Below are 230,686 nucleotides of genomic sequence, written 5' to 3'. Positions count from 1 at the left end.
AAAGCTATTCGCTACGATAAACAACTGACCTTCTGCTGTTTGGTATCTTGGCGCATGGGCAAGAAGAGACTCTGTCGCATCATAACTTGTCTCTAATCCAGAATGAAAAGGTGGATTACTGATGATAAATTGATAATCATTACTGGTATTAGAGTAAACATCAGAAGCAAACACTTTTCCACTCAAGTTATTGGCTGCTAACGTTGCTATGCTTGACTCTACTGCTAGAGCATTGATATCACACATTTCTAACTCTATGTCAGGATTTATACTTTTCATGACACAACCAATAACGCCTGCTCCGCAGCCAAAATCAAGTACCTTACCCTTGAGGGCAGGTAGGCTATTTAATAGCAACTGACTCCCTACATCAAATTGACCGTGACTAAATACACCGGGCAAACTTCTTATAACAAGCTGCTGACTTTTGTAGTTAACCGTATATTCTTTAAACCAGTCATTGATGGAAAAGTATGCTGGTGGTTGGGTACACTTTCCCCAATAGAAAGAACAACGTCTCGCTGAGTCATATTTGCCAATGGAACCAAAAGGTTTGAACATCTTTTCTACACTTTTTATGCCAGAGCGATTTTCTCCGACGATGACAACTTCAGTATCAACGCCTAGTTTGCAAAGTAGCATGGTCAATAAAAACTCAGCCTCTGCTTTGGCTTTTGGCCAGTAAAGCAAAATCATATCGGCTTTGGTTTCTTTATCGAACTCTGAGCCAAATACAGTAGATAGCTGCTCACATGGTTCAAGCTGGCGGTAATAACTGTAGTTAGTGGTAAAAACAGTCACAGATTCACAGTGTTTTGTGAGCTCTATCGGAAACAGATCTTCTAGCTCACCAGCAATAATAAGGTTTTTACCTGCGAAATAGTCGAGTTGTCTCTGTGCAATTTGGCTCGGGGCAATATAGGCAGACATAGTAGGCTCTGGAAAAAAAAGATGGGGGATTTTCTCACAATCCCCCGAATTCTTGAAGTCTGCTTTTCTATCAGAGCTTAGTTTTGATCTTGCTCATCGAGGAAGTATTTGAATTCTTCCTCATAAATATTAAATAGCACCATTGTGATAGCAAAGATTAGTGGTCCGTATATGAGTCCTATTAATCCAAACAAATGGAGTCCTCCGAGTAGGGAGAAGAAAATCATTAATGTGTTCATTCCCGCGCTACCTTGCATCAAAAATGGTCTGAGTAAGTTATCGATAGAACCTACCACAGCGATGCTCCATATTGTAAGGAACATTCCCCATGTTGTGTCGCCGGTTAAAAATAGGTAAATCGCCGCAGGTATCCAAATTAATGCGGTACCTACCACAGGGATAAATGAAGCGAATCCCATCATGGTTCCCCAGAAAAGACCTTGAAAGCCTGCTAGCCACATACCTATGCCTCCGGCAAAACCTTGTGCGACCGCGGTTAGAAAAGATCCCATCACGGCTGACTTTGATACTTTTTCTACTTCTTCAAGCAGTTTGTCTTCTTGGCTTCGTGATAGTGGGAGGATATGACGTATGGCTGCAATAATCGTATCGTGGTCGCGAAGCAAGAAAAATAACACAAATAGCATCAAAAAGAAGTTGAGCAGAAAACTGGTGGCATCTCCAAGGATTTTGGCGCTAATTCCGACTAAATTGGTGCCAAATGATGTCGCAAACTGAGCAATCTTTTGACCAACTTCTTGTGGTTTAATTTCGTCAAACGGAAGGTAAGTATTAACTATAGATAAAGCTTTTACTATCCATGGATGCTCAAATAAGGCCTGAATACCGCCTTGTGTCACCCACTGATACACATTCTGTGAAAAAGTAGAGCCTTGTTGAACAATGGCTGCAAAAACAAATAGAAGTGGTAAGACAATGATAACGGAGAGTAGCATGCAAGAAAGTAATGAGGCCAGATTTTTATGACTGCCCAAGCGTGTTTCGATTTTGTTATGTATGGGAAACATCAAAAGCGATATGATGAAGGCCATGACAATAGAGTTTATATAAGGCTCAACCAACAAAAAGCAGGCAAAGCCTGCCGCGAGAAGAGCAACAACGATCACCCAATGGCTGGATGTAATTTTAAATTTTCCTGACACGTTTGCGATCCAATTATTCAGTTAGATGTAGGTATAATGGCCATAATCTGCTGAGTCTTCAACGTAAAACCAAAGTGTTATGTCTAGAGGAGAATTTAATGGGGTGTTGTAATGAGGAAAAATCTTGCTGTACTGGCACTCAAGCCAAGCGAAAAATACCGTGGTTTTGGTTAATGGTGATTTTACTGAGTGTACTGGTTATTTTGTATTGGAATTAACACCAACAAAGAATCACCCAAAAACCTGGTGATTCCTAGTTGTTGGAAACGTATCAGGCTTCTTTTGCTAAAAGAGCAAAACAGCGGTCGGCAGCTTCGAGCGTTGCTTCAATTTCTTTGCTTCCATGAGCCAGTGATGTAAAGCTTGCTTCAAACGCTGAAGGAGCTAGGTAAACACCGTGTTCAAGCATTAAATGGAAGAAGCGCTTAAATCGTTCGATATCACATTTAGCCACATCTTCATAGCGAGTTATTTGTGTTTGCTCTGTGAAGAAAAAACCAAACATGCCGCCTACTTGATTGACTACAAGTGGGATTCCATGTTGTTCTGCGAGTGATTTAAAGCCCTTGGCGAGCTGTTGTGTCTTAGTGGCTAAAGCTCGCTCGTTACCCTCTTCTTTGAGTAGGTTCAGGCATGCATACCCAGCGGCCATGGCAATTGGATTACCTGATAGAGTGCCAGCCTGATAAACAGGACCTGTTGGCGCTATGTGCTGCATTATTTCTTTTTTACCACCAAAGGCGCCCACAGGCATTCCACCACCAATCACTTTTCCTAAGGTTGTTATATCAGGGGTTATTTTGTAGTAACCCTGAGCTCCGCCCAACGCCACTCGAAAGCCTGTCATCACCTCATCAAAGATAAGTAGGGCGCCTTCTTGATCACAGATCTCACGCAGTCCTTCATGGAAACCCTCTACAGGAGGAATACAGTTCATATTCCCTGCCACTGGCTCAACAATAATACAAGCTATGTCGCCTTTGTTTGCGGCAAAAAGCTCACGTACAGAATCTAAATCGTTGAAGGTTGCTGTTAGGGTGTGCTTAGCGAAATCCGCTGGGACGCCTGGTGAGCTTGGCTGACCTAGAGTAAGTGCGCCCGAACCCGCTTTTACGAGTAAGCTATCAGCATGGCCATGGTAACAGCCTTCAAATTTAACAATTTTATCTCGTCCTGTGTAACCGCGAGCCAGGCGAATGGCACTCATTGTTGCTTCAGTGCCTGAGCTTACCATACGAACTTGTTCCATAGATGGCACTAACTCGGAAACCAGCTCTGCCATTTTAATTTCCATTTCTGTTGGAGCGCCAAAGCTTAGTCCTCTTTGCGCCGCCTCAATCACGGCTTTACGCACGACTGCATGATTATGCCCAAGGATCATGGGGCCCCAAGATCCAACGTAATCGATATACGCTTTTCCATCAGCATCAAAAATTAACGGACCGTCCGCACGCTCTACAAAAATAGGTGCTCCACCTACACCATTAAAAGCACGTACAGGAGAATTAACTCCACCGGGAATCGTTTGTTGGGCTTTTTCGTAAAGCTCTGCTGATTTGGTCATGAATATACCCTCATTTTGATTACTTCGGACCAATTTAGGCGCACATTGTACATGGTCATCTTTCTACATGAAACATTTTGCAGTCCGGTATGTGTTTTTTTCGTCACTAAAGCAGTGATTTAACGAAAAAAAATAAGCTTAGATGGTGAATACTTGAACGGAGCACTCAGGTATTAGATAATAAGAAGAACTAAAATAATGATATATTCGATAGTAACCATGTTTATTGGATCGAAATGTGAGAGAGGTCATCGTGAGTGAAGTCAATATTCCACTAACCTTTTCAGATGCTGCCGCCAACAGAGTGGGAGTGTTAATTGCTGAAGAAGAAAACCCAAACCTCAAGCTACGTGTCTATATCACAGGTGGCGGTTGTAGTGGCTTTCAATACGGTTTTACATTTGATGAGAATGTGAATGACGGTGATACAACGATAATTAATAGTGGTGTTACTTTAGTCGTTGACCCCATGAGTTTACAGTACCTTGTAGGAGGGGAGGTTGACTATACCGAAGGACTTGAAGGCTCACGCTTTTTCGTGAGTAACCCAAATGCAACGACAACTTGTGGTTGCGGCGCGTCATTTAGCGTGTAAAAAATGATTTAAACAAGCCGCATGCTTCCGCGGCTTTTGCCATCCTTAGAATTATTTCCTTAACTGTTCACTTCTTATGTTTTAGAAATCAATCTGATCTAGCTCTACCATGTCACAAACTCTCATCTGCTAGATGTAATAACTGAGACATTGGCTAAATTACTAGTTCAGCATGTTTTATTTTTAGTGGGTTCATTTATATCCTGAGTTATTGAGATTTGATGCATATACTCAGCAAAGGATTGTTATGAGCAGATTGTCATTCTTCCAATTTCTTTCCTCGAAACCTTATATTTTGTCACTGGCTATTATTTTTGCTTTATCGATTTGGTTAGGGCTCGGGACCCTCATTGCTGAAGAAAATACGCTATCGGACACTTTGAATGATAGCCCTAAAGCAAAGGTCGGTTTCCAAACATACACTGCTCAAAAAGTTCAAAAGTCGATAAATTTATATGGAAGAACAGCCCCTGATAAGCAAGCTAAATTGGGCGCGGAAATAGCGGGTAAAATTGTAGAGTTGGCCGTGGATAAAGGCGAAGCTGTCATTAAAGGGCAAGTGATTGCGCGTATTGATAAAGGTGATTTGGACATCCAGGTAGAACGAGCTGGTGCATTACTTAAAGTTAGGGAAAAGGAATATAAGGCAGCTCAATCTCTAAAAAATAAAGGGCTACAAGGAGAGGTCGCTTTTAGTAAGGCTCAGGCAGACCTAATTGAAGCAAGAGCGGGGCTGAGAAATGCAAAACTTGCCCTTGCCAATACAGCAGTTAACGCACCGTTTGGTGGTGTTATTGAGCGTTTATACATAGAGCTTGGTGATTTTGTCAGTGTTGGCGATCCTGTTGCGACATTAATTGATCTGCGTCAGATAGTAATAGAAGCCGATGTGAGCGAACGGCATATCCAAAACTTGGCGCTTCAGCAACCCGCTCTGGTGTCCTTTATCGGTGATAATGAAGTTGAAGGTAAAGTCAGCTATATTTCCAGAGTTTCATCCCCTGAGACTAATACTTTTCCGATAGAAATCCTCTTGCCCAACCCTCAACAAAAAATCCCTGCCGGGGTGAGCGCTGAAGTGGAACTAAATCTTTATGAGCAGTTGGCGGTTAAAGTCACGCCAGCCATGCTTGCACTGGATGAATCCGGCAACTTGGGGGTAAAAACTTTGACTAATGAACAGGTTAACTTTGTACCAATTAAGTTAGTCAAAGCTGAACAAGACGGTGTCTGGCTTACAGGGTTGGGAGAACAGGTAAGTATTATTACTGTCGGCCAGGGTTTTGTCCGCCATGGCGATACAGTGATTGCAGTTGAGCAAAAAAAATGAGGGTAAGTTATGTACTCCTTGATTGATGCGGCACTCTCTCGGGTCAGAACAATGTTGGTTCTGTTGGTTTTTGTTTTAGTTGCAGGGGTGTCGACTTATTTTACTGTGCCTAAAGAATCGAGCCCAGATATCACAATCCCTATCATTTATGTGTCTGTTGGTCATCAAGGTATTTCTCCAGCCGACTCAGAGCGACTACTTGTTCGCCCAATAGAACAGGAGTTACGTTCGATTGAAGGGGTGAAAGAAATGACATCTACAGCATCTGAAGGACATGCTTCAGTGATGCTTGAATTTAGTGTTGGGATTGATCTGAACAAATCCATGTCTGATGTTCGTGAAGCCGTCGATTTAGCTAAGCCGAGACTACCTGAAGACAGTGATGAACCCACAGTTAATGAAGTCACTTTTGCGTCTCAAGAGCCAGCCTTAACGGTTGTACTTTATGGCGGCGTCCCAGAGAGAACCGTGGTAAAAATTGCTCGCCAATTAAGGGATAAGCTGGAAAGTTTCCGTCAAGTTCTTGAAGTTGATATTGCTGGAGATAGAGAGGATATTGTCGAAATCATCGTTGATCCCTTGCTGATGGAAAGCTATGGCCTTGATCAAGCTGATATCTATAATTTGATTGCTCTAAATAATAGGGTCGTTGCGGCAGGTTTTGTTGATACAGGTTATGGTCGGTTCTCGGTCAAAGTCCCCTCTGTATTCGATTCCATCAAAGACGTATTAGAGTTGCCAGTTAAAGTTGATGGCAAGCAAGTGATTACTTTTGGCGATGTAGCAAATGTTCGGCGAGCTTTTCGAGACCCTGAAAGTTATGCACGCTTAGATGGGCAATCTGCGATCGTTCTCGATGTCAAGAAGCGTGCGGGTGAAAACATCATTGAAACAGTTGCTCTCATCAAACAAGTACTTATGGAAGCGCAGAAGCATCAAGAGTGGCCCAACAACTTGCAGGTCAAATATACTTGGGATCAGTCTAAAGATGTCAAAATGATGCTTAATGATCTGCAGAATAATATTTTATCCGCTATCATTCTTGTGGTCGTTGTTATCATTGCAATTCTTGGCGTCCGCACTGCATTTCTTGTCGGTATATCAATTCCTGGCTCGTTTTTAACGGGTCTATTAGTGCTGGCTGTGTTTGGTTTAACAATTAATATTGTTGTGTTGTTCTCTTTGATTATGGCCGTCGGTATGCTGGTTGATGGCGCAATTGTAGTAACTGAATTTGCTGACAGGAGAATGCAAGAAGGCGCAGGTCGGAAAGAAGCATATCGTGAGGCAGCTAAGCGTATGGCATGGCCTATTACAGCGTCAACCTCGACGACTTTGGCAGCTTTTGCACCACTGCTTTTTTGGCCTAATATCACTGGCGAGTTTATGCAGTACCTCCCCCTAACTTTGATTGCCACCTTATCGGCATCATTGGCAATGGCACTTTTGTTTGTGCCGGTAATGGGGAGCTTGTTTGGTAAACCGCAACAAGCAACAGAGAGGCAAGGTGAAATAATGCTTGCGCTCGATAACGGGGACTTTTCCAAAGCCAAGGGGATTACTCAATATTACTACCAGATTTTAGATACAGCCCTTCAATACCCATTTAAAATTCTCGTTAGCGCTATTGTTCTCGCTATTTTAGTTGGTTGGACCTATGCAAAATCAGGCCTCGGCGCAGAGTTTTTTCCAGAAGTTGATCCGCCGTTTTTTACCGTCAAAGTTCGTTCTCATGGCGACTTATCACTGGATGAAAAAGATGTGATCATGCGTGATATTGAGTCCGTAATGCTTGGCCATCAGGAGTTTGAAAGTGTATATACCAAAACAGGGGGAGATGATGAAATAGGGCAGATTCAAATTACTCCTGTTGATTGGCAATATAGGCGTAAAATAAAAACCATTATCGAAGAGTTGAAGCGTTCGACAGATCAGTATGCTGGTGTTGAGATTGAATATAAATTTCCAGATGCAGGCCCTCCTGTAGAGCATGATTTGGTTATTGAATTGTCCTCTCGAGCACATGACCAACTTGATGTTGGCGCCAAATTAATTCGTCAGTGGGCGGATGGATACTCAGCGTTTACCAATATCAGTGATACTTCGAGTAAAGGGGGAATTGATTGGCAAATAGACATACGCCGAGATGATGCATCTCGTTTTCTTGCAGACGCCACTTTGGTAGGAAATACCGTTCAATTTGTCACAAATGGACTTAAATTAGGTGACTACTTACCTGATGATGCGACTGAGGAAGTCGATATCCTTGTCCGATATCCGCAAGAAAAAAGAGATATTGGCCGTTTTGACCAGCTTAGAGTGAAAACAGCAGCTGGCATGGTACCAATAACCAATTTCGCCAGTATTATTCCTAGCCCTAAGCAAGATACCATTCGCCGTATTGACGGCACCAGAGTAATCAATGTATTTGCAGATATGAAAGAGGGTTATAACCTAACACTTGAATTACCTAAAATTGAGCAAGCATTAGCCGAGTTGTCACTACCTGACGGGATCGAGTTTAAAATTCGTGGCCAGAATGAAGAGCAGGAAAACTCGTCAGCATTTTTACAGAAAGCTTTTATGATTGCTTTGGTTGCAATGGCACTTATTTTACTGACCCAGTTCAACAGTTTTTATCAAGCATTTTTAATTCTTAGTGCGGTGTTGTTTTCCACGGTTGGTGTTCTGGCTGGTTTGTTAATTTTCCAAAAGCCTTTTGGTGTCATCATGTCTGGGATAGGTGTCATTGCGTTGGCTGGAATTGTCGTGAATAACAATATTGTTTTGATTGATACTTACAATCAGCTAATTAAACGTGGTGTCGAAAAACGTGATGCTATTTTACGCACTGGAGTACAACGTTTGAGGCCAGTGCTGTTGACAACGGTAACCACTATTCTTGGTCTACTTCCTATGGTCTTAGAAATGAACATAGACCTGATTAACCAAAAAATAGAGTTTGGTGCTCCTAGTACTCAGTGGTGGTCACAGCTTGCAACTGCGGTTGCTGGGGGATTGGCATTTGCAACACTACTGACATTGATTCTAACTCCTTGTCTCTTGATGTTGAGCCGAGAGAACAAGATAAACACTTGTGTTCAAGAGAGCCTTGTAACTTCCTCGAAGTTGGACGAGTAACTTCGAGGAAGAAAAGTTATGCTATTGAGTTGCGAGCAATTTACCATAGCGATTGAGTTTATCTAATCTCAGTTTAGCATTGGCGATAAAAGTCGTTTTATCTTTTCCTCTGAGAGATTTAGCTTGCGGTAATTTTACCGTTCTCGGGTTTTTGTGAACACCATGCACCAAAAATTCATAATGAAGATGTGGTCCAGTTACTCGACCAGTACCTCCAAGTGTTCCTATAGTTTGACCTTGTTTAACCCTTTGCCCAGTTTTCACTTTACGCTTGGTTAAGTGAAGGTATTTGGTAACGTAAGTATTACTGTGTCTAATGAAAACGTAGTTACCGTTGAACTTGTTGTAGCTGGATTTTTGTACGACGCCATCTCCTGCTGCCCATATTGGGGTGCCTACCGGCGCGACATAATCTGTTCCTCTATGTGGTTTAACTCTGCCAGTAACAGGGTGAAGGCGGCGAGGGTTAAAATTTGAGGACACACGACGAAAATCGACAGGGGAGCGCAAAAACGCTTTTCTCATTGCTCGGCCATTTTCATCATAATAATTGCCATCCTTATCATTCAAAATCGCTTTGAAGGTATCGCCTTGATTGGTAAAAATGGCGGCAATGATTTTGCCTTGGCCAACAACTTCACCTTCAACAATTTTGTCTTGGTAAAGGATTTCGAAATGGTCGCCTTTTCGGATATCGAGAGCGAAGTCGATGTCCCAGCCAAATATCCCAGCCAGTTCCATAATTTGGTTGGCAGTAAGTCCTGCTCCAACTCCTGCGTTCCAGAAATTGGAGGAAATGTCAGCTTCAGCATAATTGTATTGATAGTGGATTTCTTTCTTCTCAAGTCTGGAGGTAAAGCCAATTTCAGAGCGTGTGATTAAAAAGGTTTCGTAGGCACTGATTTTTCGAGAAATTTGCACTAACTGATTATCGACGTCAAAACCCAATAAAAAAGTATCTCCTGGGCGTATTCGAGTCAGCTGTTTTTTTATTTCCTTGTTGGTCGTTGTGAGCTCATGTAGGAGCCTAGGAGATAATCCGGCTCTTTGAAAAAGGAGTGCCATGGTATCACCGGAACCAACGGTATGCTTTTCCCAGCGTAAGGCTGAACTTTTATTGTCTGAGTCTGATACCGTCAATGAGCGGGCATCTATATCTATTGGATAGTACTCTCCGAGCTGATAGAGCTTCTTCTCCGAGATTAATTCTCGAGGCGAAGGTAACAGTAGCGCAATAATAATTAATGCACCGAATAACGCAATAAAGGTTCTGTGTATAGCTGGTAGCTGGTTAAAAATAGACAGCATCTTAGTGTTCGTTCTAAAAAATCCGTAAATATAGTTACCTGTTTAGTCTAACTGGTTTCAAAAATACTCGCTATTCAAGTAATATGGTAAATTATTAAATTTTTGCCAAATCTGTGGGAGTGAACAAGAATGGCGAGTATTGAATCTGCACTGGCCGAGATTAAGCGCGGCGTTGAAGAGCTTATTCCTGAAGAAGAGCTAATAGCAAAGTTAAAAGAGAATCGCCCCTTGCGGATTAAATTAGGTGCTGATCCTACGGCCCCTGATATTCACCTTGGTCATACGGTTATTTTCAATAAGCTGCGTTTGTTCCAAGAGCTAGGTCATGATGTTACTTTCCTCATTGGAGACTTCACGGCGATGGTGGGTGACCCTACAGGTAAGAACACCACACGACCACCTTTAAGCCGAGAAGATGTTATTCGAAATGCTGAAACTTACAAAGAGCAAGTATTTAAAATCCTTGATCCGGCAAAAACTAAGGTTCAGTTTAATTCCGAATGGTTATCTGAGCTTGGCGCAGAAGGTATGATTCGCTTAGCTGCCAATCAGACTGTTGCACGTATGCTTGAACGTGATGATTTCAAAAAGCGTTATGCTGGTGGTCAACCTATTGCTATTCACGAGTTTATGTATCCTCTTCTTCAAGGCTGGGACTCGGTTGCAATGGAAACGGATGTTGAACTTGGCGGAACCGATCAGAAGTTTAACTTGCTGATGGGGCGTGAACTGCAAAAAGCAAATGGGCAAAAACCGCAGGTTGTGTTGATGATGCCGCTTCTTGTTGGCCTTGACGGTGAGAAGAAAATGTCTAAGTCTGCTAATAACTACATTGGTATTAGTGAAGCGCCAAGTGAAATGTTTGGTAAGATCATGTCTATATCAGATGATCTGATGTGGAGCTATTATGACTTACTTTCTTTCCGTCCGCTGGAGCAAATTGCTCAGTTCAAGGCAAGCATTGCTCAAGGAGAGAACCCTCGTAATATAAAAGTGTTACTTGCCAAAGAAATCATTGCGCGTTTCCACAGCGAGGAAGAGGCGGATGCCGCTGAGCAGGAATTTGTTAATCGATTTGCTAAAAATCAAATTCCAGATGAAATGCCAGAGTTTACATTTGCTGCGGGATTGCCTGTAAGTAATTTGTTAAAAGAAGCCGGTTTATGTGCCTCTACTTCTGAAGCCATGCGAATGGTTAAACAAGGCGCAGCAAAAATAGACAGTGAGAAAGTCTCAGACGCTAAGTTTGCTCCACTTACTGGCACTTACGTTTTTCAGGTCGGCAAGCGTAAGTTTGCTCGAATCACGATAAGCTAAGCAATGTAATTAAAAAAGCGCTTTAATGGCGCTTTTTTAATAAGCTTTGTCAGCATTGGGACGATTTACGCAGAATTAACTGTAGTAAATCGTAATTTTTGTTATCATCCGATCGCCGTCAGTTTTGATGGTTTATTTGGAGATTTTTATGAACAACATCGACCATCCCCCTAGTATGGAGGGAGAAAAATAAACCTGCATCGGTGTTGACTATTTGCGTCTCTGCCATGTGGTAGAGAACACCTTTTCCCAAAGTACTTCTCAAATTTATCTCCTTCCTTTCTAGAGCTTAAGTTCCTACCAGCTAATGATATTTAGTCTCATTGCTTGGTGACTTGATGGTCGTTACCTATTGCCAATCGGGAGATTCGCCATGAAGGTAATGAACAATACATATATTAAAAACGGTGCTTATTTTTCTGAGCAGGAAATTGGCGCGGCTCGTAATGCTTTTTTGCAGTACGAACAAGAGCAGCAAGTGGATCTGCTATCTGTTATGCCTATTGAAGAAGCTGTAGCCATTTTGCGCAATTGCTCTCTTGGTTATGTACAGCAGTTAATTGCTCTGCTGGAGAACAAAGGTGAAGATAAATTAGCACGCCACTATGCTCATCGACTGGGCTTTATTCATTCTGAAGCAGAAACCACGGGCAGTTACTTGAGAACCTCAGTGCTGGGACATGTGAAACAGCGTATTGGTTGGATCATATCCTTGGCCTTGCTTGGTATCGTGTCAGGGCTGATTATTGCTCAATATGAAGATACCTTAAGTCAGCTTGTTTTATTAGCTGTGTATATGCCTGTGATTGCGGCGGCAGGAGGCAATACTGGAACTCAGGCTGCGACCTTAGTGATAAGAGCACTAGCTACAGGGGAGCTTAGAAAGCGCCAGTGGCTTGCGGTTTTTTGGAAAGAGAGTCGTGTTGCTGTTTGCTTGGCGATTGCAATTGTTATGGTGATTGTTGCTCGTGTAATGCTATTTAGTGGTCATGCTTCGACAGGAGGTTTTCCGCTTAGTAGCATTGCTACTGCAATCGCCGTCGCTCTGTTTATTCAAGTGATTTTATCGACGACTTTGGGAGGGCTGCTACCCATATTAGCGCGAATGTGCAAACTGGACCCAGCCGTTCTTGTCAGCCCAGTATTAGCATCGATTGTTGATATTTCAGGTATGTGGATTTTCTTTAATGTCGTTAATCATTTTTTAGGTATTACCTGACTAAACTTGACGACATCTTTATAGAAGGCTTGTTCAAATTGGGTAATTGGAGCGACGGTTGGAGGACTGTCGCTTTTTTTCTTTTCGGGAAAGTAGTCAGAGACAAACTGAACAAATATTGTGGAAGGTTTACCTGAACTATCTAGACCAAAACCAGCCATGTTGTGGCTACCATACAAAGAGCCACTTTTGGCTATAATTTGTCCCTTAATGGGATCTTTGCGCATGCTACGTCTGTATTTTAGCGTTCCAGACTCTCCAGAGCTTGGCATCAATTCAATCATATTGAGTGTTTCGTCGTTTAGCCATATGTGACGTAGAATTTGGGCCATGGTCTTGCTTGAAAACCGGTTGTTACGTGAGAGTCCAGAGCCATCGGCCATGGGTACATCATGTAAATCTATTCCTGTGTGCGCAAAAATGATCTGTTTGACAGCTTTAGTTCCATTATTAAAACTACCGGGTTGAATATAAAATTTAGAACCTAATGTCTTGGTGAGATTATCTGCAATCAAATTGTCCGACTCTGTAATCATTGTTCCCAAAAGGTGCGGAAGAGGTAATGAGTGATGAGTCGCAAGTGGAGACGTGATGTCTGAGCTTTCTTGAGGTGATCCTATTTTTATTGAACCAGAAAAAGAGATCTTCATTTGACTTAATAAAGTATCTAGCATTCTCTGTGTATATAACCCTGGGTCTTGGACAGCGAACTTAAGCGGTAAAGGTTTGTTGCGTTTTATTAAGCAGCCTTGCAGTTGATAATGATTATTAGGCGATGTGACTAGTTCGAGATTACATTGGGTGCTTTCTTGGTGATCTTTTGACACACTTGATGCTTGAGTTGTGACGTAAACAGGAAAATGTTTAGGTACATAGACTCTGGTCTGTCCATCATCCTGACTGTATATCGATGCTTGGACACAATTTCCATCAAGCGTGATGGCTGTTGCGGGAGCGCTATAGCAAACTCCGAGGATATCCCAAGGCCAGCCTACTGCGCGATCGTATCCTGTGAAGGCACTGTTATCTAACCAAATATTACCCTCAATATTCTTCAGACCATTTCTTTTGGCAACCTGCAATAGTTGCTTCAAGTCTTCTGTCGTTAGTGTAGGGTCTCCAGAAAAGCGAATAATGAGATCTTTACCTATTTGTTCAAGCTTTGTTTCGTAGCGAAAATCATCACCAAGCTCTAATTTTGCCGCCAGTGCAGTGACGAGTTTTAGAGTGCTGGCAGGTGGAAAATAGACATCTGTATTTTGTGTATCATAGATGACTTGTTGTTGGTTCAAAGATTCAATCAGAAGACTAGCTTGTGCCCCTTTGGGAAGTTGTTCGATAGTGAGGTCAGCCAGAGTAGGAAACGAGATAAAACAAATAACAAAAGCCACAAATAATTTGGAGGTCTGCATAGAATTACGTCACACGACTTAAAAGGTGAAAACCCAGTATAACCAGTAAAAAATACGCCCGCTAGAAGCGGGCGTGATCAGGCTGTCATATTTAGCCGTAAATTAGAAGTCGTAACGCAGACCCAGTGCTACTTCGTCTTCGGCATCTGCTTTAGTGATATTTTGTGCTGCATCTTCATCAAGTAGGTTGAAGTTGTATGAGATGTAACCACGGAAGTTAGGCTTGAAGTAGTATGTTGCATCGATAGCTACGTTATCAGCTTCATCCTTCTTCGTGCCAGCTTTATCGCTTTCAAGGTAGTTATAGCTGGTTGTAAATACAGTTTGTCCTAAAGTATAAGCCGCTGCAAATTCGTAACCAGTGAGATCTGTAGTATCACTTTCACCGACAATTTGATCTTCGCCATCAACGAAAGTACCCGCAAAATAAAGGTCATTGATAGTGTAAGATGCCGCTAGCATATATTGAGTACGTTCAGTATAATTATCAGTAGCTTCACCTGTCTCAGAATCGATTTCTGCTTCATTGCCATCGGCGTAACCAGCTCCAAGCTTGATACCTGTTTCGCCGATTGCATAAGTTGCAGATAGTGAGTAGCCATCAGCATCATTGTCTTTGTAGCCATTATTACCATCAGCTTCAGCATCAGCAAAACGGTAGCTGCCTTTTAGGCCTAGGTTATTGAATTGACCTTTGTAAGAAACCATGTTGTCTGAGCGATCTGCGATAGCAATTTTATATGCAGCAGAGTTACCATGGTAAGCCATGATATCGGTAAAGTCAGTGATTACGCCAAGTGCGCCTTCATTCTTACCATAGGTCACTTCACCAAATGTACCGCCAATACCAGCGTATAGATAGCGGTTCGTTAGGTCTGATGAGCTATTGTTACCGTCGGTAGCGCCACCATTGTCATTAGTGGTAAATTCACCTTCGTAGAAACCGACGCCGTATAGGCTATCGGTAATTTGTGCTTTACCTAGGAAATTCAAACGTACACGAGAGTTGTCTTCCGCTTTACCATCTTTTAGCGCTAGACGTGCTTCTGCACGGCCACCAAGTTCGATAGAGTTACCATCTTGGTTGTATATTTCTGCTGCATTTGCACCAGTTGTAAAAGCGGCAGCCGAAACGGCTAGAGCGATCAGAGTTTTGTTCATCTTATTGGTCCTAATTTACTGTCCATAAATATTTTTAAAAAGGCTTAGCCTTTCTATTTTCTTCCGTTCCACGGTTCTGACTGCATAGGTTGGCAACAAGCTTAAGCACGCAACTAGAGCCATAGAAGTCTTACTGGCTTTTGTTTTAACGCCAAAGTTCCAATCTAAGTTAGTAAAAAGATATAAATATGAATTTTGTACGCTGTTTTATTTTTGGTAAAAAATACTCAAGCTTATGTTTTAAAAGGTTAAAAATTCCCTTTTCTTTCTATTTTTAACCATGGGGTTGTTTAGTTTTTTTTATGCTTGAATAGTGCATCTAAAGAGCTTTAAGCTATGGATTTAGCTGATGAAATTATTTTATTTATAAGTCTGAGAACCCTAGAGATGAATTCAGGTGATTTAGTCGCTAACTTTGTTTACACTAGAGGAAATAACGTTAAGTCATATTCTCTACCCAATCCGTCCGATTGGGTGGTTTCGTTTTGTCCAAAGATAGCTTTGGCAATGAGGTAAAACATGGAAAAAGTCCCAATGACAGTCCGCGGTGAAAAGATGCTGCGTGAAGAATTAGACCGCTTACTCAAGCTTCGCCCTCAAATATCTGAAGCTATTGCAGAAGCACGTGAACTTGGTGATCTTAAAGAGAACGCAGAATATCATGCCGCTCGCGAAGAGCAGGGGATCTGTGAAGCTCAAATTAGAGACATCGAATACAAATTATCTGTCGCTCAGGTGATTGATGTCTCGAAACTAGATAACACAGGAAAGGTTATCTTTGGTTCGACAGTTACTGTCATCGATTGCGACACTGAAGATGAAAAAACGTATCAAATTGTTGGTGATGACGAGGCAGACATCAAAGCTGGACGCATTTCTGTAAGCTCACCCATTGCTCGGGGTCTGATCGGCAAAATGGAAGGCGACGAAGTAGTGATATCCACTCCTGGTGGTGACCGAGACTTCGAAATTGATAGTGTCGAGTATCGATAGACTTTCGATTACTTTTTGTCACTGTTCTGTATTCGTTATCAGTGAATGTGAAAAAGGTCGCGCAAGGCGACCTTTTTGCTATTTCGCATAATGCTGTGATTATTACTTGCGTGGTAATTCAATTTTACGATTGTCGCTTTGCTTGTACAGAACAAGGGTTTTACCTATTACTTGTACATTTTCAGCACCAGTCTCACGTACAATAGCCTCAACAATAAGGTTTTTTGTTTCACGATCTTCGCTGGCTATCTTAACTTTTATCAGTTCGTGATGGTTAAGAGCGATCTCGATTTCCGCCAGAACAGCTTCAGTAAGTCCATTTGCGCCCATAAGCACGACGGGTTTCAAACCATGTGCTAGGCCTTTAAGGTGCTGCTTTTGTTTTGTGCTTAAGTTCATTACGCGGCCAATTTTCTTTGCTTTAAGGGTTGAAAAATACCATTTTAACGCCATCTATCCCTGAAGACTATAATTTATTGGCTATTGTGGCCTTTTGTTTAATTAGGATTTGGATGAGCAAACAGAAATATTCAGCCAGTTCAGGACGTTGGCTGAAAGAGCATTTTGACGACAAATTCGCCAATGAAGCTCGTAAAAAGGGCTATCGTTCTCGTGCTTATTTTAAGATCGAAGAAATTCAAAATAAAGATAAGCTTCTCAAACCTGGAATGGTAGTCGTCGATTTAGGAGCAGCTCCCGGTGGGTGGTCTCAATATGCTGCTAAGCTAGTAGGTGACGAGGGGAAAATCATTGCGTGTGATTTACTTCCCATGGATCCGATTGCGGGAGTTAGTTTTCTTCAAGGAGACTTTCGAGAAGACTCTGTATTGGAAGCTTTGTTAGATAAAATTCAACCATCTATGGTGAATGTTGTTATGTCTGATATGGCTCCTAATATTGCAGGCAACAACTCTGTTGATCAACCTAGAGCTATGTACTTAGTTGAACTGGCTTTAGATATGTGTCGACAAGTTCTAGCCCCAAATGGTAGTTTTGTTGTGAAAGTATTTCAGGGCGAAGGTTTCGATCAATACGTTAAAGATGTTCGCGAGATGTTTAAAGTCGTGAAAATCCGCAAACCTGATTCTTCTAGGGCGCGTTCCCGAGAAGTGTTTATTGTAGCCACTGGTTACAAAGGTTAACTATTTGCTTTATGAAGCACAGGTTAACACTGTAGCTACAGTTTACAAACTGTAGTACCCTACCTTTAATTACAATTATTTATCGCGAGGCTTACACCTTGAGTGATATGGCAAAAAATTTAATTCTATGGCTTGTAATCGCTGTCGTTTTGATGTCGGTTTTCCAGAGCTTCGGCCCAGGAGATAGCAGTGGCAGAGCAGTTGATTACACCACATTTGTAAAAGAAGTTGGTCAAGGCCAGATTCAGGATGCGACCTTTAAAGGTGAAGAAATTACTTTCACTCGTCGCGGCGGCGGTTCTCGTTATGTGACCTATATGCCTGTGTACGATCAAAAACTTCTGGATGACATGATTAACCAGAATGTGAAAGTTCAAGGAACACCACCAGAAGAGCAGAGCCTGTTAGGAACGATCTTTATCTCTTGGTTCCCAATGATTTTGTTGATTGGTGTGTGGATATTCTTCATGCGCCAAATGCAAGGCGGCGGCGGTAAAGGCGCTATGTCATTTGGTAAGAGTAAAGCTCGAATGATGAGCGAAGAGCAAATTAAAACCACATTTGGAGATGTGGCGGGGTGTGATGAAGCGAAAGAAGATGTCAAAGAGTTGGTTGATTATCTTCGCGACCCGAGTCGATTCCAAAAGTTGGGCGGAAAGATCCCGACTGGTGTATTAATGGTTGGTCCACCAGGTACGGGTAAAACGTTACTTGCCAAAGCCATTGCGGGCGAAGCCAAGGTGCCTTTTTTCACTATCTCTGGTTCTGATTTCGTTGAAATGTTCGTCGGGGTCGGTGCTTCGCGTGTGCGTGATATGTTCGAACAGGCAAAGAAAGCAGCCCCATGTATCATCTTTATCGATGAAATTGATGCAGTTGGCCGCCAACGCGGTGCAGGTGTTGGTGGTGGCCATGATGAGCGTGAGCAAACATTGAACCAAATGCTGGTAGAAATGGATGGTTTTGAGGGCAATGAAGGAATTATCGTCATTGCGGCAACAAATAGGCCAGATGTTCTAGATCCAGCTTTACTTCGCCCAGGTCGATTCGACAGGCAAGTTGTCGTTGGTTTACCAGATGTACGTGGCCGTGAACAGATTCTTAAAGTACATATGCGTAAAGTGCCGTTGGCAGGAGATGTTGAACCTTCTCTAATCGCACGTGGTACACCAGGTTTCTCTGGTGCTGATCTTGCTAACTTAGTTAACGAAGCAGCTTTGTTCGCCGCTCGCGGTAATAAGCGTAATGTTTCTATGGTTGAGTTTGAACTGGCTAAAGACAAAATCATGATGGGAGCGGAGCGCCGTTCCATGGTGATGTCGGAAGAGACTAAAGAATCGACAGCATATCACGAAGCTGGGCATGCCATTGTTGGGCGTCTGGTTCCTGAGCATGATCCTGTATATAAAGTTTCTATTATTCCACGTGGTCGAGCTCTTGGGGTGACAATGTATCTCCCAGAACAAGATCGAGTGAGTATGTCTCGTCAGCACCTTGAATCTATGGTTTCCAGTCTATACGGTGGTAGGCTAGCTGAAGAGCTTATTTACGGGGCAGAAAAAGTTTCGACTGGCGCTTCGAATGATATTGAGCGTGCAACGGATATTGCGCGTAAGATGGTCACTCAATGGGGATTCTCAGATAAACTTGGTCCTCTTCTTTATGCAGAAGAAGAAGGTGAGGTATTCCTTGGACGTAGTGTTACTCAGACCAAGCATATGTCAGATGACACAGCAAAACTCATCGATGATGAAATACGCAAGATTATCGATAGAAACTATGCTCGTGCTAAGCAGATCCTTGAAGACAATATGGATATTATGCATGCCATGAAAGATGCGTTGATGAAGTATGAAACTATCGACGCGGGTCAGATTGATGATTTAATGGAGCGTAAAACTGAGATTAGAGAACCAGCTGGTTGGGGAGATAACTCTGACAAGCCAGCGGCTAAAGATTCAGTTCAAGATGAACCAAAATCAAAATCTGAACAAGAAGAAGTGACGTCTTCAGTAGATCCTGTTGAAGAACAAGTGTCTGAAAAAAAAGACGCAGAATAAGATAGACTAACCAACTAAACCCCGATCTTATCGGGGTTTTTGTATTTTTTATGATAATCAAATCAAATAATAAATTTCTAGATTTATCCACACCCCATGTAATGGGTATCCTAAATGTCACACCTGACTCGTTTTCTGATGGTGGGAAATATAACTCTCTCGAGCTTGCAGTTCAGCAAGCAAAGAAAATGGTAGAAGCAGGTGTCAGTATTATTGACATCGGTGGTGAATCCACTAGACCAGGTGCTCCAGATGTTGAGTTAGAAGAAGAGCTTGCGAGAGTGATTCCGGTTATTAAGGCTATCCGCTCACAGTCTGATGTGTGGATTTCCATTGATACCAGTAAAGCGGAAGTTATGCGCCAAGCTGTGCAGGCTGGAGCGGATATGATTAATGATGTTCGTGCTTTACAAGAACCAGGAGCATTGGAGGTTGCCGCTGAATCTGGCGTGGCAATATGTTTGATGCATATGCAAGGACAGCCACGCACTATGCAGGCTAACCCTCAATATCACAATTTATTCCAGGACATTACTAAGTTTTTACAGCAACGTGTGCAAGCGTGTCAGGAGATGGGAATTGATAGCAACCAATTAGTGCTTGACCCTGGTTTTGGATTTGGCAAGACTCTGGAGCATAACTACCATATATTGGCGCATCTTGAAAATCTTCATCAACTTGGTTTCCCTATTCTTGCAGGTATGTCGCGTAAATCCATGCTGTTTAAACCTCTTGATAAATCTCCAGTGGAATGCGTTGCTGCTAGTATTAGCTGCGCAACCATAGCGGCGATGAAAGGGGCACAAATCATTCGTGTTCACGACTTTGAACAAACGCTTGATGCAATGAAGATTGTTGAAATGGTAAAAGCCAATACTGATTTAAAATTTGGAAAGGAATAAACATGTCTGAGAAAAGACGTTATTTTGGTACTGATGGTGTTCGTGGTCATGTGGGGCAGTACCCAATTACCCCTGATTTTGTGTTGAAACTAGGCTGGGCAGCTGGACGAGTTTTAGCCAAGCAAGGTACAAAGAAAGTTATTATTGGCAAAGATACGAGAATATCTGGTTATATGCTTGAGTCTGCTCTTGAGGCAGGCCTTGCTGCTGCGGGGTTAAACGCGACGTTAACTGGGCCTATGCCAACGCCGGCTGTTGCTTACTTGACACAGACCTTTCGCGCTGAAGCCGGAATAGTGATTTCAGCATCTCATAATCCTTATTATGATAATGGGATTAAGTTTTTTTCTTCAGAAGGAACTAAGCTCCCAGATGATATTGAGCTTGCGATTGAAGCTGAATTAGATAAAGAAATAGAGTGTGTAGACTCTGCTTTACTAGGTAAAGCTGCGCGCCTCAACGACGCTGCGGGCCGCTATATTGAATTTTGTAAGAGTACTTTTCCTTCAGATTTAAGTCTTTCTGGGTTAAAAGTGGTTGTCGATTGTGCGCACGGAGCCACTTATCATATTGCTCCTTCTGTCTTTACTGAGTTAGGTGCTGAAGTTGTTGCTATGGGGATTGAACCTAATGGTACCAACATTAACCATCAGGTTGGAGCAACAGACGTAAAGGCTCTTCAAAAAAGAGTAGTCGAGGAGCAAGCCGATCTGGGTTTGGCATTTGATGGCGATGGTGACCGACTTATTATGGTTGATCATCAGGGCAATAAAGTCGATGGCGACCAAATCGCTTATATCATCGCTAAAGATGCGATGCGCCGTGGCGAGTTAAAAGGCGGAGTTGTCGGCACTTTAATGACGAATCTAGGCATGGAAAATGGCCTTAAAGAACTAGGTATTCCTTTTGTGCGCGCAGCCGTCGGCGATCGGTATGTCATGGAACAGCTGTTAGAGAAGGGCTGGCAGATTGGTGCGGAAAACTCTGGCCATATTATATTGCTTGATAAAGTCACAACAGGAGACGCAATTGTTGCTGCATTGCAAGTGCTGGCTTCAGTTGTTGATAGTGAAACCTCTCTTGAACAACTAACTCAGGGAATGACCCTATACCCTCAAGTACTAGAGAATGTGCGTTTTTCTGGAGATTCTAATCCTATGGAATCGATAGAAGTGAAGTCATCGGTTGAAGAAGTAGAAGCTAAACTTGGTAGTAAAGGGAGAGTTCTCTTGCGTAAATCAGGTACTGAACCTTTGATTCGAGTTATGGTTGAGGGAGAAGATGCAGCTTTGGTTCAAGCCTCCGCACTTAAAATAGCGGAAGCTGTTAAAGCCAGTTTTTAGAATAATGGCCCTTTAATAGGGCCTAAACCTTTCAGACTAGTCGTAAATTGCTATTATAAACTTCGGCTATTTTTAAGTGAGTTATGTATCGAGCCTATGCTGAGCAATCAAGATATTTATTTGCATGAAATGGGCATTCAGGCTTATGAAGTGCAAGATATTAATCTGCTACAAGGGTATAAAGCAAAGCCTATTAGCTTAGCAGAAACATGTAAGCTCTTGTTTGTATCTGATACTTATCCTATCGGAGATACTGCCGAGTTACTTGAAAAGGTCTTGAAAAGCATGGATCTTAGCACTGCTGAAGCTCTGCATATCTACCCACAATATCTCCCTCTTGTATTAAGCCAAACACAGGTTTGGACCTGGTTTGCAGGATGTCAGATAGATCCAAGCATCCAAGGTAAGGTCTTAAGCTCACCAAGCTTATCTTGCCTTAAAGGTAACTCTCAATATAGGCGAGAGTTATGGCAACAAATTTGTGAGAATCGATAATTATTATGTTGCTTAAGATTACGCCCCTCAAGCAAGTACATCTCGAAGAGGTTTTTGCTATTGAAACACAGGCTCATACTCATCCCTGGTCATTTAGTCTGCTTGAAAACATCAATGGACGAGGCGCTTGCCATAAAGTTTTGATCAATGAAGATGAAAAAGTTGTCGGGTATTTTTATGCGCAGAATATTCTTGGTGAGGTTACTCTTCTCAATATCGCAGTAGAACCGAAATTGCATGGGCATGGTTATGGTAAATTTCTAATTGAGTCATTCCTAGAAATGTGTTCAAGCGATAAAGTAGAGAGTGCGTGGCTAGAGGTTAGAGCAAGTAACCATAAAGCCTATAGATTGTATGATGCAGTAGGATTCAATGAAGTAGACAGAAGAAGAGATTACTACCCCACTGAAGATGGCAAAGAGGATGCCATCATCATGAGTTATCTTTTCTTGTAAAGTTTATTTGTGTACGGCTTTATCTATGGAAGATCCTTCAATAGGATAGAAGTTGGCTTCGAATCGAGAAGGCAATTCTGATGCAGGAAGGGGTTTGTCGAAGATATAACCCTGGAACTGGTCACAGCCTAAATCTCGCAAAATGTTAAGTTCAGCTACTTCTTCTACACCTTCAGCGATAACTTCTAAGTTCAATCTTTGTGCTGTCATAATGATGGTGTCTACAATAGCTTGATCGCTTTCATCTAAATGAACTTGAGTAACAAACGAGCGATCGATTTTAAGTACATCAGCTGCTAAGTGTTTTAGGTATCTCAGTGATGAATAGCCAGTCCCAAAGTCATCAATCGAGATTTTGAGATTGAATTCTTTCAACTTGCTCATTTTCTCTATTGCATCTTCTACATTTTCAAGCAGCAGGTTCTCTGTAATTTCTAGCTCAATATGATCACCGTTTACGCCTGCTTGAGCGAGTGCATCATGTATGTATTCTACAAAGCTATGCTGCGCAAATTGAAGTGGACTAATATTGATAGCGAGTCTTTTAAAGGTGTCCGGTAACACACCTTGTTTGAGCCAGACAGAATACTGGTGTAAAGCTTGTTCAATAATCCAGTTACCAATTTGCAATATTTGCCCTGTCTCCTCCGCAATGGGCATAAATACTCCGGGAGGAAGTAGGCCTTTTTCTGGGTGATTCCAGCGAATAAGAGCCTCGACCCCCACGATCTGCTGTTTGCCACTCACTTGCGGTTGATAATAAAGCTCTAGCTGGCCTTTATTGATCGCTTCATGAAGCCCTTTCTCTATTTCTAAGAAAGACTCGACTTGGGCTTGCATCTCTGGTTCATAAAACATGTATTTGTTTCTTCCCGCCACTTTTGCGCGGTATAGAGCGGTATCAGCTTGACGCAACACATCAATATTGGTGCTGTTGACTGATGGGAAAACAGATATCCCCACACTGGTGGTGCAATAAAGCAAGTGGTCATCTATTGAGTAGGGATTAGATATTAATGCGAGCAGCTGTTGAGCTGTTTCATGGGCTTTGTCTGGATGAATCGAAGGCATCAGAATTGCGAATTCATCACCACCAATGCGCGCAGCGGTATAATCATCTGCGAGCCAAGCTTGCATACGTTTTGCGATAGCTTTTATTAAGTGATCACCAATGGTATGTCCCAACGAGTCATTTATAGTCTTGAATCTGTCTAAATCAAGGTAAAACAGAACACCAGCCGTGTTGTCTTGTTGAGCTTTTTTGATGACGTCGTCAAGAGTTTGGAGCAACAAGCTTCGGTTTGCCAGTCCGGTTAAAGAATCGTAATAGGCTAATTGGTTTAGTTTTGCTTCCGCCGCTTCTCTGTCTTTCCATAAAGTATGGAAAGTGGTTGCCAATTGTCCTAGTTCATCATCTCGATGAAGATTAGGCATTGAAACTTCTGTTTCTTTGTTTTGTAGGGACCTAACCCACTCGATGAGTGTCACTAAAGGTTTGGACAGTTTTTGATAAAAAAACAGTAATAAAATTGTGGTAAGTAGAATGTTTCTGAAAAGGTCAAACAACAGTATTTGACTTGTCTTTGAGATAAACTTCTTAGCTATGCTAGCACCATTGACTGAGAAACTCAGTGTACCCACCACAACATGCGAGTTGGGTTGGTGAAGCTCTGTTTGGTACACAGGTGTGTTTGGCGTGAGATAATGTGACAGCGCTTCGGTGAAAGAGCTTTCCATCGCGATGCTTCTCTCTCGTTCAGTCAATACGTCGCCAAAATCATCGACAATAGCAACTTGATAGATTGCACTATCAGTCAACAAGCTTGACGCTACCTGCTCGGCCAGTAATTGGTTCAAATGATAGGCAGCTTGACTGGCATTGCTGTAGTTTTGTAAAAGCTTGAACTGGTAGTGTTCTTCTATCCGCTTCTGCTCCTGATGGAGGTCAACCAAAATTTGGTACAGGCTAAATATGATCCCCAGTATCACAGATACTAGGAAAACGGTTTTTGCTTGTCGGAATGCTAATGAATTTATTTTTTTGCTCGCAGGCATAATCGTAACTGGTTCCTTCTACTCCTTTAGTTATAGACCAAATTTATTGATATTTTAATTTGTAGTGCATTTCAAGCAGAATTATTTGTCTCGGTTGCTCCCAAAGCCAATATAAGCGAAAATACCACGCAAACAGAATCATTAAGCTAGTGAAAAAATCATGACTTACTCTGACGGCCACTAGCGCAAGTAATTTAAGAAGAATCTTTGATGTCAAATTCAGCTTTTTTGGGCGAAGTTTCCAAACGTAGGACGTTCGCTATTATTTCCCACCCCGATGCGGGTAAAACTACGATAACAGAGAAAGTTCTTCTGTTTGGACGTGCAATTCAAACTGCTGGTACGGTTAAAGGAAGAGGCTCTGCGCAACATGCCAAGTCAGATTGGATGGAAATGGAAAAGGAACGTGGAATTTCTGTCACTACTTCAGTTATGCAGTTTCCATACAATGATTGTCTTGTTAACCTGTTAGATACTCCAGGACACGAAGACTTCTCAGAAGACACTTATCGGACTTTGACAGCGGTTGACTCGTGCTTAATGGTGATCGATGCAGCTAAAGGTGTCGAAGATCGTACACGCAAGTTAATGGAAGTGACACGTCTTCGTGATACGCCGATTGTGACTTTTATGAACAAACTTGATCGCGATATTCGTGACCCTATGGAGCTTCTGGATGAAGTCGAAAGCGAGTTGAGTATTGCTTGTGCTCCTATTACTTGGCCAATTGGTTGCGGAAAAGAATTCAAAGGTGTTTATCACATACATCGCAATGAAACGATTCTGTATGCGACAGGCCAAGGACATACCATTCAAGATATGCGCACTGTTAAAGGCTTGGATAACCCGGAACTTGATGAGGCTGTTGGAAGTGAATTAGCCCAGCAATTACGTGAAGAACTAGAGTTGGTAATTGGTGCGTGCCCTGAGTTTGACCAAGAGCTTTTCTTGGCCGGAGAACTCACTCCTGTCTATTTTGGTACAGCACTAGGTAACTTTGGCGTTGACCATATGCTTGATGGCTTGACTAAATGGGCTCCAGCTCCGATGCCACGTCAGGCGAATGAGCGTCAGGTGGAAGCACATGAAGATAAGTTCTCTGGTTTTGTATTTAAAATCCAAGCGAATATGGATCCCAAGCATAGAGATAGAATTGCCTTCATGCGTATCGTGTCCGGAACTTATAAGCAAGGCATGAAGATGAATCATGTTCGTCTTGGTAAGCAAATCAATATATCCGATGCTGTGACCTTTATGGCTGGTGACCGTTCAAGGGCCGAAGATGCTTGCGCTGGAGATATTATAGGCTTGCACAACCACGGAACTATTCAAATTGGTGATACCTTTACCCAAGGAGAAGCTCTAAAGTTTTCCGGTATTCCTAATTTTGCTCCAGAGCTTTTCCGTCGTATTCGTCTCAAAGATCCACTCAAGCAGAAACAATTATTGAAAGGCTTAGTCCAGCTTTCAGAAGAAGGTGCGGTACAAGTATTTCGTCCGCTGCAAAATAACGATCTTATTGTTGGTGCGGTTGGTGTGCTGCAGTTTGATGTGGTCGTTGCTCGATTAAAAGCTGAATATAACGTAGAGGCTATTTATGAGAGTGTTAATGTAGCGACGGCGCGCTGGGTAGAGTGTGCAGATGGTAAAAAGCTTGATGAATTCCAGCGTAAGAACCAAGTCAACTTAGCACTTGATGGCGGTGATAATCTTACCTACATCGCACCGACTATGGTTAACCTCAACCTAGCAAAAGAGCGCTTCCCTGATGTCGATTTCAGAGCGACTCGTGAGCATTAATAATATTAATGTTTGAGCTTAATTAACAATAAAGGGCTAGCACTTAATGGCTGGCCCTTTATTGTATCTATGATAGTTATTTTTTCTTCTTAGTGGTTTTTTTCTTATTTTTGGACTGTGCGGATTTTTTTTCGTCCTTTTTCTTTTTCTTGAATACAGGTTTTTTATGCTTTGGGCGAAGTTCTTTAATAAACCGCTCTTTAATCTCTTCTTTTACGTAACGAGCAACACGTTCCATCATAGGTTGATCATGGGCTTCAATCAGTGAGATAGCATTGCCTTTTTTCCCTGCGCGAGCAGTCCGGCCAATCCGATGCAAGTATACATCTGCACTGCGAGGCATGTCATAGTTGATGACATGGCTTATATCTGGTAGGTCAATGCCGCGAGCCGCTACATCTGTCGCAATAAGTATGTTGACTGTCCCATCTCGAAAGCGAGCAATCGCATTGTTGCGCCTATCTTGTGGCATTTCACCTTGAATCCAAGCACATGGAATCTGTGCTCTTTCTAACTCTGAACGCAGCTCTGCTAGACGATCGCGAGTTTTCACAAAGATGATGGTGCGTTCAGCTTGTTCTGTAAGTATGTTTTTGAGTAGGGCAAGTTTATGAGCTAAGTCATCTGCTCTGTGATACCACTGAGATATTTTTTTTCTCTCTCTGCGTGACGGCTCTGCATCGATATGAGCGGGATCTTTCAATAAGTCAGCAGTGAAACCTTCTACACCTTTTCCTTCCAATGTTGCAGAGAACAGCAGAGTTTGCTTACGCCAGCGGCATTCTGACGATAAACGGTCAACCGTTGGGCCAAAGCCCATGTCTAGCATACGGTCTGCTTCGTCCAAAATGAGCCATTCTATCGCTCGGCAGTCAAAACGTTCAGCTTCGATGTATTCCATTAGCCTGCCCGGAGTTGCCACCACAATATCTTGTGTTGTTGAAAGGATATCCGCATGCTCTTGATATTGGACGCCACCAGTAATGGTAAAAATATTCAAGTTGGTATGTTTGGCCAAAGCTCTCGCTTGCTCGGCTACTTGCATGGCCAATTCGCGTGTTGGTGTTAGGATCAATATACGTGCGGGGCCTGGCTTTCGGCGAGGGAAGTCTTGTAGATACTGAAGTGCTGGAAGAACAAAAGCGGCCGTCTTACCCGTGCCTGTAGGGGCTGATGCGAGAATGTCTTTGCCATCCAAAGCTTGCGGAATAGATTCAGCCTGAATTTGAGTTGGGCGGCTAAAGCCCATTTCTTCTATTGCGATGAGCAGGTTCGGGTCCAGCTCTAGTTCAGCAAAATGTTTGATCACTCTGGTATCTCCACAAACAGGTAAGTGAGAACAATAAATTGAGGACAGGTATTATAGAGGCTTCGGTGATAAGGATCACATCTTAATTTTTACATCTTGAGGTAAAAGTCTTTGGTTAGAGCGATAAAGTCTTCTGTGTAGGTATTATTTTCTTGAATAATAATTTTTTGATACTCGGCTTCGACTTCATGTGGGGTGAGTTGTATCAAAAGTCTACTAGTAGCTTTGCTGCCTGTAGGTTTAACTTCACATAGTTTCGATAGATACCAACCAAGTGTTTTGGCTTGTTCAATGAATTTTATTCCTTCTACTTCCGGGAGAATAAAACATGCTTTACCATCTTCAGTGATTAAGCGTAAAGCGATTTTCAGAAGATCTTCATGCTCAAGTGTCAAAGTGTGTCTTGCTATTGCTCTCGCCTTTATCAGAGCTGCTTCTCCATTGTTAAAATAGGGTGGGTTGCATATCACAGTGTCATACTTGTATTTAAAGGGAAAGGTTAGCACGTCACCTTGTTGCAAACAGATACGAGTATGCCATGGAGAAGCAAAGAAATTATTTTTGGCGATAAGACAAGCTTGTTCGTCAATTTCAATTGCGTCAATCAAGCAATGATGGTTTCTCTGGGCACACATTAAAGCTAACAATCCAGTTCCTGTTCCTATGTCTAGAATTCTTTTTGAGCTATGAATATCACTCCATGCACCCAACAGGACACCATCTGTACTGACTGGCATACCTACGCGCCCACTGTTCACTTTAAACTGTTTAAAGGCAAAACTTTTGGTCCTAGTATCACTTTTTTTCATTGTTTACAGCCATAAATCAAGAAGGTTTGTTTCTGATTTGTTTAAAATTTGTATTTATTGTGTTAGGTTTGTTTTTGTGTGTGAGCGAAATTATTATCTTATTTTTATTTGAATCCTAGTCAATAATACTATCAATTGACCTTTTCTATAAATTTATATGGCGTTCTTTAAGCTAGGGTTGCGGATAAGAGAGTGTTTCGTCATTATTCGCCTCCAAATTTATAGACTGAGTCGCCTACTTGGACAGCTCAGCATACACAACATCAATCTCAGATAGTTAAAGGGTCTCTTGTGAATCAGACTTTAAAATTAACAGATATTATCGCGTTAGGCTTTATGCTTTTCGCTTTCTTCTTAGGCGCTGGCAATATTATTTTCCCTCCACTAGCTGGTCAGTTAGCGGGTGAAAATATCATGCCTGCAATGATAGGTTTTCTCGTAACTGCAGTAGGTCTTCCTCTAATTACAATCGTTGCTATTGCAGTATCTGGTGGCTCATGGGAGCACCTTACTAAAGATTTACCTAAACGCTCTGCAACCTTAATGGCCGTATTAATCTTTATTATTATTGGCCCAGCTTTTGCGGCGCCTAGAACTGGGCTTGTTGCTTATGAAATGGCGGTTAAGCCATTTTTTATAGAAGCAACAGATGCGCACCTTGCGCTCTTTTCTGTGCTGTTTTTTACCATCGCAATGTTTTTTGCGTGGTCTCAGGGTAAATTAATTGATGTGATAGGTAAGGTTTTAACACCTGCCTTATTTATCGGATTGATTATTCTGGCATTTGCGGTGTTCTATGACCCTCAGGGTTCAATGCTATTTGCTCAAGATGAATACCTAAGCCATCCAATGCAAAAAGGCTTTCTTGATGGTTACAACACCATGGACACCTTTGGCTCGCTGATGTTTGGTGTCTTGATTGTTGATGCACTTCGTAAAAAAGGTATTACAGAACAAAAAGCAACAGCTCGATATTTGATTAGCGCGGCTTGTATAGCAGCCGTCGGACTCGCTTTTGTTTACATTTCGCTTTTCTATTTAGGAGCGACGAGTTCTGCGATTGCATCTGGTGCCGATAATGGTGGTGTGATCCTTAGTTTGTATGTTCAGTCTCTATTTGGTTCATACGGCCAAACTGTGCTGTCTGTTATCGTATTGCTTGCCTGTTTGACAACCGCGATAGGCCTTATTTCTGCCTGTTCTGATTACTTTAGTTCTTTGACTTCAATATCATATAAAAATTGGGTCATCATAATCGGCGTGGCTTGTGCTGTGGTCGCCAATGTTGGCTTGTCACAATTAATTGCACTGTCAGTACCTGTGCTTTTCGCTCTTTATCCTGTAGCGATTGCACTTGTAGGGCTTACATTTATTCGCAAATTTTTACCGAATCCTAAGTTAGCATATAGAGTTGTGCTCAGTGTATCGCTTATCTTTGCATTGATTGATGCAGCAAAAGTGGCTGGTGTTGATGTATCTGCTTTGAGCATACTGCCTATGTTTGATATTGGTATGGGCTGGTTACTGCCAACTCTTGCTGCCATGCTATGCATGTTCTTTATTGGTAAGGCTGAGCAGCCAAGCTTCAACAAAGAAGCAGCATAACTTCGCTTACCTTTACAGGTTCACATCCCTCTGTTTGGCCTAGTTCATCAGAGGGATTTTTGTATCCTGATTCGTGATTCACTTCTAAAAAAAATCTGTATATTCATCACACTTTTCAGTACAATCTTTCGGTTAAATTCTACTCATAAATGTTGAGCAAGCATGTTTGAAATCAATCCAATTAAAAATCGCCTTAAGGACGTGTCTGAGCGCACGAGTGTCCTGAGGGGGTATCTTTGACTATGACGCTAAACAAGAGCGTTTAGAAGAAGTCAACGCAGAACTAGAACAGCCAGATGTGTGGAACGAACCTGAGCGTGCGCAAGCCTTGGGTAAAGAGCGTTCTGCCCTAGAAGCGGTTGTGGCAACGATTGACCAACTTGAGCAAGGTGTGGAGGATGTGGATGGTCTTCTCGAGCTTGCCGTTGAAGAAGAAGACCAAGAAACCTTCGATGAAATTGAACCAGAGCTTGCTGAGCTTGAAGCTAAGTTAGAAAAGCTGGAGTTTCGTCGTATGTTCTCTGGCGATCATGATGAATCAGACTGTTATATTGACTTACAGTCGGGATCGGGTGGTACAGAAGCGCAAGATTGGACATCGATGATGCTGCGTATGTACTTGCGTTGGGCTGAAGCAAAAGGCTTTAAGACTGAAGTAATCGAAGTCTCTGAAGGTGAGGTTGCTGGTCTTAAAGGTGCTACGGTTAAAATTTCCGGTGAATATGCTTACGGTTGGCTACGTACCGAAACAGGTGTTCATCGTTTGGTTCGTAAATCGCCATTTGACTCTAGTGGACGTCGTCATACATCGTTTGCTTCTGCGTTTATCTACCCAGAGATTGATGACAACATTGATATCGACATTAACCCTTCTGATCTACGTATTGACGTATACCGAGCATCAGGGGCTGGTGGTCAGCACGTCAACACGACGGAATCTGCGGTACGTATTACGCACGTCCCAACCAATACAGTGGTTCAGTGTCAAAATGATCGTTCTCAGCACAAGAACAAAGATCAGGCGATGAAACAGCTTCGTGCCAAGTTATTTGAATTAGAGATTCAAAAGCAAAATGCCGAGAAGCAAGCCAATGAAGATGCGAAGTCAGACATAGGTTGGGGGAGCCAGATTCGTTCATACGTACTGGATGACTCACGCATCAAAGATTTGCGTACTAGCGTTGAAAACCGCAACACTCAAGCGGTTCTTGACGGCGACCTAGACAAATTTATCGAAGCTAGCCTGAAATCAGGCCTGTAAGCTTTTCACCGAAAAACTATTTTCATAAAGAAAGACAGGATACATCAAAAATGACTGATGCTGTTCAAAACGACAATGCACAAGAAGAGAATAAGCTGATTGCTGAGCGCCGCGCTAAGCTGGATCACATCCGTCAGAGCTGCAAAGCAAACGGTCACCCAAATGACTTTCGTCGTGAGCACCTTGCTGGCGACCTGCAAGCGGAATTCGGTGAAAAGACAAAAGAAGAGCTAGAAGAGCTAAACCATGTCGTGGCGATCGCTGGTCGTGTCATGGCTAAACGTGGTCCATTCCTAGCGATTCAAGAAACCTCTGGTCGTATCCAAGCCTATGCAGCAAAAGATGTACAAAAAGAGCTGAAAGAGAAATATCAAGGTTTAGATATTGGCGACATTATAGGAGTGAAAGGCGCACTTCATAAGTCAGGTAAAGGCGACTTATATGTGAACATGGAGTCTTACGAGTTGCTTACGAAAGCACTTCGTCCACTTCCAGAGAAATTCCACGGCTTGACTGACCAAGAGATGCGTTACCGTCAGCGCTATGTAGACTTGATCGTTAATGAAGATTCTCGTAATGCGTTTATTGTTCGCTCAAAGCTAGTCTCATCTATCCGCAATTTCATGAGTTCAAAAGGCTATCTGGAAGTTGAAACGCCTATGATGCACGTGATCCCTGGTGGTGCAACGGCTCGTCCATTTATTACTCACCACAACGCACTTGACATCGACATGTACCTACGTGTTGCTCCAGAGCTTTACCTGAAGCGTCTAGTAGTCGGTGGTTTTGACCGCGTGTTTGAGATCAACCGTAACTTCCGCAACGAAGGTCTATCACCACGTCACAACCCAGAATTCACAATGATGGAGTTCTACCAAGCATACTCTGACTACAAAGACCTAATGGATCTGACCGAAGAGATGCTTAGTACAGTTGCAATGGACGTTCTAGGCTCAACGTCTATGCCCTACGGTGATGAAACCGTAGAGTTTGGCGGTAAGTACGCTCGCATGAGCATGTTTGAGGCAATCAAACACTACAACCCAGAGCACGCTGAGATCCAAGCACTAACAGAACAAGACCTTACTAACCGTGACAAGATGGTTGCTATCGCAAAATCGGTACATGTGGAAGTCGAAACGTTTTGGACATGTGGTCAGCTTCTAGAAGAGATCTTTGGTGAGACTGCTGAACCTCAGCTAATTCAACCAACCTTTATCACTGGTTACCCAGCGGATATTTCTCCTCTTGCTCGTCGCAGCGATGACAACCCATTCTTCACCGACCGTTTTGAGTTTTTCATCGGTGGGCGTGAGGTAGCGAATGGCTTCTCAGAGCTTAATGATGCTGAAGATCAAGATGCTCGCTTCAAAGCACAGGTTGATGCCAAAGATGCAGGCGATGATGAGGCGATGTACTATGACGCAGATTACATTACTGCTTTAGAGCACGGTTTGCCACCGACTGCTGGGCAAGGTATTGGCATTGATCGCCTCGCTATGCTGTTTACCAATACACACACAATTCGAGATGTCATTTTGTTCCCCGCGATGCGTCCTCAATCGCAGTAAACTTAATCCATATATCGACTAATATATTCACAAGGCCGCTACAAGTCGGCCTTTTTTGATATTTAAATTAGGCGACTTATCAATGCTTTCATCGGCCTATCCTTCTGTGTTGGGTAAAAATTTGCTCTACTTTATATTTCGGTGAAGGGTGAAAGAAGTGAAAGCCTTGGATAGAGTTGCAGTTTAAGTTTGAGACTAATGCTGCTTGTTGCTTTGTCTCGACCCCTTCAGCAACAACATTAAGATCGAGAGATTGACCCAGTTTGATGATGTTTTCTATCACCGTCTTTTGTTTGGGTATAGATTTTATGTCTTTTATAAAGGTTCGGTCTATCTTGAGCTCATCAACAGGAAAGCGTGCGAGATAGGACAGTGAAGAGTAACCCGTACCAAAGTCATCGATAGACAAAGTAAACCCCAACTGCTTGATTGCATTAAGCGTTTCCAGTGTGTGTTCACTGTTGCCCATGAATGTACTTTCTGTTAACTCAAAAGTTATAGCTCGTGGGTTGATTCCAGTACGTTGCAAAAGCTTGTTGATGTAGGTTATTAGGTTTGGGTTACAAAATTGTTCGGCAGATAGGTTGACGGCAATTTGGCCAGGTAGGATACCTCGTTGGTCCCATTGCTTAACGGTATCGAAGACTTCTTGCATCACAACTTGACCTAGACTTTCTATTAACCCTGAACGTTCCGCTATTGGAATAAAGGAGCTTGGACTGATGTAGCCCTCAATGGGATGCTTCCAACGTAACAAAGCCTCTGCGCCATTAATATCGTGGCTTTGGGCATTAACTTTGGGTTGATACCAAACCTCTAGGCCATCTTGTTTTAAAGCCTTTTCCAATTCAATTTCTAACCAAAGTCGCATGCGAGCATTTTTGTTCATTGATTGATTAAACTTGACTGAGCGGCGTCTGCCTCGTTCTTTGGCTTCGTACATGGCGATGTCAGCATTTTGAACCAAAAGTTGTGCATTATTACCATCTTTGGGATAGGTGACGCTGCCAATAGAGCAAGATAACCCTTTACTGAAGTGATGTAGATCAAAAGGTGCGCTCATAAGTGAAATAATACGTTTGGCCCAAACATCAGCAGAGCACGTATTACATTGGTTAGGAATTAGGATGCCAAACTCATCACCGCCGAAATGCCCTAACGAAGCATGATGAGGTAAAAATTCAATAAGGCGAGCTGATGCTTCAGCTAATACCTTGTCACCAATATGGTGACCCAAGGAACTATTAATGCTTTTGAAATTATCAATATCGAGATAGAGGAGTAACAGAGGAATCTTGTCATTGATAAGTTGGTTGATAATTTGGGTGAACTCTAACCGAGTCAGGGTGTTACAGTGTAGGTGCTCTAAAGTGGTATTCGAAAGCAAAGTGTTAGAGGTTATCTTTTTCAACCAGTATTGCAGTTGTTGCGACAGCATCAAGGGTTTTACCGACTCTCCTGAGAGTAATATAGGCTATAGATTAGGCATAATGCCAGACTATAACCTGGTGAATGTTCGACCAATAGGATTGAAAATGAAGGTCATCTGGAAAACTATATCAATTAGATCATGACCATATTCCTTTATTTACAAACTACCGGATTACTAGTTTGATTAACAAGAGCTTACATATATAGATGTATGCTTGTGTGTCGTTTTTGAGATATTCAATCCAGTTATTACTGTTTTTTGACTAAATAATGTTTCAAAATTTTTTCGTGAACAGTTGGAGTGAGATGAACGAATGAAAAATGTTTAACTCGTTGCAAACTTTTTTGATTCGTGTGGCGCATTGTGAGGATTCGCGGGTACAATGAATCATACGTAAAGAGAGGTGGTTAATGCTTATTCGAACTGAAGCACCGGCAGATATTTTGACCGTTGATACATTGATTAAGTCAGCTTTTGACACCGAGTCTGAAGCAAATCTTGTTATGAGGCTCAGAGAAAATGGTCGTAGAACATTATCGCTTGTTGTGAGTAATGATGAGGGCGAAATTATAGGTTATGTGATGTTTAGCCCTGTGACATTAAATGGCGAAGATTTGAATTGGCAAGGACTTGCTCCATTAGCTATTCATGAAGAATACCGATGCCAAGGGCTGGCTGCTGAGCTTGTTAAAGAAGGCTTAGCTTCTCTTAAAGAGTTTGGCTATCCCGTGTGCGTTGTACTTGGTGATCCAAACTATTATTCGCGTTTTGGGTTTGAAGCAAGCGAAAAATATGGGTTTTCTTGTCAGTGGGATGTCCCTAGTGGTGCATTTCAAGTATTAGAGCTTAGCGACAACGAGTTTGCTAATCGCTCGGGAAGGATTGAATACAGCTCTGAGTTTTCAGAGCTTTAGTTCAAAACTTGGGCCGAAGAATAAGAAACACTCTTTTTGTCCTTTTTTTGAACGCTTGACGTCTCTTATATGATTTTTTTTTAAATTCTGCTTGTCAGCGTAATAACCTTTCGTTAGTATTGCTCGGCCTTCAATAAGGGGGGCGCTAGCCTTGTTCAGAAAGTGATTTCGAGCGGCGCTGGCTCAACAATTTGGAACATAGGTGGAAGCAATGTTTACAGTTCTACTTGTGATTTACCTGTTGGCAGCGATTGGTGTGATCGGACTAGTACTGATTCAACAAGGTAAAGGCGCAGATATGGGAGCCTCATTCGGTGCAGGCGCATCAAACACAGTGTTTGGCGCAAGCGGCTCAGGAAATTTCCTAACCCGAATGACTGCAATTTTTGCAACAGTATTTTTTGCACTCAGCTTAACGCTAGGTAACATGTCAACACACAAAACTGAATCTCAGTGGGTTGACCCGACTCAAGGTCAAGTTATTCAGCAAGCTGATGATGCAGCGAGCGAAGTTCCAGCACCAACAGGTGATGAAATTCCTCAATAAGCTAAAGATTTAGCTGCCGAGATGGTGAAATTGGTAGACACGCTAGCATGAGGTGCTAGTGCCTTAGGTGTGAGGGTTCGAGTCCCTCTCTCGGCACCATTTTTACAAACTTGTAAAACAACTTAGAGAGCGTATAATGCTCGACAAGTCGGACGCGGGGTGGAGCAGCTTGGTAGCTCGTCGGGCTCATAACCCGAAGGTCGTCGGTTCAAATCCGGCCCCCGCAACCAATCCTTATGGAGTGGGCAAGTTTGCACAGTAACAGTTTAGTTTCTGTGGTTAGGCGAAAAGTATTGCCTAACATATAAGGGTCCAGCATAAAAAACCCCGACTAATCGGGGTTTTTTGTTATCTAAATATCCGAGTTTGGGGTAGTTAGAAGTTGCTTGGAATTTAAATTGGGCTATAAGCCCTTTTTTTGTTTCTGGAGTGGTTTAAATGACTGGTTTAGAAAGACAACTTACTGAAATGCTTGAAGCTCCAGTTGTGGCATTAGGCTATGAGTTAGTTGGATTAGAGTTTATTCGCGCAGGCGAGCACTCAACGTTACGTATCTTTATTGACCATGAAAATGGCATTACAGTGGATGATTGTGCAGAAGTAAGCCGTCAGGTCAGCGCAGTTATGGACGTCGAAGATCCAATCACAGTGGCTTACAACCTCGAAGTGTCTTCTCCAGGTTTAGAGAGACCACTTTTCAAAGCAGCACATTATGAACAATTTATTGGTCACGAGGTCAGCATTGTTTTGAAAATGGCTGTGGGTAATCGTCGTAAATGGAAAGGTACTATCCATTCTGTCGATGGTGAAACAGTCGTAGTTAATATTGACGGCAATGAAGAAGAGTTTGCTTTGAGCAATATTTCAAAAGCTAACCTGATCCCTAAATTTTAATCAAGGTCTTAGAGGCTATTTAAAATGAGTAAAGAAATTTTAGCGGTAGCAGAAGCGGTATCGAATGAAAAAGGGGTACCTCGTGAACGTATTTTTGAAGCGCTAGAGATTGCTTTAGCGACATCTACCAAGAAAAAGCACGAAATCGAAATTGATGTGCGTGTAGAAATTGACCGTAAAACTGGCGAATTTGATACATTCCGCCGTTGGCTCGTGGTTGAAGAAGTAGAAAATCCAACTAAGGAAATTTCTCTAGAAGCGGCTCAGTATGAAGACGACTCAATTGAACTTGGTGCTTTTGTAGAAGATGAGATCGAGTCAGTTACTTTTGACCGAATCACTACTCAAACCGCAAAGCAAGTTATTGTACAGAAAGTACGTGAAGCAGAGCGTGCACAAATTGTAGAACAGTTCATCGATAACGAAGGTGAGCTGGTAACTGGTGTAGTTAAAAAGGTAAACCGAGACACCATTATTCTTGATTTGGGCAATAATGCTGAAGCGGTAATCCTGCGTGATGACCAACTTCCGCGCGAGAACCATCGTCCAGGTGACCGTGTTCGTGGGTTATTGTACCGTGTTGCGCCTGATGCCCGTGGCTTCCAGCTATTTATCACTCGCTCAAAACCAGAAATGCTTGCAGAGCTTTTCCGCGTTGAAGTGCCTGAAATTGCTGAAGAGATTATCGAGCTTAAAGGTGCAGCTCGCGATCCAGGCTCTCGCGCAAAGATAGCGGTTAAGACCAATGACAAACGTATCGACCCAGTGGGTGCTTGTGTAGGTATGCGTGGTGCTCGCGTTCAAGCCGTATCAGGTGAGCTTGGTGGAGAGCGTATTGATATTGTGCTTTGGGACGACAATCCAGCACAATTCGTTATTAATGCAATGGCACCTGCAGATGTTGCTTCGATCATTGTTGATGAAGACGCTCATGCTATGGACATTGCCGTTGAAGCCGATAACTTGGCACAAGCGATTGGTCGTAACGGTCAGAATGTACGTTTGGCATCTCAGCTTACTGGTTGGGAGCTGAATGTGATGACAGTTGAAGACTTGCATAAGAAACACACAGAAGAATCTCAGGCAGCGATTGAGAACTTCATGAAGTACCTCGATATTGAAGAAGACTTTGCTCAATTGCTGGTTGAAGAGGGTTTCTCTTCACTGGAAGAAGTAGCTTATGTTCCAGTCAACGAGTTGTTGGAAGTTGATGGTTTGGATGAAGACTTGGTAGAAGAACTGCGTAATCGAGCTAAAGATGCTCTGACTACCTTGGCTCTTGCCCAAGAGGAATCTTTTGATGGTTTAGAACCCGCTGAAGACTTGCTAGCGTTGGAAGGTTTAGAGCGTGAGCTTGCTTTCAAACTTGCAGCAAAAGGAGTGGTGACACTTGAAGATCTTGCTGACCAAGGTATTGACGATCTCGAAGGTGTAGAAGGTCTTACCGAAGAACGTGCTGGTGAGCTTATCATGGCAGCACGTAATATTTGTTGGTTCGGTGAAGAAGAATAATTTCAGCAAGGAGGAAGCGCATGACACAAATTACTGTTAAAGCTCTGAGTGAAGAGATCGGCACACCAGTTGATCGCTTATTGGAGCAACTTGCTGATGCTGGTATGGCAAAGGCAAGCGCAGACCAGGTGAGTGAAGAAGAAAAACAAAAGCTTCTTACCCACCTTAAAAAAGAGCATGGTGACACTTCTGGCGAAGCCGAACCGACTCGTTTGACTCTACAAAGAAAAACTCGCAGCACCCTTAGTGTGAATGCAGGTGGAGGCAAGAGTAAAGATGTTCAAATCGAAGTTCGCAAGAAACGAACTTATGTGAAGCGCAGCATTATCGAAGACGACGCAAATCGCGAAGCTGAGGAAGCAGCAAAGCGTGAAGCCGAAGAGCTTGCGAAGCGTGAGGCTGAAGAAGCAGCAAAACGTGAAGCTGCAGAGAAAGCAAAGCGCGAGGCTGAAGAAAAAGCGAAACGAGAAGCGGATGCAAAACGTGAAGCTGAAGAAAAAGCCAAACGCGTACAAGCTGATAAGGCTAAAAAAGACATGAATGCAAAAAGTGCCGAATTGACCGCGCAAGCGAAAAAAGAAGCAGACGATCTAAAACGTCGTCAAGAAGAAGAAGCTCAGCGTAAAGCAGAGCAAGAAGCGGCAAAATTAGTCGAAGAAGCTCGTAAACTGGCTGAAGAAAATGAAGCACGTTGGAGCGAAGAAGAACAAAAGAAAAAAGAACTAGAAAATTCTGATTACCACGTGACAACCTCGTCTTACGCACGTGAAGCTGAAGATGCTGCTGACCGTCGTGAAGAGGGTGGTCGTCGTAAGAAGAAGAAAAAAGCTTCTGGTTCTAGTAATGAAGAACAAAGCCGTAATAGTCGCAGCCCACGTGGCGGCAAAGGTCGTAATAAAGGCAAACTGGCTAAACCTGCTTCAATGCAGCAGGGCTTTGATAAAACAGCGACTGTTGCGAAGGCGGATGTTGTTATCGGTGAGACGATTGTTGTTTCTGAGCTGGCAAGCAAAATGTCAGTGAAAGGCACTGAAGTCATCAAAGTAATGATGAAAATGGGTGCGATGGCAACGATTAACCAAGTGATTGACCAAGAAACTGCACAGCTTGTTGCAGAAGAAATGGGCCATAAAGTTATTCTGCGTAAAGAGAATGAACTTGAAGAAGCCGTTCTATCTGATCGTGATAGCAATGCAGAAGCGGTTCCTCGTGCTCCTGTTGTCACTATTATGGGGCACGTAGACCATGGTAAAACGTCCACACTTGACTATATCCGTAAGGCTCACGTTGCTTCAGGTGAAGCTGGTGGTATTACTCAGCATATTGGTGCGTACCACGTTGAAACTGACAACGGTATGATCACTTTCCTTGATACTCCTGGACACGCAGCGTTTACTGCAATGCGTGCTCGTGGTGCTCAAGCTACTGATATCGTTGTACTTGTTGTGGCAGCAGATGATGGTGTGATGCCGCAAACTATCGAAGCGATTCAGCACGCTAAAGCTGCTGGTGTACCTTTGATTGTTGCTGTTAACAAAATTGATAAAGAAGATGCTAACCCAGACAATGTTAAGAATGAGCTTTCTCAGTATGACGTGATCCCTGAAGAGTGGGGTGGTGAGAACATGTTTGTTCACATCTCAGCTAAACAGGGCACTAATATTGAAGGCTTACTTGAAACTATTTTGCTTCAGTCAGAAGTTCTTGAACTGACTGCTGTGGAAGAAGGCATGGCTTCTGGTGTTGTTGTTGAGTCCCGCCTAGATAAAGGACGCGGTCCAGTAGCAACGGTTCTTGTACAGTCTGGTACTTTGAACAAAGGTGATATCCTTCTTTGTGGTCAAGAGTATGGCCGTGTTCGTGCAATGCGCGATGAAAATGGTAAAGAGATCTTCACAGCAGGTCCTTCTATTCCGGTCGAAATCATCGGCTTGTCTGGTGTTCCTGCATCAGGTGATGAAGCAACGGTTGTACGTGATGAGCGTAAAGCTCGTGAAGTTGCAAACTACCGTCAAGGTAAGTTCCGTGATGTTAAACTCGCTCGCCAGCAGAAAGCTAAGCTTGAGAATATGTTCTCTAATATGGCGGCAGGTGAAGTTGCTGAACTTAACGTTGTACTTAAAGCGGACGTTCAAGGCTCTGTTGAAGCCATTGCTGATTCACTACTGAAACTTTCTACTGATGAAGTGAAAGTAAACATTGTTGGTTCTGGTGTCGGTGGAATCACTGAAACTGACGCAGTTCTAGCGGCTGCTTCTAATGCAATTATTCTTGGCTTTAACGTACGTGCCGATGCAACAGCACGTCGCGCAGTGGAAACTGAAAACCTAGACTTGCGTTACTACTCAATCATTTATCAATTGATTGATGAAGTGAAACAGGCTATGGGTGGTATGTTAGCGCCTGAATTTAAGCAAGAAATCATTGGTCTTGCTGAAGTACGTGATGTGTTTAAGTCGCCTAAGCTTGGTGCAATTGCTGGCTGTATGGTGACTGAAGGCCTTATAAAACGTAACAACCCAATCCGTGTTCTACGTGATAATGTTGTTATCTATGAGGGCGAGCTTGAATCACTTCGTCGCTTTAAAGATGATGTTCAAGAAGTTAAGAGCGGCTACGAATGTGGTATCGGCGTTAAGAACTATAATGATGTTCGCGTTGGTGACCAAATTGAAGTATTCGAAATCGTTGAAGTAAAACGTACTCTTGATTAATTGACTAAGAAGCTTTGAAAAATAAGCGGTAATTGGTTGTTGAATACGCCATGGGGGGCTGGTTATAACCATCCCCCCATTCTTTCTAATAAGAGAAAAGATATGTCAAAAGAATTTAGTCGTACGCAGCGTGTCGCACAGCAGCTGCAGAAAGAACTAGCGATGATCTTACAAAGAGAAGTCCGTGACTCACGTTTAGGTATGGTTACGATTTCTGATGTGGAAGTATCACGTGATCTTGCCTACGCAAAAGTATTTGTAACCTTCTTGTGCGTGGGTGAACAAACACCTGAGTCATGTTTGACGGCATTGCGTGAGCATGAGGTTCATATTCGTATGATGCTGGGCAAACGCATTCGCTTGCGCTTAACCCCAGAAATTCGTTTCCACTATGATAATACGCTTGTCGAGGGTATGCGTATGTCAAACTTGGTCAGCGAAGTCATTAGTGAAGACAAACGCAAGCAGAAAGATGCGGGTCGCGAAGATAGTAATCCAGAAGAGGGGACGGCTTAATGGGGCGTCGTCGTAAAGGCCGGCCAATCAATGGTGTCGTCCTTTTGGATAAACCTACTGGCATTTCATCTAATGACGCACTGCAGAAAGTAAAGCGTATCTATTTTGCAGAAAAAGCCGGTCATACGGGAGCTTTGGATCCTCTGGCAACGGGTATGTTACCTATTTGCTTGGGTGAGGCGACTAAGTTTTCTCAGTTTTTGCTCGATTCTGATAAACGTTATCGAGTTATTGCTAAGCTTGGTCAACGTACAGATACTTCAGATTCAGACGGTGAGGTTGTCGAAACTCGCCCTGTTAATGTTTCTCACGAGACATTAGAAGCCTGCATTGATGAGTTTCGTGGTGAATCCGATCAAATTCCTTCGATGTTTTCAGCATTAAAATACCAAGGTAAGCCATTATACGAATATGCACGACAAGGTATAGAAGTACCGCGTGAGGCTCGTAAAATAAAGGTATACGAAATTCTGCTTCATCGCTTTGAAGGCAGTGAAGTTGAAATGGAAGTGCACTGTTCGAAAGGCACTTATATCCGTACGATAGTGGATGATCTTGGTGAGATGCTTGGCTGTGGCGCGCACGTTACTATGCTTCGTCGAACGGGTGTTGCTAATTATCCATACGACAAAATGGTGACACTAGAGCAGCTTAATGAGCTGCTGGATCAAGCGCATCGTGATGAAGTGGCTCCTAAAGAGCTTCTCGATCCTTTGCTTTTGCCTATGGATACGGCAGTGGAAGATTTGCCTGAGGTGAATTTGAACGCTGAATTGACCAACTTAGTTCAGCACGGTATGCCTGTTCAGGTTTTTGGGGTACCTGATGCTCCAGCTCTGCGAATGACATCGGGTGAAGAACGCACTTTCATCGGTGTTGCTGAGCTTAATGATGATGGCAAGGTTGCGCCCAAAAGATTGGTCGTATTTCGTGATGAAGTGAACTAATTCACCATAGAATATCTGAGCCGAAGCTAAAATGCTTCGGCTTTTTATATGTATTTATTGAATGAGCTTCTCTGCTTGAAGCTGTTTTCTTAGCTGCTCTGCTCGCTTTCTGTTAACGCCAAAGTCTGAATAACCTATTCGTGACTCTGAGCGCACGAGCAAAACATTACCATCTATTCGTAACTCCAAGTCATCGACAAAACGCATGATCTTTGACGTGCATTCGATACGTAAATAATCGTCTCTCTTTTCAGCAAGTTTTGCTCCAGGTAACTCTAGAGCGGCTTGCTCAATCACATTTATATTGGCCTGCTCTGTCAAAATGAAGGGCTCTATATTGTGCTCGCCTCTGGAGTCTTGCGTAGATACACAATTAGGTTTATCACCGCAAGGCAGTAACGTTCTGTCAGTCATTGTTTGAACTCCTTGGCTACAAGCCGAAAGCATCAGTAGTGATAAAATCAAAAAGGCGGCTCTTATCATTCGAATCGTCCTAACTAGATAAGGTTTTAGTCATGACTATAAAAAAGGGTTGACGCAAATAGGTCAACCCCTTTTATACGTTTATGCTAAGTTATACATCGAGATAATCAAGAATGCCTTGCGCTGCTTTGCGGCCTTCATCGATAGCAGTGACCACAAGATCAGAGCCTCGCACTGCATCACCGCCTGCAAAAATTTTTTCATTTGTGGTTTGATATTGAAACTCTTGGTCTTTAGAGGCTTTGATACGCCCCCATTGATCAAGCTCAACTTCAAAGGGTGTTAACCACTCCATTTTATGTGGCTGAAAACCAAAGGCCATGATAACAGCGTCTGCAGGCAATATATGCTCAGAGCCTTCAATAGGTTCTGGTCTTCGTCGGCCTGCATCGTCTGCGATGCCCAGCTGAGTTTTAACCACTTTAACCCCAGAAACCTTACCAGAAGCATCAACCTCTATACCAAGAGGCTGAAGATTAAACTGAAATTTAACGCCTTCTTCTTTGGCATTTTTAACTTCGCGTCTTGAGCCTGGCATGTTTTGCTCATCTCGCCGATAGGCACAAGTGACACTCGATGCTCCTTGTCTGATGGATGTACGGACGCAATCCATTGCTGTATCACCACCGCCTAGCACGACTACTTTCTTTCCTGCCATATCGATAAAAGATGGGCTGTTTTCAAGCTCCATCACTTTGTAAGTGTTCGAAATTAGGAAAGGTAGAGCGTCGTATACGCCTTGAGCTTCTTCATTATCAAGACCGGCTCGCATACTTTTATAGGTACCAACACCGAGGAAAACAGCATCATAATCCGCCAGTAATTGCTCCATTTTGATGTCTTGCCCAACCTCTACATTAAGGCGAAACTCAACCCCCATGTCAGAAAAAATTTGGCGGCGATTTTCCATTACGCCTTTTTCCAGCTTAAACGAAGGAATACCAAAAGTGAGTAGGCCTCCTATCTCTGGGTAGCGGTCAAACACTACAGGTTTTACGCCATTACGAACGAGAATGTCGGCAGCGGCAAGTCCAGCAGGTCCAGCGCCAATGATAGCCACTTTTTTATCTGTCCATTCGACTTGTGACATATCAGGCTTCCAGCCCATTTCAAATGCCTTGTCGGTAATATACTTTTCAATATTTCCTATTGTGACCGCGCCAAAGTCATCATTTAGGGTGCAAGAACCTTCGCACAGGCGGTCTTGTGGGCATACTCGGCCACAGACCTCTGGTAAACTATTGGTTTGATGTGATAGCTCAGCGGCTTCTATAATTCGCCCTTCATTGGCAAGTTTTAACCACTGCGGTATGTAATTGTGTACTGGACACTTCCATTCGCAGTAAGGGTTACCGCAATCTAAGCATCGATCTGCTTGTGCGGTTGCTTGCTGTTTCGTGAAAGGTTCATAGATTTCTACGAACTCTATTTTTCTCACTTTAAGCGACTTTTTTGCAGGATCTACACGGTTTACGTCAATAAATTGGTATACGTTCTGGCTCATGATTCAGACATCCTCCTTGATTACTGTGCTTGAACGCGCAGCTCTGCTGCACTGCGACTTTGATGACCGAGCAAAGTGCGAAGATCCGCTGACTTGGGTTTAACTAAGTAAAACTTAGGGATCCATTCATCAAAGTTGGCCAGAATATCTTCAGCGTGTGTAGAGGCTGTTTCTTCTAAGTGTTCTGCGATAAGACCACGTAGATGTTCTTGGTGTATGTAGAGATCTGATAGAGACAATGCTTCAACCGACTCATTGTTGACTCGACCGGTAAAATCTTGGTTTTGGTCTAAAACGTATGCGAAACCACCAGTCATCCCTGCACCAAAGTTGACGCCTGTGGCACCTAATATGGCAACGATGCCGCCCGTCATATATTCACAAGCGTTGTCGCCTGCACCTTCAACTACAGTTATTGTTCCTGAGTTTCGCACGCCGAATCGCTCTCCAGCTTTTCCTGCGGCGAACAGTTTGCCTCCCGTTGCACCATACAGACAGGTATTACCAATAATAGTTGCCTCGTTGGAGCGAAATGCACTACCAAGATGAGGTTTGATAACTAATTTACCTCCAGCCATCCCTTTTCCAACATAGTCATTAGCATCCCCGGTGAGATACTGCTCGACGCCTCCAGCATTCCAAACACCAAAAGATTGTCCAGCGGTACCCTCTAGGTGAAGCTTAATAGGAGAGGCGGCCATTCCTTGGTTACCATAGCGTTTTGCGATTTCACCAGAAATATGAGCGCCAATTGAGCGGTCAGTATTAATGACGTTATAGAAAAAACTTGCCGATTGACGCTTTTCAATCGAGGTGGCTGCATCATCTAGAATTTTCTGATTGAGATCGCCTTTATCAAACGGTGTATTGGGCTCTGTCCAAAATAAAGGATGTTTATCAGGCGAAACTGGCGCCTCTAAAATATGAGTTAAATCTAGCTTAGACTGCTTAGCTGATAAACCTTCCATCGCTTGCAAGAGGTCAGTTCGGCCAATAAGGTCAGTGAGTTTCTCGACGCCTAATTCAGCCAGTAGTGTACGCACTTCATCAGCAAGACCGATAAAGTAATTCATGACTTGCTCTGGCAACCCTTTGAAGTACTGCTTACGTAGAGTTTCATCTTGAGTGGCAACGCCCGTTGCACAATTGTTTAGGTGACAAATACGCAGGAATTTACAACCCATAGCGACCATGGGGGCGGTACCAAAACCAAAGCTTTCGGCGCCTAATATGGCTGCTTTTATTACATCCAATCCTGTTTTTAAGCCGCCATCGACCTGGAGGCGAATTTTGTGTCTTAGTCCATTGGCTACAAGAGCTTGCTGAGTTTCTGCCAGTCCAAGCTCCCATGGACAACCTGCATATTTCACTGAAGTCAAAGGACTGGCCGCTGTTCCTCCATCGTACCCTGAGATGGTGATAAGGTCGGCATAGGCTTTTGCAACTCCAGTCGCTATGGTACCCACACCAGGCTCACTGACCAATTTGACAGAAACCAGTGCTTTAGGGTTAACCTGTTTTAAATCAAAGATTAATTGAGCAAGGTCTTCAATCGAATAAATATCATGATGTGGAGGAGGAGATATCAGCGTCACCCCCTGAACAGAGTAACGAAGTTGCGCTATCTCTGCTGTCACTTTATGTCCCGGAAGTTGTCCGCCTTCTCCTGGCTTTGCTCCCTGAGCTACTTTTATTTGCAGTACATCTGCATTGGTTAGGTAGTGCGGCGTTACTCCAAATCGCCCTGAGGCAATTTGTTTAATGCGAGAGTTACGTTCTGTACCAAAACGGCGAGGATCTTCACCGCCTTCACCTGAATTTGAATATCCTCCTAGGCGATTCATTGCTGTCGCTAAAGCTTCATGAGCTTCAGGGCTTAAAGCCCCAATAGACATGGCGGCCGAATCAAAGCGCTTGAAGAGATCCTCACTTGGCTCAATACGCTCAAGTGGGAGCGGCGTATCGGACTTTTTCAGTGTCATTAAGTCTCTAAGGGTTGCCACGGGTCTTTGATTGACTTGTTGGGAGAAATGCTCGTAATCACTTACGTCCCCCGATTTTACTGCTTGCTGCAGAGTACTAACTACATCTGGGTTGTAAGCGTGATATTCTCCACCGTGAACATATTTAAGTAAGCCCCCATGTTCAATCTCTTTTCTTTTCGCCCATGCCTTTTTCGATAAGTTGAATAAATCTTGTTGGAAGTCTTCAAAACCTGCTCCTTGGATACGGGTTGTAACGCCGTGGAAACAGAGGTCTACGATGTCGGAGCTGATGCCAACCGCTTCGAATAACTGAGAACAGCGGTAAGAAGCAACGGTCGAAATACCCATTTTCGACATGATTTTATAAAGCCCTTTATTGATCCCGTATTGGTAACTTTGCATCACATCGCGATAATTCTTATCTAAGATGCCATCATCAATTAACTTACCCAAGGATTCATAAGCTAGATATGGATAAATTGCGGTTGCGCCAAAACCGAGTAGAACAGCGAACTGGTGTGGGTCTCGCGCGGTTGCTGTTTCAACAAGGATATTGGCGTCGCAGCGAAGGTTTTCTTCTATCAGTCTGCGTTGAAGGGCTCCTACAGCCATGGCGGCTGGAATAGGAAGCTTGCCTTTTTCTATCGCTTTGTCTGATAGTACAACCAATACGGTGCCAGCTTTTACACGCTCAATGGCTTGCTCGCATACATTATTGATTGCTTGTTTGAGGTTTTTACTATCAGGGTCGTAGTTAATATCGATTACTGTATTTCGGTAGTATTCATCAGAAAGTTCGAGGAGTTGCTGCATATCTGAGTGCAGTAACACAGGAGACTCAAAAGTGACTCTGTGAGCATGTCCGTCGGTTTCACAAAACACATTCATCTCTTGGCCAACACTGGTTGCCAGAGACATTACATGCTTTTCACGCAATGGATCAATTGGCGGATTGGTGACCTGAGCAAATTTTTGACGGAAATAATCAGTGATCAAACGCTCTTTTGAAGATAGCACGGCCATTGGGGTGTCATCCCCCATGGAGCCGACGGCTTCTTGCCCCGTATCTGCGAGAATTCTGAGTACTTGATCGATCTCTTCATTGCTTACGGCAAATTGTTTTTGGTAAGTTTTTAGAAGAAGGTTGTCGAATTGACGTTGACCAATTTGGTTATCAGGTAACTGAGAAAACGGAGTGAGTTTATGAACGTTATTGTCCATCCATTCTTTATATGGATGGCGGCTTTTTAAATCATTATCGATGTCACTAGATTGCCAAAGCTTTCCATGACGGGTATCGACGACAAGTAGCTCTCCAGGGCCGACTCGACCTTTTTCAGCAACCTCATCGGGTGCATAATCCCAAATGCCAACTTCCGATGCCAAAGTAATGAGTTGATCTTTGGTTATCACATAGCGTGCAGGACGCAAGCCATTTCGATCAAGGTTACAAGCTGCATAACGGCCATCAGACAATACAATACCTGCAGGACCATCCCAAGGTTCCATATGCTTAGAGTTAAAGTCGTAAAATGCACGTAAGTCGGGATCCATATCTGGATGATTCTGCCAAGCGGGCGGAACCAGCATTCTCATTGCCCGAAACACATCCATGCCTCCCGCTAAGAATAGGTCGAGCATATTATCTAAACTGGATGAATCCGATCCTGTTTCGTTAACAAACGGCGCTGCGGTTTGTAAATCAGGCAGTAACGGGGAAGCGAATTTATATGCACGAGCACGGGCCCATTGGCGGTTGCCTTCAATAGTATTTATTTCACCATTGTGTGCAAGATAACGGAAAGGTTGGGCAAGGGGCCATCTTGGTTGGGTATTGGTTGAAAAACGCTGATGGAATAAACAAATAGCAGATTCCATGCGTAAATCAGCTAGATCAAGATAAAAGCGTGGTAAGTCAGCTGGCATGCAGAGACCTTTGTAGACTAATACTTGAGTAGATAGGCTACATATATAAAAATCTTGATCGTTAACTATCTGTTTTTCTATGCGTCTGCGGGCGATATAAAGACGGCGTTCAATATCACGTTCACGCCAGCCTGCCGGAGCTGATATAAAGACTTGTTGAATATTGGGTAGGGAGTTATGAGCTATTGGTCCAAGTACATCAGGGTTGGTTGGAACGTCCCTCCAGCCTGCGATAGATAAGGTTTCTTGGGTTAGCTCTTTATTGATAATGTCTTTCGCTGACTGAGCTTTTATTGGATCTTGGCTGAAAAACACCATACCGATGGCATATTGTTTGCCAAGCTTAAAACTGTTTTCTTCTGCGATGAGTCGCAGATAAGAATCGGGCTTTTGCAGCAGTAAACCGCATCCATCACCCGTTTTACCATCCGCTGCAATACCGCCGCGGTGAGTCATACGATCGAGCGCTGAAATTGCGGTACGAACCAGTTTGTGGCTTGGGTGTCCATCCATATGTGCGATTAAACCAAATCCACAGTTGTCTTTGTCAAGCCTTGGATCATATAAAGCCATTGCAATTCTCCCTTTGCTTCTCTGTCTTCCAGACAGTGTTGCCTACATAATGAAAACGAATGCAGGCGATTTTTTATGCGCTCATAGGGTTTAAATCAACATAATAATGTAAATTAAACCTCTTATTATTTTTTTCATTATGATGAAATCATTTTCATCTATTCCAACAACCTAAATCTTATGGTGTGAAAGGTCAAGCTTTTGATTAAATGTAGTCCTAAAGGCTTATTTCGTGGAGAATATACTTAAAATTTCTTTTTTTTCAGTTGCTTGCGTTTTTGGTTGTTACATTTTTGCAACAATTTAACTTGAAGAGAATTAAAAAACATTAGAACAATATACTGACTTAAAGATAAATTTTGGAAGGATTGAGTAGTTATTCGTCTTATTGCTAGAATCATTCATTATTATTTAACCAAATGCCCCCTTGATAGGTAAAAAAGGGGAGTGAAGTAGAGAAAAATCAGCAGTCAACTGATATTTTTTGTAGTCTTATATAAGTGGTAGTTAAAGGCAGAGAAGTAAGAATGGAGCAGGTGTTTTACTGGTTGTGGGATACGTCTCATGGGCATGGTCTTGACCTCGTAGTGATTCTATTCTTCATTCTATTGTCGGCCGCGCTCTATTCCCGGGTTCAAAAACATATCGAGCTTCTGGTGCAGGATGCCCCATCAGCGCTTATTCTGGTCGAGGCTAAGACAGGCAAATTGTTGCTTTCCAACAAAAATGCGATGCAGTTATTGGCTATTCGTCGTGTCGGTAAATCTTTTTTATTCCCTGATTCTGTGTCGCGAGATTTTTTGATGTCGACAGTGGGGCTTTTTGCTGGAGATGGTTTCAAGTGTTTTCCGATTGAGTGGAAGGTATCCAAAAACAACCGAATCAAAGTAGAGATAAGTGGACGAAGAACTATATATCGAGGTCGTATTGCTTGGTTACTCTATCTATCATCTCATCAAGCCTCACATGCAGAGATGGAGCGTGAAATAGAGTCACTGTCTGTGGTGCGTAGTGCTTTGGATAATTTGTCTGAACTTGTGTTCGTCAAAAATAACGAAGGTGAACTTATATCGACGAATAAAGCTTTTGAGCGCTTTTGGGGAGAGCGTCAACAAGAAGGATGTGCTGATATTAAAGGTGTTGTTAAAGGCCGAGCTAACAAACGCAGATGGACAACGGATGAGGAGGGTCGAAGCTGTTTACTCGAAACCTATCAAAATATTCTGATTTCCTCTTCTGGCGAAAGAATCGGTACAATAGGCATTAGTCACGACGTTACAGATTGGCACAATGTACAGAAGAGTCTGCGTGATGAAATGGATAGACGTCGAGATACAGAGGTTGCGTTAGCGCAGCGTGATACCATTTTGCAAAACATCCTTGAGTCCAGCCCAGATGCCATCGGTATTTTTAATGAGAATATGGTATATCAAGCTTGCAACAAGCCTTTCATCAGAGCGTTAGGAATTTCTGATGTTAATGAACTAATCGGCAAACGCCTTCAAGATATCATTCCTAATGACGTGTACCGTCGCTTATCAGAGACAGATCAGAAAGTGTTGTATGAGGGAAAATCACTTCGTTACATCGACCAATTGGTTGACAGTAAAGGAAACTTTACTTGGTACGATGTTGTGAAGTCCCCTTTTCGCGATCCGGCCTCAGGCACAAATGGCGTGTTAATCATGGCGAGAGATGTTTCGGAACGTTATTTGGCGGCACAAAAACTTGAAGAAGCTAATCAGGAGCTGGAACGTTTGAGTTTAGTTGATAGCTTAACGCAAATCGGTAATCGCCGCTTTTTCGATGAGCAGCTCACTACTTTGTGGTCTTTACACAGTCGCGAGAAAAACCCTTTAGCGGTTATGTTATGTGATATAGATTACTTTAAGGGGTTTAATGATCATTATGGGCACCAAGCCGGCGATGATGCGCTAGTTAAGGTTGCTGAAGCCTTTAGTTCAGTCTTGCATCGCGGTAGTGATTGTGTTGCCCGTTATGGTGGGGAAGAGTTCGCATTTATTTTACCTAACTCCACTGCTGAAGGGGCATATCAAGTAGCAGAAACCATTCACTCAAAAGTGAGACAGCTTAGGCTTGAACATAATGCTTCAAAAGTGTGCCCAATCCTGACTGTCAGCATAGGTATTGCAAGCATAGTCCCTGAACCTTCTGATACAAGCGAAAACTTAATAGCACTTGCTGATAGTGCTTTGTATCAGGCCAAAGCTAACGGACGAAATCAAACTTGTGTTCATCACACATCCAACAACTAGGTTCATGTAGTAATTAGAATTCTTAGCCGTGTGAGGTGAAAAAAGGTAAAATTTCACTATCTTGTTGCACGGAGCGCCTAATGAAACCTATAAAAAACCTCGCTCAGTATTATGTCGATCTTTTGGTAAAGCTCGGTATTTTACGTTTTTCTATTCTTCTCGCATTAGCCATCGTTGCTTTAGCCGTGGTTGTTCAAGTTGGTATCACATTAGTTCTTAGTGGGCGTGTCGATGATATTGATATTGTCCGCTCAGTGTTTTTTGGGCTTTTAATTACTCCTTGGGCTGTTTACTTTTTGTCTGTTGTGGTTGATCAGCTTGAAGAGTCGAGACAAAGACTTTCTAAGTTGGTTTCTAAACTGCGAGATATGCGTTCACGAGATCAAGATTTAAATCATAAGCTTCATCAAAATATCTCTAAACTGAATCTGGAAATAGAAGAGAGAATTAAAGCTGAAGAAGCGAGAGAAGAAGCAATGAAAGATCTCGAAAATGAGGTCTATCAAAGAGAGCGAACTCAGCTAGAGCTGGCTGAAAGAACAGCACTTTTACGCTCTTTTATTGACGCTTCACCTGATCTTATATATTACCGTAATGCTGATGGCGTATTTTCTGGGTGCAACCGTGCCATGGAAGAGCTTACGGGTAAGAAAGAGAACCAGTTGGTCGGTTTAACGCCTTGGGATGTATATCGAAAAGAAGTTGCTCAACAAATTGTTGATACGGACCAGAAAGTCTTTTCTGATAATAAGGCACTGACTTACGAGCAATGGTTAGAGTACCCTGACGGCCGTAAGAGTTTTTTTGAACTACGTAAGGTGCCTTTCTACAGCAAAGATGGTCGACATCTTGGTTTGGTTGGGTTTGGACGTGATATTACAGAACGTAAGCGACATCAAGAATCATTAGAAAAAGCCAGCCGAGATAAGACAACATTTATCTCAACGATTAGTCATGAATTACGTACACCACTCAATGGGATTGTTGGGTTAAGTCGCATGCTGCTTGAAACGAAACTCACCGATGAGCAGCGCCATCAAATGCAAACTATCAATGTCAGTGCAATTACTTTGGGGAATATATTTAACGATATCATTGATATGGATAAGTTTGATCGACGTAAGCTTGAGCTGTTTCCTGCCAGGTTAAACTTTGAAGAATTTGTTGCAGAAATCGAAAGTATCTCAGCTTTGATGGCTTCACAAAAGAATCTACGTTTTGACTTAGAGCGTCTAACTGAGTTACCTGATGCTATTGAAGTTGATGCGACTCGTCTTCGTCAAGTACTTTGGAATTTGATCAGTAACGCCATGAAGTTCACCAAAGAAGGTGGTGTTGTCATGACGGTAGAAGCTGAAATCAGGGATGATGTGGCGTACATAACTATTGAAGTGGAAGATAGTGGAGTTGGCATTCCTGAATCTGAAGTGGATAAAATTTTTGCTATGTACTATCAAGTAAAGTCGGGTAAAGATAATCTTCATGCTGTCGGTACAGGTATTGGGTTAGCTGTTTCTAAGCAGCTAATCAAGATGATGGGAGGAGATATCAGCGTTAGTAGTGAAGAAGGGTTTGGTAGTACCTTTACTGTTACACTCAGTGCCCCATTATCAGCTACTAAGGAAATGTCAGAATCTTCTCAGGCTGCTCAAAGAGATTTAAGTATCTTCATGGTAGAGGATATCGAACTCAATGTTACTGTTGCTCGCTCTTTATTTGAGAGTATGGGACACGAGGTGACGGTGGCAATGACAGGCCAAGATGCGATTGAGATGTTTGACCCTGATCTTTATGACCTTGTATTTCTCGACATTCAACTTCCCGATATGACAGGCTTTGATGTAGCCAGTTTTTATCGCCAAACTTATAAAGACTTACCCCCTTTGATAGCTTTAACGGCTAATGTACTCAAAGACAAAGATGAATACTTACAAAACGGAATGGATGAAGCAATAAGTAAACCTTTGTCTGTCACTGCCATGCAAGAAGTCATCGCCCAATTTACTTCTAATGATATACAAGAGCCTTTGCAGCCTACCAAGTCTCAAAACCTAGGTGAGAAAAGCGAGTTGTACAATAAAGTCTTAGACCTAGATATGCTTGAGTCTTATGTTGATATTGTTGGTACTCAGCCGGTGCTTGAGAGCATTAGTATGTTTGAAGATATGATGCCTGATTATATAAAAGTGCTTGATTCAAATATGACGGCAAAAGATCAGCAAGGTATTGTTGAAGAAGCCCATAAGATTAAAGGAGCTGCAGGTTCTATAGGTTTAAAACATATTCAGCTAGTGGCTCAAAAAGCACAGTCGCCAGAACGACCTGCTTGGTGGAAAAATATTGATGATTGGGTCGAAGAAATCAAAAATGAATATCAAAATGATATTGCGACGTTAAAGGAATGGCTTGGACAAAGAGGGTGAGTAAAGAAGGATGAAATGTATTTCATCCTTCTGTTTTATTCAAAGTTAGTAGTGATTAACTTTTGTTTTTTTGGCTTGCAACTTTGAGCCCAGCATTGATATCAAGAATATCTTGCTCATTCAGGGTTCCTACCGCTTCTCGTAGCTGAAGAACACTGAGTATGTAGTTGTAGCGAGCATCAGAGAGGTTTTTATTTGCGTCGTACAGGTTTCTTGTTGAGTCTAAAACGTCAACAATAGTTCGAGTCCCGACATCAAAACCAGCTTCAGTTGCTTCTAAGGCTGATTTAGCCGAAACCACGGTTTGCTCATAAGCACGCAGTGCACCGATAGAGGCATTAATGTTGTTATTAAAAGCTCGTACATCTTTGACGACACTTCGATAAGAGGCTTCAAGGTTTTGGCTTGCGGCCACAAAATCAAACTCAGCTTGTTTGGTTAACGAAGACGTCGCGCCGCCACTATAGATAGGAACTGAAAGATTGAGTCCGATGTTAAAATTGTCGGAGTCAGAATCTTGGGTTGCAATATCACTGTTCTTTTGTTCTGCAAGTGTATAGCCGCCATCTAACGTAAGTGAAGGAAGGTGACCTGAGCTTTGCAAAGAAATATTGTCTTTAGCAATATCTTTGGTGATTCGTGATGACAGCAGAGTTAAATTTTTCTGCTCTGCTTCTTTTAGCAGGGTGTCAACAGGTGTTTCACTTTTACTCGCTGAAAAACGTTCAATATCCAAAACATAGAGGTTTGAATGTTCAACGCCTGTAATTTCACGCAGGCCTTCATAGCTATTGATAAGTTCATTTTCAGCCAAAACTTCATCTGCGAGAACAGAGTCATACTGAGCTTGTGCGTCATGAACATCGGTGATTGCTGATAAACCGACTTCAAAACGCTGCTTTGTTTGCTCTAGTTGACGACCAACAGCGGCTTTCTCTGCTTGGACAAACTCTAAATTGTCTTGAGCTCTTAGCACATCAAAATAGGCAGTCGACACTCTAAGAATCAGTGACTGCTGAGCTGCTGCATAGGCAGCATCGGCTTTACGGGCGTTTTTTTCTGCTGTATCTAAAGTTATCCAGCTTGAGCGCTTATACAGCTCTTGCGAGAAGCCAAGCGTTGCGTTCCATACATCCGAATCATTACTCGTATCACTTAGTTGCTGACTTGGTATGCTTGTTTCTCCTCGATTGAGATCGTATGAAGCCGTTAAGTTGATTTGAGGAAGTAAGGTTGCACGGCTCGAATTGATCGCTTCAAACGCAGAATCTTTTGAGGCTTTTGCACTCAATAGAGTAGGATCGTTTGTGATTGCTTGATTATAAATTTCCGTTAGTGTATCTGCGAAAGCGTTCGCGCTAAGGCTGCCTAGTGCTGCACTTATCACCAGTGGAAGCAGTTTTCTCATCGGTTTTATCCCTGCCAAAATATGAAAAAGGTAACTCGTCGAGAGTTTACCTCAACTTTGATGCAAATTTACGCAAATTTTTGTAAATTTTTACACTTTGTTATCTAAAAAAACTTATCCCAAAGCAGTTAAATTTAACTCTGAATATAAAATTTGCATAAAAAGTTTATCTAGACCCTTGGAAGTTAAGCTTTTGTCTGAGTAAACTATAAAATTAACTTATGGGGTAGCCAATGTCACACAGTGAAGAACAACAGCACGAATTTACTTCCAAAGATGTAGAGATACTCTCAAAAGAAACCGTGTTCTCCGGTTTTTTTAATATGGTGAAATATCGTTTCAGACACAGATTGTTTAATGGTGGCTGGAGTGAGGTTATTGAACGAGAAATGTTTGAAAGAGGTAATGCTGCTGCCGTACTTCCATATGATCCTGTTACTGATAAAGTTGTTTTAATTGAACAAATACGTGTTGGTGCTTTGACTCATTCGAGTCCGTGGCAACTTGAGATTGTGGCTGGGATCATTGATAAAGGGGAAAGTGCTGAAAGTGTTGCTCGCCGTGAGGCAGTAGAGGAAGCCAATGTTTCTATTGAAGATCTTTTGAGCGTTACTTCGTATTACCCCTCTTCAGGAGGCTGCTCTGAGAGGTTAGATGTCTATGTTGGCAAGGTTGATGCATCAAACGCAAGTGGCATTCATGGTTTAGACTATGAAGGAGAGGACATTAAAGTTCATGTCGTAAACCGAGAGACTGCCTATCAATGGGTAGTCGAAGGTAAGTTTGAAAATGGTGCTTCTATCATTGCGTTGCAATGGTTGCAGTTGAATTACCAGTCCGTAAGAGAGCAATGGCAAATTTAGCAGTAAAAAAAACGTATCATGTAGATTTGGCAGATTTGATGCGAACATATGAAACCAATTATGCCAAGTTAAATGCTTTGTTGCCAAACAAGGCACAGGTTGGTGATGTGCGCTGTTACCAAGCTGCCCATATGACATACCAAATTCAAGTGGCAGAAATCACAAAGTACACAACTTTGGTTGATATTTGTCAAAGCGATGATGTTCCGGTGTTTCCTTTGCCAAAAATGTCTGTCAGGCTTTACCATGATGCTCGAGTGGCAGAGGTGTGCGAGTGTGCACATCTGAAACGAGTCAGAGCACGTTACGATTACCCCAATGATAAAATGGTTCAACAAGACGAAAAATTACAGCGCAACCGCTTTTTGGGGGATTGGTTATCTTTCTGTTTAAGGCATGGTATTAGTCGAACGCCGCTCAATATTTAGGTTTTTATTTTGAAAGTAACATCTAGTTCTGTGGATGGAAGCATCAGGCTGCTTCAAATTACAGATACTCATCTGTTTGAAGCTAATGATGGCAGTCTTCTTGGTGTCAACACGAGTGACAGCTTTGATGCTGTGGTGAGTGCGATCACTGAACAAAACACAAATTACGAAGCTATTGTCGCCACTGGAGATATTTCGCAAGACCACAGTGCATTATCTTACCAACGTTTTGAATCAGGCATTTCAAAGCTCCACAAGACTTGTTTTTGGTTACCCGGTAATCATGACTTTAGGCCCAATATGGATTCTGTGCTTTGTTCTCAACAAATCCAGTACCTAGAACATCTTTTACTTGGCGATTACTGGCAAATGATAGTCTTAGATTCTCAAGTGGTTGGTGTTCCACATGGTCGTCTTAGTGAAGAACAACTGTCACTACTTGAAGATAAACTCAACCTTTATCCTGAACGCTATGCGTTGATTTTATTGCATCATCACCCTGTACTTATCGGTAGTGCTTGGTTGGATCAGCATACCCTCAAGGATTCAGAGAGCTTTTGGAAAGTTATAGAAAAGCACTCCAATGTTAAGGCCGTGCTCTGTGGTCACGTTCATCAGGATATGGATAGATATCGACATGATGTCAGAGTAATGGCAACGCCATCGACGTGTGTACAATTTAAACCACTTAGTGATGACTTTGCCGTGGATAACCAGTCTCCTGGTTGGCGTGAAATTGTATTACATCCAAGTGGGAACCTAACCACAGAGGTTAAGCGTTTGCCTATGGGGAGCTTTATTCCTGATTTTAGTTCTTCTGGGTATTAATTTACACTGCGTCATTACTATCACAGGATACATGATGAAACCTTCTTTACTCTTATATATCCATGGTTTTAATAGCTCTCCATTATCGCAAAAAGCGACCTTGATGAGAGAATACTGTGCATTGCACAGGCCTGATATTAAAGTTGTGGTTCCTCAGCTTCCATGTTTTCCCCAACAAGCTGCGGACTGCCTACTAGACATAGTTGAGCAATACAAAAATGATTATCGCATTGGACTTGTCGGTAGCTCTCTTGGTGGATATCTCTCTGTGTGGCTGAATGCTCGTTTTGGCTTTAAAGCTGTGGTTGTAAACCCTGCGGTAAAGCCCTATGAATTACTGCAAGATTATCTAGGAGAACAAGAAAACCCATACACAGGCCTGCGCTATGTTCTATCTGAAGCTCATATCGATGAATTAAAATCTCTCGATGTTGCGAGTATTCAAAATCCAGAAGACTTTTGGCTTTTGCAGCAAACTCATGATGAGGTACTTGACTTTCGTCAAGCTGTTGAGAGGTTTTCAATGGCTAAACAGACTGTAGAAGAGGGGGGGAATCACAGTTTTGTCAGTTTTGAACGTCATCTAGAGCCAATCATCGACTTCCTTCAGCTATAGTTTCCATTGAGGGAAAAGTCATAAATTTAGTGGTTAGTTAATTATCTCACTTGACATAGTTCCTTCTCTTCCAGACTATGTTTCTCCTGTACTGAGCTGGATACAAAACGATGAGAGTTTGAATGCTTTTATAGTCTATATGCAACCTGGTTGACGATAAAAGCAGATTAGCTCAGTTATTCATTATTTTCTACAAACGATATTCCGTATTATGACTGAACAATATAATGCTGGAGCCATTGAGGTTCTCAATGGCTTGGAGCCGGTAAAACGCCGACCCGGGATGTATACGGATACTGCGCGGCCCAATCACTTAGGGCAAGAAGTCATCGATAACAGTGTCGATGAAGCGCTAGCCGGACACGCTTCCAAGGTTCAAGTAATTTTGCATGCCGACCAATCTCTCGAAGTGATCGATGATGGACGCGGTATGCCTGTTGATATACATCCAGAAGAGAAAGTATCTGGGGTAGAGCTGATACTGTGTAAGCTGCATGCTGGTGGTAAGTTCTCAAACAAAAACTATCAATTCTCCGGAGGCTTACACGGGGTTGGTATCTCAGTAGTCAATGCTTTATCAAAGCGTGTCGAAGTCACTGTAAGACGAGATGGACAAGTGTATGAAATTGCATTTGAACATGGCGATAAAGTTTCCGATCTGACAGTAACAGGGACATGTGGTCGACGTAACAAGGGTACAAGTGTTCACTTTTGGCCTGATGCAAAGTATTTCGACTCCGCCAATTTCTCCGTTGCTCGTTTGGTGAATAACCTTCGAGCTAAAGCTGTGTTATGCCCTGGACTTGAAATTACTTTCACAGACAAAGTCAGTGGCAATGAGCACAAATGGTTATATGAAGATGGTTTAAAGGATTATCTTGCCGAGGGTGTCAAAGGTTATACCGTATTGCCTGAAGCGCCTTTTACTGGTGAATTCTCAGCTGAAACCGAAGCGGCGACTTGGGCTGTTATTTGGCAGCCAGAAGGCGGTGAAATGATCACCGAGAGCTACGTTAACTTGATCCCAACTGCGCAGGGAGGAACTCATGTTAATGGTTTGCGTCAAGGTCTACTTGATGCCATGCGAGAGTTTTGTGAATTTCGAAACTTGTTACCACGAGGCGTCAAGTTAACAGGGGATGATGTATTTGACCGGTGTTCTTATGTGTTATCGGTTAAGATGCAGGACCCGCAGTTTGCTGGTCAAACAAAAGAACGTCTTTCATCCCGCCAAACCGCTGCTTTTGTGTCCGGCGTTGTAAAAGATGCGTTTAGTTTATGGCTAAACGAAAAGCCTCAATTAGCTGAACAGTTGGCAGAAGTGTGTATTGCCAACGCTCACCGTCGTATGCGCGCGAGTAAAAAAGTCGTACGTAAGAAAGTTGCATCCGGGCCTGCGTTGCCGGGCAAATTGACCGACTGCTCTTTGCAAGATTTAAGTCGTACTGAAATTTTCTTTGTCGAAGGAGACTCTGCTGGTGGTTCGGCTAAGCAGGCTCGAGATAGAGAATTCCAAGCAGTAATGCCGCTTAGAGGAAAGATCCTCAATACTTGGGAAGTTTCCGCTGACCAAGTGCTCGCGTCTCAGGAGGTGCATGATATATCCGTTGCTCTAGGAATCGACCCTGATAGTGAAAATCTTGAAGGCTTGCGGTACGGCAAAATCTGTATTTTAGCGGATGCTGACTCTGATGGTTTGCATATCGCTACATTGCTCTGTGCCTTGTTTACCCGACACTTTAGATCCTTAGTCGAAGCTGGACATATCTATGTGGCTATGCCGCCACTTTATCGCATCGACTGTGGTAAAGAAGTTTTCTATGCCTTGGATGATGACGAAAAAGAGGGTGTGTTAGAACGCCTATCGAAAAAGAAAGCCAAGATTAACGTGCAGCGATTTAAGGGGCTTGGTGAAATGAATCCATTGCAATTGCGTGAAACGACTATGGATCCAAATACCCGACGTCTTGTTCAATTAACGATTGATGATTCAGAAGCGACGATAGAAATGATGGATATGTTGCTTGGTAAGAAACGGGCAGATGATCGCCGTTCTTGGTTACAAAACAACGGTGATTTGGCAGAGGTTTAACGAATGTCGACAGAAATTACATACGATGGCGTTGAACAGTTGCCAATGCGCACCTTCACTGAAGACGCTTATCTAAATTATTCCATGTACGTCATCATGGACAGAGCCTTGCCATATATTGGTGACGGTTTAAAACCTGTTCAAAGACGTATTATTTATGCTATGTCTGAGCTCGGGCTTTCTGCTGCCGCAAAGTATAAGAAATCTGCTCGTACTGTCGGTGATGTGTTGGGTAAATATCACCCCCATGGCGACTCCGCATGTTATGAAGCCATGGTCTTGATGGCTCAGCCATTCTCGTATCGTTATCCATTGGTCGATGGGCAAGGGAACTGGGGGGCACCAGATGACCCTAAATCCTTTGCTGCCATGCGTTATACCGAAGCAAAACTGTCTAAATTTGCTGAAGTTTTGCTGGGTGAGTTAGGGCAAGGAACGGTTGAGTGGCAACCAAACTTTGACGGCACAATGAAAGAGCCACAAATGTTGCCAGCACGCTTGCCACATATCCTTCTCAACGGAGTAACGGGTATTGCAGTTGGTATGGCGACCGATATTCCTCCTCACAATGTAAGAGAAGTAGCAGATGCAGCAATTCATTTGATCGACAGTCCAAAAGCGGAGTTGGCTGATATAATGAATTTCGTTCAGGGGCCTGATTATCCGACTGAAGCTGAAATTATTTCCCCGAGAGCTGATTTAGAAAAGATCTATCGTACAGGGCGCGGCAGTATTAAAATGCGCGCTGTTTGGCATAAAGATGGTGGTGAGATAGTCATTACCTCTTTGCCTCATCAAGTTTCAGGTGCGAAGTTACTTGAACAAATCGCCAATCAAATGAGGGCAAAAAAATTACCCATGGTTGATGATTTGCGAGATGAATCAGATCATGAAAACCCTACTCGTATTGTGATAGTCCCTCGCTCTAATCGAATTGATTGTGAACAGTTAATGGATCACCTGTTTGCTTCGACGGATCTTGAGAAAAATTTCCGTGTGAATCTTAACATGATCGGTCTAGATAACCGACCTCAAGTCAAAGGGTTAGTCCGGATTCTTACCGAATGGATAGAGTATCGCCGTACGACAGTTCGCCGCCGTTTACAGCATCGTCTCGATAAAGTTCTTGCTCGCTTACATATCCTAGAAGGTTTGTTGGTTGCTTACCTTAATTTGGACGAAGTGATAGAAATCATCCGTACTGAAGACGATCCTAAAGCTGTATTGATGGCAAGGTTTGGCATCACCGACATTCAAGCTGATGCGATTTTGGATACCAAGCTTCGTCACCTTGCCAAACTGGAAGAGATGAAAATTCGTGGAGAGCAAGAAGAGCTTGAGAAAGAAAGGGAAAAACTTGAGCTACTGCTTGGCTCAGAGCGTCGTCTAAATACGTTGATCAAAAAAGAAATTAAAGCCGATGCGGAAAAGTATGGTGATGATCGCCGCTCGCCACTTGTTGAGCGCGCCGAAGCGAAAGCATTGACAGAGCGTGATCTGGTGCCAAGTGAGCCTATAACTGTTGTCCTATCGGATAAGGGCTGGATCCGTCATGCTAAAGGCCATGATGTTGACCCTGAAGGGTTGAATTATAAGTCTGGTGATAAATACCTTGCTCATGCAAGAGGTAAAAGTAGTCAGCATTCAGTGTTCCTTGGCAGTGATGGCCGGAGTTACTCGCTTGAATCTCACTCTCTTCCCTCTGCACGTAGCCAAGGAGAGCCCATTACAGGTCGGTTAAATATCAATGCAGGTACAAGTATTCGTCATGTCGTCATGGGCGAAGAAGAGCAGCTGTGGCTGGTTGGCTCAGATGCAGGTTATGGTTTCGTTTGTAAGGGAAGTGATTTACTGTCTAAAAATCGCAGCGGTAAAGCCTTGGTGACCTTGCCACAGAACTCTGAAGTGATGGTGCCGTACAGCATAAGTAATTTAGATCACGATGAAATTCTTGCGATCACAAATCAAGGGCGGATGTTGTTATTCCCAATAAAAGATTTACCACAGTTAGGTAAAGGCAAGGGTAATAAGATCATTAATATACCAGCTGCAAAAGCCAAAGAACGAGAGGAGTTAGTGTCTCATTTGATGGCCATACCTCAAGGAGCTTCGATAACCTTGTATGCAGGTAAACGTAAACTCGGCTTGAAAGCGTCTGACTTGGATAACTTCCGAGGGGAACGTGGCCGTAGGGGGAGCTTATTGCCAAGAGGTTTGCAAAGAGTCACGCGAATCGAGGTTGAAACCTCTGAGTCCAAGGAAAGCGAATAGAATGTAACCCCCATGGAAACATGGGGGGTTTTTGGTAGATTAGATCTCTCTCGTGTCTTCGGCAATGGTTACTTTTATTGTCCGTTCCTCACCTTTTCTTAGGATGAGCACATCAACAACGGTCCCAGGGCGGAGCTCAGTTACTATGTCCATGACACTTTGCCGACCATTAATTTTGTTGCCGTCAATTTTAAGAATAATGTCTTGTGGTTCAAATCCAGCTTCTTCCCCTGGGCCGTTAGGATCGACACCAAGTACCACAATACCTCCCATATGCTCGTTGCCTAAAAGGCGAGAAGTCACAGACGTAATGTCTTGTCCATCAATTCCAATGTAGCCACGAATTACTCGGCCATCAGCAATGATCTTTTGCATGATTTTGTTGGCCAATGCATAGGGGATAGCAAAAGAAATACCATATGTTTCAAGTTCGGTAGCCTGTTGGAAAGAAGCAGTATTGATACCGACTAACTCTCCACGAGTATTTACCAAAGCTCCTCCAGAGTTGCCGTCATTGATTGCCGCATCAGTTTGGATAAATGCCTGGCGTCCTCCAGTACTGATTGATGAGCGTCCAGTCGCGGAAATGATACCAAAGGTTGTGGTTTGACCTAAATTGTAGGGATTACCAATCGCTAATACCACATCTCCTACAGTCGGAGAATATTCTGGGTTTAATGGAATAACCGGTAAGTTGTTACCTTCTACACGTAGGATAGCGATGTCTGTTCGTTTGTCGGTGCCAACTAGTTGGGCGAAAGCGACTCGACCGTCTTGCAGTGCAACAACCACTTGATCGGCTTGTGCCACTACATGATAGTTAGTAATTATGTATCCCTTATGGCTGACGATCACCCCAGAACCAAGGCTTTGGGTCTGCAGCTTTGAGCGGTTACCCTCAGCATACTTCCTACTATAGATATTGACGACTGCCGGAGCTGCTTTGCGAACGGCACTGTTGAAGGAAATCTCTTGTGCTGATGTAATATTGTTTCCACCCGCAAAATCGTCAGAAAGAATATTGGTCCTGAGGGAAGGTATTGCCAACAGCAATAATAATGCCGTTGCCAAGCCTAACCCAATTGAACGCAACAAAAATTGCAGCATAGCCTCGCAACCACCTTAAAATTGAGACAAGTGGCGAAAGAATAGCATTAGATGAGAAAATAATAAAAGGATGGTAGAAGATACTACCATCCTTTGACACAAAGAATGGATGTCTCTAGCGTACGACGAGGTAAATTGTACGTTCTCCTCGCTGAATATTGAGAGCTAGTACACTTGGCTTTTTATCAAGTAATTTTCTAAACTCGGCTAAGTTTTTAACGCGTTTACGGTTAACCCCGATGATAATGTCGCCTTTTTGAAGCTGGTAAGTTGCCGCTTGTGAGCCTTTTTCTACAGAAGCCACTTTAACGCCTTGAACGGAATCACTTGAGGTTGTGTTGGTTAACTCTGCGCCAGATAATCCTTCATGGAGTTTATCTGCTGATGCCTTCATGTTTTGCTGCTCACCCAATGTAACGTCATAGTTTTCTTTCTTTCCGTCACGAATGATACCAAGTGAGACTTTTTTACCAGCACCTAAAGTCGCTACTTTAGCTCGTAATTCGCTGAATGAGTTAATGTTTTTGCCGTTTACAGACACAATTACATCGCCAGCTTTTAACCCGGCTTTATCGGCAGCGCTGTCTGGCACAACCTGACTAACAAAAGCTCCCTTGCTAGACTCATAGCCTAAAGCATCCGCGAGCTCAGATGTAATTTCTCCTCCTTGAACACCCAACATGCCTCGTTTAACTTCGCCAAATTCTAGAATTTGATCAGTCAGATTGGTCATCATATTAGAGGGGATCGCAAAACCAATACCAACGTTACCACCACTAGGGCCCAAAATAGCCGTGTTGATACCAATCAGCTCACCTTGCAAGTTCACCAAGGCTCCACCTGAGTTTCCGCTATTAATAGCAGCATCCGTTTGAATAAAGTTTTCGAAGTTTTCGATATTAAGTCCGCTGCGTCCAAGAGCAGAAACAATACCCGAGGTGACAGTCTGTCCCAAACCAAAAGGGTTACCTATAGCAACAGCAAAATCACCCACCCGTAAAGAGTCGGAATCTGCAATCTTAATTTCCGTTAAATTTTGCGCTTTTTCGAGTTTTAGGAGCGCAACATCGGACATCTTATCGCCCCCAACGAGTTCAGCACCATATTCTCGGCCGTCATGAAGTTTGACTCGAATTTTTTCCGCTCCATTGATGACATGATAATTGGTGACGACATAAGCTTTATCTGCATCAATGATTACCCCTGAACCCAATCCTCTAAATGGTCGTTCTTGCAGCTGTTCTGATGGGAATTCTGGTCCAAAAAAGAAACGAAACTGCTCTGGAATTCGCTGCTTAGAAACTTGAGTGCCTTCAACTGCAATGCTGACAACAGCAGGGGTTACTTCCTCCAGCATAGGGGCAAGGCTGGGTAGCTGTTGACCAGAAACGACAAGGGGAAGGGCTGCTGTTGCTTGTATTGGTGTGATGATTGAACTTAAGCTTAAGGATAGAACGGATAAAGCAAGCAAAGGTTTTTTCATCTGATAACTCCTAGTTTTAGTTAAGGCCTGAGACTTAATATTTGTGTAAAAAATAAGAAATCAAACGACACTTACGGGAATTATGACTAAAAAACCTTTACAAAGTTCACTATGAGCTGTTTGAACTTATGATGCTTCAGCCGCTATAGCTTGATCGGCGCTGAGTTGCTGTTTTTTTTCTTCCTTGAGTAAACCCGTTGAACCAGACGCATAATCCTTTGGCGCTTCACTTATAACTGAAGATGTTTTTTCAGTGGGTGCTTTGATTGAAGCATCCGACTGCTCAGCGACTTTCTTGCTAAACGGATTGTCCTGTTCAGGAAGGCTAGGTAGCAGCTCAGAAGATGTCTTAGCCATATGTTGATATAGTTTGGTATATTCTTTACCTAAAGAGTCCAGCATATCTGCCGTTTTAGCAAAGTGGTCTGTGAGATCTTGCTTTTGCTGTTCAAGTTCGAACTTTGCACTTTCTAAATCTTTTTGGATGGTTTTTTGCTTTTTGTATCCCGGAGTAGTAATGCGCGAGATGATGATGCCTAAAACCGTACCAATAAGCAAACCTACGAGGGCGTAAATCCAAAGCATATTCGCTCCTTATCATTGTTATTTAACATGTTTTTCACCGAACGGTTACACATGCTTAGTGACATGTTACTATGAGAGGCCAAGACGATAAAGAAAAATGCGTGTGCACTGCATAGCAGTTTGTCTTCTTTAAAAGCATTTGAGTAAAGTAATGACACCATTAGATACCTATACCCGAGACATTAAACAACACGGTTTTCAGCAAGATGACGCGCAGCTCAAAGCGGTTCAATCTCTAGATAAGCTTTATCATGATTTTATAGAGTATGTGAGCAATCCAGTCGTCAAGAAAACTGGATGGAAACGTTGGTTTAGTAAAACCCAAGCTCAGCCTGTTGCACCTAAAGGGCTATATTTTTGGGGAGGTGTAGGGCGCGGGAAAACGTATTTAATGGATACATTTTTCGAAGCTTTACCCTGTGAAAAAAAGATGCGTGTACATTTTCATCGCTTTATGTACCGCGTTCATGATGAGTTAAATTCTTTAGGTGAGGTGAATGACCCGTTAGAACTTGTTGCTGATAAATTTAAATCTGAAGCGGATATTATTTGTTTTGATGAGTTCTTTGTTTCAGATATTACCGATGCCATGATTCTTGGCACTTTGTTTCAGGCATTATTTCGACGTGGTGTAGTCTTGGTTGCAACCTCGAATATTCCTCCTCAAGACCTCTATCGAAATGGTTTGCAACGAGCTCGCTTTTTACCTGCTATCGAACTCATTCAAGCAAACTGTCAGATACTCAATGTTGATAGTGGAATTGACTATCGACTTAGAACGTTGGAGCAAGCCGAAATTTATCATTTCCCTCTCGATGAACAAGCGAGTATTAACCTTGGCCGCTACTTCGAACAATTGGTCGGCGAGAGCAAACAGGGAGAGACATGCATAGAAATCAATCATCGGCAGATAAATATCGTTAACTCTTATGAGGGAGTACTTCATGCGACCTTCGAGCAACTTTGTCAATCCGCGAGAAGTCAGAATGATTACATTGAGCTATCAAGAATCTACAATACAGTCCTACTTGCAGATGTGAAGCAAATGGGGCGGTTAACTGACGATGCCGCGCGCCGTTTTATTGCGTTAGTGGATGAATTTTATGAGCGTAATGTTAAATTAATCATTTCCGCAGAAGTGGCTTTGGAAGATTTATATACCCAAGGACAACTGGAGTTTGAATTTCAGCGTTGTCAGTCACGTTTAATAGAAATGCAAAGTCATGATTATCTGGCCAAAGAGCATTTAGCATAAAGCAGTGAAGGTATTTGCTCTGACAAGAAAAAAAATCGACTTTTTTGCTGAAAAGAGGTGATTTTTTCAACTGACTTCTCTATAATCCTGCGACCCACCGTTACTGCAGACCAAGTCCTAACGGATTTAGGGTCGAGAGTGCCAACCACTCGAAGGGGTGATGACTGGGCTCTTAGTCAGTGGGAGCAATGCTCCTTATGTGTAAATTTTAATTAACGGGTTATTATTAGCATGAAAACTTTCGTTGCTAAACCAGAAACTGTAAAACGCGACTGGTACGTTGTAGACGCTGAAGGTAAAACTCTTGGTCGTCTAGCAAGTGAAATTGCATCTCGCCTACGTGGCAAACATAAAGCTGAATATACTCCACACGTTGACACTGGTGATTACATCATCGTTGTGAATGCGGAGAAAGTTACTGTAACTGGTAACAAGGCGAAAGGTAAGATTTACCATCGCCATACTGAGTTCCCTGGCGGTCTTAAGTCAATCAGCTTTGAGAAGCTTATTGATCGTAAGCCAGAGATGGCGCTTGAGCTAGCAGTTAAAGGTATGCTACCACGTGGTCCTCTAGGCCGTGCTATGTACCGTAAGCTGAAAGTTTACGCTGGTGCTGAGCACAACCATGTTGCTCAACAACCACAAGTACTAGACATCTAATCGGGGATTTCGAAAATGGCAGAGAATCAATACTACGGCACTGGCCGTCGCAAAAGCTCAGCTGCACGTGTTTTCATCAAACCAGGCAGCGGCAACATCGTAATCAACAAGCGTGGTCTTGATGAGTACTTCGGTCGTCCAACTTCTCGTATGGTTGTTAAGCAACCTCTAGAGCTAGTTGAACTTACTGAAAAGCTAGATCTATATGTTACTGTTAAAGGTGGCGGTATTTCTGGTCAAGCAGGTGCTATCCGTCACGGTATCACTCGCGCTCTAATGGAGTACGATGAGTCTCTACGTCCAACTCTACGTGCAGCGGGTTACGTAACTCGTGATGCTCGTTGTGTTGAGCGTAAGAAAGTTGGTCTACGTAAAGCACGTCGTCGTCCACAGTTCTCCAAGCGTTAATCTTTCTTCAAAGGTTATTTCCGGTATATTTATCGGAACTTGGTACCCAAAGCCTGGCTTTTTGTCAGGCTTTTTGTTTTCTATCCGTAAATACCTCTCTTTATATCCGTCTTAATAACATATTTTCTGCTAATCTTTCTTTTGTGAGCGAACGGGCTATTTACTTGACGCTTGTTGCAAAAAGGTACCTTTATCTTGTCAAAAAGTAGGGTTTTAATTATCATTTGCCGTCAAATACATACAACTAGATTCGTATTTTTTAGCCATGCTCTGTAATAGGAATAATAATAATCCAAAAGGAGCAACTGGGAGAATGTTTGGATGAGCAATGCGCCTTTAAATAACGGTCGCAGACGTTTCTTGACCGCTACAACTGCCGTTGTAGGGGGTCTCGGAGCTGCTGCTGTCGCCGTTCCTTTTATTAAATCTTGGAGCCCAAGTGAGAAAGCAAAAGCTGCGGGTGCCCCTGTCGAAGTTGAAATCGGTAAGCTTGAAGAAGGACAAATGGTTCGCGTTGAGTGGCGTGGTAAGCCGGTTTGGGTTGTCCGCCGAGCGCAGTCTGTTGTTGATGGGCTGAAGAATATTGATGGTCAACTTCGTGACCCATCGTCAGGTGAAGAGCAACAGCCCGGTTATGCACAAAATGCTTATCGCTCTATAAAACCAGAGTTCTTTGTTGCAGTCGGAATATGCACGCACTTGGGTTGTTCGCCAACTTATTTACCGGACACTTTTAGCGAACAAGTCCAAGGTGTGAAGTCAGGGTTCTTTTGCCCATGTCACGGCTCTAAGTTTGATATGGCGGGGCGTGTTTTCCAAGGCGTACCAGCCCCTTTGAATCTTGTTGTTCCCAAACATATGTATATCACGGATACCAGAATCATTATCGGTGTTGATGAAGAAGGAGAAGCATGATGCAATCTCTACTTGATTGGGTGGAAAAACGCATACCTGCGATGAATGCGTATAAAAAGCACCTTTCTGAATATCCGATGCCAAAGAACTTCAATTTCTGGTATTTGTTCGGCTCATTGGCGATGATTGTCCTAGTCAACCAGATTTTGACAGGTATTTGGCTGACGATGAACTATGAACCGTCGGGTGATGGTGCATTTGCCTCTATTGAATACATTATGCGTGATGTTGATTATGGGTGGCTGCTGCGCTATATGCATTCAACGGGTGCCTCAGCGTTTTTTGTGGTTGTATACCTGCATATGTTCCGTGGTTTGATCTATGGCTCCTATCAAAAACCACGTGAGCTGCTGTGGATTTTCGGTATGTTGATTTTCCTTGTATTGATGGCTGAAGCCTTCATGGGATATCTATTACCTTGGGGGCAGATGTCGTATTGGGGAGCTCAGGTAATCATTTCTTTGTTTGGCGCGATTCCTGTGATTGGCGACGATCTGACGCTTTGGATTCGTGGTGACTATGTTATTTCGGGTGCAACGCTAAACCGTTTCTTCGCACTACATGTGATTGCGCTGCCAATTGTTTTGCTATTACTTATCGTCTTGCATGTATTAGCTTTACATGAGGTTGGCTCAAATAACCCTGATGGCATTGAAACTAAGCTGCCAAAAGGCACAATGGGTGATGACTATAAAACCCAGTTCAAATTCCATGATGATTATGTGAAAAAGTATGACATTATAGACAGCATACCTTTCCATCCATATGGCACAGTGAAAGACTTAATCGGAATCGCTGGATTCTTATTCCTGTTCTGTTATGTGTTGTTCTTCAATCCTGAAATGGGGGGCTACTTCTTAGAGCCACCTAACTTTGAAGCTGCTAACCCTCTCAAAACACCGGAGCATATTGCGCCAGTTTGGTACTTTACACCTTTTTATGCCATCTTGCGTGCGGTTCCAGATAAACTACTTGGGGTTATCGCTATGGGTGCATCGATAGCTGTCCTATTTGTTCTTCCTTGGTTGGACCGCTGTCGAGTACGTTCATATCGCTATCGCAGTAAGTTCCATTTGTTCAATATCATCCAATTCACGATCAGCTTCATTGCTTTGGGTGTGCTTGGTGCGCTTCCAGCGACACCGACATACACGCTGCTAGCGCAGATCTTTAGCGTAGCTTACTTTATGTTCTTCGTTCTGCTGTACTTCTACAGTAAGAATGAGGCGACTAAGCCACTACCAGAAAGGGTGAACTTCAAATGAAAAAATGGATTGTAACTTTATTTGCAATGCTGCCCTCTCTGGCGATGGCAGCTGGAGCGAGCGTGCCTTTGGACGAAGCGAATAATGACTTGAGTGATCAAGCTTCGTTACAAAATGGTGCCAAATTGTTTATGAACTACTGTTTTGGGTGCCACTCATCTCAGTATCAACGATACGAGCGTGTCGCAAGAGATATAGGTATTCCAGTCGAATTACTCAAAGAAAATTTGATTTTTGATCCTAATGCTAAAGTTGGCGACCTGATGGAAAACGCTATACCAGATAAGGCGGCTGCCAAATGGTTTGGTGCGACGCCTCCTGATCTCACTTTAGTTGCTCGTGTACGAGGGGTAGACTGGTTGTATACATACCTTCGTTCGTTCTACGAGGACCCTTCTAGGCCGTTTGGTGTCAATAACATCGTTTTCCCTAGCGTGGGTATGCCTCATGTACTAGAAGAGCTTCAAGGCATTCCTAGCCCCATTTATGAGACTAAGATTATCGATGGCCAAGAGCATAAAGTGGTTGTTGGCACCGAAAGTAATGGCAAAGGGGAACTGAACCAAGAGGAATACGATGATGCAGTTCGTGATTTAGTTAACTTCCTCGAATACTCGGGCGATCCGGTTAAATTAGAACGCCATGCTTTAGGTTGGTGGGTAATGGCTTTCTTAGTTATTTTCACCATAGTTGTTGTCTTGCTTAAGAAAGAATATTGGCGCGATGTCCATTAATTGTGCTAATATGCGGTGCTAATTCCAAATTTTATTGTTGATAATGGAGGCATAGCCTCCATTATTTTTATATCTGTATGTGTGCTGGAGGGCTCCATGGCTGTAGCTGCCAATAAACGTTCTGTGATGACTCTATTTTCAAGTGCATCTGATATGTATAGCCATCAGGTCCGTATCGTCCTGGCTGAAAAAGGTGTAAGTGTTGAAGTTGAATTAGTCGATGAAGTAAACCTTCCTGCTGAATTGATTGAACTTAACCCTTATAAATCAGTACCCACTCTAGTTGATCGTGAGCTGGCGCTATACGACTCAAAAATCATTATGGAATACTTAGATGAGCGATTCCCTCATCCACCCTTGATGCCTGTTTACCCCGTAGCGAGAGGAAACAGTCGTTTGATGATTTACCGTATTGAAAAAAATTGGTACACCTTGGCAGAAAAAATTGCCAATGGTAATGCTGATGAAGCCGAAAGTGCTCGCAATAAGTTGCGTAACGATTTACTAACACTGGGTCCAGTTTTTGCCGAGTTTGAATACTTTATGAGTGAAGAATTTAGCTTGATTGACTGCTATCTTGCTCCTCTACTGTGGCGTTTGCCTCAGTTAGGTATTGAGCTTGTCGGCCCTGGCTCAAAAGAACTGAAAGTTTATATGAATCGTGTATTTGAACGTGATTCATTCTTAGCATCTCTAACAGAGGCTGAGCGCGAAATGCGCCTGAGTCGCTAACTTAGGGAGCAAAATGGACATCGCAAACATGACGCCACGTCGGCCATATATGCTGAGAGCATTCTATGATTGGCTAGTCGATAATGACTTAACCCCTCATCTGGTGGTTGCTGCTACCTTGCCAGGAGTCCGAGTACCAGAGGAGTTTATTCAAGATGGACAAATTATTTTGAATATTGCTCCTCGAGCGGTAGGTAATCTAGAGTTAGGTAATGAGGCCATCACCTTTAATGCTCGTTTTTCTGGTCGCCCTCATAGCGTAATTGTACCTCTTTATGCAGTTCAGGCGATATATGCGCGTGAAAACGGCGCAGGGACTATGTTCGAACCAGAAGATGCTTACGACGAAGAGCGGATGGGGCTTGATGATGATTTATCTTCTGTAGAAGAACATGATGCTGAAAGTTCTGGCCTTTCATTGGCAACAGAGGTTACTGATGATGATCCGACGCCTGATGATGAGCCGCCTAGGCCTAAAGGGCGTCCAAGTCTTCGAGTGGTAAAGTAATAAAAAAGCAGCTTGAGCTGCTTTTTTATTAGTTGCTGGTTTTAAATGCTTTGATTACTTGCTTTACGCCGGAGATGTTTCGTGCAACATCGACGGCAACATCCGCTTGTTCTGGTGTCAGATAGCCAAGTAAAAAGACTTCTTTATCTTCAGTAATCACTTTCACTTTGACGCCATTAAGCTTTTCATTGGTGAGTAAGGCGGATTTGACTTTAGTGGTTATCCAGCTGTCATGACTAATTTGGCCAATAGATAGAGGTGCTTTGATCCGAACTTGATTGTGGATTTTTTCTACACCTTTTATCTTTTGAGCTTTAGAAATGAAGTTATCAAGAAGTTCAGAGTTACTTGCTTGGCCTATTAAAACAACAGTACCTTCGTAGGAGCTGGCTGAAATTCTCACCTGATGTACAAAAGGTGCCTTATTAGCTATGCCAGCAACCTCAAATTCGATATTGTTGTCATCCCAAATTTCTTGTGTGGTACGCGTATCTGTGACTATGTTGGCCGTAGTTGCTGCACCAGCGACAAAAAGACCAGCACAACCTGTAGTGCCGAATAGAGCGCAGCTTATAAGTAATGTGCTTAAGTATTTCATGAGTTATTCATCGTGAGCCGGAAATAGAACTTGATCGATAAGATCGCACAAGCAGTGAAGTGTCACCATATGCACTTCGTGAATTCTGGCTGTTCTGTGAGATGGAATCCTAATTTCGACATCATTATCACCCAATAGACCTGCCATTTCACCGCCATCTTTACCTGTAAATGCAATGATAGTCATATCGCGAGTTACGGCAGCTTCCATAGCCTTGATAATATTTTTGCTATTACCACTGGTTGATATTGCTAGAAGAATATCACCTGCCTGACCAAATGCTCGGACTTGTTTTGAGAAAATTTCTTCGTAGTGGTAGTCGTTAGCAACGGCTGTTAGTGTGGTATTATCTGCTGTTAAAGCCATGGCAGGCAAGCTAGGGCGCTCAGTTTCAAATTGGTTGAGTAGGCATGATACAAACTGTTGAGCATTGGAAGAAGATCCTCCATTGCCACAGCATAATATTTTATTGCCGTTGAGTAAGCTAGCAACCATTGCTTGTGCAGCGTGAGTGATGGCATCAGGTAATGCCTCTGCCGCTGCAATTTGAATCTGAATACTTTCTGTAAAGCTATCTTTAATGCTGTCTAGCATTGATTATCCTTGAGTTATTGCGTTTTTTATCCATTCGATTTGTTGGCCGTGTTGGTGAATGGCGATAAGATCAAATCGAAAGTCAGTAGTATGAACTGATTTACCCTGTTTCATCAACCATACATTGGCTGCTTTGATGAGTTTGAGCACTTTACTCTGGTTCACGGTTTCTGCGGCATGGCCAAAATACTGGCTTGAGCGATAGCGCACTTCAACAAACACTATACTAGCGCCATCTTGCATGATTAGATCGAGTTCACCTCCCTTTACATGGAAGTTTTTTTCGATACTAGTTAGTCCTTTACCAATCAAAAACCGCTCAGCCAAAGCTTCATAATGTTCACCACTTTGTCGTTTATTCAACTTGCCCATATTCAGCCCAGCTGATCTCTCGCTGTACGACGCAGTCTGAGCTGAGACTTAGCAATCCTGTATTTCCTTGCAATGTATAGCCATCGACTATTTTCATTTGTGGAAGCTGCTCCATCAATAAATAAGCGTCCATACCAAGAGCTTGTAAACGTTTTTCTGAATTTGAGTCTTTGGGCCAAAGTAGCTCCATTTGCGCTTCAAGTGATTCATTAGGCTGAACAAGCAATGGTATATCGCTATACATTACTCCTGACAAATCCTCATATTGTTGACGTCCGCTGTTACTGCGTGAATTCGAAAATAGCTTAGGTGGAATAGTGTCCGGGTTAACTGCTACTTCAATAAAAGGCTTGATTAAGGTCAGTTCAGCATTCCCAGCAACAATATAGACAGCATCTATATCACGTCTACTACGCGGCTGGGTTTTGAGAGGGATGTTCAGCAGTGATTCCATTTGTGCGATGTGCTGCTGGCTTTCCTGCAAACCAAATACTTTGTTGATGTCTTTTTGAAGTTGGCGCTTATCTCCGAACAAATTAACCGCAACGTGATTATTGCTGTGCTTTTTCCACTCTTGCTCAAAGGCTTCGACAACCCGCACACCTAGGCTTCCCTTAGGTGCCAAGATCAATGGGTAGCGGTAGCCTTGTGAATATAAATGTTTTGCTGCCTGAGAAACCTCTTGCTCAGGAGAAAGCGCAAGGTAACAAGTATTATTCCCGCTTTCCAAGTTATCGGGAATGTTGAGTGCGAGTGTCGGTAAGGGTTGTGAGAAACTAGACTGTGCTTGGGTGAGCTTGTCTATATTGCTTTTTATTAGTGGCCCTACCACGAAGTCGATACGTTTCTCTACCAAGGTTTGTTCTAGCTGCTCAACTGTAGTGTTGTTGGTGTCAATAATGGTCAGACTGGCGTTTTCATCACGCTGAGTGTCGTTCATCATCTCCAGAATGAAGCCGTCACGGATCAGTTGTGCCTGTTTAGAAAACTTTCCTGATAGTGGGAGCAGTAAAGCAGTGTTTACAGGCTTAGTGACTTCTAGGTTGAGAAGATCGATAATTCCTGACGGTGTATATAGCGCGGCAGGGTGATTAGGGTTTTCTTCGAGCCACTTTTCAAGGGTATTCTTCAACTGGGAAAGATTAGCAGATAAGGTTTTTGTGTAGATAGATAATTGCAACCAACCATCTAAAACTTCTTCATCACGGTTAGCGGTAAACTCTGTGATCTGATATTGGTTATATTGACTTAAATTGTCCCAAATACTTTGAGAGATACCTTTTTGCAGTGAAGGTTGTGCGTATTTAGCCGAGGCGACCAGTTCCCTAGCGGCTTCAAAGTAATTGGTCTGCCTATTGAATAATTGGGCTTTTACTTGATGATAGGCTTGCCATTGAACGTCTGCTAACTTCCATGAAGCATCGAAGTTTAAATTATTTAAGGCTTCATCATACTGAGCTTGTTTAATTAATAATTCTGTACGTGCTAGTTGCCACTCTGCTTGTTGCATGTGAGAAAGATCCTGTCTAGCTAAGCGGCGGATGAGTAAATCACTTTGAGTGTAATCATTGGATTTTATTGCAGCTTTCAGTGCCATGATTAGCCAGTCATTTTGGATATTGCCTTGACTGCTATCAGCCCGCATAAGGTAAGTTCTCGTTGATTGATTTGGAGAAAGGGTGATATCAACGTTTGTTTGCTTAGATGGTGCTGTAGAACAAGCTGTCAAAATGACAGCAAGGGCTACAGGAGTCAATATGCGTGTTACACTGCGTCTCTTGTGGTTATTCATAGCCATGAGTTATTAACTATTTCCGTACAAAATTTTGTCTATATTAATCGTTGAAGTGATGGTAAACAAATGACAGATAAAAAAACCTTACCAACTGAGGTTCCAACTCTCTACATTGTCCCGACGCCAATTGGCAATTTAGGTGATATCACTCAACGGGCTCTTGATACATTAACCAATGTTGATCTTATCGCTGCTGAAGATACTCGCCATACTGGCAAGTTGTTATCCCACTTTGGTATTTCGACGAAAACCTTTGCTTTGCATGATCATAATGAGCAGCAAAAAGCGCAAGTTTTAGTTGAGAAACTGTTAGCTGGATACTCTATTGCACTGGTTTCTGATGCTGGTACCCCATTAATTAGCGATCCAGGATACCATTTGGTGACAAAGTGTCGTCAGGCTGGCGTTAAAGTTGTACCGCTGCCTGGTGCATGCGCGGTTGTCACCGCTTTAAGTGCATCTGGTTTACCGTCCGATCGTTTTAGCTTTGAAGGCTTTTTACCTGCTAAGAGCAAAGGACGAAAAGATAAGTTTCTTGAAATTGCTAAAGCTGAGCGTACCTGTATTTTCTATGAATCGCCACATAGAATACTCGATTCTCTTCACGATATGCTAGAAATCCTAGGGCCTGAACGTGAAGTGGTTCTCGCTCGTGAATTGACCAAAACCTTTGAAACCATTCAGGGATTACCCTTGGCTAAGCTGGTTGATTGGGTTAAATCTGATGAGAACCAGCAAAGAGGGGAAATGGCGTTGCTTATTCATGGATATCGAGCGGTTAGTGATGATTCATTGCCTGAGGAAGTAACACGAACTTTGGCTATTTTAAATAAAGAGTTACCCCTTAAAAAAGCCGCGGCTTTGGCCGCTGAGATATATAACTTAAAGAAAAATCCGCTTTATAAGTGGGGCCTTGAGCACCTTGACTAATAGGGTTTATAAAGTGCTCTTAGGCAATCTGAGATGGTTTTTTCGCCGGTTGTTCGCTTGATTTCATCATATTTGTGATCTCACTAGACACTGAGTGTTAATGTCTATACAATCCGCCTCGGAGTTGACTGGGTAGTCGCTGCTTTATTGATGTCCTTTATCCATGTGGTAGGGGAGACTGATAAAGGGGAGGAAAGTCCGGGCTCCATAGAGCAGGGTGCCAGGTAACGCCTGGGGGGCGCAAGCCTACGACAAGTGCAGCAGAGAGAAGACCGCCGATGGCTCGTTAGAGTACAGGTAAGGGTGAAAGGGTGCGGTAAGAGCGCACCGGACGACTGGCAACAGTTCGTTGCAGGGTAAACTCCACCCGGAGCAAGACCAAATAGGCTTCCATATTGCGTTGCTCGCGTAAGGAGGCGGGTAGGTTGCTTGAGCCAGTGAGCGATTGCTGGCCTAGACGAATGGCTACCGCCGCGTATGCGGAACAGAACCCGGCTTATATGTCGGCTCCACCTATTCGAAACCCATCATAACTCTCATGTTATGATGGGTTTTTTGCTTTTAATTGACGAACATACTGCCGTAAGCACTAAACTTAGCGCAATATCACGTGTACGATTTAGCATAGGTGGTGATCCTAGACCAAATCAGTAAACTGCCTAGTTTGAACGCATTGGTGCAAGAGTGAGATACAAATACAATGACCGAAGAATTTAAGCACATTTCCGTACTACTGCACGAGTCAATCGATGGTTTGGCAATTAAGCCCGATGGTATTTACATCGATGGAACCTTTGGTCGAGGCGGCCATAGTCGTCAGATATTAAGTCAATTAGGAGACTCTGGGCGTTTATTCAGTATCGATCGTGATCCTCAAGCCATTGAAGAGGCTAAGACTATTCATGATGCTAGGTTCACTATTATTCATGGTCCTTTCTCTGGAATGGCCGACTATGCGGAGCAAAGAGGTTTAGTTGGCAAAGTGGATGGTGTCTTACTTGATTTGGGTGTTTCTTCCCCTCAACTCGATGATGCAGAACGCGGCTTTAGTTTTATGAAAGATGGTCCTCTGGATATGAGAATGGACCCAACCACGGGTATTCCAGTGTCTCAGTGGTTACTAGAAGCTGATCTGGATGACATCACTTGGGTTATCCGTGAGTTTGGCGAAGATAAACACGCTCGCCGTATTGCGAAAGCCATAGTTAACTATCGCGAAAATGAAGATAATGAACCTTTGACTAGAACCAGTCAGTTAGCAAAGCTTATCTCAGAGGCGGCTCCTAAAAGTTTCAAAGAAAAGAAACACCCAGCTACGCGTGCTTTTCAAGCATTTAGAATCTACATAAATAGTGAATTAGAAGAAATTGATACTGCGTTAAAGTCGGCCGCCACTATTCTTGCCCCTCAAGGGCGTTTATCTGTGATCAGCTTCCACTCATTGGAAGATAGAATGGTAAAGCGATTTATCCGTAAAGAAAGCAAAGGACCAGAAGTGCCTCATGGTATCCCAATGACAGAGGAACAAATCAGTGCACTTGGTAAAGCAAATTTAACGCCTGTCGGCAAGGCGATTAAACCCTCTAAACAAGAAATTGATATCAATACACGCTCTCGCAGCTCTGTGCTTCGAATTGCGGAAAAACTATAGGTAATCATGGATAAACCTGTTCCTAATTTGGCTAAGCTCATCGTATTGGACCTTGTTACTATTGGTCGAATACCTTTATTGATCCTTGTGTTTATATTCGCATCAGCAATGGCGGTTGTGTTCACGACACATCATACACGTCAAGCCATTACAGAAAAGGACTTAGCTTTACAGGAACGTGAACGTCTAGACAATGAATGGCGTAATTTACTGATTGAAGAAACGGCATTAGCAGAACATAGCCGAGTTCAAGAAATCGCAAAAGACGAATTGCAGATGAAGCGTCCAGATGCAGATAAAGAGGTGGTTATTGACTTACCATGAGTAAAAATAGAGAGCCTTCCTCAGCAAAGAAAACATCCAAGAAAGTATCGGGAAAAAAGTCTGGGCATATTGAACAGCCGAACCTGATACGTTGGCGTTTCTATTTAGTGCTACTGGCCATGTTTATTGCCTTCTCAGCACTTATCACAAGAATTGCCTATATCCAAATTGTTGAGCCAGACAATCTGATTCAGCAAGGTGACTTACGTTCAGTGCGAGCTAAAACGATTCACTCTGCCCGTGGCATCATTTCTGACCGCAACGGTGAACCACTTGCGGTCAGTGTTCCTGTCGAGGCTGTGTGGGCTGATCCTGTGACCATATTTAAACGCAATGGCTTTAGCAATATGGATCGTTGGTACGCTCTGGCTGACGTGCTCGGCCTTGATCGTCAGAAAATGATTGAAAAGATTCGCCGCAGTAAATCACGCCGATTTATTTATCTCCAACGTCAAGTTAGTCCTGCGATGGCTAACTATATTCGAGAGTTAAAACTTGCGGGCGTTGGACTGAAAGCTGAATCGCGTCGCTATTACCCCACAGGCGAAGTGAGTGCCCATATTGTAGGCGTAACAGGAATCGACGGACATGGTTTGGAAGGTGCTGAGCGCAGTTACGATAAATGGCTAACAGGGGAAGCAGGAAAGCGGATCATCCGCAAAGATAGATATGGCCGAGTGGTTGAGAATATTTCTCTTGAAGAGAGAGAGCAAGGCAAGCCTTTAGACCTAACTATAGACCAGAGAATTCAAGCCATCGCTTATCGCTCTATTAAACAGGCAGTCGCCGATTATAGAGCGACATCGGCAACGGCCGTTATCCTTGATGTTAAAACGGGTGCTGTGTTAGCCATGGTTAACGCGCCGTCATACAACCCTAATAATCGTTCCGATCTTCAATCGGCAAAAATGCGTAACCGTGCTATTACCGATGCGTTTGAGCCAGGCTCTACAGTGAAACCTTTTGTGGTTTTAGCTGCTCTCGAAAATGGAGTAGCCGATAAAAATACAATTATTGATACCGGCAATGGCATTATGCCGATTGGTGGCCAAAGGGTTCGTGATACGTCGAAAGTAGGTAAAGCCGATCTAGCTACGATATTAAAAAAGTCGAGTAATGTTGGAGTTGCTAAGCTTGCGCTAGATATGCCTCTTGAAGCCTTATTGGGTATGTACAGTTCAATAGGTTTTGGTGAGCTGTCTGGGCTAAATCTTGTTGGCGAGACGCAAGGCATTTTTCCTAACCGTCGTCGCTGGTCAAAGTTTGAAATCGCCACTTTGGCATTTGGATATGGTTTATCCATAACTCCGCTGCAGTTAGCACATGCCTATGCAACCTTAGGTAATTACGGTAAATACCAGCCGATTCACATTATTGAGAGTAATCAACAAGATTTGTCACGTCAGGTGATTAACGAAGAAAATGCGCATGTCGTACTTGATATGCTCGAAACAGTAACACAACCAGGCGGTACTGCAACGAAAGCAGCGGTCCCTGGCTATCGTGTAGCTGCTAAAACGGGAACATCACGCAAGGCTATTGCTGGCGGTTATGGTGATGAATATTTTGCTTACACCGCGGGCATTGCACCTGTGAGTAACCCAAGAATTGCTGTTGTTGTGGTTGTGAATGAACCTCAAGGTGACAACTATTACGGTGGGTCGGTCGCTGGCCCTGTATTTTCTGAAATTACTAAAGGCACGTTACAAATTCTTAATGTTGCCCCTGACGAGAATCGATTTAAAAGAGATAAATAGAGAAACGATATGACTCAATCCATGACTGTTACTGAGCTATTAGCACCTTGGCTAGATATTTCGGCTGAAAACAGCTTAGATTTTGTTGTCCATAAGCTTGAACTAGATAGTCGCCTGGTAAGCTCTGGGAGCACCTTTGTGGCGGTGAAAGGTCATGTGGTTGATGGTCGGGATTTTATTGACTCGGCTATTCGTCAAGGCGCAAACGCAGTCATTGCTGAAACCGAAGAGCTAGACAGCCATGGTAAAATTGAGTGGCGTAGAAATATACCTATCATCTATATTGCGAACCTAAATCAGTACCTGTCGCATATTGCAAGCCGATTAATGCCGTTAAAGCATAACCGTTTGATTGCGGTAACAGGAACCAATGGTAAAACGACGATTACTCAGTTAATCGCCCAGTGGCTAGATCTTTCGGGGAAAAAGTGCGCGGTTCTAGGTACTACGGGTAATGGATTTCTTGAAGCTTTGCAGCCAGCGGCCAATACGACTGGCCATGCATTAGAAATTCAGGATGTTTTATCAGCACTAGAGCAACAAGGCGCTAAATATACAGCTATGGAAGTGTCGTCCCATGGCTTAGTACAAGGCCGGGTTAAAGCACAGCAGTTCGAGGTAGGTGTCTTCTCCAATCTAAGCCGTGATCATTTAGATTACCATGGCAGCATGGAGCAATATGCGTTAGCTAAACGTTCGCTTTTTACTCAGCATAATTGTGCTCGGGCTGTTATCAATATCGATGATCCTATTGGCGCCTCATGGGCTAAGGAAATCAAATCTTGTATTCCAGTATCACTGTCGCCGATAGCATCTGGTCAAGGTGTATATGCTACCAGTATAAAATATGCATCAACTGGGATTGAATTAACCTTTTCTGGTCAGTTTGGCGAGGGTTGCTTCACCGTGCCTCTAGTTGGAGAGTTTAATGCAAGTAACATACTGCTTGCATTTGCTACTTTGCTTTCTTTAGGAATGGAAAAGAATGAACTGCTGGGTAGTGCTGGTCAATTACAATCAGTGTTGGGTCGTATGGAGTTATTTCAAGCAGAAAGTAAAGCGAAAGTTATTGTCGACTACGCTCATACTCCTGACGCATTGGAAAAAGCCCTTCTAGCACTGAAGCGCCATTGCAATGGCAAGCTTTGGGTGATTTTTGGTTGCGGCGGAGATAGAGACAAAGGGAAACGACCTATGATGGCCGCGATAGGAGAATCGCTCGCAGATGAAGTGATTTTAACCGACGATAACCCTAGAAGTGAGTCGCCCATAGAGATAGTGAAAGATATGTTGGCTGGAATGACACTTCCCACAAAAGCAACTGTGGAACACGATCGCTATCAAGCTTTGGCTTATGCTCTGCGGCACAGTTGCGCAGACGATATTATCTTGTTAGCAGGTAAAGGTCATGAAGATTACCAGATCATAGATGATAAAACGCTACATTATTCAGATCGCGAATCGGCATTACAACTTTTGGAGCTAACACAATGATCTCTCTAACTCTGTCACAATTGGTTGAGGTGCTCGATGCTGAGCTTATCGGTGATGATGCCGTGGTTAATAGTATCTCGACAGATACTAGAGTCATTGAAGAGAATGCTCTTTTTATTGCTTTGATCGGTGACCGATTTGATGCTCATGACTTTATTCCTCAAGCAATCTCCTCTGGCGCGTCTGCTTTGCTCGTTAGTCGCTGTGTTGATGTAAAAATGCCTCAATTATTGGTTAAAGATACCAAAGCCGCGCTTGGCTTATTAGGTAAATTTGTTCATCAGATCTGTCAGACACCTACGGTGGCAATCACGGGTAGTTGTGGTAAGACAACGGTTAAGGAAATGGTAGCAAGCATTATGTCTCAAAAGGGGAGAGTGCTATATACCGCTGGTAATTTTAATAATGACATCGGAGTGCCACTGACCTTGTTGCGTTCACAGCCCGAAGATGATTTTGCTGTCATTGAATTAGGGGCTAATCATATTGGTGAGATTGCTTACACGACCCAGCTTGTGAGCCCTGATGTTGCTCTTGTCAATAATGTAGCTGCAGCACATCTGGAAGGGTTTGGCTCATTGGAAGGGGTTAAGAGAGCAAAGGGTGAGATTTACCAAGGGTTGAAATCTGGCGCTGTTGCTATCGTAAACTTGGATAGTAATGGCGGGCCGCTATGGGACAGAGTTTTATCTGACAAAACAGTAAAGACTTTCTCACTCTCTGATAACAGAGCGCAATATAAAGCAAGTAATCTAACAATGGATATCAATGGTATGGCTTCTTTTACCATTGATACGCCGGATACCAGTTTTGATGTGTCGCTTGGAATGATCGGCCAGCATAATGTAGTCAATGCTTTAGCGGCCACTGCGCTATCGATTGAATTGGGAGCTTCAACACAAATGATTGCTACAGGATTGGAAGCTCTGTCTATGGTTAAAGGCCGAGTCGAGAGTATTGAACTCAACGAAAATATTAAACTGATTGATGATAGCTATAATGCCAGCGTACCTGCTATGAAAGCGGCTGCAGATTTGTTGGGTAGCTTTAATGGTGTACGATGGCTTATTTTAGGCAATATGGCTGAATTAGGAGAGGAAAGTCTTGCACTTCATCGCCAAGTCGGTGAACATGCGGCCCCATTTAAATTTGAATATGTGCTTACTTACGGATCAGATAGCATAGCGATTAGTGATGTATGTGACGGTAAGCACTTTGATACTCATGACAGCATGATTGAGTTTATTAAGCAGCACATTGCTCAGCATAACGGTTCCCAGACAATACTTGTCAAAGGAGCGAATAGCGCAGGCATGAATCATATTGTTGCTGCTGTGAAGGAGATGTATACATGATCATTTGGCTTGCAGAGCTTCTACAGCCATACTTTTCATTTTTCCGTTTATTTGAATATTTGTCTTTTCGAGCCATTGTTAGCGTATTAACAGCCCTTGGTTTGTCTTTGTGGATGGGACCTCGTCTTATTAAGCGATTACAAACATTGCAAATTGGCCAAGTCGTTCGTGATGAAGGCCCTGAGTCTCACTTCAGTAAACGCGGTACTCCCACTATGGGAGGGCTGATGATTTTAACCAGTATTATTACAACCGTTCTTGTTTGGGCTGATTTGTCTAACCCTTACGTTTGGGCTGTACTCGCTGTGTTGGTTGGATATGGGACTGTTGGTTTTGTCGATGACTACCGTAAAGTTGTTAACAAAGATACGGATGGTCTTATTGCTCGTTGGAAATACTTCTGGCAATCTGCTATCGCTTTGGTGGTTTCCTTTGCATTGTATGCTTATGGAAAAGAGACAACCGCTACTCAGCTTGTGGTGCCATTTTTCAAAGATGTTATGCCTCAGCTTGGGCTCTTCTATATCGTTTTGAGTTACTTTGTTATTGTTGGAACCAGTAACGCGGTTAACTTAACGGATGGTCTTGATGGATTGGCTATCCTGCCAACTGTACTTGTTTCTGCAGGTTTTGCTGCGATTGCATGGGCAACAGGTAACGTGAATTTTGCTAATTATCTCCATATTCCCTATGTTCCTCAGGCTTCGGAATTGGTTGTAGTATGTACTGCTATGGTCGGCGCAGGGTTGGGCTTTTTGTGGTTCAACACCTACCCAGCACAAGTTTTTATGGGAGACGTTGGCTCGCTTGCTCTTGGTGGTGCTCTAGGAACTATTGCAGTATTGGTGCGCCAAGAATTTGTCCTAGTTATTATGGGCGGGGTGTTTGTGATGGAAACGCTCTCTGTAATCCTCCAAGTCGGTTCATATAAACTTAGAGGTCAACGTATTTTTCGTATGGCGCCAATTCACCATCACTATGAGCTGAAAGGCTGGCCAGAACCTCGTGTAATCGTACGTTTTTGGATTATGTCAATTGTCCTTGTGCTGGTTGGTCTAGCAACACTGAAAGTACGTTAAGGAAGTTGAGTTTGATTTTGAAACCTTGGCAAAATATTGAGAATGTTGTCGTTGTTGGTCTTGGTTTGACAGGGGCTTCGGTAGTAAGACATTTGTTAAGCCTGCCTAAAAGTCTGACGATCAAGGTGATCGATACTCGCGATAAGCCACCAGGTTCTGAATCTTTGCCGAAAAATGTGGAATTAGTTTGTGGTGGTTGGCCTGAAGGCTGGTTGATAGATGTAGATCTTATTGTTGTTAATCCTGGAGTTGCGCTAACAACTCCTCAACTGCAACAAGCGATCAATGTGGGAATTCCTGTCATTGGAGATATTGAGCTTTTTGCTTGGCAAGTGGATAAACCCGTGATTGCTATTACTGGGTCAAATGGTAAGAGCACTGTTACTGATCTCGCAGGTGTTGTGGCCAATGCATCAGGTGTTAAGACGGCTATTGGTGGAAATATAGGTGTTCCTGCATTGGACTTGCTTGACCAAGATGCTGACCTGTATGTTTTAGAATTGTCTAGCTTCCAATTAGAAACGACTTCAAGCCTTTCTTTGGTCGCAGGCGCTTTCTTAAACCTTTCGGAAGATCATATGGACCGATATTCCGATATGGGGGCATACCGCCAAGCTAAATTGCGTATTTTTGCACATGCTCAAGCATGTGTGGTTAATGCTGACGATCCAGCAACCTATCCCGAGCAGCAGGACAAGCGGCTGATCGAGTTTAGTTTGCAGAGGCAAACCGAGTATCGTGTCAAATCAGTCGATGGGCGAGAGTTTTTATGTCATCGAGATTTGGCAATATTAGCTGCCGACGAGCTTAGCTTAGTGGGTCGACACAATATGGCCAATGCTCTCGTTGTTCTGGCGTTGCTAAAGGAAGCTGGTGTAGATGTCGCTGAGGGTTTGGATACATTAAAAGCTTATACTGGGCTTACCCACAGGTGTCAGCTTATAGCTAATAAGCAAGGCGTAAAATGGGTAAATGACTCCAAGGCAACCAATGTCGCAAGTACTTTAGCGGCTTTATCCGGTTTGTCTCTTCCTGGGAAACTTTATTTGCTCGTTGGAGGAGATGGTAAAGGCGCTGACTTTTCAGAGCTTGAGCCTGCCCTTAACCCCTTGGATGTTCAGCTATGTTGTTTTGGCCAAGATGGTCGACGCTTTATGTCACTCACACATGATTCAAAGTATTTTGAAACACTAGCGGATATTATTAAGTGGGTGAGTTGTAGAGCGCAACGTGGAGATATGGTTATGCTATCCCCTGCCTGTGCTAGCTTTGACCAGTTTGAAAATTTTATGGTACGCGGCGAAACCTTTACGGCGCTAGTCAAGCAATTAGCATAACTAAGCTATCACATATGCAACTAAGAGATTTATTAGCAAGCACTAAACACTGGGTCACCACCTCTTCTCCTGAAGGATTATATGATCGCCAACTGGTTTGGATTGCTTTAGGCTTAATGCTGACAGGGTTAGTGATGGTGACCTCTGCTTCATTTCCAATTAGCACGCGTCTTACAGACCAGCCGTTTCACTTTATGTTTCGCCATGCTGTATTTCTGTTGCTTGCGTTAGTAACCGCTAGCATAGTACTTCAGGTTCCCTTGAGTAAATGGTCCCAATATGGCTCTCTGTTATTAGGTTTATCGGTTTTTCTTCTTATCGTTGTCTTGGTGGCGGGTAAGTCAGTCAATGGAGCTTCTCGCTGGATACCCTTAGGGCTGTTCAATTTGCAACCAGCAGAGCTTGCAAAACTGTCATTATTTATCTTCATGTCTGGCTATTTGGTTCGTAAACACCAAGAGGTTCGCTCGAGCTTTTTTGGTGGATTTATCAAGCCGATCATCATTTTTGGTACTCTAGCTAGTTTGCTTTTACTTCAGCCTGATTTAGGAACAGTTATTGTCATGCTGGTAACTTTGTTTGGCATGCTATTTATTGCTGGAGCTAAATTAAGTCAATTTTTAGCACTCATGGCAGTCGGTATTTTTTCTGTGGTTGCTCTCATATTGTTAGAGCCTTATCGAGTAAGGCGAGTGACGTCTTTTCTTGACCCATGGGAAGACCCGTTTGGCAGTGGCTATCAGTTGACACAATCCTTAATGGCATTTGGTCGAGGGGAATGGTTAGGGCAAGGGTTAGGCAACTCAATTCAAAAACTGGAATATTTGCCGGAAGCGCACACTGATTTTGTTTTTGCTGTACTTGCAGAAGAATTAGGCTTTGTAGGTGTTGTTTTAGTTCTTATGCTGATTTTTAGTTTAGTCATCAAAGCGATTTTAATAGGGCGTAAAGCGTTTGAAAATAATGTGCTTTTTGGTGGTTATTTAGCATTCGGTATCGGAATTTGGTTTGCGTTTCAAACCTTGGTCAATGTAGGAGCCGCAGCGGGTATGGTTCCTACAAAAGGGTTAACCTTACCTTTGATTAGCTATGGCGGATCGAGTTTAATTATTATGACAGTTGCGGTGGCGATATTATTAAGAGTTGATTTTGAATGTCGTATTAGTTCGATGACCCCGAGACCTAAAAAGATAGCAGATGATGAAAAAAAATAAACGTTTGATGGTAATGGCTGGAGGAACGGGTGGACATGTCTTTCCTGGTTTAGCTGTTGCTAAAAAGCTTCAGCAACAAGGTTGGGATATTCGCTGGCTTGGCACTGCCGATAGAATGGAAGCTGAACTGGTTCCCAAACATGGTATAGAAATCGATTTTATTAAGGTTAAAGGCTTACGTGGGCAAGGTCTATTGAAATTGATTCAAGCTCCTTTTCAGATAGTTAATGCCGTTTTTCAAGCAAGAAAGCACATCAAAGCTTGGCAGCCAGATGTGGTTTTGGGCATGGGAGGCTACGTTAGTGGCCCAGGAGGAGTAGCCGCAAGAATTCAGGGTATTCCTGTTGTTTTGCATGAACAAAATGCCGTTGCTGGATTAACCAATCGTTGGCTATCATGGATTGCAGCTAAGGTTTTCCAGGCTTTCCCGGGCGCTTTCCCTGATGCTGAAGTTGTGGGCAACCCAGTTAGAGAGGACGTTGTTGCTATTAGAGAACCTTCTCAACGAATGGGTGGGCGTACCGATAATATTCGTATTTTAGTCATGGGCGGCAGTCAAGGAGCACAAATTCTTAATCGCACTATGCCTGAAGTCATGGCAAAATTAGGTGCCGGATATGAGGTTCGCCATCAAGCGGGAAAAAATAACAAGGCTGAGGTTGAGTCTCAGTACCACAGCCTTCAAGTTGAGTCTGCGCAGATAGTCGAGTTTATTGAAGATGTTGCTGAAGCGTATGCTTGGGCTGATATACTTATTTGTCGTTCTGGTGCATTAACGGTATCAGAAGTTGCAGCAGCAGGTCTGGGGGCTATTTTTATCCCCTTTATGCATAAAGATAGACAGCAAGCTTTGAATGCTGACCATTTAGTAGAATGCGGGGCTGCAAAAATGATTGAACAACCTGAGCTTACAGTAGATAAACTCGCTCAGCAAATACAACAACTCGATCGCCATAAACTGATTGAAATGGCAAACAGTGCGCGTTCGGTAGCAAGGTTAGATGCAGATGATAAAGTGGCTGATGCCATAATTGCACTAACAAATTAACGAGAAATTCCATGACTATTTTACATACTCAAAATTTAGCCCAAATTCGCTCCATGGTGCCAGAGATGCGGCGTGTAAAGTGTATTCACTTTATTGGTATAGGTGGTGCTGGAATGAGTGGTATCGCAGAGGTATTGCTCAACGAGGGGTATCAGATATCTGGTTCGGACCTTGCGAATAATCAAGTGACCGAGCGTTTAGCTCAGAAAGGAGCAAGAATCTTTATTGGTCACAATGAGTCTAATGTTCAAAAGGCTAGTGTTGTGGTTGTATCGACGGCTGTCAGCGAGGATAATCCTGAAATTAAAGCCGCTAGAGCAGCTCGAATTCCGGTCGTGCGCCGAGCTGAAATGCTTGCAGAGTTGATGCGTTTTCGTCATGGTATTGCAGTGGCAGGCACGCATGGTAAAACGACAACAACAGCTTTAGTGACTCAGATATATTCTGAGGCTGGTTTGGACCCAACCTTTGTTAATGGTGGTTTGGTTAAAAGTGCAGGTACTAATGCGCGCTTGGGCTCAAGTCGTATATTAATTGCAGAAGCAGATGAAAGTGATGCTTCATTTCTGCACTTACAGCCTATGGTGAGTATCGTCACCAATATTGAGTCAGATCATATGGACACTTATGGTGGTGACTTTGAAACGCTTAAGCAGACTTTTATCGATTTTTTACACAATTTGCCTTTTTATGGACAGGCAATTGTTTGTATCGATGATCCTGTTGTAGCTGAACTCATCCCGAGAATTAGCAGACAAGTCATTACTTATGGCTTCGACGAACAAGCCGATGTTCGTATTGAAAATTACCATCAGCATGGTCAGCAAGGCAAATTCACAGTAGTTCGAAATGGTCGTGCAGATTTGGAGATCACCCTAAATATTCCTGGTCGACATAACGCTCTTAATGCGGCGGCCGCAATAGCTGTGGCCACTGAAGACGACATTCAGGATGATGCTATTTTGCGCGCAATGGCCTCAACCCAAGGTACTGGCCGGCGATTTGAACATTTAGGTGAATTTGAAACGGGTAACGGCCTCGTTATGCTAGTTGATGATTATGGTCATCATCCTACGGAAGTTGATGTCACTATCCAAGCTGCTCGTAATGGGTGGCAGGATAAGCGTTTGGTCATGGTTTTCCAGCCTCATCGTTACAGCCGAACACGAGACTTATACGATGATTTTGCTAATGTTCTTGAACAAGTTGATGTGCTGATTATGTTGGATGTCTACTCCGCAGGTGAAAAGCTTATATCGGGTGCCGATGGCCGTTCATTGTGCCGTACCATTCGCAGTCGAGGAAAGTTAGACCCTATTTTTATTCCTGATATCAGTGCCTTACCTTCAGTTTTAGCGAATGTTTTGCAAGATGGTGACTTAGTGTTAACTCAAGGAGCTGGTGATATTGGCAAAGTGGCGAAGCAGCTTGCGACACTTGAATTAAACTTAGACAAAATGACCGCTGGCGATTGAAAAAAATGAAAATTCTATTATTTGAGACAAATGATAGAATTAAAGTGTTATTTCTCAATTTCTGTGTTTGATACTTTAGATGACGCCAGTATAATTCGAAGGTTAAAGTCAGTACTTTACCTTCTTATGACACACAGGTAATTGATAGGGTTAGGATTGAATGACGGAGGCAATTGCCTTGGTTGAGAGTACGAGCACACAAAAACGTCATTTAACCAAGTATCCACTAGTAAAAAAACATAGCCTCGGTGGGTTGTTTTTATTATTCGTGGTGCTGTCGATTAGCTCGATTCTATACTCTACGGTATCTTGGATGTGGGATGAAAAGCGTCTGCCTTTGTCGAATATTATATTGGAAGGGAACCTTAAGTACGTATCACCCCGAGACGTGCAACGCTCCTTTGCAACTTTGCCGCATGTGGGGACTTTTATGTCACAAGATGTCAAAGTTTTGCAAGAAACGGTGGAAGATATTCCGTGGGTTGCGCATGCTTCAATAAGAAAGCAGTGGCCAGATACGATTAAAGTGTTCTTAACCGAATATGCTGCAGTGGCTATATGGAATGGGACTGAGCTTCTTAATCGGCAGGGTAATGTTTTCAATGGTGATATTGATAAATTAACTGGTGATCGTGTCAGGCTATATGGCCCTCTGGATAGTAGTAAAGAAGTATTAGAAGTGTGGCGAGAAGTAAGTCCCAAATTTGCGGCTTTAAACCTCAATATTTCGTCTTTATTGCTCAACGATCGCCGAGCTTGGCAGATAATTCTGGATAATGGTATTAGGCTTGAGCTAGGTAAAGAATATTTGCATGAGAGGGTTGAAAGATTCCTTTCATTATACAGAAACTTAGGTAGCGATTCACAGAGAGTCAGCTATATTGACCTCAGGTATGATACGGGAGCTTCCGTAGGTTGGTTCCCCGGACAAGAGATAGAACAAGAGAGCTCAGATGACAAAGACCGCTGATGACAACATTATTGTTGGTCTTGATATAGGTACTGCAACCGTATCAGCTCTGGTTGGAGAAGTATTGCCTGATGGTCAGATAAATATCATTGGGGCAGGCAGTAGCCCGTCTCGTGGAATGGATAAAGGCGGGGTCAATGACCTTGAGTCTGTTGTCAAGTCTGTCCAACGTGCTGTTGACCAAGCCGAGCTCATGGCTGAATGTCAAATTAGTAATGTGTTTATCTCGATATCGGGTCGACATATTGCTAGCCGGATAGAAAAGGGCATGGGAACCATTTCTGATGAAGAGGTTTCTCAAGAAGATATGGATCGAGCGATTCATACTGCCAAATCTATCAAAATAGGTGACGAACAGCGCATTCTTCATGTAATTCCTCAAGAATTTACTATTGATTATCAAGAGGGGATAAAAAATCCGCTAGGGTTATCAGGAGTAAGAATGGAAGTCAGCGTTCATTTGATCTCATGTCATAATGACATGGCAAGGAATATCATCAAAGCTGTGGAGCGCTGTGGATTAAGAGTTGAACACTTAGTCTATTCCGGTTTAGCAGCGAGTACAGCAGTTATAACCGAAGATGAACGTGAACTCGGCGTGTGTGTTGTTGATATTGGCGCTGGCACCATGGATGTTTCTATATGGACTGGCGGAGCACTGAGGCATACTGAGGTATTTTCTTATGCTGGCAATGCGGTTACGAGTGACATTGCCTTTGCATTTGGCACACCAGTCAGCGATGCTGAAGAGATAAAAGTAAAGTATGGTTGCGCCCTCAGTGAACTGGTAAGTAAAGATGATACCGTCAATGTTCCTAGTGTTGGAGGAAGACCTTCACGTAGTTTACAGAGACAGACTTTGTCTGAGGTCGTGGAGCCTCGTTATACTGAATTGATGGGTTTGGTCAATCAAACAATAGATACGATTCAGGAAAAACTGCGAGAAGATGGGATAAAACATCATCTTGCAGCAGGCGTAGTTTTGACGGGTGGAGCTGCGCAGATTGAGGGATTAGTTGAATGTGCTGAACGTGTATTCCGCAATCAAGTAAGAGTTGGAAAGCCTCTCCAAGTGAGTGGCTTAACAGATTATGTAAAAGAGCCGTATCATTCAACGGCAGTGGGTTTACTTCATTATGCAAGAGATAGTCAAATTAATGATGATACAGAGTATACTGAGCCGAAGCGCCAGTCTGTAACGACATTATTTGGTCGTTTGCGTAATTGGATACAAAAAGAATTTTAACCTGAGTGCAGGATAAACGGAGATAACACATGTTTGAACCGATGATGGAAATGTCTGATGACGCTGTCATTAAGGTCGTTGGAGTTGGTGGCGGCGGCGGTAATGCCGTTGAGCACATGGTACGTGAGTCCATCGAAGGCGTGGAATTCATTAGCATTAATACCGATGCGCAGGCGCTTCGTAAAACAAGCGTGAATAGCGTTATCCAAATTGGTGGTGATATTACAAAAGGTCTTGGAGCGGGTGCAAACCCTCAGGTTGGGCGTGATGCAGCTCTCGAAGATCGCGATAGAATTAAAGAAGAGCTCGATGGTGCCGATATGGTATTTATCGCAGCTGGTATGGGCGGTGGAACAGGAACAGGTGCTGCCCCAGTTATTGCAGAAGTTGCAAAAGAGCTGGGAATTTTGACAGTAGCTGTTGTGACTAAGCCATTTAGCTTCGAAGGTAAGAAGCGTTTAGCTTTTGCAGAACAAGGAATTGAAGAATTATCGAAGCAAGTCGATAGCTTGATAACGATTCCAAATGAGAAACTGCTGAAAGTGTTAGGGCGTGGTATTACTTTACTAGAAGCTTTTGCCAGTGCGAATGACGTACTTAAGAATGCAGTACAAGGTATCGCAGAGCTTATTACTCGTCCGGGCATGATAAACGTCGACTTTGCGGATGTACGCACTGTGATGTCGGAAATGGGTCATGCAATGATGGGAAGTGGCGTGGCTAAAGGTGAAGATCGTGCTGAGGAAGCTGCTGAGATGGCAATCTCAAGCCCGCTTTTAGAAGATATAGATCTCGCTGGTGCTCGTGGTGTTCTAGTGAATATTACAGCTGGTCTTGATATGCGTCTGGATGAGTTTGAAACGGTTGGTAACACGGTTAAGGCATTTGCGTCAGATAATGCTACAGTTGTTATTGGTACTTCGTTAGATCCTGATATGGCCGATGAAATTCGTGTCACTGTTGTTGCTACTGGTATAGGTACAGAAAAAAAACCTGATATCACTTTGGTAGCGGGAGGGAAGGCAAAAGTGTCTCCCGTTGCTCAGCAACAAGCTCAACCAGTTACGCCAGCTCAACAGCCTGCTGTAAATAAAGTAGAAGAAAAAACGGCATCAAGTTTGCAGGAGAAACCTCAGGTAACTCCTCAGCCGACAAGTTCTGCTCCTTCAAGCACAGGTGCTGGCCAACAAAGTGCTGCACCCAAAGCCGACAAGGACACCGGATATCTGGACATTCCAGCATTCCTTCGTCGTCAGGCTGACTAAACGTAATTTGACACTGTTCAAAATTATAATTTGACAGTGTTCAAAATTATGAACTAAACATAATTTGACACTGTTCAAAATTATGGTACGATTCGCGGTTGATATTGCTTATCAACCGGGTTTTGTAGCAATTTGTACTGAGGCAAGCAGATGATCAGACAACGTACTCTGAAAGAAATAGTGAAAACAACTGGTGTGGGCTTACACTCCGGTCGTAAAGTCACATTAACTCTTCGCCCAGCGGCTGCAAACACTGGCGTTATTTATCGTCGAACGGATGTGAATCCACCTGTTGATTTCCCTGTTGATGCTCAATCTGTTCGCGACACTATGCTTTGTACAGCATTAGTCAATGATGAAGGTGTGCGCATTTCAACAGTTGAACACTTAAATGCAGCGCTTGCGGGGATGGGGATCGATAACATTATTGTTGAGGTCGACGCTCCTGAAATTCCGATTATGGATGGCAGTGCAAGTCCATTTGTATTTTTGCTTCAACAAGCGGGCATTGAAGAGCAAAACGTAGCAAAGCGTTTTATTCGTATTAAAAAACCAGTGCGTTTTGAAGATGGTGATAAGTGGGCTGAGTTCGTACCTTATAACGGTTTTCGTATGGACTTCGAGATTGAATTCAATCATCCAGCAATAGAATCTGATGAGCAGCACCTTCTGTTTGATTTTTCATCGCAAGGTTTTGTCAAAGACATATCTAGGGCCCGAACCTTTGGCTTCATGCGTGATATAGAATACTTGCAGTCACAGAATTTGTGTCTTGGTGGTAGTTTTGATTGTGCAATCGTGCTGGATGAGTATCGCATTCTAAACGAAGAAGGCCTGCGTTTTGACAATGAGTTTGTTACTCACAAGGTGCTTGATGCTATCGGTGATTTATACATGTGTGGACACCCAATTATTGGTGAATTCCGTGCATTCAAATCTGGTCATGGATTGAATAACCAACTGCTGCGCTCAGTGCTTGCTGATCAAGAAGCTTGGGAATGGGTAACGTTTGAAGAAGAAGCAACATCCCCTGTTGCTTTTGCAAGCGTTAACGCATTGACTGCGTAAAAATTCTTGTATTTAAAAACCAGGCAATCTGCCTGGTTTTTTTGTCTATAGTAGCGGCAAAATACTGCCTTATTGAAGTAAGTTGGCTCTTAAAGCGGCCAAACATCCGTCATATAATCACTGAAAATAAAGAATGCTTCAAACAAATCACCTTGTTATTGGTCCTTGGCGGTAAAATTCCTTAAACTAAGCGCCACTTACGCCTTGAAATCCCGTGTTCTCATCTCAATATCTGAATAACGTGATTTATCTCAGTATTCTTAGTTTAGAACTGTTAGAGACTGAAGGCATAGAATGTAGATCGGGCCCGATCTAAGTAAAGAGAGATGCATAGCAAATGATAACTAAGCTACTGACAAAGGTAATTGGTAGTCGCAACGACCGCACGTTACGTCGCCTTAGAAAAATTGTAAAAGAAATAAATAACTATGAACCGGGCTTTGAAGCACTTTCTGATGAAGAGCTAAAAGCAAAAACTGTTGAATTCCGCCAGCGTCTTGAACAAGGTGAAACCTTAGATGGCCTTCTTCCTGAGGCATTTGCAACTGTGCGTGAAGCGTCTAAACGCGTATTCGGCATGCGTCATTTTGATGTGCAGCTTATCGGCGGTATGGTGCTTAACGCAGGCCAAATTGCAGAAATGCGTACAGGTGAAGGTAAAACACTGACGGCGACACTGCCAGCCTATTTAAATGCTTTAGCTGGGAAAGGTGTTCACGTCGTGACGGTCAACGACTATCTTGCTAAGCGTGATGCTGAAACAAACCGTCCTTTGTTTGAGTTTTTGGGTATGACGGTTGGTGTCAATATACCTAACATGCCTCCTCAAGAGAAAAAGCAAGCCTATCTAGCAGATATTCTTTACGGAACTAACAACGAATTTGGTTTCGATTACTTGCGTGACAATATGGCATTTCGCTCAGAAGACAGAGTTCAGCGCGAGCGCTTCTTCGCTGTGGTCGATGAAGTGGATTCCATCCTGATCGATGAAGCCCGAACTCCTTTGATCATTTCCGGCCCTGCTGAAGATAGCTCGGAATTATATACCCGTATCAATACCTTAATTCCTCACCTTGAGAAACAGGATCAGGAAGACTCTGAAGAATATCGCGGTGATGGCCATTACACTGTCGACGAAAAATCTAAACAAGTACATTTGACCGAAACTGGTCAAGAGTATGTTGAAGAGTTGATGATCAAAAATGGTTTAATGGAGGAAGGTGATACGCTCTACTCGCCGACCAATATTAGTTTGCTACATCATGTCAATGCTGCCTTACGAGCGCATGTTTTGTTTGAGAAGAACGTCGACTATATAGTTAACGAAGATGGCGAAGTCGTAATTGTTGACGAACACACTGGCCGTACTATGCCCGGGCGCCGCTGGTCTGAAGGCCTGCACCAAGCTGTGGAAGCAAAAGAAGGCGTTAAAATTCAAAATGAAAACCAGACACTAGCATCGATTACTTTCCAGAATTACTTCCGTCTATACGAAAAGCTGTCTGGTATGACAGGTACGGCAGACACTGAAGCGTTTGAATTTCAGTCTATCTATGGGTTAGAAACTGTCGTTATCCCAACGAATAAGCCTATGGTTCGTAACGATATGCCAGATGTGGTGTACCGTACTGAGGCAGAAAAGTTTGCCGCCATTATTGAAGATATCAAGCAGCGAGTGGAAAAAGGCCAGCCTTCTTTGGTGGGCACTGTATCGATAGAAAAGTCAGAGCTTTTATCCAATGCACTGAAAAAAGCCAAGATCAAACACAATGTTTTGAATGCTAAGTTCCATGAGCGAGAAGCTGAAATTGTTGCAGAAGCAGGTACACCGGGAGCCGTTACCATTGCGACTAACATGGCTGGCCGTGGTACAGATATCGTGCTTGGTGGCAGTTGGCAGGCGAAAATTGATGCTTTGGATAGCCCAACTCAAGAACAGATTGAGGTGATCAAAGCAGATTGGAAAGAAGTGCACGATAAAGTGTTAGAGGCTGGTGGCCTGCATATTATTGGTACGGAGCGACATGAGTCTCGCCGTATTGATAATCAGCTGCGTGGTCGTTCTGGCCGTCAAGGTGATGCTGGTTCGTCACGTTTCTACCTTTCTATGGAAGACTCACTGCTGCGTATCTTTACTTCCGATCGTATGGCGAGCCTTATTCAAAGTGGTATGGAAGAAGGGGAAGCGATTGAGTCTAAAATGTTATCTCGGTCAATTGAGAAGGCCCAACGTAAAGTTGAGGGTCGAAACTTCGATATCCGTAAGCAGCTTCTAGAATACGACGATGTGGCTAATGATCAGCGTAAAGTTGTTTATGAGTTGCGCGATGAACTGATGAATGTGGAAGACATCAGTGACATGATTGATCAAAACCGAGCGGATGTTATAACTGCTGTCATTGACGAATATATTCCACCTCAGTCTTTAGAAGATATGTGGGATGTCGAAGGGCTACAAGAGCGTCTGAAAAACGATTTTGATCTTGATGCACCAGTCAAACAGTGGCTTGAAGATGACGACAAGCTCTATGAGGAAGCCCTGCGTGAGAAAATCTTGGAAACTTCGATTGCAGTCTACAAAGAGAAAGAGGCCGTAGTTGGTGAGCAGGTGCTGCGTAACTTTGAAAAATCAGTCATGCTACAGACTCTTGATACGCTCTGGAAAGAGCACTTGGCTGCGATGGACCACTTGCGTCAGGGAATTCATCTGCGTGGTTATGCGCAGAAAAACCCGAAACAGGAATATAAGCGTGAGTCGTTCGAGTTGTTTGAAGGTTTGTTGGATGCACTAAAATCAGATGTGATTACCATTTTGTCTAAAGTTCGTGTTCAGCAACAAGAAGAAGTGGAGCGCATGGAAGCTCAGCGCCTAGCACAAGCAGAAGAAGCGGCGAGACGAGCTCAAGCACAGCATGCTTCAGCTGGTAACCAGCTAGCTGATGAAAGCCAAGAAGACCATTCTAATCAGCCTATGGTCCGTGAAGAGCGCAAGGTAGGACGTAATGAGCCTTGTCCTTGTGGTAGTGGCAAAAAGTACAAACAGTGCCATGGCCAGCTGAGTGGCTAAAAATAGATAGATTTTAAAACATCAAGAGTCGCATTAGCGGCTCTTTTTTTGAGGAAACTGATTGTGAAACGTATCCATATTGTCGCGGCTATCATTTTAAATGCTGAAAAAAGTGAAGTATTTATCACTAAGCGCCCAGAAGACAAGCATAAGGGGGGCTTCTGGGAGTTTCCGGGAGGAAAAGTTGAAGATAAAGAAACCGTAGCACAAGCTATTAAACGCGAGTTAGATGAAGAAGTTGGTATTCAAGTGACACAACATAGCTTGTTCGAGCATTTAGAATACGACTACACAGATAAATCATTGAAGTTTGACTTTATTCTTGTTACAGATTTTGAAAACCAACCTTTTGGCAGAGAAGGGCAGCAAGGTAAGTGGGTACCGATCCCTCAGCTAAGGGACTATGAATTTCCTGAAGCCAATAGAACAATCCTTGACAGAGTGGTGGATGAATACAGTTAGCTATAAGAGTCATCAGTCAGGCTAGAGAAGATAGTGCTTTTCAGCCAAGTAGGAAAATTTCACTATCGAATGTATAGCCAGTCGTCTTTAATATTGGTAGTTTTAACTCGGTAGCATACAAAACGTGAATAATGGAGAAGTGCATGGTACGTATTGCAATTGCGGGAGCAGCTGGACGCATGGGGCGTAACCTAGTCAAAGCGACTCACCAGAACCCACTTGCCCAAGTCGGTACAGGCTCAGAAAGGCCTGAATCTTCTTTGGTTGGCGTTGATATTGGTGAGCTTTGTGGAGAGGGTAAGTTTGATGTTGTATTGACGGATGATTTGAGTAAACAGATCGACCAGTTTGACGTCATCATAGACTTTACTGCGCCAGCAAGTACCTTAGCAAACCTCGAACTCTGTCAGAAGCATGGTAAAAGTATTGTCATTGGCACGACAGGCTTTACAGAGGCAGAGCGCCAACAAATCGAAGAAATGGCAACAAAAATGCCTATTGTTATGGCATCAAATTACTCTGTTGGTGTAAACCTTGTTTTCAAGCTACTTGAAAAAGCAGCGAAGGTAATGGGTGATTACTGCGATATCGAAGTGGTTGAAGCTCATCACCGCTATAAAGTCGATGCCCCTTCTGGAACTGCGCTTAGCATGGGTGAAGCCATTGCTGGTGCTATGGGTAACAAGCTGAGTGATGTTGCTGTTTATGCGCGTGAAGGGATTACTGGTGAACGAACCAAAGATGAGATCGGTTTTGCCACAATTCGAGCTGGCGATATTGTCGGCGAGCATACCGCTATGTTTGCTGATATTGGCGAACGGGTAGAAATAACCCATAAAGCTACCGATCGTATGACCTTTGCTAATGGTGCGGTTAAAGCTGCGGTATGGTTAAAAGAGAAACCTGCGGGTTTTTATAGCATGACAGATGTGCTTGGCTTAAATGAACTGTAATTAAATAATTATGCGCCGAGCTTGCTCGGCGTTTTTAATCCTTTCCTCTGCTTTCACTGTTTACAAAACTTTAGTCACTTTGTTAGTTATCACGATCTTTTCTTTGTCTTATGGGTGTAAGGCTGTTTTTTTTATCTGAAGTGTTTAAAAATAGTCTTTAATCTGGTGGTTTAACGTTTGCGTAGTGCTGTTGTCTTTTGATGGCATACTCTTCTACTGTCTTACCAAGTAAATTTATACGTTTTGTATCCAATGGCTAAAATTACGGGAGTAAACCTAGTATTTTAGCTGCTACAAGCGCTTATTTGCATTAACCGCCCTAAAGTCTGAATTAATTTTTATGCTCCTGTTGACACATTTAATCTTCGTCATTAGAATGCTGCCAATTTGTCTAAATAACCTGAAATCACTTATTCAAGGTGTAAAGGAAGGCAGATTTGCAGTTTAATTTATAATTTATGCATTTTTATTCTGGAGGTTGTCTTGAGTAAATCAGCACTGTTAGTCCTAGAAGATGGGACAGTGTTCCACGGAGTTTCCATTGGAGCAGATGGTTCATCCGTTGGTGAAGTCGTTTTTAATACCTCGATGACGGGGTACCAAGAAATCCTCACTGATCCTTCCTATTCTCAACAAATCGTCACTCTCACTTACCCACATATAGGCAATACCGGAACCAACTCCGAAGATGAAGAATCCTCTTCTATCCATGCACAAGGCCTTGTGATTCGCGACCTTCCCCTTATCGCTTCTAACTTCCGTAATGAACAAACCCTTTCTGATTACCTTAAGTCACAAAATATCGTAGGTATCGCTGATATCGATACGCGTAAGTTGACTCGTATTCTGCGTGAAAAAGGTGCGCAAAACGGTTGTATTGTTGCAGGCAGCAATCTAGACGAAGCTTTAGCCTTGGCCAAAGCAAAAGAATTCCCTGGCTTAAAAGGTATGGACCTTGCGAAAGAAGTTACAACGAAAGAAGCGTATCAATGGCAACAAGGTTCGTGGACGCTCGAGGGTGGTCTTCCAGATGCGCAAGACAGTAGTGAGCTCCCATATCACGTTGTTGCCTATGACTTTGGAGCAAAGCGAAACATCTTGCGTATGCTCGTTGACAGAGGTTGCCGCTTAACAGTTGTGCCAGCTGAGACAACAGCAGAAGAAGTGATGGGACTTAATCCTGATGGTGTATTCCTCTCAAATGGCCCTGGTGATCCTGAACCATGTACTTATGCGATTGAAGCAACAAAAGCATTCCTAGATAAAGGTTTACCCATCTTTGGTATCTGTTTAGGGCACCAAATCTTGGCGCTTGCATCGGGTGCAAAGACGGTGAAGATGAAATTTGGTCATCATGGCGCAAACCATCCAGTGAAGGATCTTGACCGAAATGTGGTTATGATTACTTCACAAAACCATGGGTTTGCAGCTGATGAAGATAGTTTGCCAGAGAATTTGCGTGCTACCCACGTATCCTTATTTGATGGTTCTCTTCAGGGCATTCATCGCACCGATAAACCAGCATTTAGTTTCCAAGGTCACCCAGAAGCGAGCCCAGGTCCTCACGACGCTGCGCCGCTATTTGATCACTTCATTGAACTTATTAAACAGCACAGCGCTTAATTTGGAGTAGTAGAGAATGCCAAAACGTACTGACCTAAAAAGTATTCTAATTCTGGGTGCTGGCCCGATTGTTATCGGTCAAGCATGTGAGTTTGACTACTCTGGTGCTCAAGCGTGTAAAGCGCTTCGCGAAGAGGGATATCGAGTTATTCTTGTTAACTCTAACCCTGCGACGATTATGACTGACCCTGAGATGGCAGATGCCACCTACATTGAACCTATACAATGGGAAGTTGTACGTAAGATCATCGAAAAAGAACGTCCTGATGCAGTACTTCCTACAATGGGAGGGCAAACTGCTCTTAACTGTGCACTTGATTTAGAAAAGCATGGCGTGCTTGAAGAGTTCGGTGTTGAGATGATAGGCGCAACTGCCGATGCGATTGATAAGGCGGAAGATCGTTCTCGTTTTGATAAAGCGATGAAGTCTATCGGCCTTGAATGTCCGCGTGCTGATACTGCTAAGACTATGGAAGAAGCTTATCGCGTTCTTGATATGGTCGGTTTCCCATGTATTATTCGCCCTTCATTCACTATGGGCGGTACTGGTGGTGGTATTGCTTACAATAAAGAAGAATTTGAAGAAATTTGTCGCCGCGGTTTAGACCTTTCTCCGACTAATGAATTGCTTATCGATGAGTCTTTAATTGGCTGGAAAGAGTACGAAATGGAAGTGGTTCGCGATAAAGCGGACAACTGTATTATCGTTTGTTCGATTGAAAACTTCGATCCTATGGGTATTCACACTGGTGACTCGATCACTGTTGCTCCAGCACAAACATTGACGGATAAAGAATACCAACTGATGCGTAACGCCTCGCTTGCGGTACTGCGTGAAATTGGTGTTGAAACGGGCGGTTCAAACGTTCAGTTTGGTATTAACCCGAAAGATGGCCGCATGGTTATCATTGAGATGAACCCTCGTGTGTCACGTTCATCAGCTCTAGCATCAAAAGCAACCGGTTTCCCTATTGCTAAAATCGCAGCCAAGCTAGCAGTTGGTTTCACTCTTGATGAGCTACAAAATGATATAACAGGTGGTGCAACGCCAGCATCATTTGAACCGACCATCGACTACGTTGTGACTAAGATCCCGCGCTTTAACTTTGAAAAATTTGCTGGTGCGAATGATCGCCTTACGACTCAGATGAAGTCAGTAGGTGAGGTTATGGCGATTGGTCGTAATCAGCAAGAATCGTTGCAAAAAGCATTACGTGGCTTAGAAGTTGGTGCAAACGGCTTTGATGAAATGGTTGATCTCGATGCGCCAGACGCTTTAACGAAAATTCGTCATGAGCTAAAAGAAGCAGGTGCTGAGCGTATTTGGTACATTGCAGATGCGTTCCGTGCTGGCATGTCAGTCGATGGTGTATTCAACCTAACGGCAATCGATCGTTGGTTCCTAGTTCAAATCGAAGAGCTTGTTAACTTAGAAAACCAAGTGAAAGCGGGTGGTTTTGCAGGTTTGACTCAAGATGTATTGCGCAAGATGAAGCGTAAAGGCTTCTCTGATGCTCGCCTGTCTTCAATCCTTGGTGTGTCTGAGAATGAAATCCGTCGTCTACGTGACCAATATGACATTCACCCTGTCTATAAGCGTGTCGATACTTGTGCGGCTGAGTTCTCATCGGACACGGCTTACATGTACTCATCCTACGATGAAGAGTGTGAAGCGCAGCCTACAGATAAAGACAAGATCATGGTTTTGGGCGGCGGTCCAAACCGTATTGGTCAAGGAATCGAATTTGATTACTGTTGTGTACATGCTTCACTTGCACTGCGTGAAGATGGTTACGAAACCATCATGGTTAACTGTAACCCTGAGACGGTTTCTACCGACTACGACACTTCAGACCGTCTTTACTTCGAACCTGTAACTTTAGAAGATGTACTTTCTATCGTACGTGTTGAAAAGCCAAAAGGTGTGATTGTTCAATACGGTGGTCAAACACCACTGAAACTGGCTCGTGCGCTAGAAGCGGCAGGTGTTCCTATTATTGGTACTAGCCCAGATGCGATTGACCGCGCAGAAGACCGTGAGCGTTTCCAAGCAGCTGTTGACCGTCTTGGGCTTCTACAGCCTGAGAACGCGACAGTAACGACTATCGAGCAAGCGGTTGATAAGTCAAAAGAGATTGGCTTCCCACTGGTTGTACGTCCATCATATGTTCTTGGTGGTCGTGCGATGGAAATCGTATACGATGAGCAAGACCTGCGTCGCTACTTCAACGAAGCAGTAAGTGTATCAAACGAGTCGCCAGTACTTCTTGATCGTTTCCTAGATGATGCAACTGAAGTGGATATCGATGCTATCTGTGACGGTGAGCGAGTGGTGATCGGTGGTATCATGGAGCACATCGAGCAAGCGGGTGTTCACTCGGGTGACTCTGCATGTTCACTTCCTGCTTACACGCTAAGTCAAGAAATCCAAGATAAGATGCGCGAGCAAGTTGAGAAACTTGCATTTGAGCTAGGTGTACGTGGTCTGATGAATACCCAGTTTGCGGTGAAAGACAACGAAGTTTACTTAATCGAAGTAAACCCTCGTGCTGCACGTACTGTCCCCTTTGTTTCTAAAGCAACAGGTGCGCCACTGGCTAAAATTGCTGCACGCGTAATGGCAGGTCAATCTCTTGAGTCACAAGGCTTTACCAAAGAGATCATCCCACCTTATTACTCAGTGAAAGAAGTCGTACTACCCTTCAACAAGTTCCCTGGTGTTGATCCACTGTTAGGCCCAGAAATGCGATCTACCGGTGAAGTTATGGGTGTAGGTACAACTTTTGCAGAAGCTTACGCGAAAGCGGAACTAGGTTGTGGCAATGTTTACCCAGAAGGCGGCCGCGCACTATTGTCTGTTCGCGAAGGTGACAAGCAACGTGTTGTTGATCTCGCCTCTAAGCTAACCAAACTTGGTTACCAGCTAGACGCAACACACGGTACAGCGATCATCCTAGGTGAAGCGGGAATCAATCCTCGTCTTGTTAACAAGGTACACGAAGGTCGTCCACACATCCTAGACCGCATAAAGAACAACGAGTATACCTATATCGTGAATACGACGGCAGGCCGTCAATCGATTGAAGACTCTAAAGTATTGCGCCGCGGTGCCCTAGCAGAAAAAGTCAACTACACGACAACTCTCAATGCGGCATTTGCCACTTGTATGTCACATACGGCTGATGCCTGTGCCTCGGTGACTTCAGTACAAGAGTTACATGCAAAAGTAGCGAAAAGCCAAGCTTAAGTAGATAAGGTTTACTCTGTATAGAGACTATAAAGCCTGCTTATTCAAGCAGGCTTTTTTGTTGGATAAACTGTTTATCTAATAAGTCATGCCGAGCTCATGAAGTTTTTATTCATGATTGGTTGGGAGAATAGCCCAGAGGCTGTGTGCCCTTTAGTCCGTTAAGTGCTACGGAGTAGTGAGTACTGGATGATACGGTAATGAATAACACCCTCTCTTTACTGATACTTGCTTGTATATAAAACCCAAGCGGCACGAAAACCAGTACATCATCTTCCTGAATCGCGAGCAGCATAGTGTAATAGTAAGAGGACTTATTGGCAGACTCGCTGGACCAAAATATCCAAGCGCTGCTTTCGTGTCGATAAAGGTTTACAAAACCATCAGACACGATATCCATAATTTTCGCTTTTAGATTAGCTGGAAAGGTGCCGCCGACCACTTCATCAAGCTGTGCTTCAAGCTTTGAAATTGCGCCTTGAGGAGAATCACTCGATATTACAGGTTGGATAGTCCTTTCGATGTGAATGTTATTCTCTTGCGCTAATTGTTCAGCTTTAGCAATATTCAACTCTAATGATGAATTGAGCGCTTGTTGAAATACGCGTGTTGCCGCTATTGCTTGGCTGATGTATTGAGGCTCCAAAGAAAACAGCGTTTTGAATTTCAGATCTTGTTGATCGTCTGTTGCCAAAACCCTTGAATTTGGAGCTAAAGCATCGTTTTTTAAAATTGAGTCACCCAGTACAACGGGGCTATTTACTGGAGTAACCTTGACATCTCTAGTGATGTGCATATTGGCTTACCTCTATCAAATTAGCTAAGTTGCCTGACTGCCTGCAGTCCTTTCAGTTTGATGTCAATCTTATCACTGTCTATCGTCAGCGCGTCCGGTTTATCTGGCTGACTAAAAATGCTGTGACTGTTATTTTCTATCTCAACTTCTATTGAAAGTAGGCTGACAGCCATAAGAGGGCCTGTGCGATCGCTTTGAGAAATAACGAGGAAATTGTACTGATAGTGGGCATGATTACCCTGATTTGTTTCAGTTTCTGAATAGCCAAACCAAGATTGATCCTTTTGTTTATCTAGATCGCAAAATGCATGGGCTACTATGGTTTGGAGTCTCTGCTTATCGAAAATACCGAATGAATCTTGTGCAGTCAGTTGGCCTGCTATGTCTGAAGTAAGCATAGATAGGGCTTGATATTGTTTGTTTAGTTCTACGTTTAATGTTGCAATTATTGCCAATCCAGGCTCTGCTTTGATTTGTGCTTTGGCCAGTTCAAAGTCAATAATGCGGTTTTCATTTGAACAGTCAGTAAAGAGTTTGGATAGCTCATATGCTTGAGTCAGATATCGCTCATCCTCTACTTCTAAAAATACCTGATAAGGTAACTCTTTTTGTTTACAGGGCACGATTTCAATATTCATAAGTAACCTCTTAGAAGATGTAAGGTTTATATCAGCGTTCTAATGCTTCGGCTATGACCATACTTTTAAAGTTCATGGTTTGTGTGACTTTTGAACCTGCCACCAAAGACAATACGTTACTATCAGAGGACTTTAAGTGAATGTCGACGGATGTAAGTTGGCCAACCATAGTGGCACCTGTCGACTGATTTTGCACAATGTTAAACATGTTGTATTGGTAGGACACTTCTTTTTCACTTTGACCAAATATCACAAAGTAACCACCATTTTTCTGAGCATTGAGATCTAAAAAAGCTCGCGCAGCCATACCAAATGCAGCCCAGTTTTCAGTCACCGCTCCTTGAACCATACCGATCAAATTTTGTAATTGATCTATCGCGACCCATGCTTGCATTGTTTGGGCTGTTTCGGCAACCGTCTTTGTGCCAACAACTGCCATGGTTTTATGGCTTTTAGCAATAGTAAGAGCTTGGTCAAAATCTATACCTTGTGTTGCGGTGTGAAGATTGTCAAAGGCACTTAACATATTTACCGCTTGGTCTAGATGTTCGAGATTGATGTTTAAGATGGGGCTAAAAATATCAGTTTTAATATCCGGTGCTATGGTTACCGATTCCATGACCTTTCCTTAGTTGATTATATTGCGAATTAGGAGGTGGCAAATGGCCACCTCCGAGGCTTTTATGCCTGTAGCGCTTCAACGACAGTGATTGACTTAACGTTCACAGAGTAGTTGTGCTTATCTTTGGTTGTAATCCAAAGTACTTTCTCTTTGTCGACATCAACAGTGATGGTTAAGCCGATTGGAGCGGCTGCCATAACCGAGCCTGTTTCTTTATTGGCCACAGCGAATAAGATGTTGTAGGTGTAGGTGGTCTTGTGCTCGCTTTCCTTACTCCAGAAAATCCAAGAACTTTCTTTTTGCTCATTGAGGTTCGTAAAGCCTTGCTCAATCGTATTTTTGAATTTTTCATAGGTTGGCGTTTCTTTGTCTAGGTAAACACCCACAACAGTATCAAGTAGGTTCATGACATCATCGACCATGGCCGACACTTGATTATCTTGCTTTACGATTGACTGGTTTATTGTGCCAGTGACCGCCATTTCTTTGTGCTCTTTGACAAGCTGTAGTGCTTGGTCAAAGTTAAACTCTAGCGTGTCACCATTGATAGCGTCTTGAAAAACTTGTGCCATTTCAATTGCCTGATGAACATTCTCTGCTGGAACTTGAAACAGAGTATTGAAGTTAAGCTTGCTTTCACCTGCCTTTTTGATTACATCGTTACTGTCTAGAACGACAACGCTATCAAAAGTCATAATCTGATCTCCATGCTGTATTGGTTGGGAGTAAAGTTCATCCCAAGGTCTATATGCAGATCTTCTCATATGCAGGTTTGGTGTTTCATAATTGCGACACCATTCACACAGTAAATGGCTTGTTATGCGAATATGTTTTTTAAATTATTGATTAGTATTAATTTTACGATTGTTGAATCAATAGTGACCTGTACTGCGGATTTAGAGGGTTTGATTGATAGTATTCATTTATCTAAGACGATTAACAAATAACCATGTTGTTAATAAAAGGTCTATTTTAAGTTCGGTTTTTTATTTTGCAGATAAACACCTAAGGCATAGAGTGGGGCAAGCGAAATAAATGGGAAATAGATATAGATATCAGGTTCATTAAAATGAGCCGTAAAGCTATCAGTAGATACATATAAAATATAGGTTGAAAATATATTGATTAGGCAGAATAAATAGAGAAAGTTATGGTTAACTGTAAATTTTTCCAACAGGTAACAGCTTATTACACCAGACAATATGTAGAATATAGCTGTAACAATACAATCGATCGTCCAAAAATAGGGATCGCCAATACCTATATACTGACACATAAAGAAAATTGTCAAGGTCATTCCTAAAGGCATAACTATTGTAGTAAAAAGGTTGGCTATCGAGACGAGAAAAATTTTAAAAGACATTGTTTTTATAGGTTTTATTTTTAGTTTTGATTATTATTATTTGTTTTATGTTGTCAATAGGAAAAGCAATAAAACCAACTATAAGTCTATTGTTTATAAAGAAGCGTTAAATTAATAACGCTCTTTTTAATAATGGATTATTTAAAAATACAACTGATTCTAGTAAAAGCATCATCAAATGTCTGGTAAACCAATCCATTATCTAAATGAGCGGGTATATGCCCGCTACTTGACTACTCATATTTTGGATAATAGTGATTTATTCCCACCTGCTAGAAGAAGCAGCGAAAGCTTTGGCGCCACTCGATGCAATCAGTTTTGTATCTAGATGCTGGTCACTCAATATATTTCATTTTGTTCAGTTTATCTAAACGATAATTAAGAATATCTAGATATTCTTAACTTCATTTATTAGATATCTTAGTTGAGTACTTTGACGGACATCAAAAACAGCTCGTTTTTCCTGCCCTTGTTGCTTCTTTGGCTGCTCACCCAAAGAAGAGAAATAATAAATGTCACTCATAGGTATCTGATATGAAAAAGCCTTTAAAAGCCTTGATACTGGCGATGGGGTTATCTCTTGGTTCAGTGAATAGTTACGCTCTTTCTCTCGAACCGCTCGATAAAAATTTTACTCTTCAACTGCTTGGATCTGGTGGACCTATTTCCGACGATCTTCGCGCTTCTTCCGGTGAACTTATCTGGTGGAAGGGAAAGTCACAAGTGATGATAGATGCTGGTGGCGGAGTTTACCTAAGGTTTGGTCAAGCTGGCGGTAAGCTTGAGGATCTCGATTTTCTCGGTCTAACTCATTTTCACACCGATCACGTTGCTGATGTGCCAGCACTGCTTAAAGGTGGTTACTTTTTTGATCGCCAAGATCCTTTAGATATTGCTGGGCCTGAAGCCGGTTCTGCTTTTCCTAGTATGACTGGTTATATGAAAGCATTGTTTGATGGTGATAAAGGTGCTTACGCCTATCTCAATGGTTTGTTTGATGGTAGTGATGGCTTATTTCCCGTCACTATCACAGACGTACCCTACAAATTTTCACAAGGAACCAAAGTTTACCAGCAAGATGGGCTGACTATCTATGCGCTCGGCATTCCCCATGGTGATGTTCCTTGCTTAGCCTATCGTATTGAAAGCGAAGAAGGGGTAATGGTAATTTCTGCGGATCAAAATGGCAGCAATCCGGATTTTGTCGAGTTTGCTAAAGGGGCTGATATTCTTTTGATGCCTTTAGCGATTCACGAACAAGCCGATGAAGTGTCGTCATTTTTGCATGCTAAGCCCTCAATCGTTGGCAAAATCGCCGCACAAGTTAACCCCAAACTTTTGGTCCTCAATCATTGGATGGGACTGGGTCTTAAGCTCAAACCTGAATCGATCAAGGTAGTGAAACAGTATTACAAAGGTCAGGTGATTGCGGGGCACGATTTATCTAGTTATCCCATGAGCGCAGCTAAGGAGTTATCCAATGAACAATAAACTCGTTCTCTCTATTGCTATAACATCGGTTATTACTCTCAACTCAGGTATGGTCTTTGCCGATACTTCGCCGGAAGCTCCGGTTGAAGCCCAATCTAAATCAGAGCATGGCGGGAAATGTGCAGCGGGTAAATGTGGCACCGAAAAACGCTTTGAAAAGCAAGAATTAACAAGTAACCCACAAGGCCGCTTAGTACGAGCCCGTGATGGTAAATGTGGTGTGACGGGAGAGGGGATTGATCCTTCTTATGAAACCATCAAGTTAACTCAAAGCAAAATCACAGGTGGCGTATGCGGACAATAACCAATACGTCAAAAGGACTAGGGCTGCGCAGTGAACATATTGATTTGCTGTGCAAGCTACCTGAACATCCTGATATTGATTTTCTTGAATTAGCGCCAGAGAACTGGATGAATATCGGCGGTTTGAAGCGCGAACAGTTGCAAGATATTGCGCAAAAATACCCTTTGGTTGCTCATGGGCTCAGCTTATCTATTGGTGATTGCCAGCCTTTAAATGAACCTTTTATAAGAGATGTCGTGAATTTCCTCGATGAGTTTAATATCGAGATATACAGCGAGCATTTGAGCTTTTCGAGAGACAGTCAAGGCTATTTGTATGAGTTACTACCGATACCAAGACAAAAAGAGAATATTGCTTATTTAGTTGAACGTATTCAGCGGGTCCAAGATTTAGTTCAGCGGCCAATTGCGCTGGAAAATATCTCTTATTACCACAGTTATGGCGATGAAATGCCCGAGGGAGAGTTTATCGCTGAGATCTGCGATAAAAGTGGCTGCGAGCTGTTGCTGGATATCAACAATGTGTTTGTAAACAGTCACAATCATGGTTATTGCCCTTACAACATGCTTAATAGCTTACCAAGTGAGGCGATACGTTATTGTCATATTGCTGGTCATCTTAAAGAAAAAGATGGTTTTTTGCTCGATACACATGGAGCGTCAGTTCCTGATCAAGTATTGGATTTAGCTCGCTACACCTATGGTGTTCACGGTAGTAAACCTTTGCTTCTAGAGCGGGATCAAAATATGCCATCCCTACTGGTACTCGCTGAAGAATTGCGCAGTATTCATGGCGAAATACAGGAATTTGGTCAAACGCTCGAAGGGCTTTGTAAGGGGGGAGTTAATGCTTAATCCTCCTAGCCAAATGTTGGCTCAAACCGAGCGTTTATCGGCAATGATACGTTTGCCAAACGAGCAAAGCGATGGCTGTCGATACAGCGAATTCATTCGCGATAATGTTTTTGGTGTGGTGACTAACACCTTCCCACTTTTTTCAGCGCAGTTTTCGCATCTACAACTTGAGCAAATGATTGATGGCTTTGTGGCTAAACATGCTGCCTTTGAGGCTGAATTTCACCAAATAGCAAGCGAATTTGTACAGTTTTTGCAGAAAGATGAAGGTGCCAGTTCGGGAACTGTGTCATTGCAACATTTAGCCTTACTTGAATATGAATGGGTTACTTTTTGTGTCGAGATCGACGCTGTAAGCGACAATTTTTCTGAGCTTTCTCGAAAGGAAGTAACAGAAAGCGACAGCTTACAAGTCAATCCAACTTTGAGGCTCACTCAAGTCCCTTTCTTACTTCATCAAGACTCAGTGACATTTTTAACCACGGACCGTCATAGTGTGTTTTACGGCGTATTTCGCAACCAAGAGCAGCATGTTGTTTCTCAAAGGTTAAGAGATATAGATATCGCTCTGATTCAAATGCTGATAAATAAACCTGATTTAACATCAGCTCAATTACAGCAAAGGGTTAATCACAGCAATATCAGATTTAACGCGATGGAGTGGGTGCAAAATTTTAGTGAATTAGGACTTATTAAGGTCCAATTTTCAGGAGAATAATTATGATTAAGTCAGCTCTTAATTGGTTCGATGGCTTAGTGGAAAAGTGTCAAAGGTATGATTATCTTGTCTTACTTGCTATTCGTCTTTATCTTATCCCGGTTATCTTTGTCGGTGCTCGCTCTAAAGTTTTGGGATTCTCGGGCACAGTTGCTTGGTTTGGCGCTCCTGCGGCTGATGGTGGCTTAAACCTTCCTTTTCCTGAGCTTCTGGCATTTCTTGCTGCCGCGACTGAAGTGGTCGGGTGTATTTGTATTGCTTTGGGTCTTTTTACCAGAGTGATGGCCATTCCAATGATCTTTTTGATGAGCGTTGCCAGCGCCATGGTGCATTGGAAACATGGTTGGGACGCTATTGCTACTAGCAGCATGGAAGCAAGTGTGCGGTTGAACGGGTTTATTGAATGGCTAGCTGCTAACTTTCCCGGTCGATACAACTATATTACAGAACTTGGCGATCCTGTGATGCTCAATAATGGGATGGAGTTTGCCGCAACCTATTTTGTTATGTTGATGGTGCTGTTTTTCTACGGTGGCGGCCGATACGTGAGCCTAGATTACTGGTTACGCAAACCATTCAATGTTACTTCAGTTAAACCTAACTAGATCTTCATTCAATCAAGCCCGCTGCTTTCGCAGCGGGAAAATCTATATTCTTGTATTCAGTAGCAAAACCAAACTTATAGTGTATTATGCGCATATTGTTTTATTGATAATGTTAAACAGTTGTGGATGTACGTAACGCGGACATGGAAGCGATGTGCCATGTATTCAAACGCTATATTGAATACATGGGAGTCGACCAGACGGTGTCTTTTTCTCGAGTAGATACTCAGTTGGAGCAAGTGAAGACCGTATCGACCAACTACTCGTGGCATCTGGCTTATTGGGGCGATGAGCTGTACAAAAACCTCCATTCGCGTCTCAGACCGGGGATTAATCTTTGGAACAGTCAGGGAGCCCAAAATTTCCGTGAGTCGGCCAAAGCCAGCCATAACCGTGTTGATATTGTGACGAATCAGGGCTCGCAGTACGACATCCTCTCTATCTCTTTGCCAATTACGCCCTTGCCGTGCGATGTGGTCAGTCAGGCGATTGCGTTTCGCCCTAAGGTTAACCACCTTGCGCTTGAATGCTGGAGCGATAAACAAATACAGATCTCTATCGATAGTTTGTCGGTAGCCAATTCAACTCAGTCGAATGACGCTGAAAACAAACCTTATGTGTTTGGCAACTTGATGCTGACGCACGATGAACTGACCAGTGTGCGTTACTTTCTTGAGATGAAAACCTTTCAAGAGGTGGCTTTACTTCGCGGTTGTAAAGAGACAGAAGAGGCTCGACGAATCTATATCATCAAATGCAAACTTGGCTGTGAATCTCAGCCTGATTCGGTCTTCTTTAGAAAATTGGTGGAACATGGAGTGACGGTCGCGTGTCTGGACAGTTTCATCATGTATCGTTAACGGTTAGTGATTTAGTCGCTAGCCAAGATTTCTATGCATTGCTTGGTTATCAGCTTGAACGAAGTTATCAGGATGAGCAGGTCACCATTCATATGTTGGAAAACCAAGGCTCGAGAATCGAGCTTTTTCATTTTTGTGGGGATGTTTCAGCCCCAGTTCCTGAATCTTTGATCGCGCTAAAAAGAGTGGGCATCACCCACTTTGCTTTGCGAGTCAATGATCTTGAAGCCTTTCATAGAAAATTATCGGAAGTCACTAACATTACTACTATTTACAACGCTAGGCTAGGTAGTTTCCGTTACTTTTTCTGTTCAGATCCCGATGGAAATCAATTAGAACTTATAGAGGAGTAAAACAGAATGTCACTTACTTGGAAGCAGCGCTCCAGTGCTGTCCTTGGTAATGCCATGGAGTTTTATGATATCGCTGTATTCGCATCGATATCTATGTACATTTCCCAGCTATTTGCCACCCAAGGCATTGAACACTCAGAACTGGTGGTGTGGGGAGTCTTTGCTTTACGTTTTTTGATCCGACCTTTTGGCGGTGTCGTCATTGGTCGCTATGCCGACAGATATGGTCGTAAACGGGCATTGGTTTTTTGTAACCTATTGACGGGTTTAGCAACTGTCTCGATGGCGTTTGTCCCCGTGGATAGTGTGGGGCAGTACATTGTGGTTGTATTCTTGTTCTTCCAAATGATTCAAGCATTTAGCTTCGGTGGTGAATACCCAACCCTAATCAATTACCTTCTCTACGATGCGAAGAAGTCAGAACGTTCACGAGTGAGCAGTTTGATTGTCGCGAGCTCCATTGTGGGTGTGATCATTTCCCTTGTTATCGTTGCAGCTTTAGAACACTACTTAACCACAGAAGAGATGAGTGATTGGGGATGGCGAGTACCACTGTTAGTGGGTGTAGCAAATATCATTGTAAGCTTATATTTACGTCTTTCTCTACCTGAATTGCCTAAAGCAGAAGCGGTGGCCAGTAAGTCTAGTTGTCAGATCATTGCCAAAGTGTTTTGTATATCCATTCTTGGTGCTGTGGTGTTCTATGTACAGAACCTAGCCAGCGGCATTTTGGGCAAAGCCATGGGTATCGAAAATCTTGCGTTGATAAATTCATCGTTACTTGTTTTGTTGTTGCTTGTATTTTCTTTTCTCGTCGACAAATATTCTTCGCCACAACAAGCGTTTAAATTTGGGGCGCTGTTTATGCTGTTGGCGGCGATACCTTTGTTTGTGCTGCTTGATTCTAGTAAATTTATCTGGCAAGCCATAGCTGTGTTTGGTATTAGTGCATTGGCTGCGATCATTTTAGGTAACTTAGCTGCGCTGTTATGGCAGCAATCAGCCAACCAAACTACCGGGTTAGGAGTTGGTTATAACATTGCATTATCGATCTTTGGTGGTCTCACGCCGCTGATAGTAACAGAAGCGATGTTGTTAAGTTCTGCATACGTTGGCTTATATGTTGCCATTGCGACCTTACCTGGATTAGCTGTATTGGTCCGCTTTAATGCAGGCGCTGACCAAAAATCAGTTCAGATGGTTTAGTCATTAGGTTAAAACATGTCGCTCAAGAAAGTCATACTTTATATTCAGCGGCTTTCTTGAGTTTTTTGTGTTGCCCAAGTGGCCAATAAACCCTCTCTTGATGTTTTGGTACCACCCAAAGCTTCGAACCTGCTCAAGGATAAGTCAGAGCACAATTTTGCTTTCAATTAATCATGAAAAAAAGGAATAGGTTAATATCTAAGCTTTCCTTATGTGTGTCTGAAATAGAGTGATATGTTTATTATCAATTGCTAATTAACAAGCTCTCGATATGGACATCTCATTTGAAATATTAACCTTACTTTTTTTGGTCGCTACTGCGGCTGGTTTTATTGATGCTATGGCTGGCGGGGGAGGATTACTCACCTTGCCAGCGTTACTTGCAGCGGGCGTTCCCCCAACTCAGGCACTGGCGACCAATAAACTGCAAAGCTCATTTGGCAGTTTCTCAGCGAGTTGGTACTTTGTTCGCAACGGTATTGTGAGCCTCAAAGAAATGCGCCTTGCTATTGGCTGCACCTTTATAGGCGCTGCAATTGGTGCTGAAGCTGTACAGTATGTTGATGCAGGTATTCTGACCAGTTTAATTCCCATTTTACTCTTGGCTATTTCCTTGTACTTCCTGCTCATGCCTAAAGCTAAAGCACACTCGGGTGAAGCAAAGATATCAGAGGCAATGTTTGCCTTGTGTGTGGGTGGTGGTGTGGGTTTTTATGATGGATTTTTTGGCCCCGGAACAGGTTCCATCTTTACCGTGTGCTTTGTGGTGATTGGGCAATTTTCTTTGGTTGCGGCGACTGCTCGAACTAAGGTGCTCAACTTTACCTCTAATATTGCTGCGCTGCTGTTTTTTATAATTGCTGGCTTGCCTATTTGGCAACTTGGTTTAGTGATGGCCGTTGGCGGTTTTATCGGGGCACGTCTTGGCGCGAAAGTGGTAGTAACAAAAGGGCAAAAATGGATTCGACCTTTGGTGATAACTATGTCCATGGTGATGGCACTTAAACTGCTTTGGCAACAGCATCACCAATGGTTGCTATCAATGTTTTAACTCGTGGCGATTGATACACATTTTGTCTGACACAAATATGGATGGGACGGATAAGATGCGCCAGTTCAGCAAAACGAAAACAATACTTTTCTGAGATGCTTAAGGTTTTGATAATAGAGTTAGGTATAAGCGCGGGCGCGGTTCCACCCAGAGCAAGCTGAGCGGCGGCAGTATAAGCGTCCATTTCCATAATTGGTGTGATATTAAACTTATCTAGGGTTTGTCGCTGATAACTGTTGGATGGATTGGTTAAATCATTGGTAATGATGGTCTCGGGCAGCTTATTTAACGGCTTATTATACACTATCGCAAAAGGCTCATCAGCTAAGTGGAACGTGAGTAGGCCATGATGGGCGGGCATTAATCCAGCGCATAGGCCCAATGTGGCTTTACCCGATTTGACATGTTCAACAATTCGCGGTGTGTGGTTGGTAGTTATGGTCAAAAAGGCATCGTGTTTTAAGTAATCCGCGATGGTTTTGCCAAGATATCCTGCAATCAGAGACTTGGAGCTATCTAGAGTTATCCATGAAGTATCTTGCAGCGTTTGCTGTTCATAAATAAGGCCGCGCAGCTCGTTAAATGAAGGGCCAATGCTGTCGATCAAAGCCTGTCCATCTGCGGTGAGCTTTATTGAACGGCCGCAAGGCTCAATCAGCTTTTTATCCAGCTTCTTTTCTAAATTGGCAATCCGTTTACTGACTGCTGATTGGCTGATATACAGCAAACTTCCCGTACGACTCATGGTTTTGGCTTTGCTCAAAACCAGCAAAGTTTCAATGCCTTCAAGTAACATAACTAATGTTGAAAAATAGGAATGAATAACTCAATGTAGCCTAATTAGACAGAAGTTGATACTAAAGACTTAAACCGCCTGTGTGAATAAAGTCGTCTTTGTATCACTCTGGTATATCAATAGACTTTTTCAACTATATGTCGTTTATTTATTTCAATTATTTATTGAGATCCATATCACAACAAGTAAAGGTTTTTTGACTGCTTATTTAGGTAAAAACACTAGTTGGATCGGCGTTATTTTTATCTTGTTGTATTTTTATCTGTACTTTTTTATTTGTGGCTAGTTAATGCGTCGGAGGTGTTTGCTTTAAGCTTGGTGTGCTGTTCTTTTGACCGCTGGTATATTGGCCAAATGATTCAAGTTTGATATGGAACATTCGCAATGGCATCACAAACCTCATCGAGCAAACGAATTTCCGCTCGTATTGGGCACATCAAAAGCATTCACTCTGATAACAATCATCTAAGCATCGATTTTGAAGGCAACCCGAGTCAAGAGCCTGTGCTTGCCCCCATAGGTAGGCCTTTTACTCGTGCTCAAATCAATATGGCAATAGATAACCAACTTGATTGCCGAATTGAATTTATGAAGGGCGATCTATCGGCCCCTATTGTCAGGGATATCTATTTCTCATTGATGGCAAAAGAGGAGCTAATCATAAGTGCTGAACGCGTGATACTCGAAGGCAAAGAGGAAGTCGTCATAGGCTCTGGTTCAGCCAAAACTAAACTCAGTGGAAACGATGGTCGCATTACCACTAAAGCCGACTATATAACCACCAATGCCCAGAAATCGAACAAGATCCGAGGCGAAAAAATCACCTTAAATTAGGTCGGTTTAGCGAATCAAGGAGTAATCATGTCTGTTACTATCAATGCAAACGGACTAAGTATTGTTCATAAGGGCTCTGGTGGTGAGGCAAATGCAACCTTACCTGACGTCTGTTTGACGACCATTGGGCCCGCTGTTGTGCCTATCCCTTACGGCAACAATGCCAAATCAGCGGATTTGGTTGATGGCACAACCACAGTTACCGCTGATGGTGGTAACAGTATTGCGCTCAAAGGCAGTAAATTTGCCAAAAGTACGGGCGATGCTGACGGCGATCAAAAAGGGGTCTCTTCTGGCACCATAGAGGCAGAAGCCGAGTTTATTTCCGCCTCGCCCAATGTGCTTATTGAAGGTAAAGGTGTTGCTCGCTTGTCTGACCAAATGACGATGAACAAAGCCAACACCATGTGTTTGGGCGGGGTACAAAACCCGCCTGTCACGGTAACCGAAGAAGACGAAGGTACCTATACCGTTTATGTAAAAGCCCGCTACCCAGATGGCATTTTGTTAAAAAATGCCGAATTTATCATCACCAAGCCCTCGGGAATGCCTGTGTCTGCCGGCGTTTTTGATATGGCGGGCAAAAGTAAGGTGTCAGGGTTAAAACCTGGGCAAATAAAAATTGTTGCTCAAGAAAGTGTTGATGATTATATCGTCCGACCCGTTCGGATTGACAACCCTTATTATCTTCCTTCTTTCTTAGACGATGAATTTTTTGATTCAGTGTCTAAAGGCCAGCAACTATTTTGGCACCCGAATCGCGTCGCGCCTCCTGTGGAAGGCTGGGGCACCATGGGCAAAAGTCTCACCGCCGATCGCTACTTTGCCGAGATGGTGAAAGCGGAAACCCAATCTCACTTTGCGCTGCGCCATCCAGACTTTAAATATAATCTCTTGGCTGAGTCTTTAGTGGCGGGCATCGAGAGTTTGGCCGATGCAAGCTATGACGCTCTATTAGTCCAAGCTCTGCCTATGGTGGTAGAAGAAGGTGAGCTGTTGTCGGTGCTGTTTCGTTTACCTAAGCATGAAACCACAGATCGCATGTTGGCGTACATGCGCGCAAGGGGTAAAGGTAACCCGCAAACCTTCCTTAATGAGTACCCGTGGCAGCAAACCAAAAACCTACTTAATAGCGAGATTGAGAGCTTGCTTGGCAAGGTAAAAAGTCGTATCGAGTCGCTGCAACAAGAAGCCAGTCGCCTCAACTATGTCTATCTTTCCGCCGATATTTACGCCAAGCACATCAAAACTATAGACACTTATACCAAGGCATTATCGGATAAATTGGCGCAAGCTTTTACTCGTTTAGAGGATAAGTCGCAGCAATTGATGAGCAATACTTTAGGCGTGTCTGTCATTCAAGCAGCCGACAATATCTACTCCGCTGAAGCGGGCACCATAGAAGTGGTGGTCAATACCCTGCCCAAAATCGACCTTGAGGAGCAAAAGTGGATTAAAGTACGGGCGATATATTCAGACCGTTGGCAGACTCCGATTTACGCGCAAAATCTAACCGTGACGACCAATTCTGTATTACATGAAGAGAATGTTGCGCTAAATGCGTTACCTGCTCGCAGCACCGAATCTGAAAGTATTGAGTTGGCCAATGAAACCCAACAAATTGAAGGCGGTGTGGCGGTATTTAATACTCTAAAACCCAATACCAATACCGTCACCCTTGACTTTGTTGGTGAGCCGGGTATAGAAAAGCAGATCAGTAATATTCAAGAAAGCGTAGAGGCCAGTCTAGATGGTGCCTACAACACACTGGTCGATGATATGCAAGGCTTTCGACAGCAATGGGATGAAAAGGGTTATTGGACTCTAGGTGATGGCGTGATTGACGGCGCTAAAGCTTGGGGGGCGGATATCGTTGATATGCTATCGCCCAGTTTTTGGGGGGATGCCGCCGACACCATTTCAGATTTGTCTTCTTCTGTGGTTGATAAGCTGGCGATTTATTCGGCCGATAAATTCAATACTATCACTAAGGCCATGCTTAATGAAAAGGGGCAGCTTAACAATCCGACTTGGGTATTAGAAACCTTAGGTAGAGAGTTTGATTCATTCCAAGACAGCGTTTTCCAATCAGTCGATGAGGCCATTGAAGAAGTGGGTCAGTTGTATGCTGAAAGCCAAGATGTGGTGCGAAAGTTAGAATGTATCGCTAAACATCGCCAGACAATTTTAGCGCTTCCGCAGAAAATTTCTGATGGTGATGTCGATGCGGTTCAAACCTTTGTTGATACCGTATTAATGGAGCTTGATCCTGAGTGGGCGATGGAAGTTAAGGGACATGAGCAATTTCCTAGAGCCATGGCCATTATCGAAGACCACGATACGATTCTCACGTATGTAACCTACCTGTCTTTAATGCTAGAGGCTATTCCGCCCAATTTCTATTTCTACTACGGCGGCAAAGCAGGTACTTACTTACTCCTTGAACTGGTGCTTACCATAGTTCTGGCGATTTTTACTCTAGGTACAGGCGCTGCGGCTCGCATTGCCACCTTGGTTGCTCGCTTGGCTGGAGGAGCGAAAAAAGTGAAAGGGATTCGAAATGCTGCCAAAGCACTAGATTCATTTATTAAAGCGGTAGAGAGCTTAATTGATGTGCTGGCCGATTATCAAGAGCTGGCGGAAAAACTGGTTAAACGCCCACTTGGGAAATTTAAAGGCAAGCCTGTTACAACCATGACTGCCAAAAAGAAAGCGGTTAAACGGGATGCGAGCTGCCGATTATGTCATTCCAATCAACATAAAACGCCACGTTATAAACGGGGCACGTTAGAGTATATTTAAGGTGCAAAATGGGATATAGAGAAGTTGTATTGGATCCAGCTGAAAAAGATCCAAATCATCCTATCAATCACGGGATAAAAATGCAGGTACATCATTTATTGTCCCAACAAGGCTTCATTAAATCCAAAAAAGACAAAGAATTAGTTAGTTATGGATATGATATCAACGTAAGAGAAAACTTAGTAGCGTTACCGAATGAAATGGATGCTGCTTGTTACTTAAGAGTGCAGGTTCATCGTGGTAACCATCCCGGGTTTGTTGATACTAATGATAGTGATGATGATCACCCTAAATCCTACCATAAACATATTGCAAACATGCTGAGGAAGGCAACTAAAAAATTAGAGGATAACTGTGCAACAGGTAATGAGAAAACGGTTAGAAAGTATATCAGCTTATATAGCCGTTCTGTTCTTACAAAAATTAGTAATTTTGAAATACCTTTAACAAAGGCTTATAGAGCCTTTGAAAAAAATGAACCCGGCTGCGGTGGAGAAACGTCAGGTCCAGCTTTGTTTTCAAAATATAGTGTCGGTGAATCAATAGTTTGCAATCGAGACGTAGATCATGCAAAGTTTAGCAGTTTTAAACAAGTCCCTTATAAATTGGAAGTTGGTAGGTAGCATGAAAGATTACAATGAAGATTATTACTTATTGTTTGCAAACCCAGATTATGAGGAGTACGACATTGAACCTGATGATTCTTCAGCAAGACGAAACTATGATTCCGAAGAGCTTGACTTTGGGCACAGACCTATAATATTTACCACTGAAACGCCAGATCTTAGCTTTGCTAATGGAGAGTATGAAGTATTTTTTCCAATAGGTAGTATTGTTGTTTCGGATAAGCTAAAGGTTCAATTAGAAAATGGCTTATATGGAGCTAAGTTTTATCCCGCGGTTGTAAAGGGTGAAGATAAAGGAATAAGAGATGATGTATGGGTTTTAAATGTTTTTGAGCCACTGGACTGTTGGGATCGAGAAAAATCAGTAGCTATTTATCCTGGTGGGGTAAAATCTTTGAGTGGTATTAGTGTCCTACCATCTATAAAATCTTTTTATTTATCAAAAGAAATATTAGATAATATCCCTGAAGAGGATAGGCTTTTATTTGTAATGGATAATACAGATGTTACCAATATTTTCGTTCATAAAAAAGTTGTGGATATTTTTAATAAAAATAATATAAAAAATATAAATTTTTTAAAAGTAAGTCAATATAAATTCGGAATGGAGTTTATCTAATTCATATTGATAGTAATGTATTAATAATGGTGGTTGATTTTGAATATTTATGATGAGTCTTATTACATTATTTTTTCTGATGATGATTTTGAAGAGTATGATAATGACTTAACACCAACTCAATATACGGCCAATACTCATTGGGATTTTGAAAAGCTTAACTTTGGTATAAAACCACTTACCTTTGTCTCTGATAATGATAATGTGGACTTTTTGCAGCAAGATTACGTAATAGCATTTGACGTTCCGAGTTTTGTGGTTACAGCCAAACTTAAAGAGCTGCTTGAAGATGGCCTCTATGGCAGTCAGTTTTTTCCAGCAATTATTCAAGATGAGAACAATAATGCAGTTGAAGGGCTCTGGGCACTGAATACATTTCAACGCTTAGATTGTGTTGATTTTAAAAGAAGCCAATTTTTTATGCCAGGGGATGGAACCACAGAAATTGATGGTTTTGGTATTAAACCCGATATGGATAATTACCGGTTTCGAGAAGATGTGCTCGATGCAATCCCCGAAAACGAACGCTTAATTTTTCAGGTTGGCAATACAACAACAGGAGAGATTTTCTTTCATCAAAAAGTCGTCGATATTTTTAAAAAGTATAATGTTAAAGGTATTCGCTTTTTTAAAGCGAGTGAATATCATGTCGGCGATGAGTTCAATGTTTTTTAATCGGTATGCTTGCTTAACTAAATTTCGAATGCAAAGGGGGATCTCTCCTTGGTATTTGGTGTAAATAAGTCTTAGCGTATTTCTAACTCGCTTAATAAAGTATTACTCACTTACTTTAGCATCAAGGGTTGGGCGTTTTATTATTTTTGGTAAGTTTGAACTAAACAGCGGCACACGATGGAATAAAAAAACCATTACATACCAAAGTACAAGATGGACACCTAAGGTAGGACGATGAGTCAATATAACAGTCAATACTATATTGTTTTTGAGCATTATGATGAAAACACCCTGTATCTAAAACCGCAAAAACATTCGGCTATGAGAGACTATGAGTACACCAAGCTCACTGGCGGTGAGCCAATGTTTTTTGAAAATGGCTATCGCGATGAAGATCGCGCGAGAGGTATTTCTCGCCCTATTAAGCAAGCGCATTTAGATTCAACCTATCCAGTCTTTTCCGATGTAATAAAGCAATCTTTGGGCAATATCGATAATCCATGTTGCCAAGCTTATCCGGCGGTTATTGTGGATGATAATGATAAGTTTCATGACGGCTATTGGGTATTTAATGTTTTTGAAAAAATGGATGTATTAAATCTGGAAAAGTGTGATATTGATGATTTTGACCCAGATGATACACGACATACCATAGATGAATATTATCTAGATGACGATAAGCTTAATGCGATGCCAGAAAGTGAGCGTTTAGTCTTTATGCCTAAATACAGTGATTACCCGCATATTATGGTGCATGAAAAAGTGGTTAGGGCGTTTAAAAAGCACAATGTGGACACGCTAAATTTTGTAAAGGTTTCTGATTGGGTGATGGGCATGCAGTTTGTTCCCGCTTAATTGATAGGCCTTGCTGAAAAAGGAGGCTTAGCCTCCTTTTTTAATTAACACTATGCGGGGTGGCTTTTAGCTCTCTATGACCCAAGCCTAATTGACCTTGTATATTGTCGCCCCAACATTTGAGGGAGTCATCGGCTAATAGAGCGCAAGTATGTTTGTCGCCCAGTGATATTTGTTTAGCACTTTGGCCAAGTGCGACTGTGGTTGGGGTGGTTTGACTGTCACGGCTGCCAATACCTAGCTGCCCGTATTGATTGTCTCCCCAACATTGCAGTGTACCATTTTGCAGTATGGCGCAGGCATGCTGTTTACCGAGCGCCAGCGTTTCCACATCGTCTGAGAAAGTTAGGCTTGTCGGCTGTGCTTTGTTTGTTTGACTGCCTATTCCCAGTTGACCGGATTGGTTATTACCCCAACATTTGACTTGCTTATTATCCAGTAGCGAGCAAGCAAAGTGCTCACCAGTTGCAATTTCTGATGAAGCTCGACCGAGTTCAACCAATTGAGGGAGCATGTAAGACTGATTATCTTTGGACTGATTGGTTGGAAAACCAATCCCAAGCTGACCAAAGTAATTGTTTCCCCAGCATTTTACTTGTCCGGATTGAGTTTGTAGGCATGTGAAATTCTCTCCCACTTGGATATCGCTTAAAGGAGAGGGTTCCACCACATTGGTAGGAGTTAGTTCACGTCGAGTTCGGCCTGTGCCAAGTTGGCCAAAGAAGTTATCCCCCCAGCATTGCGCTGCATTATTGTCTTTGATTAAGCATGCATGACTGCTTCCCATAGATAACGCCAGTGCTGAGGCTTGACTCGGCAACGGTCTTGGAGCGAAGCGCCGATAAGAGCCTGGACCAAGTAAATAACGCATATTGTCACCCCAACAAGCAATATTGCCCTGTGTGGATAGGGCGCAAGAGTGGGCGCCTGCTAGGCTAAGCTGCCTTGTGTCTTCAGATAGACTGACCAAGCTTGGTCTTGTTACACTGTGAACATCTGACAAGCCAACACCTAGCTGGCCTGCGTAATTGTTTCCCCAACAGTAGAGCTCATTTGAGGTTGATAGCGCGCAGGTATGGCTGCTACCCAAAGAGATTTGTTTCCAAGACGTTGGAATTTGAGCATCTACACTAGATACTAGAAAAAATAAACTAATGAGAGAGTGTGTTTTCATTTTTATAATTAATTTTTTAATAAGACAGATTATTAATTACCTGGATTGTTTTTTAGTAGTATGGAGATGAAAAAAACCAACAGTCTAAGGTTTAATTACATAGCCCATTGGTTTCATGTTATTACTTTCTAATTTGGCAATCTAAATGTCCACACAAGTACAATTGTAGATACCACAAACCAACTCTTGACCCAATGGACAGCTTATACTGGCTAGCGCAGTGGTAGAAGAAAAAAGAGTGATAGCAAGCAATAGGATAGTTTTTTTCAACATAAGTACCTTCTTATTTTTATTTTTGCATGAGGCTATAATGAGTTAAATTGTCCTACCGATCAATTTTTAATAAATTGAATCATCTTGGTTTTATTTAATATTACTTCTAGACTCTGAGTTGGAAATTAGATTCTACTTGACCTTGGAAATAATAGGTCCTATATCCATTGATAAAATAGCTTGAGCCATTAGCACGTATGATTTCAAAAATTTCCCATCGAGAGGTGCCACTATCTGCAGGTTGAACATTATATCCAGCAGGGCATTGCAGAGATTTTTGTAGCCATAATTCTTCACTTACTCTGAATACTTTAAAGTAACGACCACTTGCTTCAGTTATACGCGCCCACTGTCCTTTTATGGTGACGTAGTTATCATCATGGTCTAACAGCCAATCCCAATCACGACCACCATCAGACGGGCCACAATAGACATAAGTGGTGGTATTGGCACAGACTGACGAACTTAATAGTAGCAATGAAGACAATAGGAGAGATGAAAATTTCATATGATAAACGTTCCTTGTTATTAAAATGTTACAACAAGGTAGGGCATTTCATTTACCTGAGTAAACAAGTCAAGAATATAAAATATGCATAAGGTCTCAATTATTAAATAATAAATCACAATACTTTGATTTTTAGCTCTAAAAATAGCATCCCTATTAATAAATAAGGTAATTAAGTTTCGCTTACAAAAGATTAAGCTGATTTTAATTATTTATGCAGAATTAACGCTGGATTATTACATGAGTCGATTATGAGTGTCTAATTATTAACGTTTAAGCTAGACCATGCTTTTGCCTTATTTCTTCCCGCTTCTTTTGAGGCATACAATGCCTCGTCAGCTCGGGCTATGACCATATCCACATTGCTGTCGTCCGGGGTAATTTCTGCAACCCCTAAACTCACGGTGACAGTACGATTTAGTGAAAAGGCGTTTGACTCAATGGCTTTTCTAATCGCTTCGGCAACTTTTAACGCGCTCTCTTCCGGTGTTTCAGGGAGTAAGATGATAAACTCTTCTCCTCCCCACCTTGCTAATGTGTCTGTATGTCTGACCTTTTTTGAGACGAGTTCACTGAGCTCTTTTAGGCAATCATCCCCTGCATTGTGTCCAAGTTCATCATTGATTTTCTTGAAGTGATCAATATCGAACAGGATCACGCTGAATGTCGTGTTAAAGCTTTTCGACTTAGCATGTTCAAACTGTATGTTTTCAGTAAAGGTATTTCGGTTTGAAAGCTTAGTTAAAAAATCGGTACTTGATAGGTAAGTTAGCTCTTTTTTATGAGTAAATTCAGAGTAAATATTCCAAATGTAGAACAAAGACACAACGATAATCAGGATAAAGTAGGTGGCGTAGTTTTGTAGTAAAGTCCCCAACAAATTGTCTCGAGAGCTGCTGATAAGGTAAGCCACATGTTGGTCTTTGAAGTTTTTGATTGAAAGAAAACTGATGATGTAGTCTTTGCCTTGTATCGAGACGGCTTGTGAGAAACTTTCTTTTTTGTCAAATTGCGGTTTTAGCTTGCTACTGTAGGTTTTAGCCTGATCAATGAGGCTTCTGTGGTTAACGTCTCGTAAATGTTTTTCAAACACAGCTTTGTCATAGTAATACCCATCAGTTAGAACACTTGGGATGTAGTGATTCTTCATGTCCTTAAACAATTTTGAGTCTACCGCATCCTGACTAATAATAAACTGGAAGTCATTTTGTGGATAAAGCTCGACCAGTAGGTCGACAATGCTACCCATCGAAAGGGAAACTTCAACACTGCCAAGAGCCTGTTGTCCTTTGTTAATGGGATAAACAAATCGGTAGCCGTTGAAAATGCGTCCTTCTTCAAAGCCTTCAACTATACGTTGTTCGGTGTTGGCTAACCGTACTGATTCGCGAATGGAAAACAAGTTATCGCCGAACTTTTCGGGTTTATGAACTCTGAGGAAGCTATCACCATTTGGAAAGTGGAAATGTAGCTGCCTGAAGTTATGAGATCTGAGCAACTTGTAGTCAGATTTTAGTAGCTGATACAACTTGAGCCTTGCCTCGTCGCGCTTTACTCCGTTTTCTTTTAACGCCACTGTTAATAGCTCAAGCACCTTTTCGTTGTTTACAATCTGCTGATAAACAAAGTGAGAAAACTTGTTGTACACGCCAATACTAGAGCGCACTTTTGACTCCATAATCACGGAGTAATTGTCGAGAATCCGACGTTTTTGGTCCTGATACTCGCTCACCAAAATACCAAAAGATATTGCGATAAGGGTAATGAGTGTACCAAGGTGAACAAAAAGTCTCAGCCCAAGAGCGGGCCGTAAGTTTGAACTACGATGCAAACCAACTCCCCATTTGATCCTATGAATTATTGTTTATTGATAGTTTAGTATATTAATGAATTATGAATAGTGATTAATGGATATTTTTTGCTGGGGGGAAGTGCGGTAAATAAGGCGCGTAAAAGCGCCCTATGGTTTGGTTTCTTTACAGTGATTCTGTAAAAGTTCGAGCAATGACGTCTCGTTGTTGCTCTGTAGTTAATGAATTAAAACGTACTGCGTAACCTGAAACTCTGATGGTAAGCTGAGGATATTTCTCTGGGTTTGCGACCGCATCTTCTAAGGTTTCACGTTTTAGAACGTTAACATTAAGGTGTTGTCCACCTTCAATACGCGGAGCCGTTTCAATAGTTACCTCACGACTTTCATACTCACCGAGATCGCTAGTCTCGATCACTTGATCACAAGTATATTCAGTCTGTGCGGCAACACATCGCGCTTCGCCTTTCTCTGTATCAAGCAGCCAAATTGAGTTAACTAGTGCGTCATTGGCAGCTTTGGTAATTTGTATCCCTTGGATCATGTCTATCTCCTAATCGAAATAATCGTTTGTTGGTGTTTTTTTTCTAAATTCTCATTCTTGACTACTGTATAACGCACTGACGTCTTCTTAGCTTTGATTTTAATCAATGAAATGCCGCGTATTTTAAATTACTGATAATATTAGGATTGATTCAAGTGGCTTTATTTTATTGATTATGTTTTATTTACTCTTGTTACAAAGGGTAAAAGCCTTATTTCGATCTTTTTGTGGTTATTTTACCACGTTGTTATTTCTGGAATTGAAATGGAAAAAGGGCTTAAAAAGGGTGAATCTTTCAAAGTCAAACGTGGTAAAGCTCAATTGGCCTCTTGTCATAGTGATTGTCACCTTGAGAAGCATAAAGAGATGGTGGCATTGCCTCTTGAATAAGTAAGATTGCCGCTTTTTAAACACTTTAAGCTCCGCCTAGCTGGTTTTTGTTTTGTGCTGTTTAAGATAAGAGTGAGTTAGGCGTATGAAATATAGATAGAAAAAAGCAAAAAGACTCGAGTGCATTAATTACATAGCTGATGTTTTGAAACATTGGCACTAAATTTTCATAGCCTAGTTAGGCTTGCAACTCATGAGGATAAAGTTATGCCGTATACATCCTTTTATATTCGTCCCCGCGTTTCTCGTATGCCAGTGCCAAACCGACATGTCACAGGACAAGGACACAATAGGATACCGCAAAAACATTAATGTCACCTTGTTAACCGCTTTGTTCCTTGGACACTTTTTGCGACAATCAGGATAGCATTAACTGGAAAAGGAACAATACAATGGGCCAGCAACTTGCGTGGCATGATGTCATTGGAGCGGAAAAGCAGCAGGATTATTTTCAGCAGACCCTAAACTTCGTTGAGTCTGAAAGGGCTTTAGGTAAAGCCGTCTATCCCCCCGCCAAAGATGTTTTCAATGCGTTTCGAGCGACTGAATTTGGTGATATAAAGGTCGTCATCCTTGGTCAGGATCCTTATCACGGACCAAAGCAGGCTCATGGTTTGTGCTTTTCTGTTCTTCCTGGAATTAAACCACCTCCATCCTTAGTAAATATGTACAAAGAGCTATCTCAAGATATTGAGGGGTTTGAGATCCCAACCCATGGGTATCTGCAAAATTGGGCTGAGCAGGGGGTTTTATTGCTTAATACTGTTTTGACCGTAGAGCAAGGTAAAGCGCATTCGCACTCAAAAACAGGCTGGGAAACGTTTACAGACAGAGTCATCGAAGCGATAAACCAACATCAATCAGGTGTTATCTTTTTACTCTGGGGAGCCCATGCGCAAAAGAAAGGCCGATTTATTGATCGTAAACGTCATCATATTTTAGATGCGCCACATCCTTCCCCTTTGTCCGCACACCGAGGTTTCTTCGGTTGCCGACATTTCTCACGAGCGAACCATCTTCTCCAGTCCATGGGCAAGTCGGAGATTGATTGGCGATTACCGGTGTCAGTGGATGTGACTGAATAGATAATTTTTCGTTGTTAATTTTCGACTAGGGTCAATATCCGCTCAAACGCTTTCTTATACACTTATAAAAAACAAGGCTTAAGAGGTGTCATCATGATGATGGAAAGGATCCACAGAGAACACAGTTATATGGTTCGGCTTCTGGCTGTATTGAAAAAGAAAATAGCTCAAATGCATACTGAGCAGCCAATAAACTATACCTTGGTCAAGGAAATTGTCGACTATATGGCCAATCATTCAGAGCGGGTCCATCACCCTAAAGAAGATATTCTCTATCACTATTATACGGAGCATTACGGCCATAAACAGGAGATGGAAGATTTGGAGCAAGAGCATGAACTATTGTCAGACAAAACTCACGCTTTTCTCAATACGGTTGAAATGATTTTACAAGATGCTGTTGTTCCTCGACATATCTTTGTCGAGCAGCTTGAAGAGTTTATCAAAGTACAAAAGCGTCATTTGGAGTTTGAGGAGCGTTCCATTTTACCTTTAATTGAGAAAAGCTTTAATCTTCATGACTGGCAGGAAGTCGAAAAGCGTTGGAATGTCGGTGAAGATGATCCTGTTTTTGGTGATACTATCGCCGAAGAATATCAACAGATTGCCCAGCGTGTTCGCCAAGGTGAACGAGAAAGTGTTTAATTAAGACAAAAAGGAGGCACTGGTGTGCCTCCTTAAAGTATCAGTAGTCGAGTTCATCAAAATCATCGAAGCCGATGTCCATTTCTTTTAGTTCTCTCTGTAGCCTTTGCTTATCCTTAATCGCTTCAATTTCACGCCATTTACGTTTGACTGGTTTCGAGCGTGCTGCTCGAGTTTTTGGAAAATCCATTTCCATGATATCTTCAAAGTTTAAGCCTTCCATAAGCCACCTCTTTAAATGATTTCCCTTTAAGGGGTACAGTTTAAATACCACTCTGTTTGAAGCCTAACCTTGATTGGTTTCGCATTTGTTACGATTAAATTAATTTTTTATGCATTTTTAACTGAGCCTCACAGAAAAATGATGAAAATTTGTTGATTTTTTATCCAAACGGAAAAGATTTAGTGTGCAAACTATCACAAGCTAAATGTTAAAAGGGTGTTTAAATATTAAACGGTTTGACTTGTGGTGAGTTCTGATGCTGTGCTACTTGTTTTGCATGCTTGCTATTGTAAATCTCACTAATGAGTGTCTTGGATGAGTCCTTGGCGTTAAAGGAGTGACAATCATTTAAACAAGGTCATATGTCTGTCAGGTTGTCTATTATTTATTGTTGTTAAATTTTAATGCTAATGTTTCTTTGTTGTGTTTTTTTTGTTCTTTTTTGTGTTAGCTAATGGTGATTTTATAGTTAAAAGCAAAATAAATATAAAATCAGTTTCATATTGATTTTTGACTGGGTAGATTGCATTATCCGCCAGTCAAAAAATACGTTGCTACGTAAAATGGAAGCATGAGGCGCGTTTTACATATCTGAGTTGCACGATAAATAAACAATAATACTAAGCAAAGTTGACACTTGGTTAGCGACTGGATGGAAGGCAAGGAAGCATAGAGCAGCGAACACTCAATATGAGGAGCTTATGACAGATTTAATTAATTTGATGAACGACCTACTTTGGGGCTCGATTCTGGTTTATTTACTGGTTGGTGTCGGAGTGTACTTTACTGTCAGACTTGGCTTTATCCAATTTAGACATTTCGGTCATATGTTTTCGGTTTTGAAGAACAGCCGTAAAGCCGACAATGCGGGCATTTCATCATTTCAAGCCTTATGTACTAGCCTTGCTGCCCGTGTTGGTACTGGTAATATGGCTGGTGTTGCTGTTGCGTTAACAGCTGGTGGACCTGGTGCTATTTTCTGGATGTGGCTTATCGCTATGCTAGGTATGGCGACATCATTTGCTGAAAGCACGTTAGCACAGTTATACAAAACCAAAGATGATGATGGCAACTACCGCGGTGGTCCTGCTTATTACATGGAAAAAGGCTTAGGAATGCGTTGGATGGGCGTGCTCTTTTCTATTTTCCTTATCATCGCCTTTGGTTTGGTATTTAACGCTGTACAAGCTAACTCTATTGCTGGAGCAATGAATACAGCATTTGGTTGGGACGAAACTTACGTTGGTATCGCCGTAGTAATGCTTTCTGCAGTGATCATTTTTGGTGGTATCAAACGAATCGCACGTGTTGCTGAAATGATTGTCCCTGCAATGGCGCTACTATACTTACTACTAGCTCTGTTCGTTGTTTTTGCCAATATCGAAAAACTACCAGCAGTACTTAGCTTGATCTTTAAGAGTGCTTTTGGCCTACAAGAGGCTGCGGCTGGTGGTCTTGGCTACGCGATTGCACAAGCGATGATTAATGGTATCAAACGCGGCTTGTTCTCAAATGAAGCTGGTATGGGTTCTGCGCCGAATGCAGCGGCATCTGCGACGCCTTATCCGCCACACCCAGCATCTCAGGGGTATGTACAGATGCTTGGTGTATTTATGGACACCATAGTTATTTGTTCTGCTACTGTGGCTATTATTCTTATGTCTGGTGAATATGTACCTCATGGTGAAATCACAGGTATAGAGCTAACCCAGGCAGCGCTGAGCTCTCAGGTTGGTTCTTGGGGCGGAGTTTTTGTTGCGATTGCAATTTTCTTCTTTGCCTTTACTTCTATCATCGCTAACTATTCCTATGCAGAAACAAACCTTATATTCCTTGAGCATAACCATAAGGCCGGTCTGGGTATTTTCCGTATTATTGTTCTGGGTATGGTGATGTTTGGTGCCGTAGCATCTTTGCCTATTGTTTGGTCACTCGCTGATGTCTCTATGGGCATGATGGCTATTGTTAACCTAGTCGCTATTCTGCTGCTTTCAGGAATCGTGATCAAACTGGCTAAAGACTATAACCGTCAGCTTAAAGCAGGTAAGGTTCCAACGTTTGATAGCAATGATTTCCCTGAGCTCAAATCACAGTTAGAAGATGGTATTTGGGATAACAGTAAAAAAGAGTCATAGACCTTATCTATGATAACGATACAGAAAGCCATGCAGACATTGCATGGCTTTTTTTGTACTCTATAGATAATCACAACAGGAAGGATAGAGTTAAAGTCATGTTAATCGTCGTATCACCTGCAAAAACTTTAGATTATGAGTCACCTTTAGCGACAGAGAAGTATACGCAACCAGAGCTAGTCGAATACTCCAAGCAATTGATCGATGTATGTCGAAAGCTCACGCCTGCTGATGTTGCGAGTCTAATGAAAGTTAGCGACAAGATTGCCGATCTTAATGTTGGACGCTTCCAAGACTGGAACGAGAAATTTACAACCGAGAACGCACGTCAAGCGATTTTGGCTTTTAAGGGTGATGTGTATACTGGATTAGATGCACAAACACTTTCTGACGATGATTTTGACTATGCCCAGAAGCACTTAAGAATGCTATCTGGATTGTATGGGTTACTTAAACCCCTCGATCTAATGCAGCCTTACCGATTGGAGATGGGCACTAAGCTCGCGAATAGCAAAGGAAGTAATCTCTATCAATTCTGGGGTAATGTGATAACCGATAAGCTAAACGCGGCTATTGCAGATCAGGGTGATAATGTGCTGATAAATTTAGCTTCAAATGAATACTTTAAGGCAGTTAAACCAAAGTTACTCGATGCTCAAGTGGTGACGCCGATATTTAAAGATTGTAAAAACGGTCAGTATAAGGTCATCAGCTTCTACGCTAAAAAGGCACGCGGTATGATGGCAAGATATATTATCGAAAATCGCATTGATAGTGTGGCAAAACTGACAAACTTTGATGTAGCAGGTTATTATTTTGTTGAGCAAGAGTCATCACCAACAGAGTTGGTCTTTAAGCGAGAAGAGCAATAAAGGTTTTTAGTTATGTATGCTTGGCTCAAAAAGTGGATTGTACGTTATGACTCATGGTGTGAGTCTATGGGGCTCGTTGAAGTCAATCGACGCCGCTGTGTTCTTTATCGCAATGACTCTAATGACCAAGAATCTAATTTGACACACAAGGCGCAATGATAATGCGCCTTTTTGATACCCACTGTCATTTTGATTTCGATGTTTTTGCAGATGATTTTGCCTGTCAGCTTAAGTTAGCTAAGGCGCAAGGTGTAGAGAGGATAATGATTCCCTCTATTGGCCCATCAAACTGGGATAAGTTGCTTGCAATGTCGACTGAACATGCGGGTATATATACAGCATTAGGTATGCACCCTTATTTTCTTACCGACAATAGTGTTTATCACCTTAACGATTTACAGAAACAAACAGAGGCCCATTTTAATCATTTTCGAGCGATTGGTGAATGTGGCTTAGATGCTATGGTTGATGTTGACCATGACATACAAGGTAAAGTATTTAATGCACAAATCGCATTGGCAAACGACCTTCAATTACCTTTAATCCTTCATAGCAGAAAAACGCATAATGAAGTCCTTCAGCTGTTAAAAAAGCATAAGTTTGCTTTTGGTGGTGTGTTGCATGGTTTTTCTGGCAGCTATCAACAAGCGATGCAATTTATCGAACTTGGTTTTTATATTGGTATAGGTGGAGTTATCACTTACCCTCGTGCGAGGAAAACTCGCCAGACGGCTGCGAATTTACCTCTTGAATGGATAGTGCTGGAGACAGATGCTCCAGATATGCCGCTTATGGGCTATCAAGGAAATCCTAATCACCCCGCAATGTTATCTCAAGTCTTGTCTTGTTTGGCTCTTCTACGTGATACAGATGAGCGATCTGTCGCACAAATGACATGGAAAAATGCCAATCTGGTCTTTAAAGTTTGTGAATAGAATCTAAGTAAAATGTTATTTATATGATTTAACATATTGCATTTGGTGATCTGTGTCACATAAATGAGTGAGCACATGATGAATCTTATTAGAAACTGTGAAGAACACATTACTTTATGTGTGGCCGGATGAGTATAATTGCCCCCGCTTTATAGCTCCATAATTGTAACACGCCAACAAACAACATATAAGGAAGTCATAAACTATGAGCCTGTTTATGAGCCTAGTCGGTATGCTAGTTCTACTTGCAATCGCAGTAGCATTATCTAGCAACCGTAAAGCTATTAACTATAGAACAGTGGGTGGCGCATTCGCTATTCAATTTGCACTTGGTGCATTTATTTTATACATACCTTGGGGTCAGGAACTGCTAAAGGGTTTTTCTGACGGCGTTTCGAATGTAATTGCATACGGTAATAAAGGCTCCGATTTTATCTTTGGTGGCCTAGTATCAGACAAAATGTTTGAAATGTTCGGTGGCGGCGGTTTCGTCTTCGCTTTCCGAGTCCTTCCTACACTAATTTTCTTCTCTGCATTTATCTCTGTTTTGTACTACATCGGTATTATGCAGTGGGTAATTAAGATCCTTGGTGGTGCACTACAAAAAGTATTGGGTACTTCACGTTCAGAGTCTATGTCTGCGGCGGCAAACATTTTCGTCGGTCAAACCGAAGCTCCTCTAGTCGTTCGTCCATTCGTTCCTAAAATGACTCAATCAGAGTTATTTGCTGTAATGTGTGGCGGTCTAGCCTCTGTTGCTGGTGGTGTACTTGCTGGCTATGCATCTATGGGGGTTCCGATCGAGTATCTAGTCGCTGCATCCTTTATGGCTGCTCCGGGTGGTTTGCTGTTTGCAAAGATCATCATGCCAGAAACTGATAAGCCTAATGAAAGCTTTGATGGTGATATTGATGGTGCAGAAGACAAGCCTTCTAACGTTATTGATGCCGCCGCTGGTGGTGCAGCAGTGGGTTTACAGTTGGCACTGAATGTTGGTGCCATGCTACTTGCTTTCGTTGGCCTTATTGCGCTTGTTAACGGTATCTTGGGTGGCGTTGGCGGTTGGTTTGGAATGCCTGAGCTGACGCTAGAGTTAATCCTTGGTTATGTTTTCTCTCCACTTGCATTCCTTATTGGCGTTCCATGGGAAGAAGCAACGATTGCGGGATCATTTATTGGTCAAAAATTGGTAGTAAATGAGTTTGTTGCCTATTTAAACTTTGCTCCGCTTTTGGGTGATTCAGCAGAAATCGTGCTGTCTGAGAAAACTAAGGCAATCATTTCATTTGCACTGTGTGGTTTTGCTAATCTGTCCTCGATTGCAATTTTGCTAGGCGGCTTGGGTGGACTTGCACCTCAGCGTCGCTCTGATATTGCCCGTATGGGGATGAAAGCAGTTGCTGCGGGTACCTTGTCAAACCTAATGGCTGCAACCATTGCAGGCTTCTGCCTAACCTTATCTGGTATGTAATAAGACCAACTCGTTAAAGTGAATAAAAAAACCCGCTGCAAAGCGGGTTTTTTTGTTGGTTAGGCTTAACTACTTAACTCATTTAGTAGCTTGCTCTTAAGGCTGAAATTAGTTTGAGATCCAAACCGTTTGCGTTTTATAAGTGGCTGTCGTTATGGGTTAAGACTAGGTATTGTGACTATATGAGAGTGTTGTAGCTGGCAGAAAATTTTAGTTTTGCGTTTATAGAAACCACACTCTGACTTTTCCATTAAGCCAAAAATAAACATTGTTCGGAGATAGGAATGAGCGATTTAAAAGACGCGGCTTTAAGGGCGCTTAAATTGATGGACCTTACCACGCTAAATGATGATGATACCGATGAAAAAGTCATTAAGTTGTGCCACGAGGCTAAGTCAAAAGTAGGTAATACGGCAGCCATCTGTATCTATCCTCGCTTTATCCCGATAGCTAAAAAGACCCTTAAAGAACAAGGCACACCAAATATTAAAATTGCGACTGTGACCAACTTCCCGCATGGAAACTCTGATATTAGTAACGCGGTCGCAGAGACTAAAGCTGCAATCGCTTATGGTGCTGATGAAGTTGATGTGGTCTTTCCATATCGTGCGCTGATGGCGGGTGACGAAGAGGTAGGCTTTGAACTCGTAAAGCAGTGCAAGCAAGCCTGCGGTGATATTTTGCTCAAAGTGATTATTGAAACCGGTGAACTTAAACAAGAAGAATTGATCAAAAAGGCTTCACAGATATCAATCAATGCTGGCGCTGACTTTATCAAAACATCGACGGGCAAGGTGCCAGTCAATGCTACGCCTGAATATGCTCGAATGATGTTGGAAGTGATTCGTGATATGAAGGTCGCTTCCACTGTTGGTTTTAAGCCTGCTGGTGGAGTACGTACTGCTGAAGATGCTGCCGCTTATTTGGCCATGGCGGATGAAATATTGGGTGAAGACTGGGTCGATGCACGTCACTACCGATTTGGAGCCTCGAGTCTTCTGACCAACCTCCTTCATACATTAGAAGTGACAAAAGAAACCGCTGATCCTGCAGCTTATTGAGATCGATAGATCTTAATCTTGTCAATTTAGCGGTAAGTGTTTGCTTGCCGCTGCATCTAATTCATCAACCCCCAATGTATGGGAGGCTCTAATGTATTTACCCCAAGAAATCATACGCCGAAAGCGTGATGGTGAGGTGCTGACCTCTGGTGAAATTAATTTTTTTATCCAAGGAATTACCAATAACAGCGTTTCTGAAGGTCAAATAGCCGCTTTTGCTATGGCGATTTTTTTTAATGAAATGACGATGCCAGAGCGAATTGCGTTGACTTGTGCAATGCGTGACTCGGGAATGGTCATTGATTGGCACGAACAAGACTTTCCTGGCCCAGTAGTGGACAAGCATTCAACAGGTGGAGTAGGAGATGTGACCTCATTAATGCTTGGGCCTATGGTCGCAGCTTGTGGGGGCTTTGTTCCTATGATTTCGGGAAGAGGGCTAGGGCATACAGGAGGAACACTGGATAAGCTAGAATCTATTCCAGGTTATAACATTATGCCATCCAACCAAGTTTTTACTGATGTGACTAGGCAAGCGGGCGTTGCCATCATAGGACAAACCGGAAATTTAGCGCCAGCTGATAAACGTGTCTATGCCACTCGAGACGTCACGGCAACGGTGGATAATATTTCTTTAATCACTGCCTCTATTTTATCGAAAAAGTTAGCAGCAGGATTAGAGTCTCTAGTTATGGATGTCAAAGTAGGGTCCGGCGCCTTTATGCCAACCTACGAAGAATCTGAGCATTTGGCGAAATCCATTGTCGGAGTGGCAAATGGTGCAGGCACCAAAACAACCGCTATTTTAACCGATATGAATCAGGTATTAGCCTCATCAGCAGGTAATGCATTGGAAGTCAGAGAAGCAGTTCGGTTCTTAACAGGTGAATATCAAAACCCCCGCCTTTTAGAAGTGACGCTAGCTCTTGCTGCGGAAATGTTGGTATTGGGAAGGCTAGCTGATAACACTGAGCATGCGCGTACCAAGTTAATCGAGGTATTGGAAAATGGTAAAGCAGCGCGATGCTTTGGCCTGATGGTTGAAGGTTTAGGTGGCCCAGTCGATTTTGTCGAAAATTACGATGATTACCTGGAAAAAGCGCCTTTTATCCAAGCTGTATTTGCTGAGAAAACGGGAATGGTTACTGCTATGGATACTCGTGCTATAGGGATGGCTGTGGTTGCTATGGGGGGAGGACGCCGCTTTGCGACAGATAAGATTGACCATGCTGTAGGGTTTGACCAATTTATCCGTTTGGGTGAACAGGCGTGTTCAGATAAGCCACTAGCCATTATCCATGCTCGAAATGAGCAGCAATGGAAAGAGGCCGCTACATCACTTCAACAAGCGATCACTGTTGGAGGCGAATACACCCCAACTCCTGATGTGTATCGTCAAATTAGAGCTGAAGATATATAGAGCGAGCCCAACTGGATAAACAATGAAAGCTTAAACGCAACTAGAATGCTAAACATTGGAAAAAAGGAATAAACAATTATGGCTACCCCACATATCAACGCCCAGCAAGGGGCTTTCGCTGATGTTGTACTTATGCCCGGCGACCCACTTCGTGCTCAATACATAGCTGAAACTTTCCTAAATGATGTCACTCAGGTCTGTGATGTTCGTAATATGCTGGGTTTTACTGGATATTATAAAGGGCGCTGTGTATCTGTGATGGGGCATGGTATGGGTATTCCCTCTTGCTCGATATATGTCACTGAGCTTATTAAAGATTATGGTGTGAAGAAAATCATTCGAGTGGGCAGTTGCGGTGCGGTCAGTAATGATATTAAAGTCCGCGATGTCATTATTGGGTTGGGCGCATGTACTGACTCAAAAGTAAACCGTATTCGCTTTAATGACCACGACTTTGCTGCCATCGCCGATTATCACATGGTACGTGCAGCCGAGGATGCGGCAAAAGAGCGCGGCATCGAGGTAAAGGTTGGTAATTTATTCTCTGCGGAGCTGTTCTACACACCAAATCCTAGTATGTTTGATGTAATGGATAAATACGGTATTTTAGGCGTAGAGATGGAGGCTGCCGGAATATATGGTGTGTGTGCTGAATATGGCGCTAAGGCAATGACGATTTGCACGGTTTCCGATCACATCAAAACGGGCGAACAAACCACTTCTGATGAGCGCCAAACAACCTTTAATGAGATGATACTGATAGCACTCGATTCAATTATTTTGTCCGATGGCAAGTAAACAGTATCACTATAGGGTTGATGTTGAACATCAGCCCTTTAGCCTAGGTCTTTTAGAAGTAGATTTTCACCCTTTTGTCTGGGCTTTCTACGCACAACAATGGTCAGAAGTATCCCAGTGATAAAACTCATGGCGACCATAGTGTACATGTAGCGATCGCTTTTCCTGTAGTAATGGTCAGAGAAAGCGGTGACTTTGCCTGTTTCAAACGTAAGGCGCACAAAACCTATCACCACATTATCGTAAGTAACAGGTTCTACGAGTTGCTGCTTTCCGATCCTTGCTGTCTCGAGCGGGGTATCTAAACCGAGGATTTCTCGTACACTTTTGCTTTTGTCACTCGATGCTAATCGCACACCTTCAGCATCATAAATAGTGGCGTCAAATACTAGATCGTCTTTAGATAGCTGATTGGTGAGCTTTAATAAGCGCTCTTGATCTTGGCTTGCAATCATCTCTCCTGCAGCCAATGATGCTTGAGATACAAGAACTTTAATTAGAGTATCTAACTGGTTTTTTTGAATATCTTGGTTCGCTTGGCTTATCTTGACGCTATTGATTCCAATAACAAGTAACATACTGATAAGAGAGACGATTGTGAGTACTCTCAAAGCCATTCGAAACGAAAATAGGGAAGATTCCATATTCACCTAAACATAAGATAAGTTTACTATAAAGAATATTGATACTTGCGCAGGCAAATTGCAATAGGTTAAGTTGTGGTTAAGTTTTTCAGGAATAACTCACATGGAAACGTTTAAGACTCTTTCTATTCAAAAACAGGCTTCTTTGTATGCTCGATTACCGGAAGCCAGATTCACTAATCACATGGATAAGGCGAAAGCCAACTGGATTGTCTTTGGTGAGCATTTACTAGCCGAACATTTTGAACGCATCAATTCCTTCACAGGGTACCACAATGAGATCGTCGATGTATGGAAAGTCGGGCCTTATCAAGTTGCTTTGATGCAAGGGGACTTAATGTCAGAGCATGAGACAATATTGCAAACATTATCACTTGATTATGCCTCTCTTAATGATGTTCCAGACCTGTCTAAACCTGGTTTGATCGTGCTGGATATGGACTCTACCGCCATTCAAATAGAATGCATTGATGAAATTGCCAAGTTGGCAGGTGTTGGAGAGCAAGTGTCAGAGCTCACTGAGCGTGCCATGCAAGGAGAGCTCGATTTTGAACAAAGCTTGCGTAGCCGAGTCGCAGCGCTTGCTGGTGCTGATGAATCAATTTTAACCCAAGTTAGGGATGAATTGGCTTTAATGCCTGATCTTGGCAGTTTAATTGGTACGCTTCGACAATTTGGCTGGAAAACAGCAATTGCCTCAGGCGGCTTTACTTACTTTTCAGATCACCTTAAAAAGACAGTGAATTTGGACTATGCGCGCTCCAATCAACTGGAAATTGCCAATGGTAAGCTAACAGGAAACGTACTAGGTGAGATAGTATCGGCTCAGACTAAAGCGGATATCCTACACGAACTCGCGGAGTTGTACGATGTAGAAACACACAATACTGTTGCTGTTGGTGATGGTGCGAACGATCTTATTATGATGGAAGCGGCGGGTTTGGGAGTTGCTTACCATGCTAAGCCTAAAGTAGAAAAAATCGCCCAAGCCGCAGTGCGCTATGCTGGATTGGGTGGCGTGTTATGTATTCTGTCTGCCAGTCTAGCTAAGCAGAAAAAGATAAGTTTTCAGGCTAAGCCATAAAGTAGGTCAATGACAATCAGAGGCGTTGAGTTTAAACGTCTCTGCGAACGAGTAAAAAGCTACTCACTTGGCAAGTGCAGTCTGAGTGTTACTTCTTCAGTGATGTCTGTTATTTCGCTATATCCGACGATACCGGTAATTTCTTTTTCCAGTGTTCTAGCATGATGCATGTTAAGCGGTGCAAGTTCAGTAATATCCTCTTGCAATAGAGCGCTCATCGGCTCGAACACTGGCGCACTACAGATTCGAATCGCATAGAAACGCCCCATTGTTTGAGCTTTTTTAATAAATTTTATTCGCTCTTGTACTGACTCAAATTCACCGATGAGCTTCGACTCCCATGATTGGATTCGGTTACCAAATAAGGTTAACGCCAGATAGATTTCGTGAAACTGTGGCTGTGCGCCGTCGATATGTTTCATTGGCTGGGCAAGTAATGTATTGGTATGTCCTTTGAAAATAGGCTCAAGAGAGAATTTGTCTTCCTTGCCGAGTTTGGCCAGTGGAACTAGATAGGGAGGCAGAGGGAAATTAACACCGATCACTCTAGGTTTGAGAGTTCGTGTTGGTTTTTCAACAAAAATAGGCGCGCTGACGATTTTACCTAGGAGAATATCATGCAGGTCTTCTAATAACTCATTGCTGGGAAGTACTTCCGTTATAGAGTTTAGTTTGTCTTGATTATGCTCAATTAAACTGCCGAAAAAGGCGATGTTTTTCATGGTATGGCTATCTTCGAGAATCACCAGTTGTAATCGTTTCCCTCCAGGTGAGATTCTAATTACCTTATATGGGACTTTACTTAATGAGGAGTTCTTGTCGAGTTTGTCTAACTCGGTAAAGTTTACCGCGCATGTTTCTCCGGCTTTAAGCGTGCTAGGAGAGGTTAAAGCAATGCTGATACCACGTTTGGAAATATCAAGCGTTATGCCAGAATGTGTTTGTTTATCTTCCCCAGTAAGTACCAAAGGAGAGCGGAATTGAAAGCGTGGCTCCTTGCGGCGTGATTTAGCATCATAATAAATACAAGCTGGATTATTAGCCGGGTTTCGAGCATGGCGAAAATTATTGATAGCGCTACTGGGGAGTTTGGGCTTTGGGGCGATTAAATAGTCGTCTTTGCTTGTCTCTGTCGATAGCTCTTGCAAGATACCACAATGGGTGAGTGTACTTGCATCCAGAGTGAGCTCCGAAGAATGCTGCGCTAATTCGGAGCTTTCTTCTTCAGTAAGCTTGAACATATGAATTCTAAATACTTTCCAACTGTCTTTCCTTGCTCCTACATGGCAAAACAGTTGTTGTACCTCAGGCTTTGCCTCTGACAGCATCATAGAAAAAAACAAAGTTTTTTCTTGATGGCCATGTGTGAAGGTATAAAACGTATGGCTTGAATTTTGTTCACCTGCTTTAAGTATACTTGCTATGCGTTTGGGATTAAAAAGGTTGGTTAAGGCTTGTTGATTACGTTCATCATGCCAATAGTGCCATATTGGCTGATTATTTTCTGTCATCAAGGCAAGTTTTAACTCAGAACCACTGAAGAATAGAGGAAGATTACAAGTATGTTTTAGAAAAGTGTGTTCATAGCCTCTTGAGCGAGCCCGAATGACTTTGTCTTGTGTGTCATGCCGGTTACGTTGGCTATCACTACTTAGTTTACTATCGATTAACTGTTCAATAACATTAGACTCGTCTAGTTTAAGCAAACGAAGAAACTTGACCGAGTCATTATCATAGGATTCATCTACACCAACAATTCGGTATTTTACAGGGTTGGTTAATCCTTCTAGTTCGGACTCTTTCATCAATTCAGTAAACTTCACAGAGATTTCTGAGCCAGCTTGATAATCGAACGCCGACGGGACTTTAAATTTTGCTCCTGATGGAGAGAGATCGATAGTCGTGGCATGAACAAGATCAATACCGAGTTTAAACTCGATCTGAGAAGATATTTTGAGGCGATTTTCTCGGCGTTTTAAGTCGTAGCCAAGTTTAATCGCTTCAACATCGAATATGCTGGTCTTTTCTTCGGTTTCGTCACCATGCAACTGGCCTCTTTTTTTCATTACACGGAAGTTATTGTGAGTGTTGCACAATGCCTCCCATACTCCTTCCGTATAACCACCATACCTGCGTACATTTTTTTGGTAAGTATTGAAGGCGACGTCATCAAGCCAGTGTTTTACGCCATCCAGCTCATACTCTCGGCATTCACCATTAACCCTACCTCTTAAGTCAACAATTTTAGAGCAAGGCGCCATCACTCGGTTTAATTCCATTTTGACCAAAAGTTTGACAGACGGGGCCTCTCCTTCGGTCATTTGGCTAAGAACGAAGTCAAAATCTTCTGAGTGATAAGCAGGGATGAGTCGCTCTGCTAACGACAATATTTCGGCTTGTTCCATTGGTTACGACTTAATAACCCCTCGCAAAAAATATCTACCTTGATATATAAAACTTTAGTGTTATGTTACAACGAATCAAGGTCTATTGATGACGAATGATAAGGTGAACGGTATTTATTGGGGTCTGAAGTGATATGGCAAAGGTAAAAAGAGCCTACGTATGTAACGATTGTGGGGCGGATTTCCCAAGGTGGCAGGGGCAGTGTAATGCCTGTGGTGCTTGGAATACGATCAGCGAAGTTCGGATGGCTGCCTCACCAGCGGGTAATAAACATGACCGGCTTTCAGGTTATGCGGGTAATTCAGGAGAAACTCAGGTTCAAGTATTGTCTGAGATTGATTTGCAAGAGGTCCCTCGTTTTACCAGTGGCTTTAAAGAGCTTGATCGTGTGCTTGGTGGAGGGGTTGTTCCAGGTGCGGCGATACTAATAGGTGGAAACCCAGGTGCGGGGAAATCGACCCTGCTTTTACAAACCATGTGTTATCTCGCTTCTCACATGCCCACACTCTATGTGACAGGAGAAGAGTCTTTGCAGCAGGTGGCAATGCGTGCTTCGCGCCTCGGTTTACCCAAAGATAATTTAAAGATGCTGTCAGAGACTAACGTGGACAGAATTTGTCAGGTTGCTGAAAAAGAGCAGCCCAAGCTATTGGTGATTGACTCGATTCAAGTGATGCACGTAGCGGATGTACAGTCATCACCTGGAAGCGTAGCTCAAGTGCGGGAGTCGGCGACTGCTTTAACCCGTTATGCTAAACAAAATAATGTCGCAGTGTTTATTGTTGGGCACGTGACCAAAGATGGCACTCTAGCAGGACCGAAAGTACTGGAGCATATTATCGATTGCTCAGTATTACTTGATGGCGGCACTGACAGCCGTTTCAGAACGCTTCGCAGTCACAAAAATCGTTTTGGCGCAGTGAACGAGCTAGGTGTTTTTGCTATGACAGGGCAAGGACTCAAAGAAGTCAGCAATCCATCGGCAATCTTTCTTTCAAGAGGGGAAGAAGAGACGTCAGGAAGCTCGGTCATGGTGGTTTGGGAAGGCACGCGACCTTTGCTGGTGGAAATACAGGCGTTAGTCGACTATTCCCAATTGGCCAATCCGAGGCGTGTTGCTGTTGGCCTTGAGCAAAACCGCCTTTCTCTTTTACTTGCGGTGCTACATAAACATGGCGGCTTGCAAATGGCGGATCAAGATGTATTTGTGAATGTGGTTGGCGGGGTAAAAGTTACCGAAACCAGTGCTGACCTAGCATTAGTTATGGCACTGCTATCTAGCTTTAGAGACAGAGCTCTACCTCGAGATGTGGTGATCTTCGGCGAAGTTGGACTGGCGGGTGAAATACGTCCGGTTCCAAGCGGGCAGGAAAGATTAAACGAAGCATTTAAGCATGGTTTTAAGAAAGCGATTGTACCAGCGGCCAATATGCCTAAGGGAGGAATCGCGGGAATGCAAATCCATGCGGTTAAAAAACTGTCTGATGCTATTGCTGCATTTGAAGAGTTGTAAATGAATAGGGTTGAACGTGCTCAACCCTTAGCTCTTATAGCATATCAACGGCTTTTTCAACGCCAGCTATTAATCTGTCAACATCTTCCAAGTTGTTATAAATAGCAAAAGATGCTCTTAATGTGCCTTTAACGCCGAGGGCATCCATTAACGGGTGAGCGCAGTGGTGGCCTGCTCTGATGGCGACACCTTGCTGATCGAGTAAAGTGGCCACATCTTGGTGATGAACCCCTTCAACCACAAAAGAAATCACGCTCGTTTTTGGCTGATAGCCGAGTACTTTTACGCCTTCAATATTGATTAGCCTCTGATAAGCTTGCCGAGTGATAGTTTGTACATGTTCTTCGACTTCTTGGATAGACAGAGCACTATACCAATCAATTGCCTTAGCAAGTGCGATTGCCCCTGCAACGTTTGGTGTGCCCGCTTCAAATTTTCCGGGAAGTGCGCTGTACGTGGTACCTGAAAAAGAGACATGCTCAACCATTTTACCGCCGCCGTGCCATGGTGGCATGGCTTCAAGTAACTCTAACTTTCCATAAAGCACGCCAATACCAGCAGGAGCGAAGATCTTATGGCCTGAGAAAACATAAAAGTCAGCACCAAGCTTATTGATATTAATGGGCTCATGGACGATGCCTTGTGCGCCGTCAATAATCACTTTCGCGTCAACTTGCTTTGCCTTAGCAATCACCTCTTCAATGGGTAACCTTGTTCCTGTGACATTGGTGATATGTGCCAGTGCAACAATTTTTGTCTTTTTAGACAGTAACGAATCAAATGCCTTCATATCCCACTGACAGTCTCTTGTCATGGGGACTTTTACCACTTTAGCACCGGTTTGCTCAGCTACGATTTGCCAAGGTACGATATTGGCGTGGTGCTCCATCTCACTCACTAAGATTTCATCATCAGGTTCAAGCGTATTACGAGCAAAGGTCTGAGCGATAAGATTGAGCGCTTCAGTCGCTCCCCGCGTCCAAATGATTTCTTTTTCGCTGTTTGCTCCAATAAACTTGGCGATAGTCGAGCGTGCGGATTCAAACTGACCGGTCGCGTGTGCAGTGAGACTATGACTGCCGCGATGAACGTTAGCATTTTGTGCGCGATAGTAGTGAGCAATAGTCTCGATGACGCAGTCAGGCTTTTGCGTCGTTGCAGCGCTATCAAGGTATACCAGCGTTTGTTGATTGACAGTTTGCTGCAATGCTGGAAATTGAGTGCGAATAGCCTCCACGTCTATCATGATTCACTGCCACCCAATTTTTGATAGTGTAGAGTGGGAAGAGTAATCATAGGCTCTGCAACTGCCCATGCATGCTTCTTGCCTGATAGATTGATGATAATTTCCATTACAAACTCAAGAGCAGTGCCAGGCCCCTGACTGGTTAATAGATTATGGTTGACGTCGTAGGTCACGCGTTTAGCGCGCCATTTTTCTTTGCTTATATGAGACTCAAAACTTGGATGGCAAGTCATAATTGCATCCGGATACAGATTATGGTGAGCAAGCACTATGGCAGGGGCTGCGCAGATAGCTGCAACTAATTTGCCTTCATACATTTGTTGGCGAACGATCTCTATTAGCAATGTACTATCACGAAAGACTTCAGAGCCGCCGACGCCTCCGGGTAAGATAATGGCGTCAAACTCGTCGTCAGCAATATCGACCAGTTTGCACTCTGCGGTTAATGTTACGCCGCGTGACGCTTTCATTGTCAACTGACCTTCGAAATCAGCGCTTGCAATAACGGTTTGATAGCCTGCTCGCACCATCATGTCGATGATAGTGATGGCTTCCATCTCTTCTGTACCTGGAGCTATAGGTACCAGTACTTTTTTAGTCATGGTCTTGTTCAATCTGCTTAATTTTTTGAAAGAGCGTTTGGTTGACGGGCGCAGAGATATTATGTGCCTTTGCTCTTTGTAAAAGATAACCTGTGATAAAGTCTATCTCGCTTGGGCGTTTATGGAAAATGTCTTGATGCATAGACGAGTAATTGTCAGATGTTGCCTCAATAACCTGATGTACTGTAGTGACTAGCTTTTCGCAAGTGACATCTATACCTTCAGCGTTTAACACCTGGTTTATTTCGTCTATCAGCAAAGTGATGACTTCCTGATATTTAAGGGAGGATAACTCTCCATTTTTAACCTGATCAATTGCAGTCAGCGGATTGATGATGCAGTTTATTGCCAGTTTATGCCAAATTGGAGTAAGAATATCAGTGTGCCAGCTTGTCTTTGGCAGCGCATGCTCAAACACGGGCTGTAAAAAATCACAACGTTTACCACCGTCGTTATAGCCGCCAAGCTCTGTGTATCCGTTACCTGTATGCAGTACTTGATTTGGTTTTGGGCGAAAAGCGCCATGCGTAGTAGTGGCAATCACCAGTGGATTATTCGGTAATAAAGTGTTGATGGCCTCTGCCGTACCCATGCCATTGTGCATTAAGACCACAATCGTTTCTTGGGCAATATCAAGAACCATTCTCTCGATAACTGGCAGAACCTTAGGGGCTTTAAGCGTGACCAATAAAAGGTCTGCTGATGTAAGTTTGTCCTTATCATTGCTGGTAAATTGTATTTCAGGGAAGTGCTCTTGCTGAAGATAAATGGAGTCGCATTGGTGTTGAGACCAAAGTGACACTGAATGGCCAGCCCGGCTTAAGCAACATGCCCATAAAGAGCCAACAGCCCCAGGACCAAGTATAACAATCTTCATCTTAACGATAATAGGCGCGAATTTGCCAAGAGAATACGATGATATGAAGGTATTGCCAATAAAAATGGCACGTTAACGTGCCATTTTTAAAATTGTAGCTTACTACTTGGCTTAGAACTTATAGGTAACCGATACGTAGTGGCCAACGCCTGAAGATTCGTTTTCTCCACTGCCATATGGGTTCGCTGCGCCGTCTTCAAAGCCGTATACGTCCTTAAATAGCTTTAAACCATAACCTACAGCAAAGCGGTCTGAATGCCAGTAGATGCCGTTGAACATAGCGCTACCAGTACTAGACTGAGAATATTCGTCTTTCATACCAAACTGGAAATCTAGATAGCCTTGGTATGAGATAAATGAACCATTCTCGAAATGATAGAAAGGTTTGAACCAGTTAGTAGAAAGCTGGTAACCATTCCAATCTTTTTTAGAGTTGTCATACGTTGCATAAAGGTTCAGGCCCATTTTACCTAGCCATGGCGCGATGACGTCAGAGCCGACACCGATTTTATATTGTGCTTCTGTTGCGCCGCCGTAAAAGATGTTTTCACTGGCAATATAGACTTCTTGTACAGGGCCAAAAGAGAGATCTTTACCCGTTAATGCATCCAGAGACATACGAGGAGCAAACTTCATAAATAGTTTGTCTTTACCTGATTTGTCGCTGTCAGAATCACCAGTAATATTGAAATAATCAACGTACCCATAAAGGTCAAAAATTCCTGAACGACCGCCGAATTCCATCTCAAGATAGTCATGGGTGGAGTCAGAGCCAGGGCCTTTTTCATTAAAGGCTCCCATTAGGTTAAATTGAAGCCATTTGTAATCGTTTTTGTGAATATCACCGTCTGAGTAGTCAGCTGCCATAACAGGGTTAGACATTGCAGCAACAACACCAAGAGCTAAAAGTGATTTACGCATAGTGGGACTCTCTATGTATAGTTTGTGTGAAAATGTAATTATCGTGCCGAGGTATACAATCTTCGCTGTACTTTGGCTGGGCGCATAATAGCGATAAACACATCATTTATCAGTGATAAATGATGATATTTTGCACAATTTTAGTGATCTAAGTCACGATTTTAATGATTAATTTATTTTTAAATGGAACTGACATGTTTCTAGCAGAAGTGTTGACGGTATCGTTTGCTTCCTTGCTTGTTAAGTGAAAATGTGATTTTCTCGTTTTAATCACACGTGAGGCTAAGAATTGATCGAATTGCCACCTGTACCGTAGATCCTGTAAAACGAACCTATGGTACTAAGTAGTGAATGAATTAATGCTTTTTCCGCTCGGCTCTGTGCTGCTTCCCGGCGGAAAAATGAAACTGAGAATTTTTGAGCCAAGGTATAAGAGGCTTATCAAGCAAGCTTGTCAGGCTGATAACACGTTTGGTATTTGTCTGTATGATTCGAACGCCGAATCTGGAGATCCCGCGCTGTCGGTCGTCGGAACCCTTGCTGAGATTGTCGACTTTGAAGTTTTGGACGGTGGGCTGCTAGGTGTCACCATAGTCGGAACAAAGCGATTTAAGATCATTAAGGTCCGCTCTGAATATGATGGGTTGAGGCAAGCCAAAGTGGAGTGGCTAGACACTTGGACCTACTCAAAGATAAAATTGGAACACCAGCACTTAAGTGAATACCTCAAAGATGTGTACCGCCGCTTTCCTCAGTTTTCCGAGCTTCACCCAGAGTGTTATTTCGATGATGCCACTTGGGTGTGCCAGAGATGGTTAGAACTCCTCCCTGTCAACCAAAAAGAAGCAGACCATCTGCTCATGCAGAGCGACTGTCAGCAGGCTATAGAATTTTTATCTCAGTCGATAGAGAACTAAACTCTAGATAAGATAGAGTTCAATTTTATTGAACTCGAATATGATCACTTTGCTGTCAGTGTTCGTATACCGACCAATACAGCACGTAAAAGGAACTCGGCATGCTATCTAAAGACACTGAGTCATTTGCTAAGCAAGATTGGTGTGAGTGCATGGACAGAGTGAAAGAGCAGGATAAAGACGCTTTTTCTCTGGTCTTTAAGCATTTCGCACCGCGTCTCAAGCAATTTGCCTTCAAGCACATGGGGAACGAACAAGTCGCGCTTGAGATGGTACAAGAAACGCTGGCAACAGTGTGGCGAAAGAGCCAGCTTTTTGATGGAGCGAAAAGTTCACTATCAACGTGGATATACACAATCGCTCGAAACCTTTGCTTCGACACGTTACGTAAGCAGCGAGGACGGGAATTACATATCCACTCCGAGGATATTTGGCCAGATGATTTTTGTCCGCCAGATAGAGTCGAAGACTATGCTCCTGAGCACGAGATGCTTAAAGAGCAGGTCGTCAAGTTCTTGAGCGTGCTGCCAGAGCCGCAAAGGAAGGTTGTACAAGCAGTGTATCTGGAAGAACTTCCTCATCAGCAAGTCGCTGACATGTACGATATTCCAGTGGGGACGGTGAAATCGAGACTAAGATTGGCCGTTGAAAAATTACGTCACTCAATGGAGGTAGAGCGGTTATGAGTTATCATCCTGAACTACACATTCTCAAAGCGTATGCGGCAGGAGAACTTAACTCCGTTGACGGGTTTGCTATTGCTACGCACCTAGAGAGCTGTCCAGACTGTAAAGCAAATGTGTTAAAGCACGAGCAATATTTGGGTGAGGAGCTGAGTTCTCTCAAGGGGGAACAAGATCCGAGCTTTGAGTCTATGTTCGCGGACATAGTAGACTCTGAGCAAGAAATCATGCCGATGAGGCCGTTCAGAAAGCCTCTATCAGTGCAAGTGCATGGCAAAACCTTTTCTCTGCCGCTTTCTCTTTCTCGGTTTGAGAACAAAATTGGCGAGTGGCGCAGCTACGGCGGCAAAGTATTTAGTGCTCCGGTCGATGTGTGTGACTCAGTCAAAGTGAATCTGTTGTATATCGCGGAGGGGGTAAAAATTCCTCAGCATACTCACAAAGGGGTTGAATCGACCTTGATACTGCACGGAGGTTTTAGTGATGAAGCCGGGCATTACGAGGCGGGAGATTATCTAGTCAAAGATGGGTCAGACAAGCACAGTCCTTACACAAAAGAGGGTGAAGATTGTTTATGCCTTACTGTATTAACTCAGCCTATGATGTTCACCCAAGGAGTGGCAAGAATATTTAATCTGTTTGGCAAAGGAATGTATCCCTAACTTGCACTAAATAGGAAAAGGCTTGGTGATAAAACCAAGCCTTTTTTATTCCTTTTGTCTATTCGTTCAACCGTGATTTTCTTCGTTATCGTTTTGCTGAGCTTTGTTCAGTAAGTCGGTGAAATGGTGGCGAAGCGAATACAGCATTATCAGGCTTGGAATCACCATTAAACAGGTAATGATAAAGAATGTGGACCAATCATTTAAATAATCGACCAACTCACCACTGAAGGATGCCAGGGTTGTGCGCCCCAAATTACCAAGTGATGCGAGCAGGGCGTATTGGGTCGCCGAAAATGCTTGGCCAGTGAGAACGGTTAGGAAAGACACAAAGGCAACCGTGGAAAATGCCGTTGTGAAGTTATCGACAATGATGGTTGCCAAGAATAGGTGCTCATTTGGTCCCACTGATGCTATCCATGCAAACATTAAGTTGCTCGCCGACATAGTGACACCACCAATCATCAACCCTCGAACAATACCAAATCTGACGTTGACCATGCTGCCTACTAGGGTGAACAGCGTCGTTAGTCCCCAACCTATGAGCTTAGAGTAATAGCCAATCTGCTCATTTGAGAACCCGATTTCCTTGTAAAAAGCAATCGACATTCGGCCAAGGAAGGCTTCACCGATTTTAAATAAGAATACAAATAATAGCAGTGTGAGAGCGACACGTGTCCCATTGCGCTTGAAGAAATCCAAGAAGGGTTCGATAACGGTAACCGTTAACCATGCTATCACTCTATTTCCAACTACCTTGCTGTGGCGATCTTCGGCTGCTGCTTGTAATTTCTCTCGGTCAGTCTCGGGCTCACCAACTAAAAGAGTAAACAGCATCAACACAGCGACTATGATGGCCATTCCGTAATAAACTCCATTCCAGCCAATGGTGTCTGCATTGATAAATGCCACATAACCAGGTAGAGAATACCCTGTCCACCATCCCATTACCGCCATTGCTGAAGCTTGAGGTAGTTTGGAGGAATCTGATTTTGGGAAAGTATCAATACGAAAAGCATCGATAGCAATGTCTTGAGTAGCGGACGAGATTGCAATCGCAAGTGCTAGCATGGATGTGAACAGCAGGTTTTCTGCTGGATCAACTCCTGCTATCCCTATGGTGCAGATTAAGACCAGTGATTGACAAAAGAAAATCCAGCTTCTGCGTTGCCCTAAGAAAGTATGGAGCAATGGAAGCTTAATTCGGTCAACTAATGGTGCCCAAAGAAAATTGATCGCATAGACAGCAAAGACACTGCCAAAATAGCCGATTGCTGCTCGTGTTAGACCGGCGTCTTTTAGCCAGCCAGACATATTTGAACCAATCAGTACCCAAGGAAAGCCACTAGAGCAGCCTAACATGAATACCCAGAGCAATCTTTTGTCTGAATAGCTACGTAGAGTTGCTAGCCACGATTTGGAACAGGAATTGATTGACATGAACTCATCCTAATAGCGTTTAAATGTATACAATCACAAGTAGCTCTTACCCTTTAGGCCGGAGCTAGATACTTAAGCTCTTTAAACCAGCTTAAGTCATAGTGGTTAAAAATATTGCTTAGCCCTTAATAAGGCGAGATGATTATGTTCACTAATAATTTATTTATCAATAACAAACAGCTCCAACCTGCTAGGTTAGAGCTTGCTCTTAATTTAGGGTACTAAAGTTGTTTTAGTGATGATGATTGCCGGGTCAGGGACGTCACGGTAGCGACCTTTGGTTGTCGTTGATACTTTGCTCATGTTTTTGACAGTATCAAAGCCCCTGATGACTTTACCAAAAACAGCGTAGCCGTCTGTTAAAGGTTTCGTTTTGTCATTTTTGTTGTAATCAAGGAAGTTATTATCCTTGTAGTTAATGAAAAACTGGCGAGTAGCTGAATTCGGATCGCTGGTTCTGGCCATCGCGATTGTTGCGACTTGGTTTTTTAACCCATTAGATGCTTCATTTTTAATCGGAGCATAAGTAGGTACAAGGTTCATGTCTTTGTCTAATCCACCACCTTGAGCCATAAAGCCAGGAATGACCCGATGAAATTGCGTACCTATATAACTGCCATCTTTGACGTATTTTACAAAATTGGCGACTGAAATCGGTGCCTTTTCTTTATCGAGCTCAACGGTAAATGCGCCTAAAGTGGTTTCAAATACGACTTTAGGCCCAGCAAAAGCTAGGCTACTAAAAAGCGCCAATGAGGCAATGATTGTCTTCCACATTAGAAGCGCTCCTGCATGTAGTCTTTGAGTTCACGGTCGTTGGCAACTTCTTTTAACACTAAGTTAGTCACATCGTTGAGTACCATACCTATTTCATCATCTGATGCGCTTAGTGCTCCATTTCTTTTTGCGGTCCCCGTGTAAGTTTTCACTAGCTTACCATTGGGAGTTTCAGCGGTGATTTCGAGTACGACCTTGCCGTCCATTTCATTGGCCATGACCGAGTGTTTCACAGATACGAGTGCTTCTTGTATCTCCACACTTACAGAGTTTTCGCTGTTGACTGTGCTGTTAAAACCTTGGGATTGGAATTGCTCTAATAAGGCATTCTCAATACTGATGCGAACATTTTGTCTTGAGTGTATTGGTTCAATGTTAGAACGTCCGCTATCTATCAATGCTACGTATTGCGCTGAGCGAACATCTTTACTTGTGAGCGTAAAATTTGCATTTTGAACAAGGTTGCTGTTGCTCAGAACAGGCTGAGGCATAAAGTTTAGCTGTTCTTGTTGAGGGGAGGCGCATGCAGTAAGTAACGCCACTGAAGCGGCTAGAACCAGTTTTCTCATCATAATTTCCTTTAACGTAACTCTAATATAGAGACATGATAGTGAACTATTTAGTTGCCTGTAAAATAACAAATTTCTTATTTGAGGCGATAAGCTTGACCTTAGGCTTACCAAACAACTTAGATAACTTTACATCGTAGCCGAGGTGTCGATTGCCGATAACTAATAATTTTCCATCATTGCAAAGAACATGCTTCGCATCACAGAACATTTGCCATGCTATGTGATCCGTTATAGCTTGTTGTTGATGAAAGGGAGGATTGCACAAAACCAGCTCTGCACTGTCGGTTTGGAACCCATCCAGACAGTTATTGGTGATACATTCTATTTGTCTATCAGAACCAAGAGCATCGAGTAGATTTTCCTTTGCAGAGGCTGTTGCCATGTAACTTTCGTCTACGCATGTAATACTTATATCGGGGTTTTCGAGTCCTAGCTTTACTGATAGCACGCCATTCCCACATCCAAGATCAATGACTCGTTCTGTGGTTAAGCCATTTGGTAAATGTTCGAGCATAAAGCGAGCGCCTTGGTCGAGCTTTTCTCCCGAGTAGACATTGGGCAAGTTCTTCAGTTCAAATTTATGCGGCTCAACTTTCCATTTAGTGGCGGGGTCGACGGCAATAACGTTTGGAGCATCAGGGGTAGAAAAAACTAGGCGGTGCTTTTTCCAAGCGAGAGAGGTATGAGTGCTTCCTAAATATTTTTCGAACAATTTGAGTGTTGAAGAATGGATTTCTTTTGCCTTATTCACCGCAATGACAGGTACAGCCTCACCCAAACTGAGTCTTAATTGATTCAACTGCCATGTAAGATGGCGATTGTTTCTTGGGATTTGCATTAAGACGTAATCTACGTGAGCTGGGATATTGGCTAGCGTGCTGCATAAGGTGATATTGTTACTTTGATTATCCGCTAGGTTTTGCTGTGTCGCTTGATGTGCAACATGAGAGTCACTCATCAAGGTAACCTGATGGTTAAGAGCAAACCAGCAGCTTAGCGCACCGAAACTATCGTTTAGGATCAAAATATGTTTGCCAGGGGTAATGTCCAATTCTTCCATGTGGTTTATGAGGTATTCATCTCCAGCATCCCAAGCTTGAAGTGTTTCGTTATTCCTTTTGGGGTAGCGATGAAGAGTTAAAGTGCGTTGGTGAAGCGCAAGTTTAGTTTTCATATTTGTAATGGTATGGAAATGTATACGATAAATTGTCGCAGAAGCAGAAGGTAGTTAAAACTAAAACCTTTAGCTTTATGTATAACAAGAGTATCATTCCTGGACAGAAGCAATTCGCATTTAGGTTGACGTAATGGTACATGAAGCAATAGAAGCGAAACTCTCCGATTACTTTGAACCGGCTCACCTTGAGGTAATAAACGAAAGTTATATGCACAATGTGCCAGAGGGTTCAGAAAGTCATTTTAAAGTCATCATCGTCAGTGAAAAGTTTGCAGGACAGAGATTGATTGGCCGGCACCGGCAGGTCAACCAAGTTTTGGCATATGAACTCGCAAATCATATCCACGCACTCTCTATTCATACTTACACGATGGACGAGTGGAATAAACAAAATCAGGTGGCTCCTGATAGTCCAATGTGTTTGGGTGGATCCAAGTAGTATAGCGTATTATAAAGGTCGTAGTGGCACTTAATATTTTCCTGGTTATTAATTAACCAAATATTTAACACTAAATATACAAATACACGGCTTGATTAGCTCGATTGCTAAGTGTTTCATACTATGAATAAAACAAAGCATTATGAGGCGTGTGGTTATTGCTGTTTGTGCGGTGGTTCAAACTTATGACCAATACTTAACCTTTTAAACTCAAATCCTTCGAAATATATATCTGATTCCTTTCTTTGGTCATGGCGTATACTTCTAAAAAGATGATAGACTACCGCACCTGATAAATCTCGACTAAATTTGTAGCGAGGTTTTTAATAGGATGTTGCGATTTTGGTGTTTTAAAAAGCATCAAAACCGGACACTAATGTCGTGTCTAAAAGTTACGCAATCAATGAATCTTTTTCCCGATAAAAGTAGTGCAAGTGCGTATGATTACAATAAAGAAGGGTTTGGACCTGCCAATCGCAGGAACTCCTACCCAGGTGATTAATGATGGTAAAACCATCAAGAAAGTCGCCTTGCTTGGCGAAGAGTACGTCGGCATGCGTCCTACCATGCATGTTCGCGTAGGTGATGAAGTAAAAAAAGCTCAAGTTCTTTTTGAAGACAAGAAGAATCCGGGCGTGAAATTTACTTCACCAGCAAGTGGTAAAGTGGTCGAGATTAACCGTGGCGCTAAACGTGTCCTTCAATCCGTAGTGATCGAAGTGGCAGGTGAAGAGCAGGTTAAGTTCGATCAGTTTGAAGCAGGACAAATAGCTGGAATTAGCCGTGATGTGGTTAAAACTCAGCTTGTTGATTCTGGTCTTTGGACCGCTTTGCGTACTCGTCCCTTTAGCAAGGTTCCAGCTATTGAATCTTCTACACAGGCAATTTTTGTTACTGCTATGGATACTAATCCATTGGCGGTTCAGCCTGAGTTGGTCATTAATGAACAGCAGGAAGCATTCGTTGCAGGTCTGGATGTACTTTCAACTTTGACTGATGGCAAAGTTTACGTTTGTAAAGCCGGCACCAGTCTTCCTCGTTCTTCTCAAAGCAATGTTGAGGAACATGTTTTTGACGGCCCCCATCCAGCAGGACTTGCCGGCACTCACATGCATTTCCTGTATCCAGTAAATGCAGAGAATGTTGCTTGGAGTATTAACTATCAGGATGTGATTGCATTCGGTAAGTTGTTCCTAACTGGTGAACTCTACTCAGAGCGTGTTATTTCACTTGCTGGCCCTGTTGTTAATAACCCCCGCTTAATTCGCACCATTCAGGGAGCAAACGTTGCTGACCTAACGGATGGTGAATTAATGCCAGGTGAAGTTCGTATTATCTCAGGCTCAGTTCTTTCAGGAACTCAGGCTTCCGGTCCGCATGCTTATCTTGGTCGCTATCATGTACAGATTTCAGTCTTACGTGAAGGTCGTGATAAAGAGCTGTTCGGTTGGGCAACGCCTGGCAAAAATAAGTTCTCGATAACGCGTGCCTATTTAGGCCATATTTTCAAAGGTCAGTTGTTTAACATGACTACAACGACCAATGGTAGTGATCGCTCTATGGTGCCAATTGGCAACTACGAACGTATTATGCCGCTGGATATGGAACCTACTTTGCTACTTCGCGACCTATGTGCGGGCGATACTGACAGTGCTCAAGCATTAGGTGCGCTAGAACTGGATGAAGAAGATCTGGCATTGTGTACCTTTGTATGTCCGGGTAAGTATGAGTACGGAGCATTGCTTCGTGAATGCCTAGACACGATCGAGAAGGAAGGGTGATTTTCATGGCTCTGAAAAAGTATCTTGAAGACATTGAACATCATTTTGAGCCTGGTGGTAAGCATGAAAAATGGTTTGCTCTGTACGAAGCTGTTGCGACAGTATTCTACACTCCAGGTCTAATTACGAAGAAAAGTTCGCATGTTCGTGACAGCGTTGACCTAAAACGCATCATGATCATGGTTTGGTTAGCGGTTTTCCCTGCGATGTTCTGGGGAATGTATAACGCTGGTGGCCAAGCTATAGCGGCCTTGAATCACATGTACGCTGGTGATGAGTTTGCCTCAATTGTTGCTGGCAACTGGCACTACTGGCTGACGGAAATGCTCGGCGGCACTCTTGCAGTCGATGCAGGCTGGGGCAGTAAAATGCTCTTGGGTGCGACTTACTTCCTACCTATTTATGCAACAGTATTTGTTGTTGGTGGTTTTTGGGAAGTACTTTTCTGTATGGTGCGTAAGCACGAAGTTAACGAAGGTTTCTTTGTGACTTCCATTTTGTTCGCACTCATTGTTCCTCCAACGCTTCCTCTGTGGCAAGCAGCCCTCGGTATTACCTTCGGTGTTGTGGTTGCTAAAGAGATCTTTGGTGGTACAGGTCGTAACTTCTTAAACCCTGCGCTTGCTGGTCGTGCGTTCTTGTTCTTTGCTTACCCAGCACAAATTTCCGGAGATGTAGTTTGGACTGCTGCTGATGGCTTCTCTGGCGCAACAGCTTTGAGTCAGTGGGCTCAAGGTGGTAACGGTGCTTTGATGAATACCGTTACCGGTGCTCCAATTACTTGGATGGATGCGTTTATTGGTAACATTCCAGGTTCTATCGGTGAAGTGTCTACGTTAGCGCTAATGATTGGTGCTGCAATGATCGTATATATGCGCATTGCGTCGTGGAGAATCATCGCTGGTGTCATGATTGGTATGATTGCAACAGCAACATTATTCAATCTAGTCGGCTCAGATACTAACCCAATGTTCAATATGCCATGGCATTGGCACCTAGTTTTGGGTGGTTTTGCATTCGGTATGTTCTTTATGGCGACAGATCCAGTATCTGCTTCGTTCACTAACAATGCCAAATGGTGGTACGGAATACTTATTGGTTTGATGTGTGTGTTGATTCGTGTTGTGAATCCGGCTTACCCAGAAGGGATGATGCTTGCGATTCTATTTGCGAACCTATTTGCACCTTTGTTCGACCATATAGTTATCGAGAAGAACATCAAGCGGAGATTAGCACGTTATGGCAAGTAATAACGACAGCATTAAAAAGACGCTGGGTGTTGTTATCGGGTTGAGCCTTGTTTGTTCAATCATAGTATCAACAGCCGCTGTAGGTTTGCGAGATCAACAAAAAGCGAACGCTGTGCTGGATAAGCAAACTAAAATTATCGAAGTTGCTGGTATCGATACTGACGGAAAAAAAGTTCCTGAGCTTTTCTCTGAATTTATCGAAGCGCGTTTGGTTGATTTCAAAACTGGTGATTTTGTTGACGGCGACGCTGCAACCTATGACCAGCGTAAAGCAGCTAAAGACCCAGCTACGTCAATTAAGTTAAGTCCTGACGAAGACCAAGCTAAGATACTTCGACGAGCTAATGTAGGTACTATTTATCTCGTTAAGCAAGGCGATACTGTCTCTCGGGTTATTATACCCGTTCATGGTAATGGCCTATGGTCAATGATGTACGCTTTTGTTGCCGTAGAAACGGATGGCAACACAGTGTCAGGGATTACCTATTACGAGCAAGGTGAAACACCTGGACTTGGTGGTGAGGTTGAAAACCCATCATGGAGAGCTCAGTGGGTCGGCAAGAAATTGTTCGATGAAAACCACAAGCCTGCGATTAAAGTCGTTAAAGGTGGTGCTCCGGCTGGTTCTGAGCATGGTGTCGATGGTCTATCTGGGGCAACATTAACCAGTAATGGCGTTCAACACACATTTGACTTCTGGTTAGGGGATATGGGCTTTGGCCCGTTCCTAGCAAAAGTTCGTGACGGAGGTCTGAACTAATGTCTAGTGCACAAAACGTTAAAAAGAGCATTTTAGCGCCTGTATTGGATAACAACCCAATTGCGCTTCAGGTTCTTGGTGTATGTTCTGCGCTTGCAGTAACAACCAAACTGGAAACTGCATTTGTTATGACGCTAGCGGTAACCTTTGTAACTGCTATGTCTAACTTTTTCGTTTCTTTGATCCGTAACCATATTCCAAATAGTGTGCGAATCATTGTCCAAATGGCAATTATCGCTTCTCTTGTTATCGTGGTTGACCAAATACTTAAAGCCTATCTTTACGATATTTCTAAACAGCTTTCGGTATTCGTGGGTCTTATCATAACCAACTGTATCGTAATGGGCCGTGCGGAAGCATTCGCAATGAAATCAGCACCACTACCTTCTTTCATTGATGGTATCGGTAACGGTTTGGGTTATGGCTTCGTTCTTATCACTGTTGGTTTCTTCCGCGAATTGCTTGGCTCAGGCAAGCTATTTGGTATCGAAGTGTTGCCTCTAGTGAGCAATGGTGGTTGGTATCAGCCTAATGGTTTGATGCTACTTGCCCCATCTGCGTTCTTCTTAATCGGCTTCCTGATTTGGGCAATCCGTATTCTTAAGCCAGAACAAGTAGAAGCGAAGGAGTAAGAGAGTCATGGAACATTACATTAGTCTGTTAGTTAAATCGATTTTTATCGAGAACATGGCTTTGTCCTTCTTCTTGGGTATGTGTACTTTCCTTGCCGTATCTAAGAAAGTAAAGACCTCTTTCGGTCTTGGTGTTGCTGTTGTTGTTGTACTGACTATCTCAGTACCCGTCAACAACTTAGTATACAACCTAGTTCTTAAAGAGAATGCCTTGGTCGCTGGGGTTGACCTTAGCTTCCTAAACTTCATTACCTTTATCGGTGTTATCGCGGCTCTAGTACAGATCCTAGAAATGGTGTTGGACCGCTTTTTCCCACCTTTGTATAACGCGCTTGGGATCTTCCTGCCATTGATCACAGTAAACTGTGCGATCTTTGGTGGTGTATCTTTCATGGTTCAACGTGATTACAACTTTGCAGAGTCTGTCGTTTATGGATTCGGCTCAGGTGTGGGTTGGATGCTAGCGATTGTCGCTCTTGCAGGTATCCGAGAGAAAATGAAGTATTCTGATGTACCTCCTGGATTACGTGGTCTTGGCATCACATTTATATCCGTAGGTCTAATGGCGTTGGGCTTTATGTCTTTCTCTGGTGTTCAACTGTAAGTCGGGTAGACCGCAACAATAAAGGAATAGTCAATGGATATTATTCTTGGTGTAGTGATGTTTACTCTGATTGTACTGGCTTTAGTACTAGTGATTCTTTTCGCTAAATCTAAGCTTGTACCAACAGGTGACATTACAATTTCTGTTAACGATGACCCTTCATTGGCCATTGTTACACAACCAGGTGGCAAATTACTGAGTGCGCTAGCAGGTGCCGGCGTATTCGTATCTTCTGCTTGTGGTGGCGGTGGCTCTTGTGGTCAGTGCCGTGTAAAAATCAAATCAGGTGGTGGTGACATCTTGCCTACCGAGCTTGACCATATTACAAAAGGTGAAGCGCGTGAAGGTGAGCGTTTAGCCTGTCAGGTTGCAATGAAAACTGACATGGATATTGAACTTCCTGAAGAGATTTTTGGTGTTAAAAAGTGGGAGTGTTCTGTTATTTCTAACGATAACAAAGCAACTTTCATTAAAGAGCTAAAGCTTCAGATCCCTGATGGTGAGTCAGTACCTTTCCGTGCTGGCGGATACATTCAGATTGAAGCGCCAGTGCATCACGTTAAGTACGCCGATTACGATATTCCTGATGAGTATCGTGAGGATTGGGATAAGTTTAATTTGTTCCGTTATGAATCTAAGGTTAATGACGAAACTATTCGTGCGTATTCAATGGCTAACTATCCGGAAGAAGAAGGCATAATTATGCTTAACGTCCGTATTGCTACGCCTCCGCCGAACAATCCTGATGTACCACCTGGCATTATGTCTTCGTATATTTGGTCACTAAAAGAAGGTGATAAGTGTACAATTTCAGGGCCGTTTGGTGAGTTCTTTGCTAAAGACACTGACAATGAAATGGTATTTGTTGGTGGTGGTGCAGGTATGGCGCCAATGCGTTCTCATATCTTTGATCAACTGAAGCGTCTCAAATCTTCACGTAAGATGTCTTTCTGGTACGGTGCTCGTTCTAAGCGAGAAATGTTCTACGTAGAAGACTTCGATGGATTGCAAGCAGAGAACGACAACTTTGTATGGCACTGTGCTCTGTCTGATCCAATGCCCGAAGATAATTGGGATGGCTATACAGGCTTCATTCACAACGTTCTGTATGAAAACTATCTTAAGGACCATGAAGCGCCTGAAGACTGTGAGTACTACATGTGTGGTCCACCAATGATGAATGCTGCTGTTATCGGTATGCTGAAAGACCTTGGTGTAGAGGATGAAAATATCCTACTCGATGACTTTGGTGGTTAACACTTTAAGTTATTGATATGTATGGCTGGCCTACAAGGTCAGCCATTATTTTTTCCTACGCTGTAATTTAAAAGTGATGATAGAAGATGAATCTTGAATCCAGATTTATATACTATCTTCATTTCGTTATAAGGAGTCAAACAAGTGAAAAAATGGCTTGTTGTTTTTGCTTCTCTGTTCATTATTGCTGGCTGTGAAAAGCCCGTTGATCAAGTCCATCTTAGTGGCCCTACTATGGGCACGACATACAACATTAAATACATTGTTGCCGAAGGCCAGCCCACTCCTGATGTGGTACAGAAAGAAGTCGATCGCTTACTTGAGCAAGTGAATGATCAGATGTCGACCTATCGAACTGATTCTGAATTAAGTCTTTTTAATCAAAGTGAAAGCTCGCAACCTTTTGAAGTTTCGCCGCAAACGGCAACTGTAGTGAAAGAGGCTATCCGTCTTAATAATCTGACATTAGGGGCTTTGGATGTCACGGTTGGTCCACTGGTGAACCTATGGGGCTTTGGCCCTGAAGCACGTCCTGAAGTGGTGCCAAGTGACAATGAGCTTAAAAAACGCAAAGCAGAGACGGGAATTGAGCACTTAAGTGTAAATGGCAATGCGCTGTCGAAAGATATTCCAAACTTGTATGTTGACCTTTCTACTATTGCAAAAGGCTGGGGGGTTGATGTGGTAGCGGATTATATTGAGTCGCAAGGCATACTAAATTATATGGTTGAAGTCGGCGGTGAGATGCGTCTCAAGGGTTTAAATCGCGAAGGCGTTAAGTGGCGAATAGCGATAGAAAAGCCCACGGTTGATGAGCGAGCCATACAGGAAATCATCGAGCCAGGAGATATGGCGATTGCCACGTCAGGTGATTATCGTAATTACTTCGAAAAAGAAGGTGTGAGATACTCCCATATAATCAATCCACAAACGGGGAAACCCATTAACCATAAAGTTGTTTCTGTTACTGTACTCGATAAATCCTCTATGACGGCTGATGGTCTAGCAACGGGCTTAATGGTGCTTGGAGAAGATAAAGGTATGAAGGTCGCTAACGACAATAATATACCCGTATTTATGATTGTAAAATCGAGTGATGGCTTCATAGAACTGGCGTCAGACGCGTATAAGCCATATATTAATAAATAATAATTAGTGAGTATGTTGTTATGAGTACATTTCTGATCACCTTTGGTGTGTTTATCGCCTTTATAACGGCCATGTCTGTCGGTTATATCTTTCAAAAGAAAGTGGTAAAAGGCAGCTGCGGCGGGCTAGGGGCTGTCGGTGTAGATAAAGTATGCAATTGTCCCGAGCCTTGTGATGCACGCAAAAAGCGCGAAGCAAGAGAAGCGCTCAGAGCTGAAAAGCTAGCCGCATGGGAAAAAGACCGCATAGCATAGAACACATGGGCCCGACTAGAAATGTCGGGCTTTCTTATCCTTCAGAGCAGGCTTATTTATCTTCAAAACTTTATCGTAAACCTGTCATTATCAATGACAACCTATCTAGACACACTTAGTTTGCTGTTAGAGGACAATAAAGTTCGCAACTTTTTTTGGGGGGTATTTGGCTGCTTATTTTGGGTCCTATCTGGTTTTTGGACATAAATCATTTAGAGTCGATGGTCAAAATAACTCTTTGGATAATAAGTTCCCAATAACAGAGCTTCTGCGTAAAGCATATGCTGTATCCACCAAATTGGCGCTTTCGGAGTTCCGAGAGTGGACAGCCGATGAACTGAATGGTTATAAAGGCAAAGAAGTACCCGAATATAGAAAAATCAAGGGAACACTAAAGTGCTTTAACCCACATCAAGGCTGGATGCCTGCACAAATTCCAGATAGAGACCTAGAGAATTCAGTCTCAGTCCGCCCCAACAATCAATCTATTGCGGAGATTGAGCACCTTTTGGGAGGTGATGGTAGCTTAATAGCTCAAATCCCCGGCTCACAGCAGCAGGCTTTGCAGAATTTGTTCCAGTTTGAAGGTGAATTCACGGTTTTTATCAGTCAAGCCCGACTACAAGGCATTATTGATACAGTCCGCAATCGAATTCTCGACTGGTCTTTGCAGCTTGAAGCTGATGGAGTAGTTGGGGATGGAATACAGTTCACAAGAGAAGAAATGGAGAAGGCTCAAGTGACGCAGCAAAATATCCACATCGGTAATTTCCAAGGTGTTCTTGGTAATACAGAAAACAGCAACGTAACTCAAAACTTAAATATGACAGTTACTCAGGGTGACTTTGAACAGCTAGTAGATGCTTTACGTGGGCACCTAGTAGAGTTTAGTGACATTTCAGACTTAAAGCAGGCTATTGACGAAGATGGTGCAGTTGAACCTAACTCTGGATTTGGCTCAAAAGTGAGTGGGTGGATTGGAAAAATGGTTGGTAAGGCTGCTGACGGTAGTTGGAATGTAGGTGTCGCCGCAGCGGGGAACATTCTTGGAGCAGCTTTAAGCGGATATTATGGGATATCCTGAGAGATTAAAATCTACAAGGTGAACTAGATCTTCCACTGCAAACTACTAATCTTCCAGACGGAGTCATAGCAAATGACTGAAAATATGACATTTTCTGTAGGTATCAATGGCCACTTTAACGCTACGGTAGGCAATAATGGCAGTGGTACTCCAGAAGGAATTCCTCGGTCAAACATCGACTACGCAGTAGGTTTTTCCAGCGCAGCTCTGGAAGTTATTAACGTCGCACTAACAAGCCAAAAACTCGAAAACAGCGTCGATTATCTAGTTTACCCAATATGCTTCAACATGAGGCATGCCGTCGAATTACAACTCAAAAAGTTTTGGAACGATCTTAAAATACTATCCGGCTATCGCAAGTTCCGATTAGACAGTCACCGCAATAGCAAAATCAAAGCAGATCCTGAGCTACGAGGTCGTCTTGAAGCATTTCCAAGCCTTGACGAGGCTTCGACTCATGATCTTCGTAAAATCTGGAATCTAATTGAAGAGTATGCCCCTTTAATTGACAGTAGGTTCAATCAATTCATTGAACTACTTAGCCCCTTTATTGCTGATCTCGCGGATATGGATGCTACAGGCCAAACATTTCGGTATCCCGCAAATAATGAAAGTCAAATACATTTAGAAGATACCCCTATTATCAGCATTGAGATACTGAAAGTTCGATTTACCAACCTTATAGAAATACTCAAACATCTTGAGGACGTTAGCAATGAAATGATTTACGAGTACAGTTGGTCAGATTTTACGAACAACTTATCTCATTTTGATGTTATTCAAGCAACTAAGCACTTAGCAACCTTCCTCGGAGGTGAGCTTCCTTATTACAAAGCGGCTAAGGGGAGTACACAAAAAGAGTTCAACTTGAGTGCAAACGAGTATTCGAAGCTGGTTAAAATTATCGATAATGATAAAACTATCAACTACATATTAGAGACTGATAACCAGCCAGAATACCTTAACTTTGATTCACTTGTAGCTTTCTTCGATATTTTAGATCAGGTGTACCCAATGACTGAGTATGTTGATTCATACCATAAGACTACTAGCTCACATTTCGACATCAGTACTGCTTTTGGAGAGCATGAAATCAAAAGAATGGTTGCTAAAAGTAAGGCTATCGAAGATGTATCCCAGAACATTACTCTGTATCAAATTGCCGAAATTTATGCTCTCTATGAGTATCATAAACAGCCATGTTATATACAAATCTTTGAAAGATATTTGAAAGAATTTATCGATGAATTAAAAGTATATGAAAAGCGGCCCCATACAAATGAAACGCATGAGTTCATAAGGCACTTCTTCGAAAAAACCAACCTTATCAGAGGTGTTCTATCTAGCTTGTGGACATTTAACATGAGGCCATTAGTTAAGGAGTTAGTACATAAGTACAACCTCTCCAGTGTTCCATGGTACACAAAACTTGAAGGAGGAGAAGTACGTGATGGATTGACTGAGTACAATAGGTTTTACCGGGAAATTAAAAGGTTACGGTTGGTAACAGAGGAATCCAATAAGGCCATTAGAAGATTAAGTTCATTCGATTAAGTGTGTAGGAAAGCCTTTTCCCGAAGGTTAAGGTAGAGGCAATTAGAGGTTTAAAACTAAACTGCTTTTGTCCCGAACCGACCTAGCATTTATTTCTAAACACTCACTGCCAATGCATAGATATTACCAACGTCACATGAGTAAAATTTGGGGAAATCACGATTAATTGAAATGTGAGTTTGATCGTCGAAGCTGATAATGGGACAAAACCTTCTCAGAGCGAAAGACAAACGACGACAAAAAAGCATCTGGAAGTTTGCAACTTTATTTTCACAATTGGCTTTTGGTAGCCATGATAGAAGCGGGTTTCGGGGGCAGACATTTTTCATTTTTGTTGTTCAGCGACAGTGCATAAACAACGTCTTCTGCCTTGGCGTACCAGTAAAATTACAATATACTGTGTTTATATACAGTTATTGGGTTTTATGGAATCATGGAGCAAGGCAAAATAAGGAAAATTATCCATATCGATATGGATTGCTTTTACGCTGCGGTAGAGATGCGTGACAATCCAAGCTATCGTTCTCTACCTTTGGCTGTTGGAGGTAGGGAAAAGCAAAGGGGAGTGATATCTACCTGTAATTATGAGGCGAGAAAGTATGGAGTTAAAAGTGCTATGCCAACGGGGAAAGCCTTGACCCTATGCCCGAATCTTGTAGTGATTCCGGGTCGAATGCAGGTTTATAAGCAAGTTTCGCAGCATATCCGACGAATTTTTTCTCGCTATACTTCTCTGATTGAGCCTTTGTCCTTAGATGAAGCCTATTTAGATGTGACCGACTGTCCGCTTTATAAAGGTTCAGCAACGCTCATTGCCGAGGCTATTCGGCGTGATATTGCGAAAGAACTTAATCTGACCGCATCAGCAGGCATTGCACCGATTAAATTTTTGGCAAAAGTGGCTTCAGATCTAAATAAGCCCAATGGACAATATGTAATACCGCCAAGTCATGTGCAACATGAAGTGGATAAATTGCCACTGGAAAAAATCCCAGGTGTTGGAAAAGTGAGCTTAGCTAAGCTCAACAAAGCGGGCTTGTATACTTGCTCGGATATCAAAAACAGTGATTATCGCAATTTACTGTTAGGCTTTGGTCGTCTCGGCGCTTCTTTATGGACGAAAAGTCACGGCATTGACAACCGGCCCGTTATTGTCGAGAGAGAGCGCAAATCTGTAGGGGTGGAAAGCACATTGACTCAAAATATTATGACATTTGATCAGTGTTGGCAGGTTATTGAAAGTAAACTGTTTCCTGAGCTAGAAATAAGGCTCAGCAAAGTTTCTCCTGAAAAAATGATATTAAAGCAAGGTATTAAGCTTAAGTTTGCTGATTTTCAACAAACTACGATAGAACATCTGCATTCACAGCTAGACCTTGGCGATTTTAAAGGCTTACTTCGCGATATTCTCAAGCGGCAAAAAGGTCGCGAGATTCGCTTGCTAGGCTTAAATGTGATGCTTAAACCCGAAGAAGGGTCTCAGCAACTAAGCTTTTTCTAAACTTTTGTTCCTCGATACGACTTCATCAAGAACTTGTTGGTAGGCACAATGGCTAAGCTTGCCAAACCCAGTCAGTTTCTTGGCTTTTATCTTGGTAAAGCAAGGAGTTGGAATGCCACAAAGAAATTTCGTTTTCACTCTATCCGAGAATACTTCTGATGTGAGATTTTCTAATTCTTGTAACCAATTATCCAATTCTGATGTAGGTATATTTGAGTTTATCTTCTCTGGCCAAGGTTTGGTCTCTTCTTTACACACACTGCAGTGACCACATTGCTTTGGCGCATTGGGATCAGAAAAGTAGGATGCTAAAGCGTAACTTAAACACTGATTGGACTTAAACAATTTAAGCAGATGATGAATTCGTTCTATATCGCAGGACTCTTTATCTTTAAACAAAGACCATAACTTCTGAGCCATCTTCTCTTTGTCTTCGCAAATATCATCAACTTGATACACTTCGGTCATTAGCTTACTTTCGAGTTCAATCCATCCTTGTTGATGAAAATAATCCAGCGCGGCTATCGCTCGGTTTCTTTCGCCTCGATAGGTATTCCATAAATGTTCAAAGTCTACTTGATTCCATATTTTAGCGCTGGAAACACTATCAAACAGTGCTTGGGTAAATGTTCGTCTTTCACCATTAAAGCGGTTTATGATGTCATTTTTAGCTATTAGAAACTTAAACCGATATTGCGCAAAGTAAGTATACTGAGCGGAGATCAATCCATGCAATTCCATATAAACCAGTAAGGTTTTGAGAGGTAATGGGCGAATGTTGCTTTCACTAGACAACCTAGAAACGACGACCTCCCACTGGGGAGCAGAGGAGGAGGCTTGCTTAATGATATTGAGGATTTCGCTGTATTCGGGCGTATCACCATAAATATAATTTTCTAAAGTACAAATCCCGTCTTCATTGGCAAGCAATATGCACTGTGAAGAAAGACCATCTCTGCCAGCTCGGCCAATTTCCTGAGCATAGTTTTCTATAGATTTGGGTAAATCGAAATGAATAACTCGACGAATATCCGCTTTGTCTACCCCCATTCCAAAGGCGATGGTCGCGACGATACAATCTGTGTTACCTGCCATAAAGGCGTGTTGAATGTTTTCTCTTTGTTCACTCTCAAGCCCAGCATGATAGGCTACAGCATTGATTCCCCTTGAGAGCAGCATCTTGGCCAACGTTTCGGCCGTATTTTGCTGAGTGACATAAATGATGGTGGAGAGTGTAGGCGTTTGATTGAGCAACGAGAGTAAAACCGTTTCCTTTTGGTTGACTTGGCATGGCAGTACTGACAATTCGAGATTTTGCCGATAAAAGCCAGTGACAGTAATATCATTTTTTTCAATCGTGAACTTATTGCTCATATCATCCAGTACTGCTTGAGTAGCTGTTGCGGTGAGAAGCAACACCTGAGGTATAGAAAGTTGCTGCTGAATTTGAGGGAGCTTTAGATAATCAGGTCGAAAGTTATGTCCCCACTCTGAGATGCAGTGTGCTTCGTCAACAACTAGGAGAGATATGGATTGTTGAGATAAAAAATGACGAAAACGTTCATTCTTCATTCGCTCTACCGACACCATCAAAATACGGATCTCACCAGTTTGTACACCACTCATTGTGGCCTGAACGTCTTCTTTAGTCTGACCAGAATGAAGTGAGGCGGCTTTGACTCCTTTACTTTTAAGAAAAGTAAGCTGGTCTTTCATCAGCGCGAGCAATGGAGAGATCACAAGGGTGAGATGAGGAAGACACAAAGCAGACAGCTGGTAGCAGAGGGACTTTCCTGAGCCCGTTGGAAAGATAGCTGCACATGACTTTCCGCTCAATACCTTATCTATGACTTGGTATTGTCCTTCTCTTAACTGCTCAAAACCAAAGCACTGTTGCAGTTTTTGGTAGATGATTTGTTGGTTATTTGAAGTCTGCATTTTTGCTATCTGTATGACTTGGGCTCATGAAATAGTATTCTAAAGAGATTATCAGTTGAGGAATATGATTTTAGTATGAATAAGTTTGAGCTACTGCAAACAATATTACTCGAGATGGAAAAGTCGCTCATCATTGCTCAAAGCGCAACTCAAAGAGCGATTGAATCGGCAACGGATGAAGAGACAGTACCTGAGCATAAATATGACACTTTGGCATTAGAGGCTTCTTATTTGGCACATGGGCAAGCTATGAGAGTTGAAGAGTGTGAGCGCGAACTGAGCGTGATGAAACAGATGCAATTACCGAAAAATGTCGAATCAGTGATGCTTGGCTGTTTAGTCTCACTTTTGGACGATGATGACCAAGCTCAATACTTTTTTATTGCACCATGTTCAGGCGGATTGAAAATTGACTATCAAGCAAAGCGAGTCATGTTAGTCACACTTAGTTCACCACTAGGAAAGGCATTAAAAGGTAAGTTAGTGGGGGATGAAGTGGAATATCAAGTTGGACCAAAGAGTTTCTATTATCAAATCGATACAATAATTTGACGTAAGCGGGCGAATTGTTTGCTAGGGTTTGGAAGTATTTAATAAAGCGAGATAAAAATGAAACAAGTGCTTTGGATGATCCCTTTACTTATGGTGGTAAACCAAGTGGGCGCTGCTCAGTGCAGTGTCGATCTAAAAAATGATATTCGATTGAATAATGAAAGGTTGGAAATCCATCAGCCAGACGGTAACACGGCGGTGTTAGATTCGAACAATCGACTGTTGATTCAAGGAGAGGAGGTCACTCTTAAACCTGAACAAACACAAGCAATATCCGACTATCGTGCTCATTTAAATGATTACTTACCACGAGCAAAACAAATGGCTCGTGATGGGCTTGCACTAGCCAATGATATTATCGATGATGTTGCAAAGAGCTTTGATGCGCCTAAAGCATTTGAAGGGGTTAAAGCTTCGATGCAAGAATTTTACGCGAGTATTGAACAAAGGTATTACAAAGAAGGAGATTTGATTTTACCCGCAGATAGCTTTTCTTCTTTGAGTGAAACTTGGAATCAAGATTTGGAAGATGCTAAAAAGCTTTTCAATAAAGAATTCATATCCAGTGCTTTTACTGCAATGTCTGAGAAAATGAAGGCCGAAGATGGCCTTAATCTTACCCAAATAACTGAAACGATGAGCGAGCTTAAAGAGCGTATCTCGGCTAGGTTGAAAAAACATGCTGGCGAGGTTGAGCAACAGAGCCAAGAGTTTTGTGACTCTTTAGGTGAACTTGCAGAAGAAGAGCAAGAGCTGCACCAGATTATTCCTCAGCTTCAAGATTACCAAGTGTTTACTATTTAGACACTTATTTAATACTTCCCTTTACCCTTAGAAAGAGCGCATTGAGCGCTCTTTCCTTCTATACTTTCACTCTTTTGTCTTTTTATCAGAGATCTATTGACTAGCTGATTATTTATGTAAATAAATATTTACGAGCTGTGATGTTATTTTTTGCTGAGTAACTGCTGACTAGCGCCTAATACCACTAGAGAGAAATCAGTGGTTGTAATATTGTACTAGCCAACTAGTTTATGAATGCAGTATTTTTCGTTTTATGGTAGCAAAAGATAATAATGAATCTCGGGAACACTTTGGCTCTCGATTGGGTTTTATTTTAGCGGCGGCTGGCGCAGCGGTCGGATTGGGTAATATTTGGGGATTTCCGACTCAAGCGGCGAGCAATGGTGGAGGCGCGTTTTTGCTGGTCTACCTAGTCATGATTTTGGTTGTCGCCTTTCCCATGCTTGTGGTTGAGATGGCGATTGGTCGCCATGGACAAGCAAACCCTGTGGATAGTATGCGAGCTCTGACACCTAACCTAGCGATGAAAAAATTTGGCGCTATGGTTGGCTGGATTGGCCTGAGTGTCCCTAGTATGGTACTTGCCTTTTACAGTATTGTTGGTGGTTGGCTTATCTGCTTTCTCCTTGGTGCTATCACTGAAATTCTAGGTCTAGAGTCTGCGACGAAATGGCTTCAAGGGTTTAGTGTCGAGCGTAACTTATTTGGTACTCTAGCATTTTATGTACTGACTATTTTGATCGTGCAAGGCGGTGTAAAGCAAGGCATTGAGAAATGGTCAACGCGTTTAATGCCCGCACTATTTGTTCTGTTTGGACTACTCTTTGTCTACATCATGACTCAGAGTGGGGCAACAGAAGGGTTAAAGCACTACTTGGTTCCTGACTTTAGTAAGGTGATGGATGGCAAATTGATTTTGGCAGCTATGGGCCAAGGTTTTTTCTCTTTGACCATAGGTGGCTGCTCTATGTTGATTTATGGCTCCTACCTGAGTAAGAGAGAAAACCTACCTAAGATGGCGATGCATGTAACCCTTGTTGACACATCGGTTGCTTTTATCGCTGGCTTGGTGGTTATGCCTGCGATGTTTGTTGCCATGCACAAAGGGGTTCAGATCTATGCAGAGGATGGGTCGTTACTGAGTTCAGATACCTTGGTGTTTACTGTACTGCCTTTAATGTTTGATAGCCTGGGATTTTTAGGCCAGTTATTTGCTATTGTCTTTTTCACCTTGCTGACGATCGCCGCTTTAACGTCATCCATTTCAATGTTGGAGTGTCCAGTGGCTCTAGTGAGTGAAAGACTAGGTACCAAACGCAGTTCGACCAGCTGGATTTTGGGAGGCTTGATTGCGCTATTTAGTACAGTGATCGTGTTCAATTTTGGCAATCTCTTTGGCTTGGTTGCCACAGTAGCGACTCAATATGTTCAGCCAGTAGCTGCACTTTTATTTTGTGTATTTGGGGGCTGGGTTTGGAATCGAAGTTCGAAAATCAAAGAATTAGAGCAAGGATGTCCGGATTTTACTCTCGGTTGGTTTGGAAAACTTTGGCCTGTGTACGTAAAGTTTGTTTGTCCTGTACTAGTTGCTACGGTTATTTGGGCATCATTTAGCTAAATAAAATGACGAGCAACACCTCATTTGATATGAGGTGTTGCTTAGTTGGGTTGAGTAATTTGTCCTGTGGTGAGTGGCTCAAGATCGGCGTCTGAGACCTCATCAATAAAATCACCCACCACTTGCTCTACTTGCTGATCGTCTTCTTCAAAATAGGCGAGGTGGAAGATGGCATCCCCTTCATTGACCAGCGGCAGTGTTTGTTGCCCGATTACAATCCCGCCTTTACGCGCTTTTAAAGCGATTTCACTGTGGCCTAATGGTGCACTAATGTAGGCGAGCACTTGCCCTCTAGTGACTTTTTCTCCTAGCGTAACCATAGTTCTCAAAATGCCATTACTTTCCGCTCTAAGCCAGTTGGTCGATTTGGCTATTACTGATGTTGGTAAAGTCTTTCTGCTTTTGCGCAGCATTCCTATTGCTTGCATCACGCGCTTAACCCCCAAAAAACCAGCATTTATACATATGGGTTCAAAGCGCAGCGCCTCTCCAGCTTCATAGGTAAGCACAGGAATATTGAGTTGTTCTGCTTCACTGCGCAGTGAGCCGGGCCGTAATGGGGCATCAATAATAACCGGAGTTGCGAAAGCTTGTGCAATACGCAGTGTCTCAGCATTAGTCAGGTTGGCACGAATTTGCGGTAAATTAGTCCTGTGAATTGAGCCTGTATGCAGATCAAGGATGTAATCGCAACGCTTCGCTACTTGAGAGAAGAAAGTGTGAGCCATACGAGAGGCGAGAGAGCCTTTTTCACTGCCGGGAAAGCAGCGGTTTAGATCTCGCCTGTCGGGAAGGTAACGTGATTTGTGAATGAACCCAAAAACGTTAACTATGGGGACTGCAATGAGTGTACCTTTGAGTTTATCGATCTCTATGGTGTCTATTAGCTGGCGAACAATTTCAACGCCATTCAGCTCATCGCCATGGATGGCAGCGTTAACCATAAGTACAGGACCAGCTAACCTTCCATGAATTATTTCTACTGGGAAGGATAGAGGAGAGTGCGTGTAGAGTTTGGCAGCCTCCAATTCAATGACTTTTCTCTCGCCGGGCAATATTGATTGACCGAGAAACTCAAATACGTGATTTTTTTTAGCCTTTGCCACGAGTTTGTGTCCTTTTACTTGCTGCGTTTTTTTGGATAAATTCAATGATCATTCCAGCAATGTCTTTTCCAGTTGCAGCTTCGATACCTTCTAGGCCCGGAGAGGAGTTAACTTCCATAACCAATGGCCCTCGAGAAGATCTCAATAGATCGACGCCAGCAACATTTAGTCCCATTATTTTAGCTGCTGCAACAGCAGTTCGGCGCTCTTGTGGAGTGATTTTTGTTAAAGATGCACTGCCACCGCGATGCAAATTAGAGCGAAACTCTCCTTCTGCCCCTTGGCGTTTCATGGCAGCAATCACTTTATCTCCGATAACAAAGCAGCGTACATCGGCCCCTTCGGCTTCTTTGATGTACTCCTGAACCATAATGTTTGCTTTGAGGCCCATAAAAGCTTCAATCACACTTTCAGCCGCTTTACGTGTCTCTGCCAGTACTACACCTATGCCTTGAGTACCTTCTAGCAGCTTGATAACAACAGGTGTCCCGCCCACCATCTCTAAGAGATCTTTAACATCATCAGGCTTACTGGCAAAACCTGTGATTGGCATCCCTACACCTTTACGTGATAACAGCTGCATTGAACGAAGTTTGTCGCGCGAACGAGTGATAGCGACTGATTCGTTGACAGGGTAGACACCCATCATTTCAAACTGACGTAGAACGGCTGTGCCATAGAAAGTAACCGAAGCACCGATTCTGGGGATCACGGCATCGAACCCAGAAAGTTCTTCCCCTTTGAAGTGAATTTGAGGCTTGTCTGAGTTGATATTCATGTAACAACGTAGGGCATCAATCACTTTGACTTCATGTCCTCTGTCTTGTGCCGCTTCTATCAAACGTTGAGTAGAATACAACTGAGCATTACGTGAAAGGATACCTATTTTCATTGGGTGCTGTCCTTAAAGGGGATTAAATATGACTGACTTGGATCAACGACAATGCGTTTACCCATGGCTGTTCTTCCTAGAAGCATGCGAAATGACATATTTTCACGATTGGTGAGAGTGATTTCTATTGGCCAAGTTTGCCCTCCCAATGAGCATATGGACTCAATAACGTAGCGAGACTCTTCATGTCCTCCAGAGTCTCTGACGATTCGCTCGTCAATAATTGCTGCCTCACAGATGATTTCTTCTTCGGTATTGCGTTGTACGGGATGAAGCCAAAACCGAACCCAAGGAGTATTGTGCTTCTCAAATTTTTCCATCCTAAAGGTGTGAAGGCATGAAGTGCGTGCCCCTGTATCCACTTTGGCATTTATCTGGGCTATTCCAAGCTCAGGCAGGCTCACCGTCTCTCGCCAACCAAGAACCATTTTTTCTTTTATCACTATTCTAACCCTAACCACGATTTACAGAGCCACATTAACAAATTGTTTTTCATGATAAAAATCTTGTTAAGAATGGCTAACTGTCAGTTCTAACTTAGGGGGCTATCCTAGCAATATGGGAGAGATTGGACGAACAGAAAAGCTCATCGTGACGACAAATAATATTTATCGGTGGGATAGGATAAATGATGTGTTGACGGGAAAAACGATAGGTTGTACACATACAGGGGCGCTTTAGTTTGCCCCTGTAGCGCACTATTAATTGAAGTTGGCGGGATTACCTTTTTTCTGGAATTGCCTCGAGCAAAGCCACCATTTGTTCCCAATAGAGAGCAACTGTGTCAATTTTGACTTTCTCATCAGGAGAGTGGGGAAACTTGATGGTTGGGCCAAAGGAAACCATATCCATATTTGGGTAAGGCTTTTTGAATAACCCACACTCTAAGCCCGCGTGTATTACCATAATGTTTGGCTTGTGTCCGTAAATGCCTTGGTACATCTCGCGAAATATTGACATGATTTCTGAATCTGGATCTGGTTTCCACCCTGGGTAGGCACCGGAAAATTCAATGTTTGCATTGGCAAGTTCAGCAATTGATCTCAACATACTTTCGACTTGGCTACGTCCTGAATCAATTAAGGATCGCACCAGACAAAGGATCTTGATGGTGTTTTCTTGCGTACTAATAACACCCACATTTAGAGAGGTTTCAACCACACCTTCTATGTCATCACTCATACGAATGACTCCGTTCGGGCATGCATTAAGCGCCGCTATAAAGCGTTGTTGATCGGCGATTGCAATCACTTCTTGGGTACATTCAACTTTTTGGTTTAGTGAAATGATGCTGGTTTCTGTTTTTCCCAACTCTTGCTGTATTTGTTTTGTATACGCATCAAATAAGTCTGACAATTTAGATTCATTGTCAGATGGAATCGCAACGGTCACAAAGGCTTCGCGTGGAATCGCATTACGCAGTGTTCCACCGCGAAATTCAACTAGGCGTAGATCGAGCTCTTGAGCGTGGCCAGCAAGAAAACGAGCGATGAGTTTATTGGCGTTACCACGTCCTGTATGTATGTCACAGCCAGAATGACCACCTTTTAGCCCCTTCAAGGTCAACTGATGAGTTGTGTAGCCACTTGGAACGGCTTCACGCTGAATATCGAAGGAAATTTCACCATCTACACCGCCAGCGCAGCCCATATAAACTTCGCCTTCCTGCTCTGAATCAGTATTAAGCAGGATCTCGCCTTCTAGCCAGCCTGCTTCAAGCCCGAAGGCTCCTGTCATACCTGCTTCCTCATCGATAGTAAGTAAAACCTCTAATGGTCCATGTTTTATATCATTGGAAGCCAGCACAGCTAAGCATGATGCCATACCCATACCATTGTCAGCACCGAGAGTTGTACCTTTTGCTGTTACCCATTCGCCATCAATATAAGGTTGGATTGGATCTTTAGCAAAATCGTGATCTGTGTCCTCATTTTTCTGCGGCACCATATCAATATGAGCTTGGAGTACCACGCCTTTTTTATGTTCCATTCCCGGAGTTGCGGGCTTTTTGATGAAAACATTACCCACAGGATCACGCCGGACATCTAAGTTTTGTTCTTTTGCCCAGTTGACTATGTACTGGGCCAATGCTTCTTCATGCTTAGAAGGATGAGGAATTGAGCAAATTTTATCGAAAAACTGCCAGACGATGCTTGGTGATAAGCCGCTAACTTCAGAATGAAATTCAGACACAGGTGACTCCTTTACTGTGATAGTGCCAAGACTTGGGCATGTAATGCTAACCGCTCGTTGTCATACATGGCTCTGGTTGGCGCACGAATTAGAGCATTTGAGAATATCATTCATTACTGCAACCTAGTAGTAAAAGTGAACAAAAACCCGTTTTATCATCACAATTGTGATGATTGAAAATATAATATTGAGCGCATATCTTGGAAAGTTTAAAACTGACAATAATGTAATTAAATTACAAAATTGGCGGATTTACTCTTTTTTGATTAAGTTTTTGTGACTTTAATCTTTAATTGTTGTAATAAAACCTCTTTTTGCTATAGTCAGAAACTAACTTCTGCAGTGAAGATAAAATGTTCAAGGGAAGAGTCCGCTTTGTCGCCTCCAAGAAATTGAGAAAGCAATCTAGATTGTTTTTTAATTGAATTAGAAGGTGATGGTTATGAAAAGTTTGCCAAGTGCAAAATTCTAGATAAGCAACTCTATTTACACTGGCGATTTTGTCTATTCATCTAGTTTTGGTTATTTAACTTAGACAGAGGTTCCTGAATGAAGTTTATATACCCCCTATTAATTAGAATTTTGTCTCAGTGCTCTTGTCACTGATATGAATCAACCGCCACTCAAATTGAGTGGCGTTTTTTTATTACTCTATGAACTTAAAGATGTTTTTGACTTAGTGATATTGTTTCACATTATTTGAGCTGAAATTTTATAGATAGATTACTTTCTTACAGATGAAATCTGTCTGGAATTTGAAAATATTAAACTCTATAATTCCGCCAATCGATTACGCAACCGTTTACTTTTTCACCTTTGGAATTCGATTATGCTCGAAAAAATCTTTAAGCTCAGTGAACACGGCACAAGTGTAAAAACTGAGATCATTGCCGGTCTAACAACCTTCTTGACCATGGCATACATTATCTTTGTTAATCCGGCAATTTTAGCGGATGCGGGCATGGATCATGGTGCAGTATTTGTAGCGACCTGTTTAGCAGCTGCGATCGGTTGCTTTATCATGGGGTTTGTTGCTAATTATCCTATCGCACAAGCACCGGGTATGGGGCTGAATGCTTTCTTTACTTATGCTGTTGTGCTTGGTATGGGTTACACTTGGCAAGTTGCATTAGCCGCAGTATTTGTGTCTGGTTTACTGTTTATTCTTCTGAGTGTGTTTAAGATTCGTGAATGGATAATTCATTCTATTCCATTGTCACTACGTACGGGCATCTCTGCGGGTATTGGACTTTTTCTTGCTTTTATCGCGTTAAAAAATGCTGGCATAGTGGTTGATAATCCAGCTACCTTAGTATCATTAGGCGCTATTACATCATTGCCTGCTGTATTGGCATCAATAGGCTTTTTCCTAACCATTGCTTTAGTCAATCGTGGCATCAAAGGTGCGGTTATGATTGCTATCATAGCGGTGACTGGTTTAGGTTTAGTTTTTGGTGATGTTCAATGGGCGGGTATTATGTCCACACCGCCGAGTATCGCACCTACTTTTCTGCAACTGGATTTCTCTGCCGTATTTGAAGTGGGTATGATTTCAGTTGTCTTCGCTTTTTTGTTTGTCGACCTGTTTGACACCGCTGGTACCTTAGTGGGTGTTACGCAAAAAGCGGGCTTAATGGATAAAGATGGCAAAATCCCTCGTTTAAGCAAAGCGCTGTTGGCTGACTCAACCGCGACCTCTGTTGGGGCTTTGCTTGGAACATCTAACACCACATCTTACATTGAGAGCGTTTCGGGTGTGTCAGCTGGTGGCCGTACGGGCTTAACGGCTGTTGTTGTTGGTATTTTGTTCTTACTTGCTTTATTCTTCTCTCCCTTAGCGGGAATGATTCCAGCCTATGCGACGGCTGGTGCGCTATTTTACGTAGCAATCTTGATGCTATCAGGGTTAGCAAATATTGATTGGCAGGATTTAACGGAAGCGGCTCCTGTGGTTGTGACATGTTTGTTGATGCCGTTAACTTTCTCAATCGCTGAAGGTATCTCGTTGGGCTTTATTGCTTATGCGGCAATAAAGTTATGCAGCGGAAAAGGTCGAGATGTTTCTCTTAGTGTTTGGGTTATGTCATTAGTCTTTATCATCAAGTACATGGTTGCTTAGCGCTTTTCATACTTGCTAATCGGAATCAATCTATGCAGTGGCAAGTTTAATTATTGGGTTATTACAATGACTAAGAAGTTCATTATTACGTGGGATCAAATGCACGCTTACTGCCGGGAACTTGCTGAGAAGCAAATGCCAGCAGAACAGTGGAAAGGGATATGGGCTGTAAGTCGAGGTGGTCTTGTTCCCGGAGCGATTTTAGCTCGTGAATTGGGTATTCGCTATGTCGATACCATTTGTATTTCCAGTTACGATCATGATCACCAACGCGACATGAGTGTTCTCAAAGCGCCTGAAGGTGATGGTGAAGGTTATTTAATCGTCGAAGATCTGGTAGACAGTGGTGATACGGCGCGTAAGTTACGTGAACTTTATCCAAGAGCGAAACTTATTGCGGTTTGTGCTAAACCTTCCGGTGCGCTTCTTCTTGATGATTATGTGGTAGATATTGAACAAGAAACATGGATAGAGCAGCCTTGGGATATGTCGATTCAGTACATTGAACCAATAAACCGCAAGCAAAAATAATTTGATTAAAACCAGAACCCTTGTCTTGCAGCGCAAAACAAGGAACTAATGGAATTGAATCAGACTTAAATGGCCCCTAGTGGGTCATTTTTGGTTTGTCTTTTCCGGCGCGCTTAATTTTGATTTTCGGCTGAATGTGAACTTGTATGTTAAACAACAAACCAGATCTGATTTTTAATCCAACCCATGTATACAATGTAGAAAACTTAATAACTAGGCCATGTCATGTCTGAAGAAGTGAGTAAAAACCTCTCAGAAACCCTGTTTACCAACTATAAGCAAGCGAAGGAAACCTCTTCGCTTACTCAATATATGCCAAGCAGCCAGAAAATATTAGATGATAAACGTCACAGAGAGGGGGCTAAGTGGTATAGGAATATCAATCGATTGCAATGGGCATGGCAAGGTTTAGATCCGATTGAAGCAGATGAAGTGTTATCCAAAATAGCATCATCCAAACATTCAAGAACTTATGATGAGTGGCTTGATACAGTGATGGGATATCACAGTGGTAACTGGACCTATGAGTGGACTAAGTTGGGTATGTCACACACCGTTCGCTCTAATGAACTCAAGGGCGAGGAGGCGGCTGATGCACTTTTTAATGCTTCTTTGTGTTTTAGTATTGCTGGTTACCCTCATTTAAAAAACGATAACCTGGCCTCCCAAGCTCAAGTATTAGCAAGTAATGCGTATTCTGAAGCGGCAAAAAAGACTCAATACATAATCAAAAAGTTAGAGATTCCCTATCAGAATAAGGCCATTATTGCTCATTTACACCTTACTAGTACGGATAAACCTCAGCCTGTCGTTATGGTCAGCGCTGGATTAGATACCCTGCAGACGGATTTGTGGAGGTTGTTTCGTAATCACCTAGCGGCTAAAAATATTGCCATGTTGACGGTTGATATGCCTTCTATCGGCCATAACAGTCATTGGAGTTTGACTGAAGACACTTCGTGTTTGCATCAAGCAGTACTTAATGAATTGTTTAATATTCCTTGGGTTGATCACCATAGAGTAGGCTTATTGGGTTTTCGTTTCGGTGGTAATGCTATGGTCAGGCTTGCATTTGTGGAGCAAGATAAACTGAAAGCCTGTGTTAGCTTGGGTGCGCCGATTCATGATGTACTGTCCTCGCCTGAGAAGCTGAAAAAAATGCCGAAAATGTATCTTGATATACTGGCCTCTCGACTAGGAAAAAGTGCAGTCGATATCAATAGCTTATCGGGACAATTAATGGCTTGGTCATTAAAGGTTCAAGGCATACTATCAAATCGTAAAACCAAAGTGCCTATTTTAGCGATGAGTTTGGAAAATGATCCTGTGTCTCCACATAGTGATAATCGCTTAGTTGCATTATTTAGCGACTATGGGAAAGCAAGGAAAATTAGTGCGAAAACAATTACACAGGGATATGAGGAATCACTCGATTTAGCCATCAAGTGGTTGGAGGATGAGCTAATTAGATGACAAATCACATAAATTAGTCAACACTTATATATGGGCAATACCCTAACTAAGTAGTCCTAATTTTTGCTCATCATAATTACAACAGATATTGAATATGGAGATTCATTATGTCTGAACAGTCGAAGAATCCAACCCATTACCGTTTATTATCTACGCTAAAAGCAATTGGTCCCTATTTACGAGAAGCGCAGTGTGAGCAAGGCAAATACTTGTTTGACTGCCTTTCTGTATGTGTGAACGACAAAAAATCACCTGAAGAGAGAGAGTTTTGGGGGTGGTGGTTAGAGCTGGAACAAGAGGGAGAGGCGTTCGAAGCAAAATACCGAGTCGGTTTATATGACGCTAAAGGTGATTGGATGGATGAGAAGCTGCCTAAAAAAGCGATAGCGGAAGTTAGCCGCACTCAAGAAGGTTTTCACCAGAAGCTTATTGAAACACTTGCAACACAATTTGGTATGACGCTTGATTTTCATAAAGAGTCTGCAGAGTTCGGTTAGATAAGTATCTGTATATATTTCCTAGATTAAAAAAAGGCGCTAATTAGCGCCTTTTCTGCTTGTTAATTGTTGCGTTGATTGTTAAAACATCTAGTTCAACAACACCTAGCAGTGACATTCACACTCATTGCAAGCGGGTGGACCAAGGTTTTTATTTTTATAGCAGATCGATAATGAATCAAAAATGCGCGAAGGCTGTGAGCCGTCAAACTGTTGTTATTAAGCTCGGGACCAGTGTCCTTACTGGCGGTACGTTAGCATTAGATAGAGCTCATATGGTTGAACTGGCAAGGCAGTGCTCAGAGCTTAAGAAGCAAGGCCATTCTGTGGTTATGGTTTCATCCGGTGCAATAGCCGCTGGAAGAGAGCATTTAGGTTACCCAGCTTTAGCTAACTCAATGGCAAACAAACAGCTTCTCGCAGCTGTTGGTCAGAGCCAACTTATACAAACTTGGGAAGCATTGTTTGGTCTTTATGACATAAAAATAGGGCAAATGTTGCTTACTCGTGCAGACTTAGAAGATCGTGAACGTTTCCTCAATGCTCGCGATACTATTAATGCGTTGGTGGATAACAATATTATTCCTATTGTTAATGAAAACGATGCAGTCGCGACCAGTGAAATTAAAGTGGGTGATAATGATAACCTTTCTGCATTAGTAGGCATTTTGTGTAGTGCCGATAAGCTCTTATTGCTTACCGATCAAAAAGGACTGTTTACTGCTGATCCCCGCAAAGACCCCCAAGCTGAATTGATCAAAGAAGTAAAAACCATTGATGATACCTTGCGAAAGATTGCTGGGGATAGTGGAACTTCATTGGGAACCGGAGGTATGGCTACCAAGCTGCAAGCAGCGGACATTGCTCGTCGTGCTGGAATCGAAGTGATTATTGCAGCAGGCAGTGCACCAAATGTTGTATTCGACTCTCTTAGTGAGCAACCACAAGGAACTCGTTTTCTGCCAATAGAAGAGGCATTAGAAAGTCGTAAACGTTGGATCTTGGCCGGCCCCTCTGCTTCTGGTGACATCGTAATAGACGATGGTGCAGTAAAAGCAGTGTTGTCGCAAGGAAGCAGCCTATTGGCTAAAGGTGTCACTCGCATCAGTGGTGAATTCGGACGAGGAGAAGTAGTGAGAATTACTGATCAAAAAGGAGTGCTCATTGCTCGTGGTATTTCGAGCTACTCAAGTCTCGATATGGCTCGCATCATAGGTAAACACAGCAAAGATATTTTAGGGATTTTGGGTTATGACTACGGCAGTGAGGTGCTGCATCGTGATGATATGGTCATAATTCAGGAATAATTGAGGTAATGAGATTGGAACTGATTTCTATAGGTAAGGCTGCAAAGCAAGCTACATTTCAACTAGCTAACGCATCTACAGCACAAAAAAATCATGCTTTGGCGATAATTGCCGATGAATTGGAAACCAACTGTGCCAGCATTCTTGACGCCAATGCTAAGGATATTGAGCTCGGAAGAGAATCGGGAATGAGTGAGGCACTACTTGATCGGCTTTTACTTGATGAAACTCGTTTAGCCGCTATCGCTGATGACGTTCGAAATGTGATAAAACTTGATGATCCTATCGGGAGCGAAATAGAAAGTAAAGTCCTCGAAAATGGTATGTCGTTGGCTCGCCGCCGAGTACCGCTGGGGGTAGTGGGTGTGATTTATGAAGCGCGTCCTAATGTAACCATAGATATTGCTTCTTTATGTTTAAAAACAGGTAATGCCAGCATCCTTCGAGGTGGTAAAGAGACGTTTTTCTCCAATATGGAGTTGGTCAAGGTCATTCAATCTGCGTTGGAGAGGGCTAATCTTCCAGCAGCTTCCGTACAATATATTGAAAAGCCAGATAGAGAGTTAGTTTCTCAGCTTTTAAAGCTCGATGATTATGTTGATATGATTATTCCGCGTGGTGGTGCTGGTTTACACAAAATGTGTAAAGAGAACAGTACGATACCCGTAATAATCGGTGGCTTTGGTATTAGCCATATCTTTGTCGATGAAAGTGCGGACTTGGAAAAGTCAGTTAATGTGATTGAAAATGCAAAAGTTCAACGCCCATCGGCTTGTAATGCACTCGATACTTTGCTAGTTCATCAGGATATAGCCGCCGATTTGCTGACAAAACTGAAAACTCGCGTGCAAAACAAAGTAACTTTTGTTGCAGAGCCAGCCGCGAAAGCATTGCTAGGCGATGCAGAAAACGTTCGTGATAGTGCAGAAGGAGACTTTGATACCGAATGGTTAAGTCACACTCTGGGTGTAAAAGTTGTATCAGATATAGCACAAGCGATTGATCATATGCGAGAGCATAATGCCAGTCATTCAGATGCAATCATGACAAATAGCCTAGAAAATGCAGAGCGATTCATAAACTCTGTCGATTCAGCTGCGGTCTATGTTAATGCATCAACCCGATTCACTGATGGTGCACAATTTGGCCTTGGAGCTGAGGTGGCTGTATCAACGCAGAAACTGCATGCTAGAGGCCCGATGGGACTTGAAGAGCTAACCAGTTACAAATGGGTTGGTAAAGCTAACTATCTAATACGAGATTAGTTAGTGTCTAATTTATGGTTATATTTTTAGTTGTTTTGAGCTCAACACAGGACAGCTCAACATTTTGATCATCTTTAGGATAAAAAAGGGGCGATATTGTCCCTTTTACTTTTCTTCACTTTAGCAAATCCGTTACACTAGCAACGATATATTAAAATAGCTTTGTTGATGGAATTAGCTCGTCAATGAGAGGGTATTTCAGTATATTATGGAGGTGATATGCATTGTCCTTTTTGCGCAGAGAATGACACCAAAGTGATCGATTCTCGTTTGGTGGCTGACGGTCATCAAGTTCGTCGTCGCAGGCAGTGTTTAGCCTGTAGTGAGCGTTTTACCACTTTTGAAACCGCTGAGTTGGTAATGCCTCGAGTAATTAAATCAAATGGAAACCGTGAGCCCTTCGATGAAAATAAAATGATTGGTGGGCTTCAGCGTGCGTTAGAAAAGCGTCCCGTGAGTGCAGATTCGGTTGAGCTCTCCATAAGTATGATTAAGTCACAACTTCGAGCGACAGGTGAGCGAGAAGTTTCCAGTGAGATGATTGGTAATTTAGTGATGGATCAACTTAAAGAGCTCGACAAAGTTGCTTATATTCGTTTTGCTTCCGTTTATCGAAGTTTTGAAGATATTCGAGAATTCGGTGAAGAAATAGCGCGTCTGGAAGATTGACGGTTAGCAGTATAATGTCTGAATTCTCTTCTCTAGATTATAAAATGATGTCGCGTGCCATTAATTTGGCTAAAGGCGGCATCTATACTACGCCACCCAACCCAAATGTAGGGTGTGTTATTACCCGTGATGACGCCATTGTTGGCGAAGGTTTCCACTATCGCGCAGGTGAACCCCATGCTGAAGCTAATGCACTTAATATGGCAGGGGAAAAAGCCGTTGGTTCAACTGTGTATGTCACACTCGAACCTTGCTCTCATTACGGTAGAACCCCTCCTTGTGCATCTGCTTTGATTCAGGCTAGAGTGGCAAAGGTTATTTGTGCGATGGAAGACCCGAATCCCAAAGTTGAAGGCATTAAAATGCTTCGTGATGCTGGGATTGAAGTGCAAGTTGGTCTTTTAAAAAGTGATGCAGAAGCTTTGAATCCCGCCTTTATCAAAAGGATGCAAACTGGGCTTCCTTTAGTGCAATTGAAAATGGCAGCCAGCATTGATGGTCAAACCGCTTTATCTAATGGCGAAAGCAAGTGGATTACTTCTGCGCAAGCTCGAAGCGATGTACAGAGATATCGCGCTCAATCTGATGCTATTTTATCAACCAGCAAGACGGTGGTTGAGGATAATGCCTCTCTCAATGTACGTTGGTCTGAGTTACCTGAATCGGTCAAAAGCCAACTTGCCGAGAATGAAGTGCGTCAACCTAAGCGAGTTATTTTAGACAGGCAAAACCTGCTCACACCTGAACTTAAGCTTTTCTCAACCGAAGGGCCGCGTATTATTGTGTCTCAGCAGGGTGATCTCAGTCCTCATCTTACTCCTAGTGGTCAAATTGATTTAGTTCCCACATTCGCTGATTTGGCATCAAACTTTGGAATTAATCACCTTTGGGTAGAGGCGGGAGCCACTCTAGCTACCAGCTTAATTAAGCAAGGGATAGTGGATGAGTTAGTTTTATACTTGTCGCCGAAAATCATGGGCAGTGATGGTAAAGGTTTGCTTGGTGCGCTTGGTTTACAGTCGATGCAAGAAACAATAGAACTTAATCTCCGCGATGTAAGGCAGATTGGTCATGATATTCGTATTATTGCTAAAGTAGAAAACAAAGAATCATAGTTATGTTTACAGGAATTATAGAAGCGGTTGGTACATTGACTGCAATTACTCCTAAAGGTGAAGACATTAGTGTAACGGTTGAAGTCGGCAAGCTTGATATGTCTGATGTGAAACTTGGCGATAGTATTGCCACTAATGGAGTTTGTCTGACAGTCGTTGATTGTAGCTCGATTGGCTACACTGCTGATTTATCTTTGGAAACGCTCAATAAAACGGGTTTTACTGACTATCAGGTGGGGAGCAAGGTCAACTTGGAGAAGGCCATGCTACCCACGACTCGATTTGGTGGTCATATCGTCTCTGGACATGTAGATGGCGTAGGAGAAGTTGTCGAGCGAAACCAAGTAGGTAGGGCGATCGAATTTTGGGTTTCTATGCCTCAAGAATTGTCGAAATATTTAGCCGAAAAAGGTTCTATTACCGTTGATGGTATTAGCTTAACGGTTAACGCCTTGAGAAAGAACGCGTTTAAGCTGACGATAGTGCCTCATACCGGAGATGAAACGACGATTAAAGACTTTCATGTCGGGCGTAAAGTTAATCTAGAAGTTGATGTACTTGCTCGTTATATGGAGCGTCTTTTAACGAGTCAACCCTCACAACCAGAATCACGCTTAACCATGGAGTTTCTCCAGCAAAATGGTTTTGCTTAATGAATAGTTTGCAGTACATGCTGCACTTCTAATAACGATAATAGAGTTCAGAGCCCAAAATACAGGAATCCAGTAATGCCAATTAGTACTCCGCAGGAAATCATAGAAGACATTCGTCTAGGTAAGATGGTTATTTTGATGGATGATGAAGATCGCGAGAACGAAGGCGATCTTATCATGGCGGCAGAGCATGTAACCCCTGAAGCCATCAATTTTATGGCGACTCACGGCAGAGGGCTTATCTGTCTGACCATGACTAAGGAACGCTGTGAGCGCTTGGGCCTTCCACCCATGGTTCAGGATAATAATGCCCAGTTTACGACAAACTTTACCGTTTCTATTGAAGCTGCTGAGGGGGTTACCACTGGTATCTCTGCCGCTGACAGAGCCAAAACCGTTCAAGCTGCGGTTGCAATTGATGCCAAAGCCGCCGACTTAGTACAACCAGGGCATATTTTTCCACTGGCAGCACAGGAAGGTGGCGTACTCACTCGGGCTGGTCATACCGAAGCTGGATGTGATCTTGCTAGGTTAGCAGGGCTTGAGCCAGCAGGAGTGATTGTCGAAATTCTTAATCAAGATGGCACTATGGCTCGCCGACCTGATTTGGAAGTGTTTGCTGAACAGCATGACATTAAGCTTGGGACTATTGCTGATCTTATCGAGTATCGTAATAATACAGAGACGACGATAGAACGTGTAGCACAGTGTCAATTGCCTACTGAGTATGGTGAGTTTGAATTAGTGACTTATCGAGATACTATTGATAACCAAGTGCATTATGCCCTGTGTAAGGGTGAGATAACCGAGCATGCACCTCTAGTTCGAGTTCATCTTCAAGATACGTTTACAGATTTACTACGCAGTGATAGAAATGTTGAGCGTAGCTGGACTTTAGATAAAGCCATGAAGCGGATTGGTAAAGAAGGTGGGGTTTTGGTGATCCTTGGTAATGAAGAATCGAGCGATCTTCTTATCCATCGCGTGAAAATGTTTGAAGCTCAGGATAAAGGTCAAGCACCGACTTTGGCCAAAAAGCAAGGTACTTCTCGACGTGTTGGTGTTGGATCGCAGATTTTGGCTGATATCGGTGTTCGCGATATGCGTCTTCTTTCTTCGACAAATAAGAAGTATCACGCACTGGGTGGATTTGGCCTAAATGTAATTGAGTACGTTTGCGAATAACGCATGATTTCGTATCACGTTAATATGATAATCGCCGTTAGCGGTATTTTCTGTGACTGTTTTTCTCATTGAGTAGAGATAAATTTCTATTAGATATTGATCACAGGTTTGTGCTAGAATCCGGCGATTCTCACTTGATGAACATAGTTAAAGGAAAGCTTATGAAAGTGATCGAGGGTGGCTTCCCAGCGCCAAACGCAAAAATTGCTATCGTTATTTCTCGTTTCAACAGTTTTATTAACGAAAGTCTATTGTCTGGTGCAATCGATACTTTAAAGCGTCATGGGCAAGTTAGTGACGACAACATCACTGTCGTGCGCTGTCCTGGAGCGGTTGAGCTTCCTTTGGTTGCGCAACGTGTGGCTAAAACGGGTAAGTTTGATGCTATTGTGTCACTAGGTACAGTTATCCGTGGCGGTACGCCTCATTTTGAATATGTTTGCAGTGAGTGTAACAAGGGTTTGGCTCAAGTGTCGTTGGAGTATAGCCTTCCAGTTGCATTTGGTGTCCTGACTGTTGATACCATAGACCAAGCTATTGAGCGCGCAGGAACCAAGGCTGGTAATAAAGGTGCAGAGGCTGCACTAAGCGCACTTGAAATGATTAACGTTTTATCTGAAATCGATTCCTAATGGGGGCCAGTGTGAAACCAGCCGCACGTCGTAATGCACGTCGATTCGCTCTGCAAGCGATCTACTCATGGCAAATTACTAAAGAAAATGTTGCCACTATTGAAGAGCAGTTTTTATCTGGTGGTAAGTATGATGAAGAAGAGCATCATGCTGCAGAACCTGCATTGATAGCACCAGATACTGATGTCGCATACTTCCGTGATTTATTAACCGGTGTGGTGTTAAGTCACACAGAACTGGATAGTAAAATTCGCCCTTATACGGCTCGTCCAATGCAAGACTTGGATATGATGGAGCTAGCTTTGCTTCGTCTGGCTATGTATGAAATGACTCGCCGTGAAGACGTACCATACAAAGTGGTTATTAATGAAGCTATTGAGTTGGCCAAAGTCTTTGCAGCTGAAGAAAGTCATAAGTTTGTGAATGGTGTGCTGGATAAAGCAGCGCCACACGTTCGCAAAAAGTAGGATAAATAGCTAAAAAAGGTCAGCAAATGCTGACCTTTTTTATATCGCACGTTACATTGAATACTATGTTTGGTGAATTTAATCTTATTGAAAAATACTTTGTTGGCCGTCAGTCTCGTCGTAAAGATGTGTTGCTAGCGGCTGGAGATGATTGCGCTCTACTCAAAGTGCCAGAAGGCATGTCTTTGGCGGTCAGCACGGATACACTAGTTGCGGGAACACATTTCCTCAAAGAGGCGAACCCCGCTTGGGTAGCCCACAAGGCTTTGGCCGCAAATATAAGTGATTTAGCGGCTATGGGAGCGACACCTGCTTGGGTTTCATTAGCTTTGACTCTACCAAAGCCCAATGAGTCTTGGTTAGCGCCGTTTTGTGACTCGTTTTTTAAGCTTGCAGATTATTTTGATATCCATTTGATTGGCGGAGACACGACCAAAGGCCCGTTGAGTTTAACGCTCACAGTGCAAGGCTTTGTTGACGCAGAAAAGGCACTCCGAAGAGATGGCGCACGAGTTGGTGACTGGATCTATGTGACGGGAGAGTTGGGAGACAGTCAGGCCGGTTTGGACGTTATTCTAAATAAAGAGCTGCGTAATAAACCATTTGCTGAGCAGCTTGAGCAAGCACACTATTTATCAACGCCGCGTGTTTTGGCAGGGCAAGCGCTTCTGGGTATAGCAAGCTCGGCGATTGACATTTCCGATGGCTTAGCGGCTGATTTGAAACATATTCTCAGACGCTCTGATGTTGGCGCTCATCTGGAGCTTAGTGAGCTTCCCGTTTCTAGTCAATTGATCCAGTTTATCGGTAGTGTGGATAAAGCTCAGCAATATGCACTCACAAGTGGTGAAGAATATGAGTTATGCTTCACAGTCCCAGAGCAGTATAAAGGAGCGATTGACGCTACGTTGGCACATTGTGGTTGTCAGGTGAGTTGTATTGGACAAATTCGTCCTAAGGGCCAGTTTTTGCTGTCAAATAAAGGGCAACCTCTTGACTGGCCTCAGCAAGGCTTCGACCATTTTCAATAGAATTAATAGTATGACAAACCCCTTATTTCTTATATCACTTAAAAACCCTTGGCACCTTCTGGCAACCGGATTTGGTAGCGGTTTATCCCCCTTTATGCCAGGCACCGTCGGAACACTGGCTGCTATCCCTTTTTACCTTCTGTTAGCTCAACTGCCTTTACCTGCTTACATTATCACCATAGTGGTGGCATCCATAGTCGGAATTAAAATATGCCAAATAACCTCAGATAGTATGGGTGTCCATGATCATGGCGCTATCGTATGGGATGAATTTGTCGGGTTTTGGATTACCATGCTGGTTGTCCCTTTATTCCACCTTTCTGTAACTGATTGGAAGTGGCTATTGACTGGTTTTGCACTGTTTAGATTTTTTGACATGCTAAAGCCATGGCCTATCAACTGGTTAGATAATCATGTTCATGGTGGTTTTGGCATTATGCTTGATGATATCGTCGCTGGTGTTATGGCGTTTGCCTCGCTTTACCTCGTTGGCAGGTTAGCTGGCTGGGTATAATAGTTACTATTTTTGAAGGTCAGAACGACAGGGGTTTACCCTGTCGCGCTTTATTTCAACTTCTCAAGGTCAGCTTCTATTTCGGCTATTTTGCTTGAAACGACTTTTTCAAGGTGACGCAGATCTGAAAGGATTTTTTCCTTAGTGTCTACTTTTGCGAGTTTCTTGGGTTTAGTGATGGTATTCAACTCATCAATAATAAGCGTTAGGTTGCGATTTATTTCCGTCACTTCCTTGTACTTATTGCTTCCCCCATCCACCAACACATTTTTAACCTGCCTCGGGTATTTGAACTTAACGCTTTTTGCGAATAGTTCGCCTTTTTGCTTACGAAAGTAAATTTTTAATACGTCTTTGTGTGCCTCTTGCCTGAGGGAGTAACGTTCAATTTGTTTAGGTTCTTGAATTCCTAACGCGGTGAGGTGTTGAAACATAGGCGACCTCTTGTGATGAATTTAACGACCTTTATCCATGTGTACACTGACAACATAATGACCAACAACACATAATGTAGCAGTCGAAGTTGACTTGAGATAGTTGATTTCTATTACGCCTGTGTAACTTGTGGGCGAGATCGCCTAAGGAGCCAGCTTGTTGACGCTTTCTATTAGCTGCTGTTGAAGCTCGAGCTCTTCTTCTTCAGTCAGCTTAATACCGTGAGCATTAGTAATAATAAACAAATCCTCGGCTCGTTCACCGATTGTTGTAATTTTAGCGCCATGGAGATGCAGATTTAGGTCGGCAAAGGTTGCCCCAACAATCGCCAGTAAACCAGGAGTATCAAGCGCTACGAATTCAAGTAGAGTGCGCTTCTTACCTTTTGTTGGCAGAAACTCAACTCGGGTTTTTACTTTAAAATGCCGTAAGTTTCGATGAGGACGACGCGTTTTTATTTTGTTTGAACGTCCATTACCCAAAGTGCGCACTAACTGCTTTATGATAGCATCATGGCGGCTTTCATCTATGACCTTGCCGTGTTGATCAAGTACCATGAAGGTATCGAGCACATATCCATCTTTGCTTGTCATGACTTGCGCATCATGTACATTTAGGTTTCTTCTATCCAATTCGGCAACTATGGATGCAAAAAGCGCATGTTGATCTCGGCTATAGACAAAGACTTCTGTACCACCCCGAGTGGCCTTTTTGGATACAAGGATAAGAGGTTGAGTGTGATCGCTGTGACGGAGAATATGAGTACTGTGCCAAGCAATCTGCTTGTGTGAATGCCTGAGAAAGTAATCGGCTTTAAATCGTTGCCATAGCACTTCAATATCTCTGGCGCTGAACCCTTCCTTTCTTAAAAGGGCTGAGGCGAGTTGTTGGTTGTGACGTATTCTCTCTCTCACATCGACTGGATTCTCAAGCCCTCGACGCAGTGCTCTTTGAGTAGAATAGAATAACTCTGCTAGTAAGGTTCGCTTCCAACTGTTCCAGAGGGCAGGGTTGGTTGCACAAATATCGGCAACAGTTAAGCACACTAGGTATTCTAAATATTCTTCATCTCTTATCTGTTTAGCGAATTCGTTGATAACATCAGGGTCATAAATATCGCGCCGTTGAGCGGTGACAGACATCAATAAATGGTATCTGACCAACCAAGAAACGAGTTTAGCTTCATGATTTGATAGACCGTGGCTGATACAAAACTCATACGCTTCTTCTGCTCCTATTTCAGAATGATCGCCGCCACGACCTTTGGCTATGTCATGAAAAATAGCGGCTATTATAAGTAGCTCTTTTTTTTGTATCCGAGGGAAGACTTCGCAGCAAATGGGGTGCTTTTGATGATTTTCTGGTTGGCTAAATGTATGAATGTGTTTTAGAAGGCGGACGCTGTGTTCATCAACCGTGTAAACGTGGAATAAGTCAAACTGCATTTGGCCAACAATTTGACTCCATTGTGGCAAGTATGTCGCCAATACACCGAGTTTGTGCATCAAAACAAATGCTCGAGTAAGAGAGTTTGGGTGGCGACAAAGTTCGATAAACTTTTCTCTGGCTGCTGGAATCGTGTGAAGAAACTTATTCAACCGTCTTCGAGCGGTTCTTAGTTGACGAAGTGTTGAGGGCGCCACACTTTCAATGGTTGAATCATTAGCTATATGCAAAAACATATCAAGAATGGTTTCTGGGCGAGATTGAAACAGCGCGGGTTTACGGGCTTCTATCAGAGGGCCACATCTTTGAAAGTCCTGACTGAGTACTTCAGGGTCGTACTCAATACCATTATTTAAAATCGCTTGGTCAAATAGTTTGAGTAACATTTTATTGAGTTCAGCTACACGTCTAAGTGTGCGATAGAACTCTTTCATCATCCTTTCAACGCCGCGGTTGCCTTCTCCCGAAAAACCAAGGCTCTCGGCAACTTGTACTTGATGAGCGAACGTTAAGCGATTGTCGTATCTTTTTAGCTGTAGGTGCAGAGCAAAGCGCACCCGCCATAGGTAATTTTGGCATTCTAAGAGCTCGCGATATTCTGCATCAGTCAAAAAGCCATATTGACTCATTTCAAGTAATGAAGTGGCGCCAAAATGCCTTCTTGCGATCCAGCCTAAGGTATGAATATCACGCAATCCCCCAGGTGTTGATTTTATATCGGGTTCTAAATTGTAGGTTGTATCATGGTAGCGAGAATGACGGTCTCGCTGTTCTTGAACCTTTGCTTTATAAAAGGTTTCAGTGGGCCAAAATGACTCTGAATGAATCTCAAGTTGCAGTTTACTAAAAGTTTCTTCACAGCCGCAAAGCCATCGCGATTCCTGAAGGTTAGTGGCGACAGTCAAGTCTTCTCTACCAATTGCTGAGCACTCACTTATGGTTCTCACTGCGTGCCCAACTTCGAGTTTCAGATCCCACAAAAAAGTAATAAAGCGGCTTATTTTTGTATTCAGGCTCTCAGGCAAAATATGGGTTGAGGTGATCAATATATCAATGTCGGAAAGGGGGTGCAGTTCACCTCTACCGTAACCACCAACAGCAACTAGACAAATATCAGGTTCTTTAGTAAAGCCGAAATATTGCCAAAGCCTTCTAAGGATACCATCCATGTAGTTTGCACGGCCCAAAACAAGCTCTGATATCGATTTGTGCGAGGTGAACAGATCTTTTTGGTTGTCAGCAAACTGCTTAAGTTGAGACTTAAGCTTTGCAACTGATATTTCATCGTCCTGCAAACTAGAAGGCGATTGATAAGACATAGGCAAGTCCGTGCTAGGCATCCGTATATAACAATCTATCAAAATGTAGAAGATAAAAAAAATATCCTCGTTTAGCGAGGATATTTTAGGGTGAAATTAGGCGTTATTCATAATTCGTGGAATAGTATCATCACTGCGCAGTGTCAGAATTTCACACCCTGTATCTGTTACCACAACAGTATGCTCATACTGAGCTGATTTTTTGCCATCCCCGGTGTAGACGGTCCAATCGTCTTGCGCATCAACGCTTACACCGAACTTGCCAGCGTTAATCATAGGTTCAATGGTAAAGCACATTCCTTTTTGCAACACTCGACGATCATTATTTTTGTAATGAACGATTTGTGGTTCCTCGTGGAATTCATTGCCTATTCCGTGGCCACAGAAGTCTTTTACGATCGAAAATTTATTTCTAGGATTCTTTTTGTTATTTTCCTTGATGTATTTTTCAATCGCTGTGCCTATATCACCGACAGTTGCGCCAGGTTTTACCTTACGTATGCCGACATACAAAGCTTCTTGGGTCACCATACAAAGACGTTTGTCTGCTGGAGATACGTCTCCAACGAGAAACATTTTAGATGTGTCACCGTGGTAACCCTGAGGGCGCACACTGAGGTCTGCGTTTTCGTCGTTTGGCACAATAACGGTAATATCAACGTTAATAATATCGCCATTTTTTAGTACAGCAGGCTTTAGCTGGCCGTTACTACCGATTTCATCTTCCGATGCTGGAATACCATGGCAAACAATGTGGTTGATGGATGTACAGATAGATTTAGGAAATCCGTGATAATCAAGAGGTGCAGAGTAAGCTCCTTTCTCAATCCCATAGTCATGACAAATTTTATTCAATTCATCCGTGGTGACACCTTCCTTGATATGAGGCTCGATCATTTCTAGGATTTCGGCGGCTAATGCACCAGCGATGCGCATACGCTCAATTTCTGCAGAGGTTTTTATCTTGATGGACATCGTTTTTCTCTAATTTAATCAGTAGCACTTATCTGTGCGAATGAGCGCATTCTATCAGGAAGCTAGGCTAATGAGAATGATTCTTCATGTGTGAGGTTAAGTGAGACACTCAAAGCTATGGCCTAATTAACTCCATAGAGTGACTTTTTACTAGCCAAGATGGATGAAAATATGGTATAAAGCGCGCCGGAAATGTTGTCTGTTCTCTCCTTTTTTGGCGAAGCTGATGACTTCCATAAAACATTTATCTTTAAATCACACACAATCCGTCACATATTCCGGGGTGCTGGGCAATGAGCTTGGTCGGAATTATGGGGATTGTGGAGGCCTAACCCCATAGAGGAATTTAAAATGGCAACTGTATCAATGCGCGATATGCTAAAAGCTGGTGTTCACTTTGGTCACCAGACTCGTTACTGGAACCCAAAAATGAAGCCATTCATCTTTGGTGCTCGTAACCGTGTACATATCATCAACCTAGAAAAAACTGTACCTATGTTTAACGACGCTCTAGCTGAGCTAGGTAAAGTCGGCGAGAAAAAAGGTAAGGTTCTATTTGTAGGTACTAAGCGCGCTGCATCTGAAGCTGTTAAAGAAGCTGCTATTGCAAGCAACCAGTATTATGTTAACAACCGCTGGCTTGGTGGTATGCTAACAAACTACAAAACTGTTCGTCAGTCTATCAAGCGTCTAAAAGAGCTAGAAACTCAGTCTCAAGACGGTACTTTTGACAAGTTGACTAAGAAAGAAGCTCTAATGCGCACTCGTGAAATGGAGAAGCTAGAGAAGTCTCTTGGTGGTATCAAAGACATGGGTGGTCTACCAGACGCATTGTTCGTAATCGATGCAGATCACGAGCATATTGCAGTTAAAGAAGCAAACAACCTAGGTATCCCAGTTTACGCTGTAGTTGATACTAACTCTAACCCAGACGGCGTAGATTTCGTTATCCCTGGTAACGATGATGCTATCCGTGCGGTACAGCTATACCTAAACGCTGCTGCTTCTGCAGTAACTGAAGGTCGTAACAAAGACGTAGCTGCAGCTGCTGAAAAAGACGGTTTCGTAGAAGCTGAATAATAGCGGCTTTGAGCCATACTTAGCCAACGTAAGTTAATGTACATATTGGCTAAGTTATCATTATCAGCAGGGGCTAACATGTTAAGCCCCTGTTTTTTACCATATCCAGATTAAACTGAGGAATAGAGAATGGCTGTAACTGCTGCTCTAGTTAAAGAACTGCGCGACCGTACTGGCGCAGGCATGATGGAATGTAAGAAAGCGCTTGTTGAAACTGACGGCGATATCGAACTGGCAATTGACAACATGCGTAAGTCAGGTGCTGCAAAAGCTGCTAAAAAAGCAGGTAATGTAGCGGCTGAAGGCGCGATCATCATTAAACAAGACAACGGCGTAGCTGTACTTCTTGAAGTAAACTGCCAAACTGACTTCGTAGCAAAAGATGCTAACTTTACAGCATTTGCTGAAGAAGTGGCAGCTCATGCGCTTTCTACTAAAGCGACGGCAGAAGAACTACAAGCTAAGTTCGAAGAGACTCGCGTTGCTCTAGTTGCTAAAATTGGTGAAAACATCAACATCCGTCGCGTTCAATATGTTGAAGGTGCTGAAATTGCTTCTTACCGCCACGGTGAGAAAATTGGTGTAGTTGTTGCTGGTGAAGGCGACGCTGAAACACTTAAGCATGTAGCGATGCACGTAGCGGCTTCTCGTCCTGAGTATGTTAACCCTGAAGATGTACCCGCTGACGTTGTTGAGAAAGAAAAAGCAGTTCAAGTGGAAATCGCTATGAACGAAGGCAAACCAGCTGAAATCGCAGAGAAGATGGTTGTTGGCCGTATGAAGAAGTTCACAGGTGAGATTTCTCTAACTGGCCAAGCTTTTGTTATGGAGCCAAAGAAATCTGTTGGTGAAATCCTAAAAGAGCGTGGTGCTTCTGTTGCTAACTTTGTCCGCCTAGAAGTGGGTGAAGGCATCGAAAAAGGCGAAGAAATGAGCTTTGCTGAAGAAGTTGCAGCTGCTCAAAAAGGTTAATCCTTAGATATGCTAAAACTTTAGACCGTAGCCTAGGCTGCGGTCTTTTTACGAATGGCAGTTATGTGGTTAATTGTGATGAATAGGTAAGTGATGTGACGAGCATCATTTTAAGGATGGCTTGCTTGGCTATTCATGACTGTTAATTAATAACTCTCTTTGGAAGGTAAACTCCATGACGACAAACCCTAAACCAGCGTATCAACGTATTCTGTTAAAACTGAGTGGTGAAGCTCTTCAAGGTGAAGAGGGTTTTGGTATCGACCCTGCGATTCTTGATCGTATGGCTCAAGAAGTAAAAGAACTGGTAGAGCTTGGAGTGCAAGTAGGGGTGGTGATCGGAGGAGGCAACCTTTTCCGAGGTGCTGGGCTTGCTGAAGCTGGGATGAACCGTGTTGTGGGCGACCATATGGGGATGCTTGCAACAGTAATGAACGGCCTTGCCATGCGAGATGCTTTACATCGTGCTTATGTTAATGCTCGTGTTATGTCTGCCATACCTCTGAAAGGTGTCTGTGACGATTACAACTGGGCTGACGCTATTCGTGAATTGCGTCAAGGGCGAGTGGTTATATTCTCAGCGGGTACTGGAAATCCATTTTTTACGACTGACTCTGCTGCCTGTTTGCGTGGCATTGAAATTGAAGCCGATGTGGTTTTAAAAGCGACTAAAGTTGACGGCGTATTTACCGCTGACCCTGTAGCTAATCCTGATGCAGAGTTGTATGATAAGCTGGCGTATTCAGAAGTTCTTGATAAAGAACTAAAAGTGATGGATTTAGCAGCATTTACACTAGCTCGTGATCACAAAATGCCTATTCGTGTTTTCAACATGAATAAGCCTGGCGCACTTCGCCGAGTGGTTATGGGTGAAGCTGAAGGTACTTTGATTAGTACTGCTGAATAACTCATTCAACCCTAGTATGGTAATTTTATACTAGGGTATTACCTTTTAAAGAATCCTGTTTAGGCTTTCTTCTAAAAAGAATGACATATTTAAGGTGATATCGTGATTAATGAAATCAAACAAGACGCTCAAGAGCGCATGGAAAAAAGCGTAGAAGCGCTAAAAAATAACCTTTCGAAAGTTCGTACAGGTCGCGCTCATCCGAGCCTACTTTCTGGAATCTCAGTCGAGTACTATGGTGCGCCAACACCGTTAAACCAAGTTGCTAATGTTGTTGCTGAAGATGCTCGAACTCTAGCCATTACTGTTTTTGATAAAGAGCTTGCACCTAAAGTAGAAAAAGCCATCATGATGTCAGATCTAGGACTTAATCCGATGTCAGCTGGAACCATCATCCGTGTACCACTTCCACCGTTAACTGAAGAACGACGCAAGGACCTGGTTAAAATCGTACGTGGTGAAGCTGAGGGCGGACGAGTGGCTATTCGTAATATTCGTCGTGATGCCAATGGCGAACTAAAGTCCTTGCTCAAAGACAAAGAAATTTCTGAAGATGAAGATCGCAAAGCTCAAGATGAGATTCAAAAAATCACTGATGCAGCGGTTAAAAAAGTAGACGAAGCGCTCGCATCAAAAGAAAAAGAACTTATGGAAGTTTAATTTCATTCACACTCGAAATATAAAGAACGCTGTGCTCGCAGTACAGCGTTTTTTTATGCTACTCTTTGTCACCTGCTGATAACCATAAATCCTTGTATGCATAACATTCAACTATCTTCAGAACTACTTCCCAAGCATATTGCTATTATTATGGATGGCAATGGTCGCTGGGCAAAAGCGCAGGGAAAACCCCGCGTGTTTGGCCATAAAAATGGTGTATCTGCGGTAAGAAAAACTATTTCTACATCTGCTAAATTAGGTATTAAAGCCATTACTTTGTTTGCGTTTAGCAGTGAAAACTGGCGCAGACCAGAGGACGAAGTCGGTGTGTTAATGGAGTTATTCATCACCGTTTTGTCTACGGAAGTTAAGAAGCTCCATAAAAACAACCTACGTCTACGTGTTATTGGTGATAAAAGTCGATTTAACCCAAGATTACAAAACAAGATAGCTCAAGCTGAATCTTTGACTGCAAGTAATACTGGCATGGTTATTAATATAGCAGCTAATTACGGCGGTAAATGGGATATTGTCGAGGCGACGAAAAGTATCTCTGCGAAAGTGGCGCGTGGTGAAATTGATGCTAATGACGTTAATGAAGAGCTGATTGCGTCTCATCTGACCATGGCAGATTTACCAGAAGTTGATTTATTAATAAGAACAAGTGGCGAGTGTCGTATCAGTAACTTCATGCTTTGGCAGATGGCTTATGCTGAAATGTATTTTACGCCGACATATTGGCCGGAGTTCAATGAAGACAGCTTAATTGAAGCAATTACATGGTTTGTTAATCGGGAAAGGCGCTTTGGTTGCACCGACGAACAGGTTAAAGAACTGATCGAAAGCGATTAAGGGTTTAAGTTTGAAACAACGAATTATCACAGCTCTAATTCTTGCCCCTGCTGTTATTCTTGGTATTTTTAAGCTACCGCTAGCTTTATTCATGCTAGCTGTAGCGACAGTAACTGTAATTGGGTTTTGGGAGTGGACCCAATTTGTTGAGTCCAAAACACGCCTTTTAGCATTGGCTCCGAGTATTCTTATCAGCGCTATTTCTTTAGTTGTTATTCCTTTTGATGCTAGAAGCTTGAGTTTGATGACTGGCGAGCATATTGCTGTGCTCTCAGTTGGAAGTATTTGGTGGATTATTTCTAGCGGCCTAGTACTGTCTTTTCCTCGCTCAGCCAAGTTTTGGCAAAACTCCAATTTGCTCAGGCATGTGTTTGGTGTTCTGACTCTGTTACCTTTTTTCTGGAGTATCTTACTACTAAGGGCTGAAGGAATATACGAGGATAGTTACCATGGTGCTAAACTCGTCCTCTTTGTATGCTTTATTGTGTGGGCTGCAGATAGCGGTGCTTATTTTTGTGGCAAGAGCTTTGGTCGTCGAAAAATGGCTCCTCACGTTAGCCCTAACAAAACCATTGAAGGCCTTGTCGGGGGAATTATTACTGCAATTTTTGTCGGCTGGGGTACGGCTGTTTGGTTTGGCATTGAGTTTAGTAGTTCCCTCTCCATGGTGATCATTACGTTAATCACAGTAGTAATTAGTGTACTAGGTGACCTTGTCGAGAGTATGTTTAAACGAGTTTCAGGGATAAAAGATAGTGGTAATATTCTACCTGGGCATGGTGGAATATTAGATAGGATCGATAGTTTGACAGCCGCTTTTCCTGTATTCGCACTTCTCTATTTCATTTTCTAATTACATCGGCAGGTTTTATCCTGCCTTATGGATTTTACTGGTTTCTTTATGCGTAAGTTGACAATTTTAGGTGCAACAGGTTCGATTGGTCATAGCACTTTAAAAGTCGTTGAACACAATCCATCTGAGTTTGATATTGTTGCATTGGTTGCGGGAACAAACGTCGATAAAATGCGTCAACTGTGTCAAAAATGGCAGCCTAAATATGCGGTTATGGCCTGTGAACAATCGGCTCGCACATTGAGCTCCCATATCCAAAGGTTAAAACTCCCTACACAAGTACTATCTGGACCTGAGGCGATTACTCATGTTGCTTCTTTTGATGAAGTCGACACAGTAATGTCTGCAATTGTTGGTGCTATTGGTCTTGTTCCAACCATGGCTGCTGTTAAAGCTGGTAAACGCGTTTTGTTGGCTAACAAAGAGGCGCTAGTTATGTCTGGAAAGTTGTTCATGGACGCAGTAAAAGAATATGACGCAGAGCTTATGCCTGTTGATAGTGAACATAATGCAATTTTCCAGTGCCTCCCAAATGCTATTCAGACTAGCCTTGGGGGGTGTGATTTAACCCAGCATGGTGTCCAGCACATTACTCTTACTGGGTCTGGGGGCCCATTTCGTTACACTGAGCTTAGTGCATTATCGCAAGTTACTCCAGAACAAGCGATAGTGCATCCTAATTGGTCTATGGGCCCCAAAATATCGGTCGATTCGGCCAGTATGATGAATAAAGGCTTAGAGTACATAGAAGCTAAATGGCTTTTTAATACCAGTCGAGAGCAGCTCAAGGTTTTAATTCACCCTCAATCAGTAATTCATTCTATGGTGCAGTACAAAGATGGTTCTTTACTGGCACAGATGGGCAATCCTGATATGGCGACACCTATTTCTTATACCCTCTCTTATCCTGATAGAGTTCCAGCCGGTGTACCGCCCCTTGATTTTGCTCAAATCAGCCAGTTGACTTTTCTTGAACCCGACTACCAGAGATACCCGTGCTTGAAGCTAGCGATAGACGCTTGCTACGAAGGACAACATGCAACGACGGCGCTTAATGCAGCTAATGAAATTGCCGTTGATTCTTTTCTTTCACACAAGTTAAAGTTTACCGATATTGCTGTCGTTAATGAGCGAGTGGCACATTTTATTTGTGGCAAGAGCAGCGAAGCAGATTGTAATAGCTTGGAAAGTATCATTGAGCTAGATAGAATGGCGCGAGCCTTAGCTGTCGAGACAATTAAAGAGTGTTCAGCATGACAGATATCTTATGGAATTTTGCCTCCTTTCTTATTGCCCTTGGCATCTTAGTTGCGGTACATGAGTTCGGCCATTTCTGGGTAGCGCGCCGTTGTGGTGTGAAAGTAGAAAAATTCTCCATTGGTTTTGGTAAATCAATTTGGAGCAAAACTGGTCAAGATGGCACCGAGTATAGCCTTTCAATAATACCATTGGGCGGTTATGTTAAAATGCTCGATGGCCGAGTAGATGACGTTCTACCAGAGCAAAAGGGACAAGCATTTGATACTCAGCCTTTGTGGAAAAGGACGTCGATAGTAGCTGCTGGCCCCGCATTTAACTTTTTGTTTGCTGTATTTGCGTATTGGCTTGTTTTTTTAATAGGTGTGCCTGCTGTTAAGCCTGTTATTGGTCAAGTTGAGCCTAATTCAATCGCCGCTCGAGCTGGTTTAGGGTCTAATATGGAACTTAAATCAGTCTCTGGCGTCAAAACACCGGATTGGGAATCGGTAAACATGGGATTGATTTCCCATATCGGTGATAACCAAATGACTTTAACGGTCTCACCCATCAATGAGTATGGTGCCGAAGAGGTAAAAACATTAGATTTGACAGATTGGAGCTTTGATCCAGAAGTTGAATCAGCTATGTCCTCCTTGGGCTTTAAGCCTTTTACACCCGAGGTTTCAACTCGTTTATCCTCAGTTACCTCTGGGGGAGCTGGTGATGCTGCGGGTTTGCAACCTGAAGATAAATTAGTGTTGGCTAATGATCTCGTTCTAAACGATTGGCAGCAGGTGGTTGATTTGGTGCAGAATCATCCCAATCAGGTGATTGATCTAGCCGTTGAACGCAATGGTGAGACTATAGGTTTGACTTTAGTACCAGAAAGCCGAACTCTGTCTAACGGTAGGGTTATAGGGTTTGCTGGTATTGCTCCTCAAGTCGCAGAATGGCCTGAAAATTATCGCTTCGACCTACAATTTGGTGTATTTGAGTCGGTCGGAAAAGCAATTGAAAAAACAGGACAGGTGATAGGCCTCACTATCAGTATGTTGAAAAAATTAATTGTTGGAGATGTGGGTTTAAATAATCTCAGTGGGCCTATTTCAATTGCAAAAGGAGCGGGTACGACAGCTGATTATGGCTTGGTGTATTTTCTTGGTTTCTTAGCTTTGATTAGTGTTAATTTAGGTATTATCAACCTTGTGCCCCTACCCATGTTAGACGGTGGACACTTAATGTTTTTTGCCGTTGAAGCGGTGACCAGACGTCCAGTTCCTGAGCGGGTTCAAGATATGGGCTACCGTATTGGCGGAGCGATTATTTTTTCTCTCATGGCATTGGCAATATTTAATGATTTTGCTCGTTTATAGTCGGGCAAAGGTCGTAATAAGGAATAACTAAAACAAATATGGCGATGAATAAAATTCTGTTTGCAACGCTATTGGCAACGAGCGTTGCTGCAAATGGAGCCGAAAACTTTGTTGTAGAAGATATCCAAATCGATGGATTACAGCGTGTTGCACTTGGTGCAGCTTTGTTAAAGATGCCAGTTCGTGTCGGAGATACGGTCGATGCTCAAGATGTATCTGAAATTATAAGGGCACTATACGCATCAGGAAATTTCGAAGATATCAAAGTATTACGGGATGGTAATCAACTCCTCGTACAGGTAAAAGAGCGTCCTACCATTGCCAGTATTTCATTTTCTGGCAACAAAGCAATAAAAGAGGAACAGTTACAGCAGAATCTTGATGCCTCAGGAGTTAGAGTTGGTGAAGCTCTTGATCGAACGACTTTGTCAAACATTGAGAAGGGTCTGGAAGACTTTTACTATAGCGTCGGAAAATATAATGCGACAGTAAAGGCTGTTGTGACTCCTTTGCCCCGTAATCGTTCTGATCTTAAATTTGTATTTTCGGAAGGGGTATCAGCCAAAATACAGCAAATTAACTTTTTAGGTAATAAGGCATTTTCTGACGAGGACCTACTCAGTAGATTTAATCTGAATGTTGATGTGTCTTGGTGGAATTTTCTATCAGACGATAAGTACCAAAAACAAGTTCTGGCAGGCGATCTTGAGGCTTTAAAGTCTTACTATCTAGATCGTGGTTACCTAAAATTTAAGCTTGATTCGACACAGGTTGCGATTTCTCCCGACAAAAAAGGCGTGTATATCACTCTAGCCGTGAATGAAGGGCTGCCTTACACAGTTAAGGATGTCAAATTTCGCGGTGAGTTGATAGGAAAGGAAGCAGAGTTTGAAGCTCTGGTACCTTTTGTCAGCGGAGATGTTTATAACGGCTCTAAAGTAACGAGTTTGGAAGAAGGGGTTAAGCGCGTGCTAGGCGAGGCCGGATATGCGTACCCTAAAGTTCGTACTATCCCTGAATTTGACGATGAGAATCAACAGGTTTCTCTAGTTGTCAACGTCGAATCGGGCAAGCGAATCTATGTTCGTGATATACGTTTTATTGGTAACAATGCAACCAAAGATGAAGTTTTGCGGCGAGAAATGCGGCAAATGGAAGGTAGCTGGTTAAACTCAAAGTCGATTGAAACGGGCAAAAAACGTCTTAATCGTTTGGGCTTCTTTGAAACGGTTGACGTGCAGACAGTTCGAGTTCCGGGAAGCGATGATCAAGTTGATCTTGTATACAATGTTAAAGAAGCAAACTCAGGTAGTGTCAATTTCGGTATCGGTTACGGAACTGAGTCGGGTGTGAGTTTCCAAGTGGGTTTACAGCAAGATAACTTTTTAGGTTCAGGTAATCGTGTCGGTATTAATGCGATGATGAACGATTATCAACAGAATATCAGCCTTGATTACAACGACCCTTACTGGAATCTTGATGGTGTTAGCCTAGGTGGGAAAATATTCTATAACACCTTCGAAGCTTCAGATGCTGGGATTATCGACTATACCAATGAAAGCTACGGCACAAGTTTGACTTGGGGTTTTCCTGTCAATGAATTGACTAAGTTACAGTTTGGTGTGGGATATACTCACAATAAGATTGGTAATGTCCCAGGTTATGATCAAGCTAAGCTTTTTGCAGAAAGTATTGGCCAACCCGATGGTGATATTTTAACCAATGATTTTGATATCACCACTGCTTGGATTAGAAGTAACCTTAACCGAGGTTTCTTCCCAACTGCAGGTAACTATCAGCGAGCATCAGCAAAAGTGACAGTGCCAGGTTCAGATGCTCAATATTTTAAGCTTGACTATGAAGTACGTCAGTATTTCCCATTAACGAAACAACATGATTTTACTTTGCTAATGCGGGGTAGACTTGGCTACGGTAATGGGTATGGTAAAACGGATGGGAATGATAATCTCTTCCCATTCTATGAAAACTACTATGCAGGTGGCTTTACGTCTTTACGAGGCTTTAGCTCACGCTCTGCGGGGCCTAAAGCAGTTTATACGAACACAGCTAACTCGTGCGGAAATAATGGCTGTATTGAAGTGACAGACGACTCAGTGGGTGGTAATGCCATAGCGACCGCAAGTATGGAGCTAATTGTCCCGACACCATTTGCTTCTGATGAGGCTCGGAGTCAAATTCGTACCAGTTTATTTATTGATGCAGCCAGTGTTTGGGATACAGAATTTAGGTACCGTGAAGGGGTGAGTGATCCCAAGTATTATGATTACTCAGATCCTACGAATTATCGAGCGTCATATGGTGCAGCCTTACAATGGATGTCACCAATGGGGCCATTGGTATTTTCGGTAGCGAAACCGATAGAGATCTACGAAGGTGATGATGAAGAGTTCTTCACTTTCACAATTGGAAGAACCTTCTAAATATTGAGGAATATAAAGTGAATAAAATGATTAAAGCAGCTGGTCTTAGCCTAATGTTATTGACGTCTTCTTTTGTTGCTAATGCGGCAGGAAGCACACAAAAAATTGGTTATATCAATACAGCGCAAGTTTTTCAGGCTCTTCCTCAGCGCGAAGTCGTACTGCAAAAAATGCAAGAAGAGTTTAAAGATAAAGCAGACGAGCTTAAGTCAATCCAAGCTGAAGCTAAGACTAAAATAGAGAAACTTAAGCGAGATGGAGAGTTACTTGGCCCTGAAGAAGTTGAAAAGCTGCGTGTAGAAATTGCTCAACTAGACAGTAAATACAAAATTAAAGGGCAAGCTCTAGAAAAAGCATCAGCTCGCCGTGAAGCAGAAGAAAAGCAGAAGCTATTTAAGGTAATTCAGGACGCTGTGAAGAAAGTTGCAGAAAAAGAAGGTTACGATATCGTTGTAGATATTCAAACCATGCAATACGGTAAACCTGAATATAATATTTCTGAAAAAGTCATTAAAACACTTAAGTAACTGACTATGGCAACTCTTACTTTAGCCGAACTGGCAACAATAACTGGTGGAGAACTATACGGTAACGAGCAAGCGCTTGTCAGTATGGTTTCCCCAATGGAAAAAGCGCAGGAAGGAGACGTTACTTTCCTGTCTAACCCTAAGTACGCAAAGCACCTTGCAGACTGTAACGCGACGGTGGTTATGGTAAAAGAGGCGCAACGAGAAATGTGTGCAGGGAATGTCTTGGTGGTCGAAGACCCATATGTTGCCTTTGCTAAAGTTGCTCAAGCCCTAGATACAACGCCAGCACCAGCTGAAGGCATAGCATCATCTGCCGTTATTGCTGAGGATGTGGACATTGCTGAAGGCGTGTCTATTGGCGCGAATGCTGTGATAGAAAGTGGTGTTCGTCTAGCTGAAAATGTAGTGATTGGTGCAGGTTGTTTTATTGGGAAAGGTGCTCAAATTGGCGCTAATACTCAATTATGGTCAAACGTGAGTATCTATCACCAAGTAGTTATCGGTTCTGACTGCCTTATACATGCTAACACTGTCATCGGTGCTGATGGCTTTGGTTATGCGAATGAAAAAGGTGAATGGATAAAAATCCCTCAGCTTGGAACGGTTAAAATTGGTAATCGGGTCGAAATAGGATCGTGTACCACAATAGATCGTGGTGCTTTAGAAGATACCATTATCGAAGATAATGTGATCATCGATAACCAGATGCAGATAGCGCATAATGTACACATCGGATATGGCACAGCTATGGCTGGTGGTACTATTGTTGCTGGCAGTACTACCATAGGTAAGTATTGCATGATTGGTGGTGCAAGCGTATTAAACGGCCATATTGAAATTGCTGACGGTGTCACTATTACCGGTATGGGGATGGTGATGCGCAGCATTGATGAAAAGGGAATGTACTCTTCAGGTATTCCGTTGCAACCCAATAAAGAATGGCGCAAAACGGCGGCTCGAGTCCATCGTATCGATGATATGAACAAACGACTCAAGGCTGTTGAAAAGCAGTTAGAAACTGAACAAGATGCTTAAGCGCTAATAGATTCTAAAAGGCTCGCTTTGCGGGTCTTTTAAAATTTTAATGATAGTTAGCTGACACTACTTTCTATAAGAGCGCATGCCTAGCATATCAAGATGACTCGGTTATAATGCCTGCCAGTTAATTTAGCATTTAATATAGGAAAATGACTTTGACTACTGAAAACAAAACGATGAACATCACTGAAATCCAAGAACTCTTGCCTCATCGTTACCCTTTTCTGCTGATTGATCGTGTGATTGACTTCCAAGAGGAAAAATATCTGACTGCAATTAAAAATGTCTCAGTGAACGAGCCTCAGTTTACCGGTCATTTCCCTCAACTGCCTGTGTTTCCAGGGGTTTTAATTCTAGAGGCTATGGCTCAAGCGACTGGATTACTTGCGTTTAAATCTTTTGGCGCTCCTTCAGAGAATGAACTGTACTACTTTGCGAGTGTTGATGGTGCTAAGTTCCGTAAGCCAGTGACTCCAGGTGATCAGCTTGTAATCGAAGTTGAGTTTGTTAAAGAGCGCCGTGGTATTGCGGCTTTTAACGGTGTTGCAAAAGTGGATGGTGAAGTAGTTTGTTCTGCTGAGCTAAAGTGCGCACGTCGAGAGTTTTAATATGATTCATGAAACAGCTAAGGTTCATCCATCTGCTGTCCTTGAAGGTGATGTAAGCATTGCTGCTAATGTCACCGTAGGGCCTTTTACCTATATTTCAGGCAAGATTGAAATTGGTGAGGGGACAGAGATAATGTCCCATGTTGTGATTAAGGGGCACACTAAAATAGGTAAAGACAATCGTGTTTTTCCTCATGCAGTGATCGGCGAAGAAAATCAGGACAAGAAATATGGTGGTGAAGACACGACGGTTGTAATTGGTGACCGTAATGTCATTCGTGAAGCGGTTCAAATCCATCGTGGTACTGTCCAAGACAAGGCTTCAACAGTGATTGGCGATGATAACCTGTTGTGCGTCAACGCCCATATTGCGCACGATGTTATCGTTGGCAATCACACTCATGTTGGTAACAATGCAATACTTGGTGGACATGTGACTGTAGAAGATCACGCTGGCGTTATGGCTCTTTCTGCAATACATCCTTTTTGCAAAGTCGGCGCATTCAGTTACATAGGCGGGTGTTCTGCGGTTGTTAAAGATGTCCCTCCTTATGTATTAGCTCAAGGTAATCATGCCACTCCTTTTGGTTTAAACCTTGTCGGCTTACAAAGAAATGGCTTTGAGAAAGCGGAGCTACGTGCACTGCGTAATGCCTATAAAGAGTTTTATCGTGCAGGTAAGACTCAGGCTGAAGCGATACAGTCCCTGCAAGAGATGGCAAAAGACTGGCCATCAATCCAACATTTTATTGACTTCGTGGATACATCTGAGCGTGGCGTCATTCGTTGATAATACTCGGACATTTTAGAAAAAGATCGCGCAATACGCCGCGATCTTTTTTACGTTTATAGCAAAAGAAAAAGGTAGTTCAGTAATGGAGAAACCATTGCGCATTGGCGTTGTTGCCGGAGAGCTTTCAGGGGATACCTTGGGTGAAGGTTTGATTAAAGCCGTTAAGCTTATTCACCCTAATGCTGAGTTTGTCGGTATTGGCGGCCCTAAAATGATATCGCAAGGCTGTGAGTCATTATTTGATATGGAAGAGCTGTCGGTGATGGGTTTGGTTGAAGTGCTTGGACGTTTACCTCGTTTGCTCAAAGTAAAATCCGAGCTGGTACGTTATTTTACCGATAACCCACCTGATGTGTTTATTGGTATTGATGCGCCGGACTTCAACCTTCGCTTAGAGCTCGATCTGAAAAATGCCGGTATACAAACCGTCCATTATGTTAGCCCTTCCGTTTGGGCTTGGCGGCAGAAACGAATTTTTAAAATTGAAGCGGCGACTAATTTAGTGCTGGCATTTTTGCCCTTTGAAAAAGAGTTTTACGATAGATATCAAGTTCCATGTGAATTTATCGGACATACTCTAGCAGACACTATCCCTCTTGAATCACAAAAAGAACCTGCTCGTGACTTACTTGGTCTTGAGCAAGATAAAACTTGGCTTGCGGTATTGCCAGGCAGTCGTGGAAGTGAGCTTAAGATGCTTGCAGAGCCCTTTATTGAGACCTGTAAACGTTTAAATAAAAAACATCCAGAGATGGGCTTTGTTGTTGCTTTAGTGAATGAAAAACGCCGAGCTCAGTTTGAACATGCATGGAAAACACTTGCTCCAGAACTCGACTTTAGATTGATTAACGATACGGCTCGTAACGTGATCACAGCATCAGATGTTGTGATGCTTGCTTCTGGTACCGTCGCCCTTGAATGTATGCTCATCAAACGCCCAATGGTTGTTGGTTATCGGGTTAATGCGTTTACTGCATTTCTTGCGCGACGCATGCTCAAAACCAAATATGTTTCTTTACCCAATATTCTTGCCAATGAAGAGTTGGTGACTGAGCTTCTTCAAGAATCCTGTACCCCAGAGAGGCTAGAAAGTGAAGTTGAGAAATTACTAAAAGAGCGTGGTGAGTATATGCTAGAGCGGTTTACCAAAATGCACCATCAGCTTCGCAAAGGTGCGGATACTCAAGCCGCTCATGCAGTGCTAAAACTTATTGACAGATTACCATCATGAACGAAAAAAATACGCTTGTTGCCGAGTTTCAATACCCAGTTGGGTATCAACAAATTGCGGGTGTAGATGAAGTTGGACGTGGTCCCTTGGTTGGCGATGTTGTTACTGCTGCCGTCATTCTCGATCCTAACCAGCCAATAAACGGGTTAAATGATTCGAAAAAACTAACCGAAAAAAAGCGTTTGGCTCTATTTCCGGAAATTTTGGATAAGGCATTAGCTTGGTCGATTGGGCGTTGTTCTCATGATGAAATTGATCAGCATAATATTCTTAATGCCACTATGCTTGCTATGCAAAGAGCAGTGGAGGGTTTGAATGTGACGCCAGACTATGTCCTGATAGACGGAAATCGGGTACCAGATTTACCTATGGAAGCACAAGCGGTAGTAAAAGGCGATCTGCGTGTTGCTGAAATCAGTGCGGCATCTATTATTGCTAAGGTTGTACGAGATCAGGAGATGGAAGCGCTGGATAAAATTCATCCAGAATTTGGTTTTGCCAAACATAAAGGGTATCCAACTAAAGCCCATTTTGAAGCGATTGAGCAGTATGGCGTAATAGAACAACACCGAAAAAGCTTTAAGCCAGTAAAAAAAGCCTTGGGCTTACTGTAGAAGTTTTTAAACCTTATTTTGCTGGGGTATATCTAATAGACTATATCACGTAAAATATCTCAGCTTCTCCATAGACTCAGTACAGTTGCGGAATATTCATGTCAGATCCTAAATTTATTCATCTCAAAGTTCACAGTGACTTTTCCATGGTTGATGGCTTATCTAAAGTGCCACCTTTGGTAAAAAAAGTCGCCGAGATGGGCATGCCAGCGGTGGCGCTGACCGATTTCACTAATTTATGTGGCTTGGTTAAGTTCTACGGCACTGCGCATGGATGTGGTGTGAAGCCCATTATTGGAGCTGACTTTGCTATGCAATCGGATCAGTTTGGTGAAGAGCTGACAAGACTCACCATACTTGCCTCTGATAACCTGGGTTATAAGAATCTCACTTTACTTATTTCCAAAGCCTATCTGCGCGGTCATGTGCAGCATCAACCCGTGATTGATAAAGATTGGCTAGTTGAACATTCTTCTGGTTTGATTGTGTTGTCTGGTGGAAGAAGCGGTGAAATAGGAAAAGCCCTGTTAAAAGGAAATCGCAGACTCGCTGAGCAATGTGCCGATTTTTTCCGTCAACACTTTGCTGACCGTTTTTTTCTTGAATTAACGCGAACAGGGCGAGCAGACGAAGAAACGTATCTTCATTTTGCTCTTGAGTTTGCACAGAGCGAACAACTTCCAGTGGTCGCGACTAATGATGTTGTCATTTTAGATGAATCAACATTTGACGCGCACGAAATTCGCGTTGCGATTCACGACGGTTACACATTAGAAGATCCTCGCCGACCCAAAAACTACAGTGCGCAGCAATATTTGCGTAGCGAAGAGGAAATGTGCGCTCTTTTTGCTGATATTCCTGAAGCATTAGAAAACAGCGTAGAAATAGCCAAGCGCTGTAACGTTTCTGTTCGTTTGGGAGAGTACTTTCTGCCTGCTTTTCCAACCGATGGTATGGAAGAAACCGAATTTCTGGTGAAAAAGTCGCAACAGGGATTGGAAGAGCGTCTGGAGTTTCTGTTCCCGGATGAAAACGTCCGTATCCAGCGACGCCCAGAATATGATGAAAGGTTAAAAGTTGAGCTTGAAGTGATCAATAACATGGGGTTTCCCGGTTATTTCTTGATCGTTATGGAGTTCATTCAGTGGTCGAAAGACAATGATATTCCAGTTGGCCCCGGCCGAGGCTCTGGCGCGGGTTCGTTAGTTGCTTATGCCCTTAAAATTACTGATCTTGACCCTCTAGAATATGATTTGCTCTTCGAACGTTTCTTGAATCCAGAACGTGTTTCCATGCCCGACTTTGATGTTGACTTTTGTATGGATAAACGCGATCAAGTGATTGATCATGTAGCTGAAATGTATGGAAGAGATGCGGTATCTCAGATCATTACTTTCGGTACTATGGCGGCCAAAGCTGTTATTCGCGATGTGGGCCGAGTGCTAGGGCATCCATTTGGTTTTGTTGACCGCATATCCAAAATGGTGCCACCCGATCCCGGCATGACCCTAGAGAAAGCTTTTCAAGCTGAGCCTGCTTTAGCTGAGTTGTATGACGCCGATGAGGAAGTTAAAGAACTTATCGACATGTGTCGTATTTTAGAAGGCTGTACGCGCAATGCGGGTAAGCATGCGGGAGGGGTGGTTATCTCTCCGACCACGATTACCGACTTTGCCCCTATATATGCAGACGCAGAAGGGCACTTTCCCGTTACCCAATTTGATAAAAATGACGTAGAAACAGCGGGTTTAGTGAAGTTTGACTTTCTTGGGTTGCGTACACTGACCATTATCGACTGGGCACTTGGATTGATTAACCCGAGGCTTGAAAAGCAGGGCCAAGCGCCGGTGCGCATTGAGTCGATCCCCCTTGATGATGATGCCTCTTTTAGACTGCTGCAAAATGCCGAAACCACCGCGGTATTCCAGCTTGAATCTCGCGGGATGAAAGAGCTGATTAAACGTCTTCAGCCAGACTGTTTTGAAGATATTATCGCTTTGGTGGCCCTGTTTCGTCCCGGGCCTCTTCAATCGGGGATGGTGGATAACTTTATTGACCGCAAGCATGGCCGTGAAGCTATCTCCTACCCAGATGAAACATGGCAGCATGAGTCATTAAAAGAAACACTTGAGCCTACCTATGGCATTATCTTGTATCAAGAGCAAGTTATGCAGATTGCTCAGATATTGGCAGGATATACCTTAGGCGGTGCAGACATGTTGCGTCGTGCTATGGGTAAGAAAAAGCCTGAGGAAATGGCCAAGCAGCGCGCCGTGTTTGAAGAAGGCGCGATCAAAAACGGCGTAGATGGCGAACTTGCAATGAAAATCTTCGATTTAGTGGAGAAATTTGCAGGTTATGGTTTTAACAAGTCTCACTCTGCCGCTTATGCTTTGGTGTCTTATCAGACACTTTGGCTTAAAAAACATTACCCTGCTGAGTTTATGGCAGCGGTAATGACCGCTGATATGGACAACACGGAAAAAGTGGTGGGTTTGGTCGATGAATGCTTGCGCATGAAGCTTAAGGTGTTGCCACCTGATATCAATTCAGGCTTGTACCGTTTTAATGTCGATGAAGACGGTGCCATTGTATATGGTATCGGTGCAATAAAAGGGGTAGGTGAAGGGCCGATAGACGCTATTCTTGAAGCTCGCAACGCTGGTGGTTATTTTAAAGATTTGTTTGATTTTTGTGCCAGAATAGACCTAAAAAAAGTCAATAAACGTGTAATTGAAAAGCTTATTTATGCTGGGGCGCTGGATAGATTAGGGCCGCATCGTGCTGCTATGATGGCATCATTAAACGATGCTGTAAAAGCGGCAAGCCAATACCACCAAGCAGAAGCTTTTGGCCAAAATGATTTATTTGGTGTTCTTACGGAAGCGCCTGAAGAGGTTGAACACAAGTATACTAAGGTTCCAGCTTGGCCGGAAAAAGTTTGGTTGGAAGGAGAACGTGATACACTAGGGCTCTATTTAACTGGGCATCCGGTCAATGCGTATATCAAGGAGCTTGGTAAATATACCAGCTGTCGATTGAAAGATGCGACGCCAACACGCCGAGATCAAAGTGTGACGATTGCTGGCTTGGTTATTGCTGCGAGAGTAATGACAACTAAGCGGGGCAATCGTATCGGTATCATGACGCTTGATGATCGAAGTGGTCGCATGGAAGTGATGCTGTTTTCAGATGCGCTTGATCGTTATGCAGAACTGTTGGAGCAAGACAGAATTTTAGTTGTTTCTGGACAGGTCAGCTTTGATGATTTCAATGGTGGTCTTAAAATGACGGCGCGCGAGGTCATGGATCTTGGTGCGGCGCGTGAAAAATACGCACGAGGGCTGTCGATTTTTATGGAAGAGTCCCAAATCGACGAGCAATTTTTTGAGCGCTTTAGTAACATACTAGAGCCTCATAAGGCAGGCAGTGTTCCTGTCCAAGTATATTACCAGCGCAGCGATGCAAGAGCACGCTTGACGTTGGGAACAGAGTGGCGCGTGACGCCTAGTGATGAATTAATAGACAATTTGAAACAGCTACTTGGTAATAATCAAGTAGAACTCGAATTTAACTAAGTTCGGCAGAGCATGCCGAATAAGAAAGGATCTATAGATGAGCCTGAACTTTTTAGAATTTGAAAAGCCTATTGCTGAGTTAGAGGCTAAGATCGAAGCCTTGAGAAGTGTTTCTCGCCACGGTGGTGATTCTGGCGTCGATCTAGAGAAAGAGATTGAGCAGTTAGAAAAGAAAAGCTTGGAGCTTAAAAAGAAAACTTTCAGCGATCTTGGAGCGTGGGAGACAGCTCAGCTAGCTCGTCATCCACTACGCCCTTATACCTTGGATTACATTGAACATGTGTTTACAGAGTTCGAGGAGCTGGCTGGTGATCGTGCTTATGCTGACGACAAAGCCATTGTTGGCGGTATGGCGCGCTTAGATGGTCGTCCAGTGATGATCATCGGTCACCAAAAAGGTCGTGAAACTAAAGAGAAAGTGAAGCGTAACTTTGGCATGCCAAAGCCAGAAGGTTATCGCAAAGCACTTCGTTTGATGGAAACGGCAGAGCGCTTCAACATGCCGATCATTACTTTTATTGATACTGCTGGCGCTTATCCTGGTGTTGGTGCAGAGGAGCGTGGCCAGTCTGAAGCGATCGCGAAAAATTTAAAAGTGATGGCAGGGCTTAAAGTTCCAGTGATCTGTAATGTCGTTGGAGAAGGTGGTTCTGGTGGTGCACTTGCTATCGGTGTTGGTGATTACGTGAATATGCTGCAGTACTCAACGTATTCAGTTATCTCACCTGAAGGCTGTGCCTCCATTTTATGGCGAGATTCGGACAAAGCTCCTCAGGCTGCAGAGGCAATGGGACTGATTGCTCCACGTTTAAAAGAGCTTGAGCTGATCGACGAGATTATTGAAGAGCCTTTAGGTGGCGCACACCGTGATCATGTTCAAATGGCAGCGAACATGAAAGCGACCTTAGTAAGACAGCTCAATGAGCTTACTCATTTCGATAATGACACCTTACTAGAGCGTCGTTACCAACGCTTAATGAACTATGGCTATTGTTAAGTTATCGCAATAGAGAATAAAGGCTGAACTGAGGTTCGGCCTTTTTTATTGTTGATGTTAAACTAAGCGAGTCTATTGTTTGATTCAAAATACATGGCTATGGGCCAGTATACTCAAATAGGCACTCTTATCTTTGCAGTAAAACGGTTTCTTTTAATATGGATTTATACCAGCACTTTTCGTCGGTCATTGATCAATATATGTCATCAGAAGGACGGCTTGTCGTTGCTCTTAGCGGTGGCGTTGACTCTAGAGTGTTGCTTGCCTTGGCTGCTCGTTACCAAAAAGAGCGTAAAAAGCCTTGTATAGCCATACATGTACACCATGGTTTGAGTTCTAATGCTGATCATTGGGCTAAGCAATGCCGATTGTGGTGTCTTGAAGAAGGCGTACTTTTTCATTTAGAGAAAGTCAGGTTAGAAAAGCAAGGTAAAAGTATTGAAGAAAGTGCGCGGGAAGCTCGCTATCAAGCACTTAAATCCCACCTAGTCTGTGGAGACTTACTGCTTACGGGCCAACACAGAGATGATCAACTAGAAACTTTCCTTCTCGCATTAAAGCGAGGAAGCGGCCCTAAAGGTTTATCATCTATGGCTCAATGCACTCCGTATGCTGGTGCAAAACTAGTTCGCCCAATACTGCAAGCAAGTAGGGAAGAGGTTGAGTCTTACGCGCAAATACATAACCTTACTTGGGTGGAAGATGAGAGTAATCAGGATACTCGCTTTGACCGCAATTTCCTTCGCCACCAAGTGATCCCTTGTCTCACCGAGCGATGGCCTCATCTGACCAAATCTGTACAGCGAAGTGCAGAGCTTTGCGCAGAGCAGGAATCACTGCTCGATGAATTACTATCTGATCATTTAGAAAAGTCTGTACACCAAGATGACTCTATTGATATTGCTCAGTTAGCCGAAATGTCTTCTTTAGTGCGAGCACGGGTGCTAAGGATGTGGATTAACAAACAGCAAGCTAAGATGCCAAGTCGCGATCTCCTTGATCGGATTTGGTTTGAAGTCGCTATGAGTCGCCAAGATGCCAATCCTATTCTGTCTTTAGCAGAAGGACAGATTCGCCGGTTTAATCATCGATTATATTTGGTTGCACAATGGCAAGATTTGTCATTTTGGCAACACGAAATAAAGTTTGATTGCGAGCTAACTCTGCCTGAAAGTTTAGGAAGCATAACGCTTTTGAATACTCAATCTGGAACATTATCTAAAGCAGCCCTTTCAAACTCGCCGCTTCGCATCATTTTTGAACCTCAGGGGTTGAGTGCTAAGCCTTGCGGACGTCGCCATAGCCGTAAACTCAAAAAACTCTTTCAAGAATACCATGTGCCGAGTTGGTTAAGGCGCCGACTACCGATCCTTATGTGTGGTGACAAGGTTGTGGCGGTGGCTGGTATATTTATTGATGCTGACTTTGTTGGTCAAGATTGTGAACTTGTTTGGGACAAATTCGTACCAGATATGTAAAGATTCTTTATATAAATATACATAAAAACAGTGGATACACTAAGGAAGCGCAATGAAAAAAATAGTAATGGGAATCTTGATCGGGATAAGCTTTACTGCCAGCTCTGCTTTTGCTGCTGGAGACATCGCTGCTGGAAAGGCTAAGTCAGCGGTGTGCGCTGCTTGTCATGGCGCAGATGGTATTGCAGTTATTCCCGGTTATCCAAACCTGAAAGGGCAAAACGAGCAGTATATTATTTCCTCGATTAAAGCCTATAAGGATAAGCAACGTACTGGAGGACTTGCTGCTGTCATGCAAGCTCAAGCCGCTATGCTGAGTGACTCGGACATTGCAAACTTGGCGGCCTATTACTCCAGTTTGAAGTAGCCTTATGTAAATAAAACCGCCTAGCCCGAGCGATAAGGGGCTATCCGTCTTTCTTTTTCTAACACCAGTCGCTAAGGTGTTATGAAGATATAATAAAGGTAGATAGTCTTGATCCGCTTGGGCTTTTTATTGTTTGTTGACCATGGGATAATATAGACGCTTTTGAAAATTAAGGGATGAAGATGAAAAAAATAGAAGCCATTATTAAACCATTTAAATTAGATGATGTACGAGAAGCTCTAGCTGAGGTGGGAATTACAGGCATGACGGTCTCAGAAGTGAAAGGTTTTGGCCGTCAGAAAGGACATACAGAGCTCTATCGTGGCGCTGAATACATGGTGGACTTTCTGCCTAAAGTAAAACTGGAAATTGCGGTGATAGATGATGTAGCCGATCAATGCGTTGACACCATTATTGATACTGCTCAGACGGGAAAAATTGGTGACGGTAAAATCTTTATTACCGATATTGAACGTGTTGTTCGCATACGAACAGGTGAAGAGGATGAAGAAGCGATATAATCGTTACAGTATGGGCTCTGCTGGTGCGTTGAATGAAGACTAAGTGGTTTTTGCTTAGTCTAATAGGCATGGTGTTGGCTGGATTTGCGGCGTTTTTCGTCATTTTTTCTCTGCCAAGCCAGCCGAAAATTGCTTTAATATCACCATCAAATGAGGCGTTCTCTCAATATTGTGTAGAAAAGGCATCGAATGGTAAGCTTGATGACAATGGCCAGCTAAATCTACTTGTATGGAACATTTATAAACAAAATCGGGGAAATTGGCAGCAAAGTTTACAGTCTTATGTGAAAAATAAACACTTAGTTCTGTTACAAGAATCTCGTTTAACTCTCGAATTTAAAAATTGGCTAAAATCTCAGCGGTGGTATGCGTATCAGGTTGATGCATTCGAGATATTTGATACCAGTGTAGGGGTATTGAATTTATCTCACACGACGCCGCAAAAGGCGTGTGCCTACACAGAATTAGAGCCTTGGCTCCGCTTGCCTAAATCGGCACTTTATACCACTTATCCTCTTTCAAATGGTCAACTGCTGACGGTTATTAATATCCACGCGGTCAATTTTACCTATGGTACCCAAGAGTATCAGAAGCAATTTGATACCTTGATGGATCTGGTGGATAAGCACAGTGGCCCAATCATAGTCGCGGGTGACTTTAACAGCTGGAGCGACGCGCGTATCGCGGTGATTGAGCAGGCTTTCAATCAGCTTGGTCTCATCGAAGTGAACTATTCTCCTGATAACCGAACTCAGTTTATTACTGGTCACGCGCTGGATCATGTGTTTTATCGAGGGCTGAACTTTATAAGAGCAGAAGCACCAATCTCTGATGCTTCCGACCATAATCCTATTGAAGCGTATTTTGAGTTAATTGACGTAGATAGACCTCAACCCTAGGTAATGTGAGTGTTATGCACTAACTTTGGTGACATCGACGTACAGTTTTAGTTTTTGGCCTGGTTGAAGGTATTTCTGCCGACTCAGGTCATTCCATTTGACTATATCCTTAGAATTGACTTTGAATTTATCTGCAATCGCACTAATAGTGTCGCCATTTTTTACGCTATAGAAAACGGTGCGAATGACGGCTCCCTCTGATGTGTTCTTCCAAATCACTAAAGTTTGCCCTACTCGCAGGGTATCTTTGGGACTCATTCCATTCCATTTTGCCAGAGATTGATGGGATACCTTGTTAGCGCGGGCTATGGTCCAAAGGCTTTCACCAGAGCGCACCGTATGAGTGAGTTTATACTGACCCCGTGATTTAGCTTGTGCCTTGGCTAATCTATTACTTGCGCTAAGAATATAAGCGGCATCGCTTTTGGTTGATGTCGGGATCATAAGAAATTGCCCGATTCGAATTGAGTCGCTAACTAAGTTATTGGCATTTTTTATCACTTTAGTGGTGGTACTATATTGATCGGCCAGGGCACTTAGACTATCTCCCGATTTCACCTTATATCTCACCAATTTCATGCCTTTTCCACGATTTTTGGCAAGACTTGTTTGAAATCTATCTATGCTACTGATAGGTATAAGCAGTTGATGAGGGCCACTAGGAGCGGTTGCCCACTGATTATAGGCAGGGTTTAATGCTTGTATTTGTTTGACACTAATACCGGCATACCCTGCAGCAATAGCGAGATCGAGTTGCTCTTTAGGATCGATGAGTTGTACTGCAGGTTTATTGGCAATTGGTGGGATATCTATGTCATATTTATTCTGATTGGCGATGATGTCGGCTAAAGCCATTAATTTTGGCACATATCCGCTGGTTTCTTCTGGCAAATCAAGAGAAAAGAAGTCAGTAGGTTTGCCTAGCCTTTGATTCTTGCGAATAGCACTAGATACTCGACCGCCACCACTGTTATAAGCTGCGATGGCATGGTTCCAATTGCCCTCGAAACGGTCATTTAATGCGCTAAGATAATCTAAAGCCGCATCCGTTGAGGCGGATACATCTCGGCGGCCATCGTACCAATAATTCTGTGTTAATCCGTAGTATTTTCCAGTGCTTGGAACAAACTGCCACAGTCCAGCAGCGCTGCCATGAGAGTAGGCAAAAGCATCAAATGAGCTTTCGACAATTGGCAGCAATGCTAGCTCTAAAGGTAAACCTCGCTGTTCAATTTTTTCGGTAATCAGATACAAAAATGGCTGGGCTCGCTGTGAGACAGTTTCTAAGTGCTTGGGGTGTGTCAGATACCAAGTACGATAGTAGTCGACCATCTTGTCATTTGAGACTGGCAATTCAAGTTGCATGGCAATGCGTTGCCAAAGATCTTCTTGGGACTTAGGGGATAGCGCCGGTCCGCTGTCGTTCTCTGGTTTTTTTACTATCTGACCGGATGTTTGTTCAGGAGAATGATTGGTATTTTGAGACGGTGATACTTGGTTTTCTGTTTGCTGGGTTAGCTGACATCCCGTCAGCAGTAGAGCTAATATCCAGCTATGTGTTACTCGCATTTCACAACCCTTTTGCTTGTTGGCTGCTGATAATACTTGTCTAAATACCATGGTGACAAGTTACAACGCCTCAAAATTCGTTCTTCCATTCGCGTAGTGCGGTAAAAATAGCGAGAGAGTCAGTGTTTGATGTTCGGTTCGCGACTGAGCGAATAACACTTGGCTGGTCAGTTCTCAGAAATGGATTGATGTGTTTTTCTTTGCCGATTGTTGTTGGCACAGTCGGTTTATTCTGCGCTCTGAGGCGGTTTACCTCATCACGATACTTTTGGAGTAAGGGGTTATCAGGCTCAACGGCAAGAGCAAACGCGACATTACTAGCGGTATATTCGTGAGCGCAGTAGACCTTAGTCTCTTTTGCTAACGTCATGAGTTTGTTTAATGAAGTATGCATTTGAGACATAGTGCCTTCAAAAACCCTCCCACAACCTGCTGAGAAGAGCACATCACCACAGAACAGCTTGCCATCACCAACGTAGCCTATGTGCCCTTTGGTATGACCCTCAAGCCCTAATACTAAGAATACTTCGCCAAACAATTCAATTTGTTCGCTTGCTTCAACAGCATGAGTCAATGTGGGAACGGGTTCATTGGCGGGGCCTACCACATCAATGTGTGGAAACTGCCTGACCAGTTCAGGTACGCCACCAATATGATCGTTATGATGATGTGTGATTAAAATGGCATCTAAAGTTAAATTATGTTGTTCTAGATATCTTATTACAGGGGCAGCATCTCCTGGATCAACAACAGCACAATGTTGATCGCTATTTTCAATTAGCCAGATGTAATTATCATTGAATGCAGGTATGCTTTTGATATCTAACATGGTTGTTTCTCCAGTTTCCAGAGTAAAGCAGGTTAAGTATGAAGCCAGCACGAAGTTTTAAGAAGCTTGAAAAGCCTCATTCATGGTCTCAGCTTAAGAATGGCCAATGGGTTAGCGAATCAATACAAACGCGTATTGATGAATGGTGCCCAAAACTATTTGGCTATCATATGCTTAAGCTGGGAGGGCTCAGCTGCGAGTTAACCAGCTTTAACTGTAATATTCAACATCAAGTTCACCTTGATATTCAGAACCCCCTCCACAATGTCATTGCTGACGGGTTCAACCTACCTTTTCTCGAAAAAAGCTTTGATGTAGTTGTATTAGCTCACCAGCTGGATTACTGCAATGATCCGCATCGAATGCTGCGAGAGGTGGACCGTGTGATGATTGATGATGGGTATATTATTATCACGGGCTTTAACCCTGTCAGCTTGACGGGGTTGTCGAGTTTAATGCCTTGGAGAAAAAACAATTTGCCTTGGAGTGGGCGTATGTTTACCCCGAGTAGAATTAAAGATTGGCTCAATATTCTTAATTACCAGATCTTAGATTGCGATCAATACGCTTTGTTTCCGATGGAAACCTACCGAACTATGTGGACTTGGCTTGAAAACAGCTTAGGAGACTGGGCTTCACCTATCGGGAGTTTGTATTTTATCGTCGCACGTAAAAGAAGTTACCCTCTTAAACCCATTAAACCTCATTGGAAGCTAAAACGTAAGCTGACGCCAGTTAGCGTCAACTATAAGATATCCAGTAAGTAATGGAATTAACTCGGTTGGTAACCTACATCCTCTTCGGTTGGGTTTTCAGCAGCGGTGCGAGCTAATTCATCACACATTTCATTTTCTCTGTGGCCAGCATGGCCTTTTACCCAGCGCCAGTCAATATCATGGCGAGCTGTTTCTTTATCGAGAGCTTGCCAAAGGTCCGCATTTTTAACGGGTTTTTTATCCGAGGTTTTCCAACCGCGCTTTTTCCAATTGTGGATCCACTGGGTGATGCCTTGCCTTACATATTGGCTATCAGTGGTGAGTATGACCTGACAAGGCTCTTTTAAGCTTTGCAGTGCGACTATAGTCGCCATCATTTCCATACGGTTATTGGTCGTTAGGGTAAAACCTTGGCTGAGCGTTTTTTCAACTTGCTTGTAGCGCAGCACAATACCATAGCCGCCCGGTCCCGGATTACCCAGGCAAGATCCATCTGTGAAAATTTCCACCAGTTTCGTCATGATTTGATACTATTGGGGTAAGCGTAGAATTTGTATAGTCTGACACACAATTTGTTATGAATACCAGCAACAATTCCAATCACAATCGTATTGTGGTTCTCGATACCGAAACAACCGGTATGAACCGAGAAGGTGGCCCTCATTATCAAGGCCATCGCATTATAGAAATCGGTGCGGTTGAAATCATCAACCGTAAGCTGACAGGGCGTCATTTTCATGTCTACCTCAAGCCGGATCGTGCCATTCAACCTGATGCGATTGAAGTTCACGGTATTACGGACGAATTTTTGGTCGATAAGCCAGAGTACCGTGATGTTCACCAAGAGTTTCTAGCATTTATTCAGGGTGCCGAGCTGGTCGCGCACAATGCGCCCTTTGATACTGGTTTTATGGACCATGAGTTTTCATTATTGGATCCTAACATAGGTAAAACTCATGACTTCTGCCGAGTTACCGATACCCTTGCGATGGCGAAGAAAATCTTCCCAGGCAAGCGTAATAACCTCGACGTATTGTGTGATCGATACGGAATAGACAATTCACATCGAACCCTTCACGGCGCTTTGCTTGATGCCGAGATTTTGGCCGATGTATACTTATTGATGACAGGTGGCCAGACATCATTGCAGTTTAGCTCAAGTCAATCGGCAGATGGTGGATTGGGAGGAGAATCTATAAAACGAGTGTCTGGTGGACGAAAATCGCTAAAGGTTATCCGAGCCACGGCCGATGAACTAAAAGCACATAGTGATCGTTTAGACCTAGTTGAGGAGAGCGGCAGCTGCCTCTGGCGTCAGTAGGAGAAGAAATGTTGAAGATTTGGTTTACCTTATTTGGTTTGTTAGCCAGTGCCTTTGTGTATGCTGAGGAATCTTCAATGACTCTGCTTGATAATCGATTTCGAGTCGATCCGACCATAGAGCAAATCACTTTTGTTGTTTATCGAGCTGAACGCTCACGACCTGTGGTTTTGGTGCGTCCTGATGGTAAAAAATATTATGCATGGCGTAAGCCGGATAATGTGCGCTGGTACCAGGAGCCAGCAATGGATATCATCTCCATCGATAAGCCGATGCCAGGGCCATGGCAGGCCGTCGGTAAAGTTACCCCAAAAAATAAAATCGTTTTGATCTCTCACCTCGCTCTTACCACGGAAAGAATGCCATCTCGGCTGTTTCAGGGAGAGCAAATAAAATTCACCGCTCGCATTACTTCTGACGACCAACCGATAGTGATGAGAGACTTTCTAGATAGAATCAATCTCTTGGTGACTTTCACTAAGTATGTGGAAAATGAAGCGTCACTAATCAAAGAGGCAAGGCCCATCGCCCATAAAATTGGAGACTTTGCTGATGATGGGGTTGGTTTGGACGAGGTGGCTGGAGATGGTGTCTTTACTGTATCACTCAATATCACTCCAGAGCCGGGCAAGTACCGCGTTCGCATCACCTCAGGTAATGGTGTTTTCCTGCGTGCTCAAGAGCAAGAAGTATTGGTCTACCCAACACCGATACAAACCACTTTTATTCAAAGCCGCTTTGAAGGTAAAGAGCACATGGTGGCGGTTTCGGGTGAGAAAGGCATGATAGAGCCCGGTAGTATTGCGGCTCAAATTGAGCATATGTCGCCAGATGGCGAAGAGTATGTGATGGCAAAAAGTGCTGCTGAAGATGCTGAGAGAGTATTAATACCGATTCCATATAACGGGGATATTGGCAACTACTCTTGGATGGGGCAAGCTTTTGCGACTGAACTAGGTTCGGGTCGCCCACTCTATTTTCCAATCAAAAAGCAGACATACAGTGTTCTTGAAGAAGTTGATATTGCTGAAACCCGAAGACTTCAGGAAGAAGAGAGACTAAAACAGCAGAAATTAATGGAAGAAATGCGTTTGCTTGAAATGCGAGAAGAAAAGCGCACCAAGACCATGATTATGATTGCGGTAGCCAACATAGTCGTGATTTTTATTGGGGTAGCAATGTATTTTGGTATCGGTAAACTGAAACTAAGGCCGAAGAAAGAAGAAATACCTGAAATGCAGTTAGAGATGCCTAAGAAGTAGTGAAACCATTGGCACCATAAAAGGAAAGGGCTGCCGAGGCAGCCCTTGTTGTTTGTTTTACGCTACTTCATCCATCCGAGGAAACGCCTCTTTGGGTGTCGCAGCTAAGTGCTTTGGGTCAAAGTCATCCACGTTTATCACATACAAACGGTGCTGCTCTGCATCTCGCAGTAACTTGGCATCGTCTGAGTCTATGATGCCTTTTTCTAAGCCAATATCTGCAATGAGATCCAATCTTAAGAATGGGCGTCGCTCATCTATCGCTTGGCATACCTTGTTAAACACAGGTTCAGCTTGCAAAATGACGTGGAGCGCTTGTTCAACTTTACCAGCGGCATTAAATTCGCTCGCTTGGAAATATTGGTTACGTCCTAAACGATCACGCGTTGCTGATGGTGTTTGTAGAATCCGCGCTACTTCACTATCGAGTTGATCGCTAGGGGCTTTTCTAATTCGGCCAAAAGGAAGAATCACAAATCTTAATGCTTTTCCTAGCCATTTGTTAGGGAAGTTAGCCAACAGCTCATCAATAGCAATTTCGGCTTGCTTTAGACTGTCTTGAAGCCCCCAGTGTAATAAAGGCAAGTCATCTGCAATACGACCATCACTATCAAAACGTTTCAATGTTGCAGAGCTTAGATACAGCTGGCTGAGGATGTCACCTAAACGGGCAGAAAGTCTTTCTTTACGCTTTAAAGTGCCGCCCAATACTGCCATTGAAATATCAGATAGAAAGGCAATATTTGCACTGTAACGATTAAGCTGTTGATAGTAGCGACTGGTCGAGTCTTTGACCGGAGCCGATGAAAAACGCCCATCTGTCAGACCTAACCAGAAGCTGCGTACTAGGTTACTCAGAGTAAAGCTAACGTGGCCTGCTAAGGCGGCGTCAAATTTTTCTAGCGCATCTGAGTCTTGAGAATAAGCGGCATCCATTTCTTCAAGTACGTATGGATGACAGCGAATTGCGCCTTGACCATAAATAATCATTGAACGGGTTAGGATATTGGCACCTTCAACGGTCACCGCTATCGGCGCACCTTGGTAGCCGCGAGCTAGGAAGTTTGATGGGCCTAAACAGATACCCTTACCACCAACGATGTCCATGGCATCTATGATGCTTTGCTGACCCCTATGGGTACAGTGGTATTTAACAATCGCAGAGATAACCGATGGTTTTTGTCCAAGGTCGATTCCGGCCACTGTGAGGTTACTTGCTGCATCCATGACATAGGCATTACCACCCAAACGAGCGAGCGGTTCTTCAACCCCTTCCATTAGGCCAATAGGCTGTTTAAATTGACGACGGATACGTGCATATGCACCTGTTGCTAGCGCCGCGGTTTTGATGCCGCCAGTTGAGTTTGAAGGAAGTGTAATACCACGTCCGACTGATAAACACTCAACCAACATACGCCAGCCTTGGCCTGCCATTTTAGGGCCGCCGATAATGAAATCTAATGGGACGAATAGATCTTCACCACGCGTAGGGCCATTTTGAAACGGTACATTAAGCGGGAAATGTCGGTTGCCTATCTCCACACCTTTTAGATTGGTTGGGATAAGCGCACATGTGATGCCTACCTCTTGCTCGTCACCCAATAACCCCTCTGGATCACGCAGCTTAAAGGCTAAACCAAGCACGGTAGCGATGGGCGCTAATGTGATATAGCGCTTGTTCCATGTTAGGCGCATACCTAACACTTCTTTTCCTTCCCATTCCCCTTTACACACTATGCCAAAGTCTGGAATTGAGCCGGCATCGGATCCTGCTTCTGGGCTGGTTAAAGCAAAACATGGGATCTCTTTACCTTCAGCAAGTCTTGGCAGGTAATGGTCTTTTTGTTCTTTGGTTCCGTAGTGCTGAAGAAGCTCGCCAGGGCCAAGTGAGTTTGGTACGCCAACGGTTGAAGACAGAACCGATGACACGCCGGTGAGCTTTTGCAAAACAAGAGATTGAGCGTAAGCCGAAAACTCTAAACCGCCATATTTTTTCTTGATGATCATGGCGAAGAATTTTTTGTCTTTTAAGTATTGCCATACCTCGGGCGGTAAGTCTGCTAGCTCATGAGTCACCTGATAGTCATTGACCATGGCGCAGACTTCACTGACTGGACCGTCGAGAAATGCTTGTTCCTCAGCACTGAGCTCGGGCGCGCGAATATCATGCAGCGCGTTCCAATTTGGTTTCCCTTTGAACAGCTCTGCTTCCCACCAAACCGTCCCCGCATCTAGTGCTTCTTTTTCTGTCTGTGACATCTCAGGGAGCACTTTTCTAAATACAGTCAGCGCTTTTTTACTGATCAGTGACTGACGTATCGAGGGAATGGTAAGAACAGCCGCTGACGCTATGAAAAGGATCCAGCTAACTGAACCTGCAGCGCCAAAGACTGACAGTAATAATAAGGTTGTGGTAAGAGCAGCCATCGATTTGATCAAGGCTGTTCGATTATATAGACAGACTGCCAGTACAGCAGAAAATCCAAGTATAGAAAGCAAAGTGTCCATAATTTATGTTCCTTGTTCAGCGTTACTATCTAGTTATACGCTGTAATGCAGCTAGAGGTCCAACCAGTAAGAGTGTAATAAAAATATTAAATAAATGTAAAACACAAATGTGCTTGAAAAGTGATCTTAGTAGAGTAAAAAACCTAAAAATGAAGAGGGGAGCTGGTTTTTTAGGCGCAGAAGCACGATAAAAATGGAATTGTTTGCTGGCAGCTATCGACACTGAGGATTGTTTGAGTAAACTCTGACTATAACTACGTCGATAAAAACCTCGACCTTTGAAGACCCAATAATTAGAGAACAACCTATGTATCAGGATTTGATCAAAAAAGAATTAACCGAAGCTGCTGACGTACTGAATGCATTTTTGAGTAATGAACAAAATATTGCTCAAATCGAAGCAGCAGCCAAGATGCTTGCTGATTCTTTCAAACAAGGTGGCAAAGTGCTTTCTTGTGGAAATGGCGGCTCACATTGTGATGCGATGCATTTTGCTGAAGAGCTAACAGGTCGCTACCGTGAGAACCGTCCTGGCTACCCAGGCATTGCGATTTCAGATCCTAGCCATTTGTCTTGCGTGAGTAATGACTTTGGTTACGACCATGTTTTTTCTCGCTATGTTGAAGCTGTTGGCTCTACTGGCGATGTCTTGTTTGGTTTATCAACCTCTGGTAATTCAGGCAATATTCTAAAGGCAATTGAAGCGGCTAAAGCTAAAGGAATGAAAACCATCGCGTTAACCGGTAAAGACGGCGGCAAGATGGCTGGGCTTGCAGATATTGAAATTCGCGTCCCTCATTTTGGCTATGCTGATCGCATCCAAGAAGTGCACATCAAGATCATCCATATAGTGATTCAGTTAATCGAAAAAGAGATGGAAAAGTAATCATTGTAAATGGTTAAGGGTTAATTGAACTTATATAATACCAGTGTTAATCACTGGTATTGCTGTTTTATAAGGAGCTTTTTGAGCTATGTGTGAACTGCTCGGAATGAGCGCCAATGTGCCGACTGATATTTGTTTTAGTTTTACTGGATTGATGCAACGCGGCGGTAATACCGGCCCGCATCGTGATGGTTGGGGCATTACCTTTTATGAGGGGAAGGGCTTTCGTAATTTTAAAGATCCTAATCCAAGTTGTGACTCCAAAATTGCCGAACTAGTCCAAAACTATCCAATCAAAAGTTGTGCTGTGATCAGCCACATACGCCAGGCAAACCGCGGTGCGGTGAATCTTGAAAACACGCACCCTTTTACTCGTGAGTTGTGGGGACGTTATTGGACTTTTGCTCACAATGGTCAGCTATGTGATTACCAAGATTTAGTGACAGGACGCCATCGTCCCGTCGGCCAAACCGATAGTGAGCTGTCTTTTTGCTGGTTACTAAAGCAAATGGAAGACAAGTACCCGCAGCCACCTCAAGACATGGCGAGTGTATTTAAGTTTATCGCTCAGTGCTGTGACAAACTGCGCGAGAAGGGCATCTTTAATATGCTTTTGTCTGATGGTGAGTATGTGATGACCTATTGTACTAACCATTTGTACTGGATTACCCGTCGAGCGCCATTTGGTAAAGCGTCTTTGATTGATGAAGATGTCGAGATCAACTTTCAGGAAGAAACGACGCCAAATGATGTGGTGTCTGTTATTGCTACTCAGCCTCTGACTGATAATGAAGAATGGCACCGAATGAAGCCTGGAGAGTTTGGCTTGTTCCACTGCGGAGAATTGGCCGATGGCAATGCCGATCAATTAATCGATGTGCCTTTTGCCGAGAAAAAAGTGAAATGCCAAGCGCCGACTGAACCTCTAGAATAAGCATCATTGCGAGAAACTAAAAAGGCTGATGTATTACCATCAGCCTTTTTGCGTACTACTTACTAAGATTTAAGCAAGTTGCGCTTTTAGGTGAGCGACGATTTCCGCCATAGCAACCGGAGTCTTATCTCCAGTGCGACGGTTCTTATATTCGAAGTTACCTTCTTTCATGCTGCGATCGCCAATTATGACAGTATGAGGTATGCCGATAAGCTCCATATCAGAGAACATCACACCTGGGCGCTCTTTGCGGTCATCAAATAAGACTTCGATGCCTATATTAGAGAGCTCTTGATAAAGCTTTTCAGCCGCTTCTCTTACTTCTTCCGACTTGTGCATATTCATTGGAACGATAGCCACTTGGAAAGGCGCAAGAGCGTCTGGCCAGATGATGCCATACTTGTCGTGGTTCTGTTCGATAGCAGAAGCAACAACACGCGATACACCAATACCGTAACAGCCCATTTCTAAAATGGCATTTTTACCGTCAGGACCAAGTACGCCGCAGTTCATAGCTTGCGAGTAAACGTTACCAAGCTGGAAGATATGGCCCACTTCGATACCACGTTTAAGCATTAGGGTACCACTGCCGCATGGGCTAGGATCACCTTCGATTACGTTACGTAAGTCTTCAACTTGGCCAAGTTCAACATCACGGCCCCAGTTGATGCCAAAATAGTGCTTATCATCAATGTTAGCGCCAGCGCCAAAATCGCTCATTACCGCAACGGTGCGATCAACGATAAAGGGTAGGCTTAGGTTGACTGGGCCGAGAGAGCCAGGTCCTGCGCCAACTAGCGCACGAATTTCTTCTTCGGTCGCCATTTCTAAAGGAGCAGCCACTTGCGGAAGGTTTTCTGCCTTGACTTCGTTTAACTCGTGATCGCCGCGAATGATAAGTGCGATGATATCGGCATCTACTTCTTCAGATGCTTTGACAAACAGTGTTTTAACCGTTTTTTCAATTGCTAAGCCATGTTGCTCTACAAGCTCAGCGATGGTTTTGGCATTCGGTGTATCAACCAGCGTCATCTCTTGAGTCGGTTGTGCGCGCTCATTAGAAGGAGCCGCAGCTTCGGCTTTTTCGATGTTTGCCGCATAGTCAGACTCTGTTGAGAAGGCGATAAGATCTTCCCCACTTTCTGCCAGCACATGGAATTCTTGTGAGCCGCTACCGCCAATAGCACCAGAATCGGCAAGCACAGGGCGATACTCAAGACCCATACGATCGAATGCTTTGCAGTAGGCATCATGCATAGCATCGTAAGACTTTTGTAGGCCTTCTTTGTCGATATCAAAGCTGTAGGCATCCATCATGCAAAATTCGCGTGCGCGCATCACGCCAAAGCGAGGGCGACGTTCATCACGGAACTTAGTCTGGATTTGGTACAAGTTAAGCGGCAACTGCTTGTATGAGCTCACTTCATTGCGCACTAGGCTAGTGATCACTTCTTCAGCGGTTGGGCTTAGAACAAACGGACGAGTATGGCGGTCAGTAAAGCGAAGTAGCTCAGGGCCCATCTTTTCGCTGCGGCCTGTCTCTTCCCAAAGTTCAAACGGCTGAACAACGGGCATCAAAGTTTCGACTGCGCCTGCATTGTCGATCTCTTGACGAACGATGTTTTCGACTTTACGCAGTACACGAAGACCAGTAGGTAGCCAGGTGTATAAACCTGAAGCCAGCTTACGGATCATACCTGCACGTAGCATGAGCTGGTGGCTCACAACTTCTGCGTCGTTTGGAGTCTCCTTCAAAGTAGAAAGAAGATAATTACTGGTACGCATTAATTTTATCCGTTTATTAAAGTTATTTTCTCCAGCCAAGAAGGACAGGAGGAGAGAATCCCCATCAGGGAAATAAATAGCCGCTTATAATATCAGTCAAACGCCTTTGTCAAAAGTACTCAATTGCAGTAACCGTGACTAAGTTGTCGCTTATGCTAAATTTGACGTTCAAATCGAATAGATTGACGGCGTATTCTTTACTATCACGCTTACCTTTTTTGTACGCTGGCCGTGGATCTTGCGCCAGCACCTGCTCTATAACAGTTTTTACGTGTTGAGTATCCCTGTGCTCGCTTAACTGCTCGGTCGCCGCTGGTGAAAAGCTTACCGCGAGTGTAACGGGCGCGGTTTCAGCGTAGCCACCATGGGCACTTTCTATCGAGTCAGAGTAGGGGATATAAGGTTTGATATCGATAATCGGCGTGCCATCGACGAGATCTACATTGCCAAGATCAAGATAAACTTGCTCACCGACTTGATCTATCCCTTTCATTTCAACCGCCGACATACCTATGCCATTGGGCCTAAAGGTTGAGCGCGACGCAAACACGCCAACGCGTTGATTGCCCCCTAATCTTGGTGGCCTCACCGTTGGTTTCCAGCCGGCCTCTAAATTTTGATCAAATAAGAACAGCAGCCAAAGGTGTGAAAACTGATCCAGCGCTCTTACCGTTTCCGGAGTATTGGCGGCGTTGATTAAGCGAACTCTAGAGCGAGCCTTTGTCACAAGTCTCGGCTGGCGAGGAACGGCAAACTTCTCTTTGTATGGGCTTTCAATAAAACCGATAGGTTCTACAGAATACATGGCTTTTCTCTAAAAATAGGGGTGGCGTAACGCTAACATAAAAAACGCTAGCAATGCTTAATGAGAATGGTTATCATAAATAAATGTTATAACATAACATTTATTTTGAGAGTTAATGATGCAAAACAATATCCATCCAGAATACCGAACTGTGGTGTTCCATGACACCAGTATTGATGAATACTTTTTAATTGGTTCAACTTTACAAACCGATCGCACTATTGAGTGGAAAGATGGCAAAACTTACCCCTATTTTACGGTTGAGGTGTCATCTAAATCTCATCCTTTCTACACAGGTAAGCAGCGCGTGATCCACCAAGAAGGTCGAGTGGCGAACTTTAGACGTCGATTTGGCCAGTTTTCTAAAGGAAACGAGTAAATGAAAGTACTGAAATCATTAAAGAGCGCAAAAAAACGTCATCCTGATTGTCAAATCGTAAAGCGAAGAGGGCGGCTGTATGTGATTTGCAAGGCCAACCCGCGTTTTAAAGCCGTCCAGCGCTGAGCAAACAAAATTAGTGGTGTAACTGATTGTATTGATTATTGTCGATTATATGGGGTATATCACTAATTTTAGGGTTTTATTCCCTGAGATATCATGATCAGACTAACGATTTGTTACATTTACGACTTTTAATTGATTTCTTTGTTGAGTAATCTTCGCAGGCTTTGTTGGAAAATTGTTACAAAGCGCAGGAGAAACTAACAAGGAGGGATCAGATGACGTCATCTGCTTCAGTCACACCTAACTCACCTAAAAAACCGATATTCACACGCTTTTTAGATATGGTTGAGTACCTAGGCAACCTACTGCCTCACCCCATCACATTATTTGTGATCCTTTGCGCCGCTGTGTTGGTCGCATCAGGCATTGCTGGATTTTTTGAAGTTTCGGTTGCAGACCCAAGACCAGAAGGTGTAAAGGGGCGAGCGGCAGACGGCATGATCCATGTTGTCAGCCTTATTAATGCCGATGGCCTAGAGTTAATCGTCACCAATTTGGTGAAAAACTTTGTTGGCTTTGCGCCGCTTGGAACCGTTCTTGTCGCCTTATTGGGTGTTGCAGTTGCCGAACACTCAGGGCTACTTTCTGCTGTGATGCGCGGTATGGTGATGGGCGCTTCAAAGCGCATGGTCACTGTCACCGTTGTCTTTGCTGGCATTATCTCTAACACGGCTTCTGAGCTTGGTTACGTTGTCCTTATTCCCCTTGCAGCCATGCTGTTTCATTCTTTGGGTAGGCATCCTTTAGCAGGCCTTGCCGCCGCTTTTGCTGGTGTATCTGGCGGCTATTCGGCTAATTTGCTGATTGGTACGGTCGATCCTTTGTTATCTGGGATCACAGAAACCGCCGCGCAATTGATAGACCCAAGCTACACGGTTGGACCTGAAGTTAACTGGTACTTCATGTTTGTCTCAACTTTCTTTATTGCTGCAATGGGCGCCTTTGTTACTGAAAAAATTGTTGAGCCTAAACTTGGCAAATACAACCAAGATGAAGCGTCAGAAGACTTATCTCACGATTCACTGGGCAAGTTAACCGAGGTTGAGAAAAAAGGCATGAAACGCGCCGGCCTTGCCGTTTTGGTAGTGTGTGCTTTGCTCGCTTGGACCATAGTGCCAGAAGATGGCATTTTACGCTCCGATGCTGGCACAGTGGCGGGTTCTCCATTTTTGAAAAGTATCGTCGCCTTTATCTTCGTCTTTTTTGCGATTCCAGGGCTGGTTTACGGCAAAGTTGTCGGCACAATGAAAACTGACCGCGATGTGATTGATGCCATGTCAAAGTCGATGTCTTCAATGGGAATGTACATTGTACTGGTGTTTTTTGCCGCTCAGTTTGTTGCCTTTTTCAAGTGGACCAACTTTGGTCAAGTATTTGCCGTGTCGGGTGCAAACTTTTTGCAAGAGATTGGTTTAACAGGGCCAATGTTGTTTTTCGCCTTTATTTTGATGTGTGGCTTTATTAACCTGATGATTGGCTCAGCTTCAGCTCAGTGGGCGGTGACTGCGCCTATCTTTGTGCCTATGTTGATGCTAGTTGGCTACGCGCCAGAAACCATTCAAGCGGCGTATCGTATTGGCGATTCGACCACCAATATTATCACGCCAATGATGAGCTACTTCGCCCTTATTCTGGCGGTTGCAACCCGCTATATGAAAAATCTCGGTATTGGCACCCTAATCGCCACCATGTTGCCATACTCACTGTGCTTTATCGTCGGCTGGAGCCTACTCTTCTACCTATGGGTATTTGTGTTCGGCCTACCTGTCGGCCCAGGCGCGGCAACCTACTACACGCCGTAACCTACTGCACGCCGTAACAAGATAAAGACCAAACCTTTAATCGATTTAGCCCCTAAACGCTTTGGCGTTTAGGGGCTTTTTTATCATGTTTCAATCCAATCCCTAGCCTTATGACTTAACAGCAAGCAGCGTTCCTAAAGCGAGTAAGCCCGTTCCGCAGGCTTGGTTTAGCCTTTTCTTAACTCTTTTTAAGCGTGTTTGCAGGGTATTGGAGGTAAAAAGAACTGCGATGATACCAAACCAGATTCCATGCAGAGCCACCATGTATACGCCATAGATTAATGCCCACTGGTTATTGCCTGAATCTAAGGAGATAACTTGACTGAAGATACTCAGGAAAAACAGCATGGTTTTAGGGTTTAGTACATTACACAGAAAGCCCTGCACTAAATAGCGCCAAGTGGCGACATCTTGGTGGTTTTCTTCTATAGCTTCAAATTTATCACTGGCATAAAAAATACTTTTAATCCCAAGGTAGATTAAATAAGCCGAGCCTAAATATCGGACTAAATTAAACAGCCATTCATTTTGTGAGATTAAGTAACTTATACCGAGCATGGAATAGCTGATGTGAACACAAATGGCTAGACTCACGCCAAGTGCTGTCCAGATACCAGCTATTCGGCCTTGATTAAGGCTGTTTTTAAGCACCAAAATAAAGTCAGCACCTGGGCTTATAACGATTAATATACCTAAAATGGCAAGGCTAAAAATTTCCACATATACTCCAAACTTGATTTATTCTACGTTGTGAGTGCACATTGTATGTGTTTGTTAGACTGACTATAATCGAATTGATTTCAGTTTAGATGTGAGAAAAATTCACAGATGAGGCACTTAAAAGCCTTCCATGTATTCCATGTTGCGGCATCTTCAGCAAGCTTTACCCAAGCGGCAAGTAAGTTAAATATTACCCATGGTGCGGTAAGCAAGCAGATCAAAGTGCTTGAAAGTTATTTATCCCAGCCTTTGTTTTATAAGCAAGGCCGAAAGGTGTATTTAACCCAAGAAGGCGAGTTACTAAAAAGCTATACAGAGCAAGCATTTCAAGCGCTTGAAAGCGGAGTGAACAAGCTAACTCAGGTAAAAAGTCAGTGTTTAGAGGTGTCTTGTGAGCCAACATTGACCATGCGTTGGCTGATGCCTAGGTTATCTGACTTTTATATGAACTCTGGGGTAGATGTTAGGCTCTCAACAGCAGGAGGGCCGGTTTTATTGGGGGTGACTGGGTTATCTTTGGCCATTCGCCGTGATGACTTTGAGCTTATTCATGACTACAAGCAAACAAGCTTAGTGGATGAATGGGTTGGGCCCGTGTTTGCCCCTCACTACTGGCATCAAGTTAAAAACGATTTAAGTACCGCCAAACTTCTTCATAGCCAAACAAGGCCGCACGCATGGGAGAAGTGGCTATCCAGTAATGGCTACTCTCATCTGTTAAACAATGTGCACCAATCTTATGCGCATTTCTATTTTTGCTTTCAAGCTGCGGTTGAAGGCCTTGGCGCAGCCTTAGGTTCTTATCCGCTTGTGGTTGATGATATAAAAAGAGGCAATTTAGTCGCCCCATTTGGCTTTGGATTATCTGGCCATAAATATATTTTGCTTGGCTTAGAGAAAACACCTGATGAAGGAGAGCAAAAGTTCACTGATTGGCTACAAACCAGCCTGCGCTCCTGTGTACCAACCGAGTCCGAAAGAAACGGCCTGTTTACTGCGAGATAACACCCACTTGAACGTTTTTTGCTGCTATTGGATTTAACTTTACTTTGGTCAGGGGGGGCTGCTGAGGAGGATGGAACTTAGCGTAGGTTTTTGGACTGGGGTGTTTTTGCCCCAAAATGGGTTACCTGTCGAAGTTTGAGCAGAGATCATCGGATAGATTTTATTTAGAAAAGCTAATGGTTGGCAAAAGGCGAGACCTGACCCCATCACATTTTATAGATAAGCTTTTTCTGTTTTTAGGCTGTACCCTCGCATTCGCATATGTTGTCGAATTTCTTCTAAAAATTTACTTGCCATCTCCACTCTCCCTTGCTGTGTATCCGCACAGTTTATTAGGTTTGAATCTGGTTTGAGTATGAAAAATGGCTTGTTTTGTTGAGTGCTTAGTCTCGTTTTGTCGATAGAA

206 protein-coding genes, 2 tRNA genes, 1 other RNA gene and 1 pseudogene (1 of these 210 cut by a window edge) are annotated in these 230,686 nt (G+C 43.0%); 152 read left to right on the top strand and 58 right to left on the bottom strand.

Annotated features, from left to right (window positions below; genetic code table 11):
• The 3 genes from rsmC to hemL form a co-directional block, all read right to left on the bottom strand.
• On the bottom strand, nt 1-930 hold the 5' portion of the coding sequence (rsmC, locus tag MHN79_RS04835; RefSeq protein WP_239171932.1) for a 16S rRNA (guanine(1207)-N(2))-methyltransferase RsmC. 93 nt of this gene lie to the left of the window's left edge; the window shows 930 of its 1,023 coding nt (coding positions 1-930); its start codon is at nt 928-930; its stop codon lies off the left edge, out of view.
• Between the two features lie 77 nt (nt 931-1,007).
• Nucleotides 1,008-2,093 (bottom strand): AI-2E family transporter, encoded by a 1,086-nt coding sequence (locus tag MHN79_RS04830; protein ID WP_239171931.1) that lies wholly within the window; start codon nt 2,091-2,093, stop codon nt 1,008-1,010.
• 271 nt (nt 2,094-2,364) lie between these two features.
• Entirely contained in the window at nt 2,365-3,657 is a 1,293-nt protein-coding gene (hemL, locus tag MHN79_RS04825) for a glutamate-1-semialdehyde 2,1-aminomutase (RefSeq protein ID WP_239171930.1), read from the bottom strand.
• Nucleotides 3,658-3,910: 253 nt separating this feature from the next.
• Between hemL and erpA the strand changes: the two genes are divergently transcribed.
• The 3 genes from erpA to MHN79_RS04810 all read left to right on the top strand — a co-directional run bounded on the left by erpA (nt 3,911) and on the right by MHN79_RS04810 (nt 8,723).
• A complete protein-coding gene (gene erpA / locus MHN79_RS04820; protein WP_114785255.1) occupies nt 3,911-4,252 on the top strand; it encodes an iron-sulfur cluster insertion protein ErpA in 342 nt (113 codons plus the stop codon).
• A gap of 247 nt (nt 4,253-4,499) precedes the next feature.
• Nucleotides 4,500-5,582: an efflux RND transporter periplasmic adaptor subunit gene (locus tag MHN79_RS04815; protein WP_239171929.1), complete on the top strand. Its 1,083-nt coding sequence runs from the start codon at nt 4,500-4,502 to the stop codon at nt 5,580-5,582.
• Between the two features lie 9 nt (nt 5,583-5,591).
• Nucleotides 5,592-8,723, top strand: coding sequence for an efflux RND transporter permease subunit (locus MHN79_RS04810; RefSeq protein WP_239171928.1), 3,132 nt, complete (start codon nt 5,592-5,594; stop codon nt 8,721-8,723).
• Nucleotides 8,724-8,744: 21 nt separating this feature from the next.
• On the opposite strand, the gene MHN79_RS04805 is transcribed toward MHN79_RS04810, so the two are convergent.
• Complete coding sequence (locus tag MHN79_RS04805) at nt 8,745-10,031, bottom strand: peptidoglycan DD-metalloendopeptidase family protein (protein ID WP_160929298.1); 1,287 nt, start codon at nt 10,029-10,031, stop codon at nt 8,745-8,747.
• A gap of 129 nt (nt 10,032-10,160) precedes the next feature.
• Between MHN79_RS04805 and tyrS the strand changes: the two genes are divergently transcribed.
• Both tyrS and MHN79_RS04795 read left to right on the top strand, forming a co-directional pair.
• Nucleotides 10,161-11,348 carry a tyrosine--tRNA ligase gene (gene tyrS, locus MHN79_RS04800; protein ID WP_239171927.1) on the top strand — a complete coding sequence of 396 codons (1,188 nt, stop codon included), beginning with the start codon at nt 10,161-10,163 and terminating at the stop codon, nt 11,346-11,348.
• 373 nt (nt 11,349-11,721) lie between these two features.
• On the top strand, nt 11,722-12,567 hold the full coding sequence (locus tag MHN79_RS04795; RefSeq protein WP_239171926.1) for a magnesium transporter: 846 nt from the start codon (nt 11,722-11,724) through the stop codon (nt 12,565-12,567).
• On the opposite strand, the gene dacB is transcribed toward MHN79_RS04795, so the two are convergent.
• Nucleotides 12,546-13,979 (bottom strand): serine-type D-Ala-D-Ala carboxypeptidase, encoded by a 1,434-nt coding sequence (gene dacB / locus MHN79_RS04790; RefSeq protein ID WP_239171925.1) that lies wholly within the window; start codon nt 13,977-13,979, stop codon nt 12,546-12,548. The two genes, MHN79_RS04795 and dacB, sit on opposite strands and share 22 nt — an antisense overlap.
• Nucleotides 13,980-14,081: 102 nt before the next feature.
• The gene (locus MHN79_RS04785) at nt 14,082-15,140 is read right to left on the bottom strand and encodes a porin (protein ID WP_239171924.1); all 1,059 of its coding nucleotides are present in this window, start codon (nt 15,138-15,140) and stop codon (nt 14,082-14,084) included.
• A gap of 519 nt (nt 15,141-15,659) precedes the next feature.
• On the opposite strand from MHN79_RS04785, the gene greA reads away from it, so the two are divergent.
• A complete protein-coding gene (gene greA, locus MHN79_RS04780; protein ID WP_152431204.1) occupies nt 15,660-16,133 on the top strand; it encodes a transcription elongation factor GreA in 474 nt (157 codons plus the stop codon).
• Nucleotides 16,134-16,235: 102 nt separating this feature from the next.
• Here the strand turns inward: greA and yhbY are convergent, their stop codons facing one another.
• The gene (gene yhbY, locus MHN79_RS04775; RefSeq protein WP_239171989.1) at nt 16,236-16,532 is read right to left on the bottom strand and encodes a ribosome assembly RNA-binding protein YhbY; all 297 of its coding nucleotides are present in this window, start codon (nt 16,530-16,532) and stop codon (nt 16,236-16,238) included.
• A gap of 113 nt (nt 16,533-16,645) precedes the next feature.
• Between yhbY and rlmE the strand changes: the two genes are divergently transcribed.
• The 6 genes from rlmE (at nt 16,646) to rimI (ending at nt 22,530) form a co-directional block, all read left to right on the top strand.
• Nucleotides 16,646-17,275 (top strand): 23S rRNA (uridine(2552)-2'-O)-methyltransferase RlmE, encoded by a 630-nt coding sequence (rlmE, locus tag MHN79_RS04770; RefSeq protein WP_239171923.1) that lies wholly within the window; start codon nt 16,646-16,648, stop codon nt 17,273-17,275.
• 107 nt (nt 17,276-17,382) lie between these two features.
• Nucleotides 17,383-19,335 carry an ATP-dependent zinc metalloprotease FtsH gene (gene ftsH / locus MHN79_RS04765; protein ID WP_239171922.1) on the top strand — a complete coding sequence of 651 codons (1,953 nt, stop codon included), beginning with the start codon at nt 17,383-17,385 and terminating at the stop codon, nt 19,333-19,335.
• Between the two features lie 50 nt (nt 19,336-19,385).
• Nucleotides 19,386-20,237, top strand: a complete 852-nt coding sequence (gene folP, locus MHN79_RS04760) for a dihydropteroate synthase (protein ID WP_239171921.1) — start codon at nt 19,386-19,388, stop codon at nt 20,235-20,237.
• 2 nt (nt 20,238-20,239) lie between these two features.
• Nucleotides 20,240-21,580, top strand: coding sequence for a phosphoglucosamine mutase (gene glmM, locus MHN79_RS04755; RefSeq protein ID WP_239171920.1), 1,341 nt, complete (start codon nt 20,240-20,242; stop codon nt 21,578-21,580).
• 96 nt (nt 21,581-21,676) lie between these two features.
• Nucleotides 21,677-22,075: a DNA polymerase III subunit psi gene (locus MHN79_RS04750; RefSeq protein ID WP_239171919.1), complete on the top strand. Its 399-nt coding sequence runs from the start codon at nt 21,677-21,679 to the stop codon at nt 22,073-22,075.
• Nucleotides 22,076-22,080: 5 nt separating this feature from the next.
• Nucleotides 22,081-22,530 (top strand): ribosomal protein S18-alanine N-acetyltransferase, encoded by a 450-nt coding sequence (gene rimI, locus MHN79_RS04745; RefSeq protein ID WP_239171918.1) that lies wholly within the window; start codon nt 22,081-22,083, stop codon nt 22,528-22,530.
• A 3-nt stretch (nt 22,531-22,533) separates the two neighbouring features.
• Here the strand turns inward: rimI and MHN79_RS04740 are convergent, their stop codons facing one another.
• Nucleotides 22,534-24,585, bottom strand: a complete 2,052-nt coding sequence (locus MHN79_RS04740; RefSeq protein ID WP_239171917.1) for an EAL domain-containing protein — start codon at nt 24,583-24,585, stop codon at nt 22,534-22,536.
• Between the two features lie 210 nt (nt 24,586-24,795).
• On the opposite strand from MHN79_RS04740, the gene prfC reads away from it, so the two are divergent.
• Nucleotides 24,796-26,385 (top strand): peptide chain release factor 3, encoded by a 1,590-nt coding sequence (gene prfC, locus MHN79_RS04735; protein ID WP_239171916.1) that lies wholly within the window; start codon nt 24,796-24,798, stop codon nt 26,383-26,385.
• Between the two features lie 76 nt (nt 26,386-26,461).
• On the opposite strand, the gene srmB is transcribed toward prfC, so the two are convergent.
• Both srmB and MHN79_RS04725 read right to left on the bottom strand, forming a co-directional pair.
• Entirely contained in the window at nt 26,462-27,694 is a 1,233-nt protein-coding gene (gene srmB / locus MHN79_RS04730; protein ID WP_239171915.1) for an ATP-dependent RNA helicase SrmB, read from the bottom strand.
• A gap of 89 nt (nt 27,695-27,783) precedes the next feature.
• The gene (locus tag MHN79_RS04725) at nt 27,784-28,503 is read right to left on the bottom strand and encodes a methyltransferase (RefSeq protein ID WP_239171914.1); all 720 of its coding nucleotides are present in this window, start codon (nt 28,501-28,503) and stop codon (nt 27,784-27,786) included.
• A 291-nt stretch (nt 28,504-28,794) separates the two neighbouring features.
• Here MHN79_RS04725 and brnQ point away from each other — a divergent pair, with 291 nt between their 5' ends.
• From brnQ to lysS, 3 genes are all read left to right on the top strand, one after another.
• A complete protein-coding gene (gene brnQ, locus MHN79_RS04720) occupies nt 28,795-30,108 on the top strand; it encodes a branched-chain amino acid transport system II carrier protein (protein ID WP_239171913.1) in 1,314 nt (437 codons plus the stop codon).
• Between the two features lie 162 nt (nt 30,109-30,270).
• Nucleotides 30,271-31,369, top strand: a protein-coding gene (gene prfB, locus MHN79_RS04715) for a peptide chain release factor 2 (protein ID WP_114785032.1) whose coding sequence is annotated in 2 segments (ribosomal slippage) — nt 30,271-30,345 and nt 30,347-31,369 — 1,098 coding nt in all. Because the reading frame shifts where the segments join, the coding sequence is not laid out codon by codon here.
• A 50-nt stretch (nt 31,370-31,419) separates the two neighbouring features.
• Entirely contained in the window at nt 31,420-32,940 is a 1,521-nt protein-coding gene (lysS, locus tag MHN79_RS04710) for a lysine--tRNA ligase (protein ID WP_160929329.1), read from the top strand.
• A gap of 88 nt (nt 32,941-33,028) precedes the next feature.
• Here the strand turns inward: lysS and MHN79_RS04705 are convergent.
• Nucleotides 33,029-34,324, bottom strand: a pseudogene (locus MHN79_RS04705) (EAL domain-containing protein); the annotation flags it as partial.
• Nucleotides 34,325-34,782: 458 nt separating this feature from the next.
• Between MHN79_RS04705 and MHN79_RS04700 the strand changes: the two are divergent.
• From MHN79_RS04700 to truB, 9 genes are all read left to right on the top strand, one after another.
• Nucleotides 34,783-35,286 (top strand): N-acetyltransferase, encoded by a 504-nt coding sequence (locus tag MHN79_RS04700; RefSeq protein WP_239171912.1) that lies wholly within the window; start codon nt 34,783-34,785, stop codon nt 35,284-35,286.
• A 211-nt stretch (nt 35,287-35,497) separates the two neighbouring features.
• A complete protein-coding gene (gene secG / locus MHN79_RS04695) occupies nt 35,498-35,833 on the top strand; it encodes a preprotein translocase subunit SecG (RefSeq protein ID WP_114785257.1) in 336 nt (111 codons plus the stop codon).
• A 15-nt stretch (nt 35,834-35,848) separates the two neighbouring features.
• Nucleotides 35,849-35,932: transfer RNA gene (locus tag MHN79_RS04690), tRNA-Leu, on the top strand.
• Between the two features lie 54 nt (nt 35,933-35,986).
• Nucleotides 35,987-36,063, top strand: a tRNA-Met gene (locus MHN79_RS04685).
• 208 nt (nt 36,064-36,271) lie between these two features.
• The gene (gene rimP, locus MHN79_RS04680; RefSeq protein ID WP_160929335.1) at nt 36,272-36,727 is read left to right on the top strand and encodes a ribosome maturation factor RimP; all 456 of its coding nucleotides are present in this window, start codon (nt 36,272-36,274) and stop codon (nt 36,725-36,727) included.
• A gap of 24 nt (nt 36,728-36,751) precedes the next feature.
• On the top strand, nt 36,752-38,239 hold the full coding sequence (gene nusA / locus MHN79_RS04675; protein ID WP_239171911.1) for a transcription termination factor NusA: 1,488 nt from the start codon (nt 36,752-36,754) through the stop codon (nt 38,237-38,239).
• 20 nt (nt 38,240-38,259) lie between these two features.
• The gene (infB, locus tag MHN79_RS04670) at nt 38,260-40,953 is read left to right on the top strand and encodes a translation initiation factor IF-2 (protein ID WP_239171910.1); all 2,694 of its coding nucleotides are present in this window, start codon (nt 38,260-38,262) and stop codon (nt 40,951-40,953) included.
• Between the two features lie 102 nt (nt 40,954-41,055).
• A complete protein-coding gene (gene rbfA, locus MHN79_RS04665) occupies nt 41,056-41,469 on the top strand; it encodes a 30S ribosome-binding factor RbfA (protein ID WP_152431185.1) in 414 nt (137 codons plus the stop codon).
• A complete protein-coding gene (gene truB / locus MHN79_RS04660; RefSeq protein ID WP_239171909.1) occupies nt 41,469-42,416 on the top strand; it encodes a tRNA pseudouridine(55) synthase TruB in 948 nt (315 codons plus the stop codon). Before rbfA ends, truB begins: the two co-directional genes overlap by 1 nt.
• Nucleotides 42,417-42,470: 54 nt before the next feature.
• Here truB and MHN79_RS04655 read toward each other — a convergent pair whose 3' ends face one another.
• The 3 genes from MHN79_RS04655 to gltB form a co-directional block, all read right to left on the bottom strand.
• Complete coding sequence (locus MHN79_RS04655; protein ID WP_239171908.1) at nt 42,471-42,899, bottom strand: DUF1499 domain-containing protein; 429 nt, start codon at nt 42,897-42,899, stop codon at nt 42,471-42,473.
• Nucleotides 42,900-42,990: 91 nt separating this feature from the next.
• Nucleotides 42,991-44,403: an FAD-dependent oxidoreductase gene (locus tag MHN79_RS04650; RefSeq protein WP_239171907.1), complete on the bottom strand. Its 1,413-nt coding sequence runs from the start codon at nt 44,401-44,403 to the stop codon at nt 42,991-42,993.
• 20 nt (nt 44,404-44,423) lie between these two features.
• Nucleotides 44,424-48,887 (bottom strand): glutamate synthase large subunit, encoded by a 4,464-nt coding sequence (gene gltB, locus MHN79_RS04645; RefSeq protein ID WP_239171906.1) that lies wholly within the window; start codon nt 48,885-48,887, stop codon nt 44,424-44,426.
• A gap of 527 nt (nt 48,888-49,414) precedes the next feature.
• Between gltB and MHN79_RS04640 the strand changes: the two genes are divergently transcribed.
• Nucleotides 49,415-51,163 carry a GGDEF domain-containing protein gene (locus MHN79_RS04640; protein ID WP_160929358.1) on the top strand — a complete coding sequence of 583 codons (1,749 nt, stop codon included), beginning with the start codon at nt 49,415-49,417 and terminating at the stop codon, nt 51,161-51,163.
• Between the two features lie 80 nt (nt 51,164-51,243).
• Nucleotides 51,244-53,586, top strand: a complete 2,343-nt coding sequence (gene arcB, locus MHN79_RS04635; protein WP_239171905.1) for an aerobic respiration two-component sensor histidine kinase ArcB — start codon at nt 51,244-51,246, stop codon at nt 53,584-53,586.
• Nucleotides 53,587-53,641: 55 nt separating this feature from the next.
• Here arcB and tolC read toward each other — a convergent pair whose 3' ends face one another.
• Nucleotides 53,642-54,994: an outer membrane channel protein TolC gene (gene tolC, locus MHN79_RS04630; RefSeq protein WP_239171904.1), complete on the bottom strand. Its 1,353-nt coding sequence runs from the start codon at nt 54,992-54,994 to the stop codon at nt 53,642-53,644.
• 233 nt (nt 54,995-55,227) lie between these two features.
• Between tolC and nudF the strand changes: the two genes are divergently transcribed.
• The 6 genes from nudF (at nt 55,228) to parC (ending at nt 62,092) form a co-directional block, all read left to right on the top strand.
• A complete protein-coding gene (gene nudF, locus MHN79_RS04625; RefSeq protein WP_239171903.1) occupies nt 55,228-55,857 on the top strand; it encodes an ADP-ribose diphosphatase in 630 nt (209 codons plus the stop codon).
• Nucleotides 55,845-56,285, top strand: coding sequence for a DUF1249 family protein (locus tag MHN79_RS04620; protein WP_114785066.1), 441 nt, complete (start codon nt 55,845-55,847; stop codon nt 56,283-56,285). Before nudF ends, MHN79_RS04620 begins: the two co-directional genes overlap by 13 nt.
• Nucleotides 56,286-56,294: 9 nt before the next feature.
• Nucleotides 56,295-57,113: a 3',5'-cyclic-AMP phosphodiesterase gene (gene cpdA / locus MHN79_RS04615; protein ID WP_239171902.1), complete on the top strand. Its 819-nt coding sequence runs from the start codon at nt 56,295-56,297 to the stop codon at nt 57,111-57,113.
• Between the two features lie 31 nt (nt 57,114-57,144).
• Complete coding sequence (gene yqiA, locus MHN79_RS04610; protein WP_239171901.1) at nt 57,145-57,729, top strand: esterase YqiA; 585 nt, start codon at nt 57,145-57,147, stop codon at nt 57,727-57,729.
• A gap of 211 nt (nt 57,730-57,940) precedes the next feature.
• The gene (gene parE / locus MHN79_RS04605) at nt 57,941-59,821 is read left to right on the top strand and encodes a DNA topoisomerase IV subunit B (protein ID WP_239171900.1); all 1,881 of its coding nucleotides are present in this window, start codon (nt 57,941-57,943) and stop codon (nt 59,819-59,821) included.
• A 3-nt stretch (nt 59,822-59,824) separates the two neighbouring features.
• Nucleotides 59,825-62,092 (top strand): DNA topoisomerase IV subunit A, encoded by a 2,268-nt coding sequence (gene parC / locus MHN79_RS04600; RefSeq protein ID WP_239171899.1) that lies wholly within the window; start codon nt 59,825-59,827, stop codon nt 62,090-62,092.
• 39 nt (nt 62,093-62,131) lie between these two features.
• Here parC and degS read toward each other — a convergent pair whose 3' ends face one another.
• The 3 genes from degS to zapG all read right to left on the bottom strand — a co-directional run bounded on the left by degS (nt 62,132) and on the right by zapG (nt 65,267).
• Entirely contained in the window at nt 62,132-63,199 is a 1,068-nt protein-coding gene (gene degS / locus MHN79_RS04595) for an outer membrane-stress sensor serine endopeptidase DegS (protein ID WP_160929373.1), read from the bottom strand.
• Between the two features lie 115 nt (nt 63,200-63,314).
• Nucleotides 63,315-64,682: a DegQ family serine endoprotease gene (locus MHN79_RS04590; protein ID WP_114785078.1), complete on the bottom strand. Its 1,368-nt coding sequence runs from the start codon at nt 64,680-64,682 to the stop codon at nt 63,315-63,317.
• Between the two features lie 126 nt (nt 64,683-64,808).
• Nucleotides 64,809-65,267, bottom strand: a complete 459-nt coding sequence (zapG, locus tag MHN79_RS04585; RefSeq protein ID WP_239171898.1) for a Z-ring associated protein ZapG — start codon at nt 65,265-65,267, stop codon at nt 64,809-64,811.
• Between the two features lie 151 nt (nt 65,268-65,418).
• On the opposite strand from zapG, the gene zapE reads away from it, so the two are divergent.
• From zapE to sspB, 8 genes are all read left to right on the top strand, one after another.
• Nucleotides 65,419-66,522 (top strand): cell division protein ZapE, encoded by a 1,104-nt coding sequence (zapE, locus tag MHN79_RS04580; RefSeq protein WP_152431168.1) that lies wholly within the window; start codon nt 65,419-65,421, stop codon nt 66,520-66,522.
• Between the two features lie 231 nt (nt 66,523-66,753).
• A complete protein-coding gene (gene rplM, locus MHN79_RS04575) occupies nt 66,754-67,182 on the top strand; it encodes a 50S ribosomal protein L13 (RefSeq protein WP_114785084.1) in 429 nt (142 codons plus the stop codon).
• 15 nt (nt 67,183-67,197) lie between these two features.
• Nucleotides 67,198-67,590 carry a 30S ribosomal protein S9 gene (gene rpsI, locus MHN79_RS04570; protein ID WP_114785086.1) on the top strand — a complete coding sequence of 131 codons (393 nt, stop codon included), beginning with the start codon at nt 67,198-67,200 and terminating at the stop codon, nt 67,588-67,590.
• Between the two features lie 321 nt (nt 67,591-67,911).
• On the top strand, nt 67,912-68,505 hold the full coding sequence (gene petA, locus MHN79_RS04565; protein WP_160929379.1) for a ubiquinol-cytochrome c reductase iron-sulfur subunit: 594 nt from the start codon (nt 67,912-67,914) through the stop codon (nt 68,503-68,505).
• The gene (locus tag MHN79_RS04560; RefSeq protein WP_160930181.1) at nt 68,505-69,770 is read left to right on the top strand and encodes a cytochrome bc complex cytochrome b subunit; all 1,266 of its coding nucleotides are present in this window, start codon (nt 68,505-68,507) and stop codon (nt 69,768-69,770) included. The genes petA and MHN79_RS04560 overlap by 1 nt, the downstream gene beginning before the upstream one ends.
• Entirely contained in the window at nt 69,767-70,504 is a 738-nt protein-coding gene (locus MHN79_RS04555) for a cytochrome c1 (protein ID WP_160929381.1), read from the top strand. The genes MHN79_RS04560 and MHN79_RS04555 overlap by 4 nt, the downstream gene beginning before the upstream one ends.
• 96 nt (nt 70,505-70,600) lie before the next feature.
• Entirely contained in the window at nt 70,601-71,236 is a 636-nt protein-coding gene (sspA, locus tag MHN79_RS04550; RefSeq protein WP_160929383.1) for a stringent starvation protein SspA, read from the top strand.
• Nucleotides 71,237-71,249: 13 nt separating this feature from the next.
• Nucleotides 71,250-71,744, top strand: coding sequence for a ClpXP protease specificity-enhancing factor (sspB, locus tag MHN79_RS04545; protein WP_160929385.1), 495 nt, complete (start codon nt 71,250-71,252; stop codon nt 71,742-71,744).
• Between the two features lie 28 nt (nt 71,745-71,772).
• On the opposite strand, the gene MHN79_RS04540 is transcribed toward sspB, so the two are convergent.
• The 4 genes from MHN79_RS04540 to MHN79_RS04525 are packed head-to-tail and all read right to left on the bottom strand — an operon-like array spanning nt 71,773 to nt 75,106.
• Nucleotides 71,773-72,342: a BON domain-containing protein gene (locus MHN79_RS04540; protein ID WP_239171897.1), complete on the bottom strand. Its 570-nt coding sequence runs from the start codon at nt 72,340-72,342 to the stop codon at nt 71,773-71,775.
• Nucleotides 72,343-72,345: 3 nt separating this feature from the next.
• Nucleotides 72,346-72,936, bottom strand: a complete 591-nt coding sequence (locus MHN79_RS04535; RefSeq protein ID WP_152431162.1) for a phosphoheptose isomerase — start codon at nt 72,934-72,936, stop codon at nt 72,346-72,348.
• A 3-nt stretch (nt 72,937-72,939) separates the two neighbouring features.
• Nucleotides 72,940-73,308 (bottom strand): YraN family protein, encoded by a 369-nt coding sequence (locus MHN79_RS04530; protein ID WP_152431161.1) that lies wholly within the window; start codon nt 73,306-73,308, stop codon nt 72,940-72,942.
• The gene (locus MHN79_RS04525; RefSeq protein ID WP_239171896.1) at nt 73,292-75,106 is read right to left on the bottom strand and encodes a penicillin-binding protein activator; all 1,815 of its coding nucleotides are present in this window, start codon (nt 75,104-75,106) and stop codon (nt 73,292-73,294) included. The genes MHN79_RS04530 and MHN79_RS04525 overlap by 17 nt, the downstream gene beginning before the upstream one ends.
• A 63-nt stretch (nt 75,107-75,169) precedes the next feature.
• On the opposite strand from MHN79_RS04525, the gene rsmI reads away from it, so the two are divergent.
• The 21 genes from rsmI to carB all read left to right on the top strand — a co-directional run bounded on the left by rsmI (nt 75,170) and on the right by carB (nt 102,668).
• Nucleotides 75,170-76,033, top strand: a complete 864-nt coding sequence (rsmI, locus tag MHN79_RS04520; protein WP_239171895.1) for a 16S rRNA (cytidine(1402)-2'-O)-methyltransferase — start codon at nt 75,170-75,172, stop codon at nt 76,031-76,033.
• A gap of 120 nt (nt 76,034-76,153) precedes the next feature.
• Nucleotides 76,154-76,548: RNase P RNA component class A (gene rnpB, locus MHN79_RS04515), an RNA gene on the top strand.
• A gap of 185 nt (nt 76,549-76,733) precedes the next feature.
• Complete coding sequence (gene rsmH / locus MHN79_RS04510) at nt 76,734-77,684, top strand: 16S rRNA (cytosine(1402)-N(4))-methyltransferase RsmH (protein WP_239171894.1); 951 nt, start codon at nt 76,734-76,736, stop codon at nt 77,682-77,684.
• Between the two features lie 6 nt (nt 77,685-77,690).
• Nucleotides 77,691-78,008, top strand: coding sequence for a cell division protein FtsL (gene ftsL / locus MHN79_RS04505; RefSeq protein WP_114785109.1), 318 nt, complete (start codon nt 77,691-77,693; stop codon nt 78,006-78,008).
• A 119-nt stretch (nt 78,009-78,127) separates the two neighbouring features.
• Entirely contained in the window at nt 78,128-79,765 is a 1,638-nt protein-coding gene (locus tag MHN79_RS04500; RefSeq protein ID WP_239171988.1) for a penicillin-binding transpeptidase domain-containing protein, read from the top strand.
• Nucleotides 79,766-79,774: 9 nt separating this feature from the next.
• Nucleotides 79,775-81,259 (top strand): UDP-N-acetylmuramoyl-L-alanyl-D-glutamate--2,6-diaminopimelate ligase, encoded by a 1,485-nt coding sequence (gene murE, locus MHN79_RS04495; RefSeq protein ID WP_239171893.1) that lies wholly within the window; start codon nt 79,775-79,777, stop codon nt 81,257-81,259.
• Nucleotides 81,256-82,614, top strand: coding sequence for a UDP-N-acetylmuramoyl-tripeptide--D-alanyl-D-alanine ligase (murF, locus tag MHN79_RS04490; protein WP_239171892.1), 1,359 nt, complete (start codon nt 81,256-81,258; stop codon nt 82,612-82,614). The genes murE and murF overlap by 4 nt, the downstream gene beginning before the upstream one ends.
• Nucleotides 82,611-83,693 carry a phospho-N-acetylmuramoyl-pentapeptide-transferase gene (mraY, locus tag MHN79_RS04485; protein WP_114785116.1) on the top strand — a complete coding sequence of 361 codons (1,083 nt, stop codon included), beginning with the start codon at nt 82,611-82,613 and terminating at the stop codon, nt 83,691-83,693. The genes murF and mraY overlap by 4 nt, the downstream gene beginning before the upstream one ends.
• A gap of 11 nt (nt 83,694-83,704) precedes the next feature.
• A complete protein-coding gene (gene murD / locus MHN79_RS04480; RefSeq protein WP_239171891.1) occupies nt 83,705-85,030 on the top strand; it encodes a UDP-N-acetylmuramoyl-L-alanine--D-glutamate ligase in 1,326 nt (441 codons plus the stop codon).
• A 14-nt stretch (nt 85,031-85,044) separates the two neighbouring features.
• On the top strand, nt 85,045-86,244 hold the full coding sequence (ftsW, locus tag MHN79_RS04475; RefSeq protein WP_239171890.1) for a cell division protein FtsW: 1,200 nt from the start codon (nt 85,045-85,047) through the stop codon (nt 86,242-86,244).
• Nucleotides 86,231-87,292, top strand: coding sequence for an undecaprenyldiphospho-muramoylpentapeptide beta-N-acetylglucosaminyltransferase (gene murG / locus MHN79_RS04470; protein WP_160929411.1), 1,062 nt, complete (start codon nt 86,231-86,233; stop codon nt 87,290-87,292). The genes ftsW and murG overlap by 14 nt, the downstream gene beginning before the upstream one ends.
• 11 nt (nt 87,293-87,303) lie before the next feature.
• On the top strand, nt 87,304-88,767 hold the full coding sequence (murC, locus tag MHN79_RS04465; RefSeq protein WP_160929413.1) for a UDP-N-acetylmuramate--L-alanine ligase: 1,464 nt from the start codon (nt 87,304-87,306) through the stop codon (nt 88,765-88,767).
• A gap of 160 nt (nt 88,768-88,927) precedes the next feature.
• Nucleotides 88,928-89,737, top strand: coding sequence for a cell division protein FtsQ/DivIB (locus MHN79_RS04460; protein ID WP_239171889.1), 810 nt, complete (start codon nt 88,928-88,930; stop codon nt 89,735-89,737).
• Nucleotides 89,721-90,983: a cell division protein FtsA gene (gene ftsA / locus MHN79_RS04455; protein ID WP_114785125.1), complete on the top strand. Its 1,263-nt coding sequence runs from the start codon at nt 89,721-89,723 to the stop codon at nt 90,981-90,983. Before MHN79_RS04460 ends, ftsA begins: the two co-directional genes overlap by 17 nt.
• A gap of 29 nt (nt 90,984-91,012) precedes the next feature.
• On the top strand, nt 91,013-92,248 hold the full coding sequence (gene ftsZ / locus MHN79_RS04450) for a cell division protein FtsZ (protein ID WP_239171888.1): 1,236 nt from the start codon (nt 91,013-91,015) through the stop codon (nt 92,246-92,248).
• A gap of 150 nt (nt 92,249-92,398) precedes the next feature.
• Nucleotides 92,399-93,316 (top strand): UDP-3-O-acyl-N-acetylglucosamine deacetylase, encoded by a 918-nt coding sequence (gene lpxC / locus MHN79_RS04445; protein WP_239171887.1) that lies wholly within the window; start codon nt 92,399-92,401, stop codon nt 93,314-93,316.
• Between the two features lie 337 nt (nt 93,317-93,653).
• Nucleotides 93,654-96,383, top strand: coding sequence for a preprotein translocase subunit SecA (gene secA, locus MHN79_RS04440; protein ID WP_239171886.1), 2,730 nt, complete (start codon nt 93,654-93,656; stop codon nt 96,381-96,383).
• A 63-nt stretch (nt 96,384-96,446) separates the two neighbouring features.
• Nucleotides 96,447-96,845 (top strand): 8-oxo-dGTP diphosphatase MutT, encoded by a 399-nt coding sequence (gene mutT / locus MHN79_RS04435; RefSeq protein WP_239171885.1) that lies wholly within the window; start codon nt 96,447-96,449, stop codon nt 96,843-96,845.
• A gap of 143 nt (nt 96,846-96,988) precedes the next feature.
• Nucleotides 96,989-97,798 carry a 4-hydroxy-tetrahydrodipicolinate reductase gene (gene dapB / locus MHN79_RS04430; protein ID WP_239171884.1) on the top strand — a complete coding sequence of 270 codons (810 nt, stop codon included), beginning with the start codon at nt 96,989-96,991 and terminating at the stop codon, nt 97,796-97,798.
• A 483-nt stretch (nt 97,799-98,281) separates the two neighbouring features.
• Nucleotides 98,282-99,421, top strand: coding sequence for a glutamine-hydrolyzing carbamoyl-phosphate synthase small subunit (gene carA / locus MHN79_RS04425; RefSeq protein WP_239171883.1), 1,140 nt, complete (start codon nt 98,282-98,284; stop codon nt 99,419-99,421).
• Nucleotides 99,422-99,437: 16 nt separating this feature from the next.
• A complete protein-coding gene (carB, locus tag MHN79_RS04420; protein WP_239171882.1) occupies nt 99,438-102,668 on the top strand; it encodes a carbamoyl-phosphate synthase large subunit in 3,231 nt (1,076 codons plus the stop codon).
• 112 nt (nt 102,669-102,780) lie between these two features.
• On the opposite strand, the gene MHN79_RS04415 is transcribed toward carB, so the two are convergent.
• The 4 genes from MHN79_RS04415 to MHN79_RS04400 all read right to left on the bottom strand — a co-directional run bounded on the left by MHN79_RS04415 (nt 102,781) and on the right by MHN79_RS04400 (nt 105,419).
• The gene (locus MHN79_RS04415; protein ID WP_239171881.1) at nt 102,781-103,464 is read right to left on the bottom strand and encodes a hypothetical protein; all 684 of its coding nucleotides are present in this window, start codon (nt 103,462-103,464) and stop codon (nt 102,781-102,783) included.
• Nucleotides 103,465-103,484: 20 nt separating this feature from the next.
• A complete protein-coding gene (locus tag MHN79_RS04410; RefSeq protein WP_239171880.1) occupies nt 103,485-104,102 on the bottom strand; it encodes a hypothetical protein in 618 nt (205 codons plus the stop codon).
• A gap of 31 nt (nt 104,103-104,133) precedes the next feature.
• The gene (locus MHN79_RS04405) at nt 104,134-104,721 is read right to left on the bottom strand and encodes a type-2Aa cytolytic delta-endotoxin (RefSeq protein ID WP_114785145.1); all 588 of its coding nucleotides are present in this window, start codon (nt 104,719-104,721) and stop codon (nt 104,134-104,136) included.
• A 62-nt stretch (nt 104,722-104,783) separates the two neighbouring features.
• Nucleotides 104,784-105,419 carry a hypothetical protein gene (locus tag MHN79_RS04400; RefSeq protein WP_239171879.1) on the bottom strand — a complete coding sequence of 212 codons (636 nt, stop codon included), beginning with the start codon at nt 105,417-105,419 and terminating at the stop codon, nt 104,784-104,786.
• A 1,202-nt stretch (nt 105,420-106,621) separates the two neighbouring features.
• Here MHN79_RS04400 and MHN79_RS04395 point away from each other — a divergent pair.
• From MHN79_RS04395 to MHN79_RS04355, 9 genes are all read left to right on the top strand, one after another.
• Nucleotides 106,622-107,578 (top strand): MBL fold metallo-hydrolase, encoded by a 957-nt coding sequence (locus MHN79_RS04395; protein WP_239171878.1) that lies wholly within the window; start codon nt 106,622-106,624, stop codon nt 107,576-107,578.
• Entirely contained in the window at nt 107,568-107,882 is a 315-nt protein-coding gene (locus tag MHN79_RS04390; protein WP_239171877.1) for a hypothetical protein, read from the top strand. The genes MHN79_RS04395 and MHN79_RS04390 overlap by 11 nt, the downstream gene beginning before the upstream one ends.
• Nucleotides 107,870-108,736 (top strand): DUF692 domain-containing protein, encoded by an 867-nt coding sequence (locus MHN79_RS04385; protein WP_239171876.1) that lies wholly within the window; start codon nt 107,870-107,872, stop codon nt 108,734-108,736. Before MHN79_RS04390 ends, MHN79_RS04385 begins: the two co-directional genes overlap by 13 nt.
• Entirely contained in the window at nt 108,729-109,454 is a 726-nt protein-coding gene (locus MHN79_RS04380; RefSeq protein WP_239171875.1) for a DUF2063 domain-containing protein, read from the top strand. Before MHN79_RS04385 ends, MHN79_RS04380 begins: the two co-directional genes overlap by 8 nt.
• Nucleotides 109,455-109,456: 2 nt before the next feature.
• Nucleotides 109,457-110,059 carry a DoxX family protein gene (locus MHN79_RS04375; protein WP_239171874.1) on the top strand — a complete coding sequence of 201 codons (603 nt, stop codon included), beginning with the start codon at nt 109,457-109,459 and terminating at the stop codon, nt 110,057-110,059.
• Nucleotides 110,060-110,181: 122 nt separating this feature from the next.
• Entirely contained in the window at nt 110,182-110,919 is a 738-nt protein-coding gene (locus MHN79_RS04370) for a hypothetical protein (RefSeq protein WP_239171873.1), read from the top strand.
• Nucleotides 110,889-111,272 (top strand): VOC family protein, encoded by a 384-nt coding sequence (locus MHN79_RS04365; RefSeq protein WP_239171872.1) that lies wholly within the window; start codon nt 110,889-110,891, stop codon nt 111,270-111,272. The genes MHN79_RS04370 and MHN79_RS04365 overlap by 31 nt, the downstream gene beginning before the upstream one ends.
• Before the next feature lie 6 nt (nt 111,273-111,278).
• Nucleotides 111,279-112,478, top strand: a complete 1,200-nt coding sequence (locus MHN79_RS04360) for an MFS transporter (protein ID WP_239171871.1) — start codon at nt 111,279-111,281, stop codon at nt 112,476-112,478.
• Nucleotides 112,479-112,749: 271 nt separating this feature from the next.
• Nucleotides 112,750-113,529 carry a TSUP family transporter gene (locus MHN79_RS04355; protein ID WP_239171870.1) on the top strand — a complete coding sequence of 260 codons (780 nt, stop codon included), beginning with the start codon at nt 112,750-112,752 and terminating at the stop codon, nt 113,527-113,529.
• Here the strand turns inward: MHN79_RS04355 and MHN79_RS04350 are convergent.
• Entirely contained in the window at nt 113,480-114,325 is an 846-nt protein-coding gene (locus tag MHN79_RS04350) for a LysR family transcriptional regulator (protein ID WP_239171869.1), read from the bottom strand. The two genes, MHN79_RS04355 and MHN79_RS04350, sit on opposite strands and share 50 nt — an antisense overlap.
• A 384-nt stretch (nt 114,326-114,709) precedes the next feature.
• Here MHN79_RS04350 and MHN79_RS04345 point away from each other — a divergent pair, with 384 nt between their 5' ends.
• The 6 genes from MHN79_RS04345 (at nt 114,710) to MHN79_RS04320 (ending at nt 120,736) form a co-directional block, all read left to right on the top strand.
• Complete coding sequence (locus MHN79_RS04345; protein WP_239171868.1) at nt 114,710-115,159, top strand: hypothetical protein; 450 nt, start codon at nt 114,710-114,712, stop codon at nt 115,157-115,159.
• A gap of 27 nt (nt 115,160-115,186) precedes the next feature.
• Nucleotides 115,187-117,961 carry a DUF4150 domain-containing protein gene (locus MHN79_RS04340; RefSeq protein WP_239171867.1) on the top strand — a complete coding sequence of 925 codons (2,775 nt, stop codon included), beginning with the start codon at nt 115,187-115,189 and terminating at the stop codon, nt 117,959-117,961.
• 8 nt (nt 117,962-117,969) lie between these two features.
• Entirely contained in the window at nt 117,970-118,584 is a 615-nt protein-coding gene (locus MHN79_RS04335) for an AHH domain-containing protein (protein WP_239171866.1), read from the top strand.
• 1 nt (nt 118,585) lies between these two features.
• On the top strand, nt 118,586-119,206 hold the full coding sequence (locus MHN79_RS04330; protein WP_239171865.1) for a DUF1629 domain-containing protein: 621 nt from the start codon (nt 118,586-118,588) through the stop codon (nt 119,204-119,206).
• 39 nt (nt 119,207-119,245) lie between these two features.
• Nucleotides 119,246-119,881 (top strand): DUF1629 domain-containing protein, encoded by a 636-nt coding sequence (locus MHN79_RS04325; protein ID WP_239171864.1) that lies wholly within the window; start codon nt 119,246-119,248, stop codon nt 119,879-119,881.
• A 234-nt stretch (nt 119,882-120,115) separates the two neighbouring features.
• Entirely contained in the window at nt 120,116-120,736 is a 621-nt protein-coding gene (locus MHN79_RS04320) for a hypothetical protein (protein ID WP_239171863.1), read from the top strand.
• A gap of 40 nt (nt 120,737-120,776) precedes the next feature.
• Here the strand turns inward: MHN79_RS04320 and MHN79_RS04315 are convergent, their stop codons facing one another.
• The 4 genes from MHN79_RS04315 to grcA all read right to left on the bottom strand — a co-directional run bounded on the left by MHN79_RS04315 (nt 120,777) and on the right by grcA (nt 125,045).
• A complete protein-coding gene (locus MHN79_RS04315; RefSeq protein WP_239171862.1) occupies nt 120,777-121,910 on the bottom strand; it encodes a hypothetical protein in 1,134 nt (377 codons plus the stop codon).
• Nucleotides 121,911-122,289: 379 nt separating this feature from the next.
• On the bottom strand, nt 122,290-122,691 hold the full coding sequence (locus tag MHN79_RS04310; RefSeq protein ID WP_239171861.1) for a hypothetical protein: 402 nt from the start codon (nt 122,689-122,691) through the stop codon (nt 122,290-122,292).
• A gap of 259 nt (nt 122,692-122,950) precedes the next feature.
• Nucleotides 122,951-124,522, bottom strand: a complete 1,572-nt coding sequence (locus MHN79_RS04305) for a diguanylate cyclase (RefSeq protein WP_239171860.1) — start codon at nt 124,520-124,522, stop codon at nt 122,951-122,953.
• Nucleotides 124,523-124,667: 145 nt separating this feature from the next.
• The gene (grcA, locus tag MHN79_RS04300) at nt 124,668-125,045 is read right to left on the bottom strand and encodes an autonomous glycyl radical cofactor GrcA (protein WP_239171859.1); all 378 of its coding nucleotides are present in this window, start codon (nt 125,043-125,045) and stop codon (nt 124,668-124,670) included.
• 264 nt (nt 125,046-125,309) lie between these two features.
• Here grcA and MHN79_RS20855 point away from each other — a divergent pair, with 264 nt between their 5' ends.
• From MHN79_RS20855 to MHN79_RS04290, 3 genes are all read left to right on the top strand, one after another.
• Entirely contained in the window at nt 125,310-125,435 is a 126-nt protein-coding gene (locus MHN79_RS20855) for a hypothetical protein (RefSeq protein WP_275436004.1), read from the top strand.
• A 392-nt stretch (nt 125,436-125,827) separates the two neighbouring features.
• Nucleotides 125,828-126,520 (top strand): uracil-DNA glycosylase, encoded by a 693-nt coding sequence (ung, locus tag MHN79_RS04295; RefSeq protein WP_239171858.1) that lies wholly within the window; start codon nt 125,828-125,830, stop codon nt 126,518-126,520.
• 93 nt (nt 126,521-126,613) lie between these two features.
• Nucleotides 126,614-127,165, top strand: coding sequence for a hemerythrin domain-containing protein (locus MHN79_RS04290; RefSeq protein ID WP_239171857.1), 552 nt, complete (start codon nt 126,614-126,616; stop codon nt 127,163-127,165).
• Between the two features lie 40 nt (nt 127,166-127,205).
• Here the strand turns inward: MHN79_RS04290 and MHN79_RS04285 are convergent, their stop codons facing one another.
• Nucleotides 127,206-127,388, bottom strand: a complete 183-nt coding sequence (locus MHN79_RS04285) for a DUF3545 family protein (RefSeq protein WP_160929485.1) — start codon at nt 127,386-127,388, stop codon at nt 127,206-127,208.
• Between the two features lie 701 nt (nt 127,389-128,089).
• Between MHN79_RS04285 and MHN79_RS04280 the strand changes: the two genes are divergently transcribed.
• The 8 genes from MHN79_RS04280 (at nt 128,090) to deoD (ending at nt 136,080) form a co-directional block, all read left to right on the top strand.
• Nucleotides 128,090-129,523, top strand: a complete 1,434-nt coding sequence (locus MHN79_RS04280) for a sodium:alanine symporter family protein (RefSeq protein ID WP_160929487.1) — start codon at nt 128,090-128,092, stop codon at nt 129,521-129,523.
• Nucleotides 129,524-129,621: 98 nt separating this feature from the next.
• Nucleotides 129,622-130,395, top strand: coding sequence for a peroxide stress protein YaaA (gene yaaA, locus MHN79_RS04275; protein ID WP_239171856.1), 774 nt, complete (start codon nt 129,622-129,624; stop codon nt 130,393-130,395).
• A gap of 12 nt (nt 130,396-130,407) precedes the next feature.
• Entirely contained in the window at nt 130,408-130,554 is a 147-nt protein-coding gene (locus MHN79_RS04270) for a hypothetical protein (RefSeq protein ID WP_239171855.1), read from the top strand.
• A gap of 2 nt (nt 130,555-130,556) precedes the next feature.
• Nucleotides 130,557-131,330, top strand: coding sequence for a TatD family hydrolase (locus tag MHN79_RS04265; RefSeq protein ID WP_239171854.1), 774 nt, complete (start codon nt 130,557-130,559; stop codon nt 131,328-131,330).
• 205 nt (nt 131,331-131,535) lie between these two features.
• Entirely contained in the window at nt 131,536-132,801 is a 1,266-nt protein-coding gene (locus tag MHN79_RS04260) for a NupC/NupG family nucleoside CNT transporter (RefSeq protein WP_239171853.1), read from the top strand.
• A 284-nt stretch (nt 132,802-133,085) separates the two neighbouring features.
• Entirely contained in the window at nt 133,086-133,862 is a 777-nt protein-coding gene (gene deoC, locus MHN79_RS04255; protein WP_239171852.1) for a deoxyribose-phosphate aldolase, read from the top strand.
• A gap of 91 nt (nt 133,863-133,953) precedes the next feature.
• A complete protein-coding gene (gene deoA, locus MHN79_RS04250) occupies nt 133,954-135,282 on the top strand; it encodes a thymidine phosphorylase (RefSeq protein ID WP_239171851.1) in 1,329 nt (442 codons plus the stop codon).
• A gap of 78 nt (nt 135,283-135,360) precedes the next feature.
• Nucleotides 135,361-136,080, top strand: coding sequence for a purine-nucleoside phosphorylase (gene deoD / locus MHN79_RS04245; protein ID WP_239171850.1), 720 nt, complete (start codon nt 135,361-135,363; stop codon nt 136,078-136,080).
• A gap of 38 nt (nt 136,081-136,118) precedes the next feature.
• Here deoD and MHN79_RS04240 read toward each other — a convergent pair whose 3' ends face one another.
• Nucleotides 136,119-136,724, bottom strand: coding sequence for a YtjB family periplasmic protein (locus MHN79_RS04240; RefSeq protein WP_114785172.1), 606 nt, complete (start codon nt 136,722-136,724; stop codon nt 136,119-136,121).
• A 103-nt stretch (nt 136,725-136,827) separates the two neighbouring features.
• Between MHN79_RS04240 and serB the strand changes: the two genes are divergently transcribed.
• Nucleotides 136,828-137,808 carry a phosphoserine phosphatase gene (serB, locus tag MHN79_RS04235; RefSeq protein WP_239171849.1) on the top strand — a complete coding sequence of 327 codons (981 nt, stop codon included), beginning with the start codon at nt 136,828-136,830 and terminating at the stop codon, nt 137,806-137,808.
• Between the two features lie 59 nt (nt 137,809-137,867).
• Here the strand turns inward: serB and MHN79_RS04230 are convergent, their stop codons facing one another.
• The gene (locus MHN79_RS04230) at nt 137,868-140,213 is read right to left on the bottom strand and encodes a PilZ domain-containing protein (protein ID WP_239171848.1); all 2,346 of its coding nucleotides are present in this window, start codon (nt 140,211-140,213) and stop codon (nt 137,868-137,870) included.
• 134 nt (nt 140,214-140,347) lie between these two features.
• On the opposite strand from MHN79_RS04230, the gene radA reads away from it, so the two are divergent.
• On the top strand, nt 140,348-141,727 hold the full coding sequence (gene radA, locus MHN79_RS04225; protein ID WP_239171847.1) for a DNA repair protein RadA: 1,380 nt from the start codon (nt 140,348-140,350) through the stop codon (nt 141,725-141,727).
• Between the two features lie 34 nt (nt 141,728-141,761).
• Here the strand turns inward: radA and csdA are convergent, their stop codons facing one another.
• The 4 genes from csdA to MHN79_RS04205 form a co-directional block, all read right to left on the bottom strand.
• Nucleotides 141,762-142,973 (bottom strand): cysteine desulfurase CsdA, encoded by a 1,212-nt coding sequence (gene csdA / locus MHN79_RS04220; RefSeq protein WP_239171846.1) that lies wholly within the window; start codon nt 142,971-142,973, stop codon nt 141,762-141,764.
• Entirely contained in the window at nt 142,970-143,575 is a 606-nt protein-coding gene (locus tag MHN79_RS04215; protein WP_239171845.1) for a DJ-1 family glyoxalase III, read from the bottom strand. Before MHN79_RS04215 ends, csdA begins: the two co-directional genes overlap by 4 nt.
• Nucleotides 143,568-144,452 carry a 2-dehydropantoate 2-reductase gene (panE, locus tag MHN79_RS04210; RefSeq protein ID WP_239171844.1) on the bottom strand — a complete coding sequence of 295 codons (885 nt, stop codon included), beginning with the start codon at nt 144,450-144,452 and terminating at the stop codon, nt 143,568-143,570. The genes MHN79_RS04215 and panE overlap by 8 nt, the downstream gene beginning before the upstream one ends.
• Nucleotides 144,453-144,563: 111 nt before the next feature.
• Complete coding sequence (locus tag MHN79_RS04205) at nt 144,564-145,373, bottom strand: outer membrane protein OmpK (RefSeq protein WP_239171843.1); 810 nt, start codon at nt 145,371-145,373, stop codon at nt 144,564-144,566.
• Between the two features lie 347 nt (nt 145,374-145,720).
• Between MHN79_RS04205 and MHN79_RS04200 the strand changes: the two genes are divergently transcribed.
• The 3 genes from MHN79_RS04200 (at nt 145,721) to MHN79_RS04190 (ending at nt 147,635) form a co-directional block, all read left to right on the top strand.
• Nucleotides 145,721-146,290, top strand: coding sequence for an LON peptidase substrate-binding domain-containing protein (locus MHN79_RS04200; protein WP_239171842.1), 570 nt, complete (start codon nt 145,721-145,723; stop codon nt 146,288-146,290).
• Between the two features lie 101 nt (nt 146,291-146,391).
• Nucleotides 146,392-146,976 (top strand): sigma-70 family RNA polymerase sigma factor, encoded by a 585-nt coding sequence (locus MHN79_RS04195; RefSeq protein ID WP_239171841.1) that lies wholly within the window; start codon nt 146,392-146,394, stop codon nt 146,974-146,976.
• Nucleotides 146,973-147,635 carry a ChrR family anti-sigma-E factor gene (locus tag MHN79_RS04190; RefSeq protein ID WP_239171840.1) on the top strand — a complete coding sequence of 221 codons (663 nt, stop codon included), beginning with the start codon at nt 146,973-146,975 and terminating at the stop codon, nt 147,633-147,635. Before MHN79_RS04195 ends, MHN79_RS04190 begins: the two co-directional genes overlap by 4 nt.
• Nucleotides 147,636-147,701: 66 nt before the next feature.
• Here the strand turns inward: MHN79_RS04190 and MHN79_RS04185 are convergent, their stop codons facing one another.
• The 4 genes from MHN79_RS04185 to MHN79_RS04170 all read right to left on the bottom strand — a co-directional run bounded on the left by MHN79_RS04185 (nt 147,702) and on the right by MHN79_RS04170 (nt 151,598).
• A complete protein-coding gene (locus tag MHN79_RS04185; protein ID WP_239171839.1) occupies nt 147,702-149,075 on the bottom strand; it encodes an MFS transporter in 1,374 nt (457 codons plus the stop codon).
• Nucleotides 149,076-149,288: 213 nt separating this feature from the next.
• Nucleotides 149,289-149,852, bottom strand: a complete 564-nt coding sequence (locus MHN79_RS04180; RefSeq protein WP_239171838.1) for a peptidylprolyl isomerase — start codon at nt 149,850-149,852, stop codon at nt 149,289-149,291.
• Entirely contained in the window at nt 149,852-150,421 is a 570-nt protein-coding gene (locus MHN79_RS04175) for a YajG family lipoprotein (protein ID WP_239171987.1), read from the bottom strand. The genes MHN79_RS04180 and MHN79_RS04175 overlap by 1 nt, the downstream gene beginning before the upstream one ends.
• Nucleotides 150,422-150,467: 46 nt before the next feature.
• Nucleotides 150,468-151,598 (bottom strand): methyltransferase, encoded by a 1,131-nt coding sequence (locus MHN79_RS04170; RefSeq protein ID WP_160929525.1) that lies wholly within the window; start codon nt 151,596-151,598, stop codon nt 150,468-150,470.
• A gap of 133 nt (nt 151,599-151,731) precedes the next feature.
• Here MHN79_RS04170 and bolA point away from each other — a divergent pair, with 133 nt between their 5' ends.
• From bolA to dinB, 12 genes are all read left to right on the top strand, one after another.
• Nucleotides 151,732-152,040, top strand: a complete 309-nt coding sequence (bolA, locus tag MHN79_RS04165; protein WP_239171837.1) for a transcriptional regulator BolA — start codon at nt 151,732-151,734, stop codon at nt 152,038-152,040.
• A 440-nt stretch (nt 152,041-152,480) separates the two neighbouring features.
• Nucleotides 152,481-153,821 (top strand): Na(+)-translocating NADH-quinone reductase subunit A, encoded by a 1,341-nt coding sequence (locus tag MHN79_RS04160; RefSeq protein ID WP_239171836.1) that lies wholly within the window; start codon nt 152,481-152,483, stop codon nt 153,819-153,821.
• 5 nt (nt 153,822-153,826) lie between these two features.
• Nucleotides 153,827-155,071, top strand: coding sequence for an NADH:ubiquinone reductase (Na(+)-transporting) subunit B (locus MHN79_RS04155; protein ID WP_239171835.1), 1,245 nt, complete (start codon nt 153,827-153,829; stop codon nt 155,069-155,071).
• Nucleotides 155,061-155,831: a Na(+)-translocating NADH-quinone reductase subunit C gene (locus MHN79_RS04150; protein ID WP_114785189.1), complete on the top strand. Its 771-nt coding sequence runs from the start codon at nt 155,061-155,063 to the stop codon at nt 155,829-155,831. Before MHN79_RS04155 ends, MHN79_RS04150 begins: the two co-directional genes overlap by 11 nt.
• Nucleotides 155,831-156,463: an NADH:ubiquinone reductase (Na(+)-transporting) subunit D gene (locus tag MHN79_RS04145; protein WP_114785190.1), complete on the top strand. Its 633-nt coding sequence runs from the start codon at nt 155,831-155,833 to the stop codon at nt 156,461-156,463. The genes MHN79_RS04150 and MHN79_RS04145 overlap by 1 nt, the downstream gene beginning before the upstream one ends.
• Nucleotides 156,464-156,470: 7 nt before the next feature.
• Entirely contained in the window at nt 156,471-157,067 is a 597-nt protein-coding gene (gene nqrE / locus MHN79_RS04140) for an NADH:ubiquinone reductase (Na(+)-transporting) subunit E (protein ID WP_152431091.1), read from the top strand.
• A 33-nt stretch (nt 157,068-157,100) separates the two neighbouring features.
• On the top strand, nt 157,101-158,324 hold the full coding sequence (nqrF, locus tag MHN79_RS04135) for an NADH:ubiquinone reductase (Na(+)-transporting) subunit F (protein WP_239171834.1): 1,224 nt from the start codon (nt 157,101-157,103) through the stop codon (nt 158,322-158,324).
• Between the two features lie 144 nt (nt 158,325-158,468).
• Nucleotides 158,469-159,473, top strand: a complete 1,005-nt coding sequence (locus MHN79_RS04130) for an FAD:protein FMN transferase (RefSeq protein WP_239171833.1) — start codon at nt 158,469-158,471, stop codon at nt 159,471-159,473.
• Between the two features lie 20 nt (nt 159,474-159,493).
• Nucleotides 159,494-159,727 (top strand): (Na+)-NQR maturation NqrM, encoded by a 234-nt coding sequence (gene nqrM / locus MHN79_RS04125; protein ID WP_114785194.1) that lies wholly within the window; start codon nt 159,494-159,496, stop codon nt 159,725-159,727.
• Nucleotides 159,728-159,893: 166 nt separating this feature from the next.
• Complete coding sequence (locus MHN79_RS04120) at nt 159,894-160,811, top strand: hypothetical protein (RefSeq protein WP_239171832.1); 918 nt, start codon at nt 159,894-159,896, stop codon at nt 160,809-160,811.
• Between the two features lie 72 nt (nt 160,812-160,883).
• Nucleotides 160,884-162,365 (top strand): transcriptional regulator, encoded by a 1,482-nt coding sequence (locus MHN79_RS04115; protein WP_239171831.1) that lies wholly within the window; start codon nt 160,884-160,886, stop codon nt 162,363-162,365.
• Nucleotides 162,366-162,798: 433 nt separating this feature from the next.
• Complete coding sequence (dinB, locus tag MHN79_RS04110) at nt 162,799-163,866, top strand: DNA polymerase IV (RefSeq protein WP_152431084.1); 1,068 nt, start codon at nt 162,799-162,801, stop codon at nt 163,864-163,866.
• On the opposite strand, the gene MHN79_RS04105 is transcribed toward dinB, so the two are convergent.
• Nucleotides 163,852-165,804, bottom strand: coding sequence for a RecQ family ATP-dependent DNA helicase (locus MHN79_RS04105; RefSeq protein WP_239171830.1), 1,953 nt, complete (start codon nt 165,802-165,804; stop codon nt 163,852-163,854). The two genes, dinB and MHN79_RS04105, sit on opposite strands and share 15 nt — an antisense overlap.
• Before the next feature lie 75 nt (nt 165,805-165,879).
• Between MHN79_RS04105 and MHN79_RS04100 the strand changes: the two genes are divergently transcribed.
• The 3 genes from MHN79_RS04100 to MHN79_RS04090 all read left to right on the top strand — a co-directional run bounded on the left by MHN79_RS04100 (nt 165,880) and on the right by MHN79_RS04090 (nt 168,778).
• The gene (locus MHN79_RS04100; protein WP_239171829.1) at nt 165,880-166,356 is read left to right on the top strand and encodes a GreA/GreB family elongation factor; all 477 of its coding nucleotides are present in this window, start codon (nt 165,880-165,882) and stop codon (nt 166,354-166,356) included.
• 57 nt (nt 166,357-166,413) lie between these two features.
• Nucleotides 166,414-167,160: a YggN family protein gene (locus tag MHN79_RS04095; RefSeq protein ID WP_239171828.1), complete on the top strand. Its 747-nt coding sequence runs from the start codon at nt 166,414-166,416 to the stop codon at nt 167,158-167,160.
• A gap of 253 nt (nt 167,161-167,413) precedes the next feature.
• On the top strand, nt 167,414-168,778 hold the full coding sequence (locus tag MHN79_RS04090) for a sodium-dependent transporter (protein ID WP_239171827.1): 1,365 nt from the start codon (nt 167,414-167,416) through the stop codon (nt 168,776-168,778).
• A 41-nt stretch (nt 168,779-168,819) separates the two neighbouring features.
• Here MHN79_RS04090 and MHN79_RS04085 read toward each other — a convergent pair whose 3' ends face one another.
• The 4 genes from MHN79_RS04085 to MHN79_RS04070 form a co-directional block, all read right to left on the bottom strand.
• The gene (locus tag MHN79_RS04085; RefSeq protein WP_152431079.1) at nt 168,820-169,884 is read right to left on the bottom strand and encodes a succinylglutamate desuccinylase/aspartoacylase family protein; all 1,065 of its coding nucleotides are present in this window, start codon (nt 169,882-169,884) and stop codon (nt 168,820-168,822) included.
• On the bottom strand, nt 169,871-170,776 hold the full coding sequence (rimK, locus tag MHN79_RS04080; RefSeq protein ID WP_239171826.1) for a 30S ribosomal protein S6--L-glutamate ligase: 906 nt from the start codon (nt 170,774-170,776) through the stop codon (nt 169,871-169,873). The genes MHN79_RS04085 and rimK overlap by 14 nt, the downstream gene beginning before the upstream one ends.
• Nucleotides 170,773-171,216 (bottom strand): ATP-dependent zinc protease, encoded by a 444-nt coding sequence (locus tag MHN79_RS04075; protein WP_239171986.1) that lies wholly within the window; start codon nt 171,214-171,216, stop codon nt 170,773-170,775. The genes rimK and MHN79_RS04075 overlap by 4 nt, the downstream gene beginning before the upstream one ends.
• Before the next feature lie 280 nt (nt 171,217-171,496).
• The gene (locus tag MHN79_RS04070) at nt 171,497-172,969 is read right to left on the bottom strand and encodes an aminoacyl-histidine dipeptidase (RefSeq protein WP_239171825.1); all 1,473 of its coding nucleotides are present in this window, start codon (nt 172,967-172,969) and stop codon (nt 171,497-171,499) included.
• Between the two features lie 829 nt (nt 172,970-173,798).
• Here MHN79_RS04070 and MHN79_RS04065 point away from each other — a divergent pair.
• From MHN79_RS04065 to pgpA, 14 genes are all read left to right on the top strand, one after another.
• On the top strand, nt 173,799-175,088 hold the full coding sequence (locus tag MHN79_RS04065; RefSeq protein WP_239171824.1) for an NCS2 family permease: 1,290 nt from the start codon (nt 173,799-173,801) through the stop codon (nt 175,086-175,088).
• 66 nt (nt 175,089-175,154) lie between these two features.
• Entirely contained in the window at nt 175,155-175,619 is a 465-nt protein-coding gene (gene tet(34) / locus MHN79_RS04060) for an oxytetracycline resistance phosphoribosyltransferase domain-containing protein Tet(34) (RefSeq protein WP_114785208.1), read from the top strand.
• A 225-nt stretch (nt 175,620-175,844) separates the two neighbouring features.
• Nucleotides 175,845-177,092 (top strand): esterase FrsA, encoded by a 1,248-nt coding sequence (gene frsA, locus MHN79_RS04055; protein WP_239171823.1) that lies wholly within the window; start codon nt 175,845-175,847, stop codon nt 177,090-177,092.
• A 107-nt stretch (nt 177,093-177,199) separates the two neighbouring features.
• Nucleotides 177,200-177,589, top strand: coding sequence for a sigma factor-binding protein Crl (crl, locus tag MHN79_RS04050; protein WP_152431073.1), 390 nt, complete (start codon nt 177,200-177,202; stop codon nt 177,587-177,589).
• Between the two features lie 173 nt (nt 177,590-177,762).
• Nucleotides 177,763-178,896 (top strand): glutamate 5-kinase, encoded by a 1,134-nt coding sequence (gene proB / locus MHN79_RS04045; protein WP_239171822.1) that lies wholly within the window; start codon nt 177,763-177,765, stop codon nt 178,894-178,896.
• Between the two features lie 14 nt (nt 178,897-178,910).
• Nucleotides 178,911-180,161, top strand: coding sequence for a glutamate-5-semialdehyde dehydrogenase (locus MHN79_RS04040; protein ID WP_239171821.1), 1,251 nt, complete (start codon nt 178,911-178,913; stop codon nt 180,159-180,161).
• 219 nt (nt 180,162-180,380) lie between these two features.
• A complete protein-coding gene (gene nrdR / locus MHN79_RS04035) occupies nt 180,381-180,830 on the top strand; it encodes a transcriptional regulator NrdR (protein WP_114785212.1) in 450 nt (149 codons plus the stop codon).
• 14 nt (nt 180,831-180,844) lie between these two features.
• The gene (gene ribD / locus MHN79_RS04030) at nt 180,845-181,945 is read left to right on the top strand and encodes a bifunctional diaminohydroxyphosphoribosylaminopyrimidine deaminase/5-amino-6-(5-phosphoribosylamino)uracil reductase RibD (protein WP_239171820.1); all 1,101 of its coding nucleotides are present in this window, start codon (nt 180,845-180,847) and stop codon (nt 181,943-181,945) included.
• Nucleotides 181,946-181,947: 2 nt separating this feature from the next.
• Complete coding sequence (locus MHN79_RS04025; RefSeq protein WP_239171819.1) at nt 181,948-182,598, top strand: riboflavin synthase; 651 nt, start codon at nt 181,948-181,950, stop codon at nt 182,596-182,598.
• 75 nt (nt 182,599-182,673) lie between these two features.
• Nucleotides 182,674-183,783 carry a bifunctional 3,4-dihydroxy-2-butanone-4-phosphate synthase/GTP cyclohydrolase II gene (gene ribBA, locus MHN79_RS04020; RefSeq protein ID WP_239171818.1) on the top strand — a complete coding sequence of 370 codons (1,110 nt, stop codon included), beginning with the start codon at nt 182,674-182,676 and terminating at the stop codon, nt 183,781-183,783.
• 161 nt (nt 183,784-183,944) lie between these two features.
• On the top strand, nt 183,945-184,415 hold the full coding sequence (ribE, locus tag MHN79_RS04015) for a 6,7-dimethyl-8-ribityllumazine synthase (protein WP_152431067.1): 471 nt from the start codon (nt 183,945-183,947) through the stop codon (nt 184,413-184,415).
• Nucleotides 184,415-184,882: a transcription antitermination factor NusB gene (gene nusB, locus MHN79_RS04010; protein WP_114785217.1), complete on the top strand. Its 468-nt coding sequence runs from the start codon at nt 184,415-184,417 to the stop codon at nt 184,880-184,882. The genes ribE and nusB overlap by 1 nt, the downstream gene beginning before the upstream one ends.
• Nucleotides 184,883-184,947: 65 nt before the next feature.
• Entirely contained in the window at nt 184,948-185,913 is a 966-nt protein-coding gene (gene thiL, locus MHN79_RS04005; RefSeq protein WP_239171985.1) for a thiamine-phosphate kinase, read from the top strand.
• Between the two features lie 10 nt (nt 185,914-185,923).
• Nucleotides 185,924-186,427 (top strand): phosphatidylglycerophosphatase A, encoded by a 504-nt coding sequence (gene pgpA, locus MHN79_RS04000; protein WP_239171817.1) that lies wholly within the window; start codon nt 185,924-185,926, stop codon nt 186,425-186,427.
• Between the two features lie 50 nt (nt 186,428-186,477).
• Here pgpA and MHN79_RS03995 read toward each other — a convergent pair whose 3' ends face one another.
• The 3 genes from MHN79_RS03995 to map all read right to left on the bottom strand — a co-directional run bounded on the left by MHN79_RS03995 (nt 186,478) and on the right by map (nt 190,602).
• Complete coding sequence (locus tag MHN79_RS03995; protein ID WP_160929591.1) at nt 186,478-186,861, bottom strand: DUF3461 family protein; 384 nt, start codon at nt 186,859-186,861, stop codon at nt 186,478-186,480.
• A 144-nt stretch (nt 186,862-187,005) separates the two neighbouring features.
• A complete protein-coding gene (gene glnD / locus MHN79_RS03990; protein ID WP_239171816.1) occupies nt 187,006-189,627 on the bottom strand; it encodes a bifunctional uridylyltransferase/uridylyl-removing protein GlnD in 2,622 nt (873 codons plus the stop codon).
• Between the two features lie 96 nt (nt 189,628-189,723).
• The gene (gene map, locus MHN79_RS03985) at nt 189,724-190,602 is read right to left on the bottom strand and encodes a type I methionyl aminopeptidase (protein ID WP_160929595.1); all 879 of its coding nucleotides are present in this window, start codon (nt 190,600-190,602) and stop codon (nt 189,724-189,726) included.
• Between the two features lie 351 nt (nt 190,603-190,953).
• Between map and rpsB the strand changes: the two genes are divergently transcribed.
• The 21 genes from rpsB (at nt 190,954) to MHN79_RS03880 (ending at nt 213,633) form a co-directional block, all read left to right on the top strand.
• Nucleotides 190,954-191,682 (top strand): 30S ribosomal protein S2, encoded by a 729-nt coding sequence (rpsB, locus tag MHN79_RS03980; RefSeq protein WP_114785223.1) that lies wholly within the window; start codon nt 190,954-190,956, stop codon nt 191,680-191,682.
• Nucleotides 191,683-191,811: 129 nt separating this feature from the next.
• Entirely contained in the window at nt 191,812-192,654 is an 843-nt protein-coding gene (gene tsf / locus MHN79_RS03975; protein ID WP_239171815.1) for a translation elongation factor Ts, read from the top strand.
• A 175-nt stretch (nt 192,655-192,829) separates the two neighbouring features.
• Entirely contained in the window at nt 192,830-193,561 is a 732-nt protein-coding gene (gene pyrH / locus MHN79_RS03970) for a UMP kinase (RefSeq protein ID WP_114785225.1), read from the top strand.
• A gap of 102 nt (nt 193,562-193,663) precedes the next feature.
• Nucleotides 193,664-194,221, top strand: a complete 558-nt coding sequence (gene frr, locus MHN79_RS03965; RefSeq protein ID WP_114785226.1) for a ribosome recycling factor — start codon at nt 193,664-193,666, stop codon at nt 194,219-194,221.
• Nucleotides 194,222-194,317: 96 nt separating this feature from the next.
• A complete protein-coding gene (locus MHN79_RS03960; RefSeq protein ID WP_239171814.1) occupies nt 194,318-195,073 on the top strand; it encodes an isoprenyl transferase in 756 nt (251 codons plus the stop codon).
• Nucleotides 195,074-195,083: 10 nt separating this feature from the next.
• On the top strand, nt 195,084-195,926 hold the full coding sequence (locus MHN79_RS03955; protein WP_239171813.1) for a phosphatidate cytidylyltransferase: 843 nt from the start codon (nt 195,084-195,086) through the stop codon (nt 195,924-195,926).
• Between the two features lie 48 nt (nt 195,927-195,974).
• Nucleotides 195,975-197,183 carry a 1-deoxy-D-xylulose-5-phosphate reductoisomerase gene (gene ispC / locus MHN79_RS03950; RefSeq protein WP_160929603.1) on the top strand — a complete coding sequence of 403 codons (1,209 nt, stop codon included), beginning with the start codon at nt 195,975-195,977 and terminating at the stop codon, nt 197,181-197,183.
• Nucleotides 197,180-198,538: a sigma E protease regulator RseP gene (gene rseP / locus MHN79_RS03945; protein WP_239171812.1), complete on the top strand. Its 1,359-nt coding sequence runs from the start codon at nt 197,180-197,182 to the stop codon at nt 198,536-198,538. Before ispC ends, rseP begins: the two co-directional genes overlap by 4 nt.
• A 38-nt stretch (nt 198,539-198,576) precedes the next feature.
• Complete coding sequence (bamA, locus tag MHN79_RS03940) at nt 198,577-200,979, top strand: outer membrane protein assembly factor BamA (RefSeq protein ID WP_239171811.1); 2,403 nt, start codon at nt 198,577-198,579, stop codon at nt 200,977-200,979.
• A gap of 26 nt (nt 200,980-201,005) precedes the next feature.
• Nucleotides 201,006-201,506, top strand: a complete 501-nt coding sequence (locus tag MHN79_RS03935) for an OmpH family outer membrane protein (protein ID WP_202408600.1) — start codon at nt 201,006-201,008, stop codon at nt 201,504-201,506.
• Between the two features lie 6 nt (nt 201,507-201,512).
• Entirely contained in the window at nt 201,513-202,544 is a 1,032-nt protein-coding gene (lpxD, locus tag MHN79_RS03930) for a UDP-3-O-(3-hydroxymyristoyl)glucosamine N-acyltransferase (RefSeq protein WP_239171810.1), read from the top strand.
• Between the two features lie 158 nt (nt 202,545-202,702).
• Nucleotides 202,703-203,155, top strand: coding sequence for a 3-hydroxyacyl-ACP dehydratase FabZ (gene fabZ / locus MHN79_RS03925; RefSeq protein WP_114785263.1), 453 nt, complete (start codon nt 202,703-202,705; stop codon nt 203,153-203,155).
• A 1-nt stretch (nt 203,156) separates the two neighbouring features.
• The gene (gene lpxA / locus MHN79_RS03920; protein WP_239171809.1) at nt 203,157-203,945 is read left to right on the top strand and encodes an acyl-ACP--UDP-N-acetylglucosamine O-acyltransferase; all 789 of its coding nucleotides are present in this window, start codon (nt 203,157-203,159) and stop codon (nt 203,943-203,945) included.
• Between the two features lie 85 nt (nt 203,946-204,030).
• The gene (gene lpxB, locus MHN79_RS03915; protein ID WP_239171808.1) at nt 204,031-205,179 is read left to right on the top strand and encodes a lipid-A-disaccharide synthase; all 1,149 of its coding nucleotides are present in this window, start codon (nt 204,031-204,033) and stop codon (nt 205,177-205,179) included.
• A complete protein-coding gene (gene rnhB / locus MHN79_RS03910; protein ID WP_239171807.1) occupies nt 205,176-205,793 on the top strand; it encodes a ribonuclease HII in 618 nt (205 codons plus the stop codon). Before lpxB ends, rnhB begins: the two co-directional genes overlap by 4 nt.
• A gap of 98 nt (nt 205,794-205,891) precedes the next feature.
• The gene (gene dnaE, locus MHN79_RS03905; RefSeq protein ID WP_239171806.1) at nt 205,892-209,371 is read left to right on the top strand and encodes a DNA polymerase III subunit alpha; all 3,480 of its coding nucleotides are present in this window, start codon (nt 205,892-205,894) and stop codon (nt 209,369-209,371) included.
• Between the two features lie 37 nt (nt 209,372-209,408).
• Nucleotides 209,409-210,368, top strand: a complete 960-nt coding sequence (gene accA / locus MHN79_RS03900) for an acetyl-CoA carboxylase carboxyl transferase subunit alpha (RefSeq protein ID WP_114785238.1) — start codon at nt 209,409-209,411, stop codon at nt 210,366-210,368.
• A 158-nt stretch (nt 210,369-210,526) separates the two neighbouring features.
• The gene (gene tilS / locus MHN79_RS03895; protein WP_239171805.1) at nt 210,527-211,846 is read left to right on the top strand and encodes a tRNA lysidine(34) synthetase TilS; all 1,320 of its coding nucleotides are present in this window, start codon (nt 210,527-210,529) and stop codon (nt 211,844-211,846) included.
• A gap of 52 nt (nt 211,847-211,898) precedes the next feature.
• Nucleotides 211,899-212,213 carry a cytochrome c gene (locus MHN79_RS03890; protein WP_239171804.1) on the top strand — a complete coding sequence of 105 codons (315 nt, stop codon included), beginning with the start codon at nt 211,899-211,901 and terminating at the stop codon, nt 212,211-212,213.
• Between the two features lie 182 nt (nt 212,214-212,395).
• Complete coding sequence (gene glnB, locus MHN79_RS03885; RefSeq protein WP_239171803.1) at nt 212,396-212,734, top strand: nitrogen regulatory protein P-II; 339 nt, start codon at nt 212,396-212,398, stop codon at nt 212,732-212,734.
• 32 nt (nt 212,735-212,766) lie between these two features.
• Nucleotides 212,767-213,633, top strand: coding sequence for an endonuclease/exonuclease/phosphatase family protein (locus tag MHN79_RS03880; protein WP_239171802.1), 867 nt, complete (start codon nt 212,767-212,769; stop codon nt 213,631-213,633).
• Between the two features lie 12 nt (nt 213,634-213,645).
• On the opposite strand, the gene MHN79_RS03875 is transcribed toward MHN79_RS03880, so the two are convergent.
• Nucleotides 213,646-215,202 carry a LysM peptidoglycan-binding domain-containing protein gene (locus MHN79_RS03875; RefSeq protein WP_239171801.1) on the bottom strand — a complete coding sequence of 519 codons (1,557 nt, stop codon included), beginning with the start codon at nt 215,200-215,202 and terminating at the stop codon, nt 213,646-213,648.
• Between the two features lie 70 nt (nt 215,203-215,272).
• On the bottom strand, nt 215,273-216,031 hold the full coding sequence (gene gloB, locus MHN79_RS03870; RefSeq protein WP_239171800.1) for a hydroxyacylglutathione hydrolase: 759 nt from the start codon (nt 216,029-216,031) through the stop codon (nt 215,273-215,275).
• Between the two features lie 38 nt (nt 216,032-216,069).
• On the opposite strand from gloB, the gene MHN79_RS03865 reads away from it, so the two are divergent.
• On the top strand, nt 216,070-216,798 hold the full coding sequence (locus MHN79_RS03865) for a class I SAM-dependent methyltransferase (protein WP_160929644.1): 729 nt from the start codon (nt 216,070-216,072) through the stop codon (nt 216,796-216,798).
• Nucleotides 216,799-216,803: 5 nt separating this feature from the next.
• On the opposite strand, the gene rnhA is transcribed toward MHN79_RS03865, so the two are convergent.
• Nucleotides 216,804-217,268: a ribonuclease HI gene (gene rnhA / locus MHN79_RS03860; protein WP_160929646.1), complete on the bottom strand. Its 465-nt coding sequence runs from the start codon at nt 217,266-217,268 to the stop codon at nt 216,804-216,806.
• 56 nt (nt 217,269-217,324) lie between these two features.
• Here rnhA and dnaQ point away from each other — a divergent pair, with 56 nt between their 5' ends.
• Entirely contained in the window at nt 217,325-218,068 is a 744-nt protein-coding gene (gene dnaQ, locus MHN79_RS03855; RefSeq protein WP_239171799.1) for a DNA polymerase III subunit epsilon, read from the top strand.
• Nucleotides 218,069-218,076: 8 nt separating this feature from the next.
• Nucleotides 218,077-219,330: a TIGR03503 family protein gene (locus MHN79_RS03850; RefSeq protein ID WP_239171798.1), complete on the top strand. Its 1,254-nt coding sequence runs from the start codon at nt 218,077-218,079 to the stop codon at nt 219,328-219,330.
• A gap of 57 nt (nt 219,331-219,387) precedes the next feature.
• On the opposite strand, the gene fadE is transcribed toward MHN79_RS03850, so the two are convergent.
• Entirely contained in the window at nt 219,388-221,838 is a 2,451-nt protein-coding gene (gene fadE, locus MHN79_RS03845) for an acyl-CoA dehydrogenase FadE (protein WP_239171797.1), read from the bottom strand.
• A gap of 307 nt (nt 221,839-222,145) precedes the next feature.
• On the opposite strand from fadE, the gene lpcA reads away from it, so the two are divergent.
• Nucleotides 222,146-222,724, top strand: coding sequence for a D-sedoheptulose 7-phosphate isomerase (gene lpcA, locus MHN79_RS03840; protein WP_114785266.1), 579 nt, complete (start codon nt 222,146-222,148; stop codon nt 222,722-222,724).
• Between the two features lie 88 nt (nt 222,725-222,812).
• Nucleotides 222,813-223,658 carry a class II glutamine amidotransferase gene (locus tag MHN79_RS03835; protein ID WP_239171796.1) on the top strand — a complete coding sequence of 282 codons (846 nt, stop codon included), beginning with the start codon at nt 222,813-222,815 and terminating at the stop codon, nt 223,656-223,658.
• A gap of 69 nt (nt 223,659-223,727) precedes the next feature.
• Here the strand turns inward: MHN79_RS03835 and MHN79_RS03830 are convergent, their stop codons facing one another.
• On the bottom strand, nt 223,728-225,443 hold the full coding sequence (locus tag MHN79_RS03830) for a proline--tRNA ligase (protein WP_239171795.1): 1,716 nt from the start codon (nt 225,441-225,443) through the stop codon (nt 223,728-223,730).
• A gap of 109 nt (nt 225,444-225,552) precedes the next feature.
• Nucleotides 225,553-226,248 carry a tRNA (N6-threonylcarbamoyladenosine(37)-N6)-methyltransferase TrmO gene (tsaA, locus tag MHN79_RS03825; protein ID WP_239171794.1) on the bottom strand — a complete coding sequence of 232 codons (696 nt, stop codon included), beginning with the start codon at nt 226,246-226,248 and terminating at the stop codon, nt 225,553-225,555.
• Nucleotides 226,249-226,366: 118 nt separating this feature from the next.
• Here tsaA and MHN79_RS03820 point away from each other — a divergent pair, with 118 nt between their 5' ends.
• The 3 genes from MHN79_RS03820 (at nt 226,367) to MHN79_RS03810 (ending at nt 228,555) form a co-directional block, all read left to right on the top strand.
• Nucleotides 226,367-226,627, top strand: a complete 261-nt coding sequence (locus MHN79_RS03820; protein ID WP_239171984.1) for a type B 50S ribosomal protein L31 — start codon at nt 226,367-226,369, stop codon at nt 226,625-226,627.
• On the top strand, nt 226,628-226,753 hold the full coding sequence (gene ykgO / locus MHN79_RS03815) for a type B 50S ribosomal protein L36 (protein ID WP_114786599.1): 126 nt from the start codon (nt 226,628-226,630) through the stop codon (nt 226,751-226,753).
• A gap of 215 nt (nt 226,754-226,968) precedes the next feature.
• Complete coding sequence (locus MHN79_RS03810) at nt 226,969-228,555, top strand: AbgT family transporter (protein ID WP_239171793.1); 1,587 nt, start codon at nt 226,969-226,971, stop codon at nt 228,553-228,555.
• A gap of 108 nt (nt 228,556-228,663) precedes the next feature.
• Here the strand turns inward: MHN79_RS03810 and MHN79_RS03805 are convergent, their stop codons facing one another.
• Nucleotides 228,664-229,275, bottom strand: coding sequence for a LysE family translocator (locus MHN79_RS03805; protein ID WP_239171792.1), 612 nt, complete (start codon nt 229,273-229,275; stop codon nt 228,664-228,666).
• Nucleotides 229,276-229,383: 108 nt separating this feature from the next.
• Here MHN79_RS03805 and MHN79_RS03800 point away from each other — a divergent pair, with 108 nt between their 5' ends.
• Nucleotides 229,384-230,280, top strand: a complete 897-nt coding sequence (locus MHN79_RS03800) for a LysR family transcriptional regulator (protein ID WP_239171791.1) — start codon at nt 229,384-229,386, stop codon at nt 230,278-230,280.
• A 213-nt stretch (nt 230,281-230,493) separates the two neighbouring features.
• Here the strand turns inward: MHN79_RS03800 and MHN79_RS03795 are convergent.
• The coding region (locus MHN79_RS03795; protein ID WP_239171790.1) for a hypothetical protein at nt 230,494-230,686 on the bottom strand (193 nt) is incomplete at its 5' end.

Origin of the sequence: Vibrio sp. Of14-4 (genome assembly GCF_022347625.1) — a bacterium.
GTDB lineage: Bacteria > Pseudomonadota > Gammaproteobacteria > Enterobacterales > Vibrionaceae > Vibrio > Vibrio pristinus.
Note: the sequence above shows the minus strand (reverse complement) of the source record. Positions and strands in the feature narration are given on the sequence as shown.

What these genes read in the sequence shown, in the direction of transcription:
- nqrE (WP_152431091.1), top strand. Translation starts at nt 156,471, where the DNA reads ATGGAACATTACATTAGTCTGTTAGTTAAATCGATTTTTATCGAGAAC.
- tilS (WP_239171805.1), top strand. Translation starts at nt 210,527, where the DNA reads ATGGATTTATACCAGCACTTTTCGTCGGTCATTGATCAATATATGTCA.
- MHN79_RS04160 (WP_239171836.1), top strand. Translation starts at nt 152,481, where the DNA reads ATGATTACAATAAAGAAGGGTTTGGACCTGCCAATCGCAGGAACTCCT.
- glmM (WP_239171920.1), top strand. Translation starts at nt 20,240, where the DNA reads ATGTCTGAGAAAAGACGTTATTTTGGTACTGATGGTGTTCGTGGTCAT.
- MHN79_RS04355 (WP_239171870.1), top strand. Translation starts at nt 112,750, where the DNA reads ATGGACATCTCATTTGAAATATTAACCTTACTTTTTTTGGTCGCTACT.
- MHN79_RS03820 (WP_239171984.1), top strand. Translation starts at nt 226,367, where the DNA reads ATGCAAAACAATATCCATCCAGAATACCGAACTGTGGTGTTCCATGAC.
- MHN79_RS03995 (WP_160929591.1), bottom strand. Translation starts at nt 186,861, where the DNA reads ATGTTTCAACACCTCACCGCGTTAGGAATTCAAGAACCTAAACAAATT.
- lpxA (WP_239171809.1), top strand. Translation starts at nt 203,157, where the DNA reads ATGATTCATGAAACAGCTAAGGTTCATCCATCTGCTGTCCTTGAAGGT.
- MHN79_RS04205 (WP_239171843.1), bottom strand. Translation starts at nt 145,373, where the DNA reads ATGCGTAAATCACTTTTAGCTCTTGGTGTTGTTGCTGCAATGTCTAAC.
- MHN79_RS04810 (WP_239171928.1), top strand. Translation starts at nt 5,592, where the DNA reads ATGTACTCCTTGATTGATGCGGCACTCTCTCGGGTCAGAACAATGTTG.
- rbfA (WP_152431185.1), top strand. Translation starts at nt 41,056, where the DNA reads ATGTCAAAAGAATTTAGTCGTACGCAGCGTGTCGCACAGCAGCTGCAG.
- radA (WP_239171847.1), top strand. Translation starts at nt 140,348, where the DNA reads ATGGCAAAGGTAAAAAGAGCCTACGTATGTAACGATTGTGGGGCGGAT.
- MHN79_RS04590 (WP_114785078.1), bottom strand. Translation starts at nt 64,682, where the DNA reads ATGAAAAAACCTTTGCTTGCTTTATCCGTTCTATCCTTAAGCTTAAGT.
- MHN79_RS04310 (WP_239171861.1), bottom strand. Translation starts at nt 122,691, where the DNA reads ATGAAATTTTCATCTCTCCTATTGTCTTCATTGCTACTATTAAGTTCG.
- MHN79_RS04640 (WP_160929358.1), top strand. Translation starts at nt 49,415, where the DNA reads ATGGAGCAGGTGTTTTACTGGTTGTGGGATACGTCTCATGGGCATGGT.
- csdA (WP_239171846.1), bottom strand. Translation starts at nt 142,973, where the DNA reads ATGATAGACGTGGAGGCTATTCGCACTCAATTTCCAGCATTGCAGCAA.
- MHN79_RS04280 (WP_160929487.1), top strand. Translation starts at nt 128,090, where the DNA reads ATGACAGATTTAATTAATTTGATGAACGACCTACTTTGGGGCTCGATT.
- murE (WP_239171893.1), top strand. Translation starts at nt 79,775, where the DNA reads ATGACTCAATCCATGACTGTTACTGAGCTATTAGCACCTTGGCTAGAT.
- lysS (WP_160929329.1), top strand. Translation starts at nt 31,420, where the DNA reads ATGACTGATGCTGTTCAAAACGACAATGCACAAGAAGAGAATAAGCTG.
- MHN79_RS04555 (WP_160929381.1), top strand. Translation starts at nt 69,767, where the DNA reads ATGAAAAAATGGATTGTAACTTTATTTGCAATGCTGCCCTCTCTGGCG.
- deoA (WP_239171851.1), top strand. Translation starts at nt 133,954, where the DNA reads ATGTATTTACCCCAAGAAATCATACGCCGAAAGCGTGATGGTGAGGTG.
- MHN79_RS03935 (WP_202408600.1), top strand. Translation starts at nt 201,006, where the DNA reads ATGATTAAAGCAGCTGGTCTTAGCCTAATGTTATTGACGTCTTCTTTT.
- fadE (WP_239171797.1), bottom strand. Translation starts at nt 221,838, where the DNA reads ATGGACACTTTGCTTTCTATACTTGGATTTTCTGCTGTACTGGCAGTC.
- accA (WP_114785238.1), top strand. Translation starts at nt 209,409, where the DNA reads ATGAGCCTGAACTTTTTAGAATTTGAAAAGCCTATTGCTGAGTTAGAG.
- MHN79_RS04350 (WP_239171869.1), bottom strand. Translation starts at nt 114,325, where the DNA reads ATGTTACTTGAAGGCATTGAAACTTTGCTGGTTTTGAGCAAAGCCAAA.
- MHN79_RS04230 (WP_239171848.1), bottom strand. Translation starts at nt 140,213, where the DNA reads ATGGAACAAGCCGAAATATTGTCGTTAGCAGAGCGACTCATCCCTGCT.
- yhbY (WP_239171989.1), bottom strand. Translation starts at nt 16,532, where the DNA reads ATGAACTTAAGCACAAAACAAAAGCAGCACCTTAAAGGCCTAGCACAT.
- MHN79_RS04650 (WP_239171907.1), bottom strand. Translation starts at nt 44,403, where the DNA reads ATGAGCCAGAACGTATACCAATTTATTGACGTAAACCGTGTAGATCCT.
- ribD (WP_239171820.1), top strand. Translation starts at nt 180,845, where the DNA reads ATGTCTGAATTCTCTTCTCTAGATTATAAAATGATGTCGCGTGCCATT.
- MHN79_RS04395 (WP_239171878.1), top strand. Translation starts at nt 106,622, where the DNA reads ATGAAAAAGCCTTTAAAAGCCTTGATACTGGCGATGGGGTTATCTCTT.
- nusB (WP_114785217.1), top strand. Translation starts at nt 184,415, where the DNA reads ATGGGGGCCAGTGTGAAACCAGCCGCACGTCGTAATGCACGTCGATTC.
- secG (WP_114785257.1), top strand. Translation starts at nt 35,498, where the DNA reads ATGTTTACAGTTCTACTTGTGATTTACCTGTTGGCAGCGATTGGTGTG.
- nrdR (WP_114785212.1), top strand. Translation starts at nt 180,381, where the DNA reads ATGCATTGTCCTTTTTGCGCAGAGAATGACACCAAAGTGATCGATTCT.
- lpcA (WP_114785266.1), top strand. Translation starts at nt 222,146, where the DNA reads ATGTATCAGGATTTGATCAAAAAAGAATTAACCGAAGCTGCTGACGTA.
- MHN79_RS03800 (WP_239171791.1), top strand. Translation starts at nt 229,384, where the DNA reads ATGAGGCACTTAAAAGCCTTCCATGTATTCCATGTTGCGGCATCTTCA.
- rimK (WP_239171826.1), bottom strand. Translation starts at nt 170,776, where the DNA reads ATGAAAATAGGTATCCTTTCACGTAATGCTCAGTTGTATTCTACTCAA.
- rnhB (WP_239171807.1), top strand. Translation starts at nt 205,176, where the DNA reads ATGAACGAAAAAAATACGCTTGTTGCCGAGTTTCAATACCCAGTTGGG.
- folP (WP_239171921.1), top strand. Translation starts at nt 19,386, where the DNA reads ATGATAATCAAATCAAATAATAAATTTCTAGATTTATCCACACCCCAT.
- MHN79_RS04795 (WP_239171926.1), top strand. Translation starts at nt 11,722, where the DNA reads ATGAAGGTAATGAACAATACATATATTAAAAACGGTGCTTATTTTTCT.
- rsmH (WP_239171894.1), top strand. Translation starts at nt 76,734, where the DNA reads ATGACCGAAGAATTTAAGCACATTTCCGTACTACTGCACGAGTCAATC.
- MHN79_RS04270 (WP_239171855.1), top strand. Translation starts at nt 130,408, where the DNA reads ATGTATGCTTGGCTCAAAAAGTGGATTGTACGTTATGACTCATGGTGT.
- MHN79_RS04320 (WP_239171863.1), top strand. Translation starts at nt 120,116, where the DNA reads ATGAGTCAATATAACAGTCAATACTATATTGTTTTTGAGCATTATGAT.
- MHN79_RS04340 (WP_239171867.1), top strand. Translation starts at nt 115,187, where the DNA reads ATGTCTGTTACTATCAATGCAAACGGACTAAGTATTGTTCATAAGGGC.
- MHN79_RS03890 (WP_239171804.1), top strand. Translation starts at nt 211,899, where the DNA reads ATGAAAAAAATAGTAATGGGAATCTTGATCGGGATAAGCTTTACTGCC.
- dnaQ (WP_239171799.1), top strand. Translation starts at nt 217,325, where the DNA reads ATGAATACCAGCAACAATTCCAATCACAATCGTATTGTGGTTCTCGAT.
- ftsA (WP_114785125.1), top strand. Translation starts at nt 89,721, where the DNA reads ATGACAAAGACCGCTGATGACAACATTATTGTTGGTCTTGATATAGGT.
- MHN79_RS04740 (WP_239171917.1), bottom strand. Translation starts at nt 24,585, where the DNA reads ATGCCTGCGAGCAAAAAAATAAATTCATTAGCATTCCGACAAGCAAAA.
- ribE (WP_152431067.1), top strand. Translation starts at nt 183,945, where the DNA reads ATGAAAGTGATCGAGGGTGGCTTCCCAGCGCCAAACGCAAAAATTGCT.
- hemL (WP_239171930.1), bottom strand. Translation starts at nt 3,657, where the DNA reads ATGACCAAATCAGCAGAGCTTTACGAAAAAGCCCAACAAACGATTCCC.
- rplM (WP_114785084.1), top strand. Translation starts at nt 66,754, where the DNA reads ATGAAAACTTTCGTTGCTAAACCAGAAACTGTAAAACGCGACTGGTAC.
- MHN79_RS04330 (WP_239171865.1), top strand. Translation starts at nt 118,586, where the DNA reads ATGAAAGATTACAATGAAGATTATTACTTATTGTTTGCAAACCCAGAT.
- greA (WP_152431204.1), top strand. Translation starts at nt 15,660, where the DNA reads ATGGAAAAAGTCCCAATGACAGTCCGCGGTGAAAAGATGCTGCGTGAA.
- rseP (WP_239171812.1), top strand. Translation starts at nt 197,180, where the DNA reads ATGACAGATATCTTATGGAATTTTGCCTCCTTTCTTATTGCCCTTGGC.
- glnB (WP_239171803.1), top strand. Translation starts at nt 212,396, where the DNA reads ATGAAAAAAATAGAAGCCATTATTAAACCATTTAAATTAGATGATGTA.
- parE (WP_239171900.1), top strand. Translation starts at nt 57,941, where the DNA reads ATGACTGAACAATATAATGCTGGAGCCATTGAGGTTCTCAATGGCTTG.
- ung (WP_239171858.1), top strand. Translation starts at nt 125,828, where the DNA reads ATGGGCCAGCAACTTGCGTGGCATGATGTCATTGGAGCGGAAAAGCAG.
- MHN79_RS04115 (WP_239171831.1), top strand. Translation starts at nt 160,884, where the DNA reads ATGACTGAAAATATGACATTTTCTGTAGGTATCAATGGCCACTTTAAC.
- tsaA (WP_239171794.1), bottom strand. Translation starts at nt 226,248, where the DNA reads ATGTATTCTGTAGAACCTATCGGTTTTATTGAAAGCCCATACAAAGAG.
- zapG (WP_239171898.1), bottom strand. Translation starts at nt 65,267, where the DNA reads ATGCTTTGGATTTACGCCCTCGTAGGTTTGCTTATTGGTACGGTTTTA.
- MHN79_RS04185 (WP_239171839.1), bottom strand. Translation starts at nt 149,075, where the DNA reads ATGTCAATCAATTCCTGTTCCAAATCGTGGCTAGCAACTCTACGTAGC.
- MHN79_RS04260 (WP_239171853.1), top strand. Translation starts at nt 131,536, where the DNA reads ATGAGCCTGTTTATGAGCCTAGTCGGTATGCTAGTTCTACTTGCAATC.
- grcA (WP_239171859.1), bottom strand. Translation starts at nt 125,045, where the DNA reads ATGATCCAAGGGATACAAATTACCAAAGCTGCCAATGACGCACTAGTT.
- nqrF (WP_239171834.1), top strand. Translation starts at nt 157,101, where the DNA reads ATGGATATTATTCTTGGTGTAGTGATGTTTACTCTGATTGTACTGGCT.
- yqiA (WP_239171901.1), top strand. Translation starts at nt 57,145, where the DNA reads ATGATGAAACCTTCTTTACTCTTATATATCCATGGTTTTAATAGCTCT.
- ribBA (WP_239171818.1), top strand. Translation starts at nt 182,674, where the DNA reads ATGCCAATTAGTACTCCGCAGGAAATCATAGAAGACATTCGTCTAGGT.
- panE (WP_239171844.1), bottom strand. Translation starts at nt 144,452, where the DNA reads ATGAAGATTGTTATACTTGGTCCTGGGGCTGTTGGCTCTTTATGGGCA.
- deoD (WP_239171850.1), top strand. Translation starts at nt 135,361, where the DNA reads ATGGCTACCCCACATATCAACGCCCAGCAAGGGGCTTTCGCTGATGTT.
- arcB (WP_239171905.1), top strand. Translation starts at nt 51,244, where the DNA reads ATGAAACCTATAAAAAACCTCGCTCAGTATTATGTCGATCTTTTGGTA.
- zapE (WP_152431168.1), top strand. Translation starts at nt 65,419, where the DNA reads ATGACACCATTAGATACCTATACCCGAGACATTAAACAACACGGTTTT.
- MHN79_RS04155 (WP_239171835.1), top strand. Translation starts at nt 153,827, where the DNA reads ATGGCTCTGAAAAAGTATCTTGAAGACATTGAACATCATTTTGAGCCT.
- truB (WP_239171909.1), top strand. Translation starts at nt 41,469, where the DNA reads ATGGGGCGTCGTCGTAAAGGCCGGCCAATCAATGGTGTCGTCCTTTTG.
- lpxB (WP_239171808.1), top strand. Translation starts at nt 204,031, where the DNA reads ATGGAGAAACCATTGCGCATTGGCGTTGTTGCCGGAGAGCTTTCAGGG.
- crl (WP_152431073.1), top strand. Translation starts at nt 177,200, where the DNA reads ATGTCTGAACAGTCGAAGAATCCAACCCATTACCGTTTATTATCTACG.
- MHN79_RS04175 (WP_239171987.1), bottom strand. Translation starts at nt 150,421, where the DNA reads ATGAGAAAACTGGTTCTAGCCGCTTCAGTGGCGTTACTTACTGCATGC.
- mraY (WP_114785116.1), top strand. Translation starts at nt 82,611, where the DNA reads ATGATCATTTGGCTTGCAGAGCTTCTACAGCCATACTTTTCATTTTTC.
- nudF (WP_239171903.1), top strand. Translation starts at nt 55,228, where the DNA reads ATGTCACACAGTGAAGAACAACAGCACGAATTTACTTCCAAAGATGTA.
- glnD (WP_239171816.1), bottom strand. Translation starts at nt 189,627, where the DNA reads ATGTCTTATCAATCGCCTTCTAGTTTGCAGGACGATGAAATATCAGTT.
- ftsW (WP_239171890.1), top strand. Translation starts at nt 85,045, where the DNA reads ATGCAACTAAGAGATTTATTAGCAAGCACTAAACACTGGGTCACCACC.
- MHN79_RS04285 (WP_160929485.1), bottom strand. Translation starts at nt 127,388, where the DNA reads ATGGAAGGCTTAAACTTTGAAGATATCATGGAAATGGATTTTCCAAAA.
- rpsI (WP_114785086.1), top strand. Translation starts at nt 67,198, where the DNA reads ATGGCAGAGAATCAATACTACGGCACTGGCCGTCGCAAAAGCTCAGCT.
- MHN79_RS03810 (WP_239171793.1), top strand. Translation starts at nt 226,969, where the DNA reads ATGACGTCATCTGCTTCAGTCACACCTAACTCACCTAAAAAACCGATA.
- tsf (WP_239171815.1), top strand. Translation starts at nt 191,812, where the DNA reads ATGGCTGTAACTGCTGCTCTAGTTAAAGAACTGCGCGACCGTACTGGC.
- nusA (WP_239171911.1), top strand. Translation starts at nt 36,752, where the DNA reads ATGAGTAAAGAAATTTTAGCGGTAGCAGAAGCGGTATCGAATGAAAAA.
- MHN79_RS04315 (WP_239171862.1), bottom strand. Translation starts at nt 121,910, where the DNA reads ATGAAAACACACTCTCTCATTAGTTTATTTTTTCTAGTATCTAGTGTA.
- gloB (WP_239171800.1), bottom strand. Translation starts at nt 216,031, where the DNA reads ATGTTAGATATCAAAAGCATACCTGCATTCAATGATAATTACATCTGG.
- MHN79_RS04460 (WP_239171889.1), top strand. Translation starts at nt 88,928, where the DNA reads ATGACGGAGGCAATTGCCTTGGTTGAGAGTACGAGCACACAAAAACGT.
- MHN79_RS04415 (WP_239171881.1), bottom strand. Translation starts at nt 103,464, where the DNA reads ATGCACATCACTAGAGATGTCAAGGTTACTCCAGTAAATAGCCCCGTT.
- tyrS (WP_239171927.1), top strand. Translation starts at nt 10,161, where the DNA reads ATGGCGAGTATTGAATCTGCACTGGCCGAGATTAAGCGCGGCGTTGAA.
- MHN79_RS04105 (WP_239171830.1), bottom strand. Translation starts at nt 165,804, where the DNA reads ATGCAGACTTCAAATAACCAACAAATCATCTACCAAAAACTGCAACAG.
- bolA (WP_239171837.1), top strand. Translation starts at nt 151,732, where the DNA reads ATGGTACATGAAGCAATAGAAGCGAAACTCTCCGATTACTTTGAACCG.
- dinB (WP_152431084.1), top strand. Translation starts at nt 162,799, where the DNA reads ATGGAGCAAGGCAAAATAAGGAAAATTATCCATATCGATATGGATTGC.
- MHN79_RS03830 (WP_239171795.1), bottom strand. Translation starts at nt 225,443, where the DNA reads ATGCGTACCAGTAATTATCTTCTTTCTACTTTGAAGGAGACTCCAAAC.
- rimP (WP_160929335.1), top strand. Translation starts at nt 36,272, where the DNA reads ATGACTGGTTTAGAAAGACAACTTACTGAAATGCTTGAAGCTCCAGTT.
- parC (WP_239171899.1), top strand. Translation starts at nt 59,825, where the DNA reads ATGTCGACAGAAATTACATACGATGGCGTTGAACAGTTGCCAATGCGC.
- lpxD (WP_239171810.1), top strand. Translation starts at nt 201,513, where the DNA reads ATGGCAACTCTTACTTTAGCCGAACTGGCAACAATAACTGGTGGAGAA.
- proB (WP_239171822.1), top strand. Translation starts at nt 177,763, where the DNA reads ATGAATCAAAAATGCGCGAAGGCTGTGAGCCGTCAAACTGTTGTTATT.
- deoC (WP_239171852.1), top strand. Translation starts at nt 133,086, where the DNA reads ATGAGCGATTTAAAAGACGCGGCTTTAAGGGCGCTTAAATTGATGGAC.
- MHN79_RS04390 (WP_239171877.1), top strand. Translation starts at nt 107,568, where the DNA reads ATGAACAATAAACTCGTTCTCTCTATTGCTATAACATCGGTTATTACT.
- MHN79_RS04620 (WP_114785066.1), top strand. Translation starts at nt 55,845, where the DNA reads ATGGCAAATTTAGCAGTAAAAAAAACGTATCATGTAGATTTGGCAGAT.
- MHN79_RS04375 (WP_239171874.1), top strand. Translation starts at nt 109,457, where the DNA reads ATGATTAAGTCAGCTCTTAATTGGTTCGATGGCTTAGTGGAAAAGTGT.
- MHN79_RS04410 (WP_239171880.1), bottom strand. Translation starts at nt 104,102, where the DNA reads ATGAATATTGAAATCGTGCCCTGTAAACAAAAAGAGTTACCTTATCAG.
- dacB (WP_239171925.1), bottom strand. Translation starts at nt 13,979, where the DNA reads ATGCAGACCTCCAAATTATTTGTGGCTTTTGTTATTTGTTTTATCTCG.
- MHN79_RS04815 (WP_239171929.1), top strand. Translation starts at nt 4,500, where the DNA reads ATGAGCAGATTGTCATTCTTCCAATTTCTTTCCTCGAAACCTTATATT.
- prfC (WP_239171916.1), top strand. Translation starts at nt 24,796, where the DNA reads ATGTCAAATTCAGCTTTTTTGGGCGAAGTTTCCAAACGTAGGACGTTC.
- frsA (WP_239171823.1), top strand. Translation starts at nt 175,845, where the DNA reads ATGTCTGAAGAAGTGAGTAAAAACCTCTCAGAAACCCTGTTTACCAAC.
- MHN79_RS04560 (WP_160930181.1), top strand. Translation starts at nt 68,505, where the DNA reads ATGCAATCTCTACTTGATTGGGTGGAAAAACGCATACCTGCGATGAAT.
- ftsH (WP_239171922.1), top strand. Translation starts at nt 17,383, where the DNA reads ATGGCAAAAAATTTAATTCTATGGCTTGTAATCGCTGTCGTTTTGATG.
- bamA (WP_239171811.1), top strand. Translation starts at nt 198,577, where the DNA reads ATGGCGATGAATAAAATTCTGTTTGCAACGCTATTGGCAACGAGCGTT.
- murC (WP_160929413.1), top strand. Translation starts at nt 87,304, where the DNA reads ATGACTATTTTACATACTCAAAATTTAGCCCAAATTCGCTCCATGGTG.
- yaaA (WP_239171856.1), top strand. Translation starts at nt 129,622, where the DNA reads ATGTTAATCGTCGTATCACCTGCAAAAACTTTAGATTATGAGTCACCT.
- MHN79_RS04725 (WP_239171914.1), bottom strand. Translation starts at nt 28,503, where the DNA reads ATGAAAAAAAGTGATACTAGGACCAAAAGTTTTGCCTTTAAACAGTTT.
- MHN79_RS04385 (WP_239171876.1), top strand. Translation starts at nt 107,870, where the DNA reads ATGCGGACAATAACCAATACGTCAAAAGGACTAGGGCTGCGCAGTGAA.
- MHN79_RS03835 (WP_239171796.1), top strand. Translation starts at nt 222,813, where the DNA reads ATGTGTGAACTGCTCGGAATGAGCGCCAATGTGCCGACTGATATTTGT.
- ykgO (WP_114786599.1), top strand. Translation starts at nt 226,628, where the DNA reads ATGAAAGTACTGAAATCATTAAAGAGCGCAAAAAAACGTCATCCTGAT.
- thiL (WP_239171985.1), top strand. Translation starts at nt 184,948, where the DNA reads ATGTTTGGTGAATTTAATCTTATTGAAAAATACTTTGTTGGCCGTCAG.
- MHN79_RS04335 (WP_239171866.1), top strand. Translation starts at nt 117,970, where the DNA reads ATGGGATATAGAGAAGTTGTATTGGATCCAGCTGAAAAAGATCCAAAT.
- MHN79_RS04380 (WP_239171875.1), top strand. Translation starts at nt 108,729, where the DNA reads ATGCTTAATCCTCCTAGCCAAATGTTGGCTCAAACCGAGCGTTTATCG.
- dapB (WP_239171884.1), top strand. Translation starts at nt 96,989, where the DNA reads ATGGTACGTATTGCAATTGCGGGAGCAGCTGGACGCATGGGGCGTAAC.
- rsmI (WP_239171895.1), top strand. Translation starts at nt 75,170, where the DNA reads ATGACAGATAAAAAAACCTTACCAACTGAGGTTCCAACTCTCTACATT.
- gltB (WP_239171906.1), bottom strand. Translation starts at nt 48,887, where the DNA reads ATGGCTTTATATGATCCAAGGCTTGACAAAGACAACTGTGGATTTGGT.
- pgpA (WP_239171817.1), top strand. Translation starts at nt 185,924, where the DNA reads ATGACAAACCCCTTATTTCTTATATCACTTAAAAACCCTTGGCACCTT.
- MHN79_RS03850 (WP_239171798.1), top strand. Translation starts at nt 218,077, where the DNA reads ATGTTGAAGATTTGGTTTACCTTATTTGGTTTGTTAGCCAGTGCCTTT.
- sspB (WP_160929385.1), top strand. Translation starts at nt 71,250, where the DNA reads ATGGACATCGCAAACATGACGCCACGTCGGCCATATATGCTGAGAGCA.
- MHN79_RS04700 (WP_239171912.1), top strand. Translation starts at nt 34,783, where the DNA reads ATGCTTATTCGAACTGAAGCACCGGCAGATATTTTGACCGTTGATACA.
- MHN79_RS04025 (WP_239171819.1), top strand. Translation starts at nt 181,948, where the DNA reads ATGTTTACAGGAATTATAGAAGCGGTTGGTACATTGACTGCAATTACT.
- MHN79_RS04215 (WP_239171845.1), bottom strand. Translation starts at nt 143,575, where the DNA reads ATGACTAAAAAAGTACTGGTACCTATAGCTCCAGGTACAGAAGAGATG.
- MHN79_RS04065 (WP_239171824.1), top strand. Translation starts at nt 173,799, where the DNA reads ATGCTCGAAAAAATCTTTAAGCTCAGTGAACACGGCACAAGTGTAAAA.
- MHN79_RS20855 (WP_275436004.1), top strand. Translation starts at nt 125,310, where the DNA reads ATGGAAAAAGGGCTTAAAAAGGGTGAATCTTTCAAAGTCAAACGTGGT.
- MHN79_RS03865 (WP_160929644.1), top strand. Translation starts at nt 216,070, where the DNA reads ATGAAGCCAGCACGAAGTTTTAAGAAGCTTGAAAAGCCTCATTCATGG.
- rlmE (WP_239171923.1), top strand. Translation starts at nt 16,646, where the DNA reads ATGAGCAAACAGAAATATTCAGCCAGTTCAGGACGTTGGCTGAAAGAG.
- MHN79_RS03960 (WP_239171814.1), top strand. Translation starts at nt 194,318, where the DNA reads ATGCATAACATTCAACTATCTTCAGAACTACTTCCCAAGCATATTGCT.
- tolC (WP_239171904.1), bottom strand. Translation starts at nt 54,994, where the DNA reads ATGAGAAAACTGCTTCCACTGGTGATAAGTGCAGCACTAGGCAGCCTT.
- MHN79_RS04190 (WP_239171840.1), top strand. Translation starts at nt 146,973, where the DNA reads ATGAGTTATCATCCTGAACTACACATTCTCAAAGCGTATGCGGCAGGA.
- MHN79_RS04170 (WP_160929525.1), bottom strand. Translation starts at nt 151,598, where the DNA reads ATGAAAACTAAACTTGCGCTTCACCAACGCACTTTAACTCTTCATCGC.
- rpsB (WP_114785223.1), top strand. Translation starts at nt 190,954, where the DNA reads ATGGCAACTGTATCAATGCGCGATATGCTAAAAGCTGGTGTTCACTTT.
- MHN79_RS04805 (WP_160929298.1), bottom strand. Translation starts at nt 10,031, where the DNA reads ATGCTGTCTATTTTTAACCAGCTACCAGCTATACACAGAACCTTTATT.
- MHN79_RS04150 (WP_114785189.1), top strand. Translation starts at nt 155,061, where the DNA reads ATGGCAAGTAATAACGACAGCATTAAAAAGACGCTGGGTGTTGTTATC.
- carB (WP_239171882.1), top strand. Translation starts at nt 99,438, where the DNA reads ATGCCAAAACGTACTGACCTAAAAAGTATTCTAATTCTGGGTGCTGGC.
- sspA (WP_160929383.1), top strand. Translation starts at nt 70,601, where the DNA reads ATGGCTGTAGCTGCCAATAAACGTTCTGTGATGACTCTATTTTCAAGT.
- murG (WP_160929411.1), top strand. Translation starts at nt 86,231, where the DNA reads ATGAAAAAAAATAAACGTTTGATGGTAATGGCTGGAGGAACGGGTGGA.
- MHN79_RS04290 (WP_239171857.1), top strand. Translation starts at nt 126,614, where the DNA reads ATGATGATGGAAAGGATCCACAGAGAACACAGTTATATGGTTCGGCTT.
- MHN79_RS04540 (WP_239171897.1), bottom strand. Translation starts at nt 72,342, where the DNA reads ATGAAATACTTAAGCACATTACTTATAAGCTGCGCTCTATTCGGCACT.
- MHN79_RS04750 (WP_239171919.1), top strand. Translation starts at nt 21,677, where the DNA reads ATGCTGAGCAATCAAGATATTTATTTGCATGAAATGGGCATTCAGGCT.
- rnhA (WP_160929646.1), bottom strand. Translation starts at nt 217,268, where the DNA reads ATGACGAAACTGGTGGAAATTTTCACAGATGGATCTTGCCTGGGTAAT.
- ftsZ (WP_239171888.1), top strand. Translation starts at nt 91,013, where the DNA reads ATGTTTGAACCGATGATGGAAATGTCTGATGACGCTGTCATTAAGGTC.
- MHN79_RS04145 (WP_114785190.1), top strand. Translation starts at nt 155,831, where the DNA reads ATGTCTAGTGCACAAAACGTTAAAAAGAGCATTTTAGCGCCTGTATTG.
- MHN79_RS04195 (WP_239171841.1), top strand. Translation starts at nt 146,392, where the DNA reads ATGCTATCTAAAGACACTGAGTCATTTGCTAAGCAAGATTGGTGTGAG.
- serB (WP_239171849.1), top strand. Translation starts at nt 136,828, where the DNA reads ATGGAAACGTTTAAGACTCTTTCTATTCAAAAACAGGCTTCTTTGTAT.
- MHN79_RS04530 (WP_152431161.1), bottom strand. Translation starts at nt 73,308, where the DNA reads ATGGGCAAGTTGAATAAACGACAAAGTGGTGAACATTATGAAGCTTTG.
- MHN79_RS04535 (WP_152431162.1), bottom strand. Translation starts at nt 72,936, where the DNA reads ATGCTAGACAGCATTAAAGATAGCTTTACAGAAAGTATTCAGATTCAA.
- petA (WP_160929379.1), top strand. Translation starts at nt 67,912, where the DNA reads ATGAGCAATGCGCCTTTAAATAACGGTCGCAGACGTTTCTTGACCGCT.
- ispC (WP_160929603.1), top strand. Translation starts at nt 195,975, where the DNA reads ATGCGTAAGTTGACAATTTTAGGTGCAACAGGTTCGATTGGTCATAGC.
- MHN79_RS04100 (WP_239171829.1), top strand. Translation starts at nt 165,880, where the DNA reads ATGAATAAGTTTGAGCTACTGCAAACAATATTACTCGAGATGGAAAAG.
- MHN79_RS04360 (WP_239171871.1), top strand. Translation starts at nt 111,279, where the DNA reads ATGTCACTTACTTGGAAGCAGCGCTCCAGTGCTGTCCTTGGTAATGCC.
- infB (WP_239171910.1), top strand. Translation starts at nt 38,260, where the DNA reads ATGACACAAATTACTGTTAAAGCTCTGAGTGAAGAGATCGGCACACCA.
- pyrH (WP_114785225.1), top strand. Translation starts at nt 192,830, where the DNA reads ATGACGACAAACCCTAAACCAGCGTATCAACGTATTCTGTTAAAACTG.
- MHN79_RS04240 (WP_114785172.1), bottom strand. Translation starts at nt 136,724, where the DNA reads ATGGAATCTTCCCTATTTTCGTTTCGAATGGCTTTGAGAGTACTCACA.
- MHN79_RS03875 (WP_239171801.1), bottom strand. Translation starts at nt 215,202, where the DNA reads ATGCGAGTAACACATAGCTGGATATTAGCTCTACTGCTGACGGGATGT.
- MHN79_RS04405 (WP_114785145.1), bottom strand. Translation starts at nt 104,721, where the DNA reads ATGGAATCGGTAACCATAGCACCGGATATTAAAACTGATATTTTTAGC.
- dnaE (WP_239171806.1), top strand. Translation starts at nt 205,892, where the DNA reads ATGTCAGATCCTAAATTTATTCATCTCAAAGTTCACAGTGACTTTTCC.
- map (WP_160929595.1), bottom strand. Translation starts at nt 190,602, where the DNA reads ATGTCCATCAAGATAAAAACCTCTGCAGAAATTGAGCGTATGCGCATC.
- MHN79_RS04400 (WP_239171879.1), bottom strand. Translation starts at nt 105,419, where the DNA reads ATGACTTTTGATAGCGTTGTCGTTCTAGACAGTAACGATGTAATCAAA.
- MHN79_RS03880 (WP_239171802.1), top strand. Translation starts at nt 212,767, where the DNA reads ATGAAGACTAAGTGGTTTTTGCTTAGTCTAATAGGCATGGTGTTGGCT.
- MHN79_RS04525 (WP_239171896.1), bottom strand. Translation starts at nt 75,106, where the DNA reads ATGGCTATGAATAACCACAAGAGACGCAGTGTAACACGCATATTGACT.
- MHN79_RS04180 (WP_239171838.1), bottom strand. Translation starts at nt 149,852, where the DNA reads ATGTGGAAGACAATCATTGCCTCATTGGCGCTTTTTAGTAGCCTAGCT.
- murF (WP_239171892.1), top strand. Translation starts at nt 81,256, where the DNA reads ATGATCTCTCTAACTCTGTCACAATTGGTTGAGGTGCTCGATGCTGAG.
- MHN79_RS04090 (WP_239171827.1), top strand. Translation starts at nt 167,414, where the DNA reads ATGGTAGCAAAAGATAATAATGAATCTCGGGAACACTTTGGCTCTCGA.
- MHN79_RS04345 (WP_239171868.1), top strand. Translation starts at nt 114,710, where the DNA reads ATGGCATCACAAACCTCATCGAGCAAACGAATTTCCGCTCGTATTGGG.
- MHN79_RS04655 (WP_239171908.1), bottom strand. Translation starts at nt 42,899, where the DNA reads ATGATAAGAGCCGCCTTTTTGATTTTATCACTACTGATGCTTTCGGCT.
- secA (WP_239171886.1), top strand. Translation starts at nt 93,654, where the DNA reads ATGATAACTAAGCTACTGACAAAGGTAATTGGTAGTCGCAACGACCGC.
- MHN79_RS04785 (WP_239171924.1), bottom strand. Translation starts at nt 15,140, where the DNA reads ATGAACAAAACTCTGATCGCTCTAGCCGTTTCGGCTGCCGCTTTTACA.
- MHN79_RS04500 (WP_239171988.1), top strand. Translation starts at nt 78,128, where the DNA reads ATGTTTATTGCCTTCTCAGCACTTATCACAAGAATTGCCTATATCCAA.
- nqrM (WP_114785194.1), top strand. Translation starts at nt 159,494, where the DNA reads ATGAGTACATTTCTGATCACCTTTGGTGTGTTTATCGCCTTTATAACG.
- degS (WP_160929373.1), bottom strand. Translation starts at nt 63,199, where the DNA reads ATGCTGCAATTTTTGTTGCGTTCAATTGGGTTAGGCTTGGCAACGGCA.
- rimI (WP_239171918.1), top strand. Translation starts at nt 22,081, where the DNA reads ATGTTGCTTAAGATTACGCCCCTCAAGCAAGTACATCTCGAAGAGGTT.
- MHN79_RS04265 (WP_239171854.1), top strand. Translation starts at nt 130,557, where the DNA reads ATGCGCCTTTTTGATACCCACTGTCATTTTGATTTCGATGTTTTTGCA.
- ftsL (WP_114785109.1), top strand. Translation starts at nt 77,691, where the DNA reads ATGGATAAACCTGTTCCTAATTTGGCTAAGCTCATCGTATTGGACCTT.
- lpxC (WP_239171887.1), top strand. Translation starts at nt 92,399, where the DNA reads ATGATCAGACAACGTACTCTGAAAGAAATAGTGAAAACAACTGGTGTG.
- MHN79_RS04095 (WP_239171828.1), top strand. Translation starts at nt 166,414, where the DNA reads ATGAAACAAGTGCTTTGGATGATCCCTTTACTTATGGTGGTAAACCAA.